Source organism: Metabacillus sp. 113a, assembly GCF_050107635.1.
GTDB lineage: Bacteria > Bacillota > Bacilli > Bacillales > Bacillaceae > Metabacillus_B.
Window position 1 is genome coordinate 57672 of sequence record NZ_JBNILJ010000003.1, and the last position, 230686, is coordinate 288357.

Consider the following 230686-nt stretch of genomic DNA (forward strand, 5'->3'; position numbering starts at 1 on the left):
GGGCCGTTCCGTCTTGGGAGCTTCCCCTTTAGCCAGTATTTTCATTTCAAGAGATGAAGAAACGCTTTCCCCATACCCTATATTCATCGTCTCAGGAGAAGCAGATACCGATGTTTCAATATACATCCCGGTTGGAACGGAAGCAGAAGCACTAGGTAAATAGAACGTTGAAATCATCAAAGTCATTAGTAAAATAGCGGCAAAAATCCGTTTAAACATCGAACTGCTCCTCCTATAGTCTCGTATATTCTGTAAAACTTTGTCTTGTCAATCACATTATACCAAATTCATAGAAAAAGATAATCTTTTTTTCCTATTTACAGCCTATTATTTTTTCGGCATTGCCTTTTATTCAATGTGAGCGCTTGATCCAGTAAAAACCAAACCCCAAATTTCCATATAATGGTTTACCTCTTCGGATATCGACCTAAATTTTCGTTTATCGGCTATTATTTGATTTTATCGGCTATTATTGAATTTTATCGGCCGAAAAAAAATGATATCGGCTATTTTTTCAGAATATCGACTTTTCGACAAATTTCGAACAAAATTGCAGCTGACCGACACGGACACCCTGCTAAATTCCCGTTTAAACTCCTCCCATACCAGGGAGCTGGCTTCAAAAACCCAAAATAAAAACCCAAGTCCGCCTCAGCAGCGTTCTTGAGTCTTCGATGATCCCCTCTATTTCGAATATCCCGCCACTTTATTGCGGCCTGCCCGTTTGGCCCCAGTATACATGGCCCGGTCTGCATGGCGGACAAGAGATAACGGGTCATCTGCATCAGCGGGCGCTTCTGCAATGCCGATGCTTGCGGTCACACAGATCGGCTGTCTGGATGCTCCTGTCAGGTCTTGTTCTGCGATGAAGGGCTGATCAGCGATCTCTTTCCGCAAACCTTCCGCGAAGGACAGGGCGGCATTTCGGTCCATGCCGGGGAGGAGGACAACAAATTCCTCTCCTCCATACCTGGCAGCGGTTCCTTTGCTTCCGGTAAATCGCTCGAGTCTCTCAGCCAGCTGAATGAGTACTTCATTTCCAGATTGATGCCCATACGTATCATTGATCCGTTTAAAATGGTCGAGATCAAGGAGAACCAATGAAAACTGTGAGAGTGTCCCTTCCTTTAACCGGGTAAATTCTCTTACAAGCTCCGCTTCCATGAACCGGTAATTGTAAAGCCCTGTTAAAGAGCATTTTATGGTCTGATTTACTGTCTCTTCATGAAACCTTGCGTTTTCAATGGCTACAGCGAGATGGGCAATCAGGAGATTTACGATCATCAGCTGATGATTTTCGAACTTCCGCCTTTTATTGGATGCGAGGATTACGATCCCGACTACCTGCTGACTGCGAAATACCGGAAAGGCCATCAAGCTTTGTGCCGCTTTCGGCATGTATTTGCCCAAGTGCTCCCATTGGGTGCGTTTATGAAAGAGAAAGCTCTTTTTCCTTGCAAATACATATCCGCTGATTCCCTCTGTAATCCTGACGGTTTGATCCGGGCTTTTGTGGTGCTTTCCGTCTTCCATTTTGCGGATGATTCTGAGTGTGTTTTGATCGGTCACATCAATGATGTAGGCATAGTCTACTTGAATCATTGCTGTTATTTTATCCAGGAATACATCCAGGACATCATCTACGTTCAGTCTTTCTGTCAGCTGATAGCCCACTTCACTCGCTTTCTGCAAATACTCATTGATATGCTTCGCCGCATAATAATGATTGAGCATTATAGAGATTACGATAATCGGCAGCCCTACATAAAGGAGGGCCAGATTCCCATGCTCCCCGTACAAAACGTAGAGCAGAAAACCAAAAGGGGAAACGATGCTTGCTGCAAAGCCCTCCCATAGAAAGTCTCTTGAAAAGAACGGGGCTTTTCGTTTGTACATAAACCTCCAGATAATATTGTTCAGGATGAGGTGGTTTACAAACAGAGAGACAACCACATAGATCAATATTTCTCCTGCAAAGCTCCATGTCAGCTCCTGCTGTCCGTGACCGCCGCCCATCCACTCATAAACGGCACCGCTTGCAAGAGAAATAGCAAGAAACATCAGAAAATTAACAGGGTACCGGTACAGATCCTTCCATCCAATTCTTACCCTCAGGAGCAGGACGATCATCGCCAGCTGAATCAGCACCATCTCTGCAAAAAGGCCGAAGTATAAAAATACGGCAAGGGATACCCCTTCCACGAAAAACACCGGTGTGCCATTTACTACAATTGGGATGAGGGCCACTGTACACATTAGAATCAGAAACAAAAGTAAATCTCCGATCGATTTTCCTGCGAGATCAGGAGGCCATACTTGGTACGTTATATAAAAAATCAGCGGTGAAACAATCGCCCATGTCATCCACAAGGTGATTTGCACACGTTTAGCCAACGCAGCCCCCTCCTTTAGCCGTCCTCTATTTGTTCTATATTTTAGCAAATTTTCAGACGGTTGTGTGAATTATTTAGGTCTATTCACCTAAAATCTATTTTTTTATTTTCCGACAAGAACTGTCGAACCTGGGAAATAAAGTACAATGAGCCGCAAATCACAAGGACTTCATCCGGATTCATCCTGTTAGGGAACTCTGCAAGAAATGTTCTCCAGTCTTTAACGGCCGCTTCATTTTTTAAGCTGCCTGCCTCTAATAGCCGCTCACTCGAAGCCGCGCGAGGAAAATCAAACTCAGTTACGTACAGGGTATCCACAGCTTTTTCCAGCACCTGCAGCATTTTTTCGTATTCTTTATCCTCAAGGGCGGTAAACAGCATATGAACCTTTTTTCCCTTTTCGTGCCTGGCAATCGTTTCGGCAAGACTTTCTGCTCCTTCGAAATTATGGGCTCCGTCTAAAATAATCGCTGGATTGCTCCGCATCCTCTCATATCTTCCGCTCCACCTTGCCTTGAACAATCCCCTTCGGATGGACGGCTCTGTGACGCATGCTTTTCCCTTATGGTCCAGCAGGGCCACTGCCATTAAAGCAAGGGCTGCATTTTCAATCTGATGGGCACCGTACATGCTGATGCTTAAGCCGTTCCACTCTTTAAAAGGGGCTGAAAAATTGAATTCCTCCCCCTCCGCCACAGAGCGTATACCTCCGATGCGGAAATCCTCACCTAATACGAGCAGCTCTGCGTTCATTTCCTCTGCTTTAGAACGGATTTGATCCAGGCCTTTTCCCGCTTTCACCCCTGTAACAACAGGAGTATCCGCTTTAATAATCCCTGCTTTTTCAGCGGCAATTTCTTCAATTGAAGATCCTAAAATGTTCATATGATCATAGCCGGCGTTAGTAATCACAGAAAGCACCGGCTTTGCGATATTTGTGGAATCCAGGCGCCCGCCAAGCCCCGTCTCTAATAGAAGGTAATCAGGCGGCTGGACGCTACCAAAATATAAAAAAGCCATGGCTGTGATGATTTCAAATTCGGTCGGGTGCTCACCCAATTCGGCTTCTGCTCTTTCTGCTACACGCTTTACCCCATTCGCAAGATGAATGAGATCGCCGGTGCTGAAAGGCACTCCATTCATGCTGATCCGCTCATTAAACGACTCGATATAGGGGGAAGTAAACGTTCCAACCTGATAACCGGCTTCATTTAAAACAGATCTCATATAGGAAACCGTGGATCCCTTTCCATTTGTACCGGCTACATGAATGACCGGAACATTCAGATGCGGATTCCCGAGCTTTTCCATCATATACGTCATCCGCTCCAATCCGGGTTTAATCCCAAATCGCAGCCTTGAATGAATCCAATTCAGCGTCTCTTCATATGTTTTCAGCATTTTTTTCACCTCAGTAGAATGACGTTCCGGCTTCCGGAAGCTCCTTTTAATCACAATAAAAAAGCAGGTGATCATCTCTGTGATGATCACCCTACACGTTTCAGCCTTTCAGTTCAGCGATTCTGGCTAAAACGGAATCCCGTTTTTCTACGTATTCGTTTTCTTTCTGGCGTTCTTCTTGAATTACTTTTTCAGGCGCTTTTTTTACGAAGCCTTCGTTGCTGAGCTTTTTCTGAACACGATCCACTTCTTTTGTCCACTTTTCGAGCTCTTTCTCAAGACGCTTAATCTCTTCTTCCATATTGATAAGCCCTTCTAAAGGCAGAATCAGTTCTGCACCGGTTACGACGGCTGTCATTGCCTTGTCGTCTGCCGCTAAGTCTGTCCCGATCTCCAGCGTGCACGGGTTGCAGAAGCGGTCAAGATAGGAGCGGTTGTTTTCCAGCTGTCTGGAAACTTCTTCTTGCTTTGTCTTAATTTTTAAATGAATTTGTTTGCTCATTGGTGTGTTCACTTCAGCCCGGATATTTCTTACTGAACGGATGATCTCCATCAGCAGCTTCATATCACTTGCCGCCTGCTCATTGGAAAGCTCCTGTCTGACTTCAGGCCACTTGGCAACCGTGATGGACTCCCCTTCATGCGGAAGGCTCTGCCAGATCTCTTCAGTGATAAACGGCATAATCGGGTGGAGCAGTCTCAGCGTCTGGTCAAGCACATGCGCGAGGATCGACCGGGTTGTATGCTTTGCCGCTTCGTCTTCTCCGTATAATGGTATCTTCGCCATTTCAATGTACCAGTCACAGAAGTCATCCCAGATAAAGTTGTATAAAACACGGCCGACTTCACCAAATTCATACCGGTCAGCAAGCTTCGTCACCTGTTCTATCGTTTCATTCAAGCGAGTCAGAATCCATTCATCCGCCACTGATTTTTTGCCGGTCAAATCAATCTGATCATAAGCAAGCCCATCCATGTTCATTAGCGCAAAACGGGAAGCATTCCAGATTTTATTTGCAAAGTTCCAGGTAGACTCCACCTTTTCAAAGCTGAAACGCAGATCCTGCCCCGGTGAGCTTCCTGTCGCAAGGAAATAGCGAAGAGAGTCTGCCCCGTACTGGCCGATGACTTCCATCGGATCTACTCCATTGCCGAGGGATTTACTCATCTTTCTTCCCTGATCATCGCGCACAAGTCCGTGGATTAACACATCCTTGAACGGACGCTGTTCTGTAAATTCAAGGCCTTGGAAAATCATTCTGGAAACCCAGAAGAAAATAATATCGTAGCCTGTCACAAGGACATCCGTCGGATAGAAGCGCTGATAATCAATGGATTCTGTATCAGGCCAGCCCATCGTCGAAAACGGCCAGAGTGCCGAGCTGAACCATGTGTCCAGTACATCTTCATCCTGCTTCCAGTTTTCCGGGTCTATTGGAGGCTCATGTCCTACGTGAACTTCTCCTGTTTCATTGTGGTACCATGCAGGAATGCGGTGACCCCACCACAGCTGCCTGGAAATGCACCAGTCCCTGATGTTTTCCATCCAGTGCAGGTAGGTCTTCTCAAAGCGCTCGGGAACAAAATTCACTTTTTCCTCTGATGATTGCAGATCAACGGCTGCATCAGCGAGCGGCTGCATTTTCACAAACCATTGTGTGGACAAATAAGGCTCCACTACCGCCCCGCTTCGTTCACTATGGCCAACGGAATGCGGATGGTCTTCTACGCGGAAGAGGATCCCGTCTTCCTGCAGGTCCTTGACGATTTGCTTGCGGCAAGCGAACCGGTCCATGCCCTCGTATTTTCCGGCTTTATCATTCATTGTTCCATCTTCATTCATGACCAGGATCCTCGGCAGTTCATGACGATTTCCGATTTCAAAGTCATTTGGGTCATGAGCAGGGGTAATTTTAACAGCTCCGGATCCAAAATCCATATCGACATAATCATCGCCTACAATTGGAATCTCTCTTCCTGTGATTGGAAGAGTCACCATTTTGCCGATCAGATGCCTGTATCGCTCATCCTCAGGATGGACCGCAACAGCCGTATCCCCAAGCATGGTTTCCGGACGGGTTGTCGCAATCTCAATATGTCCTGAACCGTCTGTCAGCGGATAGCGCATGTGATAAAAGGCTCCCTGAACATCCTTGTAGATGACTTCAATATCGGACAGAGCGGTTTTCGTAGCGGGATCCCAGTTGATGATGTATTCGCCGCGGTAGATTAATCCCTTGTTATAGAGGGTTACAAATACCTCCCGAACCGCTTTTGACAGCCCTTCATCAAGGGTAAAGCGCTCACGTGAATAATCGAGCCCAAGCCCTAATTTAGACCACTGCTCACGGATATGGGAGGCGTATTCATCCTTCCACTTCCACGTTTCTTCCAAAAAGGCTTCACGGCCCAGCTCATAACGGGATTTTCCCTGCTCCTTAAGCTTTGCTTCCACCTTTGCCTGAGTTGCGATTCCTGCATGATCCATGCCGGGCAGCCATAGCACATCATAGCCCTGCATTCGCTTCATGCGGGTCAGGATATCCTGAAGCGTTGTATCCCATGCATGGCCCAAATGCAGCTTCCCCGTTACATTCGGCGGCGGAATCACAATGGTATATGGCTCTTTATCCTGATTGTTTTCGGCTTCAAAATACTTTCCTTCCAGCCAAAATTGATAGCGGTTTTGTTCTACAGCATTCGGATCATATTTAGTAGACAGGTTAGGCTGCTGATGATCGGTCATTTCCGGTTCCTCCTAAAAGTTGACAAAATAAAAACTCCTCCCATCCAAAAGGACGAAAGGAGCTGATTTCGCGGTACCACCTTTTTTCACGGGAAAACAAAGCCCTTTCCCATGCTCTTAAATGTTTTAACGGCCTCCGCCGGTCTTCCCTACTCAGCTGTTCAGGAACACTGCTCAAGGGCGACTTCCAGATCCGCTTTCCTGAGAAATCTTTCAGCTGATGATTTCTCTCTCTTTAGGCGCGGGGTGCCTGTACTCTTCCCTATCCAAGCTTTTCATCATATTCTTTTATGCTTCTAGTCATAATAGTATTATATAAATGTTTTTTTCGTCAACATCTTCCCCGTTTTTTTATCATCTTATACGTCAAACAGGGCAGGCACAGGCGAGAAAATCGTTCATATGCTGATTATAACTCAAAGATGGAGGTGAATACCATTGCGAAAACGATTTAATTCATACACAGTTCCCCCCTGGGTAAAAGAGATTCGTGTCATTGCTGTCCAGTTTATTCTTCCAATCACCATCTTCCAGGGAATCAGAACCCTCATCTTTCCGACCGCTTTTGATATCATCCTCCTTGCAGCTCTGATTTTTCTTGCCTTATCCTTTCATCTTGGGTGGCTCTAGGCGCAAGAAAGAGGGGTTTCCCCCTCATCATGCCTGAGCCTCGGCATTTTTCTTATTTTCTGTATCGACGATTCTCATCACGAAGTATTCGTTGTTTTTGAAATACCAGTAGGCTTTGATCAAATCCTTGTTTTTTTGAAGCTGGGATGTACTCCTCCCATCCCGGTCAGGCGAGAGAACCGCGCGGTAAAGGGACTCAGGGTACGAAAGGTAGCTGATGAAAAGCGGCATTTCCTCCTTTGCAAAAGGAAAGTTCTTCTGATAGGTGTAGAACCAGTCCACGCACTCCTCACAGCGGATTGGATAGGTGTAAAATGTCTTGTAATAGAATTGCAAAAGATCATTCATCGGAGGGGCCCGGTGCGCTTTTTCAAAATTGATCAAATAGCTTTTCTCGTTTGAATCATACACAACATGCTGGACGGACAGACTGCCGTGGATATAGGAGGTCCGGGCTGTATCCTTTTCTTTCATTGACTCGTACCATTCCTCCAGTTTTTCAATTGCAAAATCGGTCGCTCTGGCTGTTTCTGTATAATACGTGACAGCCTGCAGTTCAAATGGGGACAGATACCATTGCTTTTCGCACTTTTCTACGTATTGTTCATAGGCTTGCTTCTGTTCTTCCCATTGCTTTCTGGCTGTTTCATAGGTGGCTTTCATCTCCTCACCGGTTATTTTCACTTGCTTGACGGTTTGCCGATGAAGTTTGGCGGCTTCTTTAAACAAATAGTCATGCCTTGCACTCCGTTCATCCGCTTGAGAATCGGGAAGCCATGGCATTAAATAGTAATAATTTTCACTTCCTGCTGTGACCAGATGCCCGTTTATGTTGCGGTAAATGGGCACTAAGCTCGTATAGCCCGCATCATAGACTGAACGGACCCTGTCTGCAAACCGGTCTGCTCTGGACGGCCTCAGTGTTTTCAAGGCAAATGTCCCCTGAGGAGAATACACTTTTACGAGCCTCGGACTATGCTGCTCGGCAAACTCCAGATTAACCTGGTATTGACTGAGTATCGCTTGAAAATCCTCCATTCGCTTTCCCCACTCGCCTATTTTAGTAGTGGCGCACGCCTGCTGCATCCAAAGCCGGGCAGCCCCTTCCATATGAAAAAAAAGCTGAGCAGCATCCTCAGCTTTTATTGCGTTTTACTTGCTGCCGGCATATTGAGGAATATAAAGCGTCTGCCCCTCGAAAACCTCTTTATCCTCCGGAAGATGGTTCACTCTGATCAGCTGCTGGGCCGAGCATTCATACTTTTCACAAATGCCGGCAATGGTATCGCCCTGCTGGACAATGCAGATTTTCAGCCTTGCCAGCTCTTCATCTTCTTCCCGGCCAAAAAGCTTGGTCAGAAGAAGCGAGTTCTCGCTTTTAGGGTCTGCAGCCTCCCGTGCTTCTTTCATCTCAGGACGATGCTCCGCTTGCTGCACCTGTTCTCTTTCCTCTTCAAAAAGGGGCTGGATTTCCTGATAGTCGTGGGTTTGCCTGCGGACTTCCACCTCAATCTCCGGATAATCGGATTCCTCATCCCTCGAAGAAACAGACGGATCCGCCTCATGCTCCATTACAGCTTGATCTTCTCCTCTAAAAGCATAAATTTCCTGGTAAGCCTGATCGTGTTCTTCTATCGGTTCCGCATCAGATGCATCTTCTCTTGACAAAGCTTCTGCTTCCTGGAATTCCACTGATTCTGCCTCTTGCTCCACCTCGTGGATTTCCTGGATCTCCGCTTCTTCATGCTCTCGGCTGTTTTCCGCAATGCCTGTAATAGACAAATCAGCATACAGCTTTAAGCATTTTGCTTCAGGGAGATCGTAGTCAAACGAATCGATCGACACAAACACTTCCTCAAGACGGTCAATTCTGTTTCTCGGGATCGTGATGTCAACCGGGAACCGGTGATGAATTTCGTTAGTCCCGTCTTCTCTTACCACTACTTCATTAACGAATCGGTCAGCAGAAAACTCAAAATCCTTTTCTTCTTGATCCGGATTCAGAACCGCACGGTATTCACCCGTAAGCTGAAGGGCTCCTCTTATAGAAACATACTGATCATGCTCTTCAATCACTATATTCGGATCCAGAGAAATCGATAGCAGTTCAAATACTTCCTGTCCTTTTTGAAACCATACAGACTCTTCAACAGAAAAGCGCAATGCTGCATCCTGTGACAAGCTGTTTCCTCCCTTCTTAAAACTGATCCATAGAATCATGACACTTCCAATTTATGAAGGGGGGGTGAAAAAAAGAACTGGAGAACGCGGCAGCAGGATCCTTAGGCAATTCCTCTGCTATAGGAGGATCCTGGAGCGCACTTGGATGAATCATTCATCTGGGTCCGGCTGTTTGCATGGGCTATTTGTCCACAAAAAAAAGCTCTATTAAACTAGCCGGTTGATTTCCGCTGCAGGCGTTCGCTTATCCAAGGGCGGGCGGTGAGCCTCCTCATCTTCGCGATTGCGGGGTCTCACCTGTCCCGCAGCTCTTAGCTCGGAGTCTCACGCCTTCCGCTCCAATCAACAGGTGTGAAAAATCAATTGTATGCTTTAACAAAGCCAAAAAATAAAAAGCTGTCCAGACATGCCGGACAGCTGATCTTAACGCAGTCTGCTGAACGCTTTTTCAGCTGCAGCAACCGTTTGTTGGATATCTTCATCAGAATGGGCAGTGGAAAGAAACAGCCCTTCAAATTGTGACGGAGGCAAAAAGACACCTTCATTGGCCATTTCTCTGTAATAGCCTGCGAAATAATCCAGATCCGATGATTTCGCTGTATCGTAATCCGTAACCGGCTCGTTCGTAAAGAAGATTCCGATCATGGAGCCGGCGCGGTTGATCGTATGCGGAACTTGATGTTTTTGAGCCGCTTCCGCCAACCCTTGCTCAAGAAGATCCGCTTTTCTGGCAAACTCTTTGTAGCTTTCAGGTGTGAGCTGCTTCAGCGTCTCCAGCCCGGCCGTCATGGCGAGCGGATTTCCCGACAGCGTTCCCGCCTGATAAATGGGACCGCTTGGAGCAATTTGCTCCATAATTTCGGCTTTTCCGCCGTAAGCTCCGACCGGAAGTCCTCCCCCAATGACTTTTCCAAGACACGTTAAATCAGGAGTAACACCGAAATAGCCTTGAGCACAATGATAATCCACGCGGAAGCCGGTCATCACCTCGTCAAAAATCAGCAGGGAGCCGTATTCACTCGTTACATCTCTTAATCCCTCAAGGAATCCCGGCTGCGGAGGGACGACACCCATATTCCCAGCGACCGGCTCCACAATCACTCCGGCGATATCTTCGCCAAATTCCTGAAAAGCGGCGCGAATGCTCTCCAGATCATTATATGGAACGGTAATTGTATTTTTCGCTACTCCTTCAGGCACGCCGGGGCTGTCGGGCAGGCCAAGGGTGGCAACACCTGAGCCCGCTTTGATGAGAAGAGAGTCACCGTGGCCGTGATAGCACCCTTCGAACTTGATGATTTTGTTCCGGCCGGTATATCCCCGAGCCAGACGGAGAGCACTCATCGTCGCTTCCGTGCCCGAGCTGACCATTCTTACAATCTCGATGGACGGAACGCGCTCGATCACAAGGCGGGCGAGTTCATTTTCTAAAAGGGTGGGGGCACCGAAGCTGGTTCCGGATTCCACTACTTTTTTTAAGGAGTCGACGACCTGCTCATTTGCATGTCCATGAATGAGGGGACCCCATGATAAAACATAATCAATGTATTCGTTTCCGTCGATATCATAAATTCGCGATCCTTTGCCGTGCTCCATAAAGATTGGATCGAGCCTGACAGACTTGAAAGCGCGGACCGGGCTGTTGACACCGCCGGGCATCAGCCTCTGTGCTTCCTTAAATGCCTGCTTCGATTTTTCATAGCTTCTCATATTGGTCTGCCCCTTTCCATTCTTTTTACTGCTCCTTTAGCCACCTTGCTGCATCCTTCGCATGGTAAGTGATAATAAGATCGGCACCTGCACGCTTCATGCTCGTCAGTTTCTCCAGAACGATGGCCCGTTCATCGACCCATCCGTTTTGAGCTGCTGCTTTTATCATGGAGTACTCTCCGCTGACATTATAGGCTACTACCGGCAGGCTGAAGCTGTTTTTCACATCCCGCATGATATCCAGATAAGAGAGGGCCGGTTTGACAATGAGGAAGTCAGCGCCCTCTTTTACGTCAGATTCGGCTTCCCTGATGGCTTCTATCCGGTTGGCCGGATCCATTTGATAGGTTTTGCGGTCGCCGAACTGAGGAGTACTGTGGGCTGCATCCCGGAAAGGCCCGTAAAACGCACTTGCATATTTAACAGCATAGGACATTACCGGGATTTCTTCAAATCCGTTCTCATCCAGTCCTTTGCGGATCGCTGCCACGAATCCATCCATCATGTTAGAGGGGGCAATAATATCTGCACCTGCCTTCGCCTGGCTAACCGCTGTGCGGGCAAGAAGATCAAGGGAGGGGTCATTCAATATTTTCCCTTCTTCAATGACGCCGCAATGCCCATGGTCGGTATATTGGCACAAGCATGTATCCGCCACTACCACGAGGTCCGGGAAGCCTGCTTTGATCTGGCGGATCGCTTTTTGGACGATGCCATGATCATGATAGGCTTCTGAACCTACAGCATCCTTATGGTCCGGAACACCGAATACAATAACGGAGCGGATGCCAAGGTCAAGAAGCTCCTGCATTTCTCCATTGAGGTGGTCAAGGGAAACCTGTTCTACACCTGGCATAGACGCTACGGCTTTCCGCTTATGTTCTCCTTCCACTACAAAGATCGGATAAATAAAATCCTCCGGACGCAAAAACGTTTCTCGAATCATTGCACGCATTCCTTCACTGGAACGAAGTCTGCGGTGTCTGGCAAAATGCAAATCCATCATTTATTCCTCCTTGGGTGCTTCTATATGATCGATCATTTTCTTTACCATTCCTTCAATGGTATAAGGATCGGCTATAAGACAATCATACCCGTAATTTTTCACCGTTTCAGCTGTCACGTCTCCAATGCAGACAAAAGCTGGGGATGCACCCGGCTGCCTCTGTGCAGCCTGCATGTAGGAACGAACGATTGAAGGGCTTGTAAAGGTAGCAAAGTCAAGAATTCCTTCCTGAAGCAGCTCTGCCAGCTCCTGCTGGGCTCTCTTCAGAGGACTGTTGCTGTATAAAATCAGCTCAGAAGCCTGCACACCCATTTCCTTCATTTTTTTGTAGACTGCCTGCTTAGACAGGCTGCCCCGGATCACCAGTATGCTGTCGCCGGCTGATACTTCGCCTGCCAAAGCCTGTGCCAGCCCTTCTCCCGAGAAGGTGTGGGGCATGAGGTCGGCTTTTAGCCCAGCCTGCTCGAGGCTCTCGGCTGTTTTCTTCCCAACTGCACCTGTTTTGCAATGCTCAGGAAAAGAAAGTCTGAATTTTTCCATGAAACAGGTAAAAAAGCGAACTCCATTTGCACTCGTGAAAATAATCCAATCGTATTGATCCAGTTTTTCCATGCGGCTTTCGATATCCGCCTCATCAGCAGCCGGCTCAATTGCGACAAGCGGGATGACATAAGGGACAGCCCCCAGCTCTTCAATAAGACGCGCAAAAGAAGCCGCTTGGCTTTTCTCTCTTGTAATCAAGATGTGTTTCCCACTTAGCGGCTTCTTTCTATTCATTCTTGGTCCAGCTCCTCTTTCACCCTGGAAATAAGCTCCTTCGCTCCCTGCCCTTCCAGCTTTTTCGCGACTCTTTTTCCGAGCTCAGAGGGATCTGTTCCAACCATCGTTTCCCGGTACACGTTTCTGCCTTCAGGATCTGCAACCAGCCCGGTCAAGCGAACCTGACTCCCGCCCGCAAGCTCTGCATAACCGGCGATCGGAATCTGGCAGCCGCCCTCCATATCCTTCAGGAACGCTCTTTCGGCTTGAACGGTTAAAGAAGTATCCGCGTCATTGACATTTGCGAGAATCTCAAGCAATTCTTTGTCGCTCTCTCTGCATTCAATAGCCAAGGCTCCCTGGCCGACAGCCGGCAGGCATTCAGCAGGGTCCAGGTATTCAGTGACAATTTCTTCGCTCCAGCCCATCCGTGAAAGCCCGGCTGCCGCGAGGATAATCGCATCATAATCTTCATTTTTCAGCTTGCTGATGCGTGAGTCAATATTCCCGCGGATCCATTTAATTTGAAGATCCGGCCTGATCGCAAGAATTTGAGCACTTCTTCTAAGGCTGCTCGTCCCGATTACAGACCCGGGGGAAAGCTCGGAAAGCTTGCGTCCATCCTTTGAAATCAGCGCGTCCCTTACATCTTCTCTGAATGGAATACACCCGATTGTCAAACCTTCAGGAAGCTCGGCTGGCATATCTTTCATGCTGTGGACAGCCATGTCAATCTCTCCATCGAACATCGCCTGCTCGATTTCCTTAACAAATAAACCTTTTCCCCCTACCTTGGAAAGCGTTACATCCAGGATTCGATCCCCTTTTGTAACAATTTCCCTTACTTCAAATTCATAGGGAAGACCCAAGTCCCGGAGTTTTTGGATAAACCAGTTGGTCTGGGTCAGAGCAAGCTTGCTTCTTCTAGAACCGATGATGATCTTTCTCATATGAATCCTCCCAATCTCCAATCCCGAAATCTATGAATACACATGAAATCGGGATAAGCTTCCAAACAGGAAAAAATTGATCAGCAGCACGAGAAAAGCTGCTGCATTCCATAAAGCAATCGGTTTCCCCTGCCGGTTTTTTACGATTCTTACATATAGATACACGCTGTATATAACAATGACGCCAAATGAACCCGTTACCTTCGGATCGAACCATTGAAAGTCCGGAAGTTTGATGAACGCCCATATGGATCCAAGAATCAGGCTGAGCAGGAGCATAGGCACTCCGATTACGTTCAATACATAGGCCATGTGGTCAAGCGTAGATAAGTCGTTAATGCGCAGAAGTTTTTTTCCCCACCTTTTTTTCTTAAGCAGCCGGTATTGCAGCAAATATAGCATAGAAAAAACGAAACTGAGAGAAAAAGCTCCATACGATAGAATGGCCATGGTGATATGAATGATGGAAAGCTCTGAAATCAGCTGCTCAGAAAGCTGGCCAGGCTGATTTTGCGAAAGGGCGAATGTGTGAAGAGCAAGCATAATAAACCCGAGCACACTAGTTAAAAACGGGATGAAATCCGCCTTTTGCAGCCAATTCAAAATCAGGGAAATCGTGACGAGCACCCATGTGTAGAAATACAGGCCCTCCGATATGTTCAAAATCGGAAACGTTCGAGAAACGGCTGTTTCATAAAACAAAAAAATTGTTTGCAGCAGCCAAACAATAGAAAGCAACCAGAAGGCAGCTTTGCTGGCCTTCCGGTTCGTATGAACAAAATCAATGAAATAAAAGAGGACACAACATGCATAGATAATAACCGCTGCTTCATTCAGCCGGTTCAGGTCCAACCCAATCATTAAGCCATATCCTTTCTAGTAAGATGGATACGAAACACTCTGAACAGCTTCGGTTTCATAGAACCGTTCAGATTGCCGGTTTTTTTCTTTTTGCTGTTTGACCTGTTCGCTAATATTAAAAATATCTGAGAAAAGCTCCAGCGCTTCTTCTCCATCCTCTTCCGCTGCCAATTCCTTAGCCTTCAGAATCGGATCTCGCAGAAGCTGGTTTATGATGCTTTTCGTATGCTTATTTAAAAGCTTGATATCCCGTTCAGACAAATCAGGCATTTTCCGCTCGATGCTCTGCATCGTATCCGACTGAATCAATAATGCTTTTTCCCGCAGAGCCGTAATGACCGGAACGACTCCAAGTGTATTCAGCCATTGCTTGAACTGGACGATTTCCAGTTCAATCATAAGTCCAACTCGTTCGGCCGCTGCATTCCGTTCCTTCATATTTGCTTCCACGATGCCTTCCAGGTCATCGATATCATATAGGAAAATACTTTCCAGCTCATTTATAGAAGGATCCAAATCGCGCGGTACGGCGATATCCACCATAAACAGCGGATTGCCTTTGCGTTTCTTCTCAACTTCTGCCATCATTTGCTTTGTTACAACGAAGTCTTTTGCTCCTGTCGAGCTGATCACGATATCCGCATCCTTCAGTGCCGCTTCAAGCTCGGCAAAGCTTTTAGGAACTCCGCTGAATTTATCTGCGAGCTGCCTGGCTTTCTCAAAAGTCCGGTTAACAACCGTCACCTGGCTTACACCGTTTCCATGCAGATTTTGAGCGGCAAGCTCGCTCATCTTCCCGGCTCCTAAAATGAGGACACGCTTGGAATTCAATCCTCCAAAAATCTTCTTGGCAAGCTGTACGGCTGCATAGCTGACTGAAACTGCATGACTTCCGATCTCGGTTTCGGAATGAGCCCTCTTGGCAAGCGTCACCGCTTCTTTAAACAAGTAATTAAAGACTGTGCCAGTAGTCTGAAGCTCCTGCCCCTTCAAAAAACTCGTTCGCACCTGTCCTAAAATTTGAGTTTCACCAACAATCATGGAATCAAGACCGCAGGAAACACGGAAAAGATGATCGACGGCTCCGTCATTTTCATAGAACGTTAAAAACGGGGCAAACTGCTCGATTTCAAGATCAAACCATTCGGCTAAAAAGGCTTTCAGATAATATCTTCCCGTGTGAAGCTGATCCGTAACGGCGTAAATCTCCGTACGGTTGCAGGTAGATACAATAATATTTTCAAGAACGCTTTTTTGCGTTTTTAGTTTCTGCATGGCTGATCCAAGTTCAGCAGGATCGAAACTGAGCTTTTCTCGTATATCAACAGGGGCAGTCTTATGATTCAGGCCTACAACTAAAATATGCACGATTTCATACCCCCTATATTCCTTACTTTCATTAGCAATAATTATTCTAAAGTAAAAATAATTCTTTGTCTAATCATTTACATATCGTCTATTTTATATTATAACATGATAGAAAAGTCTTCATTTGATAAAATGTGAACAGAGTATGAAACAGAAAATGCTCAAATTTATGTATACCACCATGTACAATACCAAAAAAAGCGCTTTCTTTCAAGAGAGAGTCCTGTGAACGAGGTGTAAAAATGAAACAGCGTCCAGCATTCCCAGCCTATTTTCTAATTATCATCGGAGCCTATTTTCTTTTTCAGAAGCTTAACATTGTCCTATTTCCCGAGCAAAACAGCTGGCCGACATTGGTCCTGCTGTTCGGTGCTGTATTTCTCATCAGCAGTTTTACAGCTAAAGACGATGCCTACCTTGTACCGGGATTGATTCTAGCCGGCCTTGGTGTCCACTTTCTCATGTCCGGGAAAAACCCGTCCTGGCCGGATGATGCTGCAGGCATCACAATCATCATCGGAATTGCCCTCCTGATTGCTTCAATAAAAGCGAAAAACGGGTACATAACCGGCGCCATTGTCCTGCTGGCGGGGCTATTCCTCCATTACTTCGAGCAGATTACCGGCTCTTTCAGCCAGCTGGAAGAGGGCATCAGCTATGCCGAAAAATTCTGGCCTTTTTTGTTCATCGCTGCCGGTCTGTTCTTATTATTCAGGAAAAAATAAGAAAGTATACAAGCAAAACGCATCCTTGGGATGCGTTTTTTGTTCTATTGCTGCAGTTTTATACCGAATGAATGAACACCTCAAAAAGAAAACGCACCTTCAGGATGCGTTTTCTTCCTCTTATTTAACTCCAGTCAGTCTCTTAATCGCACCCCATGCTTCATCCTTGCCTTTTCCGGTCTCAGATGAAAACAGGACAATGGAATCCTCTTCATATAGATCGAGGGTTTCTTCTACGATCTTTACATGCTTTTGCCATTTTGATTTCGGAATTTTATCCGCTTTTGTAGCAACGACGATCACCGGGATGCTGTAATGCTTTAGAAAGCCGTACATCATTTGGTCATCGTTCGTCGGTTTATGGCGGACATCGATGATCAGGACGACCGCTTTTAATTCTTCCCGGTTCGTCAGGTACGTTTCGATCATTCTTCCCCAGGCATCCCGCTCGCTTTTCGATACTTTAGCGAAGCCGTATCCGGGTACATCCACAAAGTGGAGGACTTCATTAATAATGTAAAAGTTCAAGGTTTGGGTTTTCCCCGGCTTGGAGGATGTCCTGGCCAGGTTTTTACGGTTCAGCAGCTTGTTGATAAAGGAAGACTTCCCTACGTTGGACCTCCCGGCGAGAGCAATCTCGGGAAGGCCGGCGTCAGGGTATTGTTCCGGTTTTACTGCACTTATTACAATTTCAGATGTGGTTACTTTCATTTCGTTTCTCCAGTCAATGCATGGTTTAACACTTCTTCAATATTGGAAACCAGGACAAAGGTTAATTCGTTGCGTACACTTTCAGGAATGTCGTCAAGATCCTTCTCATTCTCCTTTGGAATGATGATCTTCTTCAGCCCTGCACGGTGGGCGGATAAAGACTTTTCTTTCAGACCGCCGATTGGCAGAACGCGTCCCCTTAAGGTGATTTCTCCCGTCATGCCTACTTCTTTTCTGACGGGGCGTCCAGTCAGGGCAGAGATCAGCGCGGTGGCCATCGTAATACCCGCGGATGGGCCATCCTTTGGCACGGCTCCTTCCGGAACGTGGATATGAATATCATTTTTCTCGTTAAAATCCGCATCGATCTCAAGCGCAGCAGCCTTTGAGCGGATAAAACTGAATGCGGCCTGCGCGGACTCTTTCATTACGTCTCCAAGTTTACCGGTTAAGATCAGCTTGCCTTTACCGGGCGACAAGGATACTTCGATCGACAGAGTGTCTCCCCCGACCGTTGTATAAGCAAGCCCGGTGGCCACGCCGACCTGGTCTTCAATTTCTGCCTGGCCATAGCGGTAAATCGGCTTTCCGAGAAAATCAGGAAGATTTTTCTCTGATACAATAATCTTCTTTTTCTCCTCAGAAACAATCTTTTTCGCTGCCTTCCGGCAAATGGCCGCCAGCTGCCGTTCCATTCCGCGAACCCCGGCTTCTCTTGTGTAATAGCGGACCACATTCTGGAGAGCTGTTTCTTTTACCTGCAGATTCGCTTTTTTTAATCCGTGAGCCTCCAGCTGTTTCGACAGGAGATGATCCTTTGCAATTTGGATTTTTTCAAGTTCGGTATAGCCGGCAATCGTGATGATTTCCATACGGTCTTTCAGCGGACCCGGGATGGTCGCCAGGTTATTGGCTGTCGCAATGAACATGACGTTGGATAAATCATACGTTTCTTCTATATAATGGTCACTGAATGTATGGTTTTGTTCAGGGTCAAGTACTTCCAGCAGGGCAGAGGACGGATCCCCTCTGAAATCACTGGACATTTTATCAATTTCGTCCAGCAAAAAGACAGGATTGATGCTGCCTGCTCTCTTCATACCCTGAATAATCCGGCCAGGCATGGCACCGACGTATGTCCGGCGGTGTCCTCTTATCTCAGATTCATCCCTCACTCCGCCAAGTGAAATCCTGACAAAATTACGGTTCAGTGATTTTGCAATGGAGCGCGCCAAAGAAGTTTTCCCTACGCCCGGAGGACCTGCAAGGCACAGGATAGGTCCTTTCAGAGAGTTTGTCAGCTTTTGGACAGCTAAGTATTCAAGCACCCGTTCCTTTACTTTTTCCAAGCCATGATGGTCATCATTGAGAATTTTTTCGGCTACATTTAGATCAAGCCGGTCTTCTGTTGAATTGGTCCATGGCAGTGAAAGGAGCCAGTCAATGTAATTGCGGATAACCGCGCTTTCTGCTGAGCTGGAAGGAACCTTTTCATAACGGTCTAATTCCTTCAGAGCAGCCGCTTTAATTTCCTCGGGCATGCCGGCTTCTTCTATTTTACCGGAGAGAGAAGAAACTTCGCCCGTTTTTCCTTCTTTATCCCCAAGTTCTTTTTGTATGGCTTTCATCTGCTCACGCAAATAATACTCTTTTTGAGTACGTTCCATGGAGCGTTTTACACGCTGCCCGATTTTTTTCTCAAGGTTCAGCACTTCTTTTTCATTGTTGATCATGCTGATGACTTTATGAAGACGTTCTTTTATATTGACCGTTTCCAGGACTTCCTGCTTTTCCTTTAATTTTAAAGGCAGGTGGGAAGCGACGAGATCAGCTACACGTCCCGGCTCATCGATGTCGGCCACGGAAGCAAACGTCTCCGCTGAAACTTTTTTGGAAAGCTTAATGTACTGCTCAAAATATTCAAGCAGTGTCCTCATCAGCGCTTCGCTCTCCGTGTCTTTTGTCCCCGTGTCTGTCAGTGTTTCAATTGTCACCATCAGGGTATCGTTTTCTTCCTCAAAGGAATGGATTTCGCCTCTTTCCAAACCCTCTACGAGGACACGGATCGTCCCGTTCGGAAGCTTCAGCATCTGCTTAATTTTTGTATACGTACCGACCCGGTAAACATCATCCTCTGCCGGTTCATCTATGGAAATATCCTTTTGTGTTGCCAGGAAAATCATATGATTGTCCATCATTGCCGTTTCTAAAGCTTCTACTGATTTATCTCTGCCTACATCCAAATGAAGAACCATGGTTGGATAGACCAAAAGCCCTCTTAATGGAAGCAAAGGAATGGTTAGTTTATTGTCTGCCATACCTATGCACCTCCGTCTCTTTCTTGATAGCGTATGTGCGAGTTCTTGTCTAATTCTAACTTATTCTTTATAGGGTGTCTATTTGGATGATCATTTTTTGCCCATCGGCGGACCGAACCTATGTAATCAAGCAAATCAGCATAGGAAAACCCCCAGGCAGGCTGGAGGTTCACCGCTCTTAACTATATGCAGACTTATACTGATTTTTTCTCATTCAGCAAAAATTCGGCCGGCGGATTCAGTAGTGCATGATCAAGCACTTCCTGGAAATGTGAAACAGGAATAATCGTGATCCCCGGGATATCCTCAAGGATCGACTGGCTGTTTTCCGCAGGAATGATGACCTTCATGGCCCCGGCCAATTTAGCTGCCTTGATTTTAGGGACCACGCCGCCAATCGGCTTAACGTGCCCATGTATGCTGATTTCTCCAGTCATTGCCACAAGATGGTCGACTGGAATTTTATGAATGGCAGAAAAGATGCCTGATGCCATCGCAATCCCTGCCGAAGGCCCATCCACCGGAACCCCTCCCGGGAAGTTAACGTGAATTTCATAGTTGTCTGCTTCTACTCCCATTGATTTGAGGACCGTAATGACATTTTCCACCGATCCTTTGGCCATGCTTTTTCTGCGGATGGATTTTCCGCGGTCTCCAATGCTTTCTTCTTCCACAATCCCTGTTATGTTCACACTGCCCTTTTCTTTCGCTGGCAGAACCATTACTTCTATTTCAAGGAGAGATCCTGTGTTCGGACCGTGTACAGCCAGTCCGTTCACCAGGCCTATTTTCGCTTCCTCCCCAATCTTTCGGTCATACCTTGGAGACATTTGGCTGGAATGGATGACCCATTCAATATCCTTTAATGTAACTGCGCCGCGGTCTTCGTTCATCGCCATCCCCGCTACAATCTGCATCATGTTGACGATTTCCCGTCCGTTTCTGGCATAGGAGGTCATACGTTCAATACCTTCATCCGAGACATTCATCCCAATTTTCGCCGCTGCTTTGTTTGCGACGATGGAGAGCTCCTTTTGATCAAGCTCCCTGAAAAACACTTCTACGCAGCGCGACCGGATGGCTGGCGGAATTTCATTTGGCGTTCTGGTTGTAGCCCCGATCAGGCGAAAATCAGCCGGCAATCCATTTTGGAAAATATCATGGATGTGGCTTGGTATGTTTGTGTTTTCTTCACTATAATAAGCACTTTCCAAAAATACTTTCCGGTCTTCAAGAACCTTCAGCATTTTGTTCATCTGAATCGGATGGAGTTCACCGATTTCGTCAATAAACAAGACTCCCCCATGTGCATGTGTAACAGCACCTTGCTTAGGCTGAGGGATGCCGGCTTGTCCCATAGCTCCGGCGCCCTGGTAAATCGGGTCATGAACAGACCCGATTAGCGGATCGGCAATTCCCCTTTCATCAAAACGGGCTGTCGTTGCATCAAGCTCGACGAATCCCGCATTCGAGCGGAACGGGGATTTCCCATTTTGTTTCGCTTCTTCAAGCACTAGTCTCGCAGCGGCTGTTTTTCCAACTCCTGGCGGTCCATAAATAATCACGTGCTGGGGATTGGGTCCGCATAATGCAGCGCTTAAGGAACGGATTCCATCTTCCTGACCGACTATATCCATAAATGTCTTAGGGCGGACTCTTTCCGCCAAAGGCTCACTTAACCGGATCGATCTCATTTTTTTCAGCTGTTCCATTTCTTTTTTCGATTCCCTGTCGATGGATACCTTTTGGGTGCGCTGGCTTTTTAACAAATTCCAAAAATACAAACCGATAATAATCCCGAAAAACAACTGTACAAACAATGCAATGCTTGTCCAACTCATACTGGTCCCTCCTGCTGCATTCTGTTTCTATGTAAAAGAGTCTTCCTCTCTTAGCCATAATGGTGTTTCCTTGCTCCTAGTATCTCCTCACTGAAAGCGGAATAAACCCGCAGAAAGAAGATTTGCAGGAAGAAGATTCGGCGGTGGCGGAGGGCAGCAGTGGAATTTCTAAAAAGCATACATCAATCTGTCTTTTCATGTTTCATCCAGGATTGTTCAGGCTGATTTCTTTCTCCTCCTACTATATATTTCCCACAGGACGGGCAGTGTCTTGCTTTGCAGCTGCGGATGGCTCCCCCTGTCCCGCCTTCAGCGGAAGTTAAGCACCTTTCGAAGTTAATACCAGACGGTTTCCATCAAAATTTTGTCGAAAAGTAGATATATTGAAAGTACGGACAATAAGCTGAGAGGGTAGGAAAATAAAATGAAAGTACGGACAATAAAACAAAAGTTAGGACAATATCCTCTCCAATCAGCCCCCAAAGCAGCTTTGAAGACACCAAAAACAGCCTGATACCTGCAATTTTAACGGAGAACGAGTTCTAAACGGCACATTAAGGCGATTTTGAACCAAAAAGACGTGAACAGTGCCAGCGACTAAGGATTCCCGCTTTTTCAGCCCGCTAATGCCGATAAGACATAATCGTCAAGCCTCGCAGAATTCTTCGACTAAAGTTCCAAACACCAGATTTTCTTTACAGAACTGAACAAGAAGGACCGCCGCTCAAGCAATGAAAAAAAAAGGCTGCGCATGATGGCAGCCTTTTTTCCGTTCAATATTTCGCCTCGATTACACGTTCCTCAGGCGGAAGTCTTTTTATCTTTTTCAATGACAGTACCGTCATTTGTGACAAGCTTAGGCGGAACCTGATCAGTAACGGTCGCGCCGGTAATGATACATTTCTCGATGTCCTCGCGGGAAGGAAGATCGAACATCATGTCGAGCATGATGCCTTCAATAATAGATCTTAGACCGCGGGCACCTGTTTTACGCTCGATTGCTTTTTTTGCAATTTCAACCAGAGCCTCATCCTCAAACTCCAGTTCCACCCCATCCAGATCAAGCATCTTTTGATACTGTTTGACTAGGGCATTTTTCGGTTTTGTAAGGATTTCAACCAATGCATCCTCGTCGAGTGGGGCAAGACTTGAAATAACAGGCAGACGACCGATAAATTCAGGAATCAGACCGAATTTAAGCAGGTCTTCCGGAAGGACTTTGGAAAGAAGCATTTTTTGGTCCATATCTTCTTTCGAGTTGTCTGATCCAAAACCAATGACTTTTTTGCCGAGACGGCGTTTGATAATTTGTTCAATCCCGTCAAAGGCTCCTCCGCAGATGAAGAGGATGTTCGTCGTATCAATCTGAATGAATTCCTGATGAGGGTGCTTGCGTCCGCCCTGCGGTGGAACACTTGCAACGGTTCCCTCAAGAATTTTCAGCAATGCCTGCTGAACTCCTTCACCAGATACATCACGCGTGATTGACGGATTTTCGGATTTACGGGCAACCTTATCGATTTCATCAATATAGATAATGCCTTTTTCTGCTTTTTCCACATCGTAATCTGCTGCCTGAATCAGTTTAAGAAGGATGTTCTCTACATCCTCACCGACATATCCAGCCTCAGTTAGAGAAGTAGCGTCCGCTATAGCAAATGGAACATTCAGGATCCTTGCGAGTGTCTGCGCAAGAAGGGTTTTACCGCTTCCTGTCGGCCCTATCATCGCAATGTTGGACTTAGAAAGCTCCACATCATCGATTTTGCTGCTGGAATTTATCCGTTTGTAATGGTTGTATACCGCTACGGCAAGAGATTTCTTAGCCGCTTCCTGTCCGATTACATACTCGTTGAGAATTCCCTGGATCTCAGCAGGTTTCGGTACATCTTTAAACTCAACTTCCTCTTCCGTGCCTAGCTCTTCCTCCACGATTTCCGTGCAGAGCTCGATGCATTCGTCACATATATATACACCCGGTCCAGCTACAAGTTTACGAACTTGATCCTGTGTTTTCCCGCAGAATGAACATTTTAGCTGTCCTTTTTCATCATTGAACTTAAACATTGTTTCACCCCTTATTCTTTATCTCTTCATACAGTCAAAACCCCGTCCATCAGGGAATACAGCGGTTTTGTTAAACTTGGTGATGCGCTTTGGCAGCGTACAGCCATTGAGAGCAAATCAAGTATGCAGTGCATTTTAACATAAACGCTGCGGTGATGGATATTTAGATTTTTGAAGAATGTTTGCAGCTATGTATGCTTTTTTATATCCTACCCTATATTTTGAAGAAAAAACATCTTTTGCATACTCAGGCTGTTTATGACGGAGTACCCCCGAAAGGGCTATGTATTGATGTATGTATATGTATTCTAGCATGTTTCAGGTTAATTAGGAATGATCCTGCTTCTAAGTATATGTCGCCATTTTCTGCAAAAGCTTATGTTTAGAAAACAGGGCACGATCCAATCGCGCCCTGTCAGGTATTCTTATATTATGCAGCGGTTTTGCTGTTTTCCACAAGGAAATCAATCGCTTTGCGGATTTTCAAATCCTCTTTTACAGCATCAGTTGAGCCAAGTGCCTGCTTGATGCTGTCTACTGGCATGTTGTACATTTCAGCCATTTTAGAAAGCTCTTCGTTCACTTCTTCATCTGAAATTTCAAGGTTCTCAGCCTGAGCAACCGCTTCTAGAGTCAGGTTGAATTTTACGCGTTTTGCAGCATCTTCATTCATTTGCTGTTTAAGCGCATCCTCATCTTGACCAGAGAATTGGAAATAAAGCTCAAGGTTCATGCCCTGCATTTGAAGACGCTGTTCGAATTCCTTCATCATGCGATCCACTTCGCTGTCGATCATCACCTGAGGAATTTCAACTTCAGCATTTTCAGCCGCTTTCTCAACCAGTGCATCACGAAGCTTGTTTTCTGCTTCTGTTTTGCGTGTTTCCTGAAGGCGGTCTTTCGTTTTTGTTTTGAGCGCTTCAAGTGTTTCCACTTCTTCGTCTACATCTTTCGCAAACTCATCATCAAGCTCAGGTAGCTCCTTCGCTTTGATTTCGTGAATTTTCACTTTGAATGTAGCCGCCTTGCCAGCAAGATCTTCTGCGTGATATTCGTCAGGGAATGTTACTTCCACTTCTTGCTCGGCACCTGTTTCAAGGCCTACAAGCTGTTCTTCAAAGCCAGGGATGAAAGAGGCGGATCCGATTTCAAGAGAGTAGTTGTCGGCTTGGCCGCCTTCAAATGCTTCCCCATCTACAAATCCTTCAAAATCCATCACAACGGTATCTCCGTCTTCCACTTTTCCCTCTTCTTTCACGACAAGCTCAGCCTGGCGCTCCTGAAGCTGTTTCAATTCCTGTTCTACATCTTCATCCGTTACTTCTGTATCTTCTTTTTCAACTTCAAGACCTTTGTACTCGCCAAGCTTCACTTCAGGCTTAACGGTTACTTTCGCAGTGAAAGTCAGCGTTTCGCCTTTGCCCATTGAGTCGATGTCAATATCAGGACGGTCGATCGGCTCTATTTTAGCTTCATCGATGGCCTTCCCGTATTCAACCGGCAATAGAAGATCAAGAGCTTCCTGGTAAAGAGATTCTACTCCGAAACGTTTTTCAAACAGGCTGCGCGGAACCTTTCCTTTGCGGAAGCCTGGAATGGATACTTGCTGTACGACTTTTTTGAATGCTTCGTCAAGAGCGCTGTCGAAAGTTTCAGCATCCACTTCAACAGTCAAAATCCCTTGATTTCCTTCAAGTTTTTCCCATTTAGCAGACATGTGTTTCCCTCCAAAAATCTATAATATGTTTGTAGTTTCATGATTCATTAATTCAGCATAAGCATGCGCTTCTGCAGTATGTAAATTGAGCGTTTTCCGCTCCCCTTCACGATATGAAACCATTTCATTATAACACAGAATGACTTTGATTCAACCTATTCCAATATTTTTCTAAGTTTAGGCATGGCCGTTATCCAAATAGGACATCTTTTCAATTTGAAAGATCTTGCTGCACGCCTCGCCGAGCTGAAAAGAGGGGATTTCATATAATGAGCTGATCTCTTCTTCTTCCACATCAATGCCGTGCAGCTCATAGCCGGCTTTGTGCAGTGCGGCAGCCCAGAGTGAAGCATCGGCAGGTTTTGGGATAAATGGAAACAGCACAAACAGATGCCGGATCCACAGCTCCTTCACCGCTTCAAACAGCGCCGGATTTTCTGCCCCAAGTGTATCATCAAGCAAATTCAGCACCTTCTTCGCAAATGGAGTGTCTGAAAGGGAGAGGGCTGCGGGTACGACAGTCTGCACATCTCCAAACTTTTCTACGGTCACACTTTTGCTTACTTCATGCTCGATCAGAACTTGAAGAATCATCGTTTTAATAACCGGGTGGGCATGCGTGTGCTCAAGCAGAGACTTTAACGTCGGCATATGCTTCGCTACATTCCGGTCACGGATCGACTGAATATAATCAATTTGTTTGGCCGGCTCTGCCATAAAACCTTCTGACGTTGTCCAATCATCCGGCTCATACGTAAATTCTTCCTCCGGCTCTGCCTCCTGCCCGGAACCGCTCATTCTCCTGCTGAAATCGAGCAGCCTGTAGAATTGCTCGGCACTTTCTGCGGGCAGCTGATTTTCCTCGAGAACCGCTTCAATCGTAGCCTGAACTTCATTGTATTCCCTAAGCTGTATGAGAATCGTTAAATACACCTGCAGCACGGTAAAGTAATGGCCGATGTCTTCGTTCAGCATTTTTTTGCACACGCGGCTTGCTTCTTCCAGTTCTCCCATTTCCATTAGGCACAGGGCAATGCCAAGCTGGATTTCCGCCTGGTCCTCATCCATGTTCCGGGCTTCCGAAAAAAGGTCCAGTGCATCCTGAAACTGTTTCTTTTTCAAAGCATCCATTCCTTTATCTACAAGACGCTCTTTTAGATTAGGGAATGGAATGATCTTTGATTGTTTATCATCTTTCATGAACAGACCAACTCCGCGTACAATTTTGTTACAAGTTTACCAATGTGCTGAATGGAACACAAGCGGCAGGGAGTACGGTAGAATTAGGGGGTTCTGGGATGGAATGGGGTTTTTGCTGTTTGAAATACAGCTAGAGGGACCTGCTCTGGATGAAGATCGATTGACGAACCTTTCGTTTTTATCCTATTTCTATTAGTTGTAAATCTAACCATGCGAAACAGACGTAACGTTGATTCTTCGGGGCTGACTGCGCAGATCCGGTCCTTCATTGAAAAAGATGCAAAGACAAACCCTCTTTGCACCTCCATCCCGTTAGCCGATCGCCGATTTCTCAAAGTCCTGAATCTTGTCTTCATGAATCAGTGTATAGGCAATCTCGTCTCTTCCATTTAAAAGCATATCTTTCCAGTGCGGATCCATGTCAAAAGCCGCTTCCAGGCCGTTTTCACTCCAAATGGTCTGGTCTGCGAGATTAACTGTGAGTTCACATTTCCCACGGCTTGCCTGGTCCATCAGCTGAGACACTCGATTTTTTTCGAGGCGGACCGGCAGCATTCCATTCTTCAGGCAGTTTTGATGAAAGATATCGGCAAATGACGGGGCAATGATTACCCGGAACCCATAGTCGCTTAATGCCCAAGGAGCATGCTCTCTTGAGGACCCGCAGCCAAAGTTCTCTCCGGCGATCAGGACGGTCGCCCCCGAAAATTCCGGTTGGTTCAATTCGAAAGCAGGATCCGGCTCGCCATCGGCCTTGTACCTCCAGTCAAAGAAGGCAAACCTTCCGTAGCCCGTTCGCTCTATGCGTTTTAAAAACTGCTTTGGGATAATTTGATCTGTATCGACATTGTCTCTGTCCATTACGGCTGCCTTTCCTTTATGAAGACGAAATGGCTGAAGCATGGGTGTCCTCCTCCTTGAACGGTGATTGTCTTATATCAACGAAGCGGCCGTGGATTGCGGCGGCAGCGGCCATCACTGGACTAACCAGATGAGTTCTAGCACCTTTTCCCTGCCGGCCTTCAAAATTCCGGTTCGAGGTAGAAGCACAGCGCTCTCCTTCCGGTACAGCATCTTCGTTCATACTGAGGCACATGCTGCAGCCGGAATGTCTCCATTCAAAGCCTGCTGCTTTAAAAATCTCATCGAGCCCTTCTTCCTCCGCTTTCCTTTTTACCGCTTCTGAGCCGGGAACGACTAATGCTCTTACAGAATCTGCTGTTTTTTTGCCCTGCACATAGGCTGCTGCTTTCCTTAAATCGTGAATCCGTGAATTTGTACAGGAGCCAATGAATACGTGCTGTACAGGAAGGTTTTCAATGGGGGCTCCAGGTGTCAGATCCATGTAGCAGAAGGCGCGTTCAGCTTCTCTTTTCTCCTCTTTTGACGTATACGAATCAAGAGCCGGAAGGTGCTGGTCCACTGAGAGCGCCATGCCCGGATTGGTTCCCCACGTAATCATCGGGCCGACGTCTTCTCCGCGTATTTCCACGCTTCGGTCATATTCCGCCCCTTCGTCTGTCGCCAGCTGTTTCCATTGCTCAGCCGCCTTCTCAAACGCTTCCCCTTTTGGGGCGAATTTCCTTCCTTTTATATAAGAAAAAGTCGTTTCGTCCGGAGCAATCAGCCCGGCTCTTGCTCCGGCTTCGATGGACATGTTGCAGATGGTCATCCGTTCGTCCATCGAGAGGCCTCGAATGACGCTGCCCGTATATTCAATGACATAGCCCGTTCCAAAACGGACCCCATGCTTGCCGATAATATAAAGGATGAGATCCTTAGCCGTTACTCCATCCCCAAGCTCTCCGTCGATCCGGATTTGCAGCGTTTTCGGCTTTTGCTGCCAAAGCGTCTGGGTAGCCAGAACATGCTCTACTTCACTCGTTCCAATTCCAAAAGCCAAAGCACCAAAGGCTCCATGTGTAGAAGTATGGCTATCCCCGCAAACAATCGTTTTGCCAGGAAGAGTCAGGCCAAGCTCCGGACCGATGACGTGAACAATGCCCTGATCCTCGCTGCCGATATCTGCCAGCCGGATGCCGAATTCACGGCAGTTCCGCTCCAATGCACTTATTTGATTTTTAGCTGTTTCATCTTTTATCACAGCGGGATTTATTGTTGGAATATTGTGATCCATTGTGGCAAAGGTCCGTTCCGGTCTTCTGACTTTGCGGTCCTTCGTTCTTAGTCCCTCAAACGCCTGTGGAGAGGTTACTTCATGAATGAGATGCAGGTCGATGTAGAGAAGATCCGGTTTCCCTTCTTCACTATGAACCACATGCTGATCCCACAATTTTTCAAACAGTGTTTTCCTCATGGTTCTCCTCCTCCTTTACTAGATTTCAAGCATAAGCTTCCATTATATGAAGGATAGCATTATCGTCTGCCAGCCCCTCTTTTACTTCTTCGATCATCTCCGCTGTTGTAAGGCTCCGCTCCTGATCCACAGCCAAATCCCCTGTCCGTTTTCCTGCATCAAGAACGTGCTGAACAGCGCGCTCGACCGCATCTGCTTCCTCCCTCAAGCCGAATGATGTACGGAGAAGCATGGCTGAAGACAATATCATGGCAAGCGGATTGGCTTTGTTTTCTCCGGCGATGTCAGGAGCAGACCCATGAACAGGTTCATATAGATGCAAACCGCCCGTCGACAGACTTGATGATGGCAGCATCCCGAGAGATCCGGTAAGCACGGAGGCTTCGTCACTTAAAATGTCACCGAACATATTTTCTGTTACGATGACATCGAATTGGGCAGGATTTTTGATCAGCTGCATCGCAGCATTGTCGACGAGCATGTGCTCAAGTTCAATCCCAGGGTACTCCGCCTTTACTTCTTCTGCCGTTTCTCTCCACATCCGGCTTGATTCAAGCACATTTGCTTTATCAACGGACGTCACCTTCTTTTTCCGCTGTGCAGCCAGTTCAAATGCAGCATTAAGAATGCGTTTGACTTCCTTTTTCGTATAATAAAGGGTATCAACTGCGGATTCTTCTCCGCCCTTAAAGGACCGCTCACTTGGCTTGCCGAAGTACAGGCCGCCTGTAAGCTCTCGGACGATGACGAAATCGACGCCTTCGAGAACCGACTGTTTGAAAGGACTTCGGCCGCTTAAACATTCGTAGGCTTTTACAGGCCGGATATTGGCATACAGGCCAAGTTCCTTCCGGAGCGCGAGCAGACCTTTTTCGGGTCTTCCGGCAGGCGGCTCCTGATCCCATTTTGGTCCGCCAACCGCACCAAGCATGACGGCATCCGCCTGGCGGCAAAGCTCCACTGTTTCAGCAGGGAGCGGCTCGCTGTGCTGGTCAATCGCAGATCCGCCAATCAGTCCTGATGTAAAATGGAATTCATGACCATATTGCTCGGCGATAACAGAAAGCACTTCTTGTGCACCTTGCATGACTTCTTTTCCGATCCCGTCTCCCGGAAGCATTGCGATTGTCTTCTTCATCATTCATCCCCCGTTTTCAATTAGACTGGCAGCTGGATCGCCTCCTGCTCCTCCTTCGAGAATAAGAGCACCCGGTTAACTGCATTTACGTATGCCCGCGCCGAAGCTTCAAGGACATCCTGAGCCATTCCTCGGCCGCTGGTTTCAATCCCTTTAAATTCTGCTTTTACATAAACCTCTGCCAGAGCGTCTCTTCCTCCGCTGCTGGACTGGATGCGGTAATCCTTCAGATGGACAGCGGTCCCTATACAGCGTTCAAGCGTATTGTAAATGGCTTCAACACTTCCTGCTCCTGTTGCCGCCTCTTGTATAACGGTTTTGTCCGGATCCCTTAAGGTAACAGCAGCGGTTGTTATATTGGCCGTGCCAAACTGCACTTGAAGAGTGATAAGCTCATAGCCGCCAGCCCCGTTCGCTGCTTTTTCTTCCATTAAAATGGCCAGCAAATCGGCATCCGTAAATTCTTTCTTCTTCTCTGACCAGTCCTTAAACCGGTCAAATGCCCGCTTCAGTTCCTTTTCATCCAGTGCAAAGCCGAGCTCCTTCATTCTTGCTCCGAAGGCGTGCCGTCCGGAATGTTTACCGAGTACAAGGGAATTGGATGAGACCCCCACCATTTCCGGAGAAATAATTTCGTACGTTGTTTTTTCTTTCAGCACCCCGTCCTGATGAATGCCTGATTCATGGGCGAACGCGTTTTTCCCGACCACTGCTTTATTTCCGGGTACAGCCATTCCGGTAAGCTTGCTCACTATATCGCTTGTTCGTTTAATTTCATCCAGTTTCAAGTCAAAATAAGACTGATAATGATCTCCGCGTATTTTTAAGGCGACGGCAATTTCCTCAAGGGCGGCATTGCCTGCCCGTTCGCCGATTCCATTGATGGTTCCTTCGATTTGACCGGCTCCGTGCTCGATAGCAGCAAGTGAATTTGCAACAGCCATTCCAAGGTCATTGTGGCAGTGCGCGGAAAGAATCACCTGGTCAATGCCTGTGACATGTTTTGTTAAATAGGAGAAGATTCTCCCATACTCTATCGGATGAATGTATCCGACGGTGTCAGGAATATTGATAACATCTGCACCGGCTTTAATGATTTCCCCGACAATGTCACCCAAAAATTCAAGCTCAGTTCTGCACGCATCCTCTGCTGACCACTGCACGACAGGAAAAAGGGTCTTTGCGTATTTTACAGCTTCCACTGCGGCTTCTATGACCTGCTCCTTGGATTTTTTCAGCTTATATTCCCTGTGAATCGGCGAGGTTGCCAGAAACACATGCAGCCTTGGATCTGCCCCCTCTTTAAGCGCCTCCCAGGCGATATCAATATCGCTTTTAACCGATCGGGCAAGGCCAGTGACAGAGCTGCTTTTAACTGTACGCGCTATCTCCCTGACACTCTTCATTTCTGCTTTGGAGGAAGCGGGAAACCCCGCCTCCATGATATCGACTCCGAGCCTTTCAAGCTGCCGGGCTATTTCAAGCTTTTCTCCAAATGTGAGATTTACGCCCGCCGACTGTTCCCCGTCTCTTAGCGTCGTATCAAAGACATTAATTTTCCGCACCAGCGGTCACCGCCTCTTTTTCTTTAGGTTTTACAAACGGCATCATGCTGCGAAGCTTTCTTCCAACCTGTTCAATTTGGTGGCTATTCTCTTTTTGGTTAATCGCATTAAACTGCGGCCGATTCACTTGATTCTCGACAATCCAGTCTTTGGCAAACGTCCCACTTTGAATATCGGCCAGCACAGCCTTCATGGATTCCTTCACTCTTTCATCAACGATTCTCGGACCGGAAACAAAATCTCCCCACTGAGCCGTATCGGAAACCGAATATCTCATCCCTTCAAGCCCGCCCTCATACATGAGGTCCACAATCAGCTTCAGCTCATGCATACACTCAAAATATGCGACTTCCGGCTGATAGCCTGCTTCAACCAGCGTTTCAAAACCGGCTTTTACTAGAGAGGTCAGGCCTCCGCACAGTACAGCCTGCTCTCCGAAAAGGTCGGTTTCTGTTTCTTCCTTAAACGTCGTTTCCAGGACGCCCGCGCGGCCGGCTCCAATGCCCTTAGCGTAAGCGAGAGCTGTGTCCTTTGCAGAGCCAGATACATCCTGCTGAATGGCAAAGAGGGCAGGAACTCCAGCTCCTTCTGTATACGTTCTCCGCACAAGATGACCTGGTCCTTTAGGGGCTACCAGAAAAACATCCACAAATTCCGGAGGAACAATCTGATGAAAATGGATGTTGAATCCATGTGCGAAAACCAAGGATTTGCCAGGCTCAAGGGCTTCTTTAATTTCCGATTCATAAACCTTTGCCTGCTGTTCATCCGGCAGCAGAACCATGATCACTTCGGCCGCTTCAGCCGCTTCTTTTACCGAATAAACGGGATGTCCGTCCTGTTTCGCTTTATCAAACGATTTCCCTTTCCGGACACCGACCACAACATCCAGCCCGCTTTCCTTTAAATTTAGGGCATGGGCATGGCCCTGGGAACCGTACCCGATTACCGCGATTTTTTTCCCTTGAAGTGCCTGTTCGTTTACATCTCCGTTATAATATACCTTTACCATTTTCCATCTCTCCATTTCCAAATGTTAGTTGACGTCTTTCCACCGGCTCTCCTGCCATTTGTAAAAGCAGCGGGTTTCAGACGATGAATGCGGCTTTTGCGGATGCCTGTTTTTTGCTGCTTCTCGCAAAGGCTGTCGTGCCGGTCCTGGCAATTTCTTTAATGCCGTACGGCTTCAGCAAATCGATTAACGCTTCAATTTTTCCCGGTTCGCCAGTCGCCTGAATCACGAGGCTTTCTTTTCCGACATCAATGACCGAAGCTCTGAAAGGTTCAATGATCCCGTAGATTTCAAGTCTGGCTGCCGCCGGTGAATTGACTTTAATGAGAGCCAGCTCTCTCGCAACTACATGCTGATTGGTCATATCCGTTACCTTAAGGACATGAATTTGTTTGTTCAGCTGCTTGGTCAGCTGCTCTATCTGTTTATGGTCCTCCACATCTACCGTAAAAGTGATTCTGGAAACGCCATCTGTTTCTGTATGGCCAACTGTAATGCTTTCAATGTTATAAAGGCGTTTTGTAAAAAGCCCGGTAATCCGGTTTAATACGCCGGGTCTGTTCAATACGGTGGTCGTGATGATTCTTTTCACGGTTTCACCCCTGTCATTTGATGAATTCCCTTGCCTGGCGCAATCATTGGATACACATTTTCCTCTTTCTCCACGAGCGCATTTATGAGCACTGGCTCATCAGACTGAAGGGCTTCTTTCAAATCAGAATCTGCTTCTTTCATGCTGGTGATCGTCAACCCGCGGATTCCGTAAGCTTCTGCAAGCTTATTAAAATTGGGCTGTGATACAAACTTAGAGTGAGAGTAGCGCTCTTCATAAAAAATCTCCTGCCATTGCCTTACCATTCCGAGCGACTGATTGTTTAGGATGACAATTTTGATGGGGAGCTGCAATTCATAGATGACAGACAGCTCTTGAAGCGTCATCTGGAACCCTCCGTCCCCAAGAACCGCGACGACTCTTCTATTCCGGTCTGCCAGCTGGGCGCCGATCGCTGAAGGGAGCCCGAAGCCCATCGTTCCAAGCCCGCCGGAGGTTACCCAGCTGTCCGAATCCTTAAAGGGATAAAACTGAGCTGCCCACATCTGATGCTGTCCGACATCCGTCGTAACGATTGCCTTTCCCTCTGTAAAGATGCTGATCATCTCAAGCAGCTTTTGGGGCTTAATGATATCCGCGGAGTCGTTATACCATAGCGGATATTCTCTCTTGGAATCCTCTTGCTTTGCAAGCCATTCCTCTGAAGCTGCTCTTTTGCCGTTTTGATGAATGAGCTCCTTCAGCACGAGCTTTGCATCCCCTACAACCGGTATGTCAGTCGGAACGTTTTTGCCAACCTCAGCCGGGTCAATATCCACATGGGCAACCGTTGCATATTTGGCGAAATCATCCAAATTACCCGTGAGCCGGTCATCAAACCTGGCACCAATATTAATCAGAAGATCACAATCGTAAAGCGCCATATTCGCTGTATACGTTCCATGCATCCCTGCCATTCCGAGAAACAGCTTATGATCAGCCGGAAATCCTCCGAGTCCGAGCAGAGTATGGACAACCGGAATGTCTTGCTGTTCGGCATAACTTTTCAAATATTCAGACGCTTTAGCGTGCAAAACACCCGCTCCAGCCAGGATGACCGGTTTCTTTGACCGGCTGACCGCCTCCACAAGCTTCCTGATTTGCAAATGGTTAGGCGCCGTAACCGGCTGATAGCCCGGCAGATCGGGGGTTTGATCGTACTTGAACTCTCCTTCGGATACCGCAACGTCCTTCGGAATATCGATCAGGACGGGACCGGGCCTGCCGGTAGAGGCAATATGAAAAGCTTCCTTAATCGCCATCGGGAGTTCATCCACATGCCTTACCTGAACACTGTGCTTTGTAACCGGCATCGTGATCCCCAATACGTCCGCTTCCTGAAAAGCATCTGAGCCAATAACGGTTGTCGCGACCTGACCCGTAAAAACAACGAGCGGCAGAGAGTCAATCATTGCATCTGCCAGACCGGTTACGAGGTTCGTCGCACCAGGCCCTGATGTTGCTATGACCACTCCGGGCTTTCCTGAAATCCTTGCGTACCCCTCTGCAGCATGTATGGCTCCCTGTTCATGCCTTGTCAGGATATGAAAAAGACCTGAACCATAAAGCTTGTCGTATAACGGCAGAACCGCACCTCCGGGATACCCGAAAAGCACCTCCACCTTTTCCTGCTTTAATGCCTCGATAAGCATTGCGCCCCCCGTCATCCTTACAGGGTGTTCGAGCTGTGCCTCATCCATCTCCGCTTGAACCTTCATTTTTCTGCCTCCTCTTCTTTCAAAAACATTCCCAAAGTAGTTAGAAGCCGGTGATTGATTGCATATAAAAAACCTCTCCGCCCCTCATAAGACCCGTTTTTCGGATCAAAGGGGCGAAGAGGCTAGGAAACTCTCCGCGGTACCACCCTTTTTCATGGCCCTCAAGCCATCTCAAGAACAAGTATGTTCGTTTTAATAACGAGTGCTTCGGATGCACCCGGTCCCTCCTACTTGATTCAGAAAGACACTCCGGGGTGAGTTCATCGTCTATGCCACCGCCGGCTTCCAGCAACCCGGCTCTCTGAAGATGGCTGATATAAACAACTACTTATCCCCGTCTATGTTTTGCCCTATTAGGTTATCAATCAGCTTACGTGAAGACTTTCATCTGAAGGAAGATTCACTTTCTCCCCTTCATCGATTACTTTTTTTCTAAACTGTTCAAGCAGGTGGTTCGTATGCTCTCCAGGCTTCCCGTCTCCTATAACGCGGCCGTCCACCTTAACAACCGCGATGACCTCGGCTGCTGTTCCTGTGAGGAAAACCTCATCTGCCGTATAGACATCATGGCGGGTAAACGGTTCTTCGGAAACGGTATAGCCAAGCTCATTTGCAATATCGATGATGGCGTTTCTTGTGATGCCTTCCAGCGCTCCAATATATCCCGGCGGTGTGAGCAGTTTGCCTTTTTTATAGATGAAAACGTTATCCGCTGAACCTTCTGCAACATATCCCTGATCATTCAGCATGAGCGCTTCGCTTACGTTTGCCAGATGGGCCTCGATTTTTACGAGAACGTTATTTAAGTAGTTTAATGATTTTACTTTAGGACTGAGTACGTCCGGACGGTTTCGCCTGGTCGGCACCGTTACGATATCGATTCCAGTCTCATAAAGGTGTTTTGGGAAGATAGCAAGCGGTTCTACAATAATGACCACATTTGCATTTGGACACTTATATGGATCCAGACCGAGATCTCCAGCGCCTCTGGAGACAACCAGTCTGATGTAAGCATCTCTCAGTCCATTTTTTTCAACCGTTTTTATGACGAGCTCTGTTAATTCTTCCTGGCTGTACGGCATGTTGAGCAAAATTGATTTTCCGGATTCGTAAAGCCGGTCCATATGTTCTTTCATCCGGAAAATATTCCCGTTGTATACTCTGATCCCTTCGAAAATGCCGTCTCCGTACAAGAATCCGTGATCATATACAGAAATCTTCGCATCTTCCTTCCTTACAAATTCGCCGTTCAAGAAGATCCATTGATCACTCATGCCAGGTCACACCTTTCCTTTAATGTTAAGACGCTTTAAATGATTAGAAGATTACTTGTAAAAAAAGATCCTATAACCAATGTTATATGGATGATTTTAAGTTGTTTCGCTGCCGTGTTATGAATGTTTGAACCTATCTTACGCCCGTTGCGTACAAGAGTCAACACCCTTTTTTTGAATTAACTGATAATTTAGATTAGTTTAACAATTTGTATCCGCTTACATACGCGCTATAACAGGAAAGATCATTTTGCAATTTTTTTGTACTTTTTTCTGACAGGTTTTTTTGACAAAGGATGAATGTTCACTCCGGCACTCAAAATTACTCGCGCTTCAGATGACTGGAGGCGCTATTTCAATTAAATTTTTTATGGAATGGGGAGAGTTCGTATGATTGACCCTATCATTTATGATGCGGACACATTAGAAGGATCCAGCTATGTGGAAATAAAGCCTGGCCGATCTGCCGGCAGGCACTGGAACAAGGCCTCCATCTATTTGACGGATGAAACCTTTACCTTCCTTGCACCCGCCATCGTAAAACATCATAAAAATTACAGCTTATTCGGCATCAGCAGAATTGACAGGGAAACGTGGAAAAAGATCCTGACTGAGTTAGATAAGGTAAAACAAGCACTTGTGGACAAACCGGGTGCAGAAAATTTGAAAGACCTGATCGGTTTTTTGATACTCGAAGAAACAGAGAAGAATTTCAGAAAAAACCCGGATCAGAATTGTGGAGATTTGATCAGGTTGATAGCTGAATTTCAGACGTGGGTCGAAAATAAAACCAAGGATCATGATTACTTAACCATCTTGGGGATTTAAACAATTTTTAAAGGACCACTAAGCGGGTCCTTTAAGCAGGCGCAGGGGGGATGAGATGAAGATCTTTCAATTTAATAAGAATTCAGGCAGGAAAATCACAAAATCCGACTCAGATTTTGTCCTGTCACCGATTACCCGGACAGAGAACGCGGCTCAAATAGGCTGCATGCATTTAGAGGCGAATGGAAGAATTGGCTATCATCAAGCTGCTGTTCCTCAGCTTCTTCTAATCGTGAATGGAGAGGGCTGGGTTAGGGGAGAATCGGAGGAATACACACACGTTCAAAACGGGGAAGCTGTACTCTGGGATAAAGATGAGTGGCACGAAACGAAAACAGATACCGGTTTAATGGCAATTGTTATAGAAAGTGAAGATCTAAACACTTCTGCACTAAAGCCTGGCAGCAGGTAATTGCTGGCCATTAGGTCCGTAATAACGCACTCATCCCTTTATCCACTTGGTTTGTTTTTACTGATTTCCTCTCCTGGCTGCTCAGCTGCCAACGGGGCGGGCGGTGAGCCTCTTCATCATTCCGCGATGCGGGGTGTCACCTGTCCCGCTGGGCTTAGCTTGCAGCTTTAAGCCTTCATCCCCAATCAAAAGGTGTAAAAATCAATAGGATGCAGGAGCACTGCCCGAAAAACAGTAGGTTTGAGGTTCAACGGCGGCACCAACCATTCATATATCTCACACTGCTTCAGACTCTCAGTGATCCGCGGAACCCTCTGGCACCATAATAGGAGTCTGCTCCATTATGGTACACAAACACGGTGTCGTAGCGGCGGTCACAAAAGAGCGCACCTCCGAGTTTTCGGATATCAGCAGGTGTACTCACCCAGCTCGATGTTTTCAGGTCGAAATTCCCTAGTTTTTGGAGCTCCCGGTACTGCTCCTCGGTTAAAAGCTCAATGCCCATGGCAGCAGCCATATCCATCACATTATTTTCCGGTTTATGCTTTTTTCTCGACTCCAGCGCTTCCCGGTCAAAACAGACACTTCTGCGGCCTTTAGGGCTTTCTGGCGAGCAGTCGTAAAATACGAATTCTCCCGTTGTTTGATCCCGGCCCACCACATCCGGTTCGCCCTCCGTTCTCTCCATTTCATAGAGAGACCAGAGTTTCGCAGGATTGTCTTCAAGACGGGACTTTACATCTCCCCATACAATCCCCTCATGTCTGTCCCTGTTTTTCTCAAAACGGGCTTCTAGCGTTTTGAGTAACTCTTCGCGTTGATCCGGTGATAATGCGTTCATCGCCATTCCCCCTAAATGCTGATAGCAGGATTCTTAATTCTTATATTAGCATATACAGACATAGCTGGAGAATCTAAGGAACACAAAAAAGATGCGGGCACAGTGTTAAAGACTGTGCCCGCATCTCTTTATTATTCAAAACCCTGTCTCATCAGGGCTCAGTATGTAAATGAAATGGCGTCCCAGGAGAGATTCGAACTCCCGACCGTACGCTTAGAAGGCGTATGCTCTATCCGGCTGAGCTACTATATATATCAGTGTTTAGCTTCGGTTGGGTATAACGGTCACTTTTCGAACTTAGACCGTTTGACTAATTTTAGTATAAATAACGTTTGAAGGTAGTGCAAGTTAGAAATAAGCTTTATCTAAACGGGATATAACAATAATACACTGACAAATAACCTTTGAATAAGTCGATTTTAAACAGTCTCTTGTAACTAGAAGGTAGACCTGTTCCTTACTGATTCCTTGGTATTAGAAAGCACCACCACGCTTACGAGGTTTACAACCCTCTATATTGCATTTGCCTTTTCAGAGAATAACAATTTATGAGAGAGGTGAGTTCAAAATTAAACCGTATTTAATTGCGTTACAGATGTCACTTATGCTTATGGCGAGATACTTTCATACTTTTTTATGGGGCCAATAAAAAAAAGGAATTCCCACGTGTGAGAATCCTAATAATTTTAATTTTGATGTTGAATAGTGCTCAACACTTTCGATATGGCATCGTTTAATCCGTTAAACAACTCTTCTCTTTCCTCTAAAGGAGTTAATTCCATCAGTCTTATTTTGAAGTCTCTCATAGGGCTTTCCATATCTGAATTCCCCTCATGTTTCGGATATACGGCCCATACTTCATAAATAGGTCTAAATTGTGAGCGAAGCCCAATAGGAAGGTTTCTGAACGACCAAGATGAGTGGAAATTACGATAAGATATTAATTGCTGCATAGCATCCGTCTTGTTTGAACTGTAAACCTTGTACTGGTTCCACACAAAATGCAAAGGCCTGTACTTAAAGTCCAGAATAATAGAACCAAGGTATACTTCGCTGTGGTAAAAATCCAACCTCACATCAGGCCTTGTATGTTTTTCAACAGCGTAAATTGGGTTATACAGTGTGGTCCTGTTTGCATTGTAGGGCACTGTTTCATCGTATACGACCCTCAACTTAACATCTTCCTTCTTAAGCTCAATTACCGTTCCTGGCTCTAAGAAAGGCACTTGAATGGTCTGGGAATCAAATTCATTGTTATAAATCCAGCCTCCCACCACTTCAAATCCGACAGTAGGATGTTGCAAAGCGTTAACTATTTGAAGAAAGCCCCAAATTTCATAAAGTAAGTCTGTTCTTTTCCAATAGAAGTCGTAGTTTGAATCAAAGGATACTGAAAATTTTTCTGTTTTCAGTGAGCGATACAAACTGTAAAACCTCTTATAACGTTCGTCCATCAGCATGGAGTAGGGAACACTCATCGGAGTCTTCTCTTCTACCTCAACCATCCACTCTGCTTGCAATAAAAACAAGCATTCACTCCGTACCCTGCTTACAAATCGCTCGTACTCTTCCAATTCCCCTAAGACCTTTCGTTTCAAGCGTAATTGGATACTCTCTTCTTCCGGTCCTCTGTGATACCGCCTTGCTCTTTTCATTTCGTCCTTTACTTTGTCTTTATGCGTCTTAAGGTAGTTGTACAAATCATTCATTTCTCTAATCAGAAATTTGGATATCTTTTTTACCCATTGATTTTCTAAAAGATTGTAATTTCTTACGTGTGAAGGACTATAAACCATATCCCTGCTCTCTGGATGTCTGGCTCTATACCTAATCGTGACTGTATCAATCCTTGCTGCTTTTCCATGAGGCACAAGATGATATTGTTTTCCTACTCGTATTCTAGGGTTGGCAGAAATGTTTCTCAAAGCAACTATCCACTTTTGAAAATCATTTTTAACGATGTACAGTTTTCTGAGGATATGCACTGGAATGGGTACTGACAAATCCAGACCAATGCTGCTGTTTTTTATTATAAGGTCTTGGGCCAATCCGTTTAACGTATCCTCCACTTCATCCCTCATAGCAACCCATTGGTCTTCCGTTATTTGCTTTGGTTTAACCTTAAGCCATGAATAATAAGACTTTCCAAACGCCAGAACTTTTATCCTGTAATAGCCGGGAATAAAAGGGTAGTATTCCTGCGAATTAGGATTATTAGTTTCTTTTGGAGCATAAAGAGTGATTCTATCATTAGTTGGTTGAAGATAGGCTGGCCCATCCCCTTCTATCTCCAGAGACTGAGCAGGAATGGTATCGAGCCCGTCCATATAAAGACGTGCATTTTTATCATCGCAAATGAATTCCATTTCAAGCTTCCTGTTCTCTGTAATACCTGTGAACATAAGGTCGGACAAATGATAGAGTTGCCTTTCATCATTTACAAATTTCTCTGAATCAATCGCATTGGTATAGCTGCCATCACTCATTTTATGATGCAAGATGATTTTAAACGGTATGGCCATATAAGCGTAACTCCTTAGCTTTCTCCCGGATGGCTTCCCTGGTTCTCACCATGCTATAGCTATTGGACTGAACTGAATCCTGAGGAAGAAACTCTTCAATGAGTTGAAAGAAGCGACTGTTTTCCACTTCTTTTGTTTCAGAGTTGTAGCGGCCAAGCAATTCAGTGAATTGTTCTTCAGAACCCCTAATTTTCGTTAGGATTCTTTGGACCACCTGAATGTCAAATCCCTCTTGTCGACTTAGAGGAGCCTCAGCGGGCAGGTTGAGGAGGAATAAACTTATCTGCCTTACTATCCTCCATCCTATTCCGAGGTTTCTGCTGCATGCTTGTAACTCTTTATGCAATTCCCACAAAAAGGAAGCCTCTTCTTCCGTCAAAGATATCTTTCGTTCCTTTTTCCTAAAGTCTCTATATACATCATAGGATAGCGGGTCCCGCTTCTCCGTATTCTTGGGACCATCATGAGTAGCCGTGTCATCAGATTCCATTGCTTCGAGATAAGGAATCATGTTCAAGGTGATGACATTCGCCCGGTCTAACACCTTATCAGAAAAGTGATAAGTGGACTCATCTAAATTAACAGTCCCGACAAACACTACATTTGGTCCAATCTTTACTTTGGGACCGAAGAAATTGCTGTTATAGGTCCGGGATACAGCATCTTCATTATAGAGCGGCAAGAACCGTTTGTTCTCCTCCAGTTCCAAAACCGATAGGAATTGAGAGAAATAGTGCTCAACCCGTGCAAGATTCATTTCATCAAAGCAAACTATATGTAGTGCTGTGCTGAAACTTTTTTCCGCCTCGATTAGAAAATTGACAAGCCCTGAATCACCCGGCTGATAGATGTTGTGCATTGTATCGAGATAGCCAAGCAGGTCGGTATCGTCTTGCCAGGAAGGCCTTACAGGAACGAATAGTCGCTGGTCACTCTGTAACCCTAGAGAGTCCATGTAACATTGTACAAGTTTAGTCTTTCCAGTACCGCTCATTCCAGATAGGATAACCAATCCACCGGTCTTCATGGACGCATGAAAGTTATATAAATCCTTCTCACTGTAAAAAAGTCCGCTTTCGACGCACTTTCTTTTAAACGTCACCATGAATTCATATTCTTTTGTCCCTTCCGTTTCTTCTACTGGCTGTTCTTCAACCTGTTCCCCTTCCCCTTCCATCGTGGAATTTAGAACTTCCCCGCCTTCTTCCAGTTGCTGCTGTAATTCACTATAGATGACGGAATCCATAAAGAGCACTTGCTCGTTTTGGTAACTTTCATAAAAGATATCCATATCCAATGTCATATTTTTAGGCTGGTTATGGTCAGCGAAAAACTTAAAACCACCTCTTGCATAGTCGTGTTTAGAGAACAAACCGTATAGAGTATGATTGGTTGTGCTCTCTGACCATAAAATCATGGTTGGTGTGTCATCATCTTCCCGAGAGATTTGTGTATTCTCCCCCACATACTTACTGTTCAGAAGACGGTGTTCGAACGTGGACTTATTCATATCCTCAATCTCTGAGTAGATAGGAATAGGAATCAATGAAATATCTTCCCGATAAGCATCGGATTTCTTAACGAGTCGGATGTTTCTTGCCTTGTGGAACTCCTGGACCCCGGAGGATGTAGCGGAGCTTTTTTTATCTATTGTGAAAAAGAGAATATATTGACTTAGGAACTCCCTAGCCGCATTCGCTCTTTCAACCCTTGACAAAGACAAATCATCTTCGAACCCATATCTTGTAAGGGAATCGCCATATCCGGTGACCGTTTCAATTTGTCTTGGAAAGTTTTCAGGCGTAATGGATATAATACGTATATGATATTGGACACTTTCCTGAGTATTTACCCATACGGTTCTTCTCCCTGTATAAGTTTGGCCTTCTTCTAGTAAAACTCCTGCAAAATCGATGTCGTATTTACTTCCGTACATGTTAGACCCTCTCTTCGTGTTGAGTATGCAAGTTTATATGGTTTTTGACTTCAGTGAAATCTTTGCAAAAAGTAACCTTGGACAGGTCGATATTCGAGCGTGTCACGTTGGCATTAAACCATACCTGCTGCTTGACAGAGAGCTCGTACATAAGGACCCAATAGGCATCATAGGGTTCAGAGAAATCATAATGAAGAACATCGTTTCCCTGCACAAAGTTAAAGTTAATCTTTTTGCTTTTAAATTGGTTGGTATACATGGGTTTCCCTATCACTAGTATTTGAATGGGTATATCTTCGACTCTTTCCACTTCTGGGATTTCCTCTTTCGCCTCTCCTTGCAATTCAAGATTTTGAATAATTTCTTTCAATTGTTTACGTTCTTCTTCCCATATTGCCTTCTCCTCCTGGTTTTGTTTTTTGAGCTCTTCGCAATAATAGTTAATCTCACCCAATTCTTGGCTCTTCTCGTTCAACTTTTTCTGCAAATTCTGGTTGTTTTTTACCAATTCATCCACTTTTGTTTTGTACTGGGTATCCCGTTTTGTCAGTTCTTCTTGAAGCTTCTTAATCTTTCGGTCTAGCTTTTTTTCAATTTTTTCAATATTTTTTTGATTTCCTTCACCTTGTGGCTCGGTCTCTATTTGCTTCTCTACTTCTTTAGGTACGGCAGGGTCCTCAAACATAGGCTCTTCTAAAATCTCAATCTCCTCTTCTTTTAAATAAGTGAAAAATTGTATCGCTTTCTTATCATGGTTTTCGCTTAGGAGCTTGAGCAGAACCTTCATGGGAGAGTGCTTAGATGCAGCCTCTGTAAGTTCCTCTAATTCAAGTGTGTCAACCTGTTCTTCGGTTAAGAGAGATTCCGGCACCTTTTCTCTAGACCATTTCACAAGCTTATTAAAGTTGCCTTTATTCAAAAGATTGGTGATGAACAATTTACGGTTTGAATTCTTGTCTTTTATGTTGCTGGCCCTAAATCCATTACAGACGACCTTTTGTTCCTGATAGATATCGTAAAGAAGGTCATTGGTGAACTTGGGCAAGAGCCACTTCCAAATATCCTTTTCTGTCATGTCTCATACTCCCCGTTAGCACATTCTTGGAAATCATTTGTTTATACGTTATAAGATTTAACCTTCCAATGGGCATCACCTATTCGTTTTCTATTAGATTTTCTTTTTCGTCGAGTAGCTCATCGATTATTAGAAATATATAGCAATCGAGTACTATTTTACCTCACATTGGAGGGTTTTCACAGGTATAAAGCATCACATTCTTGGCTACTCATATGAATGATTATCATTTTTTATGGCCTAAGTGAGGATGTTTAACTATGACTGAAAATTTTTCCTAAGCATTTTAAGCATTTAAGGCTCCTGTTTTTTTCCTTGTTCATTTTCTCTTCGAATAAGCGTCCTCTTTTTAATGTCTGTTTTACTTCGACTTTCTTTGTATGTATGAGTCTTGAGTAACTCTAATGCATTTCCTGCTTGTAGTTTCGAGTGTTTTGTTGGTCTGCCTTCTCTAAAGAATTCACTTTGCTTTGCAAGAGCCTTGCCCTCCTGTGTGCGTTTAACCATTAGGTTTCGTTCCGTTTCAGCAACAGCTAACAGTGTAGTCAAAAAAGAACCGCCCCATTGTGGTATTTACTTATCGGACCACGTTTAATACATGCATACATCAATTATAAGAATCGTGTGCATGAGGATACATAGGGTCTATCCTACCTATGAATACAGTGGAAACGTGGAAATTAGCCCCCCACCATATGCAAATGAAAAGAGACCCTTTAAGAGTCCCCGTAGTTCGCCTCATATTCCCTTACCTTACGATAGAATGTAGCCTTAGTCATATTGGCTCTCTTCATCGCTTCAACTGCAGTGATTTCTCCCGCTCTCCAACTTGTATATGCTAGCTCAAATTCGGATGTAATGGATATTTTGGGTCTTCCTAAATGGATACCCAGTGCCCTTGCAGATGCAATTCCTTCCGCTTGACGTGTTCTTATCTTAGCTCGTTCTTCTTCAGCCACCCATGATAATACCTGCAATACCAAGTCAGCCACAAAAGAACCAATTGAATCATTGTACTTTCTAGTGTCTAATAATGGCATGTCTATAACAACAATATGAGCTTTTAAGTTCTTTGTGATATCCTTCCACTCATCTAGAATCATATCTTTATTACGACCAAGTCTGTCCAAAGAATGTATGTATACCGTATCACCTTGCCGCAAACGCATCTTCAACGATTGATATTGAGGTCTATTAAAGTCTTTCCCACTTAACTTATCTACATGGATGTCACGGTCATCAATACCAAGTGCATACATGCTTTCAAGTTGTCTTACTTCGTTTTGGTCTTTGCTGCTTACTCGTACATATCCAAACTCTTTATTATCCACTGTCAGTTCCGCCTTTATGATTTAATACCATAATTATACAGATATCGTATCAAAATGTCAATAAACTTTATGATGCGTTCCGTAATATCAACTCATACCATTTGATACTATACAAGACCTTATAAGTCCGTCTAGAGAAATGCGTTTCAAAATGTGTACCTTTTGAGAAGTTATTATTATTGAAACAACATTATAAAAAAGTGTTTTTTCCCTATATAGTAAACAATTGGTAAACCATACCTTGGAACTAATTTTATCGAATCGCATCTGTTCTTCTCTAATTGATTTATCACATTTTATGTCTGAGTGTTGAACAAACAATTGGGATGATAAGCGTAGTTTACGTACCAACAGTCACATTATAACAGCAATTTCACTGTAGGCTTACTGAATCTTAGATTCCAACTTTAGCAATTTAAAGGGGAGTCAAAGGAGTCCCCAGCTCTTAGAACGCTCTATCTAGTTGGTATGACTAGACATATAGCAAATTACAAGCACGACACACAAAAAGACACCCCACTAATTTGGATGTCTTTAAACAACTACTTACCTTATACATATAACACTTCTTTCATAATTTATTGAATCTTATCTCCATATCGAAATCTTAAATGGTTTTTAGTTCTTGTTCTTCGTCCCATAACCTTATTAGAAAATCTTCTTCTTTCGGTTCAGTCCATTCTTTTAAAGCTTGATGCATTTCGCTCCAGTTGTATTGCGATACTAAAGTCTCGTTTCTATGGTCTAGTTCAACTTCCGCTATTCCAAATGAACCTTTCACAATATCTAATAGTCCAATAGGTATCTCGCTAACATCTTTTGTGTTCAGAAATTCATATGCCGAAAAGGACTTTGAAGACCCTTGGTCATAATCATGTGGCATCTCAGCTTCAAATGTATGTCGTAGTACAAACTTATTGTTTCCTCTAGCAAAAGCTAGTTTTTCTAATTTGTGATTGAGTGTCATAGCAGCTTTTAACGAACCGATACTCCTACGATTTCCTTTTTTATCAAATTCCGTAATGTCGTAATCATGAATTACTGTGTATTTGATTTGAAAATTATTTAAGATGTTAAGTAAAACATACATAGTTCCCTTCCCATTACAGTTCACCACTGAAGTTTTGTGAAAATCTTCTGATTTCAAAAGACCGTTGTTTACTAGCTTTTCTCCTAAAACTTTCAAAGCAATTACTTCCGTATCCCCTTCAACCAATATTACTCTGTCAGCAAAAAAGACCTCATTTACATAAGGATTAAACCTTAGAAGAGCTTGAAGTCGTTCTTTTTCATGCGTTGGTAAGCCATAAACATCAGAATTAACTTGATTTAAACCAACTTCATTGTCATCATTAATAAATACTTTTGCAAGTGTTCTATTCGGCTTGGACAAATCCACAAAATTAGGTGAATGTGATGTTGCAAGTACTTGAAAGAAACCATCGTCTGCTAAACTGTAAAGAGTATCTTTGAACACTCTAGCCAAATGGGGATGTAAGTAAAGTTCGGGTTCTTCAAGGGCAACAATTAAAGGTCTTTTGTTTTCTACATTTTCTGTCTCAAATCGTCTCTTGTATTTCCTAAAACCTTTGAAAACTGACAAAATAAATGTTCTTTGCACACCATTACCTTGATGGATTAACTCAGTATCTAAACCATTATAATTAAAATTTGTAGCAACAGAAGTACTGACAATATCATCTAATGGACTTACATTTACTTTAAACTTTACATCTGTTGAGGTTACATCATTTAAAAAAGCTTTTACTTCATCTTCAAAGTATCTTATTTTCTCATCATTATGCTCATTGATTCTTTGCTGAAGTAGTTGAGTTTTTTCATATGCTTCTTGATATTCAGGTAAACCTGCAACCACATCCTTATAGAGGGTGAAAAGTGTTTTCATATGAGCTGAATTATTTTTTAATTCATCGTTAGCATCTTTGACAGCAGGTATATATATGATTTCTGGAAAGACATTTAGGAAGTGCGCTCCATTATTACCGCCACCAAGTTTTCCTTCCCACCCTTCCAGTTCTAGGTCATGCGTTTCTGCTCCAGATGTCTTGGAAGCACGCACAACGTTTACACCTTCCTTATATACTGCTCTTACAATAAAATTCCCCGTATCTCTATGAATAGAATTTCTGATACCGTGCATCTCAATCTCTTCTTCAGTCAAATCAGTGAATGTTGCATGAAAACTAATAGGTTCTGACATATTATGCTTGTGGTATAAATGCTTGCTAAGTTTAAGTTCTTTACTTCCAAATTGATTTAATGCCTGCAAGATAGTGCTTTTACTGCAATTATTAGGTCCGATAATAATAGAGATGTTCTCAACTTCCATTGTAAGTTCTTTAATCCCTTTAAAATTTCGAATTGTAAATTTAACTAACTTCATAAAATCGCCTCCTTTTTACCTAATTCTACATATTTTTACAAATACCTCTAGTATATGGAATATTTATCAAAGAAAAAGAAAAAACTGATTGAAAAGTATCTACAGAAATCGCAGGGGGAGGAAAATAGGGCAGCATATACTTAATGAAATCACAGTTTTATTAATGGCTGTGGGGCTAAGTCTTGAACTACGCCCATTGCTCAATCATCCACACCAAGATACAAAAAAAGGGAGAACCTCAATTAAGAGTTCTCCTTATCATTACGACCATATCTAATCCCTTGAAATACTTCTAGCGGATTGTTTGTAGATTGCCTCCATCTAGCAGGCTGTCTTCCCTCAAATAGTCTATCCCATTCGTTTCTTTCAATTTCCTTTTCACGTTGCAATTTCTTTTTAAACTCAGCTATATTCACATCATTTGCTGCAAATTCCCTTGTCAAGTCATTAATAACTACATCAAGTCTCATATATTCCAAGGCTTTATCGCCATACTTCTCTTCATACTCAAGAATATCATTTTTTATATCCTCCATTGCTGCTGCATATTCATCTTCTATATCGCTTTGCTTAGAAGACAGAGCAATTGATTTGGATACATTGTCAACCTGACATAGGTTTTCTAATTCATTCCCCCGGACAGCTTGATTTTGATTATTTTGTTCATTTTTAGTCAGTTCTTCCCGATGTTCCAAATTCACCGAGGATTCAATGTAATTATGAATTCTATCCTTTTCACTTTTTTGACTCTCTATCACTTCTGGGTTATCAAGTCTTAACTGCTCAATTTCTTTCCTCCTATCTTCATCAATTATCTTTTGAACAGCTTTAATTTCTTTTATATCAATTTCATTCAAGCTATGCAATTTAACATGAATGTTCTTAATACAATCAACATACTTGTCACTTTCAAGTAGAGATATATATGGTGAAGACTCTTCTTCGTTTAAATCAACTTCCTCTTCTTCCTGTTCACTTACAAATGCAGCGGCTTCTTCTTCTGTTAATCCTATTCCAACCATGAGTTCTTTCATATCTTCTTTATTAAAAATTTTTTCACCCTGCTTCTTCATCAAATAATTGTCATGTTTCTTTTGAGCATTCCCTGATACATAATTTAGCAAACTGCTATGGTATTCCTGTTCATTTTTTTGTGTATTGAATGAATCAATCTCAGGAGGATAATGTGCCTTAATGAACTCATTAAGTGCGTTTTTGTTTAGAACCTCGATTTGAAACACTTCATAAATATACTGCAATCGCATTGCATCGCCTTCGTCATCTTCAACATTTTCAATCCAGTCAAGCCAATCAGCTTTAAAAGCCTTAGTCTTTGGAGAATTCTTAAACATTATTGAATATGCTTTAGAGATTTCATGATTTTTAAGGAATTCTGCTTCGATGTATTTAATTTCCATTGCTTTTGCTTTATCTATGTCGATAGGCTCTCTGAGAGTTTTCACTTTCCCTTTCCATGAGGAGACTATCCTAATCAAACCCAATCTTGAAGCTTGAGTAAATACAGTCTGTAAATGTCCATTACATATGTTCCTTAAGATATATGCTATATCTTGGAATACCTTCTCTTCTCCATCCGCTAAGATACCTAATCTAATCATATATTTTTTGTATGGCTTAATTACTTCTTCACTGTAAATACCACTCAAGATATCTTGCTCAACGGGTGATATAAGTCCAAAATAGGACGCCCAGCCATTTCTAGTCCTCGCCCTGTTATCGATGCCACCCATCTTACTCATAACTAATAGTGCTAGGTGCTTTGAATGAGGTGGTGCTATTCCTTTATTGAAATGTCGTTTGTCTTCTTTCGGAGCTTTTTCTTTTCGCTTTTTATCTGTGTAAACGATTCGATTCTTACCAATGCCTTCATACCAAACCTCTTCATAGTAGCATTTGATCAGCGGGAGAGAAATGCTTTTAAACATTTTAGACGGGTTAATTTGGTTTGATTACTTACACCCATGCTATCCAGCCAACAGTAAATCGCATCGCCTGTAATATCAGCGACATTTTTTACTTTTGTTATGCCTTGAAAATGTTCAACATGGATAATGTAGTCACTTATGGTACGACTCCTGTACCCGCTCACTTCCATTTGCCTTGTTACAATCTCTAAAGCTTCTAGAATGCTTATAAACCCACGTTCCTTATCAGATGGTTCTTTGGGCTTGTCCACTATCTTCGGGGTATCAGAATCGCTGCCAGGAAGCCCTGCAAGTATTCCTTTAATATTTTCACTAACTTCAAATAAGCCTTTCTTTTTGGTCACAACAAAAAACCTCCCATATCATTTAGCTTCAAAGTCAATAACAGGTGTAATTTCTTACACGACCGTTATACTGACCGTTTCACTAAACGATATAAGAGGTTGATTTGACGGGATTTAGCACCCGATTTTTGGACGTCCCAGGAGAGATTCGAACTCCCGACCGTACGCTTAGAAGGCGTATGCTCTATCCGGCTGAGCTACTGGGACATGATCTTTTTAGCAGCTAATTGGGTGTTTCGTTATCAGCGACAAGATTTATTATATTTTCTTTAGATAATAAAGTCAATAACTTTTGGAACTTTTTTTATGGAAAAGGAGGAAAGCTCTCCTCCTTTTCTATTCTATGCAAGAGAATAGGATTTTTCCAGTTCTTTTATAGGGTTTCCTTCCAAATCATAAAAGTTTACATCGGCACGCTGCTGATCTAATTGAATTATAGCATACGACCTTTCAGGACGCACCCGCGGCAGCCGGAGACTCCCCGGGTTAATGAACAAAATATTGTCCGTCATTTCTGACCCGGCTATATGAGTGTGGCCAAAGCAGGCAATTTGGGCTCCTGCTTCCCGGGCCTTATCCTTAAGCGTCATGAGTGAGGATTTCACTGAATGCAAGTGTCCATGTACGATAAGGAAGCGGTGCGGACCTGCTTCTTTCACGAGCTCTTCTGGGAGCCTCGCGTCGAAATCACAGTTTCCCCCGACGATCCACATGGAGCAGACGGCCGGATCGTCTGCCTGCAGCTCAGAGTCTCCACAGTGGATCACAGCCGATATTTCGTCCTTGTGGCGGTCTGCTACTTTGGCTACTTCCTCAGTCCATCCGTGGCTGTCGCTCATAATCAATACCTTCATCGCACTCTCTCCCTTAAAAATACTCCCCAATCAGCTGATCCAGTTTCTTCAGGGCATTCGCCCGATGGCTGATTTTGTTTTTTTCTTCTGAAGAAAGCTGAGCCATCGTCACACCTTTATCCTTAACCATGAAGATCGGGTCATAGCCGAATCCATTCTCCCCTTCCGGCTTTTCTGTAATAAACCCTTCAACCGATCCTTCGACCGTTTTGGTTTCTTTTCCGGGAGCCGCAATAGCGAGTGCACATCTGAAACGGGCTGTTCTCTGATCCTTTTCAACCTCTTTCATGTTTTCAAGCACTTTCGCGATATTGGCTCCATCGTCTTTTTCTTCCCCTGCATAGCGGGCAGAATAAATGCCCGGATCTCCACCGAGAGCATCGATTGAAAGTCCGGAATCATCTGCAATAACAGGCTTACCGGTAAGCCTAGAGATGGTTTCTGCTTTTAAGATTGCGTTTTCTTCAAAGGAATGCCCCGTTTCTTCTACATCCGGAAGGTGTGTGAGTTCATTCAGCGAGGCAGCCTGCAGGCCCTTTGGTTCAAACAGCCGTTTGAATTCGGCTGCTTTTCCTTCATTCCGCGTTGCGATGATAATGGTTTGGCTCATTTGTTCATCCCTCTTTCGCAAGATTTTTGACAATATGAGAGGCCCAATCACCAAGAGCTGATTTTTGATACTCAATTAATGTATGTATACCCTCTTCTGCAAGATCTAACATTTGGTTGAGCTGTTTTCTTGAAAAAGTTGCTTCTTCCCCGGTTCCCTGAAGTTCTACAAGCTCTCCCTTAGAGGTCATGACGACATTCATATCCACTTCGGCAGAGGAATCCTCCAAGTAGTTCAAATCAAGAATTTCTCCAAGCTCTGAATCCAATCCAACAGATGTCGCGGCCAGGAAATCAGTAATCGGAAGCTCAGCCAGCACATTTTTTTCTGTCAGCCTTCCCAGTGCAATCGCCATTGCTGTAAAAGCACCGGTAATGGAAGCGGTTCTGGTTCCTCCGTCTGCCTGAATGACATCGCAGTCAATCCAGATTGTCCGTTCTCCAAGCTTGTCGAGATCCACTACCGCTCTGAGCGCTCTTCCAATCAGCCTCTGAATTTCCATTGTGCGCCCTGAAATTTTCCCTTTCGAGGACTCTCTGATTGTTCGCTGCTCTGTGGCTCGCGGCAGCATGGAATATTCTGCAGTAATCCAGCCCTTCCCCTGCCCTCTCATAAACGGCGGCACGCGGTCTTCCACACTAGCGTTGCAGATGACCTTTGTATTGCCTACACTTATTAAGACAGATCCTTCAGGGTGTGTTATAAATTCTGTCACCATTTCAACCGGTCTAAGCTGATTATTGCTTCTCCCGTCATTTCTCATCCGTAAAACCTCCATCACTAACGGGCCAAACGAACGGCCCGCAACAAATAAAAGGCAGCCCCATAACAAGTCTGCCTCTTTTCTTACCTTATTTAGTATATCAAATATTCGCTTTTAAAAACTACCGGTGTTCACATTTGCAGGACGCGCTACGGGTTTCGACAATTTTTCTCCCTTTTCATTCGTCAGATCCGCCTTGCCATCCACCGTCAGCGCTACCGTTTCTACGCCCTCCTGCTCCGTAAGGGTGAGCACAAGTGAGTTAAGCACATTTTCGGAAATAACCTTTTTCTCTTCATCAAAACTCCCGTAAATCGACTTATTGAAATCAAGCGTTACTTTTCCATTTTCATATTTTGGCTCACCATTCAGCTTAACTCCGCCCTGAAATTCATCCAGAAGCCCGCTTGTGCTTGAAGGACCTTTCAGAAGCTCTGAAACGGCAGCCGTGATCGGATCTTTTTCCGTATTGTCTACCCTTCTTGTAACAGGAACGTAATAGGTTCCATTCTCATTTTGCCCTAGGAAGTAAACGGTTAGCGGGTGAGTATTGGTAATGTCGGTGACATCTGCTGTATCTAAATTGATCCCATCCGCTCTGCTCAGATCCTCTGAAATGGGTGTTCCGTTGACCGGCATTTCGTTCAGCGGATGGCCATTCACCCAAATTTTCACTTTTTTAACCGATTCAAATTGAGTGAGGGTATAGGTGACGGACTGAAGGATCTTCAGTTCATCCTCGCGTTTATAGTTGGCAAATTCCTTTGAGAAATCGGCTACAGCCGTCCCGTCTTTAATGGTAACCCCCAGCACTTGAGTCTCGGCAGGCAAAACGGCTCTAAAGCCATCTGGAAGCATGTTGCTGACCGGTCCTCCATCCACCAGGTATTCAAGAACCTGCTTGGCTGCCCCTTCATGCTTTGGAAGAGACAGAGCCTGAGAGACGACCATGCCGTTTTTGTCTATTAAATAAAGATCTCTCGTAACCGTCTGCACATTTTCCTTGCCCGATTTCGATTCTGCTTCCTTTTTTCCTTCAGCGTTTTTTCCATCCGTATAGGTGACATCCTGCGGCGGATCCACTTCCTTGACCGCTTGCTCCCCTCCACCGAATAAGCCGCAGCCCGACAAGATAACGGAAGTAACAGCAATAGCGGAAACAGCAATGGCCAACTTTTTATTCATAGGCATGAAAAATCCCTCCTGAGGCAGTTTGTACTACTATGTATACGAGCCCCGGATTATTTTATACCGCCATTCAGGAAGATTTTATACAGCCTGCATTTTCGATTCCTCTTAGCTGCTGATTTCCATAGCAGGCATTCGCTTTCAAAAGCCAGCAAGGAGTATCACGATTGTCACTCCAATCAGCAGGTGCTGCAAAATTTAATAAAAAAAATCCCGGACATCCGGGATTTTCAATAGGACTGCAGTGCTTTTTCAAGGTTGATGGTATGAACGCTGCCCACCGGCTCGCCAAACCATTTTTCAGCAAAGGACTGAAACAAGCCGTGCGGACCTGTCGTTAAAAACTGATGCTGCTTCTGTCCGTCTGATTCATTTAAAGCCTGGCTGTAAGACAGAATGGTGCTTACTTCCCTTGCCGTTTCATCCCCGGAGGAAATGACCTTCACCGAGGGCCCCATGTACTCTTCTATGAGCGGCCTCAAAATCGGGTAGTGGGTGCAGCCGAGGATCAGCGAGTCGAGCGACAGGCTCCTCAGCGGCAACAGGGACTGCTTAACAATCTCCCTCGCCAGCTCTCCTTCATAATTCCCGCTTTCCACCAGGGGAACAAATTCAGGACAGGCTGCACTCTCAACGGAAACGGACGCTTTTAACGCTTTCAGCGCCTGTTCATAGGCGCCGCTCTGAATGGTATTGTTTGTTCCGATGACGCCGATATGCTGATTTTTCTTCAGCTTTATCGCGGTTCTGGCACCTGGCTGGATGACTCCGATCACCGGAATGTCCACTTGTTTTTTAATTTCCTCAAGCGCAATCGCCGTTGCCGTATTGCATGCGATTACGAGCATTTTAATCCTGTGGGCAGACAAAAGATACTTTGTCATCTCCCACGTATATTGCAGAACTTGAGCTTCTGGACGGGGTCCATATGGACAGCGCTGGCTGTCTCCTAAATAAATAATTTCTTCCTTCGGCAGCTGCCTCATGATTTCTTTAGCTACCGTAAGACCGCCAATGCCTGAATCGATAACTCCTATCGGTCTATTCAAAAAATCGCCTCATTCTTCATTCATTTCCAGCTGCAGTTTAGTCAGTAAACGCTCAAACGTGAGCCTTTCTGATGAATCAAAATGGACAAGAAGGTCACTTAAGTACTCCTGCCTCTTCTTAATCACTTCTTCAATGATCCTCGCTCCCTCTTCAAGGAGATGCACCCTGACAACTCTTCTGTCATTCGCATCCTTAATCCGGATGACAAGCTGCGTCTTCTCCATCCGGTCCACGAGGTCGGTTGTCGTACTCCAGGCAAGATACATCCGTCCTGCAAGTTCCCCGACCGTCATATCTCCGTGATCAAGAAGCCATTGGAGAGCTACAAACTGAGGTGGAGTTATATTATATTGATTAAGGATCTCTCGTCCTTTTTGTTTAATGTTCCCTGAAATCCGCCTGAGCGATTTTTCAATATCCGCTACATGGCCAGCTTCAAATGTTGGTTTATTCATCGCGCCATACCCCGCTCATCCGCATTAGGAAACAGCTTTCCGCCATATCCCCTAGTTATTTTCCTAGTTTTCTGCAGAAAATGCAAGGATTGAGGAAAATTCATGAGCAGGGATTTTTCTGCAGGACCGGACTGTAGCAGCCTTTTTCGAGGGCAATCTTTAATTGAAAACCATCCCGGCTTGAGAACGCTTTAAGAAAAGATTAAATGAAAAAACCGGCGGTCCCTTATGCAGGCCTGCCGGCAATTTTTCAGAGCTCTAGTTCTCCCATACGCAGGAGCTCTACAACCGCTTGTGAACGCCCCTTGACTCCAAGCTTTTGCATCGCATTTGAGATATGGTTTCGAACGGTTTTCTCACTAATGAAAAGCTCTCCAGCTATTTCTTTTGTTGTTTTATCCTGTACCAGTAATTCAAATACTTCTCTTTCTCTTTTCGTGAGCAGTGGCTTAGATTGAAATTCGTTGTCCTTCAATTATTGTAACCCTCCTTGCTAGGTGAGAGCTGCTCTTGCACATGGGTATCCGATTAGTCAACATATAGTATGTGCTTTCAGGCATAGCGGTGACTGAATTGCTGATGAAAGCAGGGGAGGATGCGTCCATTTTTCAAAAGTTGGCTCCGGTATACCCGGCAGCTGATTTCTCCTGCAGGCATTCGCCTGCACATCCCGCCACTCTCCCTAAGGGTCCACCTTTAATCAAAATGAAAAAGAGCCGGGACTCCGGCTCTTTTACTGTCTTGAAGAAGCTCATTCTTTTAAAAGCGGTCACTTTGCGCTTTAATCCCTTGAAAGCGTGAAAAGCGCTAAGGCAGCCGGGGTACGTTATGCCTGGTCGCTTCCAAAGAAATTGCGGAATGCCTGCAGGTTTGTATCTCTGTTAAGTGCTGCAATAGAGGTTGTCAGCGGAATGCCCTTCGGACACGACTGCACGCAGTTTTGGGAGTTTCCGCAATCTGCAAGTCCTCCATCACCCATCAAAGCGTCTAGGCGTTCTGATTTATTCATAGCTCCGGTAGGATGAGCGTTAAACAAGCGAACCTGCGAAAGCGGAGCCGGTCCGATGAAGTTTGATTTGCTGTTAACATTCGGACATGCTTCCAGGCAGACGCCGCATGTCATACACTTCGATAACTCGTAGGCCCACTGACGCTTTTTCTCCGGCATGCGGGGTCCCGGACCAAGATCATACGTTCCATCAATCGGAATCCACGCTTTCACCTTTTTAAGGGAATCGAACATTCTGCTTCGGTCTACCTGAAGGTCGCGGATGACCGGAAATGTTTTCATCGGCGCAAGGCGGATCGGCTGCTCCAGCTGGTCGACAAGTGCTGTACACGACTGCCGAGGCTTGCCGTTGATCACCATGGAACAGGCGCCGCATACCTCTTCCAGGCAGTTCATATCCCAGTTTATCGGGGTAGTCGGCTCCCCTTTTGCATTAACGGGATTACGTCTGATTTCCATTAGAGCCGAAATTACATTCATGTTCGGACGGTGTTCAAGTTCGAACTCCTCATCATAAGGAGCTGCATCCGGAGATTCCTGACGTGAAATCACAAAGCGAATGATTTTTTTCTCACTCATGCTTTTGCTCCTTTCTTCTTGGAATAATCCCTTTTTCTCGGAGTAATAAGAGATGTATCTACTTCTTCATAATGCAGAGCCGGAGCTTCATGGTCGCCCACGAATTTAGCCATCGTCGTTTTAAGGAAGTCTTCATCATTCCGTTCAGGGAAATCAGGCTTATAGTGAGCCCCCCGGCTCTCATTTCGGTTATAGGCTCCAAGTGTTATGACACGGGACAGGCTGAGCATATTCTTCAGCTGGCGGGTGAAAGCAGCCCCCTGGTTGCTCCATTTTGCCGTATCATTTATGTTAATGCGTTCATAGCGGTGCATCAGTTCCTGAATCTTCTCATCTGTTTCCAGAAGCTTATCGTTGTAGCGGACAACTGTTGCGTTCGCTGTCATCCATTCTCCAAGTTCTTTATGAATCACGTAGGCATTCTCATCTCCATCCATGCTCATGATGGAATCCCACTTTTCCTGCTCTTCCTTCTCGTGGCGTTCATAGACGCTGGATGGAAGATCTTCTGCAAATGATTCAAGTCCCTGTGCGTATTTCGCAGCACTTGGACCTGCCACCATTCCTCCGTAAATAGCGGAAAGAAGGGAGTTGGCACCAAGACGGTTCGCTCCGTGCATGGAATAATCGCATTCGCCTGCTGCAAACAGTCCCGGGATGTTCGTCATCTGATCGTAATCCACCCACAGTCCGCCCATGGAATAGTGAACGGCAGGGAAGATTTTCATCGGAACTTTGCGCGGATCATCCCCCATGAATTTTTCATAGATTTCGATGATTCCGCCAAGTTTAATATCCAGCTCTTTCGGGTCTTTATGGGATAAATCGAGATAAACCATGTTTTCCCCATTGATTCCAAGCTTCTGATTTACGCAGACGTCGAAGATTTCTCTTGTAGCGATATCCCTTGGCACAAGATTTCCGTAAGCCGGATATTTCTCTTCTAGGAAGTACCATGGCTTCCCGTCTTTATATGTCCAGACACGGCCGCCTTCCCCCCTTGCGGATTCACTCATGAGGCGAAGCTTATCATCCCCCGGAATCGCGGTCGGGTGAATCTGAATAAATTCAGCATTGGAATAATAGGCACCCTGCTGGTAGACGATTGAAGCAGCAGAGCCCGTATTTATGACAGAGTTCGTGGATTTGCCGAATACAATTCCAGGTCCGCCCGTTGCCATAATGACTGCATCGGACCGGAACGATTTGATTTCCATGGACGACAGATTCTGAGCAGTAATCCCGCGGCAGACCCGGTCATCATCCAAAACGATTCCAAGGAATTCCCAGCCTTCGAACTTTCTGACAAGCCCTGCCACTTCATAGCGGCGGACCTGCTCATCCAGTGCATAAAGCAGCTGCTGGCCGGTTGTAGCGCCCGCAAAAGCTGTTCTGTGATGCTGAGTTCCCCCAAAGCGGCGGAAGTCAAGCAGTCCTTCAGGGGTACGGTTAAACATGACGCCCATACGGTCAAGAAGATGAATGATAGAAGGAGCAGCTTCACACATTGCTTTTACCGGAGGCTGATTCGCCAAAAAGTCTCCCCCGTAAACCGTGTCATCAAAATGCTCCCAGGGGGAATCCCCCTCACCCTTTGTATTCACCGCTCCATTGATGCCGCCCTGTGCGCACACTGAATGTGAACGCTTAACAGGAACGAGTGAAAAAAGATCCACGCTGACTCCCTTTTCGGCAGCCTTTATAGTAGCCATTAAGCCGGCCAAACCGCCGCCGACGATTGTAATCCGATTGTTGTTCATCTAGCCCACTCCCTTGATTGACGTTTCCTCAATTAAACAAATGCAAAGATGGAACTTACTCCTACGTAAGCAAGTGCAACAAACACAGCAAGTGTTACATAGGTTGAAATCAGCTGGGAACGAGGTGTAACCGTAATTCCCCAGGTTACGCAGAAAGACCAGAGCCCGTTTGCAAAGTGGAACACTGTGGAAACAACACCCACCACATAGAAAGCGACCATTGCCGGATTGCTAAGAATATTTTCCATCATAGAAAAATTGACCGTCGCTCCGAATGCAGCGGCAATTCTTGTTTCCCACACATGCCATGCAACGAATACAAATGTAACAATGCCGCTGAACCGCTGCAGGACAAACATCCAGTTTCTGAAATAGCCATAGCGGGAAGCATTATTTTTCGCCGTAAAAGCAATATAAACACCATAAATAGCGTGGAATAATAGCGGCAGGAAAATGATAAATGTTTCTAAAACAATCCTGAATGGCAGGCTCTCCATAAAATGAGCCGCCTCATTAAATGCTTCTTCTCCTCTAGTCGCAAAATTGTTGACAACAAGATGCTGAATCAGGAAGATTCCTACAGGAATAACCCCCAGCAGCGAGTGCAGTCTGCGCAGCGCAAACTCCTTATTTCCAGCCATAATTCCTTTACCCCCTAATCAATGATAATCTGTAGTTTTTATTGGGTTTTCTCCTATCCCCATTTTACAGTCTGGAGCATGGGAGGGCTTTGTCATGGCAAGCTATTAAAATAGCATTTTATCCAACCTTATTTCCCAATATGCTGTCATAATTCTCTCGCCCGGATGATCAGGGAGCATGACTTTGAATCTGGCAGTTCTGCATTGGAAACTTTTGACTAAACCGCCGCTCCATCATAATTATAAACTGATAAAATGTGACAAATTCATTTTACTCCTAACATAATAGAGCGTCAAGAAAACGTGTTCATAAATTATAATTTTCGGAATTATTTTCGTTCTTCACAAAATTAACTTTATTACTATATTGAAATGTGAGAGAAAATATGCTTAAGAGCTTAGTATGGCAAGAAGGAATCATTCCTTGCCCTTGGCCTCTCCTAATATGGAACCCTCTTAAGCCCGATCTTCCTTTTATTTCATGTTAATAGCCTACGGTCTTGATATATAATGAGCATAGAGAGAGGGGAAATGAAATGAAAACGACACGTAATCAAGTAGAGGCTGAAAAGTATGAGGAGCTGTCAGTCCCTGCTTTTGGCCATGAAATGCTGCGGGAGATCCTTCTTCCCGAAATCCTTGGTCAGGAGTATCCTTCTTTGCTTTACTGGGCCGGCAGAAAGCTTGCAAGGCACTTTCCGCTGGAAACTGCAGAGGAGCTTCCCCGTTTTTTTCTTCAATCCGGATGGGGGACACTGACACTCTTACATAGAAAACAGGGAGAAATGGAGTTTGAATTGACCTCCGACCTGATCCTGACCCGCTTTCAAGCTCAAAAGGAGCCATCCTTCCAGCTGGAGGCCGGTTTTCTGGCAGAGCAGGTTCAGACAATCGGGAAGCATGCGGCTGAGGCCTACGAGCAGGTAAAACGCCGCTCCGGCAAGGTAATCTTGACCGTTAAATGGGATAAAAAGGACATGATCACAGATTGACCGGAAGCCATGATTTTTGGATCCCGGCTTAACCTGGCTGTCTGTAAAGCAAGGGTGCACCTAAAGGAAGAGCCCGGGAATGCTTGGTGAAAAGCATTCCCGGGTTCTTTTTTGTTCGTGCTTCGAACAGGATGAAGATGTCTTTTGATTCTGTTTATTAAACCGGCGCCTTTTTGCCGGATAGCTCGAATGCTTCATGAAGCGCTTCAACTGCCCTCACCATATCATCCTGCTCAATTACAGTGGATACCTTAATTTCAGAGGTGCTCACCATTTTCACTTCAATGCCCTCCTTGGCGAGCACCGAAAACATCCCTGCCGCCACCCCGGGATTGGAAACCATGCCGGAACCGACAATGGAAACCTTGGATAAGCCTTTTTCCGATTCAATTTTCTTGAACCTTAATTTTTTCTTATGAGTCTCAAGCACATCGATCGTTTCTTCCAGATCATTTGTTTTTACTGAGAAAGAAATCGTGCCGTTCTCTTTATCTGTCAGACTTTGAATGATGATGTCCACGTTTACCCCATGCTCCGCCAGTGTCGTAAATATAGTCGAAAGGGTGCTTAAATCATTCGGCAGGCCGCAAACGGACACTCTTGTTACCTGGTCCTCAAATGCAATTCCTTTAACAATTAAATTTTCTTCCAATGCACTTTCCTCCTCAATAAGCGTTCCCCGCTCGTCCTGCATACTGGAACGCACTTCCAGTGGAACCTGATAATTTTTTGCAAACTCTACTGCTCTTGGATGAAGAACACCCGCACCAAGATTTGCCAGCTCCAGCATTTCGTCATAGGATAGGCCGGCAAGCTTTCTTGCTCCTTGGATATAGCGCGGATCGGTCGTATAGACCCCCGTCACATCGGTATAAATGTCGCATTTATCTGCCTTCAGCGCCGCTGCAAGGGCAACAGCTGTTGTATCCGAACCGCCTCTTCCCAATGTTGTAATTTCCCCGTTTTCATCTCTCCCCTGAAAACCTGCTGCCACAACGATTTTCCCCCGGGTCAGCTCTTCTGTAATGCGGTCATCTTCAATGCGGGTTATGCGTGCATTTCCATGCCGGGATTCAGTGAAGATTCCCGCCTGGCCTCCGGTCAAGGAAACGGCTTCATAGCCCTTGGCCTGGAGAGCCATCGCTAGTAAAGAAATCGTGATCTGTTCCCCTGTAGTCAGCAGCATATCCATTTCTCTTTTGTCCGGCTTCGATGAAAGTTCCCCCGCAAGCGATACGAGCTGATCGGTTGTTTTCCCCATGGCCGAAACGACGACCACCAGGTCATGGCCATTTTCTTTTTCCTGGATTACTCTTTTTGCAACATTCAAAATTCGATCTGCAGATCCTACGGATGTTCCTCCAAATTTTTGTACGATCAGTCCCACGTTATCGCTCCTCTAGGTCAATGGTATATCGCAAGTTCTTTCAGATAAGAGCCCAAAATAAAAAGCAATGGGATGCCCCTCCCATTGCTTGCATAAACGAAAAAATTCTCCGCCCATACAATGAGATAGCTCTCCAAGAATAAAAATCTTGACAGCCCTGCATTTATTCAATGCAAAACCAGAAGAATCAGCAATGGCACCTTTTCCTCTTCGGCGGCGCTCCCCTTTCGGCATACATAAACGGAAAACCATTTTCCTGCTTATGCCTACTATTGAAGTCCGCACCTCTATCGTCATTTAACGAACTAAACGACCTGATTAAATTAGTTTGTATTCTATCAGAGGATTAGGAAAAGCACAAGTCTATTCTTTTAACTTTTCATATATCAGCTCTGCAGCCGCATAAGGAACACCGGCTTCTTTAATCTGCTCAACGGTCGCTTCCTTCATTTTTTTAACAGAGCCGAAATGCTTCAGCAGCATCTTCCTCCGCTTTTCCCCGATGCCGGGGATTTCATCCAATATGGATTGAATCGCGTTTTTTCCGCGGAGCTGTCTGTGGAACGTGATCGCAAAGCGATGGACCTCATCCTGAATCCGCTGCAGCAGATAGAACTCCTGTGAGCTGCGTTCGAGCTGAACAAGCTCAAGCGGGTCTCCAATCATCAAATTGGAAGTCCTGTGCTTATCATCTTTTACAAGGCCGGATACTGGTATTTGCAGAGACAGCTCATTCTCAAGAACATCTTTTGCTGCAGAAATCTGCCCCTTTCCTCCATCAATCACGATAAGATCGGGAAGAGGAAGGTTTTCTTTCAATGCACGGGAATACCTTCTCCGGACCACCTCTCTCATGGACTCATAATCATCAGGCCCGGTAACAGTCCGGATTTTATACTTACGGTACTCTTTTTTGGCCGGTTTCCCATCGATAAAAACAACCATTGCGGAAACTGGATCAGACCCTTGAATGTTTGAGTTGTCAAACGCTTCGATCCGGATTGGCACGGCGATTCCCAGCTTATCGCCGAGATTCTCGATGGCCTTAATTGTCCGCTCTTCATCCCGCTCGATTAACGAAAATTTCTCGCGGAGTGCAATTTTCGCATTTTTGTGAGCGAGCATCAGCAAGTCCTTCTTCGCACCGCGCTTCGGCTGGACCGCGCGCACATTCAGAAGCTGCTCCGCCAATTCCAGATCAGCGCTGTCCGGAATCATGATTTCCTTCGGCAGGAAATGATTGCTCTGCTGATAAAACTGGCCCAGGAATGTCAGAAATTCTTCATCCGGTTCATTATAGATTGGAAACATCGAAATATCCCGTTCAATCAGCTTGCCTTGCCGGACAAAAAATACTTGTACACACATCCAGCCCTTATCAAAAGCATAAGCAAACACATCCCGGTCCACAAAATCCGTCATCGACATCTTCTGCTTCTCCATTGTCGCTTCAATATGGACGATCTGATCCCTGTACTCCTTTGCCCGCTCAAAATCCATAGCCTCTGAAGCTTTATACATCTTATCGGTTAAATCCTTTTTAATCTCCTTGTACCCGCCGTTTAAAAACCGGCTGATCTCCTCAACCATTTTCCGGTTTGTTTCTTCCGTTACTGTATATACACAAGGGGCAAGACACTGCCCCATATGGTAATACAGGCAGACGCGGTCTGGCAGAGTGTTGCATTTCCTCAGCGGATACAGCCGGTCCAGCAGCTTTTTCGTTTCACGGGCTGCCTGGACATTTGGGTAAGGGCCGAAATATTTCCCCCGGTCTTTTTTGATTTTCCGCGTAACAATCAGCCGAGGATGGCGTTCACCGGTTATTTTTATAAATGGAAAGGACTTATCATCCTTGAGCATCACATTATATTTTGGATCGTATTTTTTAATCAGATTCATTTCTAAAATAAGGGCTTCGATATTAGAGGACGTCACAATGTATTCAAAATCCTCAATTTCATTGACAAGCCTTTGCGTCTTCCCGTCATGAGAGCCGCTGAAGTAAGAACGGACACGGTTCTTTAATACTTTGGCTTTCCCGACATAAATAATGGTCCCCTGTCTGTCCTTCATGAGGTAGCAGCCTGGCTGATCGGGAAGAATGGCTAATTTTTCTCTGATTTTGTCTTTCATATAACCACTTCCATCCAGTCATTTGCCTTATATTGTACGATATATATAGGAAAATTACTAAGAATAGCGCTGGAAACAGTGTCAGGCGCAGAGTATTGGCCCGAGGAGGCAATTTCCGATCAGATACCGGTGGTGTCGGAAAAACGGACGGCAGCGGGAATGGCGCCCATCTTCTACACGAGCGGTTCCCCATGATGCAGCCCTCCTGCAAAAAAATAAAAAAACCAGACCAATAAATCAGCCTGGTTCCTTATTTCAATTAAGCGTGTTTATTAAGTAATTCAGCAAGAGCTTCTTTCGGCTGATATCCAACCGCTTTATCCACTACTTCTCCATTTTTGAAAACGAGAAGAGTCGGGATGCTCATTACGCCGTACTTACCAGCAGTTTCCTGGTTTTCATCAACATCAAGCTTAACGATTTTCACTTTGTCACCCATGTCTTGGTCAAGCTCTTCCAGTACTGGGGCAATCATTTTGCAAGGTCCGCACCATGGAGCCCAAAAATCTGCAAGAACAACGCCTTCTCCAGTCTCAGCAGAGAAGTTTTGATCCGTTACGTGTGAAATAGCCATGTAGAATTCCTCCTAAATCTTTAAGAATATGCACTTAGTATAGCACCTTCCTGTAAGGCGTGCTAAGATTTTGCCTCGAAGTCATTATACCCAATCCTAGCAGGAATAACCCGGTTCGGTACTGGTATCGCTTGACGCGCTGGAAGGGGACTGTATTAATTCTTATCTTCCTTAAGGTATACATATGTATGCGTAAGCTTGTGCCATTACACCTTCGACATCAGACCGTTTTTCCTGTCCGCTTGAAATCGGGTGAATGATCCTTCCTGACACAAGGTTTAAATAACATTAGAGCCCCCGCAAACAGGCTTTTTGCGGGGGCTGCACTGGCTTATGAATGAACTTTAAGCTTTTTAAACTCTTCGGTCAGCAGGGGGACGACCTCAAACAGGTCCCCGACAATGCCGTAGTCCGCTACTTTAAATATATTGGCTTCTGGATCCTTGTTGATGGCAACGATGACTTTGGAGTTGGACATTCCAGCCAAGTGCTGGATGGCTCCGGATACGCCGCACGCAATATAAAGGTCCGGCGTGACCACTTTACCCGTCTGGCCAATTTGAAGGGAGTAATCGCAATAATCTGCATCACAAGCTCCGCGGGATGCCCCGACAGCGCCCCCTAAAACATCTGCCAGTTCCTTAAGCGGATTAAAGCCTTCTGTGCTCTTAACGCCTCTTCCTCCCGCAACAATCACTTTAGCTTCAGAAAGGTCTACTCCCTCCGTTGCTTTGCGGATCACATCTTTAACAATTGTGCGCAAATCTTTAATATCGGCTGCTGCTGTTTGAACCTCACCTGATCTGGATTCGTCTTTTTCAAGCGGGGCAATATTATTCGGACGGATTGACGCGAAAATCATGCCATCCGTTACGATCACTTTTTCAAATGCCTTTCCGGAGTAGATAGGGCGGGTAAAGACAATATTGCCTCCAGCCTCCTCTACGTTAATCGCATCCGAAACCAGTCCCGTATTTAGTTTTGCTGCAATTTTAGGCGAGAGATCCTTTCCGAGGGCAGTATGCCCAAACACCATTCCTTCCGGATTTTCCTGCTCTATGACCGTCATCAGAGCCTGTGAAAACCCATCCGGTGTGTAAGCTGAAAGCTTCTCATTTTCTACAGCTATGACACGGTCCGCACCGTATTGAATCATTTCTTCCCCAAGACCGGATACTTGATTCCCTATAAGAACAGCTACAATTTCTCCGCCCTCCGCAACAATTTTCCCGGCAGCAATCGCTTCGAAGGATACATTTCTCAATGACTGATCTCGTGATTCTCCCAATACTAGAACTTTTCTTGCCATTTTCATTTCCCCCTATTTCTCCGTATTCCCTTGCCTGTCATGAATTCCAATCAGATGACCTTAGCTTCGTTCCTAAGCAGGCTGACAAGCTCCTTAACCTGCTCGTCCAATTCCCCTTGAAGGACTTTTCCAGCTTCTTTTTTCGCAGGCATAAAAATTTCAATTGTTTTTGTTTTTGGTTCAACATCGTCCTCTTCAATGTCCAAATCATCCAGCTCCAGTTCATCAAGCGGCTTCTTTTTCGCCTTCATGATGCCGGGCAATGACGGATAGCGAGGCTCATTTAATCCTTGCTGTGCCGTAACGAGCAAAGGAAGAGCTGTTTCGATGATCTCAGAATCACCTTCAACATCCCGTGTAACAGTTGCTTTACTGCCCTCAATCTCAAGCTTTGTAATGGTTGTTACATAGGAGATATCTAGCAGCTCCGCAAGACGGGGGCCAACCTGTCCCGAGCCTCCATCGATGGCAACATTTCCTCCTAGAATCAAATCTGCATTTTTGTCCTTTAAATATTCCGAGAGAATCTTGGCAGAAGTGAACTGATCTCCATCCTCCAGATCATCTTCCGTATTGATCAGCACAGCTTTATCGCATCCCATCGCCAAAGCTGTACGAAGTTCCTTCTCAGCCTCTTCCCCGCCAATCGTTACAACGGTTACCTCGCCGCCCTGGGCGTCTCTGATCTGAATAGCTTCTTCAATCGCATACTCGTCGTACGGATTGATGATAAATTCTGCTCCATCCTCTTGGATTCTTCCGTTGCTGATGGAAATTTTTTCTTCTGTGTCAAAAGTCCGTTTCATCATTACAAAAATATTCATTTCTCCATCCCCCTGTTTCGCATGTTCATTGCTTAAAACGCCTATTTGAATACGCTTCCATTGTACGGCCGGGGAAAGCCCCCGTCCAATCATTCTCCCTTGAACTGAGGCGGGCGCTTTTCAAGAAACGCCTGAATTCCCTCTTTAGCATCCTGCTTATCAAATACTTCTCCAAACAGGGCTGCTTCTCTTGCCATCCCTTCCTGGTAAGAAGAAGACTTCCGGATATTCAGCAATTCGATAACAGCTTTGAGGGTATTTGGGCTTTTTAAAGCCATTTTTCCTGCCAGCTGTTTAGCTTCATGCAGCAGCATCTCATCCTGCACTGCCTTGTTGGCGAGTCCAAGCTGCGCAGCTTCTGCTCCGGTGATCGGCTCGCTTGTAGCCATCATTTCGAGAGCCTTTGCTTCTCCAACATAGCGCGGAAGACGCTGAGTCCCTCCAAAGCCGGGAACAAGGCCGAGCTGCAATTCAGGAAGGCCGAGCTTTGCATTTTCAGTAACGATTCGGATATGGCAGGACATGGCAAGCTCGAGACCGCCTCCAAGAGCTGCTCCATGGATGGCAGCAATCACCGGCTTGCGGAAGCTTTCAATCCTATCGAACAGTTCCTGTCCTTTAGCTGCCAGCCTCGAAAATTCCTTTCCAGACTCGACCTTTGTAAATTCTTTAATGTCAGCCCCTGCGGAAAAAAATTTCCCCTCTCCATACAGCAAAATGGCCCGGATCGAAGGGTCATGTTCCGCATCCTCTATAAATGCAGCCAGCTCCTCTAAAACATAGGAACCAAGTGCATTGGCAGGAGGATTATCAATTTTCACGATAGCGACGTATTCTTCTTTTTGTACGGATAAATATCCCACTGTACATCCTCCTGAATGGTTAAGATTGATTGTTTCCAAAGCCATGGACAATCATATGATGAACCTTTCCGGCTAAAGCCATCAGGTCATACTTTTCTTCATTCATTACCCAGGTGGTGACGATTTCGTCGATGGTCCCGAAAATCATTTGTCTTGCAAGCCGCAAGTCGAGATCTTCCCTGAACTCCCCGGACTCAATCCCCGTTTGAATGATGGAATCTACAACATTCAAGTATCCTTTTAGAACTTCATTGATTCTTAATCTGAGATCCTTGTTTGACTGTCTGAGCTCCAGCTGGGTAACGATCGCCAGATGGTGATCTTCTGAAAGGAGCGAAAAATGCTTTTCAATCAGGACGTACAGCTTATCAGCCGCTCTGGATTTCCCTGACGTTTCCCCTTGAATCTTTTCGATGAAGAGGCCCATTTTTTCTTTAAATAGAGAAACCAGAATATCCTCTTTGTTTTTAAAGTATAAATAAATGGTCCCGTCTGCTACACCGGCTTGCTTTGCGATTTTGGAAACCTGGGCTTGATGATAGCCGTTTTCAGCAATCACAATCACTGCCGCGTCAATAATCTGTTTATATTTCGGTTTGTTTTGTTTCAATGGACTACCTTCCTTTTCGAAAATGAATGAATCATCATTCATATTTCCATAATAGTAAATCCTTCAGGAAGTGTCAAGCATTATGATGGGGCAAGGGAAATTTCTTCAAAGAGAAATTCCCCTCGAACGTTCCTTAATTTGCGTTCTTTAGTTTTTCCTTTTCTTCCTCAACAAGCGTCCTTCTTAAAATTTTTCCTACGGCCGTTTTAGGAAGCTCGCTCCTGAACTCATATATTCTAGGGACTTTGTAGGCGGCAAGGTGTTTTCTGGAAAAAGTGTCCAGCTCTTCCTCTGAAATTTTTGCTCCATCCTTCGGCACTACATAGGCTTTAACCGTTTCTCCGCGATATGGGTCAGGAACCCCGGCTACCACTACTTCCTGTATTTTATCATATTCATAGAGAATTTCTTCTACCTCGCGGGGGTAAATATTATAGCCGCCAGCAATAATCATGTCTTTTTTCCGGTCAACTATATAAAAATAACCCTCTTCATCCATATAGCCAATGTCTCCTGTAAACAGCCAGCCATCCTTCAATACGGCTTCCGTTTCCTCAGGCTTGCCCCAGTAGCCCTTCATAACCTGGGGACCGCGAACGATAAGCTCACCCTTCTCCCCCGGTTCTGCCTGGCTGCCCGTTTCCTGTGACAGAATCATCGCATCTGTATTCGGCCAAGGAACGCCGATGCTGCCTCTTTTCCTGCGTCCCCATAGAAAATTAGAGTGAGTCACAGGGGATGCTTCAGACAGTCCATAGCCTTCTACAAGCTTTCCGCCCGTTTCGTTTTCGAACCGTTCCTGTACTTCAACCGGCAGCGGAGCAGAGCCGCTGATGCAGCTTTGAACAGAGGATAGGTCGTATTCTTTTAAATCCGGATGGTTCAGCAAAGCGATATAGATTGTCGGAGCTCCCGGAAAAAGCGTAGGCTTTTCTTTATGAATAGCCTTAAGCGTGTCTGTGGCATCAAATTTGGGCAAAAGAATCATATTGTAGCCCTCAGTAATCGATAAATGCATAACGGTTGTCATTCCATACACATGGAAGAACGGCAGAAGACCTAAAACCTTTTCCTCTCCGTGCCGGCAATTGTACATCCATGCCGAGCACATGACCGTGTTTGCCGCTATATTCTTGTGCGTTAGCATTACACCTTTTGGAAAACCGGTCGTGCCTCCTGTGTATTGAAGCAGGGCGATGTCTTCAACCGGATCTGCAGCCACGCTGGAAAACTCAGCCGGAGACTCTTTCATGATGACAGAGAATAGATGGGTCGTTCCTCCGTGCTTAACATCTACTTTTACCTTTGTTTGCTTGCGCTGAACAAATGGATAAAGCAGATTTTTAGGAAAAGGAAGGTAATCCTGAATCTTTGTCACGATGACGTGCTTCAGCTTTGTTAACGCTTTCACTTTAGAAACCCTTGGAAAAAGCAAATCCAGTGTAATGAGGAATTCAGCCTCGCTGTCATTCATCTGATACTCAATTTCTCTTTCTGTGTATAGCGGATTGGTGGAAACGACGATTCCTCCCGCCATCAGCACAGCATAATACGAAATAACCCCCTGAGGACAGTTTGGAAGCATAATCGCTGCCCGGTCCCCCTTCTTCATCCCCTGTTTTTGAAGATACCCGGCCAGCTTTTCAGCATCCTTGAGCAAGGCTGTGAAGGTCATTTTTTTTCCCAAAAAGCTGATTGCGGTCTTATCCGGAAACTTTTCTGCCGTCTCCAGCAAATAGGTTTGAAGCGTTTTCGGCTCAAAATTCAAAGCTTGCGGAATTTCTGCCGGATAATGCTCCAGCCACGGCCTGATCATATCCACCATTCCCATTTCCCCCTTGTGCCTTTATGACTTTCGGCTTATGCATTCATTATAACAGTATATTCAGAAATTTAAATATATTCTCTATTGCGTCCTGATGTTTTCTTTTAATCAGGCAAAGGCTGCTGGCAATGCTGGATTGATCTCCTAACCAAATGCCACTCCGGCTGGCTCTTGATTGGCTTCCCATATAGACCTTACTTAATGGTGGGATTTGTTTTCCGGATTACAGCATACATAGAGGATTACCCGATTTAAGGGGGAGGGACTTGTTGCAGTTTTTGAATGCAAATTATTGGTGCATTGCCTGGATCGGGCCATAATGCACATTAAATTCGCGCTGGAAAACGGCTTCGGCCGGCCGAATAAACACGTGTCCGCGGTATGCTGCTTTCTTCAGCTGGAGCACCTTGTTCAAAAGCAGCACAAAAAAATGCTCAGAGCCTGGCTCTGAGCACGGGTTTAAAGGTGGATCATGCAAAAAATATCAGGTAAAGAATCCCGATGGCGATAAAAATTCCGCATACGGCAAACAGCACTTTAGCTAAAGTTTTCATACTAAACCCCTTAAATGTTTGATCCGATTACGTAAGATAGTCCTATAGAAATAACCATAGATATGAATCCAACCGCTCTGTTATCCTTTTCAATTTCTTCATCGATACGGAATTTAGGTGTAAGGAACTCGTAAATAAAATAACCGAGCAGCAGGAGCAAAAAGCCGTAAAAGCCCCATCCGACCATTTCAAACAGGGAGTTGTGCTGTTCGATGGAAAAACGGAAAATGTTGGCGATCCCGAAGATCTTTCCTCCTGTCGTCATAGCGACAGCGATGTTTCCGTTTTGGATTTCATCCCAGTTTTTGTATTTGGTAACCAGTTCAAAAATCGACATGAATACAATCATACATAAGACGACTACACTGTAATAGGCTGCTGTTTGGACTAGCTCATTCTCCCAGAAAGGATTCATCTTGAGTATCGCCTCCCCTTATTTGAGTTCTACGATGGTGACACCGCTGCCGCCTTCTCCGGCCTCTCCAAAACGGGTGTTTTTTACACTGCGGTGATTTTGAAGAAGTTCCTGCACTCCTTTTCGCAATACACCGGTGCCTTTTCCGTGGATAATGGATACACGGGGATATCCGGCAAGTACTGCATCATCCAAATATTTTTCAACTCTGGAAATGGCATTCTCAAATCGTTCTCCCCTAAGGTCAAGCTCTAAGGAGACATGATAGTCCTTTCCTTTAATCGTAGCAAGCGGCTTCTCTGTGACCGGTTTAGGTCTGCTCATATATTGAAGATCGCTTTCCTTGACCTTCATTTTTAAAATTCCGATTTGCACATGCCATTCCTTGCCTCCTGATTTTTCAAGAAGGATTCCCTTTTGTCCGAAGCTGAGCACTTTAACCTCGTCTCCCGGCTTAAGGGTGTGGTCAGCTTTTGGCTTTTCTTTCTTCTTTTGGGAGGCTGATTTGGCAAAGACCGGCTGAGCTTCCTCCAGCCGTTTTTTTGCGTCTATAAGTTCATGCTCTTTTACCGACGCGTGCTGTTCCTTCTGAAGCTTGCGCAGATGGCGGATGACTTCTTCTGCCTCATTCTTTGCTTCTTCCAGCCTTTCAGCTGCTTTTTTTTCGGCTTCTTCAAACAGCCTGTCCCGCTGTTCATTAAATTCCTGGATTTGCTTTTGCAGCTCTTTATGAAGGGCCTCTGCATCTTTACGGAACTGTTCAGCCTCGTTCGCTTCCGCTTCTGCTGCTTTTTTGCTTTCTTCGAGAGAGGCAATCATCGTATCGACTTCGTTGCTTTCCGCGTTCATGTTTGAACGGGCATATTCAATAACATGTTCAGAAAGACCAAGCCTTCTGGAAATCTCGAACGCGTTGCTCCGCCCTGGAACCCCAATCAGGAGTCTGTAAGTCGGACTTAGCGTTTCTACGTTAAATTCTACGCTTGCATTGACCACACCATCCCGGTTGTAGCCATATGCTTTGAGTTCAGGATAGTGGGTTGTCGCAACGACCGTGGCCCCTCTTCCATACACCTCATCCAGAATGGAAATCGCTAAAGCCGCTCCTTCCTGCGGATCGGTTCCCGCTCCAAGCTCATCAAATAGAACGAGGCTCCGATTGTTGGCTTTCTTTAATATATCCACAATGTTGACCATGTGGGAGGAGAACGTGCTCAGGCTTTGCTCGATGGACTGCTCATCCCCGATATCGGCATAGACAGAGTCAAAAACAGACATTTCACAGCCTTCCGCTGCCGGCACCTGAAGCCCGGATTGAGCCATGAGGGTGCACAAACCGATGGTTTTTAGAGTGACTGTTTTTCCTCCTGTATTCGGACCTGTTATAACAATGGTTGAGAACGCATCCCCCAGCAAAATATCGTTAGCTACAACTTCATCCGGGTCCAGAAGCGGGTGTCTTGCCTTGACCATGTTCATGTAGCCTTTATCATTTAACACTGGACGGGATGCTTTGATCGATTTTGCATAACGCGCTTTTGTAAACATAAAATCCAGCGCACCCAATACATCGGTATTGTTTAAAATGATATCGGCTTGGGCAGCGATTGCCTCTGAAAGCTCGCGCAGAATCCGCTCAATTTCCTGCTTTTCTTTCACTCTGGCCTGCTGAAGCGAGTTGTTCAGATCCACTACGGCCTGCGGCTCGATAAACAGAGTTGCACCTGAGGAAGATTGATCATGAACAATCCCGCCATAGGATGAGCGGTATTCCTGTTTAACAGGAATGACAAACCGGTCGTTCCGGATTGTAATGATGGCATCAGAAAGCATTTTTTGAGCAGAGGAGGAACGAATCATTGATTCAAGCTTTTGACGGACTCTTGATTCAAGGGTCCTCAGCTGCTGCCGCAGCGAGCGGAGCAGGTCGCTCGCGTGGTCAAGAATCTCTCCGTTGTCATCCACACACTGATTGATTTTCTTTTCCAAATCAGTCAGCGCTTCAATCATGAGTGCCTTTTCTTCCGAGTACGGAATTTCCAGCACCTCATCCTCCACCAGGTCAAGAATGAACTGTTTCATTTGTCTGCCTGCATAAAGCACCCCTGCTGTGCTCATGCATTCCTGCGCACTCAGCACTCCGCCGATTTTGGCTCTTTTCAGGCTCGCTCTTATATCTGTCAGCCCTCCAAATGGGGCGTGGCCTCTTAGTCTTAATATATCCGCCGCCTCGAAGGTCTCCTGCTGCCACCGGTCTGCCTCTTCCAGATCGTTTGCCGGGAGCAGCGCGCCCGCTTTTTCCTTCCCTAAAGAAGATGCGGCGTGGTTCATGAGCTGCTGTCTGATTTTATGAAATTCTAAAACGTGTAATCCCTTTTCCTGCAACGTGCAGACCTCCCAGATTCTCAGGAATGATGTCTGTTCAGAAATTGCTTGAGCTCATTCAGTTCCCAAGTGTTTAAGACATTTTCCCCTTTTACATTTCCTTTTATTGCTGTTGAAACTCCAATCGGCATGTGCTCCAGCATTTCAACACTGTGAGCATCCGTATTAATGACAATTTTAACGCCTGCTTCCTGCGCCTTCCGTACATGACCTGCACTTAAATCAAGCCGGTTCGGATTCGCATTCAGTTCCAGTGCCGTATCCGTTTCTTTAGCAAGGCGGATCAGCATGTCTATATCCACATCATACCCTTCCCTCCTGCCGATAAGCCGGCCAGTAGGATGGGCGATAATATCAACGTGATGATTTGTCAGGGCCGATTTCAGCCTCTCCATGATTTTTTCCTTCGGCTGGGAAAAGCTTGAGTGTATAGACGCAATGACAAGGTCCATCTCCTGAAGTAATTCATCATCGTAATCAAGTGTTCCGTCTGGCAGGATATCCATTTCAACACCTGCCAGAATCGTAAAATCATCAAATCCAGCATTCAAACGGTCAATTTCCTTCCGCTGTTCCCTCAGTCGTTCCGGCGTCAGACCACCGGCTACCTTCAAGTATTGGGAATGGTCGGTTATCGCCATATAGCGATACCCTTTTTCACGGCAGGCATTAGCCATTTCCTCAATGGTAAAGGCCCCATCACTCCATGTGGAATGCATATGGAGGTCCGCCACAATCCGGTCATGCGACACGAGCTCCTCCGCTCGAACCGGTTCTTCGACCTCTTTCCCGTCCTCCCTGAGCTCGGGCGGGATAAAAGGCAGCCCGAAATGGGCAAAAAAGGCGGTTTCATCCGCGAAGGTTTCGATTTTTCCCGACTCCAGATCTTCCACTCCGTATTCACTTATCTTTTTCCGCTGTTCCTTCGCAAGCTGCCTCAACTTGACGTTGTGATCCTTAGAGCCTGTAAAGTGATGCAGGGTTGTGGCGAATTCTTCATCTTTTACAATACGGAAATCAGCACTTACTGTAAAATCATAGGCAAGCTCCAATGAAACTTTTGTATCACCGCCGGCAATCACTTCCCCTTTATTAGGGATTTGCAGAAGGTAATCCCGGACTTTATCCGGGTGGGACGAAGAGATGATAAAGTCGAGATCCTTGATCGTTTCAGCCATTCTTCTCATAGAGCCCGCCCTCGAAAAGCGGATGATATCAGGACACTCCGCCAAATATGACTCAATATCCGCAGCAATCGGCAGCATAAAAGCCAGGGGAAGTCTTTCCGGTCTTTTTCCCATATCCTCAAGTGCGGCCATAATTTTTTCCTCGGTTTTCGTTCCAAAGCCTGCAAGGGCCTGAACCTTATGGTCAAGACAAGCTTTCTTTAGTGACCCTGCCCCGTCCACTCCCAGTTCTTTATAGAGCTTGGCAATCTTTTTGCCTCCAAGTCCCGGCAGCTTTAAAAGCGGCACGAGTCCTTCAGGAACTTCTTTTTTCAGCTGGGTGAGTGCATCCGATTCCCCGGTTTGGATAAACTCCTCAATCACTGCCGCTGTCCCTTTTCCGATTCCGGCAAGCTTTGTAAAATCATCGATCGAGCTCAAACTGCGGTCATCCTGTTCCAGCGCATTCGCCGCTTTGCGGAACGCGGATATTTTAAACGGATTCTCGCCCTTTAATTCCATGTAAACTGCGATCGTTTCAAGCAGTTTTACGACGTCCTTTTTATGTACAGCCATCTGGCAGCACCCCTTTAATTATCATTAAACATGGGAAAAAAACCTCTCATTCTGAGAAGTTTACGGCTTTCCTGTATATTGAATCCAGAGTTCATTCACCTTGTCAGAGAAATAGGGAGTGTGGTGAACGATCGTGTTGGCCAGCGCAGAATTTTCCATCGCATTCTGGACATTTTCCATCGGCAGCAAGCCTCCGGCAAACAAGAGAATAAATACGATAAGGTATATTTCCGCAAATCCGAGAATAGCCCCTCCCCACCGGTTCAGGTGCTTTAGTACCGGCAGCATGGCTACAAAGTCAAGCATGGACCCGATGATTTGCGTGACAATTTTCGTTCCAAAGAAAAGAATCGCGAAGGCGATGGCCCGGTAATAGGCCTCCTCCAGCTGCCCACCCGTAAAAAATGAAATTGCAGCCTGTCCTTCCCCCATAGAAGGGTAAGGAATCCACAGTTCCAGCTTGGGGGCTAAATCATCATAATATAAATATGCTACAATGTAAGCAGCAATAAATCCGGTCAGATGAACGAGCTGCATAATGAAACCCCTTCTCAAGCCGGTTAATATACCAAATAGCAGGACTACTGCCAGGATAAGATCAAGCATACTTTCATTCAATCCTTTTCTGAAAGCTTTCTTTCCAGAAGCTCATATTCTTCTTTTAATTTTAAGTATTCATGCACTACATTCACCGCTGTCAAAACGGCCAGTTTGTTTATGTCTAAAGAGGGATTATGGCTGTTCATCTCCCGCATTTTGTCATCCACAATGGAAGCGACAAGACGCATATGGCTTGTGCTTTCTGTACCTATAATGGAATATTGCTGACCATATATATCAACATTCGTTTTAGTCTTTGAACGATTCGACAACGTACATCCTCCATTCCTCGGAATCCTAATCTTTATCATAACACGTTTATTTCTGAAATGGGAAGCAGTCCGGGGCACGATCACATCGAAAATCCGTAATTTACCAGGGAAGGAAGAATCCACTTGTCACATTCTGTAATACAGGCCAATTCAAAACTGCTCGCTGAAGCAGCAAACTATTATAAAAGCCATTCCGCTGCTAAACTGCCCGCGGGAGCTGTGTTTTCCGCTAAAGTTGACGGCTGCACCGTCACCGGGTACAAATCCGGCAAAATTCTCTTTCAGGGAAGCGCCGCTGAGACAGAGGCCCGGCGCTGGGGAGAATCGAATCCGGCCAAGCCCGCCAAATCCGCTGCCAAAACCGTAAACGGATTTGCTCCGCCTCCTAATATCAGCGAGCTTTCTGCGATCGGTTCAGACGAAGTCGGAACCGGCGATTATTTCGGCCCGATGACCGTTACGGCTGCCTATGTCAGCCGGGAGAACCTCCCCCTCATAAAAGAAATGGGAGTCCGGGACTCTAAAGGCCTTAAAGATCCCCAAATTATTGAAATAGCCAAAAATCTCATCCATGCCATTCCATACAGCCTTCTCGTCCTGAAAAATGAGAAATACAACGAGCTGCAAAAAAAGGGCATGACTCAGGGAAAAATGAAAGCCTGGCTGCATAACCAGGCAATCCGGCATTTAATGGATAAAATCAATCCTGAAGAACCAGAGGCCGTTCTGATTGATCAGTTCGTCGATCCGAACATTTACTACAGCCATTTGAGAGGCCAAACCTTTTCGAAAAAAAATACATACTTCAGCACGAAAGCAGAGGGCATCCACCTGGCCGTAGCCGCCGCATCCATTATTGCCCGCTACTCGTTCGTTAAAGAATTTGATAAGCTTTCCAAAAAGGCGGGCATGACCCTTCCAAAAGGGGCAGGTAAGCAGGTTGATGAAGCAGCCGCAAAACTGATCAGCAAGCAGGGGGAACAAGTCTTACATACATACACGAAAACCCATTTTGCGAACACCCAGAAAGCTTTGTCCCTATTAGACCGGAAGCGTCCGTAGGAGAGCCTGAAAATAAAACAGCGGGATTGATTAAAATAAAAGCAGCGGGATTTCTAACTGGAAATCCGCTGCTTTTAATTTTGCTATGAGGTTGCGGCTGTCTCTTTCTTAATATAAGTGAATTATATTTCTTTATAAAAAATTACGGTTGTGTGGAGTGTTCCATCTGCTGACTTTGCATAGTTCGGGATTTTCCCTGCTGCTGTATACCCGAGTGAATGATAGAGCTTATTTGAGGGCGCTCCTTCTCTCGCATCAAGAACGAGCAGCGACCTTCCCTCTTCCTTTGCCCGCTGTTCTGCCTTTTCCATGAGAAGGCGGCCTATTCCCCTTTTTCGATAAGCGGGATGGGTCATCAGCTTTGCAATTTCTGCGCGATGGAGCCCATTTTGCTTAGGAGAAAGATGCAGCTGGACAGAGCCTGCAATTTCCCCGTTCACCTGAACGGCCAACAATAGCAAATTCTCACGCGTAAGGCCCAGCCAATATTCAGCTGCAGCTGCATCACTCATAGGCGGAAGAAACCCGAGTGAAGACCCCTCGTTAACTACGAGTTTTAGCATCGCTGCAAGTCCATCCAGATGGTTTGCCGCTTTAATTTCTTTTACAGCCTCATTCATGTTCATGAACTGCCCCCCTGATTAAGAAGATAGCTTGATTGTATGTAAGATCCGGTTCTATGTCACTCTTTTTTACACGTTTGCATAATTCTTGCTGATGAGTGAGAACGCCTCCGGAAATGGATGATTATCTAGCTTTCTTATGGAGGGCTGCTCAGGATGTCATGCCATCGGAACGGTTGCTGTATGCGATCGCATTTTGTTTACCCTGTGCTGCTTCGATCTGTTTTACCATTAAATCGATTCAAATCGGTCAGTCGGTGAGTCGTAAGAACAGCAATTTTATCGGTAAGACTGGGCGTACACCGTTTTTGCCGGCGCTTTTGAGGTTTTTTGAGGTTTTGTGGGATTTTTTGAGGTTTTGAGTGGTTTTTTGAGGATTAGCTTCATTTTTTGTGTCTCGGTTGTATTTTTGGGGCCTGTTTTTTGAGGTTTTAAGCTGTACAGGGAGTGGAATCTTTATTTTTCGGCCTGAACGGATGCTTGTCAGGTCGAAGTATTGTCCTGCTTTTAATTTATTGTCCGTACTTTCGTTTTATTGTCCGTACTTTCGTTTTATTGTCCGTACTTTCGTTTTATTGTCCGTACTTTTAATATAAAGACTTTTCGACAGAATTCGCCAAAAACTGCCCTCCCCACCCACTTCTTCTATAAACCCAGCACACCGCCGCATTTAGGTTTTAAGCTGTACGGGGGAGTGGAATCTTTATTTATCGGCCTGAACGGATGCTTGTCAGGTCCGGTATTGTCCTGCTTTTAATTTATTGTCCGTACTTTTATTTTATTGTCCGTACTTTCTTTTAATATAAAGACTTTTCGACAGAATTCGCTACATACTGCCCCCCACCCACTTCTTCTGTAAACCCAGCACACGGCCGCATTTAGGTTTTAAGCTGTACGGGGGAGTGGAATCTTTATTTATCGGCCTGAACGGATGATTATCAGGTCCCTGTATTGTCCTGCTTTTAATGTATTGTCCGTACTTTTATTTTATTGTCCGTACTTTCGTTTTATTGTCCGTACTTCTAATTTATTGTCCGTACTTTCGTTTTATTGTCCGTACTTTTAATATAAAGACTTTTCGACAGAATTCGCTACAAACTGCCCACCACCCACTTCTTCTGTAAACCCAGCACACGGCCGCATTTAGGTTTTAGCTGTACAGGGAGTAGAATCTTTATTTTTCGGCCTGAACGGATGCTTGTCAGGTCGAAGTATTGTCCTGCTTTTATTTTATTGTCCGTACTTTCGTTTTATTGTCCGTACTTTTAATATAAAGACTTTTCGACAGAATTCGCCAAAAACTGCCCTCCCCACCCACTTCTTCTATAAACCCAGCACACCGCCGCTGCGTGGGCAGTCCCGTCTTTATGAGACCCCGATACACTTGGCCTCGTTCTCTGCGCTCCACTATGTCCGTTTATCCGGATAACCAGCTGCCCGACTCTCCCCAGTCAAAAGGACGGTGCCCAGCACCAATCTAAAAAAAGTGCTCAGAATGGCTCTGAGCACTTTTTTTATTCACAGTGGACGGATTTCATTACATTATCCTCTCAACACCGCTCCGAATTTTTCAGAAACGGCATTCAGCACTTTTTCATGAGTTCTGGTTACTTCTTCATCCGTAAGCGTACGTTCCGCATCCAAGTATACCATGGAGAAAGCGACTGATTTTTTGCCTGGTTCCATTCGTTCTCCTTCATACAAGTCGAAGATTGCGGCTTCCTTGAGAAGCTTGCCGCCAGTTTCTCTGATGACGGCCAGGATGTCGCCGGCCGCTGTATCTTTATTGACAACTAAAGCGATGTCCCGGGTAATCGAAGGGTGTCTCGGTATGACCGAATATTGGATCTCTCCCGTTTCGATTTTGAACAGATCCTCGAGCATCAGCTCAAACACATAGGTTTCAGGTAAATCCATCTCTTTCTGGATGAACGGATGCAGCTGACCGATGACGCCTGCTAGCTTTCCAGAGGCATAGATTTCAGCGGTCCTTCCAGGATGGAAGCCGTCTCTCGCTGCTTGCCTGTACTCAATCTTTTCGGCCAGACCGAGTTCTGAGAACAACCCATCAAGAATTCCTTTTAGGACAAAGAAGTCGACCGGCTTTTTTTCTCCCTGCCATTGGTGGAGCTCCCACAATCCCGTAACAGCACCAGCAAGATGCTCTCTTTCACGCGGCTGCTGATCTTTTTCCCGGGTTAGAAACACAGAACCTGTTTCGTACAAAGCGGCATGGTCCATTTGGCGGGACAAATTGTGATTTAACGCTTCCAGTAAATGAGGAAGAAGGCTTTGTCTTAATACGCTCCGCTCCTCGCTCATCGGCAGAGCCAGTCTCGTTTGCCCGGTTTCCTCCAATGCAAATTGGACTGCCTTTTCTTTGCTTGTTAACGAATATGTGATCGCTTGAAGGAGACCGGCTCCTTCAAGGTATTTGCGGACCTTTCTCCGCTTTGCCTGATAATCTGACAGCTTGCCGGGAGTTGAGCGGAAATGAGGCAGTGTGGACGGAATGTTGTCATAGCCGTATAGTCTCGCCACTTCCTCCACTATATCCTCTTCAAGGGTGATGTCACCCCGTCTAGTCGGTACAGTCACGGCAAGCTTCTCCCCTTGCTCTGCTACTCCGAAGCCAAGACGGGTAAGGATGGCGGAGATCTCAGGCTTAGCAATATTCATTCCAAGCACAGAATTGATCTTTTCCTCTGTAATGAAAATGGTCTTTGGATCCGGATGATGATGCTTTTCTTCGGCAAAGCCTTCCATAGCTTCTCCGCCTGCATATTGAACCATCAGCTGAACAGCTCTTTTAGCGGCATCTTCCACTCTTTCCGGTGCTACTCCTTTCTCGAACCGGGCACTTGCCTCGCTTCGAAGTCCATGATCTTTCGAAGCTCTCCGGACAGTCTGGCCGTCAAAATAGGCAGATTCGAGCAGGACGTTCACTGTGTCCTCCCTTACCTCTGAATCCGCTCCTCCCATAACTCCTGCCAGTGCAACTGGAACCTTGCCGTTTGTGATCACCAGCTGGTCTTCTTTAAGCACACGTTCCTTTTCATCAAGCGTCACTAGTTTCTCGCCTTTTTGCGCCATGCGGATGACAGCTTCCCTTGAACCGAATCGGTCATAGTCGAATGCATGCAGCGGCTGTCCGTATTCAAGCAGCACATAGTTGGTAATATCCACTACATTGTTATGAGGCCGGATTCCGGCTGCTATCAGCCTGGTCTGCATCCAAAGCGGTGAAGGAGCAATGGTTACATTGCGGACAACGGCTGCGATGTAATGCGGATTTTCTTCCTTAGCTTCAATTTTTACGGAAATATAATCTGATGCTTTTCCGGTAACCATGTCGTAAGAAAGCTCCGGCAGCAAAACTTCTCTGTCCAGAATGGCCGCCACTTCATAGGCCACGCCAAGCATGCTTAATGCATCTGAACGGTTCGGTGTGAGGCCAAGCTCGAGCACTTGGTCATCGAGGTTCAGCTTTTGAAGGGCATCTTCCCCGGGCGCTGCTTCTCCAGGGAAAACAAAAATCCCTTCCGCATACTCTTTCGGAACAAGCTTGCCTTCAATTCCAAGCTCCTGAAGGGAACAAATCATCCCATTGGATTCTTCACCGCGAAGCTTTGCCTTTTTGATTTTAAAATTACCGGGCAGAACAGCTCCGACTGTTGCTACGGCTACTTTTTGGCCCTTATCTACATTTGGTGCCCCGCAGATGATCTGAACAGGTTGCTCCTGTCCGATGTCCACTAAGCATTTGTTCAGCTTATCCGCATCCGGATGCTGCTCCTTTTCGAGCACGTGCCCGATAACGACCCCGCTTATTCCATGATTGAGAACGTCAACGCCCTCAACCTCAATTCCGCTGCGGGTTATTTTTTCAGCAAGCTCTTCTGCGGTCATTCCGCTTAAATCCACATAGTCCCCTAGCCATTTATAGGAAACGAACATATCTATCCCTCCTGTTACGCTCTTTTGAATTGTTTTAGAAAACGAAGATCATTGGTATAGAAGTGACGAATATCATCAATTCCGTACTTCAGCATCGCAATTCGCTCAGGTCCCATACCGAAAGCGAAGCCCTGATATTTTTTCGAATCGAATCCGGCCATTTCCAGGACATTCGGATGGACCATACCGGCACCGAGAATTTCAATCCATCCGGTTTTTTTGCAGACGCTGCAGCCCTTCCCGGCACAGTTAAAGCAGGAAACATCCACTTCTACGGATGGCTCGGTAAAAGGAAAGAAGCTGGGGCGGAGACGGATCTCCCGCTCTTCTCCGAACATTTTCTTCGCAAATACTTCAAGTGTTCCTTTCAGGTCGCTCATACTGATTTTTTCATCAATCACGAGACCTTCAATTTGTGTGAACTGGTGGGAATGTGTTGCATCATCGTCATCGCGGCGGTATACCTTACCCGGACAGATGATTTTAACCGGACCTTTTCCTGCATACTTTTTCATCGTCCTCGCCTGAACGGGTGAGGTATGGGTGCGAAGAAGAATTTCCTCTGTGATATAGAATGAATCCTGCATGTCCCGTGCCGGATGGCCTTTAGGAAGATTCAGCGCTTCGAAGTTATAATAATCAATCTCAACCTCCGGACCTTCCTCAATGGAGTAGCCCATGCCGATAAACAAGTCTTCGATTTCCTCTACAACAGCTGTGATTGGATGGCGGTTTCCCGTTTTGACCGGACGGCCGGGGAGGGTCACATCAATGGTTTCGGCAGCCAGCTTTTTCTCTACTTCCTCTTTTTCCAGACGCTCCTGCTTTTCCGTGATTTTTGTCGCTATTGCTTCACGGACTTCATTCGCCAGCGCTCCCATTTTCGGGCGCTCCTCAGCGGATAGCTTCCCCATTCCTCTAAGTGCCTCTGTAATCGGGCCTTTTTTACCCAGATACGCTACACGGATGTCATTAAGGGATTTTAACCCATCAGCTTCTTCAATTTTCTGAAGCGCTTCTTGCTGCAATTGTTTTAATTGCTCCTGCATAGAAATCCTCCTTAAATTAAGTGATCATGAACCGAATGCGGCTGTCCGCAGTCCTAATTTTTCCAGGGGATACAAAAAAAAACCCCGCCCCTGGTAAAGGGGCGAGGTTTGAATTCGCGGTACCACCCTTGTTCGAGACTTCTGCAGAAGAAGTCTGTCGCTTTGGAAAGGATAACGGTTTTTAACCGGGGCACCTTTACGCAGATTTGCGGTCCTGGTGCCGGCTACAGAGGTGAATTCATAGGCTCCGGCCATAAAAATGCTTTCAGTCTGAGGCATTTTCTCCCTTGATGGCATATAAAGCTAACTACTTGTCTCTATCAACGCCGATTTATATTGGATAGCTTTATTATAGTGAAAAGGAAAGGGTTTCGCAACCTCATCCTTGCAAATGGTACATAAGGATTCCCGCCGCCACCGCGGCATTCAATGATTCTGCTGAACCTTTAATCGGGATATATAGGTTTTGATCGGTCTTCTCAAGGTGTAGAGGATCCATTCCTTTCCCCTCATTCCCGATAATGACTGCAAAATCAGGCTTTGGAGAAATCTCCTTATAGGAAACGGCCCCCTCCAGTGCACTGCCATAAACGGGGATCGAACGCTTATTGCATTCATGGATCCAGTTCAGGATGTTTCCTTTCACAATCGGAAGGTGAAATACAGACCCTTGGCTGGAGCGGATCGTTTTCGCATTAAAAGCATCAGCCGTTCCGTCCCCTAAAATGATCGCATCCATGCCCGCCGCATCCGCTGTCCGGATCATCGTTCCAAGATTGCCGGGATCCTGAACCGCATCAAGCAGCAGCAGCCGTTTCCAGATGCCGGCTTCTGCATTTGCCGCCGGCTGCCTGCAGACAGCGAAAACTCCCTGGGTCGTCTCCGTTTCAGCCAGGGACCTTACTACTTCGTCAGCTGCAAGATAGATGTCCATGCCATCCAGGTTCCAGCTTTTTGGGAATACCGTATTTTCACCGGCGATGATGTCCGCCACCAGTTCTTTTTGTTTTAATGCCTCTTCAACAAGGTGAAATCCCTCTATAAGAAACATGCCTGTTTTATCCCGCTCTTTGCGTGTATGCAGCTTTCGCCACTGCTTGACACGTGGATTTTGTGCTGATTCAATTCTTTTCAAGATTTCTAACTCCTTTATTTAAGCTGTCTCCATTATATCCTTTAATCTGTACATAATAAAATTCAATTTAGCGAATGCTACGGTCAGATGTAATTTTATAAGGAGGAATAAGGAATGAATCTTAATTTGCGCAATGCAGTTCTGCATAACGTGACAGGCAACTCTCAGGACGAATTAGAGCATACGATTGTTGATGCCATCCAGAGCGGCGAAGAAAAAATGCTTCCGGGTTTAGGTGTCCTTTTTGAAGTAATTTGGCAGCATGCGGATCAGACAGAAAAACAGGAAATGCTTGAAACGCTTGAAAGCGGTCTGAAGAAATAGAAAAAGCGCCCGTGATTCCGGGCGTTTTTTTGTGGGATTTTTTTTTTTACCGCGTTTTTATAAAAATGAAAGGCTCAGCGAATACTTGCTGGTAAAGTTCTGTTTACGTACATCTTTAATAATTGAAACTCAGCCAAATTCTTGATAAAATGGAAAAAAGAACAAGCGTTCCCTGATGTTCATGAGAGGAGGAGTACTTTACTATATGGAAATAAGAAAACCAGACGAATCAGAATATAAAAAGATTCTCTCCCTTTCACCACAAGCCTTATGCGATGGTACATTAGGCGAGGCAAAGCCTTCAGATGAAAAAGTCAGACAACTTATTCAGCCATTACTGCATAAAGGAAGCTATTATTTAATAGCAGCGGAAGGCGGCAAACTAATGGGCTGGATTTTTATAGGAGCAAGTAAAGACCCGTTAACTGAAAAGATCTGCGGATTTATTTATGAATTGTTTGTGTTGGCAGAATATAGAGGGAATGGAATTTCAAAACGTTTGATGGAGACTGGTATGAAACATCTAAAACAAGATGGATATACCGAGGTTCGTTTAAGTGTATATGCAGACAATCCAGCCATTAAACTGTATAAAAAATTGGGATTCACACCTAGAACCATTTCAATGAGTATGCCCATCCAGAACAACGAATGCTAACTAACTGTTATGGCTGCATTGAGGAGCGGGGAACCAAAACATCAGCATCTATGAAAAAAGCGCCCCCGCAAAGGAGCGCCTCAACATTAATCAAATGTGATGGATTCAACCGTGCTTCGATCCAATCTCTTAATCACTTCGACCAAAAGCTTTACTGTATTCTCATAATCGTCGCGGTGAAGCATGGCTGCATGAGAGTGGATGTAGCGGGTTGCAATCGTAATGGACAATGCAGGAACGCCGTTGGCCGTTACATGAATGGCTCCTGAGTCCGTTCCGCCTCCTGCAAGTGAATCGAATTGATAAGGAATTCCACATTCATCTGCAGTATCCGTCACTAAGTCACGGAGGCCCTTATGGGAAACCATAGAGGCATCATAGAGGATAATCTGCGGCCCTTCTCCCATTTTCCCGAGAGCTTCCTTCTCCGTCACTCCAGGTGTGTCTCCTGCTACCCCAACATCGAGCGCAAAGGCAATATCGGGCTGGATCATCTGAGCGGAGGTTTTTGCCCCGCGGAGTCCGACTTCTTCCTGTACGGTTCCTACACCGAACACAATATTCGGGTGCTGCTCATCCTTCAGCTTTTTCAGAACATCGATAGCGACCGCACAGCCGATCCGGTTATCCCAAGCTTTTGCGAGGAGCATTTTTTCATTTTTCATCACCGTAAATTCAAAATACGGGACGATTTGATCGCCGGGACGGACACCGAATTCGGCGGCTTCTTCTTTGCTTGAAGCACCGATATCCACAAACATATCTTTAATCTCAACCGATTTTTTCCTTACCTCAGGAGGAAGGATATGCGGCGGTTTGGAGCCGATAATACCAGTTACATCGCCGTGCCTTGTCACAATGGTTACGCGCTGTGCAAGCATAACCTGTCCCCACCAGCCTCCTACAGGCTGAAAGCGGATAAATCCCTTATCATCGATGCTTGTGACCATAAAACCGACTTCATCCAAGTGGCCTGCCAGCATAATTTTCGGGCCGTTTTCATCGCCGGTTTTTTTGGCGATCAAACTTCCAAGCCCGTCTGTTGTCACGTCTGTCGAATATGGAGCTATGTACTTTTTCATCACTTCTCTGGGCTCGCGCTCATTGCCCGGGATCCCTCTTGCATCCGTTAAGTCCTTCAGCATCTGCAAAGCTTCATCCAACAGTGCCATATATATGCCCCCATTTCTTTTTTTTACAAAACATTGTTTTCGATGTCCGCTATGGTGCATCCTTTCGCCGGAAGCGGTTCCTCAACAGTAAATTCTGCACCTGATGAAGCATCGATCAATCAATCCTGCTGTATCCTCTTATATTATACTCAATTATTGAACAATTCAGCAAAAAATACCTATTACCTAGTATCCTTTTTTCTGGCGGTCATGATTGATTTCATTTTTGAGGAGGTAGGCCTTTTCAATTTCATCTGCAGTGAAGCCCAGCAGCTCTCCGAGATATAAGTATTCCCCGAGCACCGTTAAATAGGACGGCAATTCAGGATTTTTTTCAAAGAGCGAGATGGATTCGAACACCATCAAAAATTGATGAGTCAGCGAAACGTCCCCGCTTCCGGATTTTAGATTAATGACCGTATCGTTTTCAAATCCTTGACCGATCCCAAGCGATAAAATAAAGTGGATGCCGTCTACGTATTCCTCCAGAATAACTGTTCTTTCTGAAGGAGCCTTTGTGCTCCAAAATTTAAAACAGCGGGTTTCATTTGCAAGTTCCCCGAGCTCAACAAGCAGCGCAAGGATTTTCCGCTGGGTCAGCGATTCATTCTCAAGTCCATGCTGCCGTTTAATTTTATTGTCAAGCGCTCTTTGCATATCGAATAAAGCAGAAATATTCATCCTTTATACTCCTATCTACTATCTGTTGTTTTTTTTATCATTTTGAAACCTTTTGTAAGTCTGAAACGTATATAAGAAAAAATAGCTGGAGGCCTGACCATGTTTGTTTTGCTCATTAGACTCGTCCTCATTGCCCTGATTATTTTTCTTTTATACCGCGGGGTCAAGTTCATTTTAAACCCAAAAAGACGGCTTGAGCTAGCTCAGGAGAGAAAAGAATTTTATTTTTTGGATGACCAGGAAAACGTCCGGAAAAATTTTCTCATTACCTACAAAGGGGCCCTTTTTGAAGGGGAGAAATATCTCGGAACGACCGAACAATCCTTCGAGGTCATCTCCATCTTCATTTGGAGCAGTACAGCATCCAAGCTAAAGGGCCTCACCATCGATGATTTTCGCTACTTGGAAGGATCCATTAAAGAACGCTATCCTGTTGCCAAAATAGACTGGAAAAGTCCGATTCGGGAATTTTTAAAGGAAAAGCCTGTTCAATCATAAAATGGCGTAGAGATAAATGGCCAGCCCAAGATGGGCAGCTGAAAGAAATGGCATGCCGATCATAAATGCGGCATGCTTGGTTTTATGCCGGACCGTATACATGCCAATCCATGCTCCCCACGCTCCCCCCGCTATGGAAACAAGCCACAGTGTTTTTTCGCTTATTCTCCATTCCCTGTTTTTCGCCTTTCGTTTATCTGCTGCCATAATCAAAAATCCAGCAGCACTCATAATTGCATAAAAGACCAGGATGACTTCTGGCATAACTTCAGCTCCTGTCATGAAAAAAGAGGCCGGTTTCCACTATGCAGGATTCTATAATCCTCCTTCAGAAAGGAGAATTATAGAATCAGCTGCGAATGAAACCAGCCTCTTTATTTATTCAGCTTATTTATCAAGCTTAGCTTTTGCTGCATCAGCAAGCTGAGCGAATGCTTTAGCATCTGCAACAGCAAGGTCAGCAAGCATTTTACGGTTTACTTCGATCCCGGCAAGCTTCAATCCGTGCATTAGACGGCTGTAGGAAAGTCCGTTGATGCGCGCAGCTGCGTTGATACGGGTAATCCACAGTTTGCGGAAGTCACGTTTTTTCTGGCGACGATCGCGGAAAGCGTAGTTGTAGGATTTCATTACTTGCTGGTTCGCTACCTTATAAAGCGTGTGCTTGGAACCGAAATACCCTTTTGCTAATTTAATGACCTTTTTACGACGTTTGCGTGTTACTGTACCGCCTTTTACTCTTGGCATGTCATTTACCTCCTAGTTTTGTTTCCGATCTATTTTGAACTTATTTAATGTTATCAAGCATGTGGCGAATACGTTTGAAATCGCCTTTGCTAACCAATGAACCTTTGCGGAGCTTACGTTTCGCTTTAGTGGATTTGTTAGCGAACAAGTGACTTGTATAAGCGTGTGAACGTTTAAGTTTACCAGATCCAGTCTTTTTGAAACGTTTTGCAGAGCCGCGGTGAGTTTTCATTTTAGGCATAGGGGTTTCCTCCTCGTGTGATTACTTTTCGAATTTCGGTGCTAATACCAAGAACATGCTGCGTCCATCCATTCTGGGTGAAGACTCGATAGTTGCCACGTCAGCACAAGCTTCAGAGAAACGATCCAGAACGCGCTGTCCGATTTCCTTATGGGTAATAGCACGTCCTTTAAAGCGGATAGAAGCTTTAACTTTATCGCCTTTTTCAAGGAACTTGCGTGCATTTCTCAGTTTTGTATTAAAATCATGCTCGTCAATTGTCGGGCTGAAGCGAACTTCTTTAATACTGATGATTTTCTGGTTTTTACGTGCTTCTTTATCTTTCTTCTGCTGCTCGAAGCGGAATTTTCCATAATCCATGATCCGGCATACAGGAGGTTTTGCTCCTGCTGCGACCATCACAAGATCCAGGTTTGCGCGAGTGGCAATCTCAAGCGCTTCCTGACGGGATTTAATTCCTAGCTGGTCACCATTTTGTCCGATTAGACGTACCTCACGAGCGCGGATGCCCTCGTTTACCAACATGTCTTTGCTAATAGTTAGCCACCTCCATGGTTTATTACTGAATAGTGTTTGGTGACAGCATTCAGCAGGCTGTCATCCATCCTGAGCGTTGCATTTTTGAGCATATAAAAAGTGCGGGCGCATGACACACCCACACTACGAATTCAAATAACCATGTTTTGATCTCGTTATACCTGCCAACTGCACATTGCGTCAATCAGGTGAGAAGCGGGTGCTTCTGCTTTTTCATCAAACAACTATTCAATTAACCTAAAACATCATACCATCCGTGTTCCAGGAAGTCAAGCCGCGTTGCTCTTTTTATCACTGTTTCTGATTCTAACAGAGACGGGAACCATTTGCAACAAATATTTTAACGGCTGATTTCTGCTGTCACCAGCTCAGCAAATTGGCTGAAAGGAATTGTTTCTGACTTCTGTTCTCCGTATTTACGGACGTTAACCGCACCCTCTGCAGCTTCATTATCTCCGACAACGAGCATGTAAGGGATTTTTTGGATCTGAGCTTCCCTGATTTTATAGCCCATTTTTTCATCGCGCGTATCAAGCTCGACCCGGAGTCCTTCCGCCTGCAGTTTTTCCTGCACGTGCTTAGCATAGTCGAGATGCACAGATGGGGAAACCGGGATCACCTGAACCTGAACCGGTGCAAGCCATGTCGGGAAAGCCCCTTTGTATTCTTCGATCAGGAAGGCAACAAACCGCTCCATGGTGGAAACGACTCCGCGGTGGATGACAACCGGACGGTGCTGCTTGCCGTCTTCTCCAACATAATTCAGGTCGAATCGTTCCGGAAGAAGGAAGTCGAGCTGGACTGTTGAGAGCGTCTCATCTTTTCCAAGGGCTGTCCGTACCTGAACGTCAAGCTTCGGACCATAGAAAGCAGCTTCTCCTTCAGCTTCGAAATATTCATGCCCGAGATCATCCATTGCTTCTTTCAGCATGCTTTGCGCCTTTTCCCACATTGCATCATCATCAAAATATTTTTCTTTGTCCTCAGGGTCTCTGTAGGAAAGGCGGAATGAATAATTTTCAAGTCCGAAATCCTTATACACTTCCTCGACTAAACGGACAACACGGATAAATTCTTCCTTAATCTGGTCAGGACGGACAAAGATATGAGCATCATTCAGCGTCATTCCTCTGACACGCTGAAGGCCGGAAAGCGCTCCGGACATTTCATAGCGGTGCATCGTGCCAAGCTCTGCAATCCGTATCGGAAGCTCACGGTAGCTGTGAATATCGTGTTTGTAGATCATCATGTGATGAGGGCAGTTCATCGGACGGAGAACCAGATCCTCATTATCCATGCTCATCACAGGGAACATGTCTTCCTGATAGTGATCCCAGTGACCGGAAGTTTTATAAAGATCGACGCTTCCCATCACGGGAGTGTACACATGGTCGTAGCCAAGGCGGACTTCTTTATCGACAATATAGCGCTCAATGATGCGGCGGATTGTAGCCCCTTTCGGCAGCCACATTGGCAATCCCTGTCCTACTTTCTGGGAATTTGTAAACAGGCTCAATTCTTTCCCAAGCTTTCTGTGGTCGCGTTCCTTCGCTTCTTCCAAAAGACGGAGGTGCTCATCCAGATCCGCTTTCTTGAAGAACGCGGTTCCATATATGCGCTGCAGCATTTTGTTTTTGCTGTCGCCTCTCCAGTAAGCTCCTGCTACACTCAGCAGTTTGATTTCTTTCAGCTTGCCGGTAGACGGAACGTGAATTCCGCGGCACAGGTCAAAAAATTCCCCCTGCTCATAGATGGTCACCGTTTCATTCTCTGGAATGGCTTCAAGCAGCTCGAGCTTCAGGCTGTCTCCGATTTCCTCAAAACGCTTTTGCGCTTCGCTTCTGGAAACCTCGATCCGGACGATTTCCAGATTCTCGTTGATGATCTTCTGCATCTCTTTTTCAATTTTCGGCAGATCCTCGGAAGAAATGGATTCTTCCATATCAATATCGTAGTAAAATCCGTTTTCGATAACCGGCCCCACCCCGAGCTTAACATCTCCATATAGCCGTTTAACGGCCTGTGCAAGCAAGTGGGCTGAGCTGTGGCGCATGATTTCAAGCGCATCCGGAGAATCCTGTGTAACGATTTCTATGGACCCGTCATCAGTAATGGGTGTGCGCAAGTCCACCAGCTCACCATTAAGTTTTCCAGCGAGGGATTTTTTCTTAAGACCGGGGCTTATGGATGCCGCTATGTCTTCGGTTGTGGTTCCTTTTGCAAACTCCTTGACGGCTCCGTCCGGAAATGTAATGTGTACGGCTTCAGACATCCTGATCACTCCTTTTGGTTTTTAAGCTTTTTTATACAGCACTGCTTCATGCGGAGGTTCGACCGTTAGTAAATCGATCCCTCTTCAGCAGGCAAAATAAAAACCCGTCCCTGTAAAAGGGACGGGTTATGTATATAGATTCATACAAACCTTCATCGTGGTTCCACCCTAGTTCCCGGCAAGGTGCTCTTTCTCCTGTGCTCGGCTCTAAATTCTGTAACGGGAACACCCGTCAGTCATTAGAAGGGGGTAAGCCCGTTCACGACCGAAGTTCAAAGGGGGTAAGGTGTGCCTTTCCGGTTAAAAAGGTTTCAGCCAGCGCCTTTTTTCTCTGGGAACCATTCACGCATCCTCATGTCCTTATCAAAACTGATTGTGGTTGAATTTGATTCGATTATAGACTGTTTCCAGCAGGAAATCAAGACAGGATTAAGGGATTTTCTTGGATTTTAAATAAAACGAAACTTCGGGGTGAAGCAGGACCCTCTCCTGAAAGACATTTTGAATGGTTTGAATCATCCCGTGGCCGGGGTCATCTGTATAGACGAATATTCTTTTTGGAGCAATGCTTACAAGTGGTGCAAGAAGCGCGGTATCAATGTATACAGGATGATGATACAGAAGAGCACGGTCCGTCATGCGCCGCAGCTGCACGTCTGTCAATTCGCTGTAGTCATCGCCGTAAAGAAGAAAATGGCGGCGGTGGAAGATGTGAATTTCCGGCAGAACCGGGTGCTTTTGCAGGAGATAGTCACGGAGCAGCTGAATAAAGTTCTGGTATTCCTGTTCGAGCTTATATTCCTCAATGGCTGCTTCAGCGTATTTATGCAGTTTCTGCTTATACGTGTGAAGGCGGAAAAGAAGAAATGACTCGAACGAAAAACTGATTCCAGGCTTAATAAAATGGCTGAGAGCTTCTTCAATACAGGATCTTTTATTTGAAAACTTCTCGATGTTCGGAATCTCCGACCGTTCTCCCTCCATAATGGAGTGAGCGATGCTCAAAATCTGCTGCTGTTCATCCTCATCCGTAAAATAGTATTGACTTGAAAGAATCTCGATCATGAATACATTCTCCCATTTTTCAGCTATATATTCCGCGAGTGCAGGAATGAGAAAGAGTGCAAACCCATTCTCAGAGGGATCCCGGGCAATCCTAATTTTTTCAGGTTGAGCCTGCTGGACGGACATCCCCGTATACTCTGGCCTGCTTGTGAGCCAAGCATATAAAGAATGAGCAATTTTTTCAGATTCAAAGGAAATTTCAAGCAAAGTTTGTCCCCCCTCATAGCGAACATCTGCTTTATGTATATGGAAGCAGATGTTTGTTTAGAAGAAGTTTTTAAAGGAATTTTCAATAGGGCCCCCCTTCCTTCTGCTCCCCCCAAAAACAGCAGTACGCTCTAACCATGGAAAACAAAAAACTGCCCTTATTTAAGGACAGCTACTGACGCCGGTTGGATCCTTCAAGCTTGACGGGATCCGCCAAATATTTCATTCGTTCGATTATGCGGGCCGCCTTCACTTTTTCTTCCTCTCCCCTCTGGGTGTAGGAAAGATGATGTTCAAGCTCCTTCAAATCAAAATTAGAAGTGAAAAACGTAGGCAGATTTTCGGTCATGCGGTATTGCAGGATTACTCCGAGAATTTCATCCCGTGTCCAGCTGGACATGGATTCCGCCCCAATATCATCAAGCATCAGCACCTTCACTTTTTTGACCGCATCCATTTTTTCTTCAAGCGTCGAGTCCTGGATGGAGTTTTTCAGTTCCCTCATAAATTCAGGAAGATAGACGAGCATGGATGGCACGCCCTGATGAGCGAGCTCATTTGCGATTGCTCCCATAATGTACGTTTTCCCAACTCCGAAAGCTCCATGCAGATAAATTCCTTTCTGCCGGCTGTTTTGATTTACTGCTTCCATGAATTCTTTTATAAGCCCGAACACTTTAACCCGGCTGTGATCATCAAATTCAATATCCTGGAACTGTGCCTGAAGGACATCCTTAGGAATGTAGAGGCTTTTAATAAGAGATTCGTGCTTTTTTCTCTGATCCGACATGATTTTCGAAGGGCACTGATCATATTGCAAATCGATGGTTTTGCCCTGCAGAATCAGCTCTGGATGGTAGCCGGGGATGATGTTTTTGCATTGCTGCAAACTCGGACAGTCTCGGCATTCCTTGCTTTGCTGTATATACTCATATAATTTATTTAAGCTCCGTTCAATGACTTCTTCGTCTATTGAGCTGCTGTGAGACGAAATGAAGGCTTGAATTTCAGAGTTGGCGAGCACCTCTTCCTTTAGAGAAGAAAGCCGGCTTTTAAAATCAGGACGGTTCGTTACATTCTTCATTGATTTTCCGATTGGCTCCATTTACGTTCACCTCTTATCCGGTTCAGGATTCTGAATTAGGGGGTTTTTTATAATTTTTAATCCATTCGGCCATTTTTTGCTTTTCTTTTTCCAGATCAGAATCCTGACTGGATTTGGCTTGTGCCTCATGGGTAGTTTGAGCGGGTTCCTTCTCCTTCATCCAGTCAGGCAAAAGCTCGCTCCGGACCGGTTTGCGCTTGCCTGCTGAAGGCTTGTTTTTGCCTTCTGCCCATTCAAGGTATTTCTTATGTTCTTTTTTCGCAAGCTGCATGGCACCTTCTACTGTCGTTACTTTTTTCCGTGCCCAATGTCCCGCAATCGTCTGAACAAATCCTTTTGAAAGCTTCATATCCGCACGGAGCATGACATAATTAATGAGAACGTTGGCCACACCCGGCTGGAGTTTTTGCTGGAGCATGACTTCTTCAATAATCTGCAGATCTGCAAGCGTCGGCTCTGCACCTTCATATAAGTCCTTCATGTACTGATAAGGCGTCATAGACTCCAGCTGACGGATCATGATTTGCTCCTGCGTCGGTTCGCTTTGATCAGATACGGTCCGGTCTGCAGCAGGCTGCACCTTATTGATTTCAGCAAGTTTAGGTGTTTTCTTCCCATATTGAAAGCCGTACCAGTCGCGCGCATATCTTCTGAGAAGTTCACGGTCAATCGTTTCATCCGGCTGCAGTGCATCCATCAGCAGGTTTTTCATGTTAACAGGATCGATTCCATAAACATAGGCAAGCTTGATGATGGTCTCCTTTACTGGTCCGGTAATGGATTTTCTCGAAACAACCGACTCAGACAAGCCATCCAAAAGCAAATCAAAATCAAAAACCGAAGAGGACAGGCTTGGTTCACGGCCATTTGCTTCTCCGATAAATTGCCTGTCCGGCTGGGACTCTGCCTCATTCAGCATGCTCAGCTCACTCGGCTGAAGAGATTGAAACACTTCATCAAAAGAGCGGGTTACATTTTCAGCCTGCTCAGGGGGCTCATCGGAAAAGAAATTTTTCAGCTGCATATACGTTGTGTTTCCTACCCGGTTATACAAATAAATGTTCAGCATGCCATCCGTGAAAAATTCATCCGGCTTCAAAGGAGGCTGCAGCTCATAATAAAACGTTCTGTTCCCATCTTCCTGACGCAGAAATGATGTAAGCAGACCGATCCCTTCAAGTTTGATTCTTTCAGCATAAAAGCTTTTCAGATTCATTTGGGTCAAAGTCATAAGACGGTGATGGCTATGCTCTTCTCCCCAAAGCCGATCCTGCTCAAGCTCTGCCCATAATGTCATATAAAGCCCAAGAGCAGCGGTCCCGATCAGGGGCTGGTAAAGCAAGGTCACTAGCTTCCGGTCAAATTCATGCAGGATGCCGCTGCACCTTGCACGGTACCGGTCTCCGGGTATTAATTCTGTCCAATGATAATCCTTCACTCCGTATGCCTCCCCATTTTGCAAATGAATAAAGATGGGGAAAAGGAGCCGGATTATCCGTGTTCCGTACTCCTACTTGCTTTCCCTCTTAATTAAATCCTTTAACTCATCTATAAAAACATTAATATCTTTAAACTGCCTGTAAACCGAGGCGAAACGGACATAGGCTACTTCATCCACAAGGGCGAGCCGGTCCATCACCATTTCTCCCACGCTCCCGCTTTTCACTTCCGATACTCCATTGTTGCGCAATTCCTTTTCGATATCCTGGACGATCTCTTCCAGTTTTGTCAAAGGTACAGGCCGCTTTTCACAAGCCTTAATGAGGCCGCGCAGCATTTTTTCCCTGCTGAATTCCTCCCGGGTCCCTTCTTTTTTTACCACAATGAGCGGGATTTCCTCGACCTTCTCAAAGGTCGTAAACCGGTATTGGCATTCCTCGCATTCCCTGCGTCTCCGAATGGCTTTGCCTTCCTCAACCGGGCGGGAATCAAGCACCCTTGTCCCCTGATTGTGACAAGTTGGACACTTCATTTTTATACAGCTCCAATCCATATACATGGTAACCGGGCTTAGCCCTTTATGAACTATCGTTTGATTATTTGCCGGAATTCAGTCCTGATCCAACAAATTTTAATTCACTGTCCAGTTTTTGATAAAACTCCAAGATGACTTTCTTGCTGTAGCCAAAGTCAGTTGGGAGGACTGTATCTGTTGAGACCGAAAAATCCACCGCTGTTTCAAAAGGCCTTACGGAAATAACCGTGGCGACAAGCAGCGCTGATTTCGGCTTCTTCACCTGGACGCTGATTTCTCCGCGCTCCTCTGATACAGAGGTAACCGTGCATCCTTCTCTTGAAGCGGCTGCCGACTTTACAGCCTCTAAAGCTTTTTTAGCGGTCGTTTTATAATAACGGCTTCTCAGATCGTTAATCATATGTGCTTCAGATGTTTCACTGTGTGATGAAAGAAACGCTTGAATTTTTTTAAATAGGCTCATGGAAGGCTTCTTCTCCTCTGCTACACCCGCAGCCCGGGCATCGATATGTATTTACCTCTATCATACTGTTTTTTCCGGATAATCAAAAGAGGTGTGAAAGAATCTTCACACCTCTTAAACCAATGACTTTATCAAACTTTGAAATTACTGAGCTTTAGCTTGAGACTGTTTCACTTGAACAGGTCCCATTCCGCGCGGGATTTCAATATTCTCGCGTGTTTGGGCGCTAAGCGCTTCAGCAATGTAATCGGCAGCAATATTCGGATTTAAATCTCCGCATGTATATACATCGATGCTTGCATAGCCATGCTCAGGAAAGCTGTGAATGGTTAGGTGGGATTCAGAAATAATAACAACCCCGCTCACACCTTGTGGAGCAAATTTATGAAAAGCTACCTCTCTAACTTCGGCACCAGACTTTAAAGCAGCATTTACAAACGTTTTTTCAATATAATCCATGTCGTTCAACTTATCGAAATCACAGCCCCATAGTTCTGAGATTACGTGTCGTCCCATTGTTTCCATAGTCATGGATCCCCCTTATTCATATTTGGCAATGAATGAAATTCTCCGCACATTGGCATGCCATACTACCACGGGGGAAAGTTAGTCCTAAGAGGTCCTAACCCTTTAAGTAGCCACATTACCTTGCTCTCAAGAAGTTCACGAAAAATAGTATACTTCCTTTGAAATCATTTTGCAACAGACTTTCGCAAAAAATATTTTCCTCATTTTAAGAACATCCTGCAAGTTTCAGAAACTTTGAGAGTCTGATCGTAAAGCGGCCTCATGGTGTATGAACTGATGATCCTTATCATTCTTTTGAATTCGCCGGACTTCAAAGCGGATCCCGGTTTTTTCCCGGCCGCTTAATCCTGAGGCAGGAAATCATTTTTCTGCTGCAAAACGGTCAGCATAATTCCTGCATAGAAAAAGCTTAGCGAAAAATCGCTAAGCCTTCAAGGATGCTGTTTATACATTCAGAGGCTTCCTCAGGCGGGCAGCGGCCAAGTTCACTAAATCGACCACCCTGCAGGAATAGCCCCACTCATTATCATACCAGGCCAAAACTTTCACTTTTCTTCCTTCCAATACAATCGTGGATAGTCCGTCAATAATTGCCGAATGAGGATCCGTATTAAAATCCACAGAAACGAGGGGCTCGGCGGTAAAACGGATGATGCCCTTCATAGAGCCTGCAGCGGCTGTTGAAAAGGCCTCATTGATTTCGCTTGCCGTTGCATCCCGCTTCAAGTCAACAACGAGATCAACTAAAGAAACGTTTGGCGTTGGAACCCTTAATGCCATTCCGTGCAGTCTCCCTTTTAAATGCGGAAGGACGAGAGCCAAAGCTTTTGCTGCCCCAGTTGTTGTCGGGATGATGGATTGCGCGCATGAACGGGCGCGTCTCAAATCTGTATGGGGATTATCAATGTTCTTCTGATCATTTGTATAAGCGTGAACGGTAGTCATCAGTCCATTGTCAATGCCGAACTGCTCATCCAGAATCTTCACTACCGGTGCAAGGCAATTCGTTGTACAGGACGCATTTGAAATGATTTGGTGCTCATCCTCCAGCATATCCTCGTTTACACCCATTACAATTGTTACATCTTCATTTTTACCGGGAGCGGTTAGGATGACTTTCTTTGCCCCGGCGTGGATATGGTCCATCGCCTTTTCCTTAGAGTTGAATTTCCCGGTCGCTTCAATGACGATATCAACTTTTAGTTCTTCCCACGGAAGCATTTTAGGGTCGCGGTTATTAAGCAAGAGAATTTTGTGACCGTTTACAATTAAGTGGTCGCCGGCAGGAATGACTTCCCCGTCAAACTTCCCGTGATTTGTATCATATTTTATCAAATGAGCCAGTGTTTCAGCCGGATAGCTGGCATTGATCGCAGCGATTCGAAAGTGCTCTCCCATGACCGCTTTGCGGAACACCATTCTCCCAATTCGTCCAAACCCGTTGATGGCTACATTTACGTTCATATAAATGACCCCTTCCGCTTTTGTGTTATACTAGTAGTGTTAATTATGTAATTAGTATATCATATTTGTGTTTTTTGGAAAGATGAAAACAACCAATTCCAGCTTTTTTTTAATTGATCCTGTAAAGCATCCTTAAGAGTATGATCCTTCCATCATAGTCTGCGTCTAATGGGCCGTAAGTCAGTACAGAAATCCCGGTAACTGCGGCTCCAATCTTTCAAGAGTTATTTAAAACTTCTCCATTAGGTCCTTTTAGAAAACAAAGAACCCGCCGATAGCCCAAGGCGGGGTTCATGTCATTGGATGTTCCATTTTCTGAGAATTTCATCCAGCTGATAAAAGCTGTTCTCCATCCTTCCATTGTTGTCAATCGTTTCATCGGCCAGAGCTCTTTTTTCCTCGAGGGGCATCTGCGAGTTTATCCGCTGTCTGGCTTCAGCCTGACTGTAGCCGTTTCTATTCATAAGGCGCTCCAGCTGGACCTCAGGGCTTACATAAACGAGCAGACTCTTATCTGCATAATGCGCCAGTTTGCTTTCAAATAAAAGCGGGATATCCAGAATGACGGCTTTATGGCCTTCTTCCAAAAATTGATCCCTTTGACGAAGCATTTCTTTTCGAACCTCAGGATGGACAATGGCGTTGAGCTGCCCACGTTTTTCCCGGTCCCTGAATATCAGGCTCCCAAGCTTTTCCCTGTTAATGGCCCCGTCTGCATGCAGCACAGTTTCTCCAAAAACTTCTAAAATGCCTTTGTATGCTGGCATTCCGGGACCCACTGCTTCTTTCGCTATAATATCCGCGTCGACTATCGGATAGCCAAGCTTTTTGAGATAAGCGGAAATGGTGCTTTTCCCGCTGGCAATTCCTCCAGTTAGACCTATCACCATGTTCATTAAATATCGTCTCCTTAAAGCTTCCAAACCCCTATAATAATCAGCAGAATCCCCGGCAGGCAGCTGAATTTTTCAATCCAGGACCATCTGGAAAAGATATGGCCGGATTGTATCCCGGCAAGCAGAAAAGCCGAGCTCATGACAGCAGCGGTAATGCTCATGACGAAAGGCGAAAAACCGAGCAATGCTGCGCCAAAGCCTGCACCGAACGCATCAAAGGATAAGGCTGCTCCCAGCAGCAGAGCCTCTATGCCTGTTATATGGCCAGAACCGTCAAGATCGGCTGTCGATGGCTGTTTTAAGATATGGATGACAATTCCAAGGGACTTGATCTCCAGATTAAATAAGGTTTTTTCTCTTTCTTCTTTTGAAAGATCTTTGGACGGCTTATTAAATTGGTATAAAACCCAGGCTCCAATCGCAATCAAAATGATCCCGCCCATCCTTTTCGTCCATTCCGGATCGATAAATGAACTGATCAGGTGGCCAAGAAGCATAGCCGCAAGCAAACTGAATGCCGAGCACAAAGCGATGATCAGCAGAGATTTTACAGGAATCTTCATTTTCTTCAACCCATAGCTGAACCCTACAGAAAAACTGTCCAAACTAACCGCGAAAGCCACGATCATAAGCGAAATGGATGTCATATAAAACACAGACCCCTTCCTTCGGTTCTCGTGCATTATATGACATATGCCCATCAGAAGTGCCGTACAGGCTTGCTACACATCCGCACTGATGCCTGGTTCCATCGGCTGGCAAACCGGGCAATAGTGGGTTCCTCTGCCGCCTGTTGTTTTCTTCTCAATTAACGTTCCGCATTTTTTGCACGGTTCGTTTTTTCTGCCATAGACGAAAAGCTGCAGCTGAAACATCCCGATTTTCCCTTGAGAGTTGATGTACGAGCGGATTGTGCTTCCCCCTTGCTCAACTGCCTCATGCAAGGTGGATATGACGCTCTCCTTTAACCGGGATATTTCATCAATGGACAATTCCTTTGCAGGCTTGTCCGGATGAAGACCGGCCCGGAATAATGCTTCATCCACATAGATGTTCCCCAGTCCGGTTACAATCCGCTGATCTAAGAGGACGACTTTTATCATCCGATTGGTACGGGAAAGCTTTTCTGCTAAATAGTCAGCAGAAAACTCTTCTGAAAATGGTTCGGGCCCAAGCTGGGACAGCGGCAGATTCTGCTGTTCCATGCCTTTTTCAAAAAGATGCATCGTCCCGAACTTCCTGACATCATCGTATCTCAGGTGAGAACCATCCTTGAACCGGAAAATGACATGGGTATGCTTTCCCGGTTCATCCTGTGATTCATAAAGGCTGTATTTTCCTTCCATCCGGAGGTGGGATACGAGCACGTAATCATCTAGTGAAAACATAAGGAATTTTCCGCGTCTTCCAATATCCCTGATCGTCTGGCCTTTCAGTGCATCCTGAAATTGCAGAACATCATCCGGCCGTTTGATCATTTTTGGCCATCTTACTTCAATCGCTTCAATTTCCTTTCCTTTCACCAGTTCGGATAGGGTTCTTCTGACTGTTTCAACTTCCGGAAGCTCCGGCATTATCATCACTTCCTTTATTACTTGGCGTCATACCAGGAATCGCCGTATGCATAATCTACTTTAAGCGGCACATCCAGTTCAACCGCATGCTCCATCACTTGAGGAACAAGTTTTTTCAGTGTCTCAATTTCTTCCGGCGGAGCCTCAAAAATCAGTTCATCGTGCACCTGCAAAAGGAGGTTGGCTTGAAGTCCCTGTTCCTTGAGCTCTTTAGCCATATCAATCATCGCTTTCTTAATGATATCCGCAGCACTGCCCTGGATTGGGGTGTTCATCGCCGTCCGTTCTGCAAAGCTTCTCAGGTTAAAATTGCGGCTTGTAATTTCAGGCAGATAGCGTCTGCGCTGAAGCAAGGTGGCTACGTACCCTTTCTGCTTCGCTTCTCTAACGATATCATCCATGTAATCTTTTACCCCGTCAAAGCTTTCGAGGTAGCGGCTGATAAAATCCGCAGCTTCTTTCCTTGTGATTCCAAGGCTTTGGGACAGGCCGTAATCACTGATTCCATAGACAATACCAAAGTTGACGGCTTTTGCCTGCCTTCTCATATTCGGAGTGACCTCATCCATGTTTACATGAAAAACATCCATGGCTGTTTTTGTATGAACATCCATATCGTTTTTGAAGGCCTCCATCAAATTCTCATCCCGGGCAATATGAGCAAGCACCCGAAGCTCGATTTGGGAGTAATCGGCAGCGAAAATGACCCAGCCCTCTTTTGAAGGGATAAAGGCTTGCCTGATTTTCCGGCCCTCTTCAAGCCGGATTGGAATGTTCTGCAGGTTCGGATCGGTTGAACTGAGCCGCCCTGTCTGGGTCAGAGCCTGATTAAATCTCGTATGAACTTTGTGTGTATCTTCATGTACAACCTTCAGCAAACCCTCGATATAAGTGGACTGAAGCTTGCCAAGCTGGCGGTAAATCAAAATTTGTTCGACGATTTCATGACGGTCTGCAAGCTTTTCAAGAACGTCTGCTGAAGTTGAATAACCCGTTTTGGTCTTTTTCACAGGAGGCAGCTCCAGCTTTTCAAATAAAATGACTCCCAGCTGCTTCGGTGAATTAATGTTAAATGCTTCTCCCGCAAGCCCGTGAATTTTATTTTCAAGAGCCTGGAGCTTGCTCGTTAAATCAGCGCCCATCTCCTGCAGTTTACCGACGTCTACTTTTACTCCGAGTGCTTCCATCTGAGCAAGAATGATTGCAAGCGGCAGCTCAAGATCATGGTACAATTCATATTGTCCGTTCTCACGAAGGCTTTGCTCCAGCTTGCCGCTTAGCTGCTTCAGCGCCTCCCCTTTCCGCACTAAATGATCGGCAAGCACTTCCTCTGCAGGAAGCTTCCGCTTTGCCCCTTTGCCGTAAACAGATTCATCTGTTCTTGCCCCGCTGATCCCATTCATTTTTGCAAGACCGGCAACATCCTCCACCGTTTGGGAAGCGTCTAGGATGTAGGATGCAAGGAGTACATCAAAGTCCACTCCAGCAAGCTCGATGCCTTTCCATTTGAGAGCAACAATGGAGCGCTTTGCATCGAATACGATCTTCCTTTTTTCCGGATCCTCGGCCCAGTTTTTAAAAGCATCCGACTCCATGGCCAGATCATACGAAAGGAAGAAGCGCCCTGCATCATTGATGATGGAAAATCCTGCAATGCCGCTCCGGTGATAATTCTCATTCCAGACCTCCACTGTCAAAATCGAATCATCTGAGAGCATCTCCTCTGTTACTTCTTTTGCTGCAGCAAAGGAAAGGTCCTCCATTTCTTCCGATTCTTCTGTTTCAGATCCTGTATCAAACTTATCAATGAGTGTTTTAAAACCTAGCTCTCTGAAAATGGGGAGAACATCCTGCGGACTGTACCCGCTGTAAAGCAAATCATCCAATGTAACGGTTATGGGAGACGTTCGGTTAATGGTTGCAAGCTCTTTGCTCATTACGGCATCTTCTTTATGCATTTCCAAGCGCTCCTTCAGTTTTTTCCCTGAAACCTGGTCAATGGAAGCAAGCACGTTTTCAATGGTTCCAAACTCTTTGAGCAGCTTGATCGCGGTTTTTTCTCCAACACCTTCTACACCTGGTATATTATCTGAACTGTCGCCCATCAAACCTTTCATGTCCACGATTTGGTCCGGGGTCAGGCCGTATTTTTCTTCTACGAAAGCAGGAGTATAAGAGTCGACCTCCGTAATGCCTTTTTTCGTAATGGCAACGGTCACATTGGAACTGGCGAGCTGCGTCAGGTCTTTGTCTCCTGAAATGACCTTCACCTCAAAGCCGTCTTCCTCAGCCTGCTTTGAGAGCGTGCCGATAATATCATCCGCCTCATAGTTTTCCAGCTGGTAGCGGGGAATTTTGTAGGCATCCAGCAGCTCATGAATGAATGGAAATTGTTCAGAGAGCTCAGAAGGGGTCTTTTGCCTTCCGCCTTTATATTCGGAGTACGTTTTGTGTCTGAATGTGGTTTTGCCCGCATCAAAAGCAACCAGGATATGTGTCGGCTGCTCCTCCTCTAAAATTCTGCTCAAAATCATGGTGAAGCCGTAAACGGCATTCGTATGTATCCCTTTATCGTTATTCAGCAGCGGCAAAGCGAAAAACGCGCGGTATGCGATGCTGTTTCCGTCAATCAGAACCAATTTTTTCCCAGCCAACATGTTTCCTCCTTAAAGCGCAAGCGCTTTGAAATAATCGTTCGATCAAACCAGTCTGCTGCTTGGCGTTGAGCTTTCTGAACTCTGCGCCTTCTGCTCCATCCAGCAGGTGTTCGATCATCCTGAACTAAACAAAACAAAAGCAAAAAGCCGCCCTATTCTTCCTCATATTCTATCATGAGATGACAGAGAAAGAAAAACGGCGGCTCTATTTTCAGTCCGTCTGCCCGAGCAGCGTCTGAGCATATGGAGAATCCAAAGGAATGATTAAAACAGTTTCTCCATCAATTGTCTTTTTATAGGATTCAAGCGTCCGGTACAGGCTGTAAAAACCTGCATCGGCTGAGTAAGCTTCGTTATAGATTTTTGCTGCTTCCTGCTCCCCCTGGCCTCTGATGATGTCTGCCTCTGATTCCGCTTTGGCCAGTGTTTCCTTCACCAGCTTATCGGAATTGGCCGTGATCCGGTTCTTCTCTGCATCGCCTTTAGATAAGTATTCCTGAGCAGTGGAATCCCGTTCTGAAACCATCCTCGTATAGACGGATTTTTCATTTTCCTCCGGCAGATCTGTTCTTTTGATTCGGACATCCGTTACGGTAATTCCGTATTGGTCTCTCTCAAGCAGATTATTGACTATATCCGTCACTTTATCATTCAAGCTTCCTCTTGAAGATTTTTCATCATTGATGATTTCATCATAGTTCAGCTGTCCGAGCTCGGACCGGATGGAGGAGAATACAAATTCAGCCATTTTCGCTTCGGCATTCACGATTGTACGGGCATTTGAAATCAGCTTTTTCGGGTCATCAATTTTCCAGACCGCATAGTTATCAATAATCATCCGTTTTTTATCGCGGGTATTAATTTCCGCTTCTTCCACATCATAGGTCATTTGATATTTGGGGAGCGAAGTCACGGACTGTACTAGCGGAATTTTCATGTGCAGGCCCGGCTCTTCTATAATCTGCACCACTTCCCCAAACTGTCTTACGACTTTGTATTCGTTCTCCTTAACGATAAACACGTTGGTTAAAAGAAGAATTAAAATGGCCGCAATGACAACAAGGAAGAGCCCAAAACGAATGTATTTTGTATAGACGGGAGGCATTTTTCCCTTAAAATTGACTACATTTTTACTTTCCATCTTTACCGCTCCCTTCCTCTGCTGCAGGAGGCACTTCACTTGCCTTTGCTTTTGACGGATCGGTTATAGGCAGATATTTCATCGTGCTGCCGTCGTCCTTCATGAAATAAATTTGTGCGTCTGGCAAAACCTGATCAACGGTTTCCAGAATCAGACGCTTTTGCGTAACTTCTTTTGAATTCTTATATTCCGTGTACAATGCTGTGTATTTAGAGGCTTCTCCAATTGCTTTCTGAATTCTGGCTGTCTTGTCCCCTTCAGCCTTAGAAATGATGGCATCCTTCTCTCCAAGGGCCTCTTCTCTTTTCTGATTTTCATATTTCTTTGCTTCGTTTATTTTCGTATTCATTGTTTCTCTGGCATCGGTTACATTTGTAAAGGACTTCCGCACTTCTTCGTTAGGCAGATCTACATCCTGAAGCTTGACGGCAAGGATTGAGATACCGATATCGTATTTTTTTATCAGTTCTCCAAGCAGCTGCTGAACGTCCTTTTCTATAGCGGTTTTCCCTGATGTAAGAGCGTCATCAATTTTCGAGCTGCCGATGATGCTCCTTAAGGAAGCTGAAGTAGAGTCATATAAGATTTCTTCCGGTTTTTCTGATGAAAAAAGAAACTTTTCAGGATCGGAAATTTTCCATTGTACGACCATATCCGCCAGCACAATGTTCTCATCACCGGTGATCATTTTCGTTTCAGCGGGAAAATCTTTTACATCCCCATCCTTCTCCTCATACCCAAACTGCAGACTGAACGTTTCTTTGGAAAGCTTTTCAACTCGTTGAACCGGCCATGGCCATTTGACATGCAGGCCTGATTCTGTAACGGTATTCTGCACTTCTCCCAGTGTAATAATGACAGCCTGATCGGATTCATCGACTGTAAACCATGTTGTGAATGCCAGGATAATAGCAATGACTACCGCAGCGGCAAGCCCGGTTAGTGTATACAATCGCTTTAAGGTCATTCGTACCGCCCCCTTTTCTTTGTCTGCTCTTAATACGTATATGTAAAGAAAAAGTTTCATATTATGTAATTTTTTAGAATATCTTCTTGCGTGTACCGGGGATCATAATTAAGGAGCCCGCGTGCCTCTCCCGTTTTTTTGATTTTATTGCCATCGATCAAATCAAACAAAAAGCTCTGTTAAACCTGGCTGATGATTTCCGCTTCAGCCGTTCGCTTATCCAAGCGCTGGCCTTTGCACATGCAGAGCACCTGCCCCGCTGCTCTTTGCACGGATTCTCACGCCTTTTGCTCCAATCAACAGGTGGTATAAATCACCACAAAAAAAGGGACGAAAGCAGTTAAGCTTTCGTCCTAAGATTGGCTCCTTGGATGAAGGGGTTTTCATCTATTATATTATCAACGATATGTTAAGCAAGAATAAACACCTTGTAAAAGTATTGTAAACTATTGGGCTCTATTCCGCTTATTAAATTTAACCGTAAACGTTGTCCCTTTGCCTACTTCACTGGCGACTTTAATCTGACCCCTATGGGCTTCTACAAGATGCTTAACAATGGCAAGTCCGAGCCCGGTCCCTCCTGAATTGCGGCTCCTCGCTTTATCCACCCTGTAGAAACGCTCAAAAATCCTGGGAATTTCCTCTTCGCTGATCCCTATTCCAGTATCAGCAATTGTCACAACAGCGTGATCCTTCTCATTTCTCAGTGTTAAATGAACGTTGCCGCCCTTCGGTGTATACGTAAGGGCATTATTAATCAAATTGATGAAGATTTGCTTGATCCTGTATACATCTCCAACGGCCGGAATGATTTCAGCTTCACTGTCCACGGTAAGAGAGATTTCTTTTTCCTCTGCTTTACTGGAAAGAATCGCCACGATATCATCAAGAATTTCATGAAGATCGCAATCATTAAAGGTAAGCTTAAATGCCTGCTGCTCAATCTTCGTGAGGTCAAGAAGATCCTGGATAAGCGACTGCAGCCTGTCGCTTTCTTTCAAAATGATGGAAAGGAAATACTCAAGCGTCTTTTCGTCCGACATCGCCCCATCAAGCAGTGTCTCAGAAAATCCCTTAATTGATGTAATCGGTGTTTTTAATTCATGGGAGACGTTGGCTACAAAATCCTTCCTCATCTGCTCCAGCTTTTTAAGCTCTGTAATGTCATGAAAGACAAGGACAATCCCTTTCCATTCATCATTTGTTCCAATTATCGGTGCACCGTAAATTTCAAAATGCCGCCGGTCAATGCCAATCGCGACCTGAAGCTGTTTTCTTAGCCTGACTTCAGTCATAAAAATTTCTTCAATTATATCAATAATTTCCTTATGCTCAAAAGCATCATAGTAGAGCCTGTACAGGAAATTATCTGCCTCTGCATGAAAGGTTTCTTTATAGGCACGGTTAACAAGGTTGATGTATCCCCTGCCGTCAATCAGGATCAGCCCGCTTCCCATATTTTCAATGAGGGTTTCCAGACGATCCTTCTGCATTTCCTGGGCTCTGGTCATATCCTGCAAATTACGCGCAAGGATATTTATGGATTGGCTGAGCATGCCGGTTTCATCCAGATGATCCTCATAGGTTCTTGCCTTATAGTTCCCTTTCGCAAGCTCCATTGCCACCTTCGTCGCACTTTCTATCGGCTTTGTATATTGAGATGTAATCTTGAAGCCGAGAAGGAGAATCACAATCAGCGAGAGACCAAGGCTGGTGACGAGGAGCCCCCATATCTGCTGATTTACCTGTTTGAGGGACTCAATTGGCGTACTTAAAACGAGATAGCCGGTTTTCTGTTCACGATCCTTAAACTCGATGGCATAGTAGTACAGCCGCTCTGCCTGACCGCTCAGTTTCATTTCATCCTGATCATTCATGAGAGAGTTAAAGGCTTCCTCAGCAAGCTCTTCATGATACAGGCTTTTATTTCCCGCGTCATGAAGGACCTTTCCATCCTGGTTCAGGATGGATATATGCGACTGAGCAGCATCGCTTGCTTTTTCAAGAAGAGCACCGGTTCTTTCTGACTCAATTCCGGATTCGGTTACGATCAGCTCAGCCAGCCTGGCTTCTTTCTCAATCCGCTCTTTAAACGTATCCACGTAATAGCTGTTGAATATTTGTCCAAGCAGAAGCCCCAGCCCCACTAAAACCGCTATAATTAAAGTAATTAGTGCAAATAGCAGGCGGGACCGGAATTTATTCATCCGCCTTTGGCTCCTCTAGCTTATACCCAAGTCCGCGGATGGTTTTGATGTAAAGCGGTTTTTTCGTATTTCTTTCAATCTTTTCCCTTAAATGACTTATATGTACATCCACAATCCGGGTATCTCCTGCGAAATCATAATTCCATACCGCGCTCAAAAGCTGATCCCTAGTCAGCACTCTTCCCTTATGCCGGGCGAGGTAGACAAGAAGCTCAAATTCCTTCGGTGTAAGCTCGAGGCGCTCCTGGCTGTAATAGGCTTCATAGTGCTCTGGAAGGATCCTCAAATCTCCGATTGTGATCCGTTCGGATGATTCTGTATCCTCTTTCGGTTCAGAATCTGCTGAAAATTGAGTGCGTCTCAGGATGGCTTTAATCCTGGCGACCACTTCTCTTGGGCTGAAGGGCTTTGTCATGTAATCATCAGCACCAAGCTCCAGGCCAAGTACCTTATCAAACTCATCATCCTTTGCCGTAAGCATGAGAATGGGCACCATAACCTTCTGCTGCCGAAGCTGTTTGCATACTTCGATTCCGTCCATCTTTGGAAGCATCAAATCCAAAACCATGAGATCCGGTGATTCTGTCAGCCCTTTGTGAAGGGCTTCGCTCCCATCCATAGCCGTTACGACCTCATAACCGGATTGTTCAAGATTATATTGAAGCAATGTTAAAATGGAATGCTCATCATCCACTACTAGAATCTTCTTACTCATAAGGGCCTCCAAATCGTTTTTTCCATCATGGCTTTTTCCGCCATCTCCTCTATTATAGTCAAAGATCAGCCCACTACAAAAGGGGAAGATGGCAACTTGCCAATATATTTTATCGAACTTCCGGGATAAGTCCTCCTATTCAAGGGTGTGAAGAGCCCGCCCGCCCGTACGGGGGAGGTAAATTTCAAATGGCGGCCGCCTTATATTTATAGTGAAAAAATCCTATGATCCGTTCTTTGACTAGTGATGGGTGCAGGGTGAGCGGACTAACGAAAGCGACGTGCGAAAACGAAGCCTGCGGCCTTTGCACACGTAAAGGAATCAAGGTATTGGAAGAACCTCCATTCGTTCGCTGGAACACAGAGAAGCAGCTCGCTTAAAGGCGAAAGGCTGGGTTCGCCTTTAAGCCCGTATAGGAGGCAGGTGGAGTGTATTTCATATATTTACCCGGAATTAAGCTTAGAGCAATCAAAAAAGCCTGATACGATGATCAGGCCTCCCTCCAGCTTAAAAGTTATGAAACGCTTCGCCATCCATAGATTCCGGATAAAAAGGGGGAATCACTTCAAGCTTTCCGGACACAGCCAGCTGCTCCCGGTCATTCAAGGCTTCTATAGACACCACAATTTTCCCTTCATCCCGATCTACTTCCCTTATCTCAAAGAAGAACTGGATGACTTCATAATGGTATACCGCTTGATGGAACTCAAGCTGCTGCTTCGTCACATGGCTTCCGGGACCCGGAAAATACTTGGATATGGCGGAGGTGATAAATCCGGAAAGCATGACAGCGGGTACAATTGGTTTTTTAAATGGCGTTAAAGAAGCGTAGTCGTGCTGGACATAAAGCGGATTGGCATCATTTGTAAGGCCCAGATACAGCAATAAGTCTTTATCCTCCATTTTTTCTGTCAGTGTTAGCTTTTCCCCGCATTGAATTTCCTCTACCGGCCTTCCCAGCTTTCGTTTTTTTCCAAGCACTGTGAACGGTCCCCCCTTTTTTGAAATCGCTTACAATTCTATTTTTTATTGTAGCAAATTGGAACTCAAGGCCGCAAAAGACTTAGCTGTTATCCGTTTCCCTCAAGTCATGCTGTTTATGCCTGCAATTCATAATAAAAGAAATTGGAGCTTCCTCCAATTTCTTTTATCTCGTTTAGTTGGCTAAAACTTTCATAACATTTTTCACAGATTCGGCGGATTTGGCCAGAGCAGCCCGTTCCTCTTCTGTCAGTTCAAGCTCAATGATCTGCTCCAGCCCATTTCCTCCAAGGATGACAGGAACGCCTAGGTATATGCCTTCGAAGCCATACTCTCCTTCAAGGTAGGCAATCGCAGGGATTACACGGCGCTGATCCTTAATAACCGCTTCTGTCATCTCGACCAGTGACGCGGCAGGTGCATAATATGCACTCCCATTGCCAAGAAGGTTTACAATTTCCCCTCCGCCTTTGCGTGTTCTCTCTACAATGGCTTCAAGGCGTTCTTTCGGAATCAGTGTTTCCAAAGGAATTCCGCCAGCGTAGGAATATCTGACAAGGGGGACCATGTCATCTCCATGCCCTCCAAGAACAAATCCTGTTACATCTTTAACTGACACCTTAAGCTCCTGTGCTACAAATGTACGGAATCTCGCTGAATCCAAAACCCCGGATTGTCCGATTACCCGGTGTTTTGGAAAACCGGATTCAGTGAAAACCGCATAAGTCATGGCATCAACCGGATTTGTCAGAACGATAATCGTGCATTCGGGTGAATGTTTAGCAATCTCTTTTGTTACGCTTCTCATAATTTTTTCATTTGTTGCCACTAAGTCATCTCTGCTCATGCCTGGTTTTCTGGCAATTCCTGCTGTAATGATCACCACATCGGAATCTGCCGTATCCTCATAGCTGGAGGTGCCTGTAATGCCGGCATCGAAGCCTTGTACAGGGCTTGCTTCAAGCATATCCAGCGCTTTGCCTTTTGTAGGGTTTTCCATTTGAGGAATATCTACCAGAACCACATCGCCTAATTCTTTCTGGGCAAGAAGAAAAGCAGCAGTTGCTCCCGTAAAGCCGGCTCCAATTACAGAAATCTTTTTGCGTTTATTCATTTCCCCAGCTCCCATCTATTAAAATAGTAAAATCAGGCAATGCCTTTAGCGGCATTGCCTGTAATGAAATTTTGATTATCCCATGTTTTTGATGAGCTCGTCCCCGAATTGAGAACATTTTACTTCTGTAGCACCATCCATAAGACGGGCAAAGTCATAAGTAACGACTTTGGATGCAATGGTATGCTCTACAGATTTGATTACTAGATCAGCTGCTTCATTCCAGCCAAGGTGCTCAAGCATCAGCACGCCTGAGAGAAGCACGGAAGAAGGGTTTACCTTATCCATTCCTGCATATTTTGGAGCTGTTCCGTGCGTTGCTTCAAAAATAGCATGGCCGGTTTCGTAATTGATGTTTGCTCCCGGAGCAATACCGATTCCTCCCACTTGTGCAGCGAGAGCGTCAGAAATATAATCACCATTCAGGTTCATGGTCGCAACCACATCGAACTCGCTTGGACGTGTAAGGATTTGCTGAAGGAAAATATCAGCGATTGAATCTTTAATGATGATTTTTCCTGCTGCTTCTGCTTCACTCTGTGCTGCATTGGCTGCATCTTTGCCGTCTTTTTCAATAATTCTGTCATACTCAGCCCATGTGAAGACTTTGTCCCCGAATTCTTTTTCAGCAAGCTCATAGCCCCAGTTTTTGAATGCGCCTTCCGTATATTTCATGATGTTTCCTTTGTGTACCAGTGTTACAGATTTGCGTCCATGATCCAGCGCATATTGAATGGCAGCGCGGACAAGGCGTGAGGTTCCTTCTTGAGAGACAGGCTTAATGCCAAGACCTGAAGTTTCAGGGAAACGAATTTTGTTCACACCCATTTCATTTTGAAGGAAAGAGATCAATTTTTTCACTTCGTCTGAACCATTTGCATATTCAATTCCCGCATAAATGTCTTCCGTATTTTCACGGAAGATGACCATGTCTGTATCTTCAGGTCTTTTAACCGGGGAAGGCACCCCTGTGAAATAACGTACCGGACGAAGGCAAGTAAACAGGTCTAATTCCTGACGAAGAGCAACGTTTAATGAACGGATTCCTCCGCCAACCGGAGTCGTAAGCGGCCCTTTTATGGCAATCATGTACTCACGGATTGCGTTCAGTGTTTCTTCAGGCAGCCAGCTTCCTGTTTCGTTATAAGCTTTTTCACCTGCTAAAACTTCTTTCCAGACGATTTTCTTTTCGCCGCTGTATGCTTTTTCTACAGCCGCTTCAAGAACGCGGGACGCGGCTGCCCAGATGTCCGGACCGATTCCGTCTCCTTCGATGTAAGGGATAATGGGCTGGTTTGGTACATTCAATTCCCCGTTAAGTACTGTAATTTTTTCACCGTTCGTCATGTTTGTTACCTCCCGTATATGTATAGTGCCAACAATAAAATGGTAAAAGAGGTTAACTTTTCAGTCAACCTCCAAACCGGCCGCTGCTGATGAAAAATTTAATGGAACCATTCCATGCAGCTAGCTGACGGCTTTTCATTCTTCAACTTAAGAGCGCTCTTCAATAGGAACGTATCTCTGCTTATCCGGTCCGATATAATCCGCACGCGGACGGATCAGGCGATTGTTCTCATATTGCTCAAGAATATGGGCGAGCCAGCCTGAAACCCTGCTTACTGCAAAAATTGGTGTAAACAAATCGTGGTCAATGCCGAGGCTGTGATAGACAGAAGCGGAATAAAAATCCACGTTCGGCGGCAGAGACTTTTCAGAAGTGACCACTTCTTCCACTTTAAGAGACATTTCATACCACTTGCTTTCACCTGTCAGGTTGGAAAGCTTTTCAGACATTTCACGTAAATGCTTTGCCCGCGGGTCTCCATTTTGGTATACACGGTGACCAAAGCCCATGATTTTTTCCTTGCGGGAGAGTTTTCCCTGAATATACGTTTCAGCGTTCTCCACATCCCCAATTTCTGTAAGCATCTTCATAACAGCTTCATTCGCTCCGCCGTGCAAAGGACCTTTCAAAGCGCCGATTGCAGCAGTCACGCCCGAATAAACGTCGGAAAGTGTAGCGACGCATACACGTGCCGTGAATGTTGAAGCATTCAGCTCATGATCAGCATGAAGCACGAGTGCTTTATTGAAGGCTTCAATTGCTATATGGCTTGGCTCTTCTCCTGTCAGAGTGTAAAGGAAGTTCGCTGCAATCCCGTAATCCGGACGGGGTTCAACCGGCGCCAGACCCTTACGGATTCTGCTGAATGCCGTAACTAAAGTAGGAAGCTTCGCCTGAAGGCAAATCGCTTTGCGGTAGTTTGCTTCTTTCGACATATCATCCGCATCCGGATCAAACAGGCCGAGCATGGATACTGCCGTACGGATTGCTGCCATAGGATGTACTTCAGTAATTGAATATTGCTTAAAATGCTCGATGATTTGATGAGGGATGCCTGCATTATCAGAAAGCTGGGATTTAATCTCAGCCAATTCTTCCTTATCAGGAAGTTTCCCGTGCCACAATAAAAAGATTACTTCTTCAAAGCTTGCATTATCTGCGAGGTCATCAATGTTGTACCCCACGTAAGTAAGGGTGTCATCGATGATTGAGCTTACTGCAGAAGTAGTCGCTACTACCCCTTCGAGACCGCGAGTTGCTGTCATATCCAATCTCTCCTTTGCGCAATTTTCCCTGATTCAAAGATTTAAAAGGAACGCTCTGTTAAACTTGGCTGTTGACTGCAGCCGGCATGCGTCCGCTTAACCCTGGGCGGGCGGTGAGCCTTCTCCCGGCTTCGCCGCTGCGGGATTTTCACCTGTCCCTGCTCATAGCTCCGAGTCTCACGCCTTCCACTCTAATCAACAGGGTTGAAAATCAACACCATCCTTTAACAAAGCCAAGATTAAAAGAAAGGCGAAGCCCTTCTCCTACTCTATTAAAACATAAATGAATGAGCGCTTGCTCAGCAAGCATCCATGATTGAAAGCGATTAACCGGAAAAGTAAATGCTTACATTTTCACATAAGCTAATAAATGGAAACTCCTCCGTGAAACTCTCTTTCTATTGGAAAGGCATACATTCATTATAGCAGCCTATTGTCATTATAAACAATAATCTGACATTTGTGAATCGAAAGCATCGAATTGGCTCGAAAAAAATTTGGCAAAAAAATTTTAATTAAGAGAATTCGCTGCAGCAGCGCCTTTCATGTTTGCTAATAATCAGTTAATTGTTATACCGGTAACAATAGGAACGACAACCGAGCATGCCCGCTGACGCCTGAAAGAGGGTGCGTATTGGGCAAGCCGTGCCCGGAAAGCTGCATCTCCCGGACGCCCTTTAAACAGTCCATTCCCCCTGCTGGTTACCGTCCCGGCTGACTTCCATGCCATTTTCTGCTCCAGACCCGCTGACAGAAGGAAGATTTCCTGCATCCTCTCTCTTAACGCTTTTATCTCTGAGGCGGCGGAGGCTGCTTCAAATCCCATTTTCACAAAGGTCTGGAAGGTGAGCATCAAGATAATAGCTCTAAGAAACATGTGACAGTCAGCCGCTTCCAAAAAGCTTCACAAACTGCATGACCAGGTAAGCAATGCCCGCACCAATCAGAGGTCCGACAGCTACACCATTAAACAGGGCTACCGCGAGAATCGTTCCAAGAACAAGAGCTGCTGTTATATGGGGGTCCTGCGCGAGGAGGGTTACACCGTTTTTGGCGATGAGTGCAACGATAATTCCGGAACCGAGGGCGATCCATGCATAATAGGATTTAAGGGCTTCCCCCATTTGCTTAAATCCGATATCTCCGCTGGCGATCGGGACAAGTACAGCTATCGTGATGACCGTCACACCCCAATTGATACCTTTAGACTGGATAAGAGGAAAAAGTTTCGCATCAAGCCCTGTCCATTTAAGGGCGAGCAGAAAACCGACGGCGATCATCAAGGATTGATTTTTGGCAAAAACACCTATTGCCAAAAGGATTAATAAAAAAGCAGCAGCTTGATTCAATGGGTTTCCCCCTTTATTTAGACATGTTTCCGGATTCCTTGAGTAAGTATATAGTACAACCCTTCCTTGAAAAGGAGGAGGATTTTTTGAATCAATTAGCGGGTACCGCAGGCAGAGGATTGATAGCGGCGGGTGCTTTAGCTGGAATATGCCTACTGGTTTACTGGATTCTTCCAGTCATGTACCCATTTGTCCTTGCCTTTTTCCTTGCCTGGTTTATTAAAAAACCGGCCGGCTGGATTCATCGGACCACAGGTCTCCCTGCTGGGTTATCAGCGGGATTGGTTCTAATCAGCCTGATTACCCTGTTCTCAGGGCTCGGTGTCCTGATGGCGATTGAATTCATTGCCGTCATTCAAAAAGCCGCAGTATCCCTGCCCGCCTATTTGAATCACATGTCAGCCGCGTTCAGGCATATTCTTTCATATCAAGCCTTCCCTTTCATCGAGAAGATTTCAGAACAGTTTTCAGCTTTAACCCCCGGTCAGCAGTCTGCAATTCTGGCTGAGCTGCAGCAGGCAGGCGACAGCTTAATCAACGAAGCAGGGAGCATGCTCAGGACTTTGTTAAATGAGATCCCCGCCATCCTCTTATGGCTTCCGAATGCTGCAAGTGTACTCGTGATTATTATCATAGCCGCATTTTTCATCTGCAATGATTGGGACCGGGTTATCCTTTTCATAAACAGAAGGCTTCCTCAGTCTGTTTCTAAGAGGCTGGATCAATTCGGTTCAGAATTAGGAAAAGCCCTGGCAGGCCTCTTAAAAGCCCAGCTTCTTTTAAATATGGTGACGATGGCGGCAGTTTTCCCCGGACTTCTGCTGCTTGGAGTGGAGAATGCCTTATCCATCAGCCTGCTTGTCGGCCTAGTGGACTTTATACCCTACGCAGGGACTGGAACCATCTTCATACCCTGGGTGCTTTACCTTCTTTTGATGGGACAGTCAAAGCTTGCCAGCGGACTTGCTGTTCTTTATCTTGTCATCATGATGGCCAGGCAATTCCTTGAACCGAGGATTTATTCCAAATCCATTGGCCTTAACCCCTTATTGACCCTTATGAGCATTTATGCAGGGTATAAGTGCTTTGGATTGCTCGGTATGGCCCTTGGACCGGTCGTTCTGGTCATCCTGCAAAGCTTGTATAAGCTTCGCTTGTTCCATGATATTTGGAAGTATGTGGCTAATAAATAGCAGGCTGAAAAGGACGGATCTGTTCATCCGCCCTTTCAGTCTGTGTTTATCTTATAATCGTGATCTGGTTCCGGTTCATCCGCTTTCGGATTATCTTGTACAGGAGCGGCTTTACGGTATTTCTCGTTGCAGGAACAAGCAGGAAGAATCCGGCCAGGTCTGTGATAAATCCGGGAGTCATCAGCATAAGGGCCCCTGAAAGAATGCATACGCCGTCAATCAGTTCATTCCCCGGGATATTGCCTGTATTCATATTCTGCCGGGCTCTGTTCCAAGTTTCAAGCCCCTGCTTCCTGGCCAGCCATGCCCCTGCCAGACCGGTTGCTATGATAAGAAGCACAGTCGGAATGAGTCCCAAAGTTTTTCCCGACCAAATAAGCAAGCCAATTTCAAGCGCAGGTACCAAAATGAGCAAAAGAACGAAAATCCGCAAAATGTACCGCCCCCCTAAAAGGATGATTTTCTGACCGATGTAAAAAAAGAGAAGGAACAGCGTCCTTCCCATCTTGTATCATTAGATGACACTTGCATGGCCTTTATAAATGGCTCCGCGTGTGCCGTCCACAGTAATTTCCATGCCATCCTCAAGGACAGCCGTTGCGTTTTGGACGCCAACGATTACCGGAATCCCAAGGCTTAGGCCAACAACAGCCGCATGGCTGGTCAAACCGCCTTCTTCAGCAATCAATGCAGAAGCCTTATTCAATGCTTCCATCATATCACGGTCTGTTCCTCTTGTAACGAGAATCGCTCCGTCCTTCATTTTTGCTGAAGCTTCCTCAGCATTATTGGCTACAACCACTTTGCCAAAAGCGGATCTGCGCCCGATTCCCTGGCCCTTTGCTAAAATGTCTCCAACGATGTAAACCTTCATAAGGTTCGTTGTGCCTGCTTCTCCAATCGGTACTCCAGCAGTAATCACAATCAAATCTCCGTGTTTTACGATACCGGTGTTGATGGATTCCTGAACGGCATTTTCAAGCATTTCATCTGTGGAGGCTGCTTTTTGGCCGGTTCTGGAGTAAACGCCCCAGACAAGGGCAAGCTTTCTTGAAACGGATTCACTTGATGTGATGGCAGCAATTGGCGCTTTAGGACGGTACTTTGAAATCATACGTGCTGTATGTCCGCTCTCTGTCGGGGTAACGATTGCGGCCACGTTCAGGTTCAAAGCAGTATGTGCTACAGACTGGCCAATCGCATCTGTTATCGACATGCCTGTCTCCTCACGGCGCTTCGAAAGTGTACCTTTATAATCAAGGGCCTGCTCAGCTCTTGAAGCGATATTGTGCATCGTTTGAACGGCTTCTTTCGGATATTGGCCGGCAGCCGTTTCCCCGGAAAGCATAATCGCATCTGTGCCATCAAAAATTGCGTTCGCTACATCACTTGCTTCCGCACGGGTCGGACGCGGATTGCGCTGCATACTGTCAAGCATCTGAGTAGCCGTGATGACAGGCTTTCCAAGCGCATTGCATTTTTTGATCAGATCTTTTTGTACGAGCGGAACTTCCTCCGCAGGAATTTCAACACCCAAATCTCCGCGCGCAACCATCAGCCCGTCAGAAACTTCAAGAATTTCGTTAATGTTGTCTACGCCTTCCTGATTCTCAATTTTAGGGATGATTTGGATATCAGCCGCTTTATGCTCTTCAAGAAGCTCGCGGATCTCAAGTACATCGGACGCCCGGCGTACGAAGGATGCAGCGATAAAATCAACTCCCTGCTCGATGCCGAAAACGATATCTTTCGCATCCTTTTCAGTAATTCCCGGCAGGTTCACGCTGACACCTGGAACATTTACGCCTTTTTTGTTTTTAAGCGTACCGCTGTTCATGATTTTCGTTCTGATTTCTCCAGCTGTTTTATTGACTTCAAGCACTTCCAGACCGATTAATCCGTCATCAAGAAGAATCGTGGAACCCGGATGCACATCTTCTACAAGGCCTTCATAGGAAATGGAGAATTTATCAGCGGTGCCGGTTACTTCCTGCATGGAAACAATGATTTCGTTCCCTGTTTCCAGTTCAATTGCTCCATCCTGCATAGAGTGCGTGCGGATTTCCGGACCTTTTGTATCAAGGAGAATGGCTACGGTTTTGCCTGTCAGCTTAGAAGCCTCGCGGATGTTTTTAATGCGGTTGCCGTGCTCTTCAAAATCACCGTGGGAAAAGTTAAGACGGGAAACGTTCATCCCCGCTTCTATTAAGGCTGTAAGCTGTTCTACTGTTTCACTGGCCGGACCGATGGTACAAACGATCTTAGTTTTGCGCATGCAAATAATTCCTCCTAGTTCTATTATGGAAACGATACCAAGCAGACTGCATTAAATGGATAGCTCCTGGGAGAGCTGATACAGCTTTGGATCTACGGTATGTTTTTGTTCCAGAATTTCAATGATGTCATGATCCACTAACTGGTTGCTTTGGATCCCTACGCAGCGTCCGCCTTTTTCTTCAAGCAGCAGCTCAACAGCGTAAGCACCGAGACGGCTCGCAAGGACACGGTCAGCAGCAGTAGGCGATCCTCCACGCTGTATATGGCCGAGAACAGAAACCCTTGTCTCAAATTTTGTAGCTTCTTCAATTTTTTTACCGAACTCAACGCCGCTTCCGACACCTTCGGCGACAATGATGATGCTGTGTTTTTTACCGCGGTCATGACCCCGCTTCAGACGGGCTACAACGTCATCCATATCATGGTCCGCTTCCGGGATCAGAATGGTTTCTGCCCCTCCTGCAAGACCTGACCATAGCGCGATGTCTCCGGCATGGCGTCCCATTACTTCGATGACATACGTCCGTTCATGCGATGTAGCTGTATCACGGATTTTATCGATAGCATCGATTACCGTATTCAGTGCTGTGTCAAATCCAATTGTCAAATCCGTTCCCGGAATGTCATTATCAATTGTCCCCGGTACACCCACACATGGGAATCCCATCTCCGTCAGCTTTTTGGCTCCCATATAAGAACCATCGCCTCCGATGACAACCAGACCTTCGATTCCATACTTTTTAAGCTGTTCGATTCCTTTTTCGCGGCCTTCTACCGTTTTAAACTCAGGACATCGGGCTGTATATAGCTTTGTACCTCCACGGTGGATGATATCTCCCACAGAGCCGAGCTCAAGCTTTTCAATATGTCCGGCAATCAATCCGGCATAGCCGTGATAAATCCCGAATACTTCTACATTGTGGTAAATAGCTTTACGGACAACAGCGCGTACCGCTGCGTTCATCCCTGGGGAATCTCCTCCGCTTGTCAAAACGCCGATTCTTTTCAAACTTCCTCACCCCAATAGGTAATATGTATGTGCTTTAAAGATAACATGAAGAAATTAGCTGTACAAACTCAAATCGATATTTGTCGAAAATTCTTCATGCCTTGCTAACCGTATTTATTATACAATATTTTTTTAGAGAAAGAAAAACATTGTTGGAATTTTTCAGGTTCCTCTTAATACCAGCATTCCCCTTCCTCCAAAAAATAGAAACGTGTCCCTTTTTTAAAGGGGCACGCCTCGTTAATGCAAGTTCAGTATTTCTTCTGCGAAGGATACCTTGCCGATGGATTTATATTTCCCGTAACGGTGTTCAACCAGCTGGCTGCGGTCCATTTTAGAAAGAGCCTGGATGGATTTTTTTAAATGTTCCTCAATTAATAAGGCCTGCTCCTGTACATCTCTATGAGCCCCGCCTTTTACCTCGGAAATAATTTCGTCGACCACTCCCAGCTCTTTCAAATCCGGAGCTGTGATCTTCATGGATTCTGCAGCCCGCTTCGCCTGGCTTGAATCCTTCCATAGAAGAGCCGCAGCCCCTTCGGGTGAAATGACGGAATAGGTGGAGTTCTCGAGCATGAGCAGATGATTTCCGACACCGATCCCAAGGGCACCTCCGCTTCCTCCTTCCCCGATCACGATGCAGATCACCGGTACAGAAAGCCCGGCCATTTCAAATAAATTCTTTGCAATGGCTTCACTCTGGCCTCTTTCTTCCGCTGCTTTTCCGGGATAGGCACCTTTTGTATCAATAAAGGTAACGATAGGACGTCCAAACTTATCCGCCTGCTTCATCAGTCTTAACGCTTTTCTGTATCCTTCAGGATGCGGGGAACCGAAATTTCTGCGGATGTTTTCTTTCGTATCCTTTCCCCGCTGATGTCCGATAACGGTTACCGGAATTCCCTGAAACCTGGCAATCCCCCCGATGATGGCTTCATCATCCCCAAAAAAACGGTCTCCGTGGCATTCAAAGAAATCCGTGAACAGCAGATCAACATAATCCAATGTTGTCGGTCTTTTCGGATGCCTTGCAATCTGAACTCTGTCCCAAGGGCTGATGTTGCCGTATATATCCTTCTCAAGCTTCTCCAGCCTTGCTTCAAGCTTTGTGATTTCTGATGAGAGGTCCACGTCTGCAGTCGATGTAAAATCCTTAAGCTCGGCAATTTTTTTCCTTAACTCCACTACGGGCTTTTCAAATTCCAGCTCTCCAACCATTAGTGTACGCCTCCTTGATGAAGATCCAAAATTCTGGCGAGTGTCTCTTTCATTTCAAGTCTGGAGACGACCGAATCAAGCTGACCATGCTTCAGCAGGAACTCAGCAGTTTGGAAGTCTTCAGGCAGCTCCTCCCGAATGGTTTGCTCGATAATCCGTCTTCCGGCAAACCCGATCAGCGCACCCGGCTCAGCCAGATTGTAATCCCCCAGAGAGGCAAAGCTTGCAGATACTCCACCTGTAGTCGGATGGGTCATAACAGAAATAATCAGTCCGCCATCATCGCTGAACAGCTTCAGAGCTGAACTGGTTTTAGCCATTTGCATAAGGCTTAAAACTCCTTCTTGCATTCTCGCACCGCCTGATGCTGTAAAAATGATAAATGGCAGCTTCCGGGCTTTTGCCTGTTCGACTGCACGCGTAATCTTCTCTCCAACGACAGAACCCATGCTCCCCATTCTGAAGCTTGCGTCCATTATTGCAGCAATTGTCCGGATACCGTCAATGGTTCCTTCTCCCGTCACAACCGCTTCATTTTGAGCGGTCTTTGCACGGTCTTTCTCAAGCTTTTCCTTATAATCCGGAAATGCAAGCGGATTTTGTGAAATCATATCCTTATCAAATTCTTTAAAAGACTGTTCATCAAATAAGCCTTTTATTCTCTCTTTTGCATTCATCTGCATGTGATAACCGCAGTTCACACATACTTTAAGATTTTTATTCAGTTCTTTAGTTAAAAGAATTTTTTTACAGTTCGGACACTTTGTCATAATGCCTTCAGGAACATCCTGCCTTGCTTTTTCGGATGGGACGGAAGCATATTTCTGTTTCTTTTTCTTGGAAAAAAGATCCTTGAGCAATTTAAGTACCTCCCTAACGTTACCATCTCTGCATCTGCTTGGATGCAGACAAGTCTCTTTCATAAATTTAGCGAAATCGATTCGCATTTTGTGTAAAACCTTGTCAGCCGGGCTGAACTATTTTATTCTTGCTGATTTTCTCATGGGTCTGCAGCACGAGATTTTTATTCCCGAGAATGAGCCCTGATAACAGTTCTTCATAAACGGGGAGAGGCAGATCCATATGCCGGCTTCCCGCTTTCAGATAATCTGAGAGAATGGACCATGTCCGGTACAGCAGATGATTGTCAGCTAATTTGATCAGCTTGCCCATCAGCTCTTGCGGTCCAGCCTCTCCATTTCTTAAATCTTGTTCAAGATGAACGAGCGTTTCCTTGACGGATGACTCCATTATTTTTAGGAGAGCATGTTTTTCTATTAAGGCACTCATTTCAAGGATGTCTTCAACAGCCTTGCAGTCTTCAAGCACAAATAGGCCGAGAACACTTACGAGATGATTTTCACGAAAATCTTTAATATAGGTGCCCTCTCCCCTTTTCGTTTCAATCATGCCAAGCAGCTCCAGCGCTCTTAATGCTTCTCTGACAGAAGAGCGGCCGACATCCAATCGGTCGGCCAGCTCTCTTTCAGATGGTATTTTATCTCCAGGCAATAGTCCGTCCTTTTTTATGATCAGTCTGATCTGCTGAAGAGTTTCTTCATAGACTCTTGATTTGGGACCAGGCATGCCATTCCCCTTACTCACTCTTTGCCAATGATGCTTAAGTTTCTGGTTTTTTCAGCAACGTCTTCCGGTGTAACTTTGATCCTTGCCACTCCTGTCTCCATAGCGGCTTTGGCTACGGCTGCTGCTACAGCAGGAGCAACCCTAGGATCGAAAGGAGCGGGGATGACATAATCCGGACGCAGATCGGATTCCTGAATCAGGCCGGCTATCGCTTCAACGGCCGCCATCTTCATCTGTTCATTTATATGCGTGGCCCGTACATCCAGTGCGCCCCTAAATATTCCAGGGAAGGCCAAAACGTTATTTACCTGATTCGGGAAGTCAGAGCGTCCTGTCCCGATAACCATCGCTCCCGCTTCCTTCGCATCCTCCGGCATGATCTCCGGAACCGGATTGGCCATTGCAAAAATTATCGGATTCTCTTTCATGCTCTTAACCATTTCCTTAGATAAGGCTCCTTCTACAGAAACACCGATGAACACATCCGCACCTTTTATTACATCCGAGAGAGAACCGCCGACCCGTTCACGGTTTGTAAATTTCGCAACCTGATCTTTCACATCATTCATTCCTGCAGGGCGGCCTTCATAAATAGCCCCCTTGGAATCACACATAATAATGTCCCTTACTCCGTACCGGTAAAGAAGCTTGATTATCGCAATACCGGCTGCGCCTGCACCATTCGCAACAACTTTGATCGATGACATCTTCTTCCCGGCCAGCTTCAGGGCATTCAAAAGCCCGGCTGCCGTTACGATTGCTGTTCCGTGCTGGTCGTCGTGAAAAATCGGAATATTGGTTTCCTTTTTCAGCCGCTCTTCAATGACAAAGCAGTTCGGAGCTGCGATATCCTCCAAATTGACCCCGCCGAATGTAGGCTCAAGCAGCTTTACGGTCTCTACAATCTGATCGATGTCAGTCGTGTTCAGGCAAATCGGGAATGCGTCCACTCCTGCAAAGCTTTTAAATAACACTGCTTTCCCTTCCATAACCGGCAGAGCCGCTTCAGGTCCGATATTGCCCAGGCCAAGTACGGCTGTACCGTCTGACACAACAGCCACCATGTTGCCTTTCATCGTATAATCATACACTTTGCTTTTATCATCATAGATTGCTTTGCACGGCTCTGCTACGCCCGGTGAATAGGCAAGGCTTAAATCCTTGGCATTTTTGACCGGCACCTTTGATTTAGATTCCAATTTCCCTTTGTTGACCCGATGCATGTGAAGCGCTTCTTCTCTTAGAGACAATCCTCTCACTCCTCATCATATTCCCATCCAGTGGTCTGACCACCTATGTAATATAAAAACTATAACATATGCCGATGAGGCAGACAAAAGCTTTTTCATCCTTGCCCTTCACCTCGGTTAAAAGCGCACAAAAGGGTGGACAATTGCTCCTCAGCCCAGCCGCTATTTAAGCACGACCTGATCCTCTCCGAGCAGGTCCTTCAGCATGGAAATGCATTGCTTCCCGGCAGCAGCCGTTTTATATCCATTGAGCTGAACCGTTTTTTTATCCTCAGGATTGTACAAGTAAACCGGAGTTCTCCCTTTAAACCGTCCGAGTATTTTTTTAAGCTCCGCCATTTTTTCATAATTCCTGTCTTTGCTTTCAATCTTTAGGAACAGTGTCTGTTCCGGCTCCATTTTTTTCACTTGCTCAAGCAGCTCCGCTTTTTGAATAATAAATTGAATGCCTTCTCCCCGCCATTCCGCCTTTCCTTCAGCAAGCAGCAGGACTCCTTCATCCAGCACTTCCGAAAGTTTTTCGTATTGTCCCGGAAAACAGACGCCCTCCAAATCTCCCGTTTCATCACTTAAGGTGAGAAAAGCCATTAAATCCCCTTTTTTCGTCCGGATCGTCCTCAGCTTTGAAATATAGACCCCTGTACGGACATAGCTGCCCCTTTTTTTATCCAGCTCATCGAGTTTTACTGTTTGAAGGGATGTGAGCAAATCCTTATAGCTGCTGACAGGATGGTCCGAAAAATAAAATCCGAGAGCCTCTTTTTCAAACTGAAGCTTCTCAGCGATCGTAAAAGGCTCGACTTCTATGTATTTGGGCTTCAGGTCAAATTCTTCATCGAACCCAAGTCCCATCTGACCGTCGCCTTCATCCGGCCGCATCAGCTCGGCATGCTCCAGAGCCACATCCAGCGTCGCAAGGATGGATTCCCTGCCGATCCCAAACTCATCAAACGCTCCGGAAAAAACGAGGGCTTCCAATGTTCTCCGGCTTGCTGTTTTAGAAGAGACTCTCATACAAAAATCGAACAAATCGGCAAAGGGCTTTTGGCGGCGTGCTCTGAAAATATCTTTGACTGCTGCAATCCCCACGTTTTTGATTGAGGACAGGCTAAACCGGATTGCTCCATTTTCAAGCTTGAACGGAACTTCACTTCTATTTACAGACGGAGGCAAAATGACAAGTCCTTTGCCTCTGGCCTCTTTAATATATTGGGCTATTTTTTCATCATTGCCAGCAGCACTTGTTAAAAGAGCCGTCATAAAGATTTCCTGATAATGGGCTTTTAAGTAAGCAAGCTGGAATCCAATCATGCTGTATGCAACCGCATGGCTGCGGTTAAACCCATAATCAGCAAAACGGACAATCAGGTCATAGACTTCATTAGCCGTGTTCGTACTGTAGCCTTTTCTTAAGCAACCCTCGACAAAGTGGGTTCTTTCCTCATCCAGAACGCTTTTCTTTTTCTTCCCGACCGCTCTCCGCAGCAAATCTGCGTCTCCGAGGGAAAACCCGGCCATTGCTGCCGCAATCTCCATAATCTGCTCCTGATAAACAATGACGCCGTAGGTCGGTTTCAGGATTTCCTCTAAATCAGGATGAGGATAGCTGATTGAAGTCCGTCCATTTTTCCTCTCAATGTAGTTCGGGATATTTTCCATCGGACCGGGTCTGTAAAGAGCGTTCACCGCTGCGATATCTTCGAGGCTTTCCGGCTTCAATCTCCTGAGGACACTCCTCATACCCTCTGACTCTAGCTGAAAAACACCTGTCGTATCCCCTTCCCCAAGCAGCTGAAAGGTTTTTGAATCATGGTAATCAATTTTTTCAAAAGACAGGGCAGTACCAGTCTTTGATTTAACCATCCTTACGATCGATTCAATGAGGGTCAAGTTTCTGAGCCCGAGAAAATCCATTTTCAGCAGGCCGAGCTCCTCTAGATAATCCATGGAATACTGGGTTAAATAGACATCCTGATGCCCTTCCCTGATTGGTATAACCGAAGTAAGCGGCTCCTCGCTGAATACCACACCCGCCGCATGGGTGGAAACATGCCTTGGAAGCCCCTCAATTTTCCCGGCCACTTCCACAATCCTCGCAGCTGTTTCTGAATGCTCGACCTCCTTCAGAAAAGCAGGGGATTCCTTTAACGCTTTTTCCAGCGTCATACCTGCACCGGAAGGAACTTTTTTCGCCAGACGGTCCGCCTCTTTTGGAGACACGCCCATGACCCTCGCTGTATCACGTATGGAGGCACGTGCAGCAAGCGTTCCAAAAGTAATAATCTGCGCGACACGGTTGGAGCCGTATTTATCCGCCACATATTCAATCACTTCGTCCCGTCTTGTATCCGGGAAGTCGATATCAATATCAGGCATGCTGATCCTTCCCGGGTTTAAGAACCGTTCAAATAACAGGCGGTGTTTAATCGGATCCACATCTGTAATCTTTAATACATAGGCGACGAGCGAGCCTGCCGCTGAACCTCTTCCGGGACCGGTAAGGATTTGCTGCTCGTGTGCATATTTCATAAAATCCCACACGATCAGGAAATAATCGCTGAAGCCCATCTGTTTGATCACATCGAGTTCGTATGTAAGGCGCCTGAACACGGCTTCACCGGGATCTGCATAGCGTTTCTTTAAGCCTTCAAGGCAAATCCGCTCTAAATATTGATCTGCCGGTTCTCCTCCGGGTGAAGGAAAGGACGGGAGCCGCGCTTTGCCGAGCTCAAGCTTCACATTGCACCGGTCAGCAATGGCCAGTGTTTGCTCCAATGCTTCCGGCATGTCCGAGAAAAGATCGGCCATAGCCCGGGCTGGCTTTAAATACCTCTCTTTGCTTTCCTCTGAAGAATCCTCTTCTAATTTTTCACCCTTTTGAATTGCAGCAAGGCTCTTGTATGCTAAAAAATCCGCCCGCTCCAAGTAGTGCACATCATTTAATGCCGCCAGTTTAACCTCTGCTGAGCTGGAGAGTTCTGCAATCTGTTTGTTGAGGTTCTCTTCCGTTTCGTTCCTGTCCGTTTTCTGGATCCCTAAAAAGAAGGAATCCTTTCCAAACACAGAGAGGTAATGGAGGGCTGCGTTTCTGGCCCCCTCTGCTTCTCCGTTAGCAAGGAGGGTCTCGATCCAGCCTTCCTTCCCCGGTGAAATAGCAATAATTCCCTCTCGATAGCTTTTCAGCCACCGGTCTGGAATTCCGTCCTGGGATTTCGTCTGAAGAGCACTGCTGATCTTCAGCAGATTTTGATAGCCTGAATAGTTTTCAGCCAGAAGAAGGAGAGGGTAGCCTTGCGGAATAGCTTCACCATGGGGGAAAACGGATGCGGTAAGACCGAAAATCGGCTTAATCCCGCTGCTTATGCATTGTTTATAGAAGGCCACAGAACCGTACATTACTCCCAGATCAGTCAGCGCAAGGGAGCGGAAACCAAGCTCAGAAGCCTTTTGCACAAGCCGGTCCAGCCGAACGGAACTATTTAACAGACTATAGGAACTTTGTATTTGGAGATGTACAAACGGCATCTTAATCCCATCCTAACTGCTTTCATTATCATTGCCCTGCCTCAGCGGCAGTATCTTTTACATAACTGCGATTGAACAGCTGTCCTTCATTGCCGGTTTTAAGAGTTTCACTTTATTATAGAACAAGCGTGCGCTCTTAACAAATCCCTTCTCAACCGCTGAACATACTTTGAACAGTCTGTCCATATATTGAAGCGAGGGGATGATGTGCAAATGGAAAAAGAATTTCTGCCTGCCTTTATCGATAGCTATTTTATTGCCCTTGGCGTTTTGTTGGGAGGAAGCATCATCGGGGGGATCGGTGCCTATCTATCAGGAGAACCGCCGATGACGACCATCCTTGAATTTGCGAACCGGCTGAAAATATGGGCTCTTGTCGCCGCAATCGGCGGTACATTTGACGCTTTTTACAGCTTCGAGCGAGGGCTGTTTAACGGAGAAACCAGAGATATCCTAAAACAGGTTATGCTGATCGTCTCTGCAATGGGCGGAGCCCAAACCGGCTGGCTCCTCATTACATGGCTCACACAGGAGCATTTGCGATGAGAATTCCGCCCAATTACAACCAGCCCGGCTGGCAGCGGTTTTTTGCCGGGATGATGGCTGGAGCCGTGGCTGCATGGATTATTTTTTTGTTTACGTACGGAGTCCTTCAGGAAAAGCAAGTCCGCTTTATTGAAAAGCAGAAATCAGCCATTCTTGACTTAAAAATGGAAAACAGCATTTATCAGGAGGACTCACGGGAACTGAATAAAGAAATTGCCAAAAAGCTGGTGGTGCAGGAGGTAAATGTCAACCTGGTCAATGGAAGCAAATTTAAGCTTAGTCCATTAACTGTTCATAAGATCGTTATTGAGGCGAAAGAGGATCTTTCAGATTTAATTGAAAGGGATCTGGAAAGCATATTTGAGAGCAGGAAAATTATAAAGAAGGCGATTGAGAATAAGGTGTATCCGATTGATGATAAAGATTACCGGCTTGTTGTAAAAGAAATGACTATTTATACAACCATCTATTTGGAAGTAGAGGTTTCATTCGTAAGTTAAGTGTATTTTTTGAATTTTTATTCATTTCTATCGCAAAATGCTCTTTCGTTGGATACAATGGATTTACAGACATTGTGTAAAAGGAGGAGTTCTTATGGAGATTCTAAGCCAGAAATTGTTCATCAAAGAAAAGGTGGAAAGAATGAAAAACGGCTATTCAGCCTATGCTGAATCTCCCGAGATGGCAAGCCTGCTGAAAAAAGAAATCAGCAAGCTTAAAATCAGGGTTTATGAGGATGTCACAGATATTGGATCATGGTTCATTCCGGAAGCTTTAGAGGATGAAGATCGCAAACGTCTCCCTAAAACTCCTCTGTAGCCTTACCGCTTGTTATACTCCCGGCATACCAGTTCCAGTTCTTCGACTACCCGATCTGCTTCGTCCCAATTGTGAATGGAGGCTCCGGCAGCCAGCGGATGCCCGCCTCCCCGGTATTTCTTTGCCAGTTCATTGATCACAGGCCCCTTGGATCGAAGGCGAACCCTGATCTGGTCCTCTTCTTCTACAAAAAATACCCACGCTGTCATTCCCTCGATATCACCCAGAATGCTGACAAGCTGGGAAGCTTCAGATGCAGATGTACCATATTTCTCAAGCAAATCCTGCCTGATGATGACGCTTGCTGCCCCAGATGGAGAGACTTCAAAATTTTGAAGCACATAACCGCTTAGTTTAGCCACATTCATTTTCGTTTTATACAATTCGCTGTATAGCGCGTTTAAAGAAAAACCGTGATCAATCAATTCACTTGCATACTTAAAGGTACGGTCTGTCGTACTTGGAAACAGGAATCTTCCCGTATCTCCCACAATTCCAGCATAAATAAGCTCGGCCCCTTTTTCGCTGATCACCAGCCCATTTGGCTTACCCTCCAGATAAAGCTCATAGATCATCTCACTGACCGAGCTTGCTGCTGTGTCCACCCATATAAGATCTCCATACTTGTCTTCATTTGGATGGTGATCAATTTTAATGAGCATTTTCCCGGAATGATAGCGCTGGTCGCTTATTCGTTCCTGATTCGCTGTATCACAGACAATGACCAGAGCATCCTCATAATCTTCATCTTTTACTGTATCCATCTGGTAGAGAAACGCAAGCGACGGCTCTGTTTCGCCTGTCACTAAAACGCGTTTTTCAGGATAAGACGCCTTCAGCACTTCCGCGAGTCCGCACTGCGAACCCAATGCATCCGGATCCGGACGGACATGCCGGTGAATAATAATCGTTTCATACTGATTGATCGCATCAAAAATTTTATCTCTCATCTCTTTCTCCTTTACCCTCTTTATATCATTAATTAAAACACAACCCTTACGGAAACTAAAGAAGGCAATGAGCCGATAAAAGAAAAGATGGAAAAACGGAAAGGCCGGAGATAAAATGAAGAGGAATAGAAGACGTTGGGAGGAATAGCATGCCTGTTCTGGCATTGATTATTTTTATAGCATTTGTGGTCTATCTCTCTTTTAAAGTTACGTTCTTCCGGTCAAAAAGACCGATGGAGCGCGCGTTTATTTCCGGTAAATCCAGTATGGCGCTCGGGTTCATGGTATTTTTTTTCGGCGTCAACCAATTTTACCTGAACCGATCCTCCGTCTCGATTGCAATCGGGATCGTTTTCGTTGTCATTGGAGCGGCAAGTATTTGGACTGGCTATCGAACGAGAAGTCATTTTAAGCCCCTGGCTGAAAAAGAACGGGCGGACATGCAAAAAAGAGGACCTGCCTAATTAGGCAGATCCTCTTTTTTCAGCTTCGTTCCATAATCTGGACCATCATCATTGCCTTTCCGACAATCACACCTTCGTTATAAACGTCTACATCCATCTTTCCAAACTTTCGCCCGACCTCAAGGATACGCGGATGGATTTCAATCAGCGTCTCCATTTGCACGGGCTTCATGAAGAAAATCGATAGATTCTCTACTACGAGATCACCTTTTTTCTGTGACCTCAGAAGCCTGTTTGCAGCTTCTGTAACAAGAGTAGTAAATACTCCATAAGAGATGGTTCCCAAATGATTGGTCATCTGCGGTGTTACGCTGCATTTATAAACATGCGCATTTTTCGATACATCTGAATCGACAAATTGATTGGTTACAATATCATCCAGCTTTTCTCCAATCTGCGGCTGCCGCTGAATCACCTGCAGCGCTTTTAAAACATCCTGCCTTGAAATCATTCCTTCAAGCTTGTTCTGGCTATCGGTCACCGGCAGTACTTCAATTCCTTCCCATACCATCATCTGAGCAGCAGAAGCGACAGAAGTCTTCCCATTTACGGTAATCGGATTCCGTGTCATTACTTTTTCGACTGTGCTCGTCCGGTCGTGGCCCATGATGTCTTTAGAGGTGACCATTCCGAGGACTTTACGGTTCCGGTCAATGACAGGAAATCGCCCATGCCCGCTATCCTGATTATACGTATACCATGTCTCGATCTTATCCGTGCTCTGGAGGCAGATCGTCGCATCCGCCGGTGTTAGAATATCCTCCACAAGCACAATCTCTTTTTTTATGAGCTGATCATAAATCGCCCGGTTAATCATCGTTGCCACAGTAAACGTATCGTAGCTTGTGGAAATGACGGGGAGCTCCATTTTATCGGCAAGCTTCTTCACATGATCCTCTGTGTCAAAGCCCCCGGTTACAAGCACAGCGGCACCTGCTTCTAAAGCAAGCTGATGCGCATTCGTCCGGTTTCCGACAATTAATAAATTGCCCGCGCCTGTATAGCGCATCATCGCCTCAAGCTTCATCGCGCCAATGACAAATTTATTCAGTGTTTTATGAAGGCCTGCCCTTCCGCCCAGCACCTGGCCTTCCACCACGTTGACCACTTCGGCAAAGGTCAGTTTCTCAATATTCTCTTTTTTCTTCCGTTCAATCCGGATTGTGCCTACACGCTCAATCGTGCTTACAAACCCTTTGTTCTCCGCTTCTTTTATGGCGCGGTACGCTGTCCCTTCGCTCACATTCATTTCTTTTGCAATCTGCCGGACCGAAATTTTTTCGCCGACACCCAGCGTATCAATATATTTTATAATTTGCTCATGCTTTGTCGCCAAGCTTTTCACCCTTTGTGTGCACATATTTCCAATATTTATTATAAGCCTGGCAGGGCCGCAGTTTCAACGAAGGTTGTAAATTTGTAAGAAATTACAAATATAACAGGAGTCCATTCTGCCTTAGTTCGGGTAAGCAGCTTCAAGCAGACGGCGGGAATGAGCCTACTCCATGCAAACTTTTAGTAAAAGCAAAAGGCAGAATTCCAAAATAGGAAGTTCTGCCTCTGTATGAGTTTAAAATGTCAATTTATCACCGGCATGAAGGATTTGTCCAATGCCCTCCGGAAGCAATGAAACAAAATACTCCGGATTCTGTTCAATGACCGGGAAGGTGTTGTAGTGGACCGGGACCACTTTTTTTGCTTTCAGCCACTCAGCGGCTGCTGCAGCATCCTCCGGCCCCATTGTAAAGTTATCACCGATAGGCAGGAAAGCCGCATCGATCGTGTGGCGTTCGCCGTACATTTTCATATCTGAAAAGAGACCGGTATCTCCTGCATGATAAATGGTTTTGCTGTCCGCTGTAAATAGAATTCCTGCAGGCATCCCTGTATAAACGATCGTTCCATCTTCTTCCTCAAAGCTGGAACCATGGAAGGCCTGAGTCAGCTTAACGGTGCCAAAATCAAATTTGTGAGAACCGCCGATATGCATAGGGTGTACTTTTAACCCCTTCGCCCCTAAATAATTGGCAAGCTCAAACGGGGCCACAACCAGTGCGTCATGCTCCTTCGCAAGCTGGACGGTGTCCCCAACGTGATCACCATGTCCATGTGTCAGTAAAATAACATCAAGCTTAACATCTTCTGCTTTTAAATCACACTGTTCATTTCCAGTGATGAACGGATCAATAAAAATTGTTTTTCCATTTGCATGAATCTCAACTACAGAATGTCCATGATACGTTATTTCCACAATAAGCACCCCGCTGTCATAGTTTTTCTCACCAAAATAGAAGCACAACCCATTTTGGCGAGCTCTTCCTATAGACTGTTATAGCACATTTAGCAGAAATGCAAACATTCAGGAAATTGTTTTTTCAATCCTTCCCTGCAATCGATGTTTATTTAATAAAATCATCAGCAGACTTGTAAGGGTATTTTCCTTCTAGTGCTATTACCTTACTGGCAACATATCCCCCGCACGTATTCAATCCCATTTTCAATGATTCATTTTCTTTTAGAGCACGCTTCCAGCCTTTGCAGGCGATCTGAATGGCATATGGGTACACAGCATTTGCAAGGGCAAGAGCCGATGTTCTCGGAACAGCTCCCGGCATGTTCGCAACGGCATAGTGAAGCACACCATGTCTTACATATACCGGATTTTCGTGAGTGGTGACAAGGTCACCCGTTTCTACAATTCCTCCCTGATCAATCGCGATGTCCACGATTACCGATCCGTTCTCCATTTCCTTCACCAATTCCCTTTTAATCAGTTTTGGAGCCCTGGCTCCCGGGATCAGCACTGCTCCGATCACAAGGTCGGCCCACCGGACCGATTCTGCAATGGAATAAGGATCCGACAGATAAGTCATCACCCTGTCACCGAACAAATCTTCCAGATACCGAAGCCTGGAGGCGTTTGTATCTAAAATCCTCACTTCCGCCCCCAGCCCGGCTGCAATTTTAGCAGCATTGGTTCCGGCTGTTCCCCCGCCGATAATGGTCACTCTTCCGCGCTGAATCCCCGGAACTCCTGATAGCAGAATGCCTTTTCCGCCTTTATGTTTTTCCAGAAATTCCGCACCAATCTGAGCCGCCATTCTTCCGGCCACCTCACTCATGGGAGTAAGCAGCGGAAGGGTTCCATCCTGCAGCTGGACGGTTTCATAAGCAATCGCTGTAACCTTACCCTGTATTAGCGCCTCTGTCAGCTTTGGTTCAGCTGCGAGGTGAAGAAAAGTAAATAAAAGCAAGCCTTCCCGGAAAAATGGATACTCAGAGGGGACCGGTTCTTTTACTTTTATCACAAGATCAGAAAGCCAAGCATCTTCTGGTTTCTGAACAATAATCGCTCCCGCTTCCATATAGTTCCGGTCAGAAAAGCCCGCCCCTGCTCCGGCGCCTGTTTCTACGGCCACATGATGGCCCTTCTCCACCATTCCGTAAACTCCTGCCGGTGTGACCGCCACTCTGTTTTCATTATTTTTGATTTCCTTTGGTATACCGATTTTCATTTTCTCTTCCCCTCCTTAATTGGGAGTGCGAATCAAAAAGTCAAACTTACACCGTGCTTTTGCACAGGCATAACAGGCCTTTCCAATACATCCCTTCCCTCATTTTCATTTGCTCAGCTAGCACTTTTATTTATAATATGAACAGATTCTCTGTTTGGAAAAGCTGAACAAAAAAAGGGCGAAGCGAAAAAAAAGAACGGACTCCATGTATTCATGGAGCCCGCTTTACTGCTGCTCTTGTTTCCTTCTAAGGACATCTGCCCCTCCATTCGCGTCAATGATCGCACCAGTGATAAAGTCTGATTTTTCATCGCAAAGGAAGGCAATGATTCGCGCTATGTCCTCTCCTGTACCGGAGCGTCCAATAGGGGTTTTCGGATCGTGCCATGCACGGGCATGTTCGATATCGGATTCTTTCATTTCTCCTATAATATTTCCCGGGGAAACCATATTTGCTGTAATGCCATTTTCGGCTTCTTCATAGGCGATGGACTTCGTTAAGGATACGAGACCTGCTTTGGCAGCACTGAAGGCAGAGCGGTGCAGCCATCCAGGGGCATTGCCTGCGTCCTGGAATCCGTACGTAATCAGCCGCCCGAATTTTTGGCGGCGCATAACCGGTACAGCTTTTCTGAACAAATGAAAGACGGCACTCAAATTCCCCTCAATCATGCTGTACCATTCGTCGTCCGTATAATCTGCAAGTTTCTTTCGCTCAAAAATATAGGGACCGGCATTATTGATCAGGCAGTCAATCCTGCCGAAAGAGGAAACGGAATCGTCAATAATCGAGTCGAGATCTCCTTTTCTTGTCACATCTCCCTGGAGAAGAAGCAGCCTTCCGGAGAGATGCTGAAACTCTTTTTCAAGTGCTTGTGCTGCCTTTGTGTCGCTTCTGTAGGTTGCGGTGACTGAGTACCCTTCACGCAGAAAAGCTTCAGTTACTTTTTTCCCGAGCCCCTTTGTTCCGGCTGTAATGATGGCATGCTTCATCGATTATGCTCCTTTCGAGCAGGTAATTGTAGTAGATGTATTGTATGGAAGGATCTTACCTGTAATAATATAGACGGTTATGAATTTTCAGGAAGCAGGTTGATGAATATGATTCCGGCAGACCAAAAACCGTTCAGCAGGCTTGAGCGCATTGGACTTGATGCGGTTCCTCCCGAGTTAAGAACAACGGGCTGGATTGAATACTTTATTATTCAGTTTACCTTTTCGTTTAATGCAGGCAATGTATTGCTGCCTGCATTAGCTGTTATGGAAGGAGGCTTAACCTTTTCCCAGGCGCTGATAAGCTGTATGTCTGGTGCATTTTTTGCTTTTTTGCTCGTCTCCTGCCTGTCTCTTCCCGGTTCTGTAAGCGGACTCCCGGCTCAATACGCCATCCGGAGTATGCTTGGCAGCCGGCTTGGCCAGTATGGCGCATCACCCATTCGCTCAGTAATTTCCCTTTATTGGTTTTCCGTACAAACGATAGGGGGAACGTGGATGCTTTTGGAAGGTCTAAGCCGGTTTGGGATAAACGGCATTCCCTTCCCCCTGCTAGCTGTGTTGCTTGGGGCGGTTATGATTGGGATTACGGTTGTCGGTTTTCACGCAGTTAAAAAAGCCACCATCTATTTTCTTCCTGTTTTGCTTGCAGGAGAAGCAGCCATTCTCTATTTATACTTTACTATAAATCCGGCTCAAGCTGCATCTGGAAGTGCTCAGCAATCCAGCGGAAGCGCTGGAGCCATGCTGATTTTTGCCGGCCTGGTTTTCGTTCAGTATGTGGCCGGGGTCAGCGCGTCTGCGGATATGACCCGGTATGCCAAATCACCGAAGCACGGTTTCTGGGGTATGTTTGCGGGGAATTTCGCCGGTTTTTCCGTAACGGCTTTTTTGGGAATCTTCAGTGCGGCTGCTTTCGGTGAAATCAATCCGTTTTTGTCCGCCTCAAAACTAACGGACTCTTATTTGCTGATTGCCCTTCTTCTTGCTGCTTCGATCCTGTCTCTCATTTCCATCAACTTAAGCAATGCTTATACCGGCAGCTTCAGCCTGCTTAATACATTCCCCTCGCTCGGCAGAATTCGGAGCGCCATCCTTTTTGGCATTGCAGGTGCAGCCCTTAGTACGATGCCTTCAATCGTGACAGAAGCGAAGGAATGGATCACGCTGCTTGGGGGCTTCGTTATACCGCTTTCGGCCGTCATTTCGGCGGATTTTTTACTAATTAAGAGAGCTGTCATTCCAGAAGCCGACCTGATAATGATGAAAAAAATAAACAAAGACGCCATTTGGGCACTATTATTCGGAATCTTAGTCTATTGGCTTATGCCGCAAGAAGCTGTTCCGGGGTTCATCAGTTTTGCTTTAACAGGTATTTTGTATGTGGGAATAGTCAAAACCAAACGGTTCTTAAGATAGGCGTCCCTGAGGCTCTTGGGGGCATTTGTAACTGGTTAGCAAAGCGGGGACCTTTTAGTTTTTGTCCGGCACGTGCGATTGGCCTCCAGTCAACTGCCGGTGGAAGCTGTTTGGGAGCCCTGATCACCCGATGTCCAGCTGCTATTCTATGTTATTTCAGGAAAAGATTCGGCCGGTTCACTTCGTCAATTCATCGTTTTTCCTGAAACCGCCTGCCCGGGTACTTCCGCCAGGCAGACATTAAAAAGCCGGCATCCAATGATGATGCCGGCTTTGCTTTAGATTTCATCCGCTTTTTCCGCTTGATCCTCTGTGAAGCTTTCATCAAAGTTCTGCTCCACTACACCGCTCTCATAAGCGTTTTTAATTTGCTGGGAGGTTTCTTCCTCAGCTGCAGAATCATATTGAATGGATGCGTGATTCGGTTCTTGTTTTTTCACAGGACAGGCCTCCTTCCGCCATATTGGGTTCCTGTCCTAGTGTTTGGTTTATTTCCCTTGACCTTGCAAGGAAAGTTCTTCCTTTTGGAGCTTTACTTCCGCTTTTTTCAAGCCCTCTTTTACCATTTCAAAGCCGGTTCCGCCCTCGCTTAACCGTTTTGCTACCGCCTCATACGGATCGATCGCCCGGTACAGATCTTCGCTAAAGAGAGAGGAGGCAGCTTTGTACTCTTTCAATGACAAATCCTTTAAAAAGCAGCCTTTTTGGATGCATTGAAAAACGAGCTTTCCCGTAACCTCGTGAGCTTCCCTGAAAGGCATGCCTTTCTTTGCCAGATAGTCTGCAAGCTCCGTAGCATTTGAAAAATCCTGGTTTACCGCCTGGCCCATGCGGTCTTTTTTAACTGTCATAGTGGAGATCATTCCTGAAAAAATTTTCAGGCTTCCTTCCACTGTTCTGACTGTATCAAACATGCCTTCTTTGTCTTCCTGCAAGTCCTTATTGTAGGCAAGGGGCAGTCCTTTCATAACGGTTAGGAGGGAAAAAAGATTCCCGTATACACGGCCGGTCTTTCCGCGTATCAGCTCTGCCATATCCGGATTTTTCTTCTGCGGCATCATCGAGCTTCCGGTTGCGTAGGCATCATCCAGCTCAACAAACTGGAATTCCTGTGAGCACCATAAAATGATTTCCTCGCAGAGTCTTGAAAGATGCATCATAAGAATGGAGCTGCCGTTTAAGAATTCAAGGATAAAATCCCTGTCACTGACCGCATCAAGGCTGTTCTCATAGATGCCTTCAAAGCCGAGCATATCCGCGGTATAAGAGCGGTCTATAGGAAAGGTGGTTCCCGCCAGTGCACCTGCTCCAAGCGGAGACCGCCGAATTCTTTTCAACGAATCCCTGAAGCGTTCTTTATCTCTTTCCAGCATCCAAAAATAGGCGAGCAGGTGGTGGGCAAACGAAATTGGCTGCGCCCGCTGAAGATGAGTATAGCCCGGAAGAATGGTGTAAATATTCTCTTCCGCTTTTGTCATCAAAACTCGCTGTAAAGCCTCTATATATTGAATGATGGTTTGAACGTGCTCATCCAGATAAAGGTGCATATCCGTCGCGATTTGATCATTCCGGCTTCTGCCAGTATGAAGCTTTCCTCCGGCCGGACCAATCTCTTCAATCAGATGTTTTTCGAGATTTAAATGAATGTCCTCATATTTTGCAGAAAAGGCAAGCTCGTCTTTTTTTACTTTTTCCATAAGAGTATGGAGGCCATTCACAATAAGCTCTGTTTCCTGCTGGGTGAGGATTCCCGTCTTCCCCAGCATTTTTGCATGGGCTAAAGAGCCTTTTAAATCCTCCTCTGCCAGCTCCCGGTCAAAATCTATAGAGGCACCGAACTCATCTACCCATTCCTCCGGTGTTTTTTGAAATCTGCCGCCCCACAGTTTCGTCACGCTTTCACCTTCTTTTGGTTTTGAACGATGCTGCTGACCTTTGTAGGCAGTCCGTACAAGGAAATAAAGCCGACAGCAGCCTGATGATCAAAAGCATCTTCAGAAGTGTAAGTAGCCAGTTTTTCGTCATATAGCGAAAACTGTGATTTGCGTCCTTCTACAATGGCATGGCCTTTAAACAGCTTAACGCGGACCGTTCCGCTGACATGCTTCTGAGTCTCTTTTAAAAAAGCTTCCAGCGGAGCTTTAAGCGGAGAAAACCAGAGTCCGTTGTAGATGAGTTCTGTAAGTTTTTGCCCGATGAAAGGCTTAAAGTGAGCGACTTCTTTTACGAGTGTTAAATCTTCAAGCTCCTTATGTGCCTTAAGCAGTGTTACAGCACCCGGACACTCATAGATTTCTCTCGATTTAATTCCGACAAGACGATTCTCGACATGATCAATTCTTCCAACGCCATGTTTTCCCGCTAATTCATTCAAATGCAGAATCATATCAGAAAGAGAATAAACGATTCCGTTTACCGCTGTAGGCACCCCTTTTTCAAACGCAATTTCTATGACATCGGGCTGATCCGGTGTTTTTTCAAGCGGGGCTGTCAGATCATAGGCTTCCTCAGGCGGAGCAGCCCAAGGATCTTCCAGTACGCCGCATTCATTGCTTCTGCCCCATAAATTCTGGTCGATGGAATAAGGGCTGTTTAAGTTAACCGGAATTGGAATTCCGTGCTTTTGTGCATAATCAATTTCTTCTTCACGTGACCAGCTCCATTCGCGTACCGGCGCAATTACTTCCAGGTCTGGATTTAATGCTTTAATGGATACTTCAAAACGGACCTGATCATTTCCTTTTCCCGTGCAGCCATGGGCAACAGCTGAAGCTCCTTCTTTCTCAGCAACTTCCACAAGCTTTTTCGCTATGAGAGGGCGTGAAAGTGCCGATACTAACGGATATTTTTCTTCGTACATAGCATGGGCCTGCAGGGCAAGCAGTGCGTACTCCTCGGCAAACTCCTGCTTGGCGTCGATGACGTAAGATTCTGACGCACCAACTTCAAGTGCTTTGCTTTGGACGAACGCAAGGTCTTTTCCTTCCCCTACATCCAGACAGCACGCGACAACTTCAAACCCGCGATCTTGCAGCCATTTAATGGCAACAGAGGTATCAAGGCCTCCGGAATAGGCTAAAACAACTTTCTGGTTCATACGAATCTCCCTCTCTGAATAGGTGTGTATAAAAATACTATTGAATTAATAAAAATACATCTTAGAGAAGACTTTAACAAGAATTCTCCTGTTTTTCAACCCTTATTTCCAACCTTAAAATGGTTTTTTGGATGGGAGCGCATACATATTAGCCTTCAGAAAAGAAGAGTCTGCTGGAAGATCTAAACTTAGTACGGGAACTAAGCTGCATACCGGAGATGAACCATTATCCCCCCTTCAAATCGTTCAATGCTGAAAGCATTATATGCAGGCTCGCTTGACCTTTGTTCGTATGCTCTCCCTTCTCCATTTAGGACCTTCTCGCCTGAGCGAAAAAAAAAGCCCCCCGCAGGGAGCTTGGAATGGTTATTTTGTTAGGCGCTGTACATCACGCGCAATCATCACTTCTTCATTCGTTGGGATGATCATGACTTTAACCGGGGAATGCGGATAGCTGACGAAACGGTCATCGCCGAATGTGTCATTAAGCGCAGGATCCCAGTAGATCCCCATGAATTCAAGTCCGCGAAGAACACGGGCACGTACTTCAGCACTATTTTCTCCGATGCCTGCTGTGAAAATGATCGCATCTACACCGCTCATACGGGCAGCATAGGAACCGATGTATTTATGGATTCTGCTTGCAAACACTTCAAGAGCTGTTTCAGCCCGTTCATTTCCCTCTTTTGCTGCCGTTGTAATATCGCGAAGATCACTGGACAGACCTGAGACTCCAAGGAGGCCGCTTTTCTTATTCAGGATGTTCAGGACTTCATCAGCAGAAGACCCTGTTTTTTCCATTATAAATGGAATCAGAGCCGGGTCAATATTTCCTGAGCGGGTTCCCATTGCAACACCCGCAAGCGGTGTAAAGCCCATGGATGTATCGATGGATTTTCCGCCTTCGATGGCTGCAATGCTTGCCCCGTTTCCAAGATGGCAGGAAATCAGACGCAGCTGTTCAAGCGGACGTCCAAGCATTTCAGATGCACGTTCTGACACATACTTATGGGAGGTACCGTGGAAGCCGTATTTACGGATTCCGTAATTCTCATAGTATTCGTACGGAAGACTGTACAGGAAGGATTGCTCCGGCATCGACTGATGAAAGGCCGTATCAAATACCGCAACAGCAGGTACGTTTGGCAAAACCTCATGGAATGCTTTAATTCCTACTACGTTTGCAGGATTGTGAAGGGGAGCCAGGTCGGACAGCTCTTCGATTTGTGCAAGTGTCTCTTCTGTAATCAGAGCGGAATCGCTGAATTTCTCTCCGCCGTGTACGACCCGGTGGCCGATTCCTTCAATCTCAGAAAGCGATTCAATAATCCCAAGATCCGTGAGCTTGGATAAAAGAATTTTAACCGCTACGGCATGATCTGGAATATTGGTTGTTTCTGTTTGTTTTTCACCATTAACAGAAATGGCAAAGGTCGCATTTTCAAGTCCGATACGCTCTACGAGACCTTTTGTTACCACATCTTCACTTGGCATATCAAACAGCTGGAATTTAAGTGAAGAGCTTCCAGCGTTAATCGCAATTATTTTAGCCATTGGTTACCGCTCCTTTGAGTAATTGTCCTGAACTTCCTTACGGACAATCTGTCTTTATCATTTGTAAATAAACCGAAAAATATCTGACTTTTCCATTTAAACATTGCCCGCTTCACATTGCAATATAAACCGGAATGTGCAATCGTTTACAACTAAAAGTCAATGTTTTCGGATTTTTCCTGACATTTATGCTTATAAAAGAAAACAGTTTGGCAGCAGCGCCAAACCGTTTTTCACTAAAATAATTTTGAAAAATTTGTGCTTAGTGTAGAAATGCTAAGGATTGTCATAACAATTACGATGAGGACTCCGAAAATCGTCAGCACAATCGGATGCCTGTAATCTCCCACGATGGTTTTCTTATAGGCTGCTATGAGCATCACAGCTAAAGTAACCGGAAGAATCAAACCGTTTAAGGCACCTGCAAGCAGCAGCAGCTGAACCGGATTTCCAAGTGCCACAAATACTGTGGTGGAAATAATGATAAATCCAATAATGGTTGCTTTCTGGTATTTATGTATAACCGGACTGAAGGTTTGAATAAAGGAAACCGATGTATAAGCTGCTCCAATGACGGACGTAATGGCGGCTGCGAGGAGCACCACACCGAAGAACTTATATCCCATTTCCCCTGCTGCATGCCTGAATACGGAGGCAGGCGGATTCGCTTTATCTATAGCCAATCCTTGAGCAACGATGCCAAGAGATGCAAGGAATAGGAAGATTCTCATCAATGAAGCCACTGCGATTCCAGTGACAGCACTTTGGTTAACCTGAGGAAGCGCCTGACGCCCTTTAATTCCCGCATCCAAAAGACGATGGCCTCCTGCAAATGTAATGTACCCGCCAACCGTGCCTCCAACAAGCGTCACAATTGCAATAAAGTAATCTTTATCTGTGTCAGGCATAAAGGTTTTTGCCACAGCTTCGCCAAGGGGCGGCTGGCTTGAAAATGCCACATAGATTGTCAGCAAAATCATCAGAAAGCCCAAAATTTGCGCAAATTTATCCATAAGCTTGCCGGCTTCTTTAAATACAAAAACCGTAATGGCAATAGAAGCTGCAATGATTGCTCCCATCTCCTGATTAATCCCGAATAAAACGTTAAAACCAAGCCCCGCACCGCCAATATTTCCAATATTAAAAGCGAGGCCTCCAAAAACAATTAATATAGCGACCAGCACTCCCAATCCGGGAAAGACCATATTCGCAATATCCTGAGCTCTTTTCTCTGAAACAGCAATAATTCGCCAAACATTGAGCTGTACTCCAATATCCAGAATAATCGTAATCAAAATAACAAATCCGAATGAAGCGGCTAACGTTTCTGTATAAAAAGTAGTCTGGGTCAAGAACCCTGGACCGATGGCGGATGTTGCCATTAAAAACGCGGCCCCTAGAAGTACGCTTAAGCGGCTTTCCTTCATACGTTTTCCCTCCTAATCCATTCTGCTGATTATAGCCAGTATATTTATCCCGAACTCCCTTTCCCTTATTAAAAGGCCTGCAGGATAATCCCGGACTGCTCCAATTCGTTTCTTATTGCTGCTGCAAATGAAAGCGCATGGATCCCATCACCGTGTATACAGACAGTATCTGCAGTTATTTGAAATTCTTCCCCTTCTGCGCTGACCGCTTTTTGATCAATGATCATCTTTTTTACCTGTTCGATGGCTGTCTGATCATCCTCAATTAAAGCATTAGGGTGTGTTCTTGGTGTGAGTGCACCGGATTTCTGATAGGTCCTGTCTGCAAAGACTTCGCTAGCCGTTACTAAGCCGGCCTTCTTCCCTTCTTTTATCAGCTCGCTTCCGGAAAGTCCATATAATACAAGAGATGCGTCATACTTATGTACCGCTTTTGAGATGGCACCTGCTAATGCTGTATCCGATGCTGCCATATTGTAGAGAGCTCCATGGGGCTTAACGTGATGGAGTTTTCCGCCCTCTGAGCGGACAAAGGCATCCAATGAACCGATTTGATAAAGCACTATATCATAGGCTTCTTCAGGTGAGATCGCCATTGACCTTCTTCCAAAACCCTGAAGGTCCTGCAGTCCCGGATGAGCACCGATTGCCTTTCCATTTGTAAGAGCGAGCTGAACCGTTTTTCTCATAACGGATGGATCCCCGGCATGAAATCCGCACGCAATGTTAACGGATGTGACAAGGGGCAGAATATCGGCATCATTCCCGATGGAATAGGATCCGAAGCTTTCCCCTAAATCACAGTTTAAATCAACCTTCATGCTAAAGAACCCCCTTTTTATGCTTATCCTTTACCATTAATCGGATAAAATCAATTTCCTTTTCCCTTTGGATATAAAGTTTTTGAGCTTCAGTCAGATTTGTTTTTACAAACTTTATTTTCTCGCCAGGCTTCAGCTGCGCAAGCATAGGGAGATCGTCTGAGATAACCTGGCCGATTTTAGGGTAGCCTCCTGTCGTTTGGTGATCTGCCATTAATATGATTGGCTGACCTCCGGACGGAACTTGAATCGTCCCGAACCCGACCGCTTCGGAGAGTAATTCTCTTTGTTCTTTCAGTCTTAAGGAAGGCCCTTCAATACGATAGCCCATCCTGTCAGACTGGCTCGTAATTGAAAATTCGTTCTCTTCAAATCCTGTCTTGGAGTCTTCAGTGAACCAATCATATTCTCTGCCCTCTATGTACCGGAATATTTTTCCTCTTCCGCTGTAATAAGGCTTTATGTACCAGCCTGCAGGAATTGCTTTTGCATCTGAGCCATCAAGAATGATGCTCTCAATTTGTTTTGATTGATTTATTGCCAGCTCGTCATTCTCTTTAAGCGCTCTCCCGCCAACTCCTCCGATCCCTGCTTTCAAGTAGGTGGACCGGCTGCCAAGCTCCGGGTTAATCTTGAATCCCCCGGCTGCTGCCATATAGGTTCTGCAGCCCGAAACAGGTGCTCCAAACTCAAGTTTAGCTCCAGCTTTAACATAGACAGGCCTCCAAAGCGGAATGGACTGACCGCTTATTTTAGGAGAAAGATTGCCTCCCGTCAACGCTATGATTGCATCTTCGGTAAATTCAATAGTGGGACCGAGCAAAGTCATTTCGATTGTCGCTTCATCATCGGGATTCCCCGTTAAAATATTAGCCATTCTGTGGGCGTATAAATCCATTGCCCCGCTTTTTATAATGCCGTACTTCTGAAAGCCGTATCTGCCTTGGTCCTGTATGGTGCTCAGCAGACCGGATTGGAGAATTTTTAAACTCATTTTACGACTCCTTTAGTCGGAAATATTCATCTTTGCTGATTGGATAAAATTCAACTGTGTCTCCAGCCTGCAGTAAGACAGGGGGGTTTTTAGCCGGATCGAACAAAGGCACCGGGGTCCTTCCGATAATTTGCCACCCTCCGGGAGTTTCAAGTGGATAAATACCTGTCTGTGTCCCCGCAATCCCCACCGATCCTGCCGGAATTTTCCCTCTCGGCTTTTCCTTCCTCGGTGCTGCAATTTTCTCATCCATGCCTCCCAAGTAGGGAAATCCAGGTGAAAACCCAATCATATATACCGGATATGTACCCTGTGAATGCAAGGAAATGACCTCTTCTTTGCTGATGCGGTTGTAATTAGCTACCCACTCCAGATCCAGTCCGAATTCTTCATCATAGCAGACTGGAACTTTTACGGTTCGGGAGCCGGCAGACTCGGTCTGTTTGTTCCTGAGGGTGAAAAGAAGCTCCTCCATTTTCTTCTGAATGAAGATATGGGATTCTTCCGGGTTATTTTTAAAATACAGAAGATCAAAAATTATGGTTACGTTCGTAAAAGCAGGTATGTATTCGATCAGCCAAGGATAGTTCTGCTGATCGAGCAGATCTGTAAACTGCCTGATTGCAAGGCGTATATCACCGCTGATTTCCTTTCCCAGTTCAACCAGCATTGCCCGCTCACTGACTGGAAAAAAAGCTGCATGTGTCATTGCGCTCCCCCTTCTGCCTAATGGTCTTATTGTACAGAACCCATTTTTTTTGCACAAATCAATATTTGACAAATCATATGGTGCTGTTTGTATTTTTTCACAGCCCAGCGCATTCATGCAAAATGACCACGCATCTATTAGTTTGATGCAAAGGTCAAATCCTACCTTAAAATAACACAAAATAAAGCTGCCTGATATCATCCTTTTCGTTCAGCATTCTGATGGAAGGCCAGCACCGGAGAGCTCATACTTTCTGCTTACGGGATGAGTGACTCTGTTAAAAAGAGGATTATGGAACCGTCTATTGACAGTTCATGAAGGTTTCTGCCTTTAGAACCAGCCATATGATCCTGGTTCTAAAAAGGTTCATGTCATCCTATTCTTCAACTTAAAAAAGAGCTGACCCGAAAGGATCACGTCAGCTCCTTTTTGGGCCAGCTCTGCTGATTCCATGCAGCATAGTTAATGGATTAGGGACATAGCGTGATCATGCCAAATTCCCCTTAGTTAGCGGCTGCTGCTGAACCATTCATTTATTTTCTTCATCATGGACTGCATTCCATCAAAATTTGAAAATTTCGGCAGATCTGCGAGAAGCGCCTGCTTAGGAGGCTCGGCTCCCTCTCCCTTTTTCTGGAGAATAAATACACTTTTCGCATGCTGCTCCCCTTTAAACATCGACAGTGGCAGTTGAAGCAGACCCTGGATATAGGCTTCTTCTTTAATAAACGCATTCAGCTTTGGCGCCTCTTTCGAACTGAAAAGCTGATTCGGAATGATAAAGAATAAAAATCCTCCAGGTTTTGTATAATTCATGCTTTGCTCTATAAAAAGGTGATGCGCATAAGAATGGCCTTCATCCGCTTTTAATGCGTAGGATAAAGCTCCTTCATCATTCGGGTAGTACCCAACCGGCAAATCGCAAATAACCGCATCTGCAGGATCTGCAAACAGATTTTGGAGGCTGTCCTGATTAAAGAACTGAACCGGATGTTTCTGCAAATTGGCTGAAATATAGGAAAGCTGCAGCAGCAAATCATCAATATCCACTCCAGAGCTTTCTACTTGATGATCTTTCAGCTGATTGAGCACGGCTGTTAACAGGTTTCCTGTTCCCACAGCCGGATCCAGAAGAGAAAAAGAAGACTTTTCACTCATAAAGCGCTGAACCAGATACCCGACAAAAAGCCCGACCGAATCAGGAGTCATCTGATGATTAGGATGTGCACCCTCTTTAAGGCCCTTTAATACGCATAGCTGAAATGCTTTTCTGATCTCTTCTTTTGTATATGTATCAAGCTGGATGCCAGCATAGATTTTCCTTAATTTTTTGGCTGCAATCTCACTCAGTTCATCCTGCAGCACGTCTCCATGAAATATGTTCTCTCCCGTTTCGGCGACAGCTTCTACATAGGAAAGATCCAGTTCCTCAGCCAGCTGCTCAGAAGATTCATTAAGTGCCGTAAACAGCTTTTCCATATTTGATACGGTTTCCATTCGTTTTTCCTCCTAGCGCATACTTCTTATCATTTTAGATATTCAGGACATGAAAGACAAGACTTATGCCCAAAAAATTCGTTCGGCCAAAAAACCGGAGGAAAAATTTTATTAACACTTAAAAAGATCAGTTTCCATTAATACATTGTTAACCGTTCTAAATATACATCTACCTGTATTAACAAAGAAAACCCCGAATAACGGGGCTTTCTTTCATAAGCCCATTATCCGGGGTACCGTCTGTTACAAACCATGATCACTCTGCGGATTTAGCTGCTTCAATCGCTGCTTCATAATCAGGGTGATTCGTAGCTTCTCCAACATATTCTGCATAAACCACTTCATCCCTGCTGTTAACGACAAAAACAGCCCGTGCAAGCAATCGAAGTTCCTTTATAGCTACTCCGTATGCTTCTCCAAAGGATAGATCACGATGGTCGGACAGGGTGATCACATTCTCCAGTCCATTCGCGGCACACCAGCGCTTTTGAGCAAATGGAAGGTCACAGCTGATCGTAAGCACGACTGCCCCATCAATTCCGGAACCTTCTTCATTAAATTTTTTCGTTTGAGCATCACAAACTCCTGTATCAATAGAGGGGACGACCGATATGAGGCGCACTTTACCTTTTGTATCCTCAAGCGTTACTTCTGACAGATCATTCGCTACTACGCGGAAATCGGGAGCCTTGTCGCCTTTTTTCAATTCTGCTGCTGGAAGGGTGACCGGATTGCCTTTAAACGTAATTGTTGCCATTTTCATTCCTCCTCTAATTCTATGTATAGGTTTATGATAGCCGGTTAAAATGATCATTGCAAACATTAGCCATTAACATTACTGAATTTTACAAAAACAAACCCATCAGCAGTGGATTACTATTTTTTAAATACGGAAACGCTGCAGCTTTAATGTACATAAAAAACCCGCATTGCCATGCGGGTTTTCCATGCTTCGATCAAAAGTCAATGTCATCTCTCATTGAGGATTGCTGATTTTTATGTCCAGACTCATTTTTCTTGAACATCTTTTGAATTTTCTCCATTGTTTGTGGAGCTGAATCAAGAATCTTCTCGTATAGATGGGTGCTTTCGTCAAGGTGAAGCATTTTGATTCCATTATGCCCGACAATTAAGAAAGCAATCGGGGTTATGGAGACGCCGCCTCCGCTTCCTCCGCCAAACGGCATGCGGTTACGCGAGCCTGTACCGCCTCCGTGCGATGCCTGCGGCTGTGAAAAGGAGTGCTCTTCTCCCGATTGCTGGCCAAATTCGCTTCCTCCTGCCGCAAAACCGAACCCTACTTTAGAAACGGTTAAAATAACACTTCCATCAGGTGTTTCAACCGGATCTCCAATAATTGTATTGACATCAACCATTTGTTTCAGACTCTCCATTGCAGTTTGCATGAGTCCCTGAATAGGATGTTCGCTCATTAATGATGCCCCCTATGCACTTTTATTTTGCTGCCCAAACAGTTTCGATAAAGGTTTATTGGTAAAGTGCGTCTTACCGCCTTTCCAATATTTAACGAAACGCAATCCTCCGATAATAGCATGTCCGAGCCTGAACCGGAACATACATACAACCATCGTATCAAGGCATAAACCTTGAAAAACAGGTACAACAGACAGTACAGGAGACGTATTGAGCTTCATAAAATTTTCTGCTGCACCGCACACCAGCCCTTTTAACGTCCAAACCATCCCTGCAGCCGATCCAGTCGAAGCCGCATCACCTGTTCCGAACCTTGAATGCCATTCCAGGGTGGTGATTTCGATATGCTTTAGAAATTTAGTAATGATTGAATGAAGCCCAATAATGTGCTCCGTCAGTTCCTTAAAATCCTTGAGACCTGCTTTCACATCATTTTCCGTTATCTTTTCCTCTTTAGCCTTACCGCTGTTTTCATCTTTTCCGGTACTTTTTTCTTTTACCGCATCGACACTCAAATCACTGACATTGAACTTGATCACAGGTATTTTGTATGTATAACGAAGAACTCCAAACCAGGCCCTGAACGAAATTTTCAGCTCATCGTTCCTTGCTATCCGGCGGTACTCAAATGTTATGGACAGCCTGGTAAATAACAAGAGTACAAAGATTGCAGACAAAAGCATCAGCATCCCGTAAAGCCAAGACATATCATACCGCCCCTTTCAGCATTCCATTATCGCCTAATTTCCGTTCCTGTAAACAAGTCAAAAAAAAACTGCTTCCCGTGAAGGAAGCAGCAATCGAATTACTTATTTCGATAGATATTTTCGTGAATGACAGATGTATCGGCAAATAAATCATGCAGTGCTTGTTTTTTTGGCGTAAAGCCCGCAACTAAATACCCAAGCCAAATGGTCTTGCTGATGTATCGCCCAACCAGCTCTCTAAATAGAATGGTTCCCCATGAGAGAGGCTTTTCTTCTTTAAAAGAGACCACACGGATACCAAAAATCATTTTCCCAAGCGTCTGGCTGAAAAATTTCGTCATCAGCACAAAGTAGGCGAAGAACACGAGAAGCTCCAACAGGGGCTGGGGAGAAAACATGGTCCTTCCCCCATCCGTACCTGTGAAAACGAAAATCGGATTAATTAAAATTGCGTTGATTCCGGCTACTGCCGCGAGATCTGTCAAATAGGCCCATAGACGAATCCAAAACCCTCCATATACCGGTTCTGCCCGTACAGATTCAGAAGGCTGGACAGAGGGGCGGGCTGCCGTATCATCGAACGTTGTGTCCACTAAAGCTTCCTCCCTTTTATTCTGAATACATGTACATTAAACGGCTGTTGGCCGGCTTGGAGAACAGTTCATACAGTCCAAGCATTTCATACTCGTCGCTGAATACTTTTTTAGCACCCAATGATAAAAGTGCGTCAAATCCTGTGCTCTGTTTGTATTCAAAAACTTGTGCACCTGCCAGCTTGTGTTCTTTTTTAAGAGCTGCGATGGTTTCATCCATATATCCGAGTTCATCAACCAGGTTGTTTTCTTTCGCCTGGCGCCCGTCATAAATGCGTCCGTCGGCAATTTTCTCTACTTCCTGCCTGCTCATTCCGCGGCCGTTCGCAATCACGTCAACAAAGCCTCCATAAGCATTATCCACCATTCCCTGAAGAATCGCGCGTTCTTCGTCCGTCATTTCACGGGATGGGGACATAATGTCTTTATAAGGACCGCTTTTGATTGTTTCAAACTTTACACCGTAATCCTTAGCCAGCTCGCTGTAATTGACCCCCTGCATGATCACGCCAAGTGATCCGGTCAGTGTATCTGGCGCGGCAAAGATTTTATCGGCAGCGGTAGCAATGTAGTAGCCTCCTGAAGCAGCTGTTGTACCCATTGAAACATATACCGGTTTTTTCGTTTTTTCCTTTAACGTCATAATATGCTTATGTATTTCCGCACTTTCGACTACTCCGCCACCGGGTGAATTAACATTTAAAATTACCCCTTTAACTGAGTCGTCATTTTGAACGGCTTCAATTTTTTTTAGAAATTCACTATGATTGTATCCGGAGCTTTGGAAGAAAGAGGATGCTTCACCTGTATCCTGAATGACCCCATTAACTTCCAATACAGCAATCCGTTTCTCAGCTGATCCATCTGCCAGAACCTCTTCTGAGAATTCAGATTCATTTTCCGAAAATACATCAAGTGCTGTGCTTTGAATTGCTGTGATCGTGCTGAATATAGCAGAAACAAAAACCAGAACAAGGGCAATCCCAAGTGCTGCCCACCTTTTGCCATTCATTTCATATCCTCCTTGATTTAGGGCTTCGCTGCAACTGTCCGATGCTTACCGCTTCCCGCCCGCTTTAGGGAAACGGCACGACCCGCTGTCCTGCATTCTGCTTCCATTAACATCGGGTGAAGTCATAACCAAGCCTTATTTAAACGATGTACTTTGAATTTATTATCCCCGAAAAAGCAGGCATTCCTGAAAGGATAAATGGTAAAATAAACAACATAACACATTGTATCACAATTTTATCCGCTAAGGATATCATTTCCATTTTGAAGGAGGATGTACGATGACAAATCGCCGCAATGTATTTTTTTATTATCGAAACACAGCCCAGCTTGAGGAAAAAGTAAATTCACTGACCGGTCTTGCTGAACAATACGGATTTACAATCGTACCTCATTTCGAAGAGGCAAACATTATTGTCAGTCTCGGAGGAGACGGCACATTCCTTCAAGCAGTGAGAAAAACGAATTTCAGAGATGATTGTCTTTACGTAGGAATCAGCACGAAAGGTTCTGCAAGCATCTACTGCGATTTTGTGCTGGATGATACAGAAAAGATTATTGAAGCCATTACGACAGAACAGATTGAGGTCCGGAAATATCCGGTCATTGATGTGAAAATAGATGAAGCGGCATCTTTTAAATGTTTAAATGAGTGTACAGTCCGGTCAGGAATTATTAAGACCTTCGTAATTGATGTCCATGTTGATGATCTCCATTTTGAAACCTTCCGTGGAGACGGCATGATTATCTCAACCCCTACAGGCAGTACAGCCTACAGCAAATCAGTAAACGGAGCGGTCATCGACCCCCTGCTCCCATGTTTTCAAGTAAGTGAGCTTGCTTCTTTAAACAACAACCGCTACCGTACACTCGGCTCTTCCTTTGTATTAAGCGGCAGCAGAAAACTGACGCTCGAGATTGCCCAGGATGGAAACGACTACCCTGTAATCGGGGTTGACAATGAAGCGCTAGGCATTCGCAATGTTAAGCAGATTGAAATTACCTTAAGCCCGTCCATCATCAAAACAGTTAAACTGAAGGACAACTCTTTTTGGGAAAAAGTAAAGCGCAGTTTTTTATAAACCGGCTCTAAGCATTTATAGCGGAAAGAAAATGCTCCTGATTAGCACGTTTTCTTTCCGCTTTCAAATTTGAACAGAAATTATAGAAGCTGAAATACCACCTTCCCTTCCGCAACCGTCATCACTACCTTCGTATCCAGCAGCTGATCCGGGTCTTCCAATGAGAATGGATTTCGAGCAAGAATGGTGAAGTCTGCATCATACCCAGGAAGAATCTTCCCTCTTTCATGCTCTCTATGAATTGCATAAGCGCTTCCTTCTGTATACAGTTTGATAGCCTCAAACATCGTGAGTGCTTCACTCATAAAATATCCGGGTTCAGATGGAGTATGAATGCTTTTTCTCGTAACTGCTGCATGAATGCCAAGCAATGGGTCTACTGGCTCAATGGGAGCATCGGACCCTCCCGCGCATCGTATGCCCTTGTCAATCAGTGTTTTCCAGGCAAACGAGTAAGCAAGCCGGTCAGCCCCGAGCTTTTCAATAATCCATGGGAAGTCACTCGCCGTAAATCCAGGCTGGATGTCGAGTATTACCGGCAATTTTTGAAGCCGCTCAATTAAATCAGGCCGGAGAATCTGAGCATGAATAAAACGGTCTCTTTGGCCCACTTTTGCAGGAGGATTTTCTTCGGCAGCAATTAGAGCCATTTCACATGCCTGATCACCGATGACATGAATGGCAACTTCTCTTCCGAAGCTTCGTGCCTTTTTGAAATATTCGTTTAACTCCTCCTGTGAATGAACAGCTACACCGTAAGTATCCGGGTCATCTAAATAAGGTTCACTTAAAAGGGCTGTTTTCCCTCCCAGAGAGCCGTCTGCAAAGACTTTCATAGCCCCATATTCGACGAGCCGGCTATTCTTTACAGGATTTTGTTCAAACTCATCTATGACGAGATGATGGATAAGCAAATGAGCTTTAAATGGCCGTTCATCAGTCAATACAGTTTGATAGGCCTCGATGGGGAGCTGAAGAGATCCATAATAAGATAGATCCTCTGAGTGTCCTCCCGTCAGACCTTTTTCAAAGCAATCTGCAACTGCTTTGCGCAAAGCTTTTTCCAAGTACTCTTTTGATACAGGTGGAATTGTATCAAAAAGAACAATGTCCTGTGCCCTGTCCATAAGCATTCCGTTAAGAGTACCGTCTTCATTTCTTCCGATGATTCCTCCGGGAGGAGCTATCGTATCTTCCTGAATACCCGCCAATTCCAGTGCTGCCGAGTTGGCGAGGATCGCGTGACGGCAGATTCGTTTGAGCACGATAGGGTGATGTTCAGAGAGTTCATCCAGTACCGTACGGTCAAACATTTTCCCCTCCTTCAGCTGATTCTCATTCCAGCCCTCCCCAATGATCCACTCGCCCGGCGGAGTTTCAGATATTTCCCTGTAAAGCGCTTCCTTAATTGCAGCATGGCTGTCCATGGAAGAAAAATCCAATCTCATGAGCTTTTCTCCATGCCCAATTAAATGCATATGACTATCAGTGAATCCAGGCAAAACCGTTTTTCCTTGAAGATTGATATCCTCTTTAATGGAAGAAGAAAATTTCATGCGAAGCTCCTTTTCCTCCCCTGCTGCAATAATTTTATTCCCCTCTGTAAATATGGCCTCAACTGTTTCGTTCTCGGCCGCCATTGTATACGTCTTCCCGCCATGCCAAAGTGTACCCATATCTTACCCTCCATTGCATAACTTTCTATTCAAATACCGAAATTCTAGCACATTCCAAAAACATAATTTAAACATGGAGAATGGGCTTTCCATTGTACCCATTCTGATTTTACTATAAGCTGCTCAGCAAACAGCTGGTCGGGCCGCGAACATCTTCCTCCCTTCACGTCGAGGACGGAACTGCTTTTAGTCGGCGGCAAATTCTCGGTTCACAAAGAAACCCCCAGCATACCGGGGGGTTCATTCCACTATTTTCTTAGCATATACACAACCGATTCTAAGCTAATCAGACACTTTGGCTGCTGAATTCTTTTTGCCTCAGTTCCACTCTTCTTATTTTCCCTGAGGCCGTTTTTGGCAAATCCTCTGTAAATTCTATTTTTCGGGGGTATTTGTAAGGCGCAGTCAGCTTCTTCACATGCTCCTGCAGCACTTTTACGAGTTCCGGATCCTGTTTATCTGCCCCCTCTTTCAAAACCACGTAGGCCTTAACAATGCAGCCCCTTATTTCATCCGGACTGGAGACGACTGCACATTCCCTTACTAAAGGGTGTTTAATAAGGGCATCCTCAACTTCAAAGGGGCCGATTGTATAGCCTGAACTGATGATGATATCATCAGAACGTCCCTCAAACCAGAAGTAACCGTCTTCATCCATTCTCGCACGATCTCCGGTGACATAATAATCTCCCCTGAATTGCATAGCTGTCCGCTCAGGATCTTTAAAGTATTCTTTAAATAACGCAGGAGTGGAACGATGAACGGCGATATCACCTACCTCTCCAGGTTTGCAGAGTTCCGCCTGATCATTAATAATGGCAACCTTATTTCCAGGCGTCGGCTTTCCCATTGACCCAGGCCTGATGTTCATCTCTTTTGTTACCCCGACCAGAAGCGTGTTTTCGGTTTGGCCATACCCGTCCCGCACATCAATCCCGAAATGCTTCCGGAATGTTTCAATGACTTCCCTGTTTAAAGGTTCACCAGCTGAAACAGCACTATGCAGCTGAGAAAGATTATACCGGTTCAAATTTTGATCTTTAGCCATCAGCCTGTATTCAGTGGGAGTACAGCACAGTACATTGATTTGCTGGTCTTGAAGAAGCTGAAGATATTTGCCGGGTTCAAATTTTCCGTGATAGATAAAACCTGTGGCTCCCATTCCCAAAACAGATAAAAAAGGACTCCAAATCCACTTTTGCCAGCCCGGACCTGCGGTTGCCCATACCCTGTCTTCCCTTTTAATGGACAGCCAGCCGGCTGCGGCTGTGCGAAGGTGGGCATATGCCCATCCATGTGTATGTATCACTCCTTTTGGGTTCCCTGTTGTTCCAGACGTATAGGATAAAAAGGCGGTGCTGCTGCTTTTAGTATCTGCAAAGCTGAGTTCTCCTGTCTGGCGGTTCATCTCTTCTTTCAGGGAACGCCATCCTTCCTTCGATTCCCCAATCACCCATTTAAGAAGCGAATCCGCTTCCTCCACCTCATTGGTTTGCTCGGTAAACTGGTCGTAGCAAATCATTCCTTTGACTTCACCATGAGTAATCCGGTAGCGAAGATCCTTCGGCCTAAGCAGTTCTGAGCTTGGAATAACGACGATACCTGCTTTGAGAGCTCCCATGTATACAGCGTAGGCTTCAAGAATTCTTGGTGTCATAATCAAAAGCTTGTCTCCCTGTCGGAGCCCCGCTTCAATTAGAGCGCTCCCAACCCTGTTGGCATCCTCTATCAGCTCTTTATAGGTAAGCTCTTTATGTGTCACCCCATTTTCCCAAATCAAAGCTGGTTTTCCAACGTCCGCGTTTTGTTCTATTTCCTGTACAAGATTATACTTGTCCGGTGCAAGCAAGCTCTCGCGATTCATCATGATCCCCTCCTGTTATTCCCTCTCTTTAAGTATACTAAATATTTTTAAAGTTTTGAATAATATTCAGTCCAGCTAAACAGGGTAAGCATGCAAGCCGTCATTACCTGCTAAACGGCTGGTCTTACATTATTTTACTTAGCTGGGTTTCCGCTGCAGGGTACGCTTATCCAATGGAGGACGCCGAGCTTCCTCAGCGCACTCACCTGCGTGGTTTCACCTGTCCGGCAGAAATTTGCCCGGAGACCCACTTCAAAATGTATAACAAAACCAGATCCTCTTTAACCTGGCATTTCTTAAAGAAAGGTAAATTAAAAAGGAACAGGGTTTCCCCTGCTCCTGTAGCCATAAAATATGATTATTTTTGGTATCCGCTCATGTTTGACTGAGCGTAAGAAACTAGACGCTTAGTGATCTCTCCACCTACAGATCCGTTAGCGCGAGCAGTAGTTTCTGGTCCAAGGTTTACTCCGAATTCAGAAGCGATTTCGTATTTCATTTGGTCGATCGCTTGTTGAGCACCTGGAACTACTAGTTGGTTAGAGCTGCTTTGTCTGCTTTGTGCCATGTGTTCTCACCTCCTTGTGAATATAGAGTGTGTAAAAACACATGGCTTCATGCCTGAGATTCTACTGGTAATTGTTTCTAAATCAGTGATTACAATAGACTGGATGAATGAAGATTTTCATCCGGGTGCGCAGGTTTAAAAACAATCGTTTCTGTCTTTGCGACAGCTGATTGAATAAGCTCATCAAAATCTACAAAGCTTTCATATCTGTCTGCTTTTTCAAGCTTTGGCCTCGTTTTCGGTGCAGCAGGAGTAAATATCGTGCAGCAATCCTCATAAGGCCTGATAGATATATCATGGGTTCCTATTTCTTTTGCTGTTTTAATGATTTCCGGTTTGTCAAAGGATACGAGGGGTCTTATTACCGGCGTCGTTGTCACAGCGTTGATTGCAAACAGGCTCTCAAGAGTCTGGCTTGCAACCTGGCCAAGACTCTCCCCTGTTACAATCGCCAGTGCACTGTTTTGGATTCGGAGAAGATCTGTTATCCGGAGCATCATTCTTCTAGTAGAGGTCATGGTATAGTTTTCCGGCACCTGCTGCTGAATTTGCTCCTGAATTTCAGTAAACGGAACGATATGGAGCTTCATGCTTCCTCCGTATACTGTAAGCTGTTCCACCAAATCGACGACCTTCTGCTTTGCCCTCTCACTCGTATATGGAGGACTGAAAAAATGTACAGCTTCCAGTTCTACCCCCTTTTTCATCGCCATATATGCGGCAACAGGACTGTCCAGACCTCCTGAAAGCATGAGCATTGCACGGCCGCTTATTCCGACTGGCAACCCACCCGGACCAAAGCGGTTCTGGAACATAATATACGTTCCCTCACTGCGAACCTCTACTTTAATTTCATGATCGGGCTTGCGTACATTTACCGTCAGTCCTTCTGTATTGGTCAGAACATGCCCTCCCAGTATGCCGTTTAATTGATCGGCTGGAATTGGGAACGTCTTATCCGCTCTTCTTGCGCTGATTTTAAATGTATCTCCAGGCTGGAATACGGTTCTGATTGCTTCAAGTACGGTTTCTTTAATCGACTCCTCATTGCTGTTACATTTTGCAGCAAGGCTGAACGAATGAATTCCGAACACTTTCTCAAGCTTTATGGAAACTTCGCTGTGGGATTCGCCGTTAAGCTGGATATAAATCCGGTCACGGTTAGATTGAAAGCGCAGGTTGGAGTGGGCTTTCAACACTTCTTTCATATTTCTTCTCAGTCTTTCAACAAATCGGCTGCGGTTTTTTCCTTTAGTGGAAATTTCTCCGAACCGCACGAGTATATGATCAAATTCCATTGTTTACCCCTTTATTTTTAGAATATGCTGAATGGATTCCTGTAAATTTTCATAGAGAGGATGGATTATGGATCGGTCTGATTGCATATCCAGACTGATCCTGACCCCGCTCACCGCTTCCTCTCTGGATTTCCCCATCGCGGTCAGCGTCTGGCTTGGTGCACTTTTCTTCGAAGAACAGGCTGAGGTAGTCGAAACGTAAATTTCTTTTAATTCAAGCCTGTGAACTAAAACTTCTGATTTTATTCCGGGTACTGAAAAATGAATGATATGGGGAGCTGATTGAGACTCCGGAGTGTTCATTACCACTCCGTCTATTTCCTTTAGCCGCTTGATTAATTCCTGTTTGGTTTCATACAGTCTCACATGGTGCTCAGAATAGTCGATAAATGACATTCTTAATGCTTTTGCAGCAGCTGCAATTCCTGCTACGCTTTCCGTGCCGGACCGCAGATGGCTCTCCTGCTCCCCGCCAGATAAAATCGGCATGAGGTGCGCACCTTTTCTTCTATATAATATACCAGTTCCCTTAAGTCCCCTAAATTTATGAGGTGACATGGAACAGAGATCAATGCCGGGATGGGAGAGAGGCAACGGTACTTTTGCTGCTCCCTGAACATGATCTGTATGAAAGGACACATTCGGAAAATGCTGCAAAATATCTGCCAGCTCTTCGATTGGCTGAATCGTACCAATTTCATTATTTACGTGCATGATGGAGACAAGAATAGTATCTTCGCGCAGTTCCTTCTTCATGCTTTCAGCAGAAACTCTTCCATTTTCGTCAACAGGGAGAATGGTGAGCTCGAATCCAAATTCTTTCTCAAGCTGCAAGCATGCTTCCATAACCGAAGGATGCTCGATCGCCGAAGTAATAATATGATTTCCTTTATATCTCTTATAAAAGGCTGTTCCTTTAATCGCCAGGTTATTGGCTTCCGTACCGCCGGAAGTAAAAATAATTTCCTCTTCTTTTACTTCTAACAGCCCAGCCGTTTGTTTACGTGCCTGCCTTAAAAGATTCTCGGCATCACTGCCCAGTTTATGCAGGGAAGAAGGATTCCCGAAATAATTCCTGGTAGTTTGGATATATGAATCCAGAACCTCTGGATAGGGCAATGTAGTGGCACTATTGTCTAAATAAAGCATTCTCATTCCTCCAAAAGCAGTTCAATGCACACATCGTAATATATTACCATATTGAATGGAATAATGAAATGGAGGAAACTTTCCGTTGACTGCGCTAATTTTTTGAATATAATTAAAATTAAAATAGTTGAACAATTCGACAATTTTCCTATTGCTGTGTTACGATCTTACGGTATATATTGTCGGATTCAGGAGGTTTATGATGAAACAAGGGTTGTCAAAAAAAGAAACGTTTGTTGTTGGTCTTATGCTATTCGCCCTATTCTTTGGAGGAGGAAATATGATTTTCCCTCCATCTTTAGGACAAGCTGCCGGCACAAGCGTCTGGCTTGCCATTGCTGGATTCCTCGTAACCGGAGTAGGGCTTCCTCTCCTCGGAGTCATTGCCATTGGGCTTACAGGGACAGATGTTCAGTCGCTCGGAAGCCGGATTCACCCAATTTTCGGAGTGATTTTTACAGTTGTTCTTTACTTAGCCATTGGTCCGCTATTCGGAATTCCGAGAACAGGAACGGTCGCTTATGAAATCGGTGTTACTCCTTTTCTTCCAGAGGGAGCGGCGAAAAATGGAATTTCTCTTTTGATCTACACAATCGGATTTTTCGGAATCACTTATTGGCTTTCCCTTAATCCAAGCAGGCTTGTAGACCGGATCGGAAAGCTATTGACCCCCGCCCTGCTTATCATTCTTGCTTTGCTTGCTATAAAGACCATCGCTACTCCGATGGGAGTGCCTCAAGCTCCGCAGGCGGATTTTCAAGAGGGAACATTCTTTAAGGGATTTCTTGAAGGATATTTGACGATGGATACTCTTGCCGCTCTTGTTTTCGGGATTGTTGTCATCAATGCTGTGAAAGCAAAGGGGATCACCAGCGGAAAATCCATCGCGAAGGTTTGCATTCAGGCAGGATTGATTGCAGCAGCAGGATTGGCTCTGGTGTATCTGGCTCTTGGGTATTTAGGAGCTACGAGCGTAGATGCGATCGGCTATAAGGATAATGGAGGTCTGATTCTGTCCTCTTCTGCAAATGTGTTATTCGGTTCCCTAGGGAACATCGTACTGAGTCTAGCCATATCATTTGCCTGCTTAACAACAAGTGTCGGCCTTGTTTCAGCTTGCGGACAATACTTTTCGAAAATTCTGCCAGCCATTCCTTATAAATGGATCATATTGGCACTTACCGTCTTTTCAGCGGTGATCGCAAACTTTGGCCTCACGCAGCTGATTACTTTTTCTGTGCCGCTGCTCACAGCCATCTACCCGCTGGCCATCGTTTTGATTCTGCTTTCGTTCGTAGATCGAATCTTTAACCGTGCTCCCGAGGTTTATGCTCTCAGCCTTGCTTTTACAGGCATTGTTAGTGTTATGGACGGCCTTAAAGCTGGAGGAATCCCTCTCGGTGAGACTGGTGAATTTTTCAATGAATTTCTTCCGCTTTTCCCTGAAGGAATCGGATGGCTTGTTCCGGCTATCGCCGGAGCACTGATTGGTTATGCAATTGCCCTATTCAGACGCCCGCATCTGAAAGCAAAAGTTAAGGGCAGTCATTGAACGTTATGATTAGGGACGGTAAACCGGCAAAGTGCGCTGGCGTAAAACAGGAGAGCAGTAAATTCGTTAGGTATACTCATTCCTTCCGCTGGCGGCTAAGTGAAAAAGGGGGGCAGTTCATCAAGTGTCACGCTCACACCCCTTTTAAATTTGGTTTGTTCCCGTTGATTTCTATTTTTGCCCGCTGGCGGTGTGCTTCACCCCCTGATTATTATTTTCACAAAGAAACCCACGGTATGCATCGGGCTGCATGAGAAAAAGGACCGCTCTGTGAGCGGTCCTTTTTCTTATTTATTTTTAAGTTCTTCCAAATCTTCCTCGACTAGAGACCCAATTTTTTCAAAGGAACCTGGTTCCACTGTTTCAATGGCCGTCGCAGCTTTTTTCAGGGAGCTTTCGTACTCATAATGCCGGAACAGCTTCTCTGCTTCACTCAGCTCTCTTGACAGGTTTTCATCGCGGCTTCTAAAGCGGTTCCCGTACTGGATGATTTTTTCTACATAGTAGACCTGCTCAATCATATCCTCCGTTTGCTCGCGGACCTTCGCAGAGGCAGAAACGGCATCTTCAAGCAGAACGTTAACGGCTACCATGTCAAGCGGAAGCTCATTTAGTTTTTCGGACACTTGCGACACAGATCGCTTCGCATCTGAAAGGAGCTCTGTGTAAACAGCAGGCAGTCCGGGAATATTGCTTTTACTGACAAGTCTTGCCGCTTCACTTAGAAGCGTTCTAGCCTCACTGAGCTGTTCCCTTGCTGTCAGCTCTTCCTTGCGGAGGGCATGAAGCATCTCTCTGTATTCAGCATGTTCAGCTTTCACATCAGACATTTGCTTTTCCAGTTCAATGAGCTCATCTTTCAGGAGGGAATAAGCGATTTTTTCATTCGCCATTTTATCCTGGATATGAGTGTATCGTTTCTGGAGAGAACTGATCTGTTTATCGATATGGCGCAGTCGGGACGTTTCTTCTTCGCTTAGATGATAGCTTAGCTTTACAGCATCCGTTTCTTCTTTGGAGATCAGTTTTTCGGCAAGAAGCTCCTGCAAAGCACTCTCTGTTTTTAATGTTTCTGCCAGAACGTAGTGGTGGGCATGCACTTCTTTTTCCAGCAGATCATACATCGTTTCAATGGATTCATGGATTTCCTGAAGGCTTTCATGAATTCCTTCCGTTTCAAGAAGGCTGATTTTCTCTTGAAACAGGGAAAGCGAGCCGGAAATGCGCTCGGTTTCGCTTTGTATCTGAATGTGGCCGAGAAAATATCCTTGAGAGGCCATTTCTTCGTATCCGTCTTTTATTTCAGAAAGCTGATTCGGAATAACTGTCTGACAGTCGGACAGAAGCGCAGGAATCACTTCAATCTGAGCGCATAATTGCTCCAGAACTGCCGTCTGTTTCGTTAATATTTCTCTGGCAGCGAGATAGTTGCCGGACTCTGTTTCAGATTCGAAAAGTTTAAGGGCTTCATAGACTTCATACAGCGCTGTTTCCAGTTTAGCATGTGCGTTGCCAAAAGTATGGCTGTGTGCAAGCAGCGTCTTCTTCGCCTTTTTGAACTTCTCCCTCACCTCTTCTATTTCACTGCTGTTTCTTTCTTCACTTGTGACAAGCTCATAGATTTCCTCAATAATCTGTTCAATATTCTGCTCGGCGGCATCGAGCATCCGCTCAATATGCTTCAGCACCTCTTTGGATTTTTTAAACCGGTATTTGTCTGCATGATCTTCAGCATCAAATAGCAGCTCTTCCACTTCAGGGAGCTGGGAGGTGATGATCTCATCCCATTCCTGTCTCCATTTCTCAAAGAGTTCCTCTGCCTGGCCAGTCATTTTTAATTCTTTCACTCTCGCCATCTCATCGGCGAGCGAACGATTCATAATTTCAATTTTTCTGGCTTCAAGCCGGTCTACTTCCCGGTATATATTTTTTCTAATAAAATAACCGGCTGCAAAAAAAAGAACGAGCACAGCCAGTAAACCAATAACGACTTCCATAATGGGCCCCCCTGCTGTATATAAGAAAAAGCACAAGCGCAATATTTAGCCCGGTGAGCTGCTTGCGGCTTACAGCGTTTTGTTTTCAGTCTGCTTTGCCGGAAAGGCGTGCTGCCGGCAATCATTGATCCAGCGTAATAGATCTGTTTCTTCTATTCGATAACCGCGGACAGAATTCGTGCTGCCTGCCGGTTTTGCACATTATATGTAAAGCAAGCGCTAAAATTATGTTATTTCAATGTTTTTATGATACCATGTTAACGATATTTTTTGACCAATTTTTTTAATTTTTTACATCCTATTACCTGCTTTGCGCGAAGGAGGAAATAAAATTGAAGAAAATTGACGGCCATGTACATACTCCCTTTTGCCCTCATGGCTCCTCTGATGCCCTTCATGAGTATGCAGAAAGGGCCATCAGGCTTGGCTTCACAGAGCTTACGTTTACAGAGCACGCCCCTCTCCCCGCCGGATTTACAGACCCGGTTCCGGACAAGGACAGCTCGTTGCCGCTGACTCGGATAGAGCAGTATATCCATGACGTTCAAGAGGTCAAAAAGGAATACTCAAAGGATTTAATGATTAAGCTTGGGTTTGAAGTAGATTATATTGAAGGATTCGAAGCAGCTACAGCCAGTTTTCTGGATGAATACGGGGAAGTGATGGATGATGGAATTCTTTCCGTTCATTTTCTTCTGCACCGTTCCTCTTATTACTGTCTGGATTACAGCGAGGAAGGGTTTGCTGAGCTTTCCCGACTGACAGGCTCTCCAGAAAAAACGTACGAGCTCTATTACAAGACGGTCGAACGCTCCATACTGGCAGACCTTGGAAAATACAAGCCGAAAAGGATCGGGCATATTACCCTTGCTCATAAATTCAAAAAACTTTTCCCTGCTCCGGAGTGGGATTTCATGACGGTGAGCCGGCTGCTTGAATTGGTCAGAAAAGCCGGCTATGAATTGGACTATAATACGGCAGGCCTTAGGAAAACCAATTGCCGGGTTCCTTATCCATACGAAAAGGCAGCTGTTTTAGCACGGGAAATGGGAATTCCCCTCGTATATGGATCAGATGCGCACATTGCATCTGATACTGGAGCGGATTATGAAACATATGAAGAAATGGTTATAAAATAGCCTGTACTTTCGGTGTGAGCATAAAAGCGAGCCAATTTTCAAGCTCATGAAAATATTGTTTCACAAAGTAATTTTCATGCGGCTGCAAATAGAGGACTTCAGCAATATACTGCGGCTGCAAGAACGGCATTGTCAGCATCGCTTTCAGCTGGACGATAAAATGCCCCACTGGGATTTTATTTAAGCTGCTGTCCGCTATTCCCTCTTCTAAAAGGGTGGCCAGCAAAAACTTTTCTTTCACCATATACGTACTCATTACCTCCCGGATCAGGGTTGTATCCAGGGTGATTTCCCGATACACAAATCGCGTCAATTGACGTCTTTCCTGCTGGTAGTTTAAAATATCAAATACTAAACGGGTAAGCCGTACGATTGGACTTTTGTCCATATCAGCGAGGATGGCAGCTTCCATAACCTGAAGGTACCCTTCATAAAACCGGGAAACAAGGTGTTCCATCAGGCCTGTCTTCCCATTGAAATAATAGGAGATATGAGCGACGTTAACGTTCGCTTTTTTAGCAATGGCCCTGACGGAAGTTCCAGTGAAGCCATTTGTATTAAACAGAGCAATTGCAGACTGGATAATCTTCTCCCTGGTCATGTTTACGTTTTCCTGTTTCACACGGCTCACCCCTTAGTATATTCTTGATACATCATTCCATAGAGGGAACAGGAATCCTTTATCATATTCTCGACAAAATTCTGTCAGGAAGAAGCCTGGATTCATATAATAGATAGAAAGAAGGAGATCATTCATGTTTCATGTCGAAAAATATTCGAATAACTCGAAAGAAAATTATGAATTAGTGATTAAGCAGCTCCAAGCATTGCTTGAAGATGAGCACGATCAGATTGCCAACCTATCGAATGCATCAGCTCTGCTAAACCAGTTTCTTGAAGATGTAAATTGGGTTGGGTTCTATTTAATGAAAGAGGGAGAGCTGGTGTTAGGGCCTTTCCAGGGCCTCCCAGCCTGTGTGCGCATTCCTTCCGGCAAAGGAGTATGCGGAACAGCCGCTGCCACCGGGAAAACACAGCTTGTTGAAGACGTTCATCAATTTCCTGGACACATTGCCTGTGATGGCGCTACGAACTCTGAAATTGTCATCCCTCTTGTTAAGAATGGTCAAGTCTTTGGTGTTCTTGACATAGACAGCCCATCATTCAAGAGATTTAACGAAACGGATAAAGAGTACCTGGAAAAATTTGCAGAAGCTCTGCTTCCTTTTCTTTAAGTTCTGTTAACTTTGGCTGCTGATTGCAGCTAACGGGGGTCCGCTTTCCGCTCCAATCAGCGGGTGGAAAATCAAAACCGTGCTTTCCCCCCTACTCATACCAGCCATCATGATGTTCGGCTTTACTCCAATGCACGAAAAAGCGTCCGGCACCTATGCCGGACGCTTTTTCATAGTGGCTGGACCACAACTTGATCCTTTCCATTGCTTTTCGCCTCATACAAAGCACGATCCGCTCTTAGAAAAAGCCTTTTAGGGGTGTCTTCTCCCTCCGCCTCCCAGACGGATACACCGCAGGAAATAGTCACAGTAGGTGCAGTTACGTTTTTTACTCTTTCTACAAGACGGCTTGCAACTGCAATTCCCGCTTCCAAGTCGACCTGCGGAAGGTAGATGGCAAGCTCTTCTCCGCCCCATCTGGCTCCCACATCATTCTCCCGGATGCTGCTTTTGATAATACCGCCTACCTGGATGAGGACTTCATCTCCAACCTGATGGCCATATGTATCATTAATATTTTTAAAATTATCAATATCAATTAACAAAAATACGCCGTTTCTTTCCTCTTTCATCGACTGCCGGATCCGCTCATTTAAATAGTTCCTTGAAAACAGCTTCGTTAAATTATCTGTTTTTACAAGCGCCTCAAGCTCCTCCCGCAGCATCGAATTGGTCAGAGCAAGGGCTGAATGATGGATAAGAGACTGCAGCAGCTTAAATGTTTCGAACGTGAATTGGTATGGAACTGAATGCAGGGCGATGGCAAAGCCTTTTATCTGCTCATTTTCCATCATTGGCACGGCCATAAGGCATTTAAATAAACCGGAAACGGTCTCCGTTCCAAGGCTCCCGATAAAGATGCCCTCTTTCTCATTTTCGATTCTTGAAAGCACTAAGCTGACGTAAGGTTCAGCCTCTTCTGTGATAAAAAAACCGGTGCTCCCCGGCAAAAGCTGATAGTTTCCGGAGGAGTCCCTGTAAAAAAAACCGGCTTCCATTGCATTAAATGAGCGGATAATCCGATTAGAAAGGTATTTCATCGTATCCTTGAGCGGGAGATTTTTATTAAGCTGATGGGAGGTTTCATTAATAAGCCGCAAGTCATCAATTAATTTGCGGGACTGCTGATAAAGCTGTGCGTTTTCCATTGCATTTCCTGCAGCATTCGCAAGCATCATAATGAACGTAACCTCTGACTCTTTAATAGGAGCAGCTTTTCCTGATATAACCTCCAGAACGCCGTAAACCCCCTGGCGCCCCTTCAGCGGGATATACACGTGCAGCTGTCCGGCTGCCGTTCTGTCCATTTTTAAGGTCCCAGTCAGAAAAGCCTCCATAGCACTGTCAGCCGACCCTTTTTCATCGAAATACAAGTCTTTTGTAGGAAGATCCAGCTTACTGTCATTATCGTGAGATAGAAACAAATAAAATATGTTTTCCGTATACATATTTTGAAGAGACTCAATTAGCTTAACGAGAACCTGATCTTTATCCATGGATGAATGGAACCGCTCCGTCATTTCATATAGATGGGAATGTTTTCTTGAATTTAAGGCGCTTAATTCTGCTTCTCTGCAATAGAATAAAAATTCGAAGCAGGCATTGCTTAAGTCCGGCAGCCAGGTTTTATCCATTGCAGCCGCGTCCAGAATTTCAAGAATAGAAAACCATTCATTAGAAGGGGCTCCAAGAAGCAGCCTGCATTGATTTGCCTTTTCTGAAAAACCATTTGCAAACAGCTCTTCTTTCACCTCAGGCAGGGAAGAATCTCTTATTTGCTGAGGGGCAGTGCTTGCCGTATAATACGGCAGCAGAGGATCGCTGGCAGAATAGTAGCAGGATATAGAAACCTTCCCTGCCCTGAATAATTCCTTGAGCTCAGAAGCCAGCCACTGCGCTGCCTTCTCAAGAGATTGGTCTGGTCTTTCAGTATATAAATAAGCAAAAAATCGGCCGTTTAGCGAGGTTAAGATGCTGTTTGTTTGTTGCATGCACGGACCACCCATTAAGTTCCAAATTAAGTAAATTTTATAGATTTATTATATCATAAAACCTGCTCCCGCCATAGTTGAACTTTTCCCTTCAGAGCATTTGGAATTCACCCTTGACTTCACACTTGCTGGAGATTATAATGTTATTTGTTGTGTAAAATATTGCAGCCTCAGAATCGCATAGATGTCCCCATTTTGTTCCCGTGCCTGACACGAGGTGCATCGAGTAACTCCCTGCTGCTGGAGCGAGGATGCATGAAAACATAATGGTCATACATGTAAGGTTCGGTCTGGTTTTTATTTTATACAAAATAAAAACACAAGGAGGAGTCATATAATGTCTCGTTATACTGGCCCTAGCTGGAAACTATCCCGCCGTCTTGGAATCTCTCTAAGCGGTACAGGTAAAGAATTAGAAAAACGCCCTTACGCTCCTGGACAACACGGTCCCGGACAGCGTAAAAAACTTTCTGAGTATGGTCTTCAACTTCAGGAAAAACAAAAGCTTCGTCATATGTACGGAGTAAACGAGCGCCAGTTCCGCAACACGTTCGTTAAAGCTGGAAAAATGAAAGGGATCCTTGGTGAGAGCTTCATGGCTTTGCTTGAATCCCGCCTTGACAACGTTGTTTACCGTCTTGGTCTTGCGCGCACACGCCGTCAGGCCCGTCAATTGGTAAACCACGGTCACATCATGGTTGACAACGCTCGCGTTGACATTCCATCTTTCCAAGTGAAACCTGGTCAAGTGATCACATTGCGTGAAAAATCCCGTAATCTTGATATCGTGAAAGAAGCTATGGAAGTAAACAGCTTCGTTCCTGAATACTTGACTTTCGATGCTGACAAGCTTGAAGGAACTTACACTCGCTTTCCTGAGCGTTCCGAGCTTCCAGCTGAAATTAACGAATCTCTTATCGTTGAGTTCTACTCCCGTTAATCCTGCACTTTGCAGATTAGCACACAAAAACCCTCTGAAATGCTGGTTCTCAGCGATTTCAGGGGGTTTTTCTTTTGCATATGCGCTGCCCTACTATAATACTTACCCCTGCATATATCCTTCTTCTGCTGCCAAAGCATCCTGTTTGGTTGCATGAACCGTTCCAAACGGATGGTTAGGAGGGGCGTATATCGAATAAAGCTTAATGGGTTCATTTCCTGTATTGGTTAGATTATGCCATGTTCCTGCCGGTATAAAGATGGCATAGTCATCAAATACATTCGCTTGAAAGGGTAAATTGTTTTTATTTTTCCCCATTTGGACCATTCCTTGCCCTTGCTCGATCCGTATAAATTGATCAACGTCAGGATGCATCTCCAATCCGATATCTCCGCCCGGAGGAATGCTCATCAGTGTCGTCTGCAAATAAGTTCCGGTCCATAAAGCTGTACGGAAATTATTATTCTTCTTTGTTGCTTCATCAATATTCAAAACCAACGGATTTTTGCCGTAATCCTTCAGCGGAATTCTGCTGAAGCCCCCTTGATTATTGCCGTAAGGATAAGTCCAGTAAGCAGACTGCCTGCAGCTGTAGCCTTGATGATATGGATCATTATAGTATGGGTGCATCTAACCCTTCCCTTCAGCTTTATTTTCAAATTATCCTATGCCCACGTTTAGAAAATGTACTTTTAAAGCTCATTTTTTTGTTTCCTTATTCGAACTCCTCCAGCAGAAGTTTTTTTCTTCCAGACCAGTCCGGTTGGTTCCCATACTAAAAAGGCTGATCCCGCAGCAAAGCGGAACCAGCCTTTTCAGTCTAGAATTGGATCATTGTATATTTCTTCTTCCCTCTTCGGATAATCGTAAATTCGTCATCTATCCTGTCCTCAGCCTGCAGAACGTAATCAAGCTCCTGTTTTCGTTCTCCGTTTATATAAACAGCACCGTTGGTAATATCCTCCCGTGCCTGTCTTTTCGAAGGAGAAATGCCGGCTTCCACGAGCAGTTCGACCAGACCGGTCTCCTTGCTGCTTGCCTGATGAGCAGGTACATCCTTAAAGCCCTGTTTGATTTCCTCTCCGCTTAATGCTTTAATGTCCCCGCTGAACAAAGCCTTAGAGATACGGATGGATTGATTGAGCGCTTCCTCTCCGTGTACCATTGCAGTTACTTCCTCGGCCAGGCGTTTCTGAGCCGTTCTCTTCTCCGGAGCTTCCTGTACTTCCTTCTCAAGAGTATTGATTTCTTCATGGGACAGGAAAGTGAAGTATTTTAAGTATTTTACTACATCCCGGTCATCTGCATTAATCCAGAATTGGTAGAACTCATAAGGGGAAGTTTTTTCGCGGTCAAGCCACACCGCTCCGCCCTCCGTTTTCCCGAATTTCGTTCCATCCGCCTTTGTTACGAGCGGAATGGTCAGTCCGAATGCTTTTGCATCCCCATCGGTTTTACGGATCAGTTCAAGACCTGCTGTGATGTTTCCCCATTGGTCACTTCCGCCAATTTGAAGCTTGCAGCCTTCGTTTTGGTATAGGTTAAGGAAATCGTAGGATTGAAGAATCATGTAGCTGAATTCTGTGAAAGAAATACCGGATTCGATTCTTGTTTTCACAGAATCCTTTGCCAGCATGTAATTCACACCGAAATATTTGCCTACATCCCGCAGGAATTCAATAATGTCCATTTTTCCAAGCCAGTCGAAATTGTTAGCAAGGACAGCCGGATTTTTTTCAGCTTTAAAATCAAGGAATCTGGATAGCTGATCTTTGATCCGATGTGACCAGAGCTGAACGATGTCTTCCGTATTGAGTGTTCTTTCTGCTTTTTTCCCGCTTGGATCTCCAATCAGGCCCGTACCGCCTCCAACCAGCGCTATTGGATGATGTCCTGCCTCCTGAAATCTTTTTAATGTAAGAATGGGAAGCATATGGCCGATGTGCAGGCTGTCCGCAGTCGGATCGAATCCAGAGTACAGCTTGATGGATTCTTTATTCAATGCCTCTTCCAATCCGGCTTCATCTGTTATCTGGCTTATAAGCCCTCTAAATGTTAAATCCTGCAATAAATTGTTCATGGTTATACTCCTTTGCCTTTTGATAGAAAATAAAAAAGCCCCTTCATTTTAAAAATGAAGGGACGAATCACGTCGCGGTACCACCCTACTTAAGAATGGTTCACTAAACAGCCATTCTTCGCTTTAACAGATAACGGCCGGGGCCGTCTTCCGCTGCATAATGCAGCTTCAGATGCTCATGGATTGTAATTCACAGCCTGTTTGTGTGCTGATTCTCACCGGCCATCAGCTCTCTGCTACAGGGAAACAGCTGTTACTGTCATCCAATCGTCGCTCACTATTCATATATTGATTTTTACCACATTCAATACCTTCATGTCAAATTCAATTTTCCGACAATAGATTCCAATTTTCAGTTAATTTTATGATATACTATCTATGCTTCAGGGGGGAGGATTATAATGGAAAAATGGATAAAGAAATTAATTGGGGATTCTTCTACACGCCCTCTTTTGGTAAAAAAACTTAGAATCGCCTACGGTGTTATGTGGAATATAGCCTTAATAGCCATTATTGCATGCAGTTCATTCGTTGTGTTTGCCGGCAGTGCAGGTGCAGGCTATTTTGCTTCCCTTGTAAAAAACGAAGAAATACTGAGTTACGATGAAATGAAAAAAGATATTTATAATTATGAAGAAACAACGGAAGTATATTTTGACAACCAGGAGCTGATCGGCAAACTCCGTTCCGATTTGTCCAGAACAAAAGTAGCGCTTGATGAAGTATCTCCGCATTTGATAAATGCCATCATTTCTACAGAAGATGAATTTTTCTATGAGCATGACGGGGTTGTTCCGAAAGCCATTTTCAGAGCCCTTTTTCAGGAATTTACGAATGCCCCCACACAAAGTGGAGGAAGCACTCTGACCCAGCAGCTAATTAAAAACCAGATCTTAACAAATGAAGTTTCCTTTGACCGAAAGGCAAAAGAGATTCTGCTTGCGCTCAGACTGGAACGTTTTTTTGAAAAAGATGAAATTCTTGAGTCCTATTTGAATATGGCTGATTTCGGGAGGGATAATTCCGGAAGAAATATTGCCGGAGCAGAAACGGCTGCCATGGGCATCTTTGGGGTAAGCGCTAAAGATTTGAGCATCGCTCAGGCTGCTTTTCTTGCTGGAATGCCTCAAAGTCCTTTTGCCTATACCCCCTATACAAATAACGGAGAGCTGAAAAAAGACTTCTCTGCCGGGGTTAATAGAATGAAGACCGTTCTCAGCCGGATGCTCAGCGAAAATAAGATTACCCTCTCTGAATATGAAAGCGCTTCGGCGGAGGATATAACCGCTCAGTTTAAAAAGCCTAACAAAAACCGTCTTTATAATAAGTATCCTTTCCTGACAGATGAAATTGAAAAGAGAGCAAAAGAAATTCTGATGATTCAGCTGGCCGATGAAGATGGATTTTTGCCAAAGGATCTTGATGAAGATCCGAAACTGAGAGCAGACTATCTCGCTCTTGCAGATCGTGAATTAAGGCAGAACGGCTACCGTATTCAAACGACTATAAACAAAGATATCTTTGAAGCGATGCAGAAAGCAGCTGAAAACTATCCGGATTACGGACAGGTAAACACGGTTATGAAGAAAAATAACGATACCGGTAAAATGGAACAAGTGAAAGAACCGCTCGAGGTCGGAGCACTCTTAATGGAAAACAAAAGCGGCAAAATCATCAGCTTTGTTGGCGGGCGTGATCATTCCAGGGAGCAAATAAATCATGCAACAGCCGGAACAAATAGAGGACGGTCAAATGGATCAACCATGAAACCCCTCGTGTTTTACGGTCCTGCGCTGGAGGAAGGGTTTTTGCAGCCCGGCAGCGTTTTAGCTGATTTGCCCTATGATATAAAAGCAAACGGGGATCCTTATCCAAAAAACTTTGACAGGAAATCCCATGGGCTGGTAACTGCAAGAACAGCTCTGGCTAAATCCTATAATCAGGCCGTTATAAGGGGCTATTCTAAGCTGATGCCGACGGAACCCACACGGTACCTGACGAAAATGGGCATAAATAAAAATTTTGAAGACGTTCTTTCCCTCTCGCTTGGAGGAGGAGCCAAAGTATCTGTGGAAGAAAACGTAAATGCCTATTCTACCTTTGCAGCTGGAGGGAAATTTACGGATGCCTACATGATTGAGAGCATCCGCAAGGCTGACGGAACAGCTGTATATCAGCATGAAAAAGTGACGGAGGAGGTCTTTTCCCCTCAAACCGCGTACCTCACAATCGACATGATGCGTGATGTTTTAAATGGAGGGACAGGTTCAAGAGTTCCCGGATTGCTCAATTTCAGTGCAGACTGGGCTGGAAAAACCGGTACGAGCCAGGATACGATAGATGCCTGGTTTGTTGCTTCCAATCCCAGTGTTTCATTTGGGACATGGATTGGCTATGATACCGAAGCCACCATCCAATCCTATAAAGGAAAATCCTACAGCACGCGGAGCCAGGAAATCTGGGCAGCTCTTATCAATGCAGCCCATGAAAAAAATCCTGAGTTGATTGCTCCTGAGGAACCTTTTAAAATGCCTGAAGGGATAGCCGAATTTTCTTATTGTGCCCTATCTGGAGCTCTTCCCTCCGAATTGTGCAGGCAGGCAGGCTTTGTAAAATCCGATCTGTTTAACGTGAAATATGCTCCAAGCAAAGTGGATGACAGCCTTCGGACTGGAAAGTACGTTCTTCAGAATGGCACAGCCTATGAGGTGCCTGCAAGCGCCCCGCAGGATTTTGTATATGAAGGACCGATGATCAAGCAGGAGCTGCTGGACAGGTTTGGACTGAATTCTCCAAAGGAGCTGTACCAATATACCAGTGATATAGGAAAGCTTGTCGTTTATTCAGGAAAAAGACTGGAGGATGATGGCGTTTCTCCTGCCCGGTTAAAAGGGGTTTCCATCAGCGGTGCAACACTGAACTGGTCTCCAGCTTATCAGAAAGACATTCTCGGCTACCGGGTGTATATGGCTGGAGGGGGGTCAGGCAACTTCACAAGGATTGCAAGTATTTCCGTCGCGGACGGCACTGGGCTGACTATCGGCTCGGGAAGTGCTTCTTATTATGTAACAGCAGTCGATGCAGGAGGCAAAGAATCACCGCCTTCCCAAATAGCCGGAATGAGACGAAGGCCAAATGCGCCCGAAAAGAAAGCTCCTGAAAAACCGGAGGAAAAAGAACCTGTACCTGATAAGAAGCCGGATGAAAACAATGAAAAACCGGATCCTCCTCCTGAAAATAAACCTGCAGAGCCGGAAGATCAGGAAACAGATCAGAAGCCTGCAGCTGAAGACTCCGAAGAAGAGCCTGAAACAGCGGCATAAAAAAAGAAGCCGGACCATTAATGGTCCGGCTCTTTCTGCTTTAATTACCAGCCGAATCCTCCGCCGTAGCCGCCTCCGCAGCCTCCGCCGTATGAACCTCCAACGTAAGATGCGCCGATGATAATCAAAAGAATAAACAATACAACCAGAAGAGCAAATCCTCCGCCATTGTATCCTCCATGTCCGCAATCGCTCATTTTATTAGCCTCCCTTCTCCATTTTCCTGATAGTATATGGTCCCTCATTTAATTGTGGAACGGTCCGCATCCCCAATTTCCCCCTCTTCCCCCGCCCAGGTTTCAAATCAAATTTACTGAGGGTAAGATACACATAAGAAACCTTTTACAGGAGGCCGTATATGACCATCATCAAAGAACTTATCCAGCGTATTCAAAAGCATGAATTAGGAGACTTGGCAGCCGTACTCGCCTATTATTTCCTGCTGAGTCTTTTTCCGCTCCTGATTTTTTCACTGACTCTTCTTCCCTACTTTTCAATCGATCCTCAATCCGTCGGCAAGTTTATCAATGAATTTGCTCCCGGAGAAACAGGTCAGCTTCTGGAAGAGCAAATCACCTCTCTTATTTCCACTCCTAATGGAGGACTCCTTTCAATCGGGATCATCGGGACGATTTGGTCCGCTTCCAATGCGACAAATGCGGTAATGAGATCATTGAACAAGGCACATATGGTTGAAGAATCCCGATCCTTTTGGAAGGTGCGGGGCATGGCCATCCTATTGACTTTCGGCCTCGTACTCGGTCTTGTCATTACACTCGTATTGCCGATTTTCGGCGATGTCCTCCTTTCCGGAATTAGGGGTATTTTCCCTGAAACCCCCTTGACTGACAGTGTATTTACCGTCATTCGCTGGATGATTGCTTTTGTATTTATGGCATTGATTCTCGGTGTCATTTATTACTTTTCTCCAAACCTCGGACTTCGTGCGAGAGACGTCTATCCGGGAGCCATTGTCGGCACACTGCTGTGGCAGCTGCTTTCATTCGGATTCTCCTTATACGTAAGCCAATTTGGAAATTACCAGGCAACCTACGGAAGTCTGGGCGGGGTAATCGTTTTACTGACCTGGCTTTATTTATCCGGCTTTGTTATTCTGATTGGCGGTGAAATTAACGCAATCCGGTTTTGTAAAAGAACCAGCCAGCACTGCTATTCAGAAACGGATGAAAAGGACGATAAAAAAGCATCATTATAGGAAACCATACAGATGGGTAGGTGGGTAAGGCCCGGAGCCACTAAGGTGTTCCGAGCCTTATTCGGATAAAGGACTGGCACGCAGTACCATCTTTCCAATCTGTTGTACAGAAAGTCTAAACAAGTCAGGCATTTGACCCGCTGCTTCCACAGTCCTTGGCGGACAAGAGGTTAAAGTAATAGTCTCCCGTTGCAGCAGGCAAAAAAGTGCTCAGAGCCAGTCTCTGAGCACTTCTTTGCTTATAGGATACATCGCTTTCTCTTCCGGCACAGGCTGTTTGCCTGAACTTTAAATCCACCGTTCAAGCTTCAGGGCAAGGCGGTGAAAAGGCCCATCAGATCGTGTTTTGTGAGATCTGCAAAACGCATAGTAATCAGCTTTGCCGACATACTGAAAGAGCCGTGCAGAGGAATAGATAAAGCTGATTAAACTGCCGAGTGTAAAGCCCGTACCATATGCTGATTCACCGGCGGGGAGAAAGACAACCGTAGTAATGGCAATACCGCTGAAAAAAAGCAGAGCTGTGCGAAACGCACCCCTCCGGTCATCAAAATAAAGGAGAAGGAGCATCATAATCAGCGTCATCCCGTTAAAGAAGGCTCCAATGATGGTGATACGGAACAGGTCCAGTACAGAATCCGCCTTTATAAACAGGGGAAGCAGCAGGACAGCCAAAATCAGCAGAGCGAGAGAAATAAAGCCCTGATACCTTACAAGTCTTTCCAGTTCCTGCTTGAGCACAAGAATCATTGAGGTTTTCGACTTCATGATCTGGCTCAGTGTTCCGCCATCATTTATAAAGGAGAAGAAGGTTTTGTACCTTTCATAAAATCTCGTTTCAATTGAAACGACAAAGATTACATAAGTGGGAAGTATCGTCAGGTAGGCATAAAACAGGGCAGTATCATAGCTGGGATGATAGCGGAAAGTTCCAAGCAGCCATTCCCCGCTGTTCAGCCAAATGATCCAGTTGCTGATCCAGAGACCGGCATTATAAAATATCCCTGTGAATGCAAGCAGGCCATATTTATCAAAGTAAGCCAAATAGGCAAAGGGGGCAGTCGCCGACCTGTCAGGAAAGGTTTTGAGCATCGATACAACAAGCCCAAAAAAGGTTATGGCCATACCTCCTGTAAAGGACCCCATCATCATCCATGCCGCAGACCACTCCCCCTCAAAAAAGGGAAACCATTTCATGCACAAGAATAAGAATCCGATTGAGAAAATTCCGCCAGCCAAAAAGGAAAGCGCGATGGCCTGATAATTCTTTGCACCTGATAAATACAGCAGCATAACCCAAATGAGATTCAGCATAATGAATAAACTAAGCATCAGCAGCTTATAATCCCATCCTATGGGGGAAAGCAAGGCGAATATGAGCCAAAGCAGTCCTGCAGCTGCTATCGTTACGGCTGAAAATCCCAGGAAAGAAGAAAAAACTTTTTCTTCTTTTTTTTCATAAAGACAGTCCGCCACATAGCGCGTAACAACGAGCTGCTGAAAGCCAAACAGCACTTGGGAAAACATAAAACAATAGGATACGGAAATCATGAAAAGCTGTTTGTTTTCAGCCGTAACATCTGGAACAGCCTGAAGCAGCAGCTGCAGCATCAGAATGGTTAAAATGACAATCAGCCATGGTCCTGCTGTGACAAAGAGGGAATATAAATAGGCTTTAAACCTTGAAGAATAGTAATCTTCCTTAAATAGTTTCTGCAGCTGGAATCCGATGCCCGCCAACCGCTCCACCTCTTTTCTGATAAAGACTTCTGTATGCTGCTATAACATTTTCAATCAAATAATCGTGTTTAACACGCTGAAGGCCGCTGCGTCCCATTTTCTCCAGAAGCTCCGGATGGCCGATGCACCATTTTAACCGATCTGCGAGTTCATCCGGCTGAATAGGCGGAATGATGAATCCCGATGCCCCGTAAGGATCATCCTCTTTTCCTTCAATCAGCTCCCGGCAGCCTCCCACATCTGTTGCTACCCATGGCTTTCCGGCAGCCATCCCTTCAAGAATTGCAAGCGGCTGCCCCTCTGAAAGGCTGCTTAGAACACACACATCAAAATCAGGCAAATACTCCTCGATATTGACCCTGCCGGTAAAGGTCATATGCAGTTCAAGACCAAGGCTTAGAACCAGTTCTTTGCACTCCCGGGCATACTCAGGCATCTCCTCATCCGGTCCAAGAATAGACCAATGAAAGGCACAGCCCCATTTTTTCAGTGTGTTGGCAGCGTAAATCATGGTTTTTATATCTTTAATCGGAACCACCCTCACGATGGCTCCGATATGAAACACAGAGCTCGTTTTTTTTCTGGCTTTTGGAGAATGAATTCCGATCCCATTCGGGATAATCGCTGTTTTTTCAGGGGGAGCCCCAAGTTCAAGCTGATAGTCCTGATTTTTTTTAAACAGGGTGATGATATCAGATGCCTGGTCATACGCAATGGCGGATAAATGATGGAAAAGCTGGATCCATCTTTTTTTATAAACAGCAGGAATCCAAGAGGATTGCAGAATTTCTTCTTCTCTTTCCCTTGAATAAATTCCGTGCTCCGTAATGATAAAAGGCACGTCCTGCACCTTTGAAATATAGGCGCCGACTAGTCCGCCATAGCCGGTTGAAGCGGTATGGATCACATCCACTGAGCTGAAGTCCTGCTGCAGGAGATGCAGGATTGGACTGTACATGGATTTCCACATCCACATGTAATCAAGAAATGATCCAAACAGTCCTTCATATTCATAGCATTTCTGAACAAGCTTATAAAATGCTTCACTTTCAAAGAATGCTTCACTCGAACCCATCCTGCTTCTGTCTCCCATAATGATCAGGGCTTCTGGATTCCGGGTCTGAAACGTAAACCATTTAAAAAGCAGCAGAAGTTCCCCATCTGTCAGGTTGGATTTCTGTATTTCCGGCCTGAAGGCGGACATTAATGCAATGTTATGATGATGCACAGTATTAGGGTGAAGCCTGTATTTGAAATCTTTTACCCCCTTTGCCTCAGGGGTAATTGTAAAAAGCGAAAATTCGATCTCATTCATGCCTTTAATAAGGGTATGAAGCCAGCTTGATACTCCCCCGCTTACATAAGGATAGCTTCCCTCAGCAATCAGACCTGCTCTCATTATGCATTCTCCTCTATATAGCTGATGGCTGCATCAGACTGTGTCATCGTAATCAGATAGAGATGATCCTGCTGTTTTTTGACATGGCCGAAAGGATGCTCTCCTGTCTTCAGCCTTTTCCCGGGCTCCAGCCTCAGATAAAAATAAGAAGGGGATGGTACATTGTAACCATGGATCTCAATTCCTTCCGGATTGTAAGAAAAACTCCATTTTCCTTTTTGGTAAGCATCCATTCTTCTTTTAGCATCAATTTGCTTATATCCCTTAACGTGACTGAATTCTTCTGCCAAAAACTTCTGCATCGATGTATAGCTGTTTTTCATCGCTTCCCAGTCTCCCTGCTTAGATCGGGCTTCATCAAGGACATCATCTGGATGAATAAAGTGAGAAAACACTCCCATGTTAGCAATTGAGTCAGCGAGCTGGAACTGATCTTCCTTCGAAAAATGATAGCCGCTGTTTATCCTTGGAAAATGGTAAAGCTCTTTATACACTGAGTCATAGTCAAACTCCTGAATCAGGCTTCCGTTGGAAGGATCTCCTATATAAAGGCTGGCGATCACTTCCAATTCAGGCACAGCTTTCTTTAAAGCGGATATTCCGGACCGGTTCAGCAAGTTAGAAGGAGGGACATAGGTTTTCAGCTGCTGTGCTGCAAAAAGTTCTTCCTTCAGCGCTTTTACTTCCAGCAGGGAGTTCACCATCTCTTCCTCTGATCTCCAAGGGCGGTATCCGAACTCAGCAGATACCGGATCGCTTTTTGTAAGGAGAGACTCATGGTTGTAGCCATGCAGGGCCAGCTCTCCATTTCCCTGGATCAGCTGCCTGCCGTATCCAAGCAAGTCCCTCTCACTCATGCTCAGCATTTCCTGGCTTGAGAGATCAGGTTTGTCCTGGTAGGTGCCTATTAATGCGCCCGTGTAGGGGATTTGATAAAGCTTACTGATTTCTTTCATATCCGGCCACCAGCGGTTCCGATAGAACTGCTCGTAGGACATTCCATACGTTTTCTGAAATTGCTCTGAGCTTGTTTCGGCAATGGGGGCAGGGAAGTCATCGATGAACATAACCTTCCCTCCCATCTGTCCGGATAAAAAAGCCGGAAAAGCAAGACTGATGGAATGGACAAGCAGGCCTCTTGCGGATTTTTCCTGCAGGCTTGTGCCATTCCAGACGGCAACCCGGCCCGTTCCTTCATCATGCGTCCACAGAAGGGGCAGGCTCTCTGCGGTAATATAGGTCATGGAATCCGGACTAAGCTCTGCTTTCAGCATACTGTTTGAAAAAAATTCGCTTTCCGGACCTAAATCTGGATAGCCTTTAAAAAAAGACTCCGAGAACACTGCGCCTTTAACTGTATCATTGTAGCCATGTGCCTGCTCAATCCCAAGCAGATTATGCCAAGCCGGATCAGAAAAGCGGTTAGCCGCGAATAACCGCCCGCCTTCCCTGACAAACTTTTTTATGACTTCTAAATTCCAGCGTGAGGAATCTTCTCCCGTTAAAATAATCATCGTATATGGATTTGGTTTAAGAGACTCCATTTGACGGGGAGAAATGACTTCCAACGGGATTTTCGCATATTGAAGGGCTTCTAAAATGTTGGCATGCGTCCTCTCACTAAGAAGGTTTCCTTTTTCAGGCTCAGCTAAATAAATCTTGATACGGTTCAGATCGTTTGCCTTCCCATCCCATTCAGAATTCATAAAGGTAAGCTTTTCAGAAGCGGCGTCCGATTCCGCTGCCGGAAGACTCGCATAAAATCGATCTGTATTCATATACAAAACGCCTGCCAGCAATAAAACAGCCAAAATAGAGGTGAATTGGACAAAGCCCGGAACATTGCGATTCATTCAGCCTTTCCTCCCAAAAAACGGATGGTTTCCTGCTGCTGCTCAGAAAAAAAACGCAAATCCGGTTGTTCCATAAGCAATGCTGCCAGTCGAAATACTTGATTCCATTCTCCTTTTTGATAAGAAATCCGCAATTTCCCCCACATCAGCTTGGATGAACGGGGATCTTTCTCGTAAATTCTTTCATATAGCTTATCCGATTCTTCCGGATTGCTTTCCAGTAAGAAATCCGCCAGCGCCACAGTAAAGGAATCATGCTCCGGAAAAAGTCCAGAGGCCTCCTTTAGAAACATCTCATACTCTTTCTCTGTCTTTTCCCGCAATGCGGACGAGAGCAAATCACTTGATAGGTACTCCTGATAGGATTCAAGAAGCACTTCATAGCTGTTTGGAAGTTCCGGTGATTTCTCTATTTTTAATTTTTGTAATTGGTTTAACAGCCGGTCCTGCAGCACATTGGTTATCGTAGCAGCATAATGAACCGCCTCCTGATCAGGATGGCTAAGCCCTTTTTTTATGATTTTTTCCTGATGAGTGTTTTTCTCATTGGACATATTCAGCAAAAGACTTTTTATCATCCAGGAATTTTCTGACGTTTGTCCTTCAGCAGATAATAAATGCCGGTCCTGCTTGAGCATTTCTCTTAAGCTCTCAAAATTGTAAACCTTATTATGGATATAGGTTGAGTAGTCTTCCATAAATGTTCCATCCTGCCTTTTACGGAAGACGTACACCATAACCCATCCTCCTATAAATCCTATTATGGGCACAGCGCATGCAAGCAGCACCCAAAGGAAAAGGAGGCCGTGCTGGCTGCGTTCCATATTTTTGGCATAGCGGCGAGATAAAACGGCAGCAATAACTCCCAGCAGAATACCTAAAAAAAACATCCAAATCATTTGACTGGAGCCGCCTCCTTCCGAAGTGCATTCTGAAGCCTTGCTTTTACAGACGCTTCAAAAGCCGGTTCAACACCGGGAAGCAAAACATAAAGAATATCCGTCTCTTCATCCCACCCCGCTGAATCAAGTTCCCTTAGCTGATTTTTAACTGTAAGATCAATCTCCCCTATGGATAAACCTGGCGTGTGTATTTCAAAAATTACGAAAGGCTGGCCGATTTTTTCAACTCTTTCCAGCTCCGCATTGAACTTTCTAAAAAAGGAGGCCAGCTTATAAATCCCCGTTCCCTCATAACGTTCGAGATGATTTTTTTCCTGTTCGTATTTGTAAGCAAAGCTAAGCCTGTTTCCTGCCCACTTCAAACACCAGTCAAGCCATTGAATGTGATGGGCTGTACATGACTCAAGCTTTACACCATTCAGTGCCATCACATACCTCATCTCTCCGACTACAAACACAGGGCCTGCAATCATTGGAGAATCATCGGCTTCATCAGCCGATTTGAAAAGAACGCGGGGAGAGTGATTCATCACCTTGCTGATCAGTCCAGGAACGTCTTCTCCCCTGTAATTCGATTTTAGGCTTCCCACCTTATTTGTGTTGATTTTTGAGCGGATGGAATGTCCCTGAGAAGAAATATAATACAAAACAAGCTGGCTGCTTCTGAATCTCAGCTGCACGATTCTGACCAGTTCATTAAAAATCGTATCAGAATCTGTGAAATTCAAAGCCGTAACCATATCATACATTTCCGAAAATGCATCCTCGGATTCTAAAAACCGTTTCCTGTACAGCCGATTTACTTCCAGTGCATCTTCAAGTGCCTCTTTCAACTGCCTTTTTTCTTCTGAAGCCTCCTGATAAAGGGTTGTTAAATCCGAATACCGTTCCTGCTGGGAATTACGTGACAGACCTGTAAAAAGGAGGAGGAAAAAATACAGGAGAAGCGTTAATATGCTTTCGAAGTTTGTAAAAAATAAATACAAATCTCCGCCCTGGTTAACTTCGTAAAACAACGTGGTGATCACTGCACCGGAAAAAGGAATAAAGCCGGGGTAGATGCCGTATCTGAGAGAAATCAGTACAATAGCAACAGGCCAGACAAACAAGCCAAGTGCAGGAAGATTTTCGCTAAAATAGAAAATGGCTGCTGCATTTAATCCTGTCAGGGAAAATGCTTCTATTACTTTTCGTATTGTTTTCGACTGATTATAGATCAAAAGAATCACTACTTTCGGCAAAAAATAGGTTGATCTTACAAAAACAGGCTGATATGATTAGGCCTAAGGTGATGGGCAAACTTGCTGAAAAGCAAGGACGCAAAGGCATGGGTCGTCAGATTTCCTATGGGAGATACCGATCGCCAGCCTGCGAAGCTGCCATCCCTCGTTAAAAAAACGGAGGGATTACAAATGAATAACGTAATCAAATTTTTTGTATTGATCTTTTTTGCCGTATCCATTACTGTCTCTTTATCGTCTCCAGTCACTGCAGCCTCTGCAATGTCACACGGAAGCAACGGGATTCTTGACGGCGTGAAATCCTATAAGATTTACTACGATGCTCCTACCCCTGCAATTATCAGAAAAATGAAAGCTTATGATCTGGTGATCATAGAACCCCTCTTGTACACCAAAACCCAAATCGATGAGATTAAAAAGGGCGATACGAAAGTATACGGCTACATCAACTCGATGGAAGCCGATAATTGGAATACAGCATTTATCCGGAAACTTCTCCCCCAGGATTACTACCGGAGCAATGGACAAAAACACTATATCAAGCAATGGGATTCCTATTTGATGAATATGGGTTCTTCCCATTTCAGGCAGCTGCTTCTGTCAGAAATCCATGCACAGGTATACAGCAAGAATATGGACGGTGTCTTTTTGGATACAGTCGGAAATATAGATGATTATTTTAGCAGTAAGCCCGCTGAGCTAAAAAAGCAGCGGACCGGTTTGCAGCAGCTCCTTAAAAGCGTTACATCTTCCTACCCAAGATTGGGGATCATCCAGAACTGGGGAATGGATACATTGAAAGCTGCCAGCGCTGATTATGTAGACGCCATTATGTGGGAGGACTTTTCTCACCGGGTCGTTTCCAAGGACCAATGGTCTAGGAATCAAATTCTTGATTTAAAAGAGCTGCAGCAGGAAACTGGGCTGGAGGTTCTGACCGTCTCATTTGAACAGCACTCAAAAAGTGATGCATTTTCTGCAGCTCAAGGATTTAAGCATTACAAAGCGGTAAAAGACTTTAACCGCTGGTAATTCGACAAAAACTAGTACTCTAATCATAAACTCAATAACTGCTTACATTATTTGTAGCACACGCCCAGATTGAAGACAATTTCCAAATAGGCTCACCAGTTTCACCCTGCTTAATCATCCTGGTTCCTGCTCAAAACGGACTGATGTACACCATTCATTTTACCTACTTCTAATGTCTTAGTCTATTAAGTTTTTTAGAAAACATGACAATAGACATAAAAATATCATGCGTACAGTAAACCGTTCTCATGTTCTCTCCCCTTTTTTCTATTCGGTTTGCCAATCTGCCTGAGTCATTCTGAACAAAACTTTCACAAAGAAAACCCCGGTGAACGAGGGTTTTCTTTTTGCTATTTTCTATCAGCAGGATCTTTCTTTCAGTTCAGGAACGTGCATATACACGCATCATTGCATGATTCTCCATCAGCTTGAAAGGGACTCTAAATCAAAAAGGACCCCACTTATAGGTAAAGAAGCCGTAATTCCGGATAGCAAAATTCCGTAAATAAGCAAACTAGGTGCAGGATTAGCAGACTTGCCCCGATACTCTTACAGCTCGTCCCTATTCTATTGAGACTATAAAAAAAGGATGGGACAAAAGGTTTCCGGCTAAAAAAAACCGAACTTTATTTGAAACTCTGGTATAGAGCTTCGTAAAAGTTCGGTTTTCTTATTTTCATGCTTTTTCCCAACAAATTATTCGGCTTTAAGGACAACACTTTTAGTTATATCCCAGCCTATTTTTCGGCCTATTTCTGCACCTGCTCAGCTTTAAGCGAATAATTGTGAAAGACTATCTTTTTTGAACTCTGAACAGGGAAGCAGGACAGGCTTTTCAAATTTTACAGCGGCAGCCGCTCGATTGTTATGATTGAACCGGTTTCTTCCACATGCCGGCAATTATGGCTGTAACAAGGGCTCCAATCAGGATGGCCGCTACGTACAGAAGGGGATTTCCTTCAACGATTGGAATAACAAATGCTCCCCCGTGCGGTGCCGGAAGCTTTATGCTGAACAGCATAGAAAGGGCACCTGCTGTCGCCGCTCCGATAACGGATGCCGGGATGACTCTTCCAGGATCTGCAGCTGCAAATGGAATCGCTCCTTCTGTAATAAAGGAAGCGCCCATGATATACGCTGTTTTTCCAGCTTCCCGTTCCTGCTTTGTAAATTTTTTTCTAAAAAAGGTCGTTGCCAGAGCCATACCTAGCGGAGGGACCATTCCTCCTGCCATTATTGCAGCATGGGGTGCGAAGTTTCCTGCATCGATCATGGCAATACCAAAGGTGTAGGCTGCTTTATTTAGCGGGCCTCCCATATCTATTGCCATCATTCCGCCGAGGATCAAACCCAGAAGAATTAAATTTCCGGTTCCCATCCCCATAAGCCAGCCATTCAGCGCATCATTCAATGCTTTTGCAGGGGGGATTACGACTGTCAGCATGATCAAGCCTGTTGAGAGAACACCAAACAGCGGATAGAGCAATACAGGCTTAATGCCTTCCAGTGAACCAGGCAGCCCGCTGAATGCTTTTTTAATCAGCACTACGAGATACCCTGCAAGGAAACCGGCGATCAATCCTCCAAGAAACCCTGCTCCCCCAGTGGAAGCAAGAAGCCCGCCGACTGCACCGGGAGCAAATCCGGGACGGTCTGCAATACTCATCGCGATAAATCCTGCCAGAATCGGAATCATAAGCGCAAAGGCATTATCTCCTCCGATGGTTTTTAATAGATAGGCAATTTGATTATAGCTTGGATCATCCGGATTCGCGGAATTAATCCCAAACATGAACGATATGGCAATCAGAATGCCTCCGCCCACAACAAACGGCAGCATATTGGATACACCGTTCATTAAATGCTTGTAGAAGCCGGTTCTCTGTCCTTTTTCTTTTTGTCCATCCGGCGAAGCGCTTTTCCCGCTTTTGTAAATTGAGGCATCCTGCTTCAGAGCCTGTTCAATCAGTTCCTGCGGCTTTCTGATCGCCTGTGCAACCGGTACCTCTATGACGTGCTTGCCGCCGAATCTTTCCATTTCCACTTGCTTATCAGCAGCTACGATGATGGCGGAAGCCCTTTCAATATCATCCTGAGTCAGGAGATTTTTCACACCGCTTGAGCCGTTCGTTTCTACTTTAATTTGAACGCCCATCTCCTTAGCCTTTGCTTTTAATGAGTCAGCTGCCATATACGTATGGGCAATCCCTGTCGGACAGGCCGTAACAGCAAGGACCAGCTGCTCTTCGGATGATAGGGAAGCTTCATCCCCTTCATTATCATCCATTTCGCTGTCTTCCTTTGAATTGATGGCCTCCAGAACTTCCTCCTCCGTCTTTGCCTCTTCTAATTTCTTTCTAAAATCCGGATCCATTAAAAAACTTGAAAGGGAAGAGAGTGTTTCTAAATGGGTATTGTCCGCACCTTCCCCTGCTGCAATCATAAAGAACAAACGGCTAGGCTCACCGTCAAGCGAGTCATAATCAATGCCTGCTGCAGAACGTCCGAATGCGATAGCCGGACTTTTGACCGCTTTTGTTTTTGCATGCGGAATTGCTATGCCTTCTCCGATTCCGGTTGTACTTTGAGCCTCCCGTGCCAGAATGGCTTCTTTGTACCCGGCACGGTCATGTAATTTTCCGGCACGGTCCAGCTGATTGACTAATTCGTCAATAACCAGTTCTTTTGAATTCGATGAAAGATTTAATAGAATGGTATCTTTCGTCAGCAAATCTGTAATTCTCATGTTCCTTCCCCCTTATCCGATTTTCTCTATTTTTATTTGCGTCAGCAGCTTCCCGGCTTCTTCTTTTGTACAAAGGTCATCCGAGAATGCTGTTGCACTGCCTGCAGCGGTACCAGTCCGGAAGGCTTCTTCATAATCCTCTCCCTTTGTATAGGAGGCCAGAAAACCAGCCACAACGGAATCGCCTGCTCCAACTGAGTTTTTCAATGTACCGGCTGGTACGGAAGCCTTTAAGACGAGATTTTCATTAATGAAGACGGCTCCTTCGCCTGCCATTGAAACAATGACATTCCGAACGCCCTGAGCGATCAGTTTTTTCCCAAAGTAAGCTGCTTCGTTCACACTCGTTACGTTCGTTCGGAATAAGTCTCCCAGCTCATGATGGTTCGGCTTGATCAGCAGCGGTTCATATTGGAACGTTTCTTCAAGAGCGGGACCGGTTGTGTCGATAACGGTTTGAGCTCCTCTTGCCCTGCTTATTTCTGCAAGTGTTTTATAAAACGTCAATGGCATAGAGGACGGAATACTTCCGGCTAAAACGAGCAAGTCTCCTTCTTGCAGCTGTTCCATTTTTGTGATCAGGCTCTCTTGCTGCTCCATTTCAATGGAAGGGCCCGCTGCGTTTATTTCTGTCTCTGTATCCGTTTTCAATTTCACGTTGATCCTTGCAGGCTCATAAACTTCTGTAAATTGTGATGAAATAGCTTCTGATTCAAGAAAGTTTTTAATAAAGTCTCCTGTAAACCCTCCGGCAAATCCAAGCACTACACTTTCTGTTCCCAGCCGTTTTAACACTCTTGAAACATTAATGCCTTTCCCGCCCGGAAAAAGCTGTGTCCCTTTCGTGCGGTTCAATTGACCGAGCTTAAAATTGTCAGCATGCATAATGTAATCAATAGAAGGGTTTAATGTGCAAGTATAAATCATGATCTTTCCACAACCTTTATCTCCGTTTTTTCTCTGTATTCTGCCAGCACATCTTCTTCTACGCTGGCTGTAAGAATTACAGCTTCATGTAAATCTGCTATTTTTGAAAATGCAGCTTCGTCAAACTTGCTGCTGTCCGCCAGCATATAGGCTATTTGCGAAAAGCGAATTGCGCTTGTTTTCACAGCCGCTTCTTCAGGATCGGGAGTTGTATAGCCTGAATCCAGATGGATTCCATTGACTCCCATAAAGCACTTATCGAAACGGTACTCACTTAAAGTTGCTATGGTCCGTGCACCGATCAGCGCTCTTGTCGTCTGCTTCACATACCCGCCTGTTAAGTACGTAGGAATTTGGTACTTCGCCAGCTCTTCTATATGAGTTAGTCCATTTGTAACGGCCATGATATCTTTTCCTTCAAGAAAGCGGATCATATGGAAGATGGTCGTTCCGGCATCTAAAAAAACCCGGTCTCCGTCTTTTACAAAGCTTGCCGCAAATTCACCAATTCGCTGTTTTTCTTCCAGATGAATGATGGATTTCTGGGCGATATTCGGCTCTGTTCCCTTTTGATGAAGCTGCTCTGCTCCGCCATGGACTCTCTTAAGTTTCTTTTCTTTGTGAAGCTGGCTTAAGTCTCTCCTTATCGTTGACTCGGATGAACACGTTGCATCTACAAGTTCCTGGATATTGACTACTTCTTTTTTATCAATTAAATCAAGAATAATACTGTGTCTTTCAGGGGTAAGCATTTACGCACCTCCAGCCTGATAGTGCCTTATGACTATAGTGTAACGAAAGCCCTTACAAAAATCAACCAAAAACAATCATTTTCATTCATAATCATGCTGAATTTAATAAATCCAATCATTTTCGTTCAAATATAATCATCTATTCAGGATGTAGTGATCAATGAGAAAGAAAATTCAGCAGCTGCCTTCGTCAGCCGGGTAACGAAAGGATGGATTCCGCTTCTGCAGGGAAAAAACAAATTCATCGCAAAAAAGGTGCCTTAAAATTCCGTTCAGGCACCTTCTATACTCGTAATAATGAAACAGCAAAATGTTTACTTCTCCTTTGAAATCAGTAATGCTTCTTTACGAAATTTAAGATATCACGGTTATTTTTCACAAGAGGTTCTTCAGATGGGAAATGCCCCATCTCATAAGTATTAAAAGCTGCCAGGTTAGGAATGATTTCTCTGGCAGCACTTTTTAATCTGCTTTCAGGAAAAGCTCTGTTAAACTTGGCTGTTGATTTCCGCTTCAGGCGTTCGCTTATCCTTGGGCGGGCGGTGAGCCTCCTCCTCGCTTCGCGACTGCGGGGTCTCACCTGACCCGCTGCTCCCGCAGGAGTCTCACGCCTTCCGCTCCAATCAACAGGTGTGAAAAATCAACACAATGCTTTAACAAAGCCTCAGGAAAAAAACATCTTTTCTCCCAGCTATGATTAAAGTAGGGGAGTTATACAGGGACAACTCTTCTTTCACAGTTAATTTCGGCATTTCCTTTTCAAGCTTTATGTATATAAAACATCGCCAATTATTGTTCTATCCATTTCTTTCATAGAATGATCAGACATCGCATCGGTCATTTTTCTCAGATATTTTTGTGATGAAGTACTTTTGAATAAGATTAGTGGAAGCAAGATTTCTTTCACCATTTTCCATTTCGGTCCCAGCTGTATTCCTGCTGGGGATACCAATACAGAGCAGTCTATTTTATCCGGGAAAAATGCTGCTAATCTCAATATAATTCCTGCACCGTAGGAAGGGCCAGCAAAAGCACTGTCATCAATAATAAAGTAATCCATCAGTTCCTTAATCCACAGGGCAAAACGATCGTCCATTGCAGAAATTCTGCTTTCAGCACTGTATCCCGGATGCCCAATAGTATCTGGTGCATAGACTCTGTATTTTTCTGCCAGTGGTAAAAACCAGGATAATGTCATTGGATTGATACAATTACCGCCCTGGAAAATAAAAATAGGTTTTCCTTCTGAAGGACCTGCTATTAGAAGATGTGTCCTCCCATAACTTGTATCGACATATACCTTCTCCACATCAAAATTAAACGTCTTTATATAATTGTCGTAATGCTGTGTTATGACCTTTTTTCCTTCCTTTTTGTAGATGGTTCCTTTCCCCAAAATAATTCATCCCTGTGAAAGCATGCATAAACTAAACGAGCTGCCGCCTGCTATTGTAGCCAAAAAAAAGAGGGGACTCACAGGGCCGGATTCCTCCAGCCAATTGAGTCAGCCTCTTCTTTTTCCGTTTTTATGGGACTGCCTCTTACGGACAATTTCCTTTAAAGGAAAGGGGACAGACAGTGCATAGCCTGCCTTCTTCCTCCAGAGTACTTCTCAGTCCTCCATTGTAGATAAGTCACCGGCGGGCAGATCAAGTTCCCAAGCCTTTAATACCCGGCGCATAATTTTACCGCTTCTTGTTTTCGGCAGTTTATCTTTAAATTCGATTTCCCTTGGAGCCGCATGGGCAGCCAGACCTTTTTTCACGAAGGTCCGGATCTCTTCGCTTAATTCTTCGGAAGGTTCGTAGCCGTCTCTGAGTGCAATGAACGCCTTAATGATTTCACCGCGCACAGGATCCGGCTTACCGATTACTCCCGCTTCTGCAATCGCTGGATGCTCCACAAGCTTGCTTTCTACCTCAAACGGGCCCACTCTTTCACCAGAGGTCATGATGACATCATCAATTCTGCCCTGAAACCAAAAGTACCCATCTTCGTCCATGTAGGCAGAATCCCCAGAGACGTACCAGTCGCCCGGCATGAAGTAGGATTCATATTTTTCAGAATTGTTCCAGATGGCGTTCATCATGGATGGCCAGCCTTTTTTTATCGCGAGGTTTCCCATTTGGTACGCCGGCAGCTCATTGCCCTGATCATCCACGATGGCTGCCTTGACACCTGGTACCGGACGGCCCATGGAACCTGGCTTGATTTCAAGCGATGGGTAATTGCAAATCGTTTGGGCTCCAGTTTCCGTCATCCACCATGTATCATGGATGCGGTGGCTGAATACTTTCATTCCCCAGCGGATTACTTCCGGGTTCAGCGGCTCTCCAACGCTCAGGACGTGGCGGAGACTGCTGAGATCAAAATCTTTTATGATTTCATCCCCTGCCCCCATCAGCATTCTGAATGCCGTTGGTGCGCTGTACCATACAGAAACGCCCAACTCTTCAATCGTATTGTACCAGGCTTCAGGCTTAAACCTTCCGCCGACAATAACATTGGATGCTCCGTGCAGCCAAGGACCGAAGATACCGTAGACTGTACCTGTTACCCAGCCTGGGTCTGCTGTGCACCAATAAACATCATCCTCCTTCAAGTCAAGCACCCATTCAGCCGTTTGATAATGCTGAATCATGGCACGCTGTACGTGAAGAACCCCTTTTGGCTTACCGGTAGACCCGGAAGTGTAATGAAGCAGCATCCCGTCATCTTCATTCAGCCATTCGATTTCAAATTCTTTGCTTGCCTTCTCCATTTCTTCATGGAAATGAATGTACTTCTCTTCCTCTGGCTGTCCGCCTACAAGAATAATGTGCTCTAGTGCAGGGAGTTCATCATGCGGCACCCGTTCAAGCAGTTCGGGTGTTGTCACAATCACTTTGGCACTGCTGTCAAACAAGCGGTCTTTAACGGCCCCTTCCATAAATGCTTCGAATAACGGTCCGACAATAGCACCGGCCTTTATTGCGCCCATAATGATACAATATAGCTCAGGTGTTCTCGGCATAAATACGAAGACCCGGTCTCCTTTTTCAACATTGGCTGCCTGGCGCAGAACGTTTCCCGCCTTGCTGGATAGATCCTTCATTTCTTTAAACGTATATTTTTCGTTCCGGGAAGGGTCTCGATAATAAAGCGCAACTTTATTTTTCCGATGGGTTTCTGCATGACGGTCAATTGCTTCGTAGGCTGCATTCATTTTTCCCGTATGATGCCATGAGAAGTTCTTCTCTGCATCTTTCCAGTTAAAATTCAGATAAGCTTCTTCGTAGTCTTTTAGATTATGATTCCCCTTCGACGCTGGGAGCGCTTCCAATTTCATCCCTGAATCCCCCTCTTTTCATCATTCAACTTTTATTATAGTATACGAGTTGATTTTTCTCAATTTTTAAACAATATGTTTGTGAAAACGCTTTATTATTTGTAGTATAATAGAAGGAAGTTTCACTGCATGCAGGAGTCCCTAAGAAAACCCGCAGGACGATTAGAGATAATAGCGTGTGGCTCCTGAAAAAGAGCAGCGCCACTGGTACAGACACGCCGCTCAAGGCTGAGCTCGAAAGATTGATTCCTGCATAGAAAGTTTAACCGACTGCCGGCTTTCTATTTTTTCCTTCTTCTTCCAGTAAATGATTGGGATTCCTCCAGAGAGTACGCATATAATGATTGAACAAATACCTACGATTGACTTAGAAAAGGCGGGTGACCGAATGGAACACAGCAAGACTTACAATGCAATGGAATTAAAAACCTCCGGCGGGGCTCTTATTATTGAAGGTCCCATTGCATCCAGCAAACTATCAGGCTATGAATTTCATAAAGATTTAGTTGCTTTCAGGCCGCCTGGTCAGCAGCATAAAGCACTGATTGAAATCGCCGACCTTCCGGAAGGACGAATATTGATTGCCAGGCATAAGCATACCATTGTCGGCTATGTAACGTATTTATATCCCGATCCACTGGAAAGATGGTCTGAAGGAAACATGGAAAATCTGATTGAACTCGGGGCAATCGAGGTCATTCCCGAGTTCAGGGGATGTGCGGTTGGAAAAAATCTCTTAAGGGTTTCCATGATGGATGACAAAATGGAAGATTATATCATCATCACGACGGAATATTACTGGCACTGGGATTTGAAAGGAACAAGCTTAAACGTATGGGAATACCGTAAAGTAATGGAAAAGATGATGAATGCCGGAGGGCTTGAATGGTATGCCACCGATGAACCGGAAATCAGTTCCCATCCAGCCAATTGCCTTATGGCGAGAATCGGCAAACGAATCGATCAGGATTCCATTCAGCAATTTGACAGACTCCGCTTCAAAAATCGTTTTATGTATTAACTGACAGACAATAGGGAGAAAAAAAACGGGTATGAAATGTAAAGGGGTTGGGATACATGATTGTTGATCAAATCATGAACAAGCAGGTGGTTACCCTTTTACCGAAAGACACACTGGGTAAAGCCATTGAAGTAATGAAAGCAAAACGGATACGTCATATTCCCGTTGTAAATGAAGAGGGCATCCTTACCGGAATTCTATCCGACAGAGATATAAAAGATGCAAGTCCTCCTGTCTATCAGCTCGCAGAAAGAATGGACGAGTTGAATCAGCCGCTTGAAAAGTTTATGAAAACAGATGTCATAACGGGCCACCCTCTCGATTTCGTTGAAGAAATATCATCCATCTTTTACGAACGGAAAATAGGCTGTATGCCAATATTGAGAGCGGGAAGGCTGGAGGGGATTATTACAGAGTCAGACCTTCTCCATACGTTCGTACAGCTCACGGGTGCCGATCAGCCTGGATCCCAAATTGAAGTAAAGGTATCCAATAAGGCTGGAATGCTTGCGGAGATAACAGCGGTTTTCAGTGAGCGGAGGATTAATATCTCGAGTGTTCTCGTTTATCCGGATCGGGACCCTCTATTTAAAATACTTGTTTTACGGGTGCAAACAATGAATCCGACCGGTCTTATCACCGATTTGGAAGCCTCAGGATACCACGTTCTCTGGCCGAATATGCCGGGGATGTCCTTATGAAGGATTCAGTATTTATTTATTCCAAAGATTTTTTGACCTACCAGTTCAGTCAGCACCATCCCTTTAATCAGCTTCGGGTTGAACTGACACATGATCTGCTGAAGAAAATGGGGAAATTGGGTGAAAGCCAGATTGTTGCTCCAAGAATAGCCACTGAAGAAGAACTCGCATTGGTGCATGATGCGAAGTATATTCATGCCGTTCAAAGAGCAGGAAAAGGGGGACTAAGGGACGAAGAAGCCTCCAATTATGGAATAGGTACAGAGGATACCCCCATCTTTAAAGGAATGCATGAGGCGAGCGCTCTTCTTGTCGGGGGGACATTGGAGGCTGCAGATCAAGTCATGACTGGAAAAGCAAACCATGCTTTAAATTTGGGAGGCGGCCTGCACCACGGCTTTCGCGGAAAAGCTTCTGGCTTCTGCATTTATAATGACAGCTCGGTCGCCATTAAATACTTGCAGGAAAAGTACCATGCCAGAGTCATGTACGTAGATACCGATGCTCATCATGGAGATGGGGTGCAATGGACATTTTACGATGATCCTTCAGTTTGCACTCTGTCTTTGCATGAAACGGGCCGCTATTTATTCCCCGGCACTGGAAACGTTACCGAACGAGGTCATGGATTAGGCTACGGATACTCTTTTAATATTCCGCTTGATGCCTTTACTGAGGATGAATCTTGGCTGAATGCCTATCGAAAATCATTCCGTGAAGTGGTGAAATTCTTTAAACCGGATATCATTTTTAGCCAGAATGGAGCGGATGCCCATTATTACGATCCATTGACCCATTTATCCTCTACTATGGAGACTTACAAAGAAATTCCAAAACTTGCCCATGAGCTCGCCCATGAATATTGCCAGGGACGGTGGATTGCGGTTGGCGGCGGCGGATATGATATATGGAGAGTCGTACCGAGAGCCTGGTCTTTGATTTGGCTTGAAATGCTGAATGAAACCCCTTCTGGCCAATTGCCTGAAGAATGGCTTCAGGCTTGGAAAGACAAAGCCCCTGTTCCGCTTCCTTCTACATGGGAGGATCAAAAGCCGCTCTATAAGCCCATACCGAGGAAAAAAGAAATTGAAGAGAAAAATGCCCAAACTGTAAAAAAGGCTCTGCATCCGATTATGCAAAGCGAAGAAAGTACCGGCAGACGAAATGTAAACGGCTGATGTATTTGTCAGCCCATTCACACCTTCACGAAGGCATTATAAAAGGCACCCCGCGAGGTGCCTTTTGACTCTTTATTTCGTAGATTGACGCACTTCAATGCGGTGCGGAAGTTCAAATGCTTTTTCTTCTACGGATTCTTTATTCATCAGCTTAGTAAGTAGACGCATAGCAACGGCTCCGATATCATATGTCGGCTGAACCACAGTCGTCAGCTGTGGACGAACCATTGTAGACAGGCGCGTATTATCAAATCCGATTACTTCAATGTCACCGGGAATGCTTTGACCGCGGTCCTGTGCAGAGTGGATCACACCAAGTGCCATTTCATCTGTACCAACAAAGATAGCAGTCGGTTTACTTTCCAGCTCCTGCAGCTTTTCAAACGCTTCAATTCCGGAGTCATACGTGTAGTCTCCTTCAGTCACCAGCTCTTCATCAAATGTCAGACCTGCTTCGCTGAGAGCACGTTTGTAGCCTGCGAGTTTTAACTTGGAGTTTGCCGGCTCTTCCAGAGGCCCTGTTACATACCCAATCCGTTTATGGCCTTTTTCAGCCAGCATGGTGACCGCATCGAATGCACCCTGCTCGTAATTAATAGTAACCGAATGAGTTTCATTTTCCATATCCACTGAAGCAGCGAGAACAATTGGAACAGGAGAGCGTTTAAACTCTTCTGTGTGCTCATTTGTTATATTTCCGCTCATAAACAAAATTCCGTCTACCTGCTTGCCGAGCATGGTGTTCAGAAGATGAAGCTCCTTGTCTTTGTTCTGGTCCGAGTTGCTCAAGATGATGTTGTACTTATACATTGTTGCGATGTCTTCAATTCCGCGTGCCAGTTCTGCATAAAATATGCTTGAAATATCCGGAATAATGACGCCTACCGTTGTGGTTTTTTTACTCGCAAGACCCCGCGCTACCGCGTTAGGACGGTATCCAAGACGCTCTATGGACTCAAGCACCTTTTTCCGGGTTGTTGGTTTTACATTTGGATTTCCATTCACGACACGTGATACGGTAGCCATTGAAACATTTGCTTCCCGCGCCACATCATATATGGTAATATTGCTCATTTTTATACACTCCTTTAACTAGCCTGCATGTCCTGTTTATTTGTAGTATGAGCAAATTGACAAAATAATACTAAAACCGCTCTAATTCTACATTCATGTACCCTATCATACGATACAATGAAAGCGTAAGCAACGAATTTACAACGTTTTAACATGGAATTTGATTTTATCCTAATATAAAGCGCTTACTCCTTCAATAATTATGCAAAAAAAATTGCCGGCTGAATACCGGCAATTTTATGAGTAATCTGTCTGCTTATGCTTTTGCTTTTACTAATGGCCTTAATTCCGAAATCCAGCTGTTGAACTCTTCAATATTCATTTGCTGCGCTGAGTCTGACAATGCCACTGCTGGATCAGGGTGTACCTCTGCCATCACTCCATCTGCCCCGATTGCCAGAGCTGCTTTTGCTGTCGGAAGAAGAAGATCCTTTCTTCCTGTGGAGTGGGTCACATCTACGAATACTGGAAGGTGTGTCTCCTGCTTAAGGATAGGTACTGCAGAAATATCCAGTGTATTGCGGGTAGCTTTTTCATAGGTGCGAATTCCGCGTTCACAAAGAATAATCTGATCGTTCCCCTGGGAGATAATGTATTCTGCAGCATTCATGAACTCCTGAAGCGTTGCGGCAAGGCCTCTTTTCAGGAGGACAGGCTTGCGTACCGCACCGGCTGCTTTCAGCAATTCAAAGTTCTGCATGTTCCGCGCTCCAATTTGGATGACATCCACATAATCAAGCGCTGTTTCAATATCTGCCGGATTAACGATTTCACTAATAACAGCCAAATCGTATTCATCTGCTACTTTTTTAAGGATTTTCAGCCCTTCCAGACCAAGTCCCTGGAAATCGTATGGGCTTGTTCTTGGCTTGAAAGCCCCTCCTCGAAGCAATTTAATTCCCTGCTTCTTGGCTGCTTCTGCCACTGCTGCCACCTGCTCATAGCTTTCCACTGCACATGGCCCGACAATGAATGACTGACCGCCGTCGCCAATCGGCTCTCCTTTTACGGTGACTACCGTGTCTTCCGGCTTTTTCTTTCTGGAAACAAGCATTGCCTTGCTGTGGTCATCCTCCTGAAGCTCAAGCCCTGCTTTGAAAATTTCTTTAAATATATGCTGAAGAGTAGATTGCTCAAATGGTCCGTCATTGGATTCAAGAATTTGATTCAGCATTTTTCGTTCACGTACCGGATCATAGCGGTTAACCCCTTGTGCTTCTTTCGCTTTACCGATTTCCTGAACCAATCTTCCGCGTTCATTAATCAACTTTAGGATTTGCAGGTTAATCTCGTCTGCTCTTTCCCGTAGTGCTTCTAATTCTGCGTGACTCATCTCTCTCATCCTTTCACTGTTCTATCTATTACGCAAGTTATGAATCGCTATGTTCACGCCCGCGTTTCTGATTAGTGTTTATTATAAACAACTTTACTTTCCATGTCACGAAAAAATTCTTTATTATTTAAACGCTTTTAAGCACTAAAGTATTTTATGCTGAAAACTAGTCTCCTGTGTCTATAGTTGAAACGCATTCCTAAAGCCTGTTCGTTCTCACCCAGCACAATTTTACAGGATAACAGTAAAAAATCTGGTAAAATATTCATGAGGATCTGAAGGAGTGATCAAATGAGAGGAATCGTTTATGCCATATTAGGTATTCTAACGGGATGGCTTATTTGGGGTTTGTTCACAAAAGATTTCGAAACAAACTTTCTTTTTATGTATATCTTCGGCCTGATCAGTGGATATGATCAGGAAAAAGGAAAGCTTGCCGGATGAATAATAAACTCAAAAGAAACTGACGGACAGCCAGGAAGTTTGTTTTAAATTAGTTTGATCTAGCTGATTTTTAGGTTGAACGCTTTGTACAAATAAAACTCCCGGAATTGCGGGAGTTTTCGTATTACATTTTTCTTTTTAGCTCTGTTAAACCCAGCTGTTGATTGCAGTTAGCAGGCATTCGCTTATCCAAGGGCGGGTGGTAATAAATCAACATCATACATTAACAAAGCCTTCTTTTTATACAACCCATTATCGTCATGAATTTCTTATCTGTTCAGCCGTCGCTTTACTCAGAGAATCAGCTGTGATCTTCCAGTGGGATGCATTCCATACAGCCTTCCCGTTTTCTATCAGGAGAGCCTGGGGTGATTCGTGCTTCACTTCAAATTTATCCGCTATATACGCAGATAGCTCGCGGGACTCTTGAACATGCAGATAAAATGTTTCAATGTCCTCCTGGGACGAAGAAAAATTTGAAAACTGCTTGAACGCCTCCTTGCTGATGGGGCATGTAAGGCTATGCTTGATAAACAGAAAGCGATGATGATTTTGCAGAAGCTCTTCAAACTCATTAATTTCAGTAATCTGTTCCTTCATAAAAATTCTCTCCTTTTCATACGGGCTGATTGCTGATTCTTCCTATAAAAAAAACGGCAGAAGCTCTTTCTGCCATTTTTACATGTTTGAATAGGTATTGCCAGGGATTCTGACTCGATCAGCGGGGAGCTGATGATTTATCGGATAGCTCACTTGCCTCTTGAATCACTTTTTCCTGTGATTCAAAAGCAGCGGAACGGGAGGATGCAGCGGCTTCTTCAGCCAGTTCGTCAATAGCAGACACTTCTGCTTCTACCGGGTCCTGTTCCGTATTTTTCTGGCCGCCTCGAATATCCTTTACTTTGCTCATGAGCTGAGAAGTCTGGCTTCCGACAGATTGGGACAGCGTCGTTGTTTTTTCTTTCGCTTTATTTGTCCATTCGGAGCTTTTCTCCAGAGCATCCGTTTTAATTTTATTGGTTTTTTCTGCCACCATGTTGGCCTGGCTTCCTATGTCTGTTCTCAAATCCTTACCGGACTTAGGAGCAAGCAAAAGGGCTGCTGAAGCTCCAATGATTCCGCCAATTAAAGAACCGATAATAAAATCCTTACTGTTAATCCCATCTTTGCTCATCCTGATTCCTCCCCGTAATGGTTCACTCTGCTTACTATGCCAGTATGCTTGATTTCGCCGGCACGTCTTTAAAGCCTTCTTTTTATTGCGTGGCACTGGTATGCTTTAATATAGCCTAATGCATAGTGGATTTAGCAGCTTTTGTCTGCTCTTTTTTCACTTTCCATCTTTGCCAGATATCCATGGCCGTGTTGCTCCACTGAACCACTTGAGAAATCTGATCTTTGTTGTTATCCAAACCGTTTGTAACCGAAGTGGAAACATTGCTTACTGAGCGGTTTAGCTGCTGGATGGACTGGCCTACGCCCTGCACAGCATTTACGACAGTGTTCAGTTTTTCAGATTTCTGCTGAATGTCATCTGCGAGTAAATTGGTTTTATGTAGGAGTTCTGTCGTTTCTGTTGTGATTCCCTGAACTTGCTTCTCCAGCCCTGACATAGTCCCTGCTACGTTATCCAGCGTTGCCTGTACGGATTTTAATGTTTTGGATACAAATACTACTAATACTGTAAAGGCAATTGCGATTAATGCGATGCTTAAATACAAGATGATTTCCACGATCGGGCACCTCCCATGAATTTAATTACCTTTTACCCCTCACATGACATTATAAACATTTAACAGACGTCCTATTAGCCAATTCTACACACATAGCGCAATTCCTTTTCTTCTAAAAAAATTTTCATGTTTTACCGGATAAATGACAAAAAATTCTGTTTTTCTCTCTTTTAGGGTAAAATAAAGAAGAATACATAACAGGGGGTTAAAATGATGAAAGATCCGCGAATTAATACTCTGGCTCATAATTTAATCAATTATTCTGTAAGGCTTCAAAAAGGCGAGAAAGTGCTGATTGAAAATTTCGGTTTGCAAAGAGAGCTTGTAACTGCCCTTGTTCAAGAGGCCTACAAAGCCGGCGGTTTTCCTTTCGTTCTTCTGAAGGACCAGCAGGTGGACCGGTCACTGCTGCTTGGCGCAACGGAGGAGCACTATGGAAAAATAGCAGAATATGAGGCAAACGTTATGAAAGATATGGATGCCTATATAGGTCTTCGTTCCGGAGACAATATAAACGAACACTCAGATGTACCTGATGGCAGCATGAAAATATCGAGCCAGACAATCGGCAGGAAAGTACATAACGAGATCCGCGTGCCCAAAACAAAATGGGTCGTTTTAAGGTATCCTACAGCATCCATGGCTCAGCTCGCAAAAATGAGCTCAGAAGCTTTTGAGGACTTCTATTTTGATGTATGCAACCTGGATTACAGCAAAATGGACAAAGCAATGGATGCTCTTGTACAGCTGATGAATAAAACCGACCAAGTCCGTTTGAAGGGACCTGATACAGATCTTGCCTTTTCCATTAAAGACATTCCGGCTGTTAAATGTGCAGGGCATCTCAATATTCCGGACGGAGAAGTTTATTCAGCGCCTGTTAAGGATTCTGTAAATGGAACGATATCCTTTAATACACCTTCCCCTTATAATGGATTTACGTTTGAGAATGTCAAGCTTACATTTAAGCATGGAAAAATAGCAGATGCTTCTGCAAATGACTCTGAAAAAATCAATCAGATTTTTGATACTGATGAAGGAGCGAGGTACATAGGCGAGTTCGCGATTGGAGTTAATCCTTACATCCTTCATCCTATGGAAGACATCCTTTTTGATGAGAAAATTGACGGGAGCTTCCACTTTACTCCTGGTCAATGCTACGATGACGCCTACAACGGCAACCACTCAACCGTACACTGGGATATGGTCATGATCCAGCGTCCAGAATACGGCGGAGGGGAAATTTATTTTGACGATGTGCTGATCCGTAAAGACGGCCGGTTTGTTATTCCGGAACTTGAAGGACTGAATCCGGAAAACCTGAAATAAGAACGAAAGGGCAAACGAAGGAATGAATTCTGCTGAGTACTGCGGCAATTTGAGACTCCCACGGCTAAAGCCGCAAGCCCTACACCTTACGGTGTGACGGGTGGGATTCTTGAATGACTAAACGTTCGCAGTCCATTTCTGTTGTAAAATGGACCGGGGTACGAGCAGATTGCTGATGATCAGCAGCTGTTGATTGCCCGGGAAATCAGCAGCCAGGTTTAAAGAAGAAAAAAATCCGCACTCCTTAAACGGGGTGCGGATTATTTCTTTATAGAAGGACGTTCTCGTAGGCGCGCTGATACTTTTGAATATCCCCTGCTCCCATAAAGACAAGAACTCCGTTTTCATGTTTTTTCAAAACGTCCATCTCGTCCTCTTGAATTAAGGAAGAATGATCGATTTTTTCGATTAAATCATTGATGCTCAGCTTACCCGCATTTTCCCTGGCAGAGCCGAAAATATCACATAGGTAAACGTAGTCTGCCTTTTTCAGACTTTCCGCAAATTCCTCCATAAAGGATTGTGTACGGGTAAACGTATGGGGCTGAAATACTGCTACGACTTCGCGATCGGGGAATTTCTGCCTCGCCGCCTCAATGGTTACTTTGATTTCTGTCGGATGATGGGCGTAGTCATCAATCAGGACCTGGCTGCCTGCACGTTTTTCGTTAAACCGGCGTTTCACCCCTCCGAATGTAAGCAAACGCTCCTGAATAATTTCGGTGTCCACTTCTTCATAGTGGCAAATAGCGATAACGGAAAGCGCGTTTAATACACTGTGGTCGCCAAATCCGGTAATTTTAAATGAGCTGTAAAACGTATTTCTTACAAATACATCAAAGCTTGTTCCATCTGTGCTTTTCACAACATTTCTTGCCTGAAAATCATTTTGCTCTCCGAATCCATAGTATACGACAGGGACTTTCGCCTGAATCTGCTGCAAATGTTCGTCGTCTCCGCAGGCGATAATGCCTTTCCTAACCTGAAGAGCCATATTTTGAAAGGCATCAAAGACATCTTCAATGTTCGTAAAGTAGTCAGGATGGTCAAAGTCTATGTTTGTCATTATTGCATAATCGGGATAGTACGAGAGAAAGTGCCTGCGGTATTCACATGCTTCAAAGATAAAATACTTGCTGTCAGGAAGCCCTTTACCGGTCCCGTCGCCGATCAGGAAAGAAGTTGGTTCCGCTCCCTGGATAACATGGGAAAGGAGGCCGGTTGTAGATGTTTTGCCATGCACGCCCGTAATTCCCACACTTGTATACCGGTTCATAAATTCACCAAGAAAACGATGGTAGCGGATGACAGGAAGGTCTTTGCTCATAGCCTCTGCAATTTCCGTGTGTGTATCAGGAAATGCATTTCCTGCAATGATCGTCAGCCCTGGCTGTATATTTTCTTTATCAAAAGGAAGGAGCTGAATCCCTCTGTCCTCAAGGGCTTTTTGGGTAAAAATCGTTTTGTCGATATCGGAACCCTGAACCTTGTACCCCATATCATGGAGAATCTGTGCCAAAGCACTCATTCCTGTTCCTTTAATTCCAACAAAATGATATACAGTCATAAATTGAACCTCCAGCAACGTCTATCTGTTAAATATCTTCGCTTTTCACAGTATATGACGTTCATCTAAATTTTGCGACCCTTGAGCTCCACCGCCGATTTCCGGGTGAAGAAGGAGCATTTTGGTTTTTCGCTGCTCTTGTCTGCAAGGTGCAGACTTCCCTACTATAAGCCTCTTTTCATTACGTGTCAATTTGCCTTAGAAGGAACCATCCAGCTTTTCAGGTACTTAAGAAAATGCGTCTTAAATAAGATTGCTTTCCTGAATGGACAATAATTCATCCTCGGAAATCAGAATATCCCGGGGACGGCTTCCTTTAGCCTCCGAAATAATGCCCTGATCTTCCATCAAATCAATCAGACGTGCAGCCCGATTATATCCGATTCTGAATCTGCGCTGAAGGCTTGAGGCCGATGCCCCGTTTTGGGTAACAACAAACTCGCAGGCTTCTAAAAACAGATCATCTTCTTCGGTTTGGAGGGATGATTTTTTCAGGAATTCTTCCTGATTAAACAAATATACAGGCTCCATTTGCTTCTTAACATGGGTCACGACCTGCTCCATCTCGTCATCTGAAACAAAGTTTCCCTGAACCCTTAAATGCTTAGAGGTTCCATTTTCCAAAAAGAGCATATCGCCTCTGCCGAGAAGCTTTTCGGCGCCTCCTGCATCCAGGATGGTTCTTGAATCAACCTGCGAGGATACGGAGAATGCAATTCTTGTTGGGATATTTGCTTTTATTAACCCTGTGATGACATCAACGGATGGCCTTTGAGTCGCTACAATCAGATGAATGCCGCATGCCCGGGCTTTTTGGGCAATCCGGCAGATGGCTTCCTCCACCTCACCCGGAGCTACCATCATTAAATCTGCAAGCTCATCAATAACGATAACGAGGTAGGGCAAGTGTTCACCGCGCTGATGGGTTTTAACAAGTTCATTGAACCGGTTTATGTCACGCACTCCTGAATGGGCAAACAGTTCATACCGCCGTTCCATTTCCTCCACTGCCCATTTCAGAGCCCCTGTCGCTGCCTTTGCATCTGTAATGACAGGACTGACAAGGTGGGGAATACGGTTGTAAGGTGCGAGCTCTACCATCTTTGGATCGATTAGCAGCATCTTAACCTCATGGGGGGCGGCTTTATACAAAAGACTGATCAGCATAGAGTTGATGCACACGCTTTTTCCGGAACCTGTCGCGCCTGCAATGAGACCATGAGGCATCTTTTTCAAATCAGTCACAATCGGCTGGCCGGATATATCCAGCCCCAGCGCTACGGTCAGCGGAGATGGATGTTTCTTGAATTCCTGGCTCCTGATGATTTCCCTAAGACTGACGGTTTTGCTTTTTAAGTTGGGAACTTCGATTCCAATTGCGTTTTTCCCGGGTATCGGCGCTTCAATCCTGATATCCTTTGCAGACAGGCTAAGCTTAATATCATCTGACAGATTCGTAATTTTATTCACTTTCACTCCCGGCTCTGGCTGTACCTCAAATCTGGTGACAGAGGGCCCCTGAGTTACATGGACCACTTTCGCACGCACATTAAAATTCTTTAACGTACTGTCAAGCAATTCTTTTTGTTTGTACAGCCAATCATCATCCGCTGATTCCTCGCGCGGCGGAATTGTCAGCAGATTTAATGGCGGGAAATAATAGGAGCCTTCCTGAACACGTTCTTTCATTTTGCTTTTATCCCGATTCAGCATGAGGACATTGAAAGGAACGGATGATTTAGGCTTTTCCGCTGCAGTCTCGCGGCCGGCTCTGTCTTTTTCAGCTGAACGGCTCTCAGGAGACCGCTGCGGAATTTCTTCCGCTGCCGGGTCAGAGTAGTGTGCTTCAGAAGAGAGAGTCTCTTCAGCCGGATCTTCGTTTAAGAAATCCTGGGTTTCCCTATCATCGCTATTCTCTGTTTCTTCTGCAGGCAAAGGCTGCAGGTCCAGTTTCTCAGCCGTGTTTTCTTCAAAAATCAGAAAAGACTCTGGTTCAGCAGAGGTCTCTTCCTCCCATGTGAAATCATCATTCTCTTCCACTTCTTCCAAAACCATCTTTGGTCCTTCTTCCTCTTCTTTTTCTGAAAGGGCAAGAGGTCTCTCTTCTTCTATGTCCGGAATATTCGCTGCTTCAGCATCCGGATTCAGAAAATGTTCTCCCTGCATATTCTCTGCACCACGCGGAGCTGCTTCTGTTTCATAAATCTCCTCTTCCTTTTCTAGGAAGGAAGGGGGCAGGCCGCTGTTTATATCGCTGCTGTCAGACAGGAAGGAGCCTTTTTCCGACTTTGTCTGCTTCTGCACTGTTTCAGCAGCCCGTTTTTTATAAAAGGAGGAACTGTGCATGGATAGTTTCCGAAGCGTCTCTTCTTCCTGCATCCTGCTCTCCGCAAGTGATTTTTCTCTCATTTTATAAGGTAGAGATTCCATGTCTGACCGATTTTGAAATCCGTAGATAGGGGATGGGATCAGCGTTGGCTGAAATGGCTTCTTCGGCCCGCCCGATAATGGCTCAACTTTTCGTTTATAAGTCGGCTCCGCCTGTGGCGGCTTCGGCACTGTCCTTCTCCCTTTTTCAGCTTTATTGTGATCCATCATTTTTTTATTCGCGTTTTCAGCAGAGGCAGGCCTGTTTTTCTTCGGCCTTGCCGGTCTTCTTCGATCATCAGGAATAGCGGGAAAACGGAAATTACCTTCCGGATATTGATACGAGATTTTCGTTTCAAATTGAGAAGCGGAAGCACGTACATTTTCCGGGGGGTGACTTTTCTCAGCGGGCTTGCTTTCACGCCTTATTTCCTGCACCTGCTCATTATCATCCACTCTTACATATTCAACAACTTCCACAATCTCCTCTGTTTCCCCAAATAGAAATTGCTTAACTTTTGATATCCAGCTCATTTTAATAATCACTCTTTCAGCTCATGTTGTATGTTCATCTTTTTGGAGTTCATAAATTTTATCTGTTAATCCAGCCTGCTGATTTCCGTCGCAGGCGTCCATAGTCAGCAGCTGTATTCCCGGGTCTTATTCCCTGTTTTTATGCTAAATAAGCCGCAATTTTGCTGCCGATAAAAAAAGCCACTAGCAATTACCCTAGTGACTTTTATCTTACCATAATTTACGTTTGATTTTATTGTTTTCAGTCGGTTGATTCATAGAAAAAGCTTATTCGAAAAATGCATCTCCAGGAGTACGGCTGTCATCCAGTACAAGTATGCCTTTTTCCTGGGGGGCATCCGGCAGATCCAATTCTTTTGCTGAACAAATCATTCCGCTCGACGCCACGCCTCTCAGCTCCGCATGTTTAATCATCATTCCGCTTGGCATTACCGCCCCCACTTTGGCGACCACTACCTTTTGTCCTTCATTTACATTCGGTGCTCCGCAGACGATTTGAAGCATTTCTGTTCCGATATTTACCTTGCAAATATTCAGCTTGTCTGCATTCGGGTGCTTTTCTTTTGAGACCACATGGCCTACAACAAACTTAGGTGAAAAATCCACTTCCAGCTTTTCTTCGAACCCATTTTGGCTCAGGCCTTTATTTATATCATTTATTATACCTTCAGATAATTCAAGCGGACCCGCAGCATTAACTGCTATGTATTTTGAAGCAAGGAACAAGTTATAGCCTGCTATGTCTTTCGTTTCTGCATCATAAATTCTCACAGCGTCCTGCCTGCGGTCAAAGGCTCTCTTTTCACGCGGAATTTCTTTAATAAAAATCAGAAGTGTGTCGCCTATTCCTTCACGGTTATAAAAAACGTTCATTCTATTCTTCCTTTCCGTTTTTCGGTGAATGTGCTTTATTTTTTCCTAGTATAAATATCGGCTCAAGCTCACCGTCTTCATATAAAAATGAAAGAGCGGTAATCGGAACCCTGCCGCTTGCAAAAAAACTCATCGTCATTTGGGCAAGAATATCGTACCCGGTTTCGTTTTGAACATCCGCGATGATTAGGACATCCTGGTGGGGCACAGCCAATGCCATTGTACCGGTAATGCGTGTCTTGAACGACTCCAGTAAGGATTCATTCAGCATTCGGCTTGCATCATAGCCGTCGTTGGCTCTGAAAAAGTAGAATGTGTTTCCTGCCACCTGATCTTCTTTCACTGAAGGAGCCAGGGATCTTAGATTAAAGAGGGCTGTTTCCTTAATCCTTTTTTGGCTCCATCCCTCTTTATCCATCATCGCCTGGTCAATCAGCCTGTACGTTTTCCCCATGTCCAGCGCATAAAAAATCCTCGTTTCGGCTGTGTGTTCGTCAAACAGAAGAGGGATTCCCTCACTGGATTCCTCTGGAAAAGACGTAGAGCGGACAACCGGAAAAATAGATTTCTCTTTGCCTGTCAGACCGCTTTCTGTTCTCATTGCCAAAAGCGCCTCTTCCACATGGTACGAAACTTCGTCAATGGCTTTTTCTTTCTCGGTTTCATATTTCGCAGCAATTTCATTCAGACCGATGGTGATTCCTTTTTTAATAGCGGGATCTTCAATTCTTAGTGTCTCTTTTTCACGGTCATAAATAAATGTCCAATTATGCTTGCTTAGCCGGTCTTCTAGAATTTGCGAAAGTTTTCTTGGCTTCATCAGCGGTTCCCTCCTGTCAGCCGTTTATCTATTTATTGGATCTTATCCAGGAATTGCTGAATTTCCTCTTTTGTTTTACGGTCTTTGCTGACAAATCGGCCAGTCTCCTCCCCTTTATGAAAGGCAACAAAGCTCGGAATGCCAAATACGCTTAATTCTGAACATAAGTCAATGAACTCATCGCGGTCGACGTAGTAGAACGTAACGTTCTCATTTTCCTTTTCAAGCTCTGGCAAAAATGGATCAAGAAAGCGGCAGTCCGGACACCAGTCCGCTGAAAACATTAGGACACTTCGCTCTTTGTTCTTTATTTCACGGTATTGATCCATTGATTGTAATTTTTCCATGCGTTCATCCTCCATATTTTCGAAAGGCTTTTCAAAAAAATTGATTATGCAGTCAGGATGCTTGGGTGCATCCTGCTATTGGAAATTCGACTGAAATAAGCCTTTTTACATTTCACATAGTTGAATCATACCAGAAAAAAGATGGTTAAATCCATCTGCATGTTTCATTGAACAGATTTAAGCATCTTCATCATTTCTTTTGCCGATTCAGGCACAGCTTCCTTTTCGGCGATCGTGGACACTTTATTCCCCCCTATTCCAGCGGTGACTTCGTATTTTTCTTCATTTGTTTTATATACCAGAAGGTAGCCGAATTTTTCTTTGTTTTCAAACGTCTTATTTATCGTTAGTTCTTCATCGCTTGATTGGAGTGTCTTATATGACTCCTTGCTGTCTCCCTTTTCGTTATTGTTGATAAACAGCAGGAACTTTTGCTCTCCCTTTTTTAATACGGCATTATTCGGTTTTTTAGAGGAGACCGTATACTCTTCAGGCAAAAAGAAGGAACCGCTCTCGATTTTTTCGTTCGGTTCACGCGCTTTGCCTTCAAAGCTTTCACCTGCCATTCTCTCTGCTTCGGTTTTCATCTCTTTCTCAGAAATCCCTCCGCATCCCGTCACAATGACCACTAAAATTATAAAAAAAAGAGAAATCTTTCTGCTCATTTATTAGTCCTCCTAATCCTGTTTTTACCTTTACCATTCCCATTTTGAAGCTAAATCCGCTCCATTTTCCGTTTTTTCTGCATAGGAAGAGGGTATAGTTGGCTATAAAATCCATTTAGGGGGAGTTCTGATGAACCTAGTTGTTTATTTAGCCGGGGAAATTCATAGTGAATGGAGAAAAGAGCTAAAAGAAAAGGCCTCACACCTGCCAATTACGTTTAAGGGACCAATGGAGAATCATGATCGCTCTGATCAAATAGGGGAAGAAGTTCTCGGAAAGCAGCCTGATTCCATTGCGAAGGATGAAGCGGCATCCCGCATCAATAACCTGCGGACCTCACTGCTGCTGACCAAAGCAGATTTAGTCATCTCCCTTTTCGGGGAATCATACAAGCAGTGGAACACAGCTATGGATGCCAGCACAGCGATAGAGATGGGTAAACCTCTGATTCTTATTCGTCCAAAAGAACTGCATCATCCACTTAAAGAGCTTTCCAGCAAAGCGAGTGTAACCGTTGAATCGATTGGTCAGGCTATTCAGGTTCTTTCTTATATTTTTGATAAGGACTAACAGATGCCGCGCCACGGTGCTTTCATTGCCATCCTCATTGTTTTCGTTCATACAGGAGCAGACAGCCCCCTCAAAGGGACTGTCTGCTTTTTTCATACATATACCTTCCGGCCAGAAGCCTGGCAATATGGACAAACATTTCCGTACGGCTAACAGCTCCATAAGTAAACACTCCAACCGCTCCCTCTTTTTTACTGATGCCTTTCCTCGAAGCAAACTCATCCATCACATCCCCGAGTTCTCTGCCTTTTACCAGCTCGGCTCCTATTTCCAGGGGAAGCTGAATTCTTGCTCCTCCTGCTATGATTGGCTGCAGACCGCCATCAGATAAAGCCCCCCAGCTGCATAAAAAGAAACCTGAAGAAGTTTCAGTAACGCCTCCTTCAAGGCCGATTCCGATATCGGCACCTGTTTCAGTCCGGCTGGCAGCCGCTCTGTTAACAGCTCCTCTGATTGTTTCTTCATCTGAAAACGGCTGGCTGGAAACTCCAGATGATACCTCAGCATGTTTGAATTCTGTTCCATCGCTTATTTCTGAAAAGACCTGCCTGACCGCGTTTATTTTTACCGGATTGGCAGAGCCAACGCTAACAATCATATGTGCCTCCCTATACTCATTCGTCATTATCCATTCGATTTAATCGCATCAACGGTTGTCCGGTCACATGCTTTAACTAATTTCACCAGAAGCTCCTTTGCTGCAGCATAATCATCCACATGCACGATTGAAGCATGCGTGTGAATATACCTCGAACAAATGCCGATTACTGCGGAAGGGACTCCTTCATTTGAAATATGAACTCTTCCTGCATCTGTTCCCCCCTGGGAAACAAAGTACTGATAAGGAATTCGATGAGTTTCTGCCGTATCAAGAACAAATTCTCTCATCCCTCTATGAGTGACCATAGAACGGTCCAGAATCCTTAGCAGCGCTCCTTTGCCAAGATGTCCAAATTCTTTTTTGTCGCCTGTCATATCGTTTGCAGGACTTGCATCCATGGCAAAGAATAAATCCGGTTTAATCATGTTGGCGGCAGCCTGTGCACCGCGTAATCCAGCCTCTTCCTGAACGGTTGCACCGGCATAAAGAATGTTTTCTGTTTTTTCATCCTTCAGCTCTTTTAATAACTCAATGGACAGTCCGCAGCCATACCGGTTGTCCCATGCTTTCGCCATGAGTTTTTTAGGATTTGCGAGCCGGGTAAAGGAACTGTCGGGAATAATTTGCTGACCGGGTTTTATTCCAATCTCCCTGGCATCTTCATCGCTGTCTGCACCGATATCGATAAGCATATTCTTCATTTCCATCGGCTTTTTCCGCTGTTCTTCGCTCAGGTTGTGTGGAGGGATCGAACCGATTACTCCAGGTACAGGCCCATTATTTGTGTAGATCATTACGCGCTGCGCAAGAAGAACCTGGTTCCACCATCCTCCAAGCGGCTGGAAACGAAGCATGCCGTTTTTTGTGATGGACGTGACCATGAACCCCGTCTCATCCATATGCCCTGCAGCCATAATGACAGGTCCTTCAGGATTTCCTCTTTTGACCCCAAAAATACCGCCTAACCGGTCCTGAACGATTTCTTCTGAATAAAGAGCCAGCTGTGTTTTCATAAACTTTCTTACCTGATGCTCGTTTCCCGGTGCACCCGGAAGCTCAGTCAGCGTTTTGAAAAGTTCCATTGTTTCTTTGTTCAATTTGAAAACCCCTTTTCTATTTTTGTGTGAATATGTATACACCCTGCTTAACATGTCAGCACATCTTAGGTATACTGAAATAGAAAAGCTTAAGGAGGCAGATAATCATGAAATGCAAAGGTTTACTCGCTGGGATTGCACTTGGGTTTGCTGCAGCTTACCTGTTAAAAGACCAGCTGAAATCCCCATTTATTTCGTCCGATAAAGCACTCCAGCTCGTTAAAAAGGAATTCCGGAAAAAAGGACCGATTGAAGGTTCCTGGATCTACACCGTTCCAGAGGATTATTCCATCCATGATTCGAATCACAAAGTTTACAAAACAGGCATCACCAGAACCACTGAAGGAGCTCTTGAGCAATTTGAAGCAATCGTTCATGCTCAAACCGGGCTTTTGCTTGAAGTGAACAAAGTGTCGTAAACATTTAGAAACAGAAGAGCTTCTTCTGTTTCTTTTTTATATGGCCTGGCGCTCATGCCTCTGGAACAGCACCACCCTTCCTATCTTATCCTAACTACCGTTTTAACGGTCTCCCTTGATGCATTCCACTTAACTGCCCTGTACTCTGCATCATGGTAAAACGTCATCCATGCTTCCTTTTCAGCCGCAAACTTCAGCCATTTTTCCTTCTGCTCAATAGATGTCATCGGATAGTCATCATAGGCAAGAACCCAAAGCACATTTTCATGGGCATGGGTAGGCATTAAATCTGCCATATGAACCGCAGTTTCTCCTTGATCTTCAAATAAAAGGATACTGTGGCCGTCACTGTGGCCGCCTGTATGAATCATAGTTATGCCGGGAAGGACCTCCTTCCGGCCGGTAAATGGTTCCACCTGATCCTCAATCGCCTTCCAGTTTTCTTTCCAGTATGTATTCTTAGATCGAATATTCGGATTTCTCATTTCGTTCCATTCTGTTTCACTTGTTATGAGCTTTGCATTCGGAAATACAGACTGCAGTTCCCCATCCTTTTCTTCTGATAATCCAGTAGCATGGTCAAAATGCAGATGTGTCAGCAGGACGATATCAATATCGCTTGGAGACAATCCAAGCTCTTTCAAAGATTCCTCTGCCTTTGACTCTTCATTCACTCCATAATTTCTCAGCTGTTTTTCTGTCAAGCGCCCGTTTCCAATGCCGGATTCCACTAAAAGATTTATTCCGTCTTTTTGGACAAGAATCGGATCTGTACGCAGCTCAATCTGATTGAGGTCATTAACCGGGTACTTCCTAGTCCAAAGAGCTTTGGGCACGACTCCAAACATCGCTCCCCCATCCATATGGGTTACCCCTCCATTTAACCATGTCAGTTTTATTCCACCTATGTGCAATTGTTCCATTAAAATCCCTCCCCTTTATATTTTAACAGGAAATTGTTCATTCACAATCTGAAAAGCTCCTCTAATCCGGCCCTGCAGTATTTAGGAAAAGCTCAATCCCGTGAGACGTGCCGCAGCAAAGGATGCCTCCAATGGCAAGGAGATGGCCGGGAGACGTTTGCATAACGTAAAAAAACCTGATGACCCGCTCTCACCAGAGAAAGGGCCAACCAGGTTTTCGTACTTATTCGTTGAGGAATTTCGCTTCAGCCCGGTATATTCTTTGGCCTTTATTGGCGAATTTTTCTTCGTATTCTGTCATAACATTTCCTTCAAAATCACTTTCATGAAGATCCAGACTTACATAGGTCAGCAGCAGCCCATATTCAGAGAAGCTCTTTAATGAATATTCGAACAGTCCCTGGTTATCGGTTTTAAAGTGAATTTCTCCGCCTTTTTTAAGCAGCTGTTCGTAAAGGCTCAGGAACGTCTTAAATGTAAGCCGGCGCTTTTCATGGCGCTTCTTTGGCCACGGGTCGGAGAAATTGAGATACACGCGGCTTACCTCTCCGTTTTCGAAAACCTCAGTAAGGTCCGCCGCATCCACATTCAGCAGCTTAAGATTCGTGACTTCGGCATCCAGCACCTTTTGAACCGCAATGACCATTACACTTTCAAAAAGCTCAATGCCGATGTAATTGATGGCAGGATTTGCTTTAGCCATTCCTGCTAAAAACTGTCCTTTTCCTGTTCCAACTTCTATATGAATGGGATTCTCATTCCCAAAATACTCCTGCCATTTTCCTTTAAGGTTTTCTGGACTGGCAATGGCGATATGCCGGTTCTCCGCTATAAATTCACTCGCCCACGGTTTGTTTCTTACTCGCATACTAACACCTCATGTACGTTTATTCTCGGTTAAAAATAGCATGTCCCCAATGTTTTCGCAATTCGGGACAGGTTCACGAACAGATAAAAACCGGCAGCCTCTGCATGCCGGAGCGTTACATAAAAAGGATTCAGTTGAACATCTTATAGGTATGAAGACGATGAAAGGATGATAAATATGCCGCTGGATTATCACAACCAGGTTACTTTGCTGAAAGACATTTTAACAGAGCAGCAGGCTGACTGCTGCGGAACCGTAGCTGAATGTGAGCAGATTGAACGCCTGATCAAATCCTTAATGGTCAATTCAAACGTAACCAAGGACGTTAAAAATGTTCTTCAAAATATTTATGAATACAGTCAAAGAGGAAAATCAGCTCCTGAAATAAACGAGCACATTACGTCACAGCAAGAAAATCTGACCCAGTGGATCCAGGATATTGATTCGTTTTCCTAAACTTTATGGGCAAGGAGCCAGTTCAGATGCTCAAACGCCTGGTGCAGTTCCTTTAGGTGGTTCTTGGAACGATTCCACATGAGCGAGACGATTGTCTGTGCCAGCACATACCAATACATGCGGAGCCTGAGCTGATCTGTCAGTTCCAGACCATATTGGGAAAGCCATTCCGCCCACCGGCTTTCCTCAATATAGGAATAAAGCAGATTGCCTAAATCGATTGCCGGATCTGCAATAACAGCCCCATCCCAATCAATCAGATAAAGCTGTCCATTCTGGGAAAGAAGCCAATTGTTGTGATTGAGATCACAGTGGCAAACGGCGGTTTCTTTCACTTCCATTTCAGGCAGCCGTTCATCCAAATAGTGAAGAGCTTCTTCAATTTCCGGAGGACAAAAATTTTCAAATTCCAGTGTTTGCTTTATGTCCTCAATAATGGAAGAAGGCGTCATCGGATTCTTCTCGAGTCTGTTAAGCATATCCAGCAGTTCTTTTGAATGATGAATTTTGTGTAAAAGAGCTGCTACATGATCGCCGTCCATGTCAGCAGGCTTAAGCTCCCGGCCTTCCAGCCAGTGCTGCGCCGTTATCACATCGCCATTTTCCATTCTTCTTGTCCAAACCAGCTTTGGAACGATTCCTTCTGCTGAGAGAACTGCGAGAAATGGCGAACTATTTCGTTTTAAGAAAAGCTTTTGTTCCCCATTCCGGGCGTAATACGCTTCTCCCGTTGCCCCTCCGGCAGGAGAAAGCTCCCACTCTTGACCGAGCAGATGTTCCAGCCAATTTTGATTCAATGTCAACCCATCATTTCGTGTTAAGATTTTTATCCTATAAGCCAGCAAGGCAAATGAAGATGGACTATTAAAAGAACAGTACACCTCCCCAGCCGTTTTGTTATATTTGAATACCGATTGCTTCCTGTAGAAAAATAAAAAGACCGCTAATTGAGGCAATATAAACCAGCATCCAATAGCCGTCCTTTTAAATTTTATCGTTTTCTGGTATTTCCCGTCAAGAAAAACTAAGGCCTAAGTCTTAAACAATACATACGTTCCTATCTTATTAATCATTAGCTTGCCAATACCGGCATAGCTTAGTCCCGTTTCTTCCTTTGGTGCATAAGCCAGCTGCCAATTCCCTTCTCCAGGCAAATCCAGCTCCACCGGATGCTCCCATGCGTTGTGAACCACTGCTATTTCCGTCCAGGAGCCATATTCCGCGACTTCCTTCAGCACATAAAATATAGCAGAAGGAGGAGAGGGCAGCGCGTGAAAATGCCGTTCTGTCTTTTCTTTATCAATCAGCCTGAAGGCACCATGACTTTTGCGCAGACTGATTAATTTTTTTAATTCCTCAACATCGTGATCAAACGTTTCTCTTAAATCCCAGTCCAGCTGATTGATTTCATCGCTTTGGTTATAGCTGTTCTCGCATCCTTGCTTTGTACGGTAAAATTCCTGGCCGGCGTGCAAAAACGGAATGCCCTGCGAAAGAATGACCATGGAGGACGCAAGTCTTTGATAGCGGCGCAGCTTTTCATCGGATGCATTTGGAACAGCCATTTTCAGTTTATCCCAATACGTGTGGTTATCGTGGGATTCAACATAGTTCACCGATTGGGAGGGATCCTCAAGCACCTTAGGAGAATCCTTGCTGTATTGAACAATCCCTCTCAATGCCGTAAGGGCTTCCTCTTTTTTCCCTCATCTCCCATTGAAAATCCTCTGTCGCCATGCAGGAAGGTGCTGCCTTTAACCATGTCGCGAAACCGGTCATTGAAAAAAGCCACTCCAGGAATTTTTTTTGCATTATTAATGGTTGTTTTTCGTTCTGCACCGAGTGGAGTTGATAAATCCCATCCTTCTCCTAGAAGAATAGCATCCTCTTTTATGGAAACAGCCAGCGCTCTTACCTTTCGCATTGTATCCAGATCCAAAATTCCCATCAGATCAAACCGGATACCGTCTACATCATATTGCTCCATCCAAAATTGGACAGAATCCAGTATAAATTTCCTCGCCATCCTTCTCTCAGACGCAAAATCGTTGCCCACTCCCGTTCCATTTGAAGGATAGCCATACTCATCCATCCTGAAAAAATAACCCGGGACAAGCTTTTCAAAAGCTGAAAGGTTCATATTGTAGACGTGATTGTAAACCCCATCCATAATCATTTTCAAACCGCTGGCGTGAATGGCCTGAATGCATTCCTTTAATTCGCGGATCCGTGCGGCAGGGTTATCGGGGTCTGAAGAATAGCTTCCTTCGGGTGCGTTAAAATGGACTGGGTTGTATCCCCAATTATAGCCCCCGTCCGTCTCCCCTTCTGCTACTCCTTCAAAATCGTAAACGGGCAGAAGCTCTAGGTGAGTCACGCCAAGACTTTTAATGTAATCCATACCAGATGTGAATCCCTTTTTCGTGAAGGTCCCTTTTTCTGTAAATGCTCTATATTTTCCTTTTGCGAGCAAGCCGCTGTTCGGATGGATAGAGAAATCTCTGACATGCAGCTCATAGATTATGGCGTCTGTAACCTGCTGCAGGAGAGGGACAGGTATTTTTTCCACATGCACGTCTGAAGGATTGATTAATACCCCCCACTCCCCGTTCTTCGAAACAGCTTCCACATACGGATCCGCAGCCTCTCTCCACTTCCCGTTAATCAAGGCCCGGTACTTGTAGAATTTCCCTCTGTGCTCCGATGAGATGACTGTCTCCCATACTCCTCTTTCCCATTTCTGCATAGGAATTTCCGACTTTTCCCCTAAAGGATCAGAAAGAATGAGACGAACTTCCACCGCTGTAGGCACCCAGACTTTAAGGGTGATTTCCTTCTCCCTGTACTGTACACCAAGTTTGCCGTCATATCCGTAAAGCTCATCAAAAGCTTGAGTCCTAATCACTGCGCCCATCATAAGGTCAGTGGAAAGACCGCTTGAGTCCGATACAATCTGTCTGGCACCTGCTTTTAGCTGCACGCTTGAATGGCAAATGCATTTGACGAAATTCTCAATATCGTAGCAATCCGACATGGATAATGGAGATTGATTTCCGTTTTCATCCGTAACCGTAAAAGATTTATTGAAAGAATGCCGGCGTTCATTCGGCAGCAAAATAGTAATGGTATGAAGATCATCTAAGTAGGCCTCAAACGGGCTGTTTACACTTGTCATTGCTCTTCCCCCCTGGAGAAACGGTTGATGAAACAAATTTAATACACGGTCTGTAATTGTTCAGTCTCTCCACTTTTTACCCAATCTATAATGTATTTTATGTCCCGGAGAAGATGGTGTGTTAGGGGACTTCCCGCTAATTTAGCCCATCCTCCCATTCGCTCCGGACTCTTGAGCGGGTGTGGGTCCATGAAAGCAGGGCTTTGGCACATTTAAGCTGATCGTGTTTTACGGGTGAAGAACGATTTCTCATTTTTGTAAACCAGTCGTGAAAATTTCTTTTATCTGTTACTTCCAAGTCGTACGGGAGATTTTGAAAATCCGCATAGCCCTTCTCGAAAATCAGCCTTTTTTCAATTGGAAATTCAATATTACGGCTCTTTAAAATTTTTCTGATGACAGAGGCGGTTCTGTTTAGATCCAATAGCGGATTCAACAGCCGTTTAGAATGCCTGCCGCTTTTCATTTCCCAGAACCGGCCCCCGGACCCTATCAGGATGTCTTCATTCCTCCCCGGTACCCAGGCGATGCACTGAATTCCTGAAGGAGTAATTAGTACAGGTCCGAGCTCAACTGTCGCATTTTTAATTTCGAGAACGGCGTCATGCATATACAAATTATGATCAGGCAGACGTTTTAGAAAGAACTGCAGTTTTTCATCGTAAAAATAACGCCTGTCAAAATCGGATTGCTCTCTGATCGTGGAGCTCGCCCATTTTAGCTGGAACCGGTAGACCTTGTCTAAAAATTCATGCTTCAAATCTTCCGTTGATAAAGGAGTATGCGAGAACAGCATATCGGGCCCGTCCTCTATTGGAGCCTCAGCAGGATACCCCCGTGTCTCTTCTTTCTCCTTTTGAAACGGCCACATTCCCCAAAAAGCAGCTTTCGTATTCTCAGCTTCAGCGGGCTCGGAAAACTGGGCAAGATAAGAATCGAAATGCTGTTCCTCCCAGGCTTTATTTACCCGCTCCCATTGCTGCTTTTTCAGACGGATAAATTGGCCTGTGTAGTGGTAGGGATCCAGTTCATACCTGGATATGTAATCTCTTAATTTTATTAATTGACCCATTTTTGGTCTCCTTTATAAAAAAAGTGCTGCGATTGGCGGACAAAGCAAGGAAGCAAAAATGGCGCTGAACGTCATCGCTGCTGAACTCACTGCCCCCTGCTGCTCTCCCAGTTCAAGAGCCCTTGCAGTTCCGATTCCATGACTTGCCGCTCCAAAACCAAGGCCTGCAGCCATTGGATGCTGAATGTTCAGCTTTTTCAATAGCAGAGGACCAAATACCGACCCCGATATACCTGCTGCCATTACATAGACAGCGCTAAGTGGCGGGATCCCGTTAATCAACGCAGCAATATCCATTGCTATGGGAGCCGTAACGGATTTGGGGAGGAGCGATCTGACCATCTCCTCATTCATACCGAACCAAATGGCCATATACATCCCGCTGAAAAGTCCGATTAGTGTACCGGAAAGGGAGGCCCCTGCAAGCAGAAGCAGATGCTCCTTCAAGCGGTCCCATTGCTCATGAAGTGGGACGGCTAAGGCAACGACAGCCGGACCTAGCAATGTACTGATAAGCTGGCCTCCCTCCATATACGCATGATAAGCCGTTCCTGTCATTAGAAGAAGCAGAATAATAAGAGCTGTACTCGTAACGATCGGCAGGAAGAGCGGGACGGGAAATTTCACATGAAGCATCCTCATCCAGCGAAAGATCAAAATCGTGCCTATAAAGGACAAAAGGGTTGACATCATGACTCATATCCTTCCCGGCTCTGTTTTTTCTTTTTCCGCTGAAGGGATTTTTCAGTCATGAAGGCTGAAACAGCCATGACCAAGAAGGTACTAATAAAGGCGGCCGCGAGACTCATAATGCCGCTGCCATTGAATAAGTGCAGATAATCAATCAGGCCTACGGTTCCTGGTACAAACAGCAGCGATAAATTTTTTAGGAGAAACGAACTTCCAGCCTGAATCCACTCTGCCCGAAACCAGCCAATCCTGAGGAGCACAAACAGGAAAATCATTCCGATGATGCTGCCGGGAACTTGCAGATTGGCGGCCTTTTGAAGATATATACCGGCTGTGGAAAAGCCAAAAAGAATACCGGTCTGTCCGGCAGTTTTAACATAATTCATCCGTTCTGCTTCCCTTTAAGTCTGAACGAACGGATGGTCTTGTATTTCGGTGTGTCCTCCATCCTTGTTTCAAGCAATTCTACCGACCTGACAGAAAAAGTGGCCATTTCCGGCAGTTTTCCTGACGGACCCTCATACGGCCGCCGGCCCGTCCATTTTCTTGCAGCGGTAATGTGAGGCTTGAACGGCCGCTTATCTAACTTGAAACCGTTGTGAAGACAGCTTTGATACACCATTTCTCTTAACTCTGCCAACGCTTCAGAATGGTTTACTCCTGCCCAGAAAATCCTTGGTGATTCTTCAGCACCAAACGTACCAGTTTCACTGACTTTAAGAGTAAACTCCTGCTTATTTATCTTATCGGTTAAATCTTCCGTAAGCTGAAGAAGCTGCTCCTCCGTATCGGGCTCTCCTAAAAAAGCAAGAGTGATATGATAATCAAGGGGATGAACCCAGCGGCCGAATTGCAGACTTTCATCATGAACGAACTGCTGATGCATCTGTTCAGCTAATTGCTCCGGTATCCGGACAGCCAGAAAATAATGTGTTCCCATGCTCCAACCCTCTTTGCTAAAAACTCTTACGCTTATTCTACCAAATGAATGGCGGGGATACACAATCCGTACACTAGGTACTACCCGTTTATTTTTGATATGATAGCCTTAAACGTTTCAGGAGGGACCTCAAATGGACATTGCAAATAGTATGGCTGACCTGATTGGGAAGACGCCTTTAGTTAAGCTGAATAAGCTAGCGCCCGAAGGAGGAGCCCAAATCTACTTAAAGCTCGAATTCTTTAATCCAAGCAAAAGCGTAAAAGACCGCGCAGCTTTTCAAATGATTGAAGAAGCTGAGAAAAAGGGCCTTCTGAATGAAAATTCTACTATTGTTGAGCCGACAAGCGGCAATACGGGAATAGGACTTGCTATGAACGCAGCCGCAAAAGGATACAAAGCCATTCTCGTTATGCCGGACACCATGTCTGCAGAACGCATCAACCTGTTAAAGGCATATGGGGCCAAGGTCGTTCTGACTCCGGGTAATGAAAAGATGCCTGGTGCAATACAGAAAGCAAAGGAATTAACGAGGGAAATCCCGGACAGCTACATGCCAATGCAATTCGATAATGAAGCCAATCCCGATGCTCACCGAAAAACGACCGCTCATGAAATAATGGAGGCCATGGATTCAATCGGCAAGAAGCTTAGCGCCTTCGTTGCCACCTCCGGCACAGGCGGAACTATAACCGGGACAGGGGAAGAATTGAAAGCAAATATAGAGGATCTCACCGTGCATGTAGTAGAGCCGGCTGGATCACCCGTATTATCAGGAGGCAAGCCAGGCAAGCATAAGCTGGTTGGAACAAGCCCCGGCTTTATCCCTTCTATTTTAAACCAGGACGTATACGATGAAATTTTCAAAATAGAGGATGAGGATGCTTATACAACTGCAAGACGGCTGGCAAAGGAAGAAGGAATTCTTGTCGGACCATCCTCCGGCGCAGCTTGTTTTGCAGCGATTGAAGTGGCCAAACGGCTGACCCCGGAGGATACCGTCGTTTGTATTGCCTGTGACACCGGAGAGCGTTATTTGTCCACCGATTTATTTTCGTTTGAATAAGGACAGGAATTTTCTATGCATTGTTAAAGGTAAAAAAGTGCTCTGAGCGCAGCTTGCTCTGAGCACTTTTTTCTGTTTAAAGGGAAAAAGGCCCTCTGATAAAACGCCACATCTCTGAACCGGTCCGCTATTAACCGCTTCCTTCTTTTCAAATGAATTTGGCTAAGCGGTTCGCTTCTGTTTGACAAACAGAAGGAGAATAACAGCTGCGAGTGATAAACAGCCGAAGAAAAAATAAACAGCGAAAACAGAGTAAAACTCTAAAATAAACCCTCCCAACAACGTACAAAACCAGTTACCAAGCCCATTCCCAACTGCTGAGTAAAGACCGATTGCCGTTGCTCCGGCAGAAACAGGGGCTAGATCCTTTACATACTGAAGAGCGGCCGGAATAAAAAGACCAGTTGAAAATCCCTGAGCAATCGTCGTAGCATAGACAAGGCCGATCGGAGGTTCAAGAAAGTAAAGAAACCATCTCAGAGTGGAGACAGCCGCCGCCAGAAGCAAAATCTGCTTCATCCCAAATTTCCTAATCCAGCGATTGGCAAATTTCATCACGGGCGCTTCGCTTCCTGCAGCAAGCATGAATGCCAGACCAATACCGGCAAGACCACCGCCAAGGTCATCTATAAATATACCGAAGTAAAAATTGTTTGCGAGAATCGGACCGAGAATGAGAAAGGCTATGACAAGAAAAAGAAAATATGAAGGGGCCTTTACAAGCTCGCCCATCCCTTTTTTAAAGCTGACTTTAATTGAATTGCTTTCTCTCGGAAGCTGCCAGGCGAAAATCGCTCCAATTCCCATTACGAATGTAAACGTATAGAAAATCACAGACAACCCCGTCATTTCTGATAATTTCCCCACTGCAAGTACAGATACGGCAAACCCCACAGCTCCCCATAAGCGAATGGAGCCATAATCCATTTTCGTCTTTTGTACGTAATTAATAGAAATACTGTCTGAAAGCGGGATTAAAGCGGCCTGAAACACAGCCAGAATACCAGCTGCTGCAATAATGAGCGCATAGCTTGAAACTGCCGAAAACACAATCCCCATCACCGCGGTCATTACAAGCGCAATGGTAAGAAGGGTTACTGGCTTTTTTGTTGCATCGCTTATAATTCCCCACACTGGCTGGATTAAAATCATCACAACCGGACTGATTGAGAGCACCATCCCGATTTGACTTCCCGACAGGCCGATGTCATCCCTCAAATAAACGGAAAGCAGCGGAGAAAGGGCACCAATTCCAAAGAAAACGAGAAAATAATACATATAAAAATTTAGTTTTACCGAGCGATTGCTTGCTAGAGATGCTTCCAATCTATGTACCTTCTTTCTGCAATAGAGCTTCTCTAACTATATCATTTTCATTCTGGAAGCGACGAAGGATATTTAAGCGGATTCTCTGGGAAAACAATTGGGAGATATGCATCCAGCCTGAGAAAAGAGCTTTTATCGATCGATACCGCGCTTTTGCCGGTCGTTTAGGCTCATATATTGAATGGGTGCACAGAGAAATCGGTTCGACTAAAAAAAGCGCCTGCTCTAAACAGCGGCGCCTTCCATCATCTATTTGCGATTTCTATCTGCGTATGGATAAATCGGATCCTTCAGGTGAAACTCATACGTCTCTCCATCCACAATTCCAACGATTTTTTCGCTATCATACAAGTCCAGTAAGAACCCGGCCATTTCTTTCGCCGTATGAAACTTCGGAACCGCCCCCTCATATTGAAACTCATCCAGATTCAGTGAACGCTTTGCAAATTCTGTTTCTGTTGCTGCTGGTGCAAGCACTTTCGCCTGCATGGGCGCTTGCTTTGATTTCAATTCCTGGGCAAGGCCTTCGGTAAATGCACTTACGTAAAATTTTGTGGCACAATACGTGACTGCATCCGCCACAATAGTGTATCCGCCACCGGATGACACGTTTATAAGCTGGGTTCCAGGTTCGTCTGAGTAATCCCTTGTATAAAGAGTTGATAAGATCGTTAATGCCTCTATATTTAGGTGGAGCATCGTTTGAATCTTATTTAAATTTTGTTCAGCAACAGAGGCAAAATTTCCAAATCCCGCATTGTTAATCCACGTTTCGATCTCATACTCTTTGAGTTCCTCATAAAACTTATGCGCTTCTTCAGCAGAGGACAAATCAGCCGGCCGAATCAATGGATCTAAGCGGGAATCAATGGCTTTAACTTCAGATTTCAGCTTTTTAAGCTCATCCTCGCGGCGGGCCGTAATGATCAGATTCTTACCCCTTTCTGCAAATGCAAGCGCTGTCTCATATCCTATTCCTGAACTTGCCCCGGTTATTACGGTATATTTCATTTAATTCCCTCCTGTTTTAACTGCATTAAGATATGAACTTATTATACCGGTTAAGGTCCCACTTGAGTCAAAGGAGGAAGCTTCAAGGGCAAAAGCGTAAGCGTCTGCTTCCATCTGCAGCGCTTGACGCTGGAGATGGATAAAACAACGTATACATAAGAAACATTTTTTGTTTCCTGAATAAAGAAAAAGCCGGTCTTAATTTCCCCGGCCGGCTAAAAGAAGTTAGGTAATATCCCCTTCCTTCATATTAAGAACGAGCTGCTGCGGCTTCATTGACAACAGATTGTCGAGTTCTTTTTCAGTGAATCACGACCAGCAAGCTTGGGCAAAATGTGTTGAAAGAGATGAACCAGATGCCAGTTTTTCATCTGAACGGATAGCGTCTTCTGCTGCTGATATAGGACATGTCACTGTCTCGAGCTTCATTGGTCTATTCCTCCCGCTACCTTTTGGCGCTCTTCTTCCTACAGTTGTCTCCATAGCAATTTCCCACTGAATATCATTGGAAGGGATTTCCGGAATTCAATGACTCTCGGATACTTGTAATCAGCCATTTGATCTTTAGCCCATTCCTTAATCTCCTCCGCTTGTGTATCGGATTGATCCTGATTGAGGACGATAAACGCTTTAACTGTCTCCCCCCTCCGTTCATCCGGGATCCCGGCAACACAGGCCTGCTGCACGGCCGGGTGCATGTACAGCAGCGACTCCACCTCTGCTGGCCATACTTTAAAACCAACTAGCTGATCATCTCCTATCCCCTGCCGCATCCACGAATCAAAACGTTTAATGAAAGAATGCGACATAAAAAGCTGGCCAGATTAGACGCGCAGTCTTCTTCAGCCAGCTTGAACCCTTTACGGAACTAAAATCAATTTCCCCTTTGTTTCTCTCCCCTGTAGCATCCGATGAACCTCCGGCGCTTCCTCGAGGGGATACACACCGCCAATAGTCAGCTGGAGTTTGCCCTCGCTTAAATACCCGAGAAGCTCGTTTAAGCTTTGTGTATAAAGCTCTTTTTTCCTCATCATTTGCGGAAGGAAAAAACCGATGACTGAAAGATTTTGCCCCATGAGGGAGGATGGATAAAGCCTGGCCTGTTCGCCGCTCGCCACTCCATAAATCACGAGCCGGCCAAATGGCGCCATGCAGGAGAGGGTTTTCCTGAAGACGTCCCCGCCTGCCATCTCAAGTGCTACATCCACACCTTTTCCTTCTGTTAAGCTCAACACCTCTTTTTCCCAGCCATCCTGGGTGTAATCCACTGCTGCATCAGCACCGAGCTCTTTCGCTGCAGTCCGCTTTTCTTCCGTGCTTGCGGTAGCGATGACTTTGCCTGCTCCGAACAGCTTGGCCAGCTGAACGGCAATGGAGCCGACTCCTCCTGCTGCTGCATGAACAAGAACGGTTTCTCCAGCTTCCAGTCTTCCCATCGTTTTTAGAACGTGGTACGCACTAAGGCCTTGTAAAGGCATGGCAACGGCGTGCTGAAGATCTACACCATCCGGAATCGGAATAAGGCCCCGTTCATCTGCGACCGTATATTCTGCATAGCCAGTTGCTCTTGATGTGCCAAGAAGCGTCACGACTTTGTCGCCTTTCTTAAATCGTTTGGCATCTGCCCCTGCTTCGACAATGGTTCCGGCGACTTCCGCTCCGGGTACAAACGGGAGCGGTGTATCGATCACATATTGCCCTTCTCTTCTTGCTGTATCTGCGTAGTTGACTCCGATTGCTTCAATTTTGATCAGAACTTCTTTTTCTGTCGGCTGCGGAGTATTGAGATCCACAAGCTTCATAACCTCAGGTCCGCCGTATTCCTTTAATTGAATAGCTTTCATTTTCTTCTCCTCACTTCCCCTGGAAGACTGGTTTTCTTTTTTCTTTAAAAGCTGCTACACCTTCACGATGATCAGCCGTTTCAATCATCATCGCCTGTGTCAGTCTTTCCTGCTCAAGGATATCCTCCAGCGTGGAACTGAACGCTTGCTCCATGATGCGCTTCATATGCCCAAATGCCTGGACCGGGCCTTGGGCAAGCCGGAATGCATAGGAACGTGCCTCATCTTCCAGTTGGGCGAGGGGAACCGTTTTGTTTACGATTCCATAGGAGCTGGCGGTAACGGCGTCAATTGGTTCGCCGCTGAAGAAAAGTTCCTTTGCCCGCTGTGGCCCGATTAACCTCGGAAGGCAGTAAAGCCCTCCGCCGTCTGAAATGAGACCGACCTGCGCGAAGCTCATAACAAATTGGCTGTCGTCCGCAGCAATAATCATGTCGCAGGCGAGAGCGAGGTTAAAGGCAGCTCCTGCAGCAAAGCCATGGACAGCGGCAATAACAGGCTTAGAGAGATTTTTCATCGTAATCACACACTCGTTCAACTTCCCCAGGTGATCATAAAGCTGCCGGCCCGTCACCTGTCCCATCATTTTTACATCTCCGCCTGCACTGAATGACCGGCCTGCTCCTGATAGGACAATCGCTTTAATTTCTTCATTCGCTTCAGCGTTTTTCAGTGCGTCTGTCAAGCCGAGAATCATTTCCGGACTGAATGAGTTTAAGGATTCAGGGCGGTTTAAGGTTAAGAAAAGCACCGGTCCGTTTTGTTCAGCTAATAAGTGAGTCATTGTGTTCCTCCCTCTATTTATTTTCATCCGTGCTTTGCGTGTCCTATTTAATCAGCCATCCGCCGTCTGCAAGCAAATCCGACCCTGTCATATAAGATGCTTTCTCTGAGGCGGCAAATGCAATGACGTGAGCAATCTCCTCCGCCTTCCCGACGCGTTTCAATGCGGTATTTCTTTCAATGGATGCTGTGAACTGGGGATTCTGCAGCCCTTCTGCGGTTAAGGGGGTTTCGGTAAAACCCGGAGAAACAGAGTTCACCCTGATCCCATAAGGTGCAAGCTCGAGTGCGAGCGCCTTTGTAAAATTAATCACACCAGCCTTCGCTGCACTGTAATGAGGGATGCGGGCTCCCGCCTTGTAGCCGGATAGGGAGGCAACATTAACGATGGCTCTGTCCCTGCTTGTTTCTTTGCTGAAATCAGCCATTAATCCGCCCAGAATTTTACTTGCAAGAAAAACACTTCTCAAGTTAAGGGACAGGACTGAATCCCAATCCTCAAGGGCTGTTTCAAGAATTTTTGAGTGCCCGGAGCCTCCGGCATTGTTCACAAGGACATCGAGACTGCCCAGCCTTTTGGCAAATTCAGCAAGCTTCAGCAAATCGTTTTCATCCGTTACGTCCGCCTGGCAAATGACCGCATTTTCATTCAGTGTTTGTTTATTAATATAGTCAGCGGCTCTTATTAATTTTTCTTCGGTTCGCCCTGCGAGAACGACTTTTGCCCCGCCTTGGGCAAGCTTACAGGCTGTTTCCATCCCAATACCGCTTCCAGCTCCGGTGACGATTGCGGTTTTCCCGTAAAAATCCATATTGCTCCCCCCTTTTCAGTTCACAGTATAAGAGCCCTTCGTCAAAATCGTTTGGGCGATCGAACGGTTGCGCTCCACGGTGTCCAATGTTCCGAGCTGCAGAAAGGCCTCGCTGACTTTTCTCAGCAGATCTGTTTTTCTTTCATCTTGAATGAGCTGGTGAATCAATTGTTTAATTAAGGCTTCTCCTTCTATTAAGGCTTCTCCGGCAGCGGTTTTACACAGTCGGATCATCATTTCAGAGTTCGCTTCACCCTTTTCATTTATTTTTTTCAAGGTGCGCAGGAGCGAGGACTCAGCTGCGAATAGAGCGGCAGCCAAATCCGATAATTTCATGATCGTTTCCTGTTCTTCCGCTAATTTTTCTCCGTACCTTTCATAGGCCAGTCCAAAACAGACAAGCATAGAATTCCGGAGATTTTCAACGATCCTCTCTTCGTTGCCGAGCGGGGTGTCATCCGTTTTCCGGATGTCCTGCAATGCCTGATAGGCCCGGCTGTATATGCTTTTCAAATCAAGCTCTCCTTTTGCCGCTTTTCTGAGAAAATGGGTCGGCAGAAGCAGCCGGTTGATTTCGTTCGTCCCTTCAAAAATCCGGTTAATTCTGGAATCCCTGTACATCTGCTCTATCGGGTATTCCTGAATAAACCCTGCTCCTCCATGGAGCTGAAGGGATTCATCTGCAGCAAAGTCAAGAGTTTCTGATCCATAGACTTTGCAGACGGCACATTCGGCTGCATACTCCATCATTCTGCTTCCAATCTGTTTGTGATCCTCCGAATCGTACAGGTCACCAAGCGCAGCTTCAATCAGTCCAGCCGTTCTGTACTGAATCGACTCCGCTGCAAAAATTCTCGCTGCCATTAGAGCAAGCTTCTCTTTTACTGCCGGAAATTCCGAGATGCTCCGGCCGAACTGGATACGCCCTTTCGTAAATTCAAGAGCCAGCTTTAGAGCATGCTTTGATGCCCCCATACAGGCGGAGCCAAGATTAAACCGCCCCAGGTTCAGGACATTTAATGCAATAACATGGCCTTTCCCTGCCTCGCCAAGAAGATTCTCCTTTGGAATGAGGCAGTCCTCTAATAGAACAGATCTTGTGGAAGAGCCTTTGATCCCCATTTTCTTTTCTTCTGGGCCCAGCGATAATCCAGGAAAGTCCCTCTCTGCAATAAAAGCGGAAAAATACTTCCCGTCAATTTTCGCGTAAATAATGAAGGTGTCTGAAAAAACGGCATTCGTGATGTAAAGTTTAGAGCCGTTCAGCTTATAGTGGGTGCCTTCCTCATTCAAAACCGCAGTCGTTTTCGCTGCTAAAGCATCAGATCCTGAGCCCGGCTCTGTCAGACAATAGGCTCCAATGTATTCCCCAGAGGCAAGCTTTGGGAGGTACTTTTCTTTTTGTTCCCTCGTTCCGAAGTAAGTGATTGGGAGGGTTGCAATGCACGTGTGATTGGAATGGGCAACTCCATAGCCGCTTGTTCTCCCGATCACTTCTCCGACAATTCCTTTCGTCACCTTATCCAGTCCGAGCCCTCCGTATTTTTCGGGGATGCTGTGGGCTAACAGGCCCAGCTCCCCGGCCTTGCGCAGCCGTTCAACGACCAGGCCGAAGTTCTGTTCCTCGATTGCCTCCCGGTACGGATCGATTTCCCGTTCAACAAAAGCGCGCGCAGTCTGGGCCATCATTTTATGTTCACTTGTAAAATCTTCAGGAGTGAATGTACTTTTATAACCCGATGATTCATATAGAAAGCTTCCGCCTTTAATTTTCACTGGTGTCTTTTGCAAATTTCTCACTCTCCCTTCATACAAGTCATGGAACGGCCGTTTAATACAGGCAGTACATGATAAACACTTCTCCTGGCCGCATACTCTGCTTCCTTTTCAAACCCGTATTTCTTAAGCATTTTCCCCACGCGGGAGGACTTGAGAATGTCCGCCTGCTGATCACTATAGCTGCTGTAAAAAAGCTTGGCCGCCAATGCTGCATCCGTTAATTCCCATTGCCCATCCCCTGTCATCAGATGAATAAGACACCCCGCGCCAAGAAAATCTTCAATACAGAACTGGCCGGATGAACCTGAGCAGATAAAAATCAAGGTATCGGCTGAATGCCGCCGTAAGAAATGCCGGGCGGCGGCTTCCGCATTAAGCAAACTCGCTGCATAAACAGCTTTGGCAGGAGCAGAACTGCGAATAGCCACCGTTCCATTCGTTGTTGAAAGCACCGCTGTTTTTCCGGAAACCTGGTCTTTTAATCCAGATGGACCCGGGTCGAGAAAGCCATCAATCGTTCTGCCCTCGTATTCTCCGATCAGCACATACGAACCCTCTTCAAGCCCGGCGGCTGTTTCACGCGCCTCCTGTTCATTCAGTACAGGGATGACTTCTTTTGCTCCATTGTATAAAACACTTGAAATGGTGGTGGTTGCGAGCAGCACATCAAACACAACAGCTGTTTTCCCGGCTATCTTCCCAGGCTCAATGTCTTCTTTTTTCATTAGAACATGAATTTTACCCATGCCTGATGCCTTTAGCGGTGAGCAAGGACTGTTCAATTAACGTGCGGACAAAGGGGGCAAACCTTGCAAACCGTTCATCCTTTGTCTGTCCCTTCTTATAGCGGGAGTAAATTTGCTGGCAGATTACCGCAAGCTTGAAATAGGCAAAGGACAAATAGTAAGGAAATGCGGAAACATCACGTCCGCTTTTTTCAGCATATCGCTGCACAAACTGCTGTCTAGAATAAAACTCAGGCTGAACCGTAATCGAAGGTTTTCCGAAGCCATATTTCAGATTTCCCGGATCGTCCTCCTCCACCCAGTAGCTCATCGCGGCCCCAAGATCAGCGAGCGGATCCCCGATTGTCGCCATTTCCCAGTCAAACAGCCCGGCCATATCTGTTAAATCTTCTGTAAAAAGCGCGTTGTTGAGCTTGTAATCGTAATGGATTACAGAAGGGGCTCCAGACTTAGGCAGATTCTTCTCCAGCCAGTCCGTTACCTCATCTATTTGCGGGATTTCGTCCGTTTTAGAGCGGTGATACCTCTCAATCCAGCCGCTCACCTGGCGTTCAAGAAAGCCCTCCGGCTTACTGAGCTTAATCAGACCGGACGTTTCATACTCAATGGAGTGAAGCTGGACAAGCTTATCTGCCATAAGCTCAGATAAAATCCGCCCTCGCTCCTCTGTTAACTCCATGCCTTCTGGAAGAGAAGAATCAGCCATCACACCTTTTCTTCTCTCCATAAGAAAAAACGGACCGCCTGTGATCGAAGGGTTTTCCTCATATAAATAAGGCTTTGGAGCCTCCGGAAACAGCGGATGCAAAGCTTCCAAAAAGCTGCACTCCCTTTTCATATCATGGGCTTTAGGTGCCACTGGTCCGAGCGGCGGTCTTCTCAGCACCGCTTCCCAGTCTCCCGCTTGCAAAGCATACGTAAGGTTCGAAGCACCTGTGCCGAATTGTTCTATATGCAAAGGCTGTTCCGGAAACCCTGTAAATCTCTCTTTTAAATAATCTTCCAGTCTTTGAACATTTAATTCTTCCCCTTCCCGAACAGGAATGGTATAAGCCATAGGCCATCCTCCTTTCTTATGCGTGAGCTAAACAGGCTTCAAGCTGCCTCCTGAGTTCGTCTGGAATATCTTCGCTTTTTTGGTGGGTAAAGTTATAAAAAACAATCGAGGCTTTTCCTTTTGCAACTGCCTTGCCGTCCTTTGCATCCTCTACCAGGTGTTCAAGGCTGAAGCTTTTTCCGCCCACCTTTGAAATGGTCGTTTTAATCACCAGATCCTGATTAAAATACGCCTGGCTCAGAAAGTCGCAGGAGGCTGAAGCGAGGATGAATGGCCAGCTGTCGGAGTTCATGGATTGCCCCATTTTTTCAAAAAACTGAACCCTCGCTTCTTCAAAATAAATAAAATAACTTGTATTGTTTACATGTCCCAGTGCATCTGTTTCGCAAAACCTGACTTTGACTTTGATGGTCTCCTCCATTTCATGACCTCCTTTAGCGATGAGTAAATTCCGGTTTTCTTTTTTCAATAAAGGCCTGTACTCCTTCTTTAATGTCTTCCGTCTGAAACACTTCTTCAAAAAGCCCGGCTTCATGCTCAAGACCCTCTTTTAAAGAAACCCCAAGGCCTTCATTCACAGAACGCTTGATTCTTGAAAGAGCGGGCAGCGAATAACGGCTGATTCTTGATGCAAGCTTTACCCCATACTGAAGCCCTTCCCCTTTTGGCACTACTTCATTGACCAGCCCGATGGCTTTCGCCTTTACTGCGTCCACCGGCTCACCCGTAAACATCATTTCTTTTGCCCTTGCTTCGCCAACCGCTCTTGGTAGCCGCTGAGTTCCGCCGCCGCCTGGAAATAACCCCAGTTTTATTTCCGGAAGCCCAATCTGCACATGGTCTTCTGCAATTCTTAAGTCGCACGCCAGGGCCAGCTCGCAGCCGCCGCCAAACGTCAATCCGTTCAGTACGGCAATGACCGGTTTCGGGAAATCATCCAGCTTATTTAATACAGAGTGGGATTCCATGAATTGGGATTTAATCCCTTTTTTCCCGATTAGCTCGGGGAACTCTTTAATATCGGCTCCCGCCATGAATGCGCGGTCCCCGGCTCCTGTAATGATGACACAGATAGTTTCTTCATCTGTTTTCAGCTCGTTAAGGACCTCATCCAGCTCCCGCAGAACGGCCTGGCTCATTACATTTAATGGGGGGTTTTCTATGACCAGAATGGTATATGCCCCCTGTTTTTCCTTTTTAATTACACCCATTACTGCCTCACCTCTTCTTTCGTATAGTCATACCATCCTTTACCGGTTTTCCTGCCTAAATTTCCTTGTTCCACCTTTTCTTTTATACAGTCGAAAGGCTGATCAGCCGGATCTTTAGTCTCTGCAAATCTCTGCTGCATTACATAATAGCCGACATCAATTCCTGATAAATCCATCAGTTCAAAAGGTCCGGCTGGATGATTCAGCGCCTTTCGGCAAATGGTATCAATATCTTTAAAATCAGCGTAGCCATTTTCATATAAAAACACGGCTTCTTTTTGAAGAGCACCGAGTATCCGATTTGCAATAAAACCTGATATTTCCTTTTTCAACAGCACAGCAGTACGGTTTATCCGTTCGCAAACCTCCATCGTAATCTGCGCCGTTTCATCCGATGTACGGCTGCTTGTGACCACTTCTACACAATCCATAACCAGCGCGGGGTAAAAGAAGTGCATATTAATGATTTTGTCCGGCCTGCCGGCAGCGTCTGCAATTGAAGAATTCATAATCGTGGAGGAATTAGTAGCCAGAATGGCATGAGGCTGAGCATATTCTTCAAGCTGGGCAAAAACCTCACGTTTTACTTCAAGCTTTTCCACTACCGCCTCAATAATAAAGTCCGCTTCATTTGCCGCCTCTTTCAAACTTTCAGTTAACGTCAGATTCGCAAATGCTTTATTCACCTCTTCTTTTGAAAGCCTCCGCTTTTGAACGCGTCTTTCCATCAGCTTTTGAAGGGTATCCTCTGCTTTAGATAAAGCGCTTCCATTTACATCCTGCAAAATCGTACGGTAGCCGCCGAGTGCACAAAGCATCGCAATCTGGTGTCCCATTTGGCCTGCGCCGATAACGGCAATTGTTTGAATCTCATGATTGTTCATCTTCAGCTCTCCTTTTTACTTACTGACCGGTTGGTATGTGCTGCCTGTCGGAAGGCTCAGCGGCTTTCTGCCAGGCCCTCCAGAAGAATTTTCAAAAAGATTTCAGATACCTTTCTATCGGTTTCCCGCCCTGCCGGATCAAACCAGAAATAACTCCAGTTCGCCATTCCAAGAATTCCGAGAGCCGTTATATCCACCGGCAAATCATTTCTAAATTCACGCCTCTCCATACCTTTTTGAATGATTTCCTCAATTTGTTTCCGGAATAAATCCCGTTTTGAGGCAATCAGGCTAAGGTGAGGCTCGCTTAAATTCCTCATTTCCCTAAAGTAGACTTTAGCACTTAGCCCTTCTTTTTCAATGTCATGAATAAGAAGGTATACGACTTCATACAATTTTTCTTTATATGACTTCTCTGAATCTTCCAAAATGGCTTTTTGCTTTTCCAGCAAGCTGTCGATATAGGATAAATGAATATCCATGAGCAGCTGTTCTTTGCTGGTAAAATAATAGTAAAAGGTCCCTTTTGTCACTTGAAGAGTATTGACGATATCCTGTATGGATGTCTCTTTGAATCCTTTTTCTGCAAAAAGCTGAATACTTGTTTGTCTTATGCGCTCTTTCATTCGTATGTCCTCTCCATCTAGCCGGTTTTGCTCGATTATAGCATAGCCGGTAAAGAATTAGACGTTCTTCGCTGCTTCCTCTCTTAGAGCCCGTCTCAAAATTTTCCCCACATTTGTTTTAGGGAGCTCTGAACGGAATTCCACTTCACGCGGAACTTTAAAGGCTGCCATCTGGTCCCGGCAAAATTCGATAATTTCCTCTGCAGAAGCACTCATTCCCTCTTTGCATACAATAACCGCCTTAACCGTTTCTCCTCTGTATGCATCCGGTACTCCAATAACAACCGCTTCTCTTACGGCTGGATGCTCATAGAGCGCTTCTTCTACATCGCGAGGATAAATGTTGTAGCCGCTCGCAATAATCAAGTCCTTTTTCCGGTCAACGATGGAAAGATAGCCATCCTCGTCCATCCTGGCAAGGTCTCCGGTAAACAGCCAGCCATCCCTTAGTGCAGCAGCCGTCTCTTCCGGCATGTTCCAGTACCCCTTCATAATCTGCGGTCCGGCAATGATCACCTCACCCAATTCACCTCTTGGCAATTCTTCCATTCCTGTTGCAACATCGACAATTTTGTAGGCAGTCTGCGGAAAGCCAATTCCGACACTTCCCGGTTTCCGCTCACCAAAGCTCGGGTTGCAATGGGTGCAGGGTGAAGCCTCTGAAAGGCCATAGCCTTCAAGGATCCTCGCTCCTGTTTTCCGCTCGAATTCTTTAAGCAGTTCAACCGGCATCGGAGCACTGCCGCTGTTGCAGATCCTGATGCTGCTGATTCCATACTCTTCAGCCCGCGGATGGCTTGTCAGCGCTACGTACATGGTAGGGACTCCAGGGAAAATGGTCGGCTGCTCCTGCTTGATCGATTGAAGCACTTCCTCAAGATCGAACCTCGGAAGCAGCACCATACAAGAGGCGGTCAGGATGGAAAGGTTCATACAGGAGGTCATGCCAAACACATGAAAAAACGGGATAACCGATAAGCACTTTTCTTCTCCAGGCACAATGTCTTCTTTAAAAAATTCGTAGGATTGATAGACGTTTGCCACAAGATTTTTGTGGGAAAGCATCGCTCCCTTTGAGCGTCCGGTCGTTCCCCCCGTATATTGAAGAACAGCGATGTCATGCTCTGGCTCGATGCTCTCCGGCGCAAGTTTTCCGGCCGTTCCAGACAAAAAAGATTCAAAACTGAAGTCCGCTCCTTCCGGGACGTCGGTATGGCCCGGAGTAAGGGTGACCGTTATAATCTTCTTAAGCTTCGTCTCACTTTTGATGGCCTCTGCTTTTGGATAGAGCATGTCATAGACAATCAGCGTTTCAGCCCCGGAATCTGTCAGGATGTAAGAAAGCTCCCGTTCCATCAGCATCGGATTAATTTGGGTAACCATCCCGCCGGCTGTTAGTGTGCCATAATAAGAAACGACATACTGCGGACAATTCGGCAGCATAATGGCCACCCGGTCTCCCTTTTTCACTCCGCTTTCCTGAAGGGCAGCAGCAAAACGCTCCGCCATTCCGGCAAGTTCCTTATAGGAAACCGTTTTTTGATAAAAAGTGATGGCTGTTTTTTCTCCATGCTCATGAGCCGTTTTTCGGAGCAACTCGTGCACGGGGATGTCAGGGATGTCGCATTGGTGGCTGATCTGTGATGGGTAGTTTGCAAACCATTGGCTATTTTTCTCCATTTTTATCCCTCCTGATATCAGTACGTCAATGTTCCTCCGTCTACAAGCAATGTGCTCGCGGTAACAAAAGAAGCGTCCTCACTTGCTAAGAAGAGGGCTGCCTTCGCTACTTCATCCGCGCTTCCGGGTCTGCCAAGTGCATTTGCTCCAGATATAACCGGCCAGTTTTTCGTATCTTCCTTCCAGTCTTTGATCATATCTGTATCAATGACTCCCGGTGCAATGGCATTAACCCGGACATTTTTCTTCCCATACTCCAGAGCCGCATTTTTAGTGAGCATAATGACGCCGGCTTTGGATGCGTTATAAGGAGCCAGTAGCTTTTTCCCCTTCAAGCCAAGAATGCTGGATGTATTGATTACACTTCCGCCTCCGCTTTCAAGCAATTTTGGAATCCCGTACTTCATGCCGAGGAAGACCCCGGTGAGATTGATGTCAATAACCCTTTGCCATTCCTCGAGAGTCATATCTGCAAGCCTTACACTCTCGTTTCCAACGCCGGCATTATTGAACACGATATAAAGCGAGCCAAAAGCTTCTGAAGCTTCATCCATAAGATTTTGCATCCCTGGTTCAGAAGCGACGCTGGTTTTGATAAAGATGGCTTCACCTCCTTGACTGTGAATGAGGGAGACAGTCTCTTTTCCGCTTTCCTCATTTATATCTGCTGCTGCTACCTTCGCCCCTTCCTTTGCAAAAAGCAGTGCGGCAGCCCTTCCAATTCCGGCAGCTCCTCCTGTGATGACCGCCGCTTTCCCTTCTAATCTCATCCCTTCCCCCCGCTTTCTTTACAAAACGTGCGTTCCTCCGTCCACAATCAAGACATCGCCAGTTACGTAATCCGAAGCCTTTGAGGCAAGAAACAGGGCAGCACCTTTTAAATCCTGATCTGTCCCGAACCGCCCAAGCGGCGTTCCCTGCAGAAGGGAGTCCTTGCCCTTTTCTATAATGACCTTAGACATTTTTGTCGGGAAGAAGCCCGGGGCAATCGCGTTAACATTGATGCCGTGCTGGCCCCATTTTGCAGCAAGGTCTTTTGTGAATGTGATGACTGCCCCTTTACTCGTGTTATAGCCGATCGTATCCATAAACCTTGGATCCGCTCCCCCAAGTCCTGCTACAGATGACACGTTAATGATCTTCCCGCTTCTTTGCCGGATCATATAACGGCCCGCTTCCTGTGACATTAAAAACGTTCCTGTTACATTTACGTTCATCACCTTCTGCCAGGCATCAAGGGGCATTTCCTCCGCCGGTGCCCCCCAGGTGGCTCCACTGTTATTGACCAGGATGTCAATAGCCCCGAATCTTTCATAGGCAAGCTGCACCGTTCTTTTTACATCTTCCTGGGAAGTTATATCGCATTCAAGAGCAAGTGCCTGGCAGCCTGTTTCTTTTTCAAGACGAAGCGCCGTCTGTTCGCACGCTTCCTTTTTCCTTGAGCAAAGCACAACATTCGCACCTGCCTCAGCCAATCCTTCCGCAATCTGTTCACCTAAGCCTCTGCCGCCTCCCGTGATGATGGCCGTTTTTCCCTTCAGGTTAAATAATTCATGTACATGCACGCGCTTCACCTCAAACCGTCTGTAAAGAGACGTCGTATTTTTTCAGTTCCATTCTCGCAAGCTGAGCCTTATGCACTTCATCCGGACCGTCAGCAAGTCTTAACGTTCTGGCGTTTGCCCATTGTGCGGCAAGCGGAACGTCCTCTGAAACGCCGGCTGCGCCAAATGCTTGAATGGCACGGTCAATAACCCTTAATGCCATATTAGGAGCCACCACCTTAATCATGGCAATTTCCGGTTTCGCCACCTTGTTCCCGACTGTATCCATCATGTACGCGGCTTTCAGTGTCAAAAGTCTTGCCTGTTCGATATCAATGCGGGATTCGGCAATCCAATCCTGGACAACCCCTTGCTTGGATAATGGCTTCCCAAAGGCTTCCCGCTTTTGTACACGCTTACATAATTCTTCAAGTGAACGCTCTGCTGCCCCAATCAGCCTCATGCAATGGTGAATTCTGCCTGGTCCAAGCCTTCCCTGTGCAATTGCAAATCCTTTTCCTTCTCCCCAAATCATATTGGTGGCTGGAACTCGGACGTTTGTAAAGGAAATTTCCGCGTGTCCGTGCGGGGCATGATCATACCCGAATACAGGAAGGGTCCTCTCCTTTTTCACCCCTGCTGTATCCAGCGGAACAAGAATCATTGA

At 45.3% G+C, this 230686-nt stretch carries 207 protein-coding genes, 1 tRNA gene, 2 pseudogenes, 2 riboswitches and 4 other annotated features (2 of these 216 only partly in view); of the genes and pseudogenes, 32 read left to right on the forward strand and 178 right to left on the reverse strand.

What is annotated here, in order from left to right; genetic code table 11:
* The 4 genes from ACQCVE_RS06590 to ACQCVE_RS06605 form a co-directional block, all read right to left on the reverse strand.
* A protein-coding gene (locus ACQCVE_RS06590; RefSeq protein WP_426862177.1) for a VWA domain-containing protein crosses the window boundary here: on the reverse strand, nt 1–219 show its beginning. It extends 1443 nt beyond the left edge of the window; only the first 219 of its 1662 coding nucleotides appear in the window; its start codon is at nt 217–219; the stop codon falls past the left edge of the window.
* 465 nt (nt 220–684) lie between these two features.
* Nucleotides 685–2394: a diguanylate cyclase gene (locus tag ACQCVE_RS06595; protein ID WP_426843736.1), complete on the reverse strand. Its 1710-nt coding sequence runs from the start codon at nt 2392–2394 to the stop codon at nt 685–687.
* An 83-nt stretch (nt 2395–2477) separates the two neighbouring features.
* Nucleotides 2478–3794 carry a bifunctional folylpolyglutamate synthase/dihydrofolate synthase gene (locus tag ACQCVE_RS06600; protein ID WP_426843735.1) on the reverse strand — a complete coding sequence of 439 codons (1317 nt, stop codon included), beginning with the start codon at nt 3792–3794 and terminating at the stop codon, nt 2478–2480.
* Nucleotides 3795–3894: 100 nt separating this feature from the next.
* Nucleotides 3895–6540: a valine--tRNA ligase gene (locus tag ACQCVE_RS06605; RefSeq protein WP_426843734.1), complete on the reverse strand. Its 2646-nt coding sequence runs from the start codon at nt 6538–6540 to the stop codon at nt 3895–3897.
* 45 nt (nt 6541–6585) lie between these two features.
* Nucleotides 6586–6818 (reverse strand) — a binding site (T-box leader).
* Between the two features lie 160 nt (nt 6819–6978).
* Here ACQCVE_RS06605 and ACQCVE_RS06610 point away from each other — a divergent pair.
* On the forward strand, nt 6979–7170 hold the full coding sequence (locus tag ACQCVE_RS06610) for a hypothetical protein (protein ID WP_426862178.1): 192 nt from the start codon (nt 6979–6981) through the stop codon (nt 7168–7170).
* Nucleotides 7171–7197: 27 nt separating this feature from the next.
* Here the strand turns inward: ACQCVE_RS06610 and ysxE are convergent, their stop codons facing one another.
* The 8 genes from ysxE to hemA all read right to left on the reverse strand — a co-directional run bounded on the left by ysxE (nt 7198) and on the right by hemA (nt 16005).
* Entirely contained in the window at nt 7198–8208 is a 1011-nt protein-coding gene (ysxE, locus tag ACQCVE_RS06615; protein WP_426862180.1) for a spore coat protein YsxE, read from the reverse strand.
* A 114-nt stretch (nt 8209–8322) separates the two neighbouring features.
* Nucleotides 8323–9351, reverse strand: coding sequence for a stage VI sporulation protein D (gene spoVID, locus ACQCVE_RS06620; protein WP_426862182.1), 1029 nt, complete (start codon nt 9349–9351; stop codon nt 8323–8325).
* Between the two features lie 423 nt (nt 9352–9774).
* The gene (hemL, locus tag ACQCVE_RS06625) at nt 9775–11061 is read right to left on the reverse strand and encodes a glutamate-1-semialdehyde 2,1-aminomutase (RefSeq protein WP_426843730.1); all 1287 of its coding nucleotides are present in this window, start codon (nt 11059–11061) and stop codon (nt 9775–9777) included.
* A 25-nt stretch (nt 11062–11086) separates the two neighbouring features.
* Nucleotides 11087–12067 (reverse strand): porphobilinogen synthase, encoded by a 981-nt coding sequence (hemB, locus tag ACQCVE_RS06630; protein WP_426862184.1) that lies wholly within the window; start codon nt 12065–12067, stop codon nt 11087–11089.
* Nucleotides 12068–12844 (reverse strand): uroporphyrinogen-III synthase, encoded by a 777-nt coding sequence (locus tag ACQCVE_RS06635; protein WP_426862186.1) that lies wholly within the window; start codon nt 12842–12844, stop codon nt 12068–12070.
* On the reverse strand, nt 12841–13776 hold the full coding sequence (gene hemC, locus ACQCVE_RS06640; RefSeq protein WP_426843727.1) for a hydroxymethylbilane synthase: 936 nt from the start codon (nt 13774–13776) through the stop codon (nt 12841–12843). The genes ACQCVE_RS06635 and hemC overlap by 4 nt, the downstream gene beginning before the upstream one ends.
* Before the next feature lie 30 nt (nt 13777–13806).
* A complete protein-coding gene (locus ACQCVE_RS06645) occupies nt 13807–14637 on the reverse strand; it encodes a cytochrome c biogenesis protein (RefSeq protein WP_426862187.1) in 831 nt (276 codons plus the stop codon).
* Between the two features lie 15 nt (nt 14638–14652).
* Complete coding sequence (gene hemA, locus ACQCVE_RS06650; protein ID WP_426843725.1) at nt 14653–16005, reverse strand: glutamyl-tRNA reductase; 1353 nt, start codon at nt 16003–16005, stop codon at nt 14653–14655.
* Between the two features lie 242 nt (nt 16006–16247).
* Between hemA and ACQCVE_RS06655 the strand changes: the two genes are divergently transcribed.
* The gene (locus ACQCVE_RS06655; RefSeq protein WP_426843724.1) at nt 16248–16730 is read left to right on the forward strand and encodes a LiaI-LiaF-like domain-containing protein; all 483 of its coding nucleotides are present in this window, start codon (nt 16248–16250) and stop codon (nt 16728–16730) included.
* Nucleotides 16731–16850: 120 nt separating this feature from the next.
* On the opposite strand, the gene yihA is transcribed toward ACQCVE_RS06655, so the two are convergent.
* The 14 genes from yihA to ilvE form a co-directional block, all read right to left on the reverse strand.
* Complete coding sequence (gene yihA / locus ACQCVE_RS06660; RefSeq protein WP_426843723.1) at nt 16851–17441, reverse strand: ribosome biogenesis GTP-binding protein YihA/YsxC; 591 nt, start codon at nt 17439–17441, stop codon at nt 16851–16853.
* Nucleotides 17438–19759 carry an endopeptidase La gene (gene lon / locus ACQCVE_RS06665; RefSeq protein WP_426843722.1) on the reverse strand — a complete coding sequence of 774 codons (2322 nt, stop codon included), beginning with the start codon at nt 19757–19759 and terminating at the stop codon, nt 17438–17440. The genes yihA and lon overlap by 4 nt, the downstream gene beginning before the upstream one ends.
* Nucleotides 19760–19953: 194 nt before the next feature.
* A complete protein-coding gene (lonB, locus tag ACQCVE_RS06670) occupies nt 19954–21600 on the reverse strand; it encodes an ATP-dependent protease LonB (protein ID WP_426862189.1) in 1647 nt (548 codons plus the stop codon).
* Between the two features lie 801 nt (nt 21601–22401).
* The gene (gene clpX, locus ACQCVE_RS06675; RefSeq protein WP_426843720.1) at nt 22402–23667 is read right to left on the reverse strand and encodes an ATP-dependent protease ATP-binding subunit ClpX; all 1266 of its coding nucleotides are present in this window, start codon (nt 23665–23667) and stop codon (nt 22402–22404) included.
* Nucleotides 23668–24097: 430 nt separating this feature from the next.
* Complete coding sequence (tig, locus tag ACQCVE_RS06680) at nt 24098–25384, reverse strand: trigger factor (RefSeq protein ID WP_426843719.1); 1287 nt, start codon at nt 25382–25384, stop codon at nt 24098–24100.
* 177 nt (nt 25385–25561) lie between these two features.
* Nucleotides 25562–26584 (reverse strand): tetratricopeptide repeat protein, encoded by a 1023-nt coding sequence (locus tag ACQCVE_RS06685; protein WP_426843718.1) that lies wholly within the window; start codon nt 26582–26584, stop codon nt 25562–25564.
* A gap of 312 nt (nt 26585–26896) precedes the next feature.
* Nucleotides 26897–27487 (reverse strand): 3-isopropylmalate dehydratase small subunit, encoded by a 591-nt coding sequence (leuD, locus tag ACQCVE_RS06690; RefSeq protein WP_426862190.1) that lies wholly within the window; start codon nt 27485–27487, stop codon nt 26897–26899.
* Nucleotides 27462–28901 (reverse strand): 3-isopropylmalate dehydratase large subunit, encoded by a 1440-nt coding sequence (gene leuC / locus ACQCVE_RS06695; RefSeq protein ID WP_426862192.1) that lies wholly within the window; start codon nt 28899–28901, stop codon nt 27462–27464. Before leuC ends, leuD begins: the two co-directional genes overlap by 26 nt.
* A 25-nt stretch (nt 28902–28926) precedes the next feature.
* Nucleotides 28927–30039 carry a 3-isopropylmalate dehydrogenase gene (gene leuB, locus ACQCVE_RS06700; protein ID WP_426862193.1) on the reverse strand — a complete coding sequence of 371 codons (1113 nt, stop codon included), beginning with the start codon at nt 30037–30039 and terminating at the stop codon, nt 28927–28929.
* Between the two features lie 20 nt (nt 30040–30059).
* Nucleotides 30060–31604 carry a 2-isopropylmalate synthase gene (locus tag ACQCVE_RS06705; protein ID WP_426843715.1) on the reverse strand — a complete coding sequence of 515 codons (1545 nt, stop codon included), beginning with the start codon at nt 31602–31604 and terminating at the stop codon, nt 30060–30062.
* On the reverse strand, nt 31591–32616 hold the full coding sequence (gene ilvC / locus ACQCVE_RS06710) for a ketol-acid reductoisomerase (protein ID WP_426843714.1): 1026 nt from the start codon (nt 32614–32616) through the stop codon (nt 31591–31593). The genes ACQCVE_RS06705 and ilvC overlap by 14 nt, the downstream gene beginning before the upstream one ends.
* 76 nt (nt 32617–32692) lie before the next feature.
* On the reverse strand, nt 32693–33208 hold the full coding sequence (gene ilvN / locus ACQCVE_RS06715; protein ID WP_426843713.1) for an acetolactate synthase small subunit: 516 nt from the start codon (nt 33206–33208) through the stop codon (nt 32693–32695).
* The gene (gene ilvB, locus ACQCVE_RS06720) at nt 33205–34926 is read right to left on the reverse strand and encodes an acetolactate synthase large subunit (protein ID WP_426862195.1); all 1722 of its coding nucleotides are present in this window, start codon (nt 34924–34926) and stop codon (nt 33205–33207) included. Before ilvB ends, ilvN begins: the two co-directional genes overlap by 4 nt.
* Nucleotides 34927–35032: 106 nt before the next feature.
* Nucleotides 35033–35276, reverse strand: a binding site (T-box leader).
* A 15-nt stretch (nt 35277–35291) separates the two neighbouring features.
* On the reverse strand, nt 35292–36200 hold the full coding sequence (gene ilvE, locus ACQCVE_RS06725; RefSeq protein WP_426843711.1) for a branched-chain-amino-acid transaminase: 909 nt from the start codon (nt 36198–36200) through the stop codon (nt 35292–35294).
* Nucleotides 36201–36590: 390 nt separating this feature from the next.
* On the opposite strand from ilvE, the gene ACQCVE_RS06730 reads away from it, so the two are divergent.
* Both ACQCVE_RS06730 and ACQCVE_RS06735 read left to right on the forward strand, forming a co-directional pair.
* Complete coding sequence (locus ACQCVE_RS06730) at nt 36591–37028, forward strand: hypothetical protein (protein WP_426843710.1); 438 nt, start codon at nt 36591–36593, stop codon at nt 37026–37028.
* A gap of 55 nt (nt 37029–37083) precedes the next feature.
* On the forward strand, nt 37084–37440 hold the full coding sequence (locus ACQCVE_RS06735) for a cupin (protein ID WP_426843708.1): 357 nt from the start codon (nt 37084–37086) through the stop codon (nt 37438–37440).
* A gap of 286 nt (nt 37441–37726) precedes the next feature.
* Here the strand turns inward: ACQCVE_RS06735 and ACQCVE_RS06740 are convergent, their stop codons facing one another.
* The 20 genes and pseudogenes from ACQCVE_RS06740 to ACQCVE_RS06835 form a co-directional block, all read right to left on the reverse strand.
* Complete coding sequence (locus ACQCVE_RS06740; RefSeq protein ID WP_426862197.1) at nt 37727–38287, reverse strand: DUF4256 domain-containing protein; 561 nt, start codon at nt 38285–38287, stop codon at nt 37727–37729.
* A gap of 680 nt (nt 38288–38967) precedes the next feature.
* Entirely contained in the window at nt 38968–40803 is a 1836-nt protein-coding gene (locus ACQCVE_RS06745; RefSeq protein ID WP_426862199.1) for a DUF2357 domain-containing protein, read from the reverse strand.
* The gene (locus tag ACQCVE_RS06750; RefSeq protein ID WP_426862201.1) at nt 40787–42739 is read right to left on the reverse strand and encodes an McrB family protein; all 1953 of its coding nucleotides are present in this window, start codon (nt 42737–42739) and stop codon (nt 40787–40789) included. Before ACQCVE_RS06750 ends, ACQCVE_RS06745 begins: the two co-directional genes overlap by 17 nt.
* A gap of 1 nt (nt 42740) precedes the next feature.
* The gene (locus ACQCVE_RS06755) at nt 42741–43814 is read right to left on the reverse strand and encodes a hypothetical protein (protein WP_426862203.1); all 1074 of its coding nucleotides are present in this window, start codon (nt 43812–43814) and stop codon (nt 42741–42743) included.
* Between the two features lie 294 nt (nt 43815–44108).
* A pseudogene (locus ACQCVE_RS06760) lies at nt 44109–44388 on the reverse strand (recombinase family protein); the annotation flags it as partial.
* A gap of 142 nt (nt 44389–44530) precedes the next feature.
* The gene (locus tag ACQCVE_RS06765) at nt 44531–45145 is read right to left on the reverse strand and encodes a recombinase family protein (RefSeq protein WP_426862205.1); all 615 of its coding nucleotides are present in this window, start codon (nt 45143–45145) and stop codon (nt 44531–44533) included.
* A gap of 607 nt (nt 45146–45752) precedes the next feature.
* Nucleotides 45753–47549 carry an ATP-dependent nuclease gene (locus ACQCVE_RS06770; protein WP_426862207.1) on the reverse strand — a complete coding sequence of 599 codons (1797 nt, stop codon included), beginning with the start codon at nt 47547–47549 and terminating at the stop codon, nt 45753–45755.
* 242 nt (nt 47550–47791) lie between these two features.
* Entirely contained in the window at nt 47792–49495 is a 1704-nt protein-coding gene (locus tag ACQCVE_RS06775) for a hypothetical protein (protein ID WP_426862209.1), read from the reverse strand.
* A complete protein-coding gene (locus ACQCVE_RS06780; protein WP_426862211.1) occupies nt 49468–49839 on the reverse strand; it encodes a hypothetical protein in 372 nt (123 codons plus the stop codon). Before ACQCVE_RS06780 ends, ACQCVE_RS06775 begins: the two co-directional genes overlap by 28 nt.
* A 133-nt stretch (nt 49840–49972) precedes the next feature.
* A tRNA-Arg gene (locus ACQCVE_RS06785) sits at nt 49973–50046 on the reverse strand.
* A gap of 134 nt (nt 50047–50180) precedes the next feature.
* Nucleotides 50181–50693 carry a metallophosphoesterase family protein gene (locus ACQCVE_RS06790; RefSeq protein ID WP_426862213.1) on the reverse strand — a complete coding sequence of 171 codons (513 nt, stop codon included), beginning with the start codon at nt 50691–50693 and terminating at the stop codon, nt 50181–50183.
* Between the two features lie 13 nt (nt 50694–50706).
* A complete protein-coding gene (locus tag ACQCVE_RS06795) occupies nt 50707–51303 on the reverse strand; it encodes an XTP/dITP diphosphatase (RefSeq protein ID WP_426843698.1) in 597 nt (198 codons plus the stop codon).
* Between the two features lie 4 nt (nt 51304–51307).
* On the reverse strand, nt 51308–52066 hold the full coding sequence (rph, locus tag ACQCVE_RS06800) for a ribonuclease PH (RefSeq protein WP_426843697.1): 759 nt from the start codon (nt 52064–52066) through the stop codon (nt 51308–51310).
* 114 nt (nt 52067–52180) lie between these two features.
* Nucleotides 52181–53251, reverse strand: a complete 1071-nt coding sequence (locus tag ACQCVE_RS06805; protein ID WP_426862368.1) for a GerMN domain-containing protein — start codon at nt 53249–53251, stop codon at nt 52181–52183.
* Between the two features lie 233 nt (nt 53252–53484).
* Nucleotides 53485–54303 carry a glutamate racemase gene (gene racE, locus ACQCVE_RS06810; protein WP_426843695.1) on the reverse strand — a complete coding sequence of 273 codons (819 nt, stop codon included), beginning with the start codon at nt 54301–54303 and terminating at the stop codon, nt 53485–53487.
* A gap of 9 nt (nt 54304–54312) precedes the next feature.
* Nucleotides 54313–54759, reverse strand: coding sequence for a MarR family winged helix-turn-helix transcriptional regulator (locus ACQCVE_RS06815; RefSeq protein WP_426843694.1), 447 nt, complete (start codon nt 54757–54759; stop codon nt 54313–54315).
* Between the two features lie 250 nt (nt 54760–55009).
* Complete coding sequence (gene gerE / locus ACQCVE_RS06820) at nt 55010–55234, reverse strand: spore germination transcription factor GerE (RefSeq protein WP_155111459.1); 225 nt, start codon at nt 55232–55234, stop codon at nt 55010–55012.
* A gap of 351 nt (nt 55235–55585) precedes the next feature.
* Nucleotides 55586–56347, reverse strand: coding sequence for a succinate dehydrogenase iron-sulfur subunit (sdhB, locus tag ACQCVE_RS06825; protein ID WP_426862215.1), 762 nt, complete (start codon nt 56345–56347; stop codon nt 55586–55588).
* Complete coding sequence (sdhA, locus tag ACQCVE_RS06830; RefSeq protein ID WP_426843692.1) at nt 56344–58107, reverse strand: succinate dehydrogenase flavoprotein subunit; 1764 nt, start codon at nt 58105–58107, stop codon at nt 56344–56346. Before sdhA ends, sdhB begins: the two co-directional genes overlap by 4 nt.
* A 32-nt stretch (nt 58108–58139) precedes the next feature.
* Complete coding sequence (locus tag ACQCVE_RS06835; protein WP_426843691.1) at nt 58140–58748, reverse strand: succinate dehydrogenase cytochrome b558 subunit; 609 nt, start codon at nt 58746–58748, stop codon at nt 58140–58142.
* Between the two features lie 536 nt (nt 58749–59284).
* Here ACQCVE_RS06835 and ACQCVE_RS06840 point away from each other — a divergent pair.
* Entirely contained in the window at nt 59285–59740 is a 456-nt protein-coding gene (locus ACQCVE_RS06840; RefSeq protein WP_426843690.1) for a YslB family protein, read from the forward strand.
* A 157-nt stretch (nt 59741–59897) separates the two neighbouring features.
* Here the strand turns inward: ACQCVE_RS06840 and ACQCVE_RS06845 are convergent, their stop codons facing one another.
* The 13 genes from ACQCVE_RS06845 to zapA form a co-directional block, all read right to left on the reverse strand.
* The gene (locus tag ACQCVE_RS06845; RefSeq protein WP_426862217.1) at nt 59898–61127 is read right to left on the reverse strand and encodes an aspartate kinase; all 1230 of its coding nucleotides are present in this window, start codon (nt 61125–61127) and stop codon (nt 59898–59900) included.
* A 118-nt stretch (nt 61128–61245) separates the two neighbouring features.
* Nucleotides 61246–61425: riboswitch (Lysine riboswitch) on the reverse strand.
* Between the two features lie 65 nt (nt 61426–61490).
* A complete protein-coding gene (gene uvrC / locus ACQCVE_RS06850) occupies nt 61491–63263 on the reverse strand; it encodes an excinuclease ABC subunit UvrC (RefSeq protein ID WP_426843688.1) in 1773 nt (590 codons plus the stop codon).
* Nucleotides 63264–63522: 259 nt separating this feature from the next.
* Nucleotides 63523–63837 carry a thioredoxin gene (trxA, locus tag ACQCVE_RS06855; RefSeq protein WP_155111453.1) on the reverse strand — a complete coding sequence of 105 codons (315 nt, stop codon included), beginning with the start codon at nt 63835–63837 and terminating at the stop codon, nt 63523–63525.
* A gap of 331 nt (nt 63838–64168) precedes the next feature.
* Nucleotides 64169–65146 carry an electron transfer flavoprotein subunit alpha/FixB family protein gene (locus tag ACQCVE_RS06860; protein WP_426843687.1) on the reverse strand — a complete coding sequence of 326 codons (978 nt, stop codon included), beginning with the start codon at nt 65144–65146 and terminating at the stop codon, nt 64169–64171.
* Between the two features lie 50 nt (nt 65147–65196).
* Nucleotides 65197–65970, reverse strand: coding sequence for an electron transfer flavoprotein subunit beta/FixA family protein (locus ACQCVE_RS06865; protein WP_426843686.1), 774 nt, complete (start codon nt 65968–65970; stop codon nt 65197–65199).
* A gap of 89 nt (nt 65971–66059) precedes the next feature.
* Nucleotides 66060–66833 (reverse strand): enoyl-CoA hydratase, encoded by a 774-nt coding sequence (locus ACQCVE_RS06870; protein WP_426862219.1) that lies wholly within the window; start codon nt 66831–66833, stop codon nt 66060–66062.
* A gap of 19 nt (nt 66834–66852) precedes the next feature.
* Complete coding sequence (locus ACQCVE_RS06875; protein WP_426843684.1) at nt 66853–67443, reverse strand: TetR/AcrR family transcriptional regulator; 591 nt, start codon at nt 67441–67443, stop codon at nt 66853–66855.
* A 133-nt stretch (nt 67444–67576) separates the two neighbouring features.
* Nucleotides 67577–69259, reverse strand: a complete 1683-nt coding sequence (locus tag ACQCVE_RS06880) for an AMP-binding protein (RefSeq protein ID WP_426843809.1) — start codon at nt 69257–69259, stop codon at nt 67577–67579.
* 573 nt (nt 69260–69832) lie between these two features.
* On the reverse strand, nt 69833–70237 hold the full coding sequence (locus tag ACQCVE_RS06885) for a DUF350 domain-containing protein (protein WP_426843683.1): 405 nt from the start codon (nt 70235–70237) through the stop codon (nt 69833–69835).
* Nucleotides 70238–70255: 18 nt separating this feature from the next.
* Complete coding sequence (locus ACQCVE_RS06890) at nt 70256–72622, reverse strand: endonuclease MutS2 (RefSeq protein ID WP_426862221.1); 2367 nt, start codon at nt 72620–72622, stop codon at nt 70256–70258.
* A gap of 20 nt (nt 72623–72642) precedes the next feature.
* Entirely contained in the window at nt 72643–74364 is a 1722-nt protein-coding gene (gene polX, locus ACQCVE_RS06895; RefSeq protein ID WP_426862223.1) for a DNA polymerase/3'-5' exonuclease PolX, read from the reverse strand.
* Between the two features lie 60 nt (nt 74365–74424).
* Nucleotides 74425–74970, reverse strand: coding sequence for a CvpA family protein (locus ACQCVE_RS06900; protein WP_426843680.1), 546 nt, complete (start codon nt 74968–74970; stop codon nt 74425–74427).
* A gap of 8 nt (nt 74971–74978) precedes the next feature.
* A complete protein-coding gene (zapA, locus tag ACQCVE_RS06905; RefSeq protein WP_426843679.1) occupies nt 74979–75236 on the reverse strand; it encodes a cell division protein ZapA in 258 nt (85 codons plus the stop codon).
* A gap of 123 nt (nt 75237–75359) precedes the next feature.
* Here zapA and rnhC point away from each other — a divergent pair, with 123 nt between their 5' ends.
* Entirely contained in the window at nt 75360–76298 is a 939-nt protein-coding gene (rnhC, locus tag ACQCVE_RS06910) for a ribonuclease HIII (protein WP_426862225.1), read from the forward strand.
* Nucleotides 76299–76420: 122 nt separating this feature from the next.
* Here the strand turns inward: rnhC and ACQCVE_RS06915 are convergent, their stop codons facing one another.
* From ACQCVE_RS06915 to ACQCVE_RS06930, 4 genes are all read right to left on the reverse strand, one after another.
* Nucleotides 76421–76924, reverse strand: a complete 504-nt coding sequence (locus ACQCVE_RS06915; protein ID WP_426843677.1) for an N-acetyltransferase family protein — start codon at nt 76922–76924, stop codon at nt 76421–76423.
* Nucleotides 76925–78463: 1539 nt separating this feature from the next.
* Nucleotides 78464–80878 carry a phenylalanine--tRNA ligase subunit beta gene (gene pheT, locus ACQCVE_RS06920; RefSeq protein WP_426862227.1) on the reverse strand — a complete coding sequence of 805 codons (2415 nt, stop codon included), beginning with the start codon at nt 80876–80878 and terminating at the stop codon, nt 78464–78466.
* A gap of 14 nt (nt 80879–80892) precedes the next feature.
* On the reverse strand, nt 80893–81927 hold the full coding sequence (gene pheS / locus ACQCVE_RS06925) for a phenylalanine--tRNA ligase subunit alpha (protein WP_426843675.1): 1035 nt from the start codon (nt 81925–81927) through the stop codon (nt 80893–80895).
* Nucleotides 81928–82306: 379 nt separating this feature from the next.
* Nucleotides 82307–83062, reverse strand: a complete 756-nt coding sequence (locus ACQCVE_RS06930; protein WP_426843674.1) for a TrmH family RNA methyltransferase — start codon at nt 83060–83062, stop codon at nt 82307–82309.
* A gap of 114 nt (nt 83063–83176) precedes the next feature.
* Here ACQCVE_RS06930 and sspI point away from each other — a divergent pair, with 114 nt between their 5' ends.
* The gene (sspI, locus tag ACQCVE_RS06935; RefSeq protein WP_426843673.1) at nt 83177–83386 is read left to right on the forward strand and encodes a small acid-soluble spore protein SspI; all 210 of its coding nucleotides are present in this window, start codon (nt 83177–83179) and stop codon (nt 83384–83386) included.
* A 205-nt stretch (nt 83387–83591) separates the two neighbouring features.
* Nucleotides 83592–84044, forward strand: a complete 453-nt coding sequence (locus ACQCVE_RS06940) for an N-acetyltransferase family protein (protein WP_426843672.1) — start codon at nt 83592–83594, stop codon at nt 84042–84044.
* A gap of 86 nt (nt 84045–84130) precedes the next feature.
* On the opposite strand, the gene ACQCVE_RS06945 is transcribed toward ACQCVE_RS06940, so the two are convergent.
* Both ACQCVE_RS06945 and ACQCVE_RS06950 read right to left on the reverse strand, forming a co-directional pair.
* Nucleotides 84131–85216 (reverse strand): M42 family metallopeptidase, encoded by a 1086-nt coding sequence (locus ACQCVE_RS06945; protein ID WP_426843671.1) that lies wholly within the window; start codon nt 85214–85216, stop codon nt 84131–84133.
* Nucleotides 85217–85402: 186 nt separating this feature from the next.
* Complete coding sequence (locus ACQCVE_RS06950; protein WP_426862229.1) at nt 85403–85897, reverse strand: dUTP diphosphatase; 495 nt, start codon at nt 85895–85897, stop codon at nt 85403–85405.
* Between the two features lie 99 nt (nt 85898–85996).
* Here ACQCVE_RS06950 and ACQCVE_RS06955 point away from each other — a divergent pair, with 99 nt between their 5' ends.
* Nucleotides 85997–86395 (forward strand): sigma-w pathway protein ysdB, encoded by a 399-nt coding sequence (locus ACQCVE_RS06955; RefSeq protein ID WP_426862231.1) that lies wholly within the window; start codon nt 85997–85999, stop codon nt 86393–86395.
* Here ACQCVE_RS06955 and ACQCVE_RS06960 read toward each other — a convergent pair.
* The 26 genes from ACQCVE_RS06960 to ACQCVE_RS07085 form a co-directional block, all read right to left on the reverse strand.
* Nucleotides 86390–86659: a DUF1294 domain-containing protein gene (locus ACQCVE_RS06960; protein ID WP_426862233.1), complete on the reverse strand. Its 270-nt coding sequence runs from the start codon at nt 86657–86659 to the stop codon at nt 86390–86392. The genes ACQCVE_RS06955 and ACQCVE_RS06960 overlap by 6 nt on opposite strands.
* Nucleotides 86660–86782: 123 nt before the next feature.
* A complete protein-coding gene (gene rplT / locus ACQCVE_RS06965; RefSeq protein WP_426843667.1) occupies nt 86783–87142 on the reverse strand; it encodes a 50S ribosomal protein L20 in 360 nt (119 codons plus the stop codon).
* 40 nt (nt 87143–87182) lie between these two features.
* Nucleotides 87183–87383 carry a 50S ribosomal protein L35 gene (gene rpmI, locus ACQCVE_RS06970; protein ID WP_035410913.1) on the reverse strand — a complete coding sequence of 67 codons (201 nt, stop codon included), beginning with the start codon at nt 87381–87383 and terminating at the stop codon, nt 87183–87185.
* Nucleotides 87384–87404: 21 nt separating this feature from the next.
* Nucleotides 87405–87908, reverse strand: coding sequence for a translation initiation factor IF-3 (gene infC, locus ACQCVE_RS06975; RefSeq protein WP_426843666.1), 504 nt, complete (start codon nt 87906–87908; stop codon nt 87405–87407).
* Between the two features lie 99 nt (nt 87909–88007).
* Nucleotides 88008–88137 (reverse strand) — a sequence feature (ribosomal protein L20 leader region).
* 123 nt (nt 88138–88260) lie between these two features.
* On the reverse strand, nt 88261–90192 hold the full coding sequence (thrS, locus tag ACQCVE_RS06980) for a threonine--tRNA ligase (protein ID WP_426862234.1): 1932 nt from the start codon (nt 90190–90192) through the stop codon (nt 88261–88263).
* Between the two features lie 429 nt (nt 90193–90621).
* Nucleotides 90622–91464 (reverse strand): putative sporulation protein YtxC, encoded by an 843-nt coding sequence (gene ytxC / locus ACQCVE_RS06985; RefSeq protein ID WP_426843664.1) that lies wholly within the window; start codon nt 91462–91464, stop codon nt 90622–90624.
* A 172-nt stretch (nt 91465–91636) separates the two neighbouring features.
* A complete protein-coding gene (gene dnaI / locus ACQCVE_RS06990; RefSeq protein ID WP_426843663.1) occupies nt 91637–92569 on the reverse strand; it encodes a primosomal protein DnaI in 933 nt (310 codons plus the stop codon).
* Nucleotides 92570–92591: 22 nt separating this feature from the next.
* On the reverse strand, nt 92592–94007 hold the full coding sequence (locus tag ACQCVE_RS06995) for a replication initiation and membrane attachment family protein (RefSeq protein WP_426862236.1): 1416 nt from the start codon (nt 94005–94007) through the stop codon (nt 92592–92594).
* Between the two features lie 72 nt (nt 94008–94079).
* Complete coding sequence (nrdR, locus tag ACQCVE_RS07000) at nt 94080–94541, reverse strand: transcriptional regulator NrdR (protein WP_426843661.1); 462 nt, start codon at nt 94539–94541, stop codon at nt 94080–94082.
* Between the two features lie 64 nt (nt 94542–94605).
* On the reverse strand, nt 94606–95007 hold the full coding sequence (locus ACQCVE_RS07005) for a cytosolic protein (protein WP_426843660.1): 402 nt from the start codon (nt 95005–95007) through the stop codon (nt 94606–94608).
* Nucleotides 95008–95151: 144 nt separating this feature from the next.
* Nucleotides 95152–95532: an adenosylmethionine decarboxylase gene (speD, locus tag ACQCVE_RS07010; RefSeq protein ID WP_035410928.1), complete on the reverse strand. Its 381-nt coding sequence runs from the start codon at nt 95530–95532 to the stop codon at nt 95152–95154.
* Nucleotides 95533–95979: 447 nt separating this feature from the next.
* Nucleotides 95980–96999, reverse strand: a complete 1020-nt coding sequence (locus ACQCVE_RS07015; protein ID WP_426843659.1) for a glyceraldehyde-3-phosphate dehydrogenase — start codon at nt 96997–96999, stop codon at nt 95980–95982.
* A gap of 296 nt (nt 97000–97295) precedes the next feature.
* Entirely contained in the window at nt 97296–97895 is a 600-nt protein-coding gene (gene coaE, locus ACQCVE_RS07020) for a dephospho-CoA kinase (RefSeq protein WP_426862238.1), read from the reverse strand.
* 14 nt (nt 97896–97909) lie between these two features.
* On the reverse strand, nt 97910–98542 hold the full coding sequence (ytaF, locus tag ACQCVE_RS07025; RefSeq protein WP_426862369.1) for a sporulation membrane protein YtaF: 633 nt from the start codon (nt 98540–98542) through the stop codon (nt 97910–97912).
* Nucleotides 98543–98617: 75 nt separating this feature from the next.
* Nucleotides 98618–99469: a DNA-formamidopyrimidine glycosylase gene (gene mutM / locus ACQCVE_RS07030; protein WP_426843657.1), complete on the reverse strand. Its 852-nt coding sequence runs from the start codon at nt 99467–99469 to the stop codon at nt 98618–98620.
* Nucleotides 99470–99486: 17 nt separating this feature from the next.
* Nucleotides 99487–102126 (reverse strand): DNA polymerase I, encoded by a 2640-nt coding sequence (polA, locus tag ACQCVE_RS07035; protein WP_426862240.1) that lies wholly within the window; start codon nt 102124–102126, stop codon nt 99487–99489.
* A gap of 211 nt (nt 102127–102337) precedes the next feature.
* Nucleotides 102338–103267, reverse strand: coding sequence for a protease modulator HflC (hflC, locus tag ACQCVE_RS07040; RefSeq protein ID WP_426862242.1), 930 nt, complete (start codon nt 103265–103267; stop codon nt 102338–102340).
* Entirely contained in the window at nt 103257–104234 is a 978-nt protein-coding gene (gene hflK / locus ACQCVE_RS07045; protein ID WP_426843653.1) for an FtsH protease activity modulator HflK, read from the reverse strand. Before hflK ends, hflC begins: the two co-directional genes overlap by 11 nt.
* A 446-nt stretch (nt 104235–104680) precedes the next feature.
* Nucleotides 104681–106441: a two-component system histidine kinase PnpS gene (gene pnpS / locus ACQCVE_RS07050; protein ID WP_426843652.1), complete on the reverse strand. Its 1761-nt coding sequence runs from the start codon at nt 106439–106441 to the stop codon at nt 104681–104683.
* Nucleotides 106434–107156 (reverse strand): response regulator, encoded by a 723-nt coding sequence (locus ACQCVE_RS07055; RefSeq protein WP_426843651.1) that lies wholly within the window; start codon nt 107154–107156, stop codon nt 106434–106436. Before ACQCVE_RS07055 ends, pnpS begins: the two co-directional genes overlap by 8 nt.
* A gap of 507 nt (nt 107157–107663) precedes the next feature.
* Nucleotides 107664–108137 (reverse strand): MaoC/PaaZ C-terminal domain-containing protein, encoded by a 474-nt coding sequence (locus ACQCVE_RS07060; protein ID WP_426843650.1) that lies wholly within the window; start codon nt 108135–108137, stop codon nt 107664–107666.
* A 175-nt stretch (nt 108138–108312) separates the two neighbouring features.
* The gene (gene mdh, locus ACQCVE_RS07065; RefSeq protein ID WP_426862244.1) at nt 108313–109251 is read right to left on the reverse strand and encodes a malate dehydrogenase; all 939 of its coding nucleotides are present in this window, start codon (nt 109249–109251) and stop codon (nt 108313–108315) included.
* Nucleotides 109252–109326: 75 nt separating this feature from the next.
* On the reverse strand, nt 109327–110598 hold the full coding sequence (icd, locus tag ACQCVE_RS07070) for an NADP-dependent isocitrate dehydrogenase (protein WP_426843648.1): 1272 nt from the start codon (nt 110596–110598) through the stop codon (nt 109327–109329).
* A gap of 147 nt (nt 110599–110745) precedes the next feature.
* The gene (citZ, locus tag ACQCVE_RS07075) at nt 110746–111864 is read right to left on the reverse strand and encodes a citrate synthase (RefSeq protein ID WP_426843647.1); all 1119 of its coding nucleotides are present in this window, start codon (nt 111862–111864) and stop codon (nt 110746–110748) included.
* Nucleotides 111865–112423: 559 nt separating this feature from the next.
* A complete protein-coding gene (locus ACQCVE_RS07080) occupies nt 112424–112741 on the reverse strand; it encodes a hypothetical protein (RefSeq protein WP_426843581.1) in 318 nt (105 codons plus the stop codon).
* Nucleotides 112742–112748: 7 nt separating this feature from the next.
* The gene (locus tag ACQCVE_RS07085; protein ID WP_426843580.1) at nt 112749–113213 is read right to left on the reverse strand and encodes a DUF441 domain-containing protein; all 465 of its coding nucleotides are present in this window, start codon (nt 113211–113213) and stop codon (nt 112749–112751) included.
* Nucleotides 113214–113299: 86 nt separating this feature from the next.
* Here ACQCVE_RS07085 and ytvI point away from each other — a divergent pair, with 86 nt between their 5' ends.
* A complete protein-coding gene (ytvI, locus tag ACQCVE_RS07090; protein WP_426843579.1) occupies nt 113300–114406 on the forward strand; it encodes a sporulation integral membrane protein YtvI in 1107 nt (368 codons plus the stop codon).
* Between the two features lie 46 nt (nt 114407–114452).
* Here ytvI and ACQCVE_RS07095 read toward each other — a convergent pair whose 3' ends face one another.
* The 8 genes from ACQCVE_RS07095 to dnaE form a co-directional block, all read right to left on the reverse strand.
* On the reverse strand, nt 114453–114839 hold the full coding sequence (locus ACQCVE_RS07095; protein WP_426843578.1) for an FxsA family protein: 387 nt from the start codon (nt 114837–114839) through the stop codon (nt 114453–114455).
* A gap of 81 nt (nt 114840–114920) precedes the next feature.
* Nucleotides 114921–116681, reverse strand: a complete 1761-nt coding sequence (pyk, locus tag ACQCVE_RS07100) for a pyruvate kinase (protein ID WP_426843577.1) — start codon at nt 116679–116681, stop codon at nt 114921–114923.
* 51 nt (nt 116682–116732) lie between these two features.
* Entirely contained in the window at nt 116733–117692 is a 960-nt protein-coding gene (gene pfkA / locus ACQCVE_RS07105; protein ID WP_426843576.1) for a 6-phosphofructokinase, read from the reverse strand.
* A 240-nt stretch (nt 117693–117932) separates the two neighbouring features.
* Nucleotides 117933–118910 carry an acetyl-CoA carboxylase carboxyl transferase subunit alpha gene (accA, locus tag ACQCVE_RS07110; protein ID WP_426843575.1) on the reverse strand — a complete coding sequence of 326 codons (978 nt, stop codon included), beginning with the start codon at nt 118908–118910 and terminating at the stop codon, nt 117933–117935.
* Complete coding sequence (gene accD / locus ACQCVE_RS07115) at nt 118910–119770, reverse strand: acetyl-CoA carboxylase, carboxyltransferase subunit beta (protein WP_426843574.1); 861 nt, start codon at nt 119768–119770, stop codon at nt 118910–118912. The genes accA and accD overlap by 1 nt, the downstream gene beginning before the upstream one ends.
* 103 nt (nt 119771–119873) lie before the next feature.
* Nucleotides 119874–120497: a FadR/GntR family transcriptional regulator gene (locus ACQCVE_RS07120; RefSeq protein ID WP_426843573.1), complete on the reverse strand. Its 624-nt coding sequence runs from the start codon at nt 120495–120497 to the stop codon at nt 119874–119876.
* Nucleotides 120498–120511: 14 nt separating this feature from the next.
* Nucleotides 120512–121747 (reverse strand): NAD(P)-dependent malic enzyme, encoded by a 1236-nt coding sequence (locus ACQCVE_RS07125; protein WP_426843572.1) that lies wholly within the window; start codon nt 121745–121747, stop codon nt 120512–120514.
* Nucleotides 121748–121909: 162 nt separating this feature from the next.
* Entirely contained in the window at nt 121910–125272 is a 3363-nt protein-coding gene (gene dnaE / locus ACQCVE_RS07130) for a DNA polymerase III subunit alpha (protein WP_426862246.1), read from the reverse strand.
* 213 nt (nt 125273–125485) lie between these two features.
* On the opposite strand from dnaE, the gene ACQCVE_RS07135 reads away from it, so the two are divergent.
* The 3 genes from ACQCVE_RS07135 to ACQCVE_RS07145 all read left to right on the forward strand — a co-directional run bounded on the left by ACQCVE_RS07135 (nt 125486) and on the right by ACQCVE_RS07145 (nt 126637).
* Nucleotides 125486–125818 (forward strand): YtrH family sporulation protein, encoded by a 333-nt coding sequence (locus ACQCVE_RS07135; RefSeq protein WP_426843570.1) that lies wholly within the window; start codon nt 125486–125488, stop codon nt 125816–125818.
* Nucleotides 125815–126318 (forward strand): sporulation membrane protein YtrI, encoded by a 504-nt coding sequence (gene ytrI, locus ACQCVE_RS07140; RefSeq protein WP_426843569.1) that lies wholly within the window; start codon nt 125815–125817, stop codon nt 126316–126318. The genes ACQCVE_RS07135 and ytrI overlap by 4 nt, the downstream gene beginning before the upstream one ends.
* Before the next feature lie 94 nt (nt 126319–126412).
* Nucleotides 126413–126637, forward strand: coding sequence for a hypothetical protein (locus ACQCVE_RS07145; protein WP_426843568.1), 225 nt, complete (start codon nt 126413–126415; stop codon nt 126635–126637).
* 2 nt (nt 126638–126639) lie between these two features.
* Here ACQCVE_RS07145 and ACQCVE_RS07150 read toward each other — a convergent pair whose 3' ends face one another.
* Nucleotides 126640–127587: a DHH family phosphoesterase gene (locus tag ACQCVE_RS07150; RefSeq protein WP_426843567.1), complete on the reverse strand. Its 948-nt coding sequence runs from the start codon at nt 127585–127587 to the stop codon at nt 126640–126642.
* A 149-nt stretch (nt 127588–127736) separates the two neighbouring features.
* Between ACQCVE_RS07150 and ACQCVE_RS07155 the strand changes: the two genes are divergently transcribed.
* Nucleotides 127737–128051, forward strand: a complete 315-nt coding sequence (locus ACQCVE_RS07155; protein ID WP_426843566.1) for a YtpI family protein — start codon at nt 127737–127739, stop codon at nt 128049–128051.
* 19 nt (nt 128052–128070) lie between these two features.
* Here the strand turns inward: ACQCVE_RS07155 and ACQCVE_RS07160 are convergent, their stop codons facing one another.
* The 4 genes from ACQCVE_RS07160 to ACQCVE_RS07175 all read right to left on the reverse strand — a co-directional run bounded on the left by ACQCVE_RS07160 (nt 128071) and on the right by ACQCVE_RS07175 (nt 132559).
* Nucleotides 128071–129387, reverse strand: coding sequence for a DRTGG domain-containing protein (locus ACQCVE_RS07160; RefSeq protein ID WP_426843565.1), 1317 nt, complete (start codon nt 129385–129387; stop codon nt 128071–128073).
* Nucleotides 129388–129621: 234 nt separating this feature from the next.
* Nucleotides 129622–130302 carry a metal-dependent hydrolase gene (locus ACQCVE_RS07165; protein ID WP_426843564.1) on the reverse strand — a complete coding sequence of 227 codons (681 nt, stop codon included), beginning with the start codon at nt 130300–130302 and terminating at the stop codon, nt 129622–129624.
* Between the two features lie 148 nt (nt 130303–130450).
* Nucleotides 130451–131566, reverse strand: coding sequence for an alanine dehydrogenase (gene ald / locus ACQCVE_RS07170; protein ID WP_426862248.1), 1116 nt, complete (start codon nt 131564–131566; stop codon nt 130451–130453).
* A 225-nt stretch (nt 131567–131791) separates the two neighbouring features.
* The gene (locus ACQCVE_RS07175) at nt 131792–132559 is read right to left on the reverse strand and encodes an SDR family oxidoreductase (RefSeq protein WP_426862250.1); all 768 of its coding nucleotides are present in this window, start codon (nt 132557–132559) and stop codon (nt 131792–131794) included.
* A gap of 102 nt (nt 132560–132661) precedes the next feature.
* Here ACQCVE_RS07175 and ACQCVE_RS07180 point away from each other — a divergent pair, with 102 nt between their 5' ends.
* Nucleotides 132662–133978: a cytosine permease gene (locus tag ACQCVE_RS07180; RefSeq protein ID WP_426862252.1), complete on the forward strand. Its 1317-nt coding sequence runs from the start codon at nt 132662–132664 to the stop codon at nt 133976–133978.
* Between the two features lie 278 nt (nt 133979–134256).
* On the opposite strand, the gene ACQCVE_RS07185 is transcribed toward ACQCVE_RS07180, so the two are convergent.
* The 14 genes from ACQCVE_RS07185 to sppA form a co-directional block, all read right to left on the reverse strand.
* A complete protein-coding gene (locus ACQCVE_RS07185; RefSeq protein ID WP_426843560.1) occupies nt 134257–134418 on the reverse strand; it encodes a hypothetical protein in 162 nt (53 codons plus the stop codon).
* Nucleotides 134419–134466: 48 nt separating this feature from the next.
* On the reverse strand, nt 134467–135873 hold the full coding sequence (argH, locus tag ACQCVE_RS07190) for an argininosuccinate lyase (protein WP_426843558.1): 1407 nt from the start codon (nt 135871–135873) through the stop codon (nt 134467–134469).
* Nucleotides 135870–137075, reverse strand: a complete 1206-nt coding sequence (locus ACQCVE_RS07195) for an argininosuccinate synthase (protein WP_426843557.1) — start codon at nt 137073–137075, stop codon at nt 135870–135872. The genes argH and ACQCVE_RS07195 overlap by 4 nt, the downstream gene beginning before the upstream one ends.
* Nucleotides 137076–137441: 366 nt before the next feature.
* The gene (locus ACQCVE_RS07200; protein ID WP_426843556.1) at nt 137442–138629 is read right to left on the reverse strand and encodes an acetate kinase; all 1188 of its coding nucleotides are present in this window, start codon (nt 138627–138629) and stop codon (nt 137442–137444) included.
* Nucleotides 138630–138865: 236 nt separating this feature from the next.
* Nucleotides 138866–140056 carry an NRAMP family divalent metal transporter gene (locus ACQCVE_RS07205; RefSeq protein WP_426843555.1) on the reverse strand — a complete coding sequence of 397 codons (1191 nt, stop codon included), beginning with the start codon at nt 140054–140056 and terminating at the stop codon, nt 138866–138868.
* A gap of 68 nt (nt 140057–140124) precedes the next feature.
* Nucleotides 140125–140877 carry a 5-oxoprolinase subunit PxpA gene (locus ACQCVE_RS07210; protein ID WP_426843553.1) on the reverse strand — a complete coding sequence of 251 codons (753 nt, stop codon included), beginning with the start codon at nt 140875–140877 and terminating at the stop codon, nt 140125–140127.
* A gap of 1 nt (nt 140878) precedes the next feature.
* Complete coding sequence (locus tag ACQCVE_RS07215) at nt 140879–141871, reverse strand: biotin-dependent carboxyltransferase family protein (protein WP_426862254.1); 993 nt, start codon at nt 141869–141871, stop codon at nt 140879–140881.
* A gap of 1 nt (nt 141872) precedes the next feature.
* Nucleotides 141873–142580 carry a 5-oxoprolinase subunit PxpB gene (pxpB, locus tag ACQCVE_RS07220; RefSeq protein ID WP_426843551.1) on the reverse strand — a complete coding sequence of 236 codons (708 nt, stop codon included), beginning with the start codon at nt 142578–142580 and terminating at the stop codon, nt 141873–141875.
* 507 nt (nt 142581–143087) lie between these two features.
* Entirely contained in the window at nt 143088–144059 is a 972-nt protein-coding gene (locus ACQCVE_RS07225) for a class I SAM-dependent methyltransferase (RefSeq protein WP_426862371.1), read from the reverse strand.
* 274 nt (nt 144060–144333) lie between these two features.
* Nucleotides 144334–144834 (reverse strand): thiol peroxidase, encoded by a 501-nt coding sequence (tpx, locus tag ACQCVE_RS07230; protein WP_426843550.1) that lies wholly within the window; start codon nt 144832–144834, stop codon nt 144334–144336.
* A gap of 199 nt (nt 144835–145033) precedes the next feature.
* Nucleotides 145034–145510 (reverse strand): GerW family sporulation protein, encoded by a 477-nt coding sequence (gene ytfJ, locus ACQCVE_RS07235; protein ID WP_426843549.1) that lies wholly within the window; start codon nt 145508–145510, stop codon nt 145034–145036.
* A 12-nt stretch (nt 145511–145522) separates the two neighbouring features.
* Nucleotides 145523–146218, reverse strand: a complete 696-nt coding sequence (locus tag ACQCVE_RS07240; protein WP_426843548.1) for a DUF2953 domain-containing protein — start codon at nt 146216–146218, stop codon at nt 145523–145525.
* 98 nt (nt 146219–146316) lie between these two features.
* The gene (locus tag ACQCVE_RS07245) at nt 146317–146811 is read right to left on the reverse strand and encodes an RDD family protein (protein WP_426843547.1); all 495 of its coding nucleotides are present in this window, start codon (nt 146809–146811) and stop codon (nt 146317–146319) included.
* Nucleotides 146812–146827: 16 nt separating this feature from the next.
* On the reverse strand, nt 146828–147823 hold the full coding sequence (sppA, locus tag ACQCVE_RS07250) for a signal peptide peptidase SppA (protein ID WP_426843546.1): 996 nt from the start codon (nt 147821–147823) through the stop codon (nt 146828–146830).
* 280 nt (nt 147824–148103) lie between these two features.
* On the opposite strand from sppA, the gene ACQCVE_RS07255 reads away from it, so the two are divergent.
* Entirely contained in the window at nt 148104–148904 is an 801-nt protein-coding gene (locus tag ACQCVE_RS07255; protein ID WP_426843545.1) for an NAD kinase, read from the forward strand.
* Between the two features lie 80 nt (nt 148905–148984).
* Here ACQCVE_RS07255 and ACQCVE_RS07260 read toward each other — a convergent pair whose 3' ends face one another.
* The 5 genes from ACQCVE_RS07260 to ACQCVE_RS07280 form a co-directional block, all read right to left on the reverse strand.
* Nucleotides 148985–150580, reverse strand: a complete 1596-nt coding sequence (locus ACQCVE_RS07260; RefSeq protein WP_426862256.1) for an amidohydrolase — start codon at nt 150578–150580, stop codon at nt 148985–148987.
* Between the two features lie 286 nt (nt 150581–150866).
* A complete protein-coding gene (gene mbcS, locus ACQCVE_RS07265) occupies nt 150867–152444 on the reverse strand; it encodes an acyl-CoA synthetase MbcS (protein WP_426843801.1) in 1578 nt (525 codons plus the stop codon).
* A 358-nt stretch (nt 152445–152802) separates the two neighbouring features.
* Nucleotides 152803–153012, reverse strand: a complete 210-nt coding sequence (locus tag ACQCVE_RS07270) for an alpha/beta-type small acid-soluble spore protein (RefSeq protein WP_123918434.1) — start codon at nt 153010–153012, stop codon at nt 152803–152805.
* An 89-nt stretch (nt 153013–153101) separates the two neighbouring features.
* Entirely contained in the window at nt 153102–154310 is a 1209-nt protein-coding gene (gene thiI, locus ACQCVE_RS07275; RefSeq protein WP_426843543.1) for a tRNA uracil 4-sulfurtransferase ThiI, read from the reverse strand.
* 3 nt (nt 154311–154313) lie between these two features.
* The gene (locus tag ACQCVE_RS07280) at nt 154314–155459 is read right to left on the reverse strand and encodes a cysteine desulfurase family protein (protein WP_426862258.1); all 1146 of its coding nucleotides are present in this window, start codon (nt 155457–155459) and stop codon (nt 154314–154316) included.
* 202 nt (nt 155460–155661) lie between these two features.
* On the opposite strand from ACQCVE_RS07280, the gene brnQ reads away from it, so the two are divergent.
* Nucleotides 155662–157011 carry a branched-chain amino acid transport system II carrier protein gene (gene brnQ / locus ACQCVE_RS07285; RefSeq protein ID WP_426862260.1) on the forward strand — a complete coding sequence of 450 codons (1350 nt, stop codon included), beginning with the start codon at nt 155662–155664 and terminating at the stop codon, nt 157009–157011.
* Between the two features lie 287 nt (nt 157012–157298).
* On the opposite strand, the gene ezrA is transcribed toward brnQ, so the two are convergent.
* On the reverse strand, nt 157299–159008 hold the full coding sequence (gene ezrA, locus ACQCVE_RS07290) for a septation ring formation regulator EzrA (protein ID WP_426862262.1): 1710 nt from the start codon (nt 159006–159008) through the stop codon (nt 157299–157301).
* 332 nt (nt 159009–159340) lie between these two features.
* Between ezrA and hisJ the strand changes: the two genes are divergently transcribed.
* Nucleotides 159341–160147, forward strand: a complete 807-nt coding sequence (gene hisJ / locus ACQCVE_RS07295) for a histidinol-phosphatase HisJ (protein ID WP_426862264.1) — start codon at nt 159341–159343, stop codon at nt 160145–160147.
* Here hisJ and refZ read toward each other — a convergent pair.
* On the reverse strand, nt 160137–160748 hold the full coding sequence (gene refZ, locus ACQCVE_RS07300; RefSeq protein WP_426843799.1) for a forespore capture DNA-binding protein RefZ: 612 nt from the start codon (nt 160746–160748) through the stop codon (nt 160137–160139). The two genes, hisJ and refZ, sit on opposite strands and share 11 nt — an antisense overlap.
* A 154-nt stretch (nt 160749–160902) precedes the next feature.
* Here refZ and ACQCVE_RS07305 point away from each other — a divergent pair, with 154 nt between their 5' ends.
* On the forward strand, nt 160903–161382 hold the full coding sequence (locus ACQCVE_RS07305) for a GAF domain-containing protein (protein ID WP_426843539.1): 480 nt from the start codon (nt 160903–160905) through the stop codon (nt 161380–161382).
* Nucleotides 161383–161552: 170 nt separating this feature from the next.
* Here the strand turns inward: ACQCVE_RS07305 and ACQCVE_RS07310 are convergent, their stop codons facing one another.
* Nucleotides 161553–163373 (reverse strand): diguanylate cyclase domain-containing protein, encoded by a 1821-nt coding sequence (locus ACQCVE_RS07310; protein WP_426843538.1) that lies wholly within the window; start codon nt 163371–163373, stop codon nt 161553–161555.
* A gap of 337 nt (nt 163374–163710) precedes the next feature.
* Between ACQCVE_RS07310 and rpsD the strand changes: the two genes are divergently transcribed.
* On the forward strand, nt 163711–164313 hold the full coding sequence (gene rpsD / locus ACQCVE_RS07315) for a 30S ribosomal protein S4 (RefSeq protein WP_426843537.1): 603 nt from the start codon (nt 163711–163713) through the stop codon (nt 164311–164313).
* 102 nt (nt 164314–164415) lie between these two features.
* Here the strand turns inward: rpsD and ACQCVE_RS07320 are convergent, their stop codons facing one another.
* Nucleotides 164416–164943 (reverse strand): cupin domain-containing protein, encoded by a 528-nt coding sequence (locus ACQCVE_RS07320; protein ID WP_426843536.1) that lies wholly within the window; start codon nt 164941–164943, stop codon nt 164416–164418.
* A gap of 190 nt (nt 164944–165133) precedes the next feature.
* The gene (gene tyrS / locus ACQCVE_RS07325) at nt 165134–166393 is read right to left on the reverse strand and encodes a tyrosine--tRNA ligase (protein WP_426862266.1); all 1260 of its coding nucleotides are present in this window, start codon (nt 166391–166393) and stop codon (nt 165134–165136) included.
* Nucleotides 166394–166448: 55 nt separating this feature from the next.
* Nucleotides 166449–166673, reverse strand: a binding site (T-box leader).
* A 121-nt stretch (nt 166674–166794) separates the two neighbouring features.
* Between tyrS and ACQCVE_RS07330 the strand changes: the two genes are divergently transcribed.
* The gene (locus ACQCVE_RS07330; protein ID WP_426843534.1) at nt 166795–169716 is read left to right on the forward strand and encodes a transglycosylase domain-containing protein; all 2922 of its coding nucleotides are present in this window, start codon (nt 166795–166797) and stop codon (nt 169714–169716) included.
* A gap of 44 nt (nt 169717–169760) precedes the next feature.
* Here ACQCVE_RS07330 and ACQCVE_RS07335 read toward each other — a convergent pair whose 3' ends face one another.
* Entirely contained in the window at nt 169761–169913 is a 153-nt protein-coding gene (locus tag ACQCVE_RS07335; RefSeq protein ID WP_426843533.1) for a YjcZ family sporulation protein, read from the reverse strand.
* A 161-nt stretch (nt 169914–170074) separates the two neighbouring features.
* Between ACQCVE_RS07335 and ACQCVE_RS07340 the strand changes: the two genes are divergently transcribed.
* The gene (locus tag ACQCVE_RS07340; RefSeq protein ID WP_426843532.1) at nt 170075–170932 is read left to right on the forward strand and encodes a YihY/virulence factor BrkB family protein; all 858 of its coding nucleotides are present in this window, start codon (nt 170075–170077) and stop codon (nt 170930–170932) included.
* A gap of 288 nt (nt 170933–171220) precedes the next feature.
* Here the strand turns inward: ACQCVE_RS07340 and pelG are convergent, their stop codons facing one another.
* Genes pelG through ACQCVE_RS07365 form a run of 5 tightly spaced genes read right to left on the reverse strand, consistent with a single transcriptional unit; the run spans nt 171221 to nt 178067 of the window.
* Nucleotides 171221–172672, reverse strand: coding sequence for an exopolysaccharide Pel transporter PelG (gene pelG, locus ACQCVE_RS07345; protein ID WP_426862268.1), 1452 nt, complete (start codon nt 172670–172672; stop codon nt 171221–171223).
* Entirely contained in the window at nt 172635–174071 is a 1437-nt protein-coding gene (pelF, locus tag ACQCVE_RS07350) for a GT4 family glycosyltransferase PelF (protein ID WP_426862270.1), read from the reverse strand. Before pelF ends, pelG begins: the two co-directional genes overlap by 38 nt.
* Nucleotides 174071–175924 carry a DUF2194 domain-containing protein gene (locus ACQCVE_RS07355; protein WP_426862272.1) on the reverse strand — a complete coding sequence of 618 codons (1854 nt, stop codon included), beginning with the start codon at nt 175922–175924 and terminating at the stop codon, nt 174071–174073. Before ACQCVE_RS07355 ends, pelF begins: the two co-directional genes overlap by 1 nt.
* Nucleotides 175921–176823 (reverse strand): hypothetical protein, encoded by a 903-nt coding sequence (locus ACQCVE_RS07360; protein ID WP_426862274.1) that lies wholly within the window; start codon nt 176821–176823, stop codon nt 175921–175923. The genes ACQCVE_RS07355 and ACQCVE_RS07360 overlap by 4 nt, the downstream gene beginning before the upstream one ends.
* Entirely contained in the window at nt 176820–178067 is a 1248-nt protein-coding gene (locus tag ACQCVE_RS07365; RefSeq protein ID WP_426843527.1) for a hypothetical protein, read from the reverse strand. Before ACQCVE_RS07365 ends, ACQCVE_RS07360 begins: the two co-directional genes overlap by 4 nt.
* A gap of 43 nt (nt 178068–178110) precedes the next feature.
* A riboswitch (cyclic di-GMP riboswitch) is annotated at nt 178111–178202 on the forward strand.
* A gap of 36 nt (nt 178203–178238) precedes the next feature.
* Here ACQCVE_RS07365 and ACQCVE_RS07370 point away from each other — a divergent pair.
* The gene (locus ACQCVE_RS07370) at nt 178239–179099 is read left to right on the forward strand and encodes a putative glycoside hydrolase (RefSeq protein ID WP_426843526.1); all 861 of its coding nucleotides are present in this window, start codon (nt 178239–178241) and stop codon (nt 179097–179099) included.
* An 865-nt stretch (nt 179100–179964) separates the two neighbouring features.
* On the opposite strand, the gene ACQCVE_RS07375 is transcribed toward ACQCVE_RS07370, so the two are convergent.
* From ACQCVE_RS07375 to acsA, 5 genes are all read right to left on the reverse strand, one after another.
* Nucleotides 179965–181845, reverse strand: a complete 1881-nt coding sequence (locus ACQCVE_RS07375) for a PTS fructose transporter subunit IIABC (protein ID WP_426862276.1) — start codon at nt 181843–181845, stop codon at nt 179965–179967.
* Between the two features lie 12 nt (nt 181846–181857).
* Entirely contained in the window at nt 181858–182772 is a 915-nt protein-coding gene (pfkB, locus tag ACQCVE_RS07380; RefSeq protein WP_426843524.1) for a 1-phosphofructokinase, read from the reverse strand.
* On the reverse strand, nt 182769–183524 hold the full coding sequence (locus ACQCVE_RS07385) for a DeoR/GlpR family DNA-binding transcription regulator (RefSeq protein WP_426843523.1): 756 nt from the start codon (nt 183522–183524) through the stop codon (nt 182769–182771). Before ACQCVE_RS07385 ends, pfkB begins: the two co-directional genes overlap by 4 nt.
* Nucleotides 183525–184290: 766 nt before the next feature.
* Complete coding sequence (locus ACQCVE_RS07390) at nt 184291–184920, reverse strand: alpha/beta fold hydrolase (RefSeq protein ID WP_426862278.1); 630 nt, start codon at nt 184918–184920, stop codon at nt 184291–184293.
* Between the two features lie 216 nt (nt 184921–185136).
* Nucleotides 185137–186852: an acetate--CoA ligase gene (gene acsA, locus ACQCVE_RS07395; protein ID WP_426862280.1), complete on the reverse strand. Its 1716-nt coding sequence runs from the start codon at nt 186850–186852 to the stop codon at nt 185137–185139.
* A 388-nt stretch (nt 186853–187240) separates the two neighbouring features.
* Between acsA and ACQCVE_RS07400 the strand changes: the two genes are divergently transcribed.
* The 3 genes from ACQCVE_RS07400 to ACQCVE_RS07410 are packed head-to-tail and all read left to right on the forward strand — an operon-like array spanning nt 187241 to nt 189752.
* Nucleotides 187241–187873, forward strand: coding sequence for a GNAT family N-acetyltransferase (locus ACQCVE_RS07400; protein WP_426862373.1), 633 nt, complete (start codon nt 187241–187243; stop codon nt 187871–187873).
* Nucleotides 187874–187929: 56 nt separating this feature from the next.
* Nucleotides 187930–188574, forward strand: coding sequence for an acetoin utilization AcuB family protein (locus ACQCVE_RS07405; protein ID WP_426862282.1), 645 nt, complete (start codon nt 187930–187932; stop codon nt 188572–188574).
* Nucleotides 188571–189752 carry an acetoin utilization protein AcuC gene (locus tag ACQCVE_RS07410; protein WP_426862284.1) on the forward strand — a complete coding sequence of 394 codons (1182 nt, stop codon included), beginning with the start codon at nt 188571–188573 and terminating at the stop codon, nt 189750–189752. The genes ACQCVE_RS07405 and ACQCVE_RS07410 overlap by 4 nt, the downstream gene beginning before the upstream one ends.
* A 72-nt stretch (nt 189753–189824) precedes the next feature.
* On the opposite strand, the gene ccpA is transcribed toward ACQCVE_RS07410, so the two are convergent.
* Entirely contained in the window at nt 189825–190826 is a 1002-nt protein-coding gene (gene ccpA / locus ACQCVE_RS07415) for a catabolite control protein A (RefSeq protein ID WP_426843519.1), read from the reverse strand.
* Nucleotides 190827–191082: 256 nt separating this feature from the next.
* On the reverse strand, nt 191083–192159 hold the full coding sequence (locus tag ACQCVE_RS07420) for a bifunctional 3-deoxy-7-phosphoheptulonate synthase/chorismate mutase (protein ID WP_426843518.1): 1077 nt from the start codon (nt 192157–192159) through the stop codon (nt 191083–191085).
* Between the two features lie 291 nt (nt 192160–192450).
* Between ACQCVE_RS07420 and ACQCVE_RS07425 the strand changes: the two genes are divergently transcribed.
* Nucleotides 192451–192603 carry a tRNA U-34 5-methylaminomethyl-2-thiouridine biosynthesis protein gene (locus ACQCVE_RS07425; RefSeq protein ID WP_426862286.1) on the forward strand — a complete coding sequence of 51 codons (153 nt, stop codon included), beginning with the start codon at nt 192451–192453 and terminating at the stop codon, nt 192601–192603.
* 258 nt (nt 192604–192861) lie between these two features.
* On the opposite strand, the gene ytxJ is transcribed toward ACQCVE_RS07425, so the two are convergent.
* The 3 genes from ytxJ to ACQCVE_RS07440 all read right to left on the reverse strand — a co-directional run bounded on the left by ytxJ (nt 192862) and on the right by ACQCVE_RS07440 (nt 194336).
* A complete protein-coding gene (ytxJ, locus tag ACQCVE_RS07430) occupies nt 192862–193203 on the reverse strand; it encodes a bacillithiol system redox-active protein YtxJ (RefSeq protein ID WP_426843516.1) in 342 nt (113 codons plus the stop codon).
* A gap of 118 nt (nt 193204–193321) precedes the next feature.
* Nucleotides 193322–193777 (reverse strand): YtxH domain-containing protein, encoded by a 456-nt coding sequence (locus ACQCVE_RS07435; RefSeq protein WP_426843515.1) that lies wholly within the window; start codon nt 193775–193777, stop codon nt 193322–193324.
* A gap of 115 nt (nt 193778–193892) precedes the next feature.
* Nucleotides 193893–194336, reverse strand: coding sequence for a DUF948 domain-containing protein (locus tag ACQCVE_RS07440; RefSeq protein ID WP_426862288.1), 444 nt, complete (start codon nt 194334–194336; stop codon nt 193893–193895).
* A gap of 213 nt (nt 194337–194549) precedes the next feature.
* On the opposite strand from ACQCVE_RS07440, the gene ACQCVE_RS07445 reads away from it, so the two are divergent.
* Nucleotides 194550–195665 (forward strand): aminopeptidase, encoded by a 1116-nt coding sequence (locus ACQCVE_RS07445; RefSeq protein ID WP_426862290.1) that lies wholly within the window; start codon nt 194550–194552, stop codon nt 195663–195665.
* Nucleotides 195666–195933: 268 nt separating this feature from the next.
* Here the strand turns inward: ACQCVE_RS07445 and murC are convergent, their stop codons facing one another.
* The 6 genes from murC to ACQCVE_RS07475 form a co-directional block, all read right to left on the reverse strand.
* The gene (gene murC / locus ACQCVE_RS07450) at nt 195934–197232 is read right to left on the reverse strand and encodes a UDP-N-acetylmuramate--L-alanine ligase (protein ID WP_426843513.1); all 1299 of its coding nucleotides are present in this window, start codon (nt 197230–197232) and stop codon (nt 195934–195936) included.
* A 243-nt stretch (nt 197233–197475) separates the two neighbouring features.
* A complete protein-coding gene (locus tag ACQCVE_RS07455; protein WP_426862292.1) occupies nt 197476–200133 on the reverse strand; it encodes a DNA translocase FtsK in 2658 nt (885 codons plus the stop codon).
* Between the two features lie 267 nt (nt 200134–200400).
* On the reverse strand, nt 200401–201006 hold the full coding sequence (gene ytpR, locus ACQCVE_RS07460) for a YtpR family tRNA-binding protein (RefSeq protein ID WP_426862294.1): 606 nt from the start codon (nt 201004–201006) through the stop codon (nt 200401–200403).
* 1 nt (nt 201007) lies between these two features.
* The gene (locus tag ACQCVE_RS07465; protein WP_426843510.1) at nt 201008–201826 is read right to left on the reverse strand and encodes a DUF1444 domain-containing protein; all 819 of its coding nucleotides are present in this window, start codon (nt 201824–201826) and stop codon (nt 201008–201010) included.
* Nucleotides 201827–201858: 32 nt separating this feature from the next.
* Nucleotides 201859–202173, reverse strand: a complete 315-nt coding sequence (locus ACQCVE_RS07470) for a thioredoxin family protein (protein ID WP_426843509.1) — start codon at nt 202171–202173, stop codon at nt 201859–201861.
* A gap of 164 nt (nt 202174–202337) precedes the next feature.
* Nucleotides 202338–202838 carry a hypothetical protein gene (locus ACQCVE_RS07475; RefSeq protein ID WP_426862296.1) on the reverse strand — a complete coding sequence of 167 codons (501 nt, stop codon included), beginning with the start codon at nt 202836–202838 and terminating at the stop codon, nt 202338–202340.
* Between the two features lie 130 nt (nt 202839–202968).
* On the opposite strand from ACQCVE_RS07475, the gene ACQCVE_RS07480 reads away from it, so the two are divergent.
* Nucleotides 202969–203409, forward strand: coding sequence for a YtoQ family protein (locus ACQCVE_RS07480; RefSeq protein ID WP_426862298.1), 441 nt, complete (start codon nt 202969–202971; stop codon nt 203407–203409).
* Nucleotides 203410–203479: 70 nt separating this feature from the next.
* Here the strand turns inward: ACQCVE_RS07480 and ACQCVE_RS07485 are convergent, their stop codons facing one another.
* Nucleotides 203480–204007, reverse strand: coding sequence for a DUF84 family protein (locus ACQCVE_RS07485; RefSeq protein WP_426862300.1), 528 nt, complete (start codon nt 204005–204007; stop codon nt 203480–203482).
* 26 nt (nt 204008–204033) lie between these two features.
* The gene (locus ACQCVE_RS07490; RefSeq protein WP_426843505.1) at nt 204034–205107 is read right to left on the reverse strand and encodes a M42 family metallopeptidase; all 1074 of its coding nucleotides are present in this window, start codon (nt 205105–205107) and stop codon (nt 204034–204036) included.
* A 107-nt stretch (nt 205108–205214) separates the two neighbouring features.
* On the opposite strand from ACQCVE_RS07490, the gene ACQCVE_RS07495 reads away from it, so the two are divergent.
* Complete coding sequence (locus tag ACQCVE_RS07495) at nt 205215–205526, forward strand: PepSY domain-containing protein (protein ID WP_426843504.1); 312 nt, start codon at nt 205215–205217, stop codon at nt 205524–205526.
* A gap of 80 nt (nt 205527–205606) precedes the next feature.
* On the opposite strand, the gene ACQCVE_RS07500 is transcribed toward ACQCVE_RS07495, so the two are convergent.
* Nucleotides 205607–206449, reverse strand: a complete 843-nt coding sequence (locus ACQCVE_RS07500) for a YtnP family quorum-quenching lactonase (protein ID WP_426862302.1) — start codon at nt 206447–206449, stop codon at nt 205607–205609.
* A gap of 223 nt (nt 206450–206672) precedes the next feature.
* Complete coding sequence (trmB, locus tag ACQCVE_RS07505; protein ID WP_426862303.1) at nt 206673–207317, reverse strand: tRNA (guanosine(46)-N7)-methyltransferase TrmB; 645 nt, start codon at nt 207315–207317, stop codon at nt 206673–206675.
* A 177-nt stretch (nt 207318–207494) separates the two neighbouring features.
* Between trmB and ACQCVE_RS07510 the strand changes: the two genes are divergently transcribed.
* Complete coding sequence (locus tag ACQCVE_RS07510) at nt 207495–207773, forward strand: YtzH-like family protein (protein ID WP_426843500.1); 279 nt, start codon at nt 207495–207497, stop codon at nt 207771–207773.
* Here ACQCVE_RS07510 and ACQCVE_RS07515 read toward each other — a convergent pair.
* The 7 genes from ACQCVE_RS07515 to thpR form a co-directional block, all read right to left on the reverse strand.
* Nucleotides 207770–208576 (reverse strand): phosphotransferase family protein, encoded by an 807-nt coding sequence (locus tag ACQCVE_RS07515; protein ID WP_426843499.1) that lies wholly within the window; start codon nt 208574–208576, stop codon nt 207770–207772. The genes ACQCVE_RS07510 and ACQCVE_RS07515 overlap by 4 nt on opposite strands.
* A gap of 228 nt (nt 208577–208804) precedes the next feature.
* Nucleotides 208805–209452 carry a hypothetical protein gene (locus tag ACQCVE_RS07520; protein WP_426862305.1) on the reverse strand — a complete coding sequence of 216 codons (648 nt, stop codon included), beginning with the start codon at nt 209450–209452 and terminating at the stop codon, nt 208805–208807.
* On the reverse strand, nt 209449–210948 hold the full coding sequence (gene pulA, locus ACQCVE_RS07525; protein ID WP_426862307.1) for a type I pullulanase: 1500 nt from the start codon (nt 210946–210948) through the stop codon (nt 209449–209451). The genes ACQCVE_RS07520 and pulA overlap by 4 nt, the downstream gene beginning before the upstream one ends.
* A gap of 136 nt (nt 210949–211084) precedes the next feature.
* Nucleotides 211085–212020 (reverse strand): nuclease-related domain-containing protein, encoded by a 936-nt coding sequence (locus ACQCVE_RS07530; RefSeq protein ID WP_426843497.1) that lies wholly within the window; start codon nt 212018–212020, stop codon nt 211085–211087.
* A 12-nt stretch (nt 212021–212032) separates the two neighbouring features.
* Nucleotides 212033–212713, reverse strand: coding sequence for an LrgB family protein (locus ACQCVE_RS07535; protein WP_426862308.1), 681 nt, complete (start codon nt 212711–212713; stop codon nt 212033–212035).
* The gene (locus ACQCVE_RS07540; RefSeq protein ID WP_426843496.1) at nt 212710–213096 is read right to left on the reverse strand and encodes a CidA/LrgA family protein; all 387 of its coding nucleotides are present in this window, start codon (nt 213094–213096) and stop codon (nt 212710–212712) included. The genes ACQCVE_RS07535 and ACQCVE_RS07540 overlap by 4 nt, the downstream gene beginning before the upstream one ends.
* Nucleotides 213093–213650, reverse strand: a complete 558-nt coding sequence (gene thpR / locus ACQCVE_RS07545) for an RNA 2',3'-cyclic phosphodiesterase (RefSeq protein WP_426843495.1) — start codon at nt 213648–213650, stop codon at nt 213093–213095. The genes ACQCVE_RS07540 and thpR overlap by 4 nt, the downstream gene beginning before the upstream one ends.
* A 133-nt stretch (nt 213651–213783) precedes the next feature.
* Here thpR and cysK point away from each other — a divergent pair, with 133 nt between their 5' ends.
* On the forward strand, nt 213784–214716 hold the full coding sequence (gene cysK / locus ACQCVE_RS07550) for a cysteine synthase A (RefSeq protein WP_426862310.1): 933 nt from the start codon (nt 213784–213786) through the stop codon (nt 214714–214716).
* 162 nt (nt 214717–214878) lie between these two features.
* Here cysK and ACQCVE_RS07555 read toward each other — a convergent pair whose 3' ends face one another.
* The 17 genes and pseudogenes from ACQCVE_RS07555 to ACQCVE_RS07635 all read right to left on the reverse strand — a co-directional run.
* Nucleotides 214879–216042 (reverse strand): MFS transporter, encoded by a 1164-nt coding sequence (locus tag ACQCVE_RS07555; protein WP_426862311.1) that lies wholly within the window; start codon nt 216040–216042, stop codon nt 214879–214881.
* A 249-nt stretch (nt 216043–216291) separates the two neighbouring features.
* On the reverse strand, nt 216292–217053 hold the full coding sequence (locus ACQCVE_RS07560; RefSeq protein ID WP_426843491.1) for an SDR family NAD(P)-dependent oxidoreductase: 762 nt from the start codon (nt 217051–217053) through the stop codon (nt 216292–216294).
* Between the two features lie 467 nt (nt 217054–217520).
* Nucleotides 217521–217793 (reverse strand): annotated as a pseudogene (locus ACQCVE_RS07565) (AMP-binding enzyme); the annotation flags it as partial.
* A 120-nt stretch (nt 217794–217913) separates the two neighbouring features.
* Complete coding sequence (locus ACQCVE_RS07570; protein ID WP_426843490.1) at nt 217914–218897, reverse strand: quinone oxidoreductase family protein; 984 nt, start codon at nt 218895–218897, stop codon at nt 217914–217916.
* Between the two features lie 10 nt (nt 218898–218907).
* Entirely contained in the window at nt 218908–219681 is a 774-nt protein-coding gene (locus tag ACQCVE_RS07575) for an enoyl-CoA hydratase/isomerase family protein (protein ID WP_426843489.1), read from the reverse strand.
* Between the two features lie 43 nt (nt 219682–219724).
* Nucleotides 219725–220492, reverse strand: a complete 768-nt coding sequence (locus tag ACQCVE_RS07580; RefSeq protein ID WP_426843488.1) for an SDR family NAD(P)-dependent oxidoreductase — start codon at nt 220490–220492, stop codon at nt 219725–219727.
* Between the two features lie 15 nt (nt 220493–220507).
* Complete coding sequence (locus tag ACQCVE_RS07585; protein WP_426843487.1) at nt 220508–222283, reverse strand: acyl-CoA dehydrogenase family protein; 1776 nt, start codon at nt 222281–222283, stop codon at nt 220508–220510.
* Between the two features lie 5 nt (nt 222284–222288).
* The gene (locus ACQCVE_RS07590; RefSeq protein WP_426843486.1) at nt 222289–223017 is read right to left on the reverse strand and encodes a 2-phosphosulfolactate phosphatase; all 729 of its coding nucleotides are present in this window, start codon (nt 223015–223017) and stop codon (nt 222289–222291) included.
* Nucleotides 223010–224074 carry a phosphotransferase family protein gene (locus ACQCVE_RS07595; RefSeq protein ID WP_426862313.1) on the reverse strand — a complete coding sequence of 355 codons (1065 nt, stop codon included), beginning with the start codon at nt 224072–224074 and terminating at the stop codon, nt 223010–223012. Before ACQCVE_RS07595 ends, ACQCVE_RS07590 begins: the two co-directional genes overlap by 8 nt.
* Nucleotides 224075–224090: 16 nt before the next feature.
* Entirely contained in the window at nt 224091–224495 is a 405-nt protein-coding gene (locus ACQCVE_RS07600) for an acyl-CoA thioesterase (RefSeq protein ID WP_426862315.1), read from the reverse strand.
* Between the two features lie 13 nt (nt 224496–224508).
* Complete coding sequence (locus tag ACQCVE_RS07605; RefSeq protein ID WP_426862317.1) at nt 224509–225285, reverse strand: enoyl-CoA hydratase; 777 nt, start codon at nt 225283–225285, stop codon at nt 224509–224511.
* Entirely contained in the window at nt 225285–226169 is an 885-nt protein-coding gene (locus ACQCVE_RS07610) for a 3-hydroxyacyl-CoA dehydrogenase family protein (RefSeq protein ID WP_426862319.1), read from the reverse strand. Before ACQCVE_RS07610 ends, ACQCVE_RS07605 begins: the two co-directional genes overlap by 1 nt.
* A gap of 56 nt (nt 226170–226225) precedes the next feature.
* Complete coding sequence (locus ACQCVE_RS07615) at nt 226226–226795, reverse strand: TetR/AcrR family transcriptional regulator (RefSeq protein WP_426862321.1); 570 nt, start codon at nt 226793–226795, stop codon at nt 226226–226228.
* 57 nt (nt 226796–226852) lie between these two features.
* On the reverse strand, nt 226853–228475 hold the full coding sequence (locus tag ACQCVE_RS07620) for a long-chain-fatty-acid--CoA ligase (RefSeq protein WP_426862323.1): 1623 nt from the start codon (nt 228473–228475) through the stop codon (nt 226853–226855).
* 17 nt (nt 228476–228492) lie between these two features.
* On the reverse strand, nt 228493–229245 hold the full coding sequence (locus tag ACQCVE_RS07625) for an SDR family NAD(P)-dependent oxidoreductase (RefSeq protein ID WP_426862324.1): 753 nt from the start codon (nt 229243–229245) through the stop codon (nt 228493–228495).
* A gap of 18 nt (nt 229246–229263) precedes the next feature.
* Nucleotides 229264–230040 (reverse strand): SDR family oxidoreductase, encoded by a 777-nt coding sequence (locus ACQCVE_RS07630; RefSeq protein WP_426843478.1) that lies wholly within the window; start codon nt 230038–230040, stop codon nt 229264–229266.
* Nucleotides 230041–230050: 10 nt separating this feature from the next.
* Nucleotides 230051–230686, reverse strand: partial view of an acyl-CoA dehydrogenase gene (locus ACQCVE_RS07635; protein WP_426862326.1) — the 3' portion only. The gene runs 591 nt beyond the window's last position; the window shows 636 of its 1227 coding nt (coding positions 592–1227); the start codon falls outside the window, past its right edge; the stop codon is at nt 230051–230053.

Excerpts from the sequence above, each read along its gene's own strand:
- ACQCVE_RS06600 (WP_426843735.1), bottom strand. The coding sequence starts at position 3,794 with ATGCTGAAAACATATGAAGAGACGCTGAATTGGATTCATTCAAGGCTG.
- ACQCVE_RS06605 (WP_426843734.1), bottom strand. The coding sequence starts at position 6,540 with ATGACCGATCATCAGCAGCCTAACCTGTCTACTAAATATGATCCGAAT.
- ysxE (WP_426862180.1), bottom strand. The coding sequence starts at position 8,208 with ATGGAGGATTTTCAAGCGATACTCAGTCAATACCAGGTTAATCTGGAG.
- hemL (WP_426843730.1), bottom strand. The coding sequence starts at position 11,061 with ATGAGAAGCTATGAAAAATCGAAGCAGGCATTTAAGGAAGCACAGAGG.
- hemB (WP_426862184.1), bottom strand. The coding sequence starts at position 12,067 with ATGATGGATTTGCATTTTGCCAGACACCGCAGACTTCGTTCCAGTGAA.
- ACQCVE_RS06635 (WP_426862186.1), bottom strand. The coding sequence starts at position 12,844 with ATGAATAGAAAGAAGCCGCTAAGTGGGAAACACATCTTGATTACAAGA.
- hemC (WP_426843727.1), bottom strand. The coding sequence starts at position 13,776 with ATGAGAAAGATCATCATCGGTTCTAGAAGAAGCAAGCTTGCTCTGACC.
- ACQCVE_RS06645 (WP_426862187.1), bottom strand. The coding sequence starts at position 14,637 with ATGATTGGGTTGGACCTGAACCGGCTGAATGAAGCAGCGGTTATTATC.
- ACQCVE_RS06655 (WP_426843724.1), top strand. The coding sequence starts at position 16,248 with ATGAAACAGCGTCCAGCATTCCCAGCCTATTTTCTAATTATCATCGGA.
- yihA (WP_426843723.1), bottom strand. The coding sequence starts at position 17,441 with ATGAAAGTAACCACATCTGAAATTGTAATAAGTGCAGTAAAACCGGAA.
- lon (WP_426843722.1), bottom strand. The coding sequence starts at position 19,759 with ATGGCAGACAATAAACTAACCATTCCTTTGCTTCCATTAAGAGGGCTT.
- lonB (WP_426862189.1), bottom strand. The coding sequence starts at position 21,600 with ATGAGTTGGACAAGCATTGCATTGTTTGTACAGTTGTTTTTCGGGATT.
- clpX (WP_426843720.1), bottom strand. The coding sequence starts at position 23,667 with ATGTTTAAGTTCAATGATGAAAAAGGACAGCTAAAATGTTCATTCTGC.
- tig (WP_426843719.1), bottom strand. The coding sequence starts at position 25,384 with ATGTCTGCTAAATGGGAAAAACTTGAAGGAAATCAAGGGATTTTGACT.
- ACQCVE_RS06685 (WP_426843718.1), bottom strand. The coding sequence starts at position 26,584 with ATGAAAGATGATAAACAATCAAAGATCATTCCATTCCCTAATCTAAAA.
- leuD (WP_426862190.1), bottom strand. The coding sequence starts at position 27,487 with ATGCTTCAGCCATTTCGTCTTCATAAAGGAAAGGCAGCCGTAATGGAC.
- leuC (WP_426862192.1), bottom strand. The coding sequence starts at position 28,901 with ATGAGGAAAACACTGTTTGAAAAATTGTGGGATCAGCATGTGGTTCAT.
- leuB (WP_426862193.1), bottom strand. The coding sequence starts at position 30,039 with ATGAAGAAGACAATCGCAATGCTTCCGGGAGACGGGATCGGAAAAGAA.
- ilvC (WP_426843714.1), bottom strand. The coding sequence starts at position 32,616 with ATGGTAAAGGTATATTATAACGGAGATGTAAACGAACAGGCACTTCAA.
- ilvB (WP_426862195.1), bottom strand. The coding sequence starts at position 34,926 with ATGAAGGTTCAAGCGGAGATGGATGAGGCACAGCTCGAACACCCTGTA.
- ilvE (WP_426843711.1), bottom strand. The coding sequence starts at position 36,200 with ATGAGTGATCAATGGATCTTCTTGAACGGCGAATTTGTAAGGAAGGAA.
- ACQCVE_RS06730 (WP_426843710.1), top strand. The coding sequence starts at position 36,591 with ATGATTGACCCTATCATTTATGATGCGGACACATTAGAAGGATCCAGC.
- ACQCVE_RS06735 (WP_426843708.1), top strand. The coding sequence starts at position 37,084 with ATGAAGATCTTTCAATTTAATAAGAATTCAGGCAGGAAAATCACAAAA.
- ACQCVE_RS06740 (WP_426862197.1), bottom strand. The coding sequence starts at position 38,287 with ATGGCGATGAACGCATTATCACCGGATCAACGCGAAGAGTTACTCAAA.
- ACQCVE_RS06745 (WP_426862199.1), bottom strand. The coding sequence starts at position 40,803 with ATGGCCATACCGTTTAAAATCATCTTGCATCATAAAATGAGTGATGGC.
- ACQCVE_RS06750 (WP_426862201.1), bottom strand. The coding sequence starts at position 42,739 with ATGTACGGAAGTAAATACGACATCGATTTTGCAGGAGTTTTACTAGAA.
- ACQCVE_RS06755 (WP_426862203.1), bottom strand. The coding sequence starts at position 43,814 with ATGACAGAAAAGGATATTTGGAAGTGGCTCTTGCCCAAGTTCACCAAT.
- ACQCVE_RS06770 (WP_426862207.1), bottom strand. The coding sequence starts at position 47,549 with ATGAAGTTAGTTAAATTTACAATTCGAAATTTTAAAGGGATTAAAGAA.
- ACQCVE_RS06775 (WP_426862209.1), bottom strand. The coding sequence starts at position 49,495 with ATGTTTAAAAGCATTTCTCTCCCGCTGATCAAATGCTACTATGAAGAG.
- ACQCVE_RS06790 (WP_426862213.1), bottom strand. The coding sequence starts at position 50,693 with ATGAAGGTATTGATTATGAGCGACAGCCACGGATGGACTGAGGAAGTA.
- ACQCVE_RS06795 (WP_426843698.1), bottom strand. The coding sequence starts at position 51,303 with ATGAGCCAAACCATTATCATCGCAACGCGGAATGAAGGAAAAGCAGCC.
- rph (WP_426843697.1), bottom strand. The coding sequence starts at position 52,066 with ATGAGAAATGACGGGAGAAGCAATAATCAGCTTAGACCGGTTGAAATG.
- ACQCVE_RS06805 (WP_426862368.1), bottom strand. The coding sequence starts at position 53,251 with ATGAATAAAAAGTTGGCCATTGCTGTTTCCGCTATTGCTGTTACTTCC.
- ACQCVE_RS06815 (WP_426843694.1), bottom strand. The coding sequence starts at position 54,759 with ATGAATAAACCAACATTTGAAGCTGGCCATGTAGCGGATATTGAAAAA.
- sdhB (WP_426862215.1), bottom strand. The coding sequence starts at position 56,347 with ATGAGTGAGAAAAAAATCATTCGCTTTGTGATTTCACGTCAGGAATCT.
- sdhA (WP_426843692.1), bottom strand. The coding sequence starts at position 58,107 with ATGAACAACAATCGGATTACAATCGTCGGCGGCGGTTTGGCCGGCTTA.
- ACQCVE_RS06835 (WP_426843691.1), bottom strand. The coding sequence starts at position 58,748 with ATGGCTGGAAATAAGGAGTTTGCGCTGCGCAGACTGCACTCGCTGCTG.
- ACQCVE_RS06840 (WP_426843690.1), top strand. The coding sequence starts at position 59,285 with ATGAAAACGACACGTAATCAAGTAGAGGCTGAAAAGTATGAGGAGCTG.
- uvrC (WP_426843688.1), bottom strand. The coding sequence starts at position 63,263 with ATGAAAGACAAAATCAGAGAAAAATTAGCCATTCTTCCCGATCAGCCA.
- trxA (WP_155111453.1), bottom strand. The coding sequence starts at position 63,837 with ATGGCTATTTCACACGTAACGGATCAAAACTTCTCTGCTGAGACTGGA.
- ACQCVE_RS06860 (WP_426843687.1), bottom strand. The coding sequence starts at position 65,146 with ATGGCAAGAAAAGTTCTAGTATTGGGAGAATCACGAGATCAGTCATTG.
- ACQCVE_RS06865 (WP_426843686.1), bottom strand. The coding sequence starts at position 65,970 with ATGAATATTTTTGTAATGATGAAACGGACTTTTGACACAGAAGAAAAA.
- ACQCVE_RS06880 (WP_426843809.1), bottom strand. The coding sequence starts at position 69,259 with ATGATCAGGCCGTGGCTGGAGCATTATCCGGCAGAAATTCCGCAAGCT.
- ACQCVE_RS06885 (WP_426843683.1), bottom strand. The coding sequence starts at position 70,237 with ATGAATCCTTTCTGGGAGAATGAGCTAGTCCAAACAGCAGCCTATTAC.
- polX (WP_426862223.1), bottom strand. The coding sequence starts at position 74,364 with ATGGCTGTACATAAAAAGGACGTCGTAAAACTGCTTGAAACGATCGCA.
- ACQCVE_RS06900 (WP_426843680.1), bottom strand. The coding sequence starts at position 74,970 with ATGCTTGATCTTATCCTGGCAGTAGTCCTGCTATTTGGTATATTAACC.
- ACQCVE_RS06915 (WP_426843677.1), bottom strand. The coding sequence starts at position 76,924 with ATGAACATGAATGAGGCTGTAAAAGAAATTAAAGCGGCAAACCATCTG.
- pheT (WP_426862227.1), bottom strand. The coding sequence starts at position 80,878 with ATGTTCGTTTCCTATAAATGGCTAGGGGACTATGTGGATTTAAGCGGA.
- pheS (WP_426843675.1), bottom strand. The coding sequence starts at position 81,927 with ATGCAGGAGCAATTAAAACAATTGCAGCAAGAAGCGCTTCAGAAAATT.
- sspI (WP_426843673.1), top strand. The coding sequence starts at position 83,177 with ATGAATCTTAATTTGCGCAATGCAGTTCTGCATAACGTGACAGGCAAC.
- ACQCVE_RS06940 (WP_426843672.1), top strand. The coding sequence starts at position 83,592 with ATGGAAATAAGAAAACCAGACGAATCAGAATATAAAAAGATTCTCTCC.
- ACQCVE_RS06945 (WP_426843671.1), bottom strand. The coding sequence starts at position 85,216 with ATGGCACTGTTGGATGAAGCTTTGCAGATGCTGAAGGACTTAACGGAT.
- ACQCVE_RS06950 (WP_426862229.1), bottom strand. The coding sequence starts at position 85,897 with ATGAATATTTCTGCTTTATTCGATATGCAAAGAGCGCTTGACAATAAA.
- ACQCVE_RS06955 (WP_426862231.1), top strand. The coding sequence starts at position 85,997 with ATGTTTGTTTTGCTCATTAGACTCGTCCTCATTGCCCTGATTATTTTT.
- ACQCVE_RS06960 (WP_426862233.1), bottom strand. The coding sequence starts at position 86,659 with ATGCCAGAAGTCATCCTGGTCTTTTATGCAATTATGAGTGCTGCTGGA.
- rplT (WP_426843667.1), bottom strand. The coding sequence starts at position 87,142 with ATGCCAAGAGTAAAAGGCGGTACAGTAACACGCAAACGTCGTAAAAAG.
- rpmI (WP_035410913.1), bottom strand. The coding sequence starts at position 87,383 with ATGCCTAAAATGAAAACTCACCGCGGCTCTGCAAAACGTTTCAAAAAG.
- infC (WP_426843666.1), bottom strand. The coding sequence starts at position 87,908 with ATGTTGGTAAACGAGGGCATCCGCGCTCGTGAGGTACGTCTAATCGGA.
- thrS (WP_426862234.1), bottom strand. The coding sequence starts at position 90,192 with ATGTCTGAAGCCGTACACATTACATTTCCGGACGGAGCCGTCAAGGAG.
- dnaI (WP_426843663.1), bottom strand. The coding sequence starts at position 92,569 with ATGGAGCCAATCGGAAAATCAATGAAGAATGTAACGAACCGTCCTGAT.
- nrdR (WP_426843661.1), bottom strand. The coding sequence starts at position 94,541 with ATGAAGTGTCCAACTTGTCACAATCAGGGGACAAGGGTGCTTGATTCC.
- ACQCVE_RS07005 (WP_426843660.1), bottom strand. The coding sequence starts at position 95,007 with ATGAGCCTATTTAAAAAAATTCAAGCGTTTCTTTCATCACACAGTGAA.
- speD (WP_035410928.1), bottom strand. The coding sequence starts at position 95,532 with ATGGAAACAATGGGACGACACGTAATCTCAGAACTATGGGGCTGTGAT.
- ACQCVE_RS07015 (WP_426843659.1), bottom strand. The coding sequence starts at position 96,999 with ATGAACGTAAATGTAGCCATCAACGGGTTTGGACGAATTGGGAGAATG.
- coaE (WP_426862238.1), bottom strand. The coding sequence starts at position 97,895 with ATGAACATGGTGATAGGTCTAACTGGAGGAATTGCCAGCGGGAAAAGC.
- ytaF (WP_426862369.1), bottom strand. The coding sequence starts at position 98,542 with ATGACATCCATTTCGCTTATGATCGTGGCTTTCGCGGTTAGTTTGGAC.
- mutM (WP_426843657.1), bottom strand. The coding sequence starts at position 99,469 with ATGCCGGAGCTTCCGGAAGTTGAAACAGTCAGAAGAACCCTATCCGAA.
- polA (WP_426862240.1), bottom strand. The coding sequence starts at position 102,126 with ATGTTGGCTGGGAAAAAATTGGTTCTGATTGACGGAAACAGCATCGCA.
- hflC (WP_426862242.1), bottom strand. The coding sequence starts at position 103,267 with ATGGAAAGTAAAAATGTAGTCAATTTTAAGGGAAAAATGCCTCCCGTC.
- hflK (WP_426843653.1), bottom strand. The coding sequence starts at position 104,234 with ATGACCTTAAAGCGATTGTATACACTAACCGGGCTTGCCGCTGCGGTA.
- pnpS (WP_426843652.1), bottom strand. The coding sequence starts at position 106,441 with ATGAATAAATTCCGGTCCCGCCTGCTATTTGCACTAATTACTTTAATT.
- ACQCVE_RS07055 (WP_426843651.1), bottom strand. The coding sequence starts at position 107,156 with ATGAGTAAGAAGATTCTAGTAGTGGATGATGAGCATTCCATTTTAACA.
- mdh (WP_426862244.1), bottom strand. The coding sequence starts at position 109,251 with ATGAATAAACGCAAAAAGATTTCTGTAATTGGAGCCGGCTTTACGGGA.
- icd (WP_426843648.1), bottom strand. The coding sequence starts at position 110,598 with ATGACGAACGGTGAAAAAATTACAGTACTTAACGGGGAATTGAATGTA.
- citZ (WP_426843647.1), bottom strand. The coding sequence starts at position 111,864 with ATGACAGCAACTCGCGGTCTCGAAGGGGTAGTAGCGACTACTTCTGCA.
- ACQCVE_RS07080 (WP_426843581.1), bottom strand. The coding sequence starts at position 112,741 with ATGTTTCTTAGAGCTATTATCTTGATGCTCACCTTCCAGACCTTTGTG.
- pyk (WP_426843577.1), bottom strand. The coding sequence starts at position 116,681 with ATGCGCAAAACTAAGATCGTTTGTACCATCGGTCCGGCCAGTGAAACA.
- accA (WP_426843575.1), bottom strand. The coding sequence starts at position 118,910 with ATGGTTGGAGAGCTGGAATTTGAAAAGCCCGTAGTGGAGTTAAGGAAA.
- ACQCVE_RS07120 (WP_426843573.1), bottom strand. The coding sequence starts at position 120,497 with ATGCCTGGTCCCAAATCAAGAGTCTATGAAGAAACTCTTCAGCAGATC.
- dnaE (WP_426862246.1), bottom strand. The coding sequence starts at position 125,272 with ATGCCGTTTGTACATCTCCAAATACAAAGTTCCTATAGTCTGTTAAAT.
- ACQCVE_RS07135 (WP_426843570.1), top strand. The coding sequence starts at position 125,486 with ATGGAAAAAGAATTTCTGCCTGCCTTTATCGATAGCTATTTTATTGCC.
- ytrI (WP_426843569.1), top strand. The coding sequence starts at position 125,815 with ATGAGAATTCCGCCCAATTACAACCAGCCCGGCTGGCAGCGGTTTTTT.
- ACQCVE_RS07145 (WP_426843568.1), top strand. The coding sequence starts at position 126,413 with ATGGAGATTCTAAGCCAGAAATTGTTCATCAAAGAAAAGGTGGAAAGA.
- ACQCVE_RS07150 (WP_426843567.1), bottom strand. The coding sequence starts at position 127,587 with ATGAGAGATAAAATTTTTGATGCGATCAATCAGTATGAAACGATTATT.
- ACQCVE_RS07155 (WP_426843566.1), top strand. The coding sequence starts at position 127,737 with ATGCCTGTTCTGGCATTGATTATTTTTATAGCATTTGTGGTCTATCTC.
- ald (WP_426862248.1), bottom strand. The coding sequence starts at position 131,566 with ATGAAAATCGGTATACCAAAGGAAATCAAAAATAATGAAAACAGAGTG.
- ACQCVE_RS07175 (WP_426862250.1), bottom strand. The coding sequence starts at position 132,559 with ATGAAGCATGCCATCATTACAGCCGGAACAAAGGGGCTCGGGAAAAAA.
- ACQCVE_RS07180 (WP_426862252.1), top strand. The coding sequence starts at position 132,662 with ATGAATATGATTCCGGCAGACCAAAAACCGTTCAGCAGGCTTGAGCGC.
- ACQCVE_RS07195 (WP_426843557.1), bottom strand. The coding sequence starts at position 137,075 with ATGAACCAGAAAGTTGTTTTAGCCTATTCCGGAGGCCTTGATACCTCT.
- ACQCVE_RS07200 (WP_426843556.1), bottom strand. The coding sequence starts at position 138,629 with ATGGCTAAAATAATTGCGATTAACGCTGGAAGCTCTTCACTTAAATTC.
- ACQCVE_RS07205 (WP_426843555.1), bottom strand. The coding sequence starts at position 140,056 with ATGAAGGAAAGCCGCTTAAGCGTACTTCTAGGGGCCGCGTTTTTAATG.
- ACQCVE_RS07210 (WP_426843553.1), bottom strand. The coding sequence starts at position 140,877 with ATGAAGGTTGATTTAAACTGTGATTTAGGGGAAAGCTTCGGATCCTAT.
- ACQCVE_RS07215 (WP_426862254.1), bottom strand. The coding sequence starts at position 141,871 with ATGAGTTTAAAAATTCTCCAATCCGGTCTGCTGAGCACCATACAGGAC.
- pxpB (WP_426843551.1), bottom strand. The coding sequence starts at position 142,580 with ATGACACATGCAGCTTTTTTTCCAGTCAGTGAGCGGGCAATGCTGGTT.
- ACQCVE_RS07225 (WP_426862371.1), bottom strand. The coding sequence starts at position 144,059 with ATGGAAAAGCTGTTTACGGCACTTAATGAATCTTCTGAGCAGCTGGCT.
- tpx (WP_426843550.1), bottom strand. The coding sequence starts at position 144,834 with ATGGCAACAATTACGTTTAAAGGCAATCCGGTCACCCTTCCAGCAGCA.
- ytfJ (WP_426843549.1), bottom strand. The coding sequence starts at position 145,510 with ATGAGCGAACATCCTATTCAGGGACTCATGCAAACTGCAATGGAGAGT.
- ACQCVE_RS07240 (WP_426843548.1), bottom strand. The coding sequence starts at position 146,218 with ATGTCTTGGCTTTACGGGATGCTGATGCTTTTGTCTGCAATCTTTGTA.
- sppA (WP_426843546.1), bottom strand. The coding sequence starts at position 147,823 with ATGAATGGCAAAAGGTGGGCAGCACTTGGGATTGCCCTTGTTCTGGTT.
- ACQCVE_RS07255 (WP_426843545.1), top strand. The coding sequence starts at position 148,104 with ATGACAAATCGCCGCAATGTATTTTTTTATTATCGAAACACAGCCCAG.
- ACQCVE_RS07260 (WP_426862256.1), bottom strand. The coding sequence starts at position 150,580 with ATGGGTACACTTTGGCATGGCGGGAAGACGTATACAATGGCGGCCGAG.
- mbcS (WP_426843801.1), bottom strand. The coding sequence starts at position 152,444 with ATGAATCGCGAGAGCTTGCTTGCACCGGACAAGTATAATCTTGTACAG.
- ACQCVE_RS07270 (WP_123918434.1), bottom strand. The coding sequence starts at position 153,012 with ATGGCACAAAGCAGACAAAGCAGCTCTAACCAACTAGTAGTTCCAGGT.
- thiI (WP_426843543.1), bottom strand. The coding sequence starts at position 154,310 with ATGGAATTTGATCATATACTCGTGCGGTTCGGAGAAATTTCCACTAAA.
- ACQCVE_RS07280 (WP_426862258.1), bottom strand. The coding sequence starts at position 155,459 with ATGCTTTATTTAGACAATAGTGCCACTACATTGCCCTATCCAGAGGTT.
- brnQ (WP_426862260.1), top strand. The coding sequence starts at position 155,662 with ATGAAACAAGGGTTGTCAAAAAAAGAAACGTTTGTTGTTGGTCTTATG.
- ezrA (WP_426862262.1), bottom strand. The coding sequence starts at position 159,008 with ATGGAAGTCGTTATTGGTTTACTGGCTGTGCTCGTTCTTTTTTTTGCA.
- refZ (WP_426843799.1), bottom strand. The coding sequence starts at position 160,748 with ATGACCAGGGAGAAGATTATCCAGTCTGCAATTGCTCTGTTTAATACA.
- ACQCVE_RS07305 (WP_426843539.1), top strand. The coding sequence starts at position 160,903 with ATGTTTCATGTCGAAAAATATTCGAATAACTCGAAAGAAAATTATGAA.
- ACQCVE_RS07310 (WP_426843538.1), bottom strand. The coding sequence starts at position 163,373 with ATGCAACAAACAAACAGCATCTTAACCTCGCTAAACGGCCGATTTTTT.
- rpsD (WP_426843537.1), top strand. The coding sequence starts at position 163,711 with ATGTCTCGTTATACTGGCCCTAGCTGGAAACTATCCCGCCGTCTTGGA.
- ACQCVE_RS07320 (WP_426843536.1), bottom strand. The coding sequence starts at position 164,943 with ATGCACCCATACTATAATGATCCATATCATCAAGGCTACAGCTGCAGG.
- tyrS (WP_426862266.1), bottom strand. The coding sequence starts at position 166,393 with ATGAACAATTTATTGCAGGATTTAACATTTAGAGGGCTTATAAGCCAG.
- ACQCVE_RS07330 (WP_426843534.1), top strand. The coding sequence starts at position 166,795 with ATGGAAAAATGGATAAAGAAATTAATTGGGGATTCTTCTACACGCCCT.
- ACQCVE_RS07335 (WP_426843533.1), bottom strand. The coding sequence starts at position 169,913 with ATGAGCGATTGCGGACATGGAGGATACAATGGCGGAGGATTTGCTCTT.
- ACQCVE_RS07340 (WP_426843532.1), top strand. The coding sequence starts at position 170,075 with ATGACCATCATCAAAGAACTTATCCAGCGTATTCAAAAGCATGAATTA.
- pelF (WP_426862270.1), bottom strand. The coding sequence starts at position 174,071 with ATGAGAGCAGGTCTGATTGCTGAGGGAAGCTATCCTTATGTAAGCGGG.
- ACQCVE_RS07355 (WP_426862272.1), bottom strand. The coding sequence starts at position 175,924 with ATGAATCGCAATGTTCCGGGCTTTGTCCAATTCACCTCTATTTTGGCT.
- ACQCVE_RS07360 (WP_426862274.1), bottom strand. The coding sequence starts at position 176,823 with ATGATTTGGATGTTTTTTTTAGGTATTCTGCTGGGAGTTATTGCTGCC.
- ACQCVE_RS07370 (WP_426843526.1), top strand. The coding sequence starts at position 178,239 with ATGAATAACGTAATCAAATTTTTTGTATTGATCTTTTTTGCCGTATCC.
- ACQCVE_RS07375 (WP_426862276.1), bottom strand. The coding sequence starts at position 181,845 with ATGAGAATTACAGATTTGCTGACGAAAGATACCATTCTATTAAATCTT.
- pfkB (WP_426843524.1), bottom strand. The coding sequence starts at position 182,772 with ATGATTTATACTTGCACATTAAACCCTTCTATTGATTACATTATGCAT.
- ACQCVE_RS07385 (WP_426843523.1), bottom strand. The coding sequence starts at position 183,524 with ATGCTTACCCCTGAAAGACACAGTATTATTCTTGATTTAATTGATAAA.
- acsA (WP_426862280.1), bottom strand. The coding sequence starts at position 186,852 with ATGAAATTGGAAGCGCTCCCAGCGTCGAAGGGGAATCATAATCTAAAA.
- ACQCVE_RS07400 (WP_426862373.1), top strand. The coding sequence starts at position 187,241 with ATGGAACACAGCAAGACTTACAATGCAATGGAATTAAAAACCTCCGGC.
- ACQCVE_RS07405 (WP_426862282.1), top strand. The coding sequence starts at position 187,930 with ATGATTGTTGATCAAATCATGAACAAGCAGGTGGTTACCCTTTTACCG.
- ACQCVE_RS07410 (WP_426862284.1), top strand. The coding sequence starts at position 188,571 with ATGAAGGATTCAGTATTTATTTATTCCAAAGATTTTTTGACCTACCAG.
- ccpA (WP_426843519.1), bottom strand. The coding sequence starts at position 190,826 with ATGAGCAATATTACCATATATGATGTGGCGCGGGAAGCAAATGTTTCA.
- ACQCVE_RS07420 (WP_426843518.1), bottom strand. The coding sequence starts at position 192,159 with ATGAGTCACGCAGAATTAGAAGCACTACGGGAAAGAGCAGACGAGATT.
- ACQCVE_RS07425 (WP_426862286.1), top strand. The coding sequence starts at position 192,451 with ATGAGAGGAATCGTTTATGCCATATTAGGTATTCTAACGGGATGGCTT.
- ytxJ (WP_426843516.1), bottom strand. The coding sequence starts at position 193,203 with ATGAAGGAACAGATTACTGAAATTAATGAGTTTGAAGAGCTTCTGCAA.
- ACQCVE_RS07435 (WP_426843515.1), bottom strand. The coding sequence starts at position 193,777 with ATGAGCAAAGATGGGATTAACAGTAAGGATTTTATTATCGGTTCTTTA.
- ACQCVE_RS07445 (WP_426862290.1), top strand. The coding sequence starts at position 194,550 with ATGAAAGATCCGCGAATTAATACTCTGGCTCATAATTTAATCAATTAT.
- murC (WP_426843513.1), bottom strand. The coding sequence starts at position 197,232 with ATGACTGTATATCATTTTGTTGGAATTAAAGGAACAGGAATGAGTGCT.
- ACQCVE_RS07455 (WP_426862292.1), bottom strand. The coding sequence starts at position 200,133 with ATGAGCTGGATATCAAAAGTTAAGCAATTTCTATTTGGGGAAACAGAG.
- ytpR (WP_426862294.1), bottom strand. The coding sequence starts at position 201,006 with ATGAACGTTTTTTATAACCGTGAAGGAATAGGCGACACACTTCTGATT.
- ACQCVE_RS07465 (WP_426843510.1), bottom strand. The coding sequence starts at position 201,826 with ATGAAGCCAAGAAAACTTTCGCAAATTCTAGAAGACCGGCTAAGCAAG.
- ACQCVE_RS07470 (WP_426843509.1), bottom strand. The coding sequence starts at position 202,173 with ATGGAAAAATTACAATCAATGGATCAATACCGTGAAATAAAGAACAAA.
- ACQCVE_RS07475 (WP_426862296.1), bottom strand. The coding sequence starts at position 202,838 with ATGAGCAGAAAGATTTCTCTTTTTTTTATAATTTTAGTGGTCATTGTG.
- ACQCVE_RS07480 (WP_426862298.1), top strand. The coding sequence starts at position 202,969 with ATGAACCTAGTTGTTTATTTAGCCGGGGAAATTCATAGTGAATGGAGA.
- ACQCVE_RS07485 (WP_426862300.1), bottom strand. The coding sequence starts at position 204,007 with ATGATTGTTAGCGTTGGCTCTGCCAATCCGGTAAAAATAAACGCGGTC.
- ACQCVE_RS07495 (WP_426843504.1), top strand. The coding sequence starts at position 205,215 with ATGAAATGCAAAGGTTTACTCGCTGGGATTGCACTTGGGTTTGCTGCA.
- ACQCVE_RS07500 (WP_426862302.1), bottom strand. The coding sequence starts at position 206,449 with ATGGAACAATTGCACATAGGTGGAATAAAACTGACATGGTTAAATGGA.
- trmB (WP_426862303.1), bottom strand. The coding sequence starts at position 207,317 with ATGCGAGTAAGAAACAAACCGTGGGCGAGTGAATTTATAGCGGAGAAC.
- ACQCVE_RS07510 (WP_426843500.1), top strand. The coding sequence starts at position 207,495 with ATGCCGCTGGATTATCACAACCAGGTTACTTTGCTGAAAGACATTTTA.
- pulA (WP_426862307.1), bottom strand. The coding sequence starts at position 210,948 with ATGACAAGTGTAAACAGCCCGTTTGAGGCCTACTTAGATGATCTTCAT.
- ACQCVE_RS07530 (WP_426843497.1), bottom strand. The coding sequence starts at position 212,020 with ATGGGTCAATTAATAAAATTAAGAGATTACATATCCAGGTATGAACTG.
- ACQCVE_RS07535 (WP_426862308.1), bottom strand. The coding sequence starts at position 212,713 with ATGATGTCAACCCTTTTGTCCTTTATAGGCACGATTTTGATCTTTCGC.
- ACQCVE_RS07540 (WP_426843496.1), bottom strand. The coding sequence starts at position 213,096 with ATGAATTATGTTAAAACTGCCGGACAGACCGGTATTCTTTTTGGCTTT.
- thpR (WP_426843495.1), bottom strand. The coding sequence starts at position 213,650 with ATGGGAACACATTATTTTCTGGCTGTCCGGATACCGGAGCAATTAGCT.
- cysK (WP_426862310.1), top strand. The coding sequence starts at position 213,784 with ATGGACATTGCAAATAGTATGGCTGACCTGATTGGGAAGACGCCTTTA.
- ACQCVE_RS07560 (WP_426843491.1), bottom strand. The coding sequence starts at position 217,053 with ATGAAATATACCGTAATAACCGGGGCAAGTTCAGGAATAGGATATGAG.
- ACQCVE_RS07570 (WP_426843490.1), bottom strand. The coding sequence starts at position 218,897 with ATGAAAGCTATTCAATTAAAGGAATACGGCGGACCTGAGGTTATGAAG.
- ACQCVE_RS07575 (WP_426843489.1), bottom strand. The coding sequence starts at position 219,681 with ATGACTCACTTATTAGCTGAACAAAACGGACCGGTGCTTTTCTTAACC.
- ACQCVE_RS07580 (WP_426843488.1), bottom strand. The coding sequence starts at position 220,492 with ATGGATTTTTACGGGAAAACCGCAATCGTCACCGGAGCTGGAAGCGGT.
- ACQCVE_RS07590 (WP_426843486.1), bottom strand. The coding sequence starts at position 223,017 with ATGGGTAAAATTCATGTTCTAATGAAAAAAGAAGACATTGAGCCTGGG.
- ACQCVE_RS07595 (WP_426862313.1), bottom strand. The coding sequence starts at position 224,074 with ATGGCTTATACCATTCCTGTTCGGGAAGGGGAAGAATTAAATGTTCAA.
- ACQCVE_RS07600 (WP_426862315.1), bottom strand. The coding sequence starts at position 224,495 with ATGGAGGAGACCATCAAAGTCAAAGTCAGGTTTTGCGAAACAGATGCA.
- ACQCVE_RS07605 (WP_426862317.1), bottom strand. The coding sequence starts at position 225,285 with ATGGGTGTAATTAAAAAGGAAAAACAGGGGGCATATACCATTCTGGTC.
- ACQCVE_RS07610 (WP_426862319.1), bottom strand. The coding sequence starts at position 226,169 with ATGAACAATCATGAGATTCAAACAATTGCCGTTATCGGCGCAGGCCAA.
- ACQCVE_RS07615 (WP_426862321.1), bottom strand. The coding sequence starts at position 226,795 with ATGAAAGAGCGCATAAGACAAACAAGTATTCAGCTTTTTGCAGAAAAA.
- ACQCVE_RS07620 (WP_426862323.1), bottom strand. The coding sequence starts at position 228,475 with ATGGAGAAAAATAGCCAATGGTTTGCAAACTACCCATCACAGATCAGC.
- ACQCVE_RS07625 (WP_426862324.1), bottom strand. The coding sequence starts at position 229,245 with ATGAGATTAGAAGGGAAAGCGGCGGTCATCACAGGAGGAGCTGCCGGA.